This is a genomic window from Parerythrobacter lacustris (assembly GCF_024626475.1).
Taxonomy (GTDB): domain Bacteria; phylum Pseudomonadota; class Alphaproteobacteria; order Sphingomonadales; family Sphingomonadaceae; genus Parerythrobacter_A; species Parerythrobacter_A lacustris.
Window position 1 is genome coordinate 167,473 of sequence record NZ_JANKHH010000005.1, and the last position, 220,247, is coordinate 387,719.

Consider the following 220,247-nt stretch of genomic DNA (forward strand, 5'->3'; position numbering starts at 1 on the left):
CAGCGAAGGTCATCTGGAAGCTGACGAAGACATATTTGCTGATGACTTCATCGGTGAAGGTCGCTGCCGTACTGGAGGCGTCCATTCCCATCAGGAAATAGCTTCCCCCGCTGACGAACATACCCAATGTGCCCTCGTAGGTCGTGTCGCCGAAGGCGAGCGAGTAGCCCCACATCACCCAGATCAGCATGGCGAGACACGCGGTCGCGCCGATCTGCGTCATGGTCGAAAGCATATTCTTCGACCGGGTCAGGCCGCCGTAGAACAGCGCAAGGCCCGGCAGGATCATCAGCAGGACGAGGATCGTCGAGGTCATCATCCAGGCGTTGTTGCCCGGATTGGCTACCGGCTCTGCCGCTTCGGCAGCGTCCTGCGCGAAGGCCGCGGTGGAGAAGAGCGCTGCGGCGCCGAATGTGGCGGCAACACTGGCGAATTTGCGGATCATGGGTGTCCCCTTTTTCTCGTTGGCGCGGCTCACAGCGCGGTCTCGCCGGTTTCTGCGGTGCGGATGCGCGTGGCCGACGCGAGGTCCAGCACGAAGATCTTGCCATCGCCTATGCTCTCGGTGCTGGCAGTCTGGGTGATGGTCTCGACGACCTGATCGGCCATGCCATCGGCAACGGCGATCTCGATTTTCACCTTGGGCAGCATGTTGGTCGAATATTCCGCGCCGCGGTAGATTTCGGTCTGACCCTTCTGGCGGCCGAAGCCCTTGACCTCGGACACGGTCATGCCCGCGACACCGATTGCGCTGAGTGCCTCGCGGACCTCGTCGAGCTTGAATGGCTTGATGATGGCGATGATGAATTTCATCGATGCCCCCTGGATACGTACCGGACAGTCACCGGCTTCGCAGATGCAGCAATATCCGTGCCATTCTGAAATTAACGCGATTCCGCAGCGTCAGAAGCGCATGAAAGTTGCGCGCGGGCACATTACTCGCTTAAAAAATGAGCATTGCCTAATTATTAGGCAATTCAAGGACGGCGAAAACCGGCAGGTGGTCGGACGCCTGTGCGGCCGTGGCACTGTGGTGGACGCCTTGGTCGACGCAGCCCCATTCGTCCGATGTGACGATCCGGTCGAGCCGGGCAATCGGCTGGCGGCTGGGGAAGCTGCGTCCGGTATCGAGCACATGCCACCCCGGCGCAAACTCGCGCATGGCGCCGGTGCGGTTGCCCCATTGGTTGAAGTCGCCCATCAGTACCGTCGGGCACGGCGGGGTGCAGGCATCGATGTCGGACAATATGGCGCGAATCTGGTCGCGGCGCCGCAGCCCCGACAGGTCGAGGTGGGTTCCGATGACACGAACCCTCCGCCCGTCGCACTCGATCTCGACCCGCACCGCGCCGCGCGGCTCCAGCGTGGGCAGGTCCAGCGCATGGGCATCGAGGATTGCGAGACTGCGCCGCACCAGCATCGCATTGCCGTGCCAGCCGAGGCTACGGGGTCTTCGCGCCACCGCCGCCGGAACCCACGGCGTATCGTCGAGCGCAGCCCGCGAAAGCACCGTCGCCCGCTGGCCGATGCGCAGGTCCACTTCCTGAAGCGCGATGATGTCGGCATCGATTTCGCGCAGCACGGCGATGATGCGATCGGGGTCGCGCCGCCGGTCGGTGCCGACGGCCTTGTGAATGTTGTAGGTGGCGAACTTCAACTGCAAGCTTCGATCAGTCCGCCTCGCCTGCGATAAAGCGGTCGGTCGGCCGCGTCGGAAGTCCGTCGATGCTGGCAATCCGCAACGCATGCTTTGCTGCCCATTCGCGCGGATTGCTGTTGGCATGCGCCTTTTTCAGCGTCTGCCGCTCGCGCTGGTACTCCATGAAGGGAACGCCCCAGCCGCAGCTCGTCTGCACGCTCTCGACCGCAATGTCGAAGATCTGCCGCGTACCCGGCAGCAGGGTGAAATGCGCGGCGAACTGCTCCCACTCGGGATCCTGCGGCAACACCGCCCGCCCCCGGCCGTAAATGCGCAGGATCAGCGCGGGCTGCTCGAAATTGCAGAACATCACCGTGATCCGCCCGTCGGCCATCAGATGCGCGTTGGTCTCGTTGCCCGAACCCCCGAGGTCGAGATAGGCGACCCGGTCAGGCGCGAGGATACGGAACGCGTCGTATCCCTTGGGGCTGAGGTTGATCCGCGCGCCCTCTGCCGCAGTCGCGACGAAGAACACCGGCTGCTTCGCGATCATCGCGACATGGGCGTCGGTGAGCGTGTCGGAAAAATCGGCCATATCCGAGAGCCTACGCTGGCTACCACGCGTGGGCAAGAAGAAGGGTTTCACGCAGAGACCGCAGAGGAAAGGAGAGACGCGGAGATGGAGCAAGGAGCCGCAGGCACCATCATAGTCCGAGACGCCACCCTTTGGTGAAACGTATGGAAAAGTGAGTGGCTGCGCCGCCAAGTGCAACCTCTCTGCGTCCCTCTTTTCCTCTGCGGTCTCTGCGCGAACCGACTATCTTTCCTTCGTCGCAGAAAACACCAGTTCCGGGTTCTTTTCCTGCTGGTAGTTCACGTCCCACGGGCTGCGCGCCATGAAGACCGCATCCCCGTCGCGATCCTTGGCGAGGTTGGCGCGGTTGAAGCCCGCGAATTCCTCGATCGCCTTGGCATCACCCCTGACCCAGCGCGCGGTGGCGAAAGGTGAGGCTTCGAGCATCGCCTCGACCTTGTACTCCGCCTCGAGCCGCGAGATCAGCACTTCGAGCTGGAGCTGGCCGACCACCCCGACGATCCACTGCGCGCCGATCTCGGGGTAAAACACCTGGATCACGCCTTCTTCGCTCAGATCGTCGAGCGCCTTGCGGAGCTGCTTCGTCTTGGTCGGGTCGCGCAGCTGGACCCGGCGCAGGATTTCGGGCGCGAAATTCGGAAGGCCGGTGAAGCGGATGGCGTTCTTCTCGCTCAGCGTGTCGCCCACCCGCAGCGTACCGTGGTTCGGAATGCCGATGATGTCGCCCGCCTCGGCGGTGTCGGCCAGCTCGCGGTCCTGCGCGAAGAACAGGATCGGCGAGTGGATCGCAATCGGCTTGCCCAGCCCGCTCGGGGTCAGCTTCATGCCGCGTTTGAAGGTGCCCGAGACCTGCCGCATGAAGGCGATCCGGTCGCGGTGGTTGGGGTCCATATTGGCCTGCACCTTGAAGATGAAGCCGGTGACCTCGTCGCGCTCGGGGCTGATCTGTTCCTCGCCCGCCGGTTGCGGGCGCGGCGGCGGGGCATAGCGCGCAATCGCTTCGATCAACTCGGTCACGCCGAAATTCTTCAGCGCCGATCCGAAATAGACCGGGGTCAGGTCGCCATTGCGGTAGGCGTCAATGTCGAACTGCGGGTAACCGATCTGCGCCAGTTCGATTTCCTCGATGAAGCGATCGGGGATCGCCGGATCGCAATCGCGCGTGCCGAGAAATTCCTTCGACGGCCCTTCCGGGCGCGCCACGCATCCTGAGGCAAAATCGAGCACGCCCTCGAACTCGCCGCCCATGCCGACCGGATAGGCCTGCGGCGAGACGTCGAGCGCCAGCATGTCGGCGATTTCGTCGAGCAATTCGAACACCGGGCGACCCTCGCGGTCGACCTTGTTGACGAAGGTGATGATCGGCACGCTGCGCAGGCGGCACACCTCGAACAGCTTGCGGGTCTGCGGCTCGATCCCCTTGGCCGCGTCGATCACCATGATCGCCGAATCGACTGCGGTAAGCGTGCGATAGGTATCTTCGGAAAAATCCTCGTGGCCCGGCGTGTCGAGCAGGTTGAAGGTGATCCCGTCCCGTTCGAACGTCATCACCGAGGACGTGACCGAAATCCCGCGCTGCTGCTCGATCTTCATCCAGTCCGACCGCGCACGCCGTGCCTGCCCGCGCGCCTTGACCTCGCCCGCCAGATGGATCGCGCCGCCTTGTAGCAGCAGCTTCTCGGTCAGCGTGGTCTTGCCCGCGTCGGGGTGCGAGATAATCGCGAAGGTGCGGCGGTTGGAAGAGATGGTGGTCATCGGGCGCGCGCCTTAGCGCGGGGGGGCCACCCAGTCCATCGCCAAGCGGCAGCATCCCTTTCCCGAAGCAGATTTCGCCGAGTTTTTTACGGTTTTTCAGTAATGTCCCAATATTCGTCGAGTTCATGTCCTATGGGGGTTGAACATGAAGTTTCGTGCAGTCTTTCTCGCCTTGGCCGGTGCCGCGCTGCTTGCCTCCTGCGGAGAGCCGGGTGCGGTGTACCAGATTCCGGCCAAGCAGATGCGCCAGCAGCTGATCGCGGCGAAGCCGCCGGCGATCCTGTTCGGTAGCCACGCGACCTCTACCCGCGCCTATCAGCGCGGGGACGGGTCGATCGTGTGGACCGTGTCGGAAGACAACGAGGCGCTGTTCCGCTTCATCGGCACGACCGAGGCGGTCGACGATCAGAGTACCAAGATCGTGCTATCGATCGCCGGGCCGACCGACGATGCGAACGATCCGGTGGCGAAGAAGTTCGACGATCACCCCCAGATTGCCAAACTCTATCTGCGGGCGATGGAGGAGGCGATCGACTCCAAGCTGACCGGGCGCACGTTCGACTTTTCGAAGTTCCGGGGCGAGATGATGGCTGCGGCCATGGCGGAAATGCCCGAGATACAGGCCCAGTTCGACGAGGCGGTCGCGACCGGCCAGAGCATGGAGCAGTCGATGCGGGATGCCGAGCGTGCCCAGGCCGACCGCGAATGGGAGCAGAGCATCGAGGCTCAAGTAGTAGAATAGGGCGTCGCGCTAGTCGCGCGCGACGCGAAAACCGGCGAAATCCTGATTGACCGGCATCGGTTCGAGCCGGTTGATGTTGAGATGCGGGGGCAGTTCCGCAACCCAGCGGATCATCATCGCGATGTCCTGGGCGGTCATCGGGTTCACCCGCCGATAGAGATCGTCCGACGCCTGCTGACTGCCGGTGCGCACCAGGGTAAACTCGGTTTCGACCATCCCCGGCTCGATGCTGGTCACCCGTACCCCGGTGCCGTGCAGATCGGCGCGCAGCGCGAGGGTAAAGTGGTTCACGAAGGCCTTGCTGCCGGCATAGACATTGCCGCCGGGGTAGATGTAGTTCCCCGCCACCGACCCGATCGCGACGATCGCACCCTTGCGCTCGATCAGCACGGGCAGCATCTTGCGGGTCAGTACCACCATGGCGGTCACATTGGTGTCGATCATGGTCTGCCAGTCTTCGAGGCTGGCGTCCTGCGCGGGCGAGAGACCCTGCGCGAGCCCGGCATTGTTCACCAGCAGGTCGATCCCGGCGAAATCTGCGGGGAGGTTCGCGATAGCGTCATCCAGCGCAGCGGTATCGCGCACATCGAAGCACGCGGCGTGGACTTTGTCCGCTCCAAGCTCACCGACGAGCGCATCGAGCCGTTCCCGGCGTCGCCCGGTCGCGACGCAGCGCCACCCGCTCGCGACCAGCGCGCGGACGGTGGCTTCGCCGATCCCAGCGGTCGCCCCGGTGACGAAAGCGGTCTTCATGCCCGCAGCTCCGCGCCCAGCTTGGAGGCCGCAGCGACCACGCGCTCGGAAATCGCCTTCAACTCTTCGTCCTTGAAGCTCTTTTCACCCGGCTGGAGAACAACCTCTACGGCGATCGAGGTCTTGCCTTCGGGCACGCCCTGCCCCGCGAAAACGTCGAACACGCGCGCGTCGACGATGCTTGCCTTGTCCGCGCCCTTGACCGCGCGCACCAGCTCACCTGCGGCGAGAGTGGACGGCACGAGGAAGGCAAAGTCGCGCATTACCGACTGCAACGCCGGGGGTGCATAGGCTGAGCGTGCAAACGTCCCGCCGCCCTTCCTCGCCGGAATCGCGTCGAGGAAGATCTCGACCGCCATCACCGGACCGTCGATATCGAACGCCTTGAGCGTCGCAGGGTGCAGCGCGCCGAACCGCGCGAGCACCGTTTTCGGCCCCAGCCGCAGCGTGGCCGACTGGCCGGGGTGGAACTGCGCCCCCGCCTCGCCCATCACCATCAGCTTGTCGACCGGCGCGCCCGCTTCGGCCAGCAGTCTTTCGGCGACGGCCTTCGCATCGAAAGCGTCGAAGCCCTTTGCCTTACCGCTGGACCAGCCGCGCGCGTCCTTCTCACCCGCGAGCACGACGCCCAGCGTCGGCCTCTCGTCGCTCGACCCGTCGGCATTGCGGAAATATCGGCGTCCGATCTCGAACAGCCGAGAGCCCGACGCACCGCGATCGGCATTGCGCTTGGCAGCGGCCAGCAATCCCGGGATCATCGACGGGCGCATCGCCTTCATGTCTTCGCTGATCGGGTTTTCGAGTACCCACAGCGCCTCGCCTTCCGCCACAAAATGTTCGGCATGGGCCGGCGGCAGGAAGGACCAGGTTACCGCTTCGTCGAGACCGTAGGCGGCCGCCGCACGGCGCAGCTTGCGTTCGGCCTGCTGCTCGGGGGTAGCGGTCGGGCGGGCTACGCCGTCCGAACGGTCGAGCGGCGTGCTGGCCACCTTGTCGAGCCCGTAAATGCGCACGACCTCCTCGACCAGGTCGGCCGGGCCTTCGATATCGTGGCGGCGCAGCGGCGCGGTGACCTGCCACGGCATGGCCGAAGCATCGACCACGAAATCGAGCGAGGTCAGGATACGCTGCTGCTCATTCGGATCGATCTCGATCCCGCCGAGCCGCAGGGTCTGCGCAGGATCGAACGCCAGCACTTTGGGCTCGCTAGGCGGCGAACCGGCGCGGATTTTCTCGCTCGCCGTACCGCCCGCCAGCTCGAGGATCAGCGCGGTCAGTAGGTCCAGCCCGTCGTCGAGGAAGGCGGGATCGACCCCGCGCTCGAACCGGGTGCGCGCGTCGGAGGTCAGCCCCAGCTTGCGCCCGGTCGCGCCGATCCGGTCGGGATCGAAATAGGCGAGTTCGAGCAGCACATCGGCGGTGCTTTCCGAACAGCCGGAGTGTTCTCCGCCCATAATCCCGGCGATATCGTGCACGCCGCTGTCGTCGGCGATCACCGTCATGGTGTGATCGAGCGTGTAGGTCTTCTCGTTGAGCGCCAGGACCTGTTCGCCGTCCTGCGCCCGGCGCGCCACCACCGCGCCGGTCAGCTTGGCGAGGTCGTAGGCATGCGCCGGACGGCCATAGCCGAGCATCAGGTAATTGGTCAGATCGACCAGTAACGAAATCGGGCGCTGGCCCGCGCTGAGCAATCGCTGCTGCAGCCAGTCGGGCGAACTGCCATTGGAAACGCCCCGGATGACTCTACCGAAGAATGCCGGGCAGCCATCCGGATCGTCGGTACGGATATCGACCGAGCATGGTCCTTGCGCGTCGAACGCAGGCATCGTGATCGGTTTTAGGGTGCCAAGGCCTGCCGCCGCGAGATCGCGCGCGATGCCATAGACCCCCATGCAATCGGGCCGATTGGGGGTGATCGCGACGTCGAACACAGGCGATGCACCATGATAGGCGGCAAAGCTCTCGCCTACCGGGGCGTCCTCCGGCAGTTCGATGATGCCGTCGTGATCGTCGCCCAGTTCGAGCTCGCGGGTCGAGCACATCATGCCGTTCGATTCGACCCCGCGGATCGCGCTCTTGCGCAGCTCCATCCCGTTGGCGGGTACGACCGCCCCCGGCAGGCCAAGCACGCCCTTCATGCCCGCGCGCGCGTTGGGCGCGCCGCATACGACCTGCAGCGGGTCGCCTTCACCCGTGTCGACCGTCAGAACCTGCAGCTTGTCGGCATCGGGATGCGGCGCGGCGGTGAGAACCTTCGCCACGCGGAAACCGGCGAGCCGGTCCGCCGGGTCTTCGAGACCCTCGACCTCGATCCCGATGGCGTTGAGCTTGGCCGCGATCTCCGCCGCCGAAGCCTCGGTTTCGAGGTGGTCCTTGAGCCATGTGAGCGAGAACTTCATGCGCGCGTCCCCGTTTCCTTGGCCCCTACCCCGCCAGACAGCGTCGGCTGGTCGAACGGGCTGAAGCCGTAATGGCGCAGCCAGCGGGCATCGCCGTCGAAGAAGGCGCGCAGATCGTCCATTCCGTATTTGAGCATGGCGAGCCGGTCGACACCGACACCGAAGGCGAAGCCCTGCCATTCATCGGGATCGAGCCCGGCGAATTCGATCACCCGGCGGTTGACCACCCCCGAGCCGAGCAGCTCCATCCACCCGTGGCCCGGCGCATCGCCCGAGCCGCCAAGGACCCGTTTTCCATCGACCAGCTCGAAGCCGACATCGACTTCGACCGAAGGCTCAGTGAAGGGGAAATAGGACGGGCGCAGCCGCAGGACGATATCCTCGCGCTCGAAGAACGCCTTGAGGAAAGTCTCGAGGGTCCATTTGAGGTGCCCGAGATGGATGCCCCGATCGATCACCAGTCCTTCGACCTGGTGAAACATGGGCGTGTGCGTCGCGTCGCTGTCGCTGCGATAGACCCGGCCCGGCGCGATGATCCGCACCGGCGCGCCTTCGGACATCATGGTCCTGATCTGTACCGGCGAGGTGTGCGTGCGCAGTAACATGCGGGTGGGCTTGCCGCCCACCTCCGGACCACGGTCGGGGAAGTAGAAGGTATCGTGCATCGCCCGCGCCGGGTGACTCTCGGGCATGTTGAGCGCGGTGAAATTGTGCCAGTCGTCCTCGATTTCCGGCCCGGTCTTCACCGCGAAGCCGAGATCGGCGAAAATCTCCGCCAACTCGTCCATCACCTGGCTCACCGGGTGAACGCTGCCCTTGGGCGTTGCGGGCGCGGGCAGGGTGAGATCGAGCGTTTCGGTGGCCAGCTTGCGCTCCAGCTCGACCGCGTCGAGCGTTGCCTTGCGCGCCTCGATCGCGCCGGAAACCGCCGCTCGGGCAGACTGGATTTGCGGTGCCTTGTCCTGCCGCTCTTCGGGCGCCATCTGGCCCAGCGTCTTCATCAGCTGGCTGACCCAGCCCTGCTTGCCGAGCGCGTCGACGCGCAACGCCTCGAGCACATCCTGCGTCGCCGCCGCTTCGATTGCGGTGACCGCGGCTTCGGTACGGTTATTCAGTTCGTCCATGGCGAAGGCCCGCTAGCGGGAATCGCGCCGCAAGGCAAAGCATTCGCCCCGGGGTGCGGCCCGCTCAGCCCGGCCTGTCGAGCGTTTGCACCGCCGAGCCGTGCGCCTTCATCCGCTCGCGCATGAAGGCGCTCAGCACGGGGTGCTCCATCGCGGCATATTCGCTCGGCGCCATGCCGAGGAAGGTATGGCAATCGCGCACGAAATGGCTCTGGTCGAAATAGAGCGAATCGAGCGCGCCGATCCATCCGAGCGAGGGATCGAGCATGAACTTGGACAGGCTCCGCATGAACCTTTGCCGGCGCAGCAGCAGCTTGGGTGGGAAGCCGAAATAGCGGCGACACAGACGCTCCATCGTGCGCTGGTTCATCCCGCATCGGTCGGCCATCGAGGCAACATCGGGCAGTTCGGGGTCAAGCAGCATTTCGTGAATCGCCTTGATCCGGCGATCGGGCAACGGGGAGCGCTCGCGCAGAGTGCGGAAGAATGTCGTGATACGTTCGAGATCGGCGAGCTCCGATGCCTCGGCGAAGTCGAGCGTATCGGCAAGCGGGACGAACGGCTGGAAGGCTGGGGCCAAGCGCCCGTCATAGATGCGATTGGCGAAATCGGATGCCGGGTGCCGCATGAAAGTCGCCCAGCCTTGCGGGAGAAGGCCAACGCCCCACATGCGGCTGGTGCCGAGACGGAACGCAATCGGCAGGCTGCTGGGGCCCATTGCGGTGAAATCGGCATTTTCAAGCAGGTCGCCATTGCCGATCCGGGTCTGCGGGAGGGCTCCCTCGAAGAACCGCAAGCCACTCCATTCAGGCTGAAGAGCATCACGCACGCGACCATCCGAACAAGTGAACTCGACGCGATAGAAAGTGGTGAACAACCCCGCCAGATCGGCCGGGGGTTCGTGAAAACGCACGGAAATATCGCAAGCAGCTTCTGACACCGTCGTCCCCTCGGCGTGTCGCATTCTTACAACCCGCCAGCGCCATAGCTATCCTGTCGCGTTTTTCCAACTTCGGTTTTCGTGGCGCGCAAAAGAAAAGGGCGGCCCGTTGCCGGACCGCCCTTCGAATTCGCTTAAGATTGGATCAGGCCGGCAATGCCGCCTTGGCCTGCGCGATGACCGCCTTGAAGGCCGCTTCCTCGTTCATCGCGAGATCGGCCATGACCTTGCGGTCGAGTTCGATCCCGGCCAGCTTGGTACCGTGCATGAACTGCGAGTAGGTCAGACCTTCGGCGCGGACCGCCGCGTTGATGCGCTGGATCCACAGCGCGCGGAAGCTGCGCTTTTTGACCTTGCGGTCGCGATAGGCGTACTGGCCGGCCTTTTCGACCGCCTGGCGCGCGACGCGGATGGTGTTCTTGCGGCGACCACGATAGCCCTTGGCCTGGTCGAGCAGCCGCTTGTGCTTCTGGCGCGTGGTGACGCCGCGTTTGATGCGAGGCATTTCGTATATCCTTCTAGAAACTCGGTGCCGGCCCGCTCCCCCTCCCAGCCACCCGATACGCTACCCGGTAAGTTATCGGGTGGCTGGGAGGGGGAGCGGGCTGGAGCCGCTCAAAGATCAATCAAGCCCGTAGGGCGCCCACTTCTTCACCGCCTTGAAGTCCGATTCGGACAGGACGGTGGTGCCGCGGTTCTGGCGGATATACTTCGCATTGTGGCTGATCAGGCGGTGGCGCTTGCCGGCGACACCATGCTTGACCTTGCCGGTGGCAGTGAGCTTGAAGCGCTTCTTCACGCCGCTCTTGGTCTTCAGCTTGGGCATTTTCATCTCCTTGACGGATGTCGGTTCGGAGACACGTTCGTGCCAGCCCTGGCAGCCCTTTCGGCCAGACCGGCAGATGAATCACGTGTCGGTGAAGGGCGCGCAATTAGCGTCCCGGGCGCAGATTGCAAGCGATTCCCGCCCGGTCACCCCATCGCCTCGAGCACATCCTCCAGCCGCGCCGGGTCGCCCAGCGCCAGCACGCGCCCGTCGCTGCCGGCATCGAGCGGATTGCCCTGCCAGTCGCTCATCACTCCGCCCGCACCTTCGACCACCGGCACCAGTGCCGCGAAATCGTGCAGCTTGAGGCCCGCCTCACACACGATGTCGACATGGCCCGACGCGACGAGGCCGTAGTTGTAACAATCCCCGCCGTAGATGATCTTGCGTTCGGCGACCGCCTTGGCGAGACCCATGAAGGCATCGACCTCCTCGCCCGCGAACTGATGCGGTGTGGTGGTGCCGAGCACGGCATCGCCCAGCTCCTTGCAGGTGCGGACCCGGGCGGGCTTACCGTTGAATGTCGTGCCATGGCCGATGCGCCCGACCCAGCGCTCGCGCAAGATCGGCTGGTCGATCACCCCGATCACGGGCCAGCCGTCCTGCACCAGCGCGATCAGCGTACCGAAGATCGGCCGCCCGGCGATAAAACTGGTCGTCCCGTCGATCGGATCGAGCACCCATTGGCGACCGGCACCTTCGTTCCGCGTGCCATATTCCTCCCCGATGATCCCGTCATCCGGCCGCTCGGCTTCGAGGACCGCGCGCATCGCCGCTTCGGCGGCACGGTCGGCCTCGGTAACGAAGGTGGTATCGGCTTTCTGCTCCTCCGCCCAATCCGCCCGGAAGAGCGGGCGGATGGCTGCGCCTGCCGCTTCGGCAAGGCGTTCGGCAAGTTCGTGATCAGGGATGCGGGCCATCGGGCCGCTTCGCCCGCATGGCTGGCCGGGTCAAGTCTCGGCAGTGCGTCTCGCTTGTAACCATCGCAAAAACCCTTACAGACCACGGCATTGGGGACAGGTCGCATCGATGAACAAGCCGAGTGCCGACACGGAAATCTGGCGTAAGTATCTTGCGCCCTTGTCGGGCACGTCGCGCGACGGCCAGCCGTTGTCGGAGAATCGTGCACCCGCGTCCGACCTCGCTCCATGGGTTGCGCGGCTGGTTTCCGCCAAGGCGACCAACGACCAGGACCTGCTGATCGCCTGCGGCATGTGCAACGATCTCGCCTACACCCGCTATATCTTCAACGGGCGGTGGACTGCGGTAACCGTCGATGGCCACGCCATTTACCGCAACGAGGTGCTCCAGTTCGGGCAGCATTCGAAATACATGCCGCTCACTTGCACCGGCGACATCATGTCGGCCGGGTTCGGGCTGCGCGCAGGCGCCTTCAGGGCACTCACCGGAAGAGCCGCGGACACCATGCTCGACCGGATCGAGCGGGTCGATATCTTCGGCGTGATGCAGGACGATCTGGCCGATGTCTTCACCGAGGACCGCACTCCGGGCGACTGGAACCTCGCGCTGGAAGAAGCCCTGCGGCGCTACATCGCACGGGTGCAGCCCGACGAACCCGACCCGATCTCGATCGCGTTCGAACACGCTGCGTTCGAAGATCCCTCGCAGCAACTGAGCGAGTTTGCCGGGCGGTATGGCATCAGCCTGCGCAAGCTCGAGCGCGTCGTTCGGCGCGATTTCGGGTTGACCCCGAAGAAGGTGATGCGACGGGCGCGCGCGCTCGATCTCGCAGCCCAGCTGTGCAATGTCGCCGACGACGAAGAGCATGACGAAATGATGCTGCGCTATTTCGACCAGTCGCACCTGATTCGCGACTTCACGTCGTTCTTCGGGGTGACGCCGCAGCAGTTCCGCGCCCAGCCGCGCCCGCTGCTCACCATTACCCTGGAGCAGCGACAGGCGCGGCGGCTGGAGGAGCTCGAGCGGGTCGCACCGGGTACGGACTTGCCTTGGCGCGACAAATCGTCGAGCGGGCCCGCAAGGCACTGAGATGCGACAGATGGGGACACAAGCATGCCGGATGGAGGCCGGGCCGCGATGACGGCAAAAGTCTCTGCAGAACCGGAATACTTTTCCGAAACGGGCAAAACGCCCGACGGTGTGCCGCTCGCGCTCAACCGCCCGCCGGCCAAGGACCTCGAGCCGTGGGTTTCCCGGGCGATGGTGGCCTTCGCCTATGACCGGACCAGCACCTTGGCGATGGGCACGCTGTGCAACGATGCCGCCTACATCCGTTCCGCCGTAGGGGTGAACTGGACCGTGGGCACCGCCGAGGGTCCGCTGCAGATTCGCGACCAGACGATCCTGTGCGGTCAGCATTCGCGGGCATGGCCGCTCGAATATTCGGGCGGCATCAAGGTCGCCGGCCTGATGATGCGGCCCGGCGCGATGCGGGCGATCTGGGGGCTGGAGGACGCAGCGCTGGTCGACCGGATCCGCCCGATGGAAGCCGCAGGAGTGCCCGACCGCGCAGTCACCGGGCTGTACAATCTCGATCTCGATCCCGGTGAGTGGCTCGACGCGATCGAGGACTGGCTGCGCGGATATATCGCCGCACATGGGGCGCAGGAGCCCGAAGCGCTCTCGCAAATCTTCGAACTCCAGGCATTCGCCGACCCCAATCGGCCGCTGACTGAATTCGCCGACGAACACGATGTTTCGATGCGCACGCTACAGCGGATCATCAAGCGCGACTTCGGGTTGACGCCCAAGCAGGTGTTGCGCCGCGCGCGCGTGCTCGATTTTGCTGCCCGGCTATGCGGCGTGGCGGACCAGGAAGAAGAAGACGAGTTCATCCTGCGCTTCTTCGACCAGGCGCACCGGATTCACGAATTCCAGGCCTTCTTCGGCATGGCCCCGCGCGAATTCACCAGCAACCGTCAGGGCCTCCTGACATTGAGCCTCGAAATCCGTCAGGCGCGGCGGCTGGAGATGCTCGAACGGATCAGCCCCGATGCGGTTCGCCCGTGGATGCGCGAGCCGTTCAAGCCGATCTTCAGTCGAAGAGCGAGCTGACCGAGCTTTCGTCGGCAATTCGGCGCACCGCCTCTCCGATCAGCGGCGCGATGGCGAGGATGCGGATCTTGTCACTGTCCTGCGCCGCATCGGTCGGGCGGATGGTGTCGGTGATCACCAGTTCGGTCAGCTTGGAACCATTGACCCGCGCGACCGCGCCGCCCGACAGCACGCCATGGGTGATATATGCCGCAACCGAGGTTGCCCCCGCATCGAGCAGCGCTTCGGCAGCGTTGCACAGCGTGCCGCCCGAATCGACGATGTCGTCGATCAGGATACAATGCCGGCCCTTCACCTCGCCGATGATGTTCATCACTTCGCTCTCGCCCGGCCGATCGCGCCGCTTGTCGACGATCGCGAGCGGCGCGTTGTCGAGCCGCTTGGCCAGCGCGCGGGCGCGCACCACGCCGCCCACATCGGGCGAGACCACCATCAGCTGGCGGTCGCCATAGCGCGCCTGGATATCTGCCGCCATGACCGGCGCGGCATAGAGGTTGTCGGTCGGGATATCGAAGAAGCCCTGGATCTGCCCGGCGTGGAGGTCCACCGCCAGCACCCGGTCTGCCCCCGCCTGGGTCACCAGATTGGCCACCAGCTTGGCGGAAATCGGCGTGCGCGGGCCCGGCTTGCGATCCTGCCGGGCATAGCCGAAATAGGGCACCACCGCGGTAATCCGCTTGGCCGAGGCGCGGCGCAGCGCATCGATGCAGATCAGCAGCTCCATCAGATTGTCGTTGGCGGGAAAGCTGGTCGGCTGAATTACGAACACATCTTCGCCGCGCACGTTCTCGTGGATTTCGACGAAGACTTCCTCGTCGGCAAACCGGCGCACGCTGACGTCGGTCAGCGGCAGTTCGAGATAGGCCGCGACCGCGCGCGCAAGCGGCAGGTTCGAATTGCCGGACATGATCTTCATGGTAAGCGAATCCCCGAACGCTGGTGATGCGCCCCGCCTAACGCGCCGTCATGGAATTGCAACGCGGGTGGGGCGGTTGTCGACGGGTTGGGGGCGGATGTAGATTAGCGAGGCAAGCAGGCGCTATACGCCAAGCCATTCTAATCCACCCGGAAGCTCTTCAGCTGTATAGTCGACTTGAAGCACCCGCCTGCTCGCTGGAATTGATGCCTTCTCTGACGCGTGAAGAATCAGTGTTGCGTAAAGCCAAATGTCTCCAGCTTCGGCAAGACATTCGACAGTGCCGCATAACTCAACGGTCCTCACCACATTCTTTACGGGCACGCGGCCAAACGCGTGCGACCCCCGCGCAATGAGCAGCGGTGCATTGGTCGCGGGCACTTCATCAAGGTGCGCCCTCAACGTGACCATTCGAGTTAGCAGGTCAAGCGGGGGAGCTACATGGTGCAGGCCTTCTTTGATCGTCCAAGCGCCGAAACCGGGTGTCTCGTGCCTTTCCTTCACACAGATTGTTCGGTCCTGATGCCAAGCAAGTGACCAATTCGTCTCAGCCGACTTGTCGAACAGGATCGCTCTTACTGGTTTGGCGGAAGCTCCCAAGATTGACGCAGCAACAGCCCCGATACAGCCGTCGGAAGCTAGTATCGGATTGAGTGCCTTAATTCCGTGCAGCCGATGACCGGCTTCACCCTTGGGAATGGTAGAAAGAGCATCTTCCACTTTATCGATGCAGCGCATAAAGGCGCTTCTGAAGCGTTGCGCACCAATAGTCGCAAAATCAGAAGTCGTTTCTAGGGCCACCCAACCTACCCGTCCCGGTGCTCGCCTCTGATCCAGCGAATGGTGCCGGAGCTGGCGCGCATCACCACGCTTTCGGTAGTCATCTTGCCATCGCGCAGGCGCTTGACCCCGTCGAGCAGCGAGCCGGAAGTGACGCCGGTAGCAGCGAAGATGCAGTCGCCGCGGGCGAGGTCTTCCAGCTTGTAGATGCGGTCGAAGTCGGTGATGCCGAGCCGCCGGGCGCGCGATTTCTCGTCCTCGTTGCGGAACACCAGCCGGCCGTTGAACTGCCCGCCGACGCAGCGCAGCGCAGCCGCCGCGAGCACGCCCTCGGGGGCGCCGCCCTGGCCCAAGTACATATCGATCGTGGTGTCCGGATCGCTCGTCGCGATCACCCCTGCCACATCGCCGTCGCCGATCAGCACCACCCCGCAGCCCAGCGCGCGCAGCTGCGCGATAATCTCGGCATGGCGCGGGCGGTCGAGCACGCAGACGATAATGTCCGACGGGGCGACACCCTTGGCCTTGGCAACGGCGCAAACGTTCTCCTCGACGCTTTTTTCCAGGCTGATGACGTCGGGCGGATAGCCGGGGCCGACCGCGATCTTGTCCATATAGGTGTCGGGCGCATTGAGCAGGCAACCTTCTTCCGCCGCTGCCAGCACCGCCAGCGCATTGGGGCCGGCCTTGGCAGTGATGGTCGTGCCTTCGAGCGGGTCAAGCGCGATGTCGATCTTTGGCCCCTTGCCCGGCGCGCCGCCGACCTTCTCTCCGATATAGAGCATCGGCGCTTCGTCGCGCTCGCCCTCGCCGATCACCACCGTACCGTCCATGTAGAGCGTGTCGAAGGCCTTGCGCATCGCCTCGACCGCTGCCGCGTCGGCGGCCTTTTCGTCGCCGCGACCGATCAGCTTGGAGGCGGCAATTGCAGCGGCTTCGGTCACGCGGACCATCTCGAGCACCAGCACCCGGTCGAGGACGCTGCTGGGGGAAACATTGGCTTGGTTCATGGTGAATTCAGTCCTCGAGGCGAGTTTGGCGCGCAGGCCGCGCGGGATGGTTGCGGCGCTTAGTGCGGGAGTGCGTCATTGTCGAGAATCCTGCGCTCCTGGCCGCTGGGCCTGCTGGTGGTGGCGCACGGAGCCGCAGCCCAGGAGGCCGACGACAAAGCTAGGCCGCCCGTCACCGCAGAGCAGGTGTTCGACACCGCGCGCGACGCCTATGGTCCGCCCGCGCCGGAGCCCGAATGCGAACCGCAGCAGGGCGCAGAAATCATCGTCTGCGCCGAAGAGCTGGAGGATCCCGACAAGTACCGCATTCGCTCGCCGAAAACGGCGGAGGACGAATACGCGGCGGCTACGATGAACAAGGGGAACCCGCAGGCTCCCGACCCCTGCGGGCCGATGTGCGGTATCTTCCAGGGCCCGCCAACGGTCGGTGGCCTGTGCGGGATCGGGCTCAACCCCTGCCCGCCGCCGCCCGCCTATTTCGTCGATTTCACCAAACTGCCCGAAGCCCCGCCCGGATCGGATGCCGACCGGATCGCGCGCGGCCTTCCGCCGCTCGGCAATGATGGCGGAGAGGAGCCGCCGGCCCCTGCGAGCGAGGCAGCCGTCGCCAGCGATCCGCCAGAGCCGGTCGCTAGTCCTCGATGATCTGCATCACCAGCGGCGGCGCGGTCAGGCTGGCCGAACCCGCGAGCAGTTCGAGCGCATGTGCGATGCAGCTTTGTGGGCCGTCATGGGTTACCATCGCGACCAGAACTTCGCCGCCGTCGTTGGCGCGGCCCTGCTGGATCAGGCTTTCGATCGATACATCCGCATCGCGCATCGCGGCGGTGATCTCGGCCAGCACGCCCGGGCGGTCGGTGACCGAGAAGCGCAGGTAGGTCTGGCCGGTGTGGTGCCCCGCATCGGCAGCCGGCAGCGGGACGAGCGCCGCTGCGGGAACCGAAAACGGCGTCCCGATATCGCCCCGCGCGATGTCGATCAGGTCGGCGACCACGGCGCTCGCGGTCGGCCCGTCACCCGCGCCTGCGCCCTGGAACAGCAGCCGACCGACGAAATTGCCCTGCGCGACCACCGCATTGGTTGCTCCGGTCACATGCGCCAGCGGATGGCTCTTGGGGACGAGGCAGGGGCGCACCTGCTGCAACAGCGCAGGCCCCTCGCCCGCATGGTCGATCTCCGCGCTAGCGACCAGGCGGACAACATAGCCGAGCGTATCGGCCTGGCGGATATCTGCCGCGCGGACCCGCGAAATGCCCTCGCAGGCGACCGAGGCAAAATCGAGCCTCGACCCGAACGCAATGCTGGCGAGGATCGCCAGCTTGTGCGCCGCGTCGATCCCTTCGATATCAAACGTCGGGTCGGCTTCGGCGTAGCCCAGCCGCTGCGCTTCGCCGAGGGTGGAGGCGAAATCCGCCCCGCTCGCTTCCATCGTCGAAAGAATATAGTTCGCAGTGCCGTTGAGCACGCCATACACGGTCTCGATCCGGTTCGCCGCCGCGCCTTCGCGCAGGCCCTTGACGACCGGGATACCGCCGGCGACCGCAGCCTCGAATTTGAGCGCGGTGCCCGCGGTCTCGGCGGCCTGCGCCAGTTCGAGACCGTGATGGGCGATCATCGCCTTGTTGGCGGTGACCAGCGCCTTGCCGTGCGCAATCGCGTTGCGGGCCAGGGTCAGCGCCGGGCCATCCGCACCGCCGACCAGTTCGACGACGACATCGACATCGCCGCGTGCGGCCATCGCGGTCATGTCGTCTTCCCACGCGAAGCGCGACAGGTCGACACCGCGCTCTACCATGCGGTCGCGCGCGCTCACCGCCACGATCTCGAGGCTGCGCCCCGCACGTTCGGCGAGCATCGCTGCGTTTTCCTGCAGCAGGCGGACAACCCCGGTGCCGACGGTGCCGAGACCGGCGATGGCGAGGCGCAGGGGATCAGCCACGGCGACCACCGAAGCCGGGTGTGCGCATTGGCAGCGCGAGCATGGCAAAAGCTTTCATCATCGCCCGGTTAGCCGCAGCACCCTGCGCATGGGAACCAGTTTGTCTTGCCGCGCGCCTAGCTGCGATTGCGCGGACAGGGGCCGAGTTGCTCGAGCACGAAACGATAGTCCTGCTCGGCCCGCCGCCGGTCGGCAGGGTCCGCCGACAGGCTTGACCCGACCGGCAGCTGCGCCGGAAGGAAACAGGCAAGCCGATACCATTCGAGCGTTTCGCGCTCCGGCGGACGCGCAGCCTGGTCGACGATTTCGGACCAGGAAACACCCCAGACCGCAGGCTGGCCCGGTCGCCGCGCCACGGTAATCGACAGGGGCCCATCTCCGGCGGTGTCGATGAACAGCTGGGTTTCCGATTCGCCTGTCAGAGTCCCCGCGACTGACAGCACATCGCGCACTCCGCGCAGGCGCGGCGGCGCATCGGCGGCAACCGATTCGCGCAGGATGTCGCGCACCCTTGCCTCGACAGAATCGCTCCACAGCAACTGTGCATCGGACGCAACCAGCTGAATTTCTCCCGGTCGCCCGGCAACGGGTTTGGCGAACAGCAGCACCTCGCGGTTCTTCAGCTTGGGAATCTTCCCGCGCGAATCGAGCGGCACGTCGACGAGATAGCGCAGCGCCTCCCCGACCGGCACCGAGCCGGAAATCAGTGCCGTGGTCCGGGCTTCGACATAGAGCCGCACATGGCCGGGTGCGACCCCGGCGGCACGCTCCGGCTCGAGCACAGCCTGTTTGCGGACATTGGCGCGCAGCACCAGTTGGGCACCGTCGGAAAGATCGGCCAGATCGGCATAAGTCATTGCCGTTCCTGCGTTTTCGTCCTGTGCAACGAGGGGCGGCGGCAGGGTCGCTAGGAGCAGGCCGAGCACGGCAATTGGGGTTTTGCTGGATGTCATACTGGCACACATAGGGCTGCTTTCCTGAACGCGGAACGAATTTCGCATGCGGATGGAAGCAACCGGTCGGCGTCGGCCCGCTTGATCGACAAAGCGTTTGCCTGCCCTTGGCATCGAAGCTAAGGGTCCGCCAAAAGAGGGCGGTAGCACGCCGACACCTCAAGCGGCCCTGACCGGGCCTGTCGCGTCCGGTGGGTCGATATGTCCCGCAATTGCCGATGGGTTTATCAGGGTAGACAGACTGGAAGAGTCTCTGGCAAGGTTCGTACTTGCTATGGGGTTAACGGCCGGGCCTACCCGGCGCTGACGATGGAGTGATGCGACTGAATGGCTTACGCTGATCAAGAGATGAGCGGTAACAAGATTACCGCGATCATCGCCGTGGCGTTGATCCATATTCTTGTCGGCTACGCGCTCATCAGCGGACTTGCCTATGAGGCGGTCGAGCAGGTGATGGAGCGGGTAACGACGGTGGATATCGAAGAACCGCCACCCCCCGAGGAAGAGCCGCCGCCCCCGCCGGAGGAAGTGCCGGAAACGGTACCCCCGCCCTTCGTGCCTCCGCCGCAGATCAACGTCCGGCAGGACCCGCCGCGGCAGCAGTCGAACGACCGGATCATCGACAACGATCAGGTCGATCGGCGGCCGACGACCAAGCAGTGCCCCGACGGCTCCACCGTGGCGATCAGCGCGCAGTGCGGCCCGCCGACGACCCGGTGCCCCGACGGTACGGTCGTGCGTCAAGGTACGGCGTGTCCGGAACCCAAGCCGCGTGTCCAGCCCAAGGCAGCTGCGCCGCGCAACAGCCCCGGTGGCTGGGTGACGAACTCGGACTATCGCAGCGCGTGGATCCGCCGTGAACTGGCCGGGACGGTCTCGTTCAGCCTTTCGATCGGTGCCGACGGCAAGGTGACCGGTTGCTCGGTGACCGGCGGCAATGCTCCGCAGGAACTGAAGGATGCATCGTGCAGCCTGATCCAGCGTCGCGCGCGGTTCGCCGCCGCAACCGATGGTGAGGGCAGACCGACGACGGGTAGCTACTCGAACACGGTGCGCTGGCAGATTCCGGAGTAACGATTTGAATTGCGGCCGGCGCGGCGCGCCGGTCGCCGGTTTTGAAAATTTCCTTTTGAGAGGACTATCGCGATGATTATTGAATTTCTGGCCGCCGGCGGCGGTGAAGTGAAGAACGAATTCGGTTTCTGGGCAGCCATGGAACAGGGCGGTGCAATCGCCTGGTCGATCCTGGGCGTGCTGGTCATCATGTCGGCCGGCTCGTTCTACATCCTGATCACCAAGCTGCTCGAGCAGAACAAGATCATGCGCCAGGCGAAGGACGTGCGTTCCACGTTCTGGCGTGCCAACTCGCTCAAGGAAGGCGCCGCCAAGCTCGAGAAGAACAGCGCATGGCGCCAGCTCGTCGACGACGCGCTCAAGGCCGAAGACGAGCACGGCAAGATGACCGACAGCCTCGAAGCGCATGACTGGATGCACGGTTCGCTGAGCCGTTCGGAAGCCTCGATCAATGCGAAGCTGGCGGGCGGCCTGCCGTTCCTCGCCACGACCGGTGCAACCGCCCCGTTCGTCGGGCTTCTCGGTACGGTTATCGGTATCTACCGCGCACTGGTGAACATCGGCATGGCCGGTTCGGCATCGATCGACAAGGTCGCCGGCCCGGTCGGTGAAGCGCTGATCATGACCGCCATCGGCCTGCTCGTCGCGGTTCCCGCCGTGCTCGCCTACAACTGGCTGCAGAGCCGCAACAAGCGGATCGCCGCGATGCTCAACGGCTTCTCGACCGACCTGCTGGCCAACATCAACTCGAAGGGCACGGTCAAGCCTGCGGTAACGGCTGCCCCGGCTGCCAAGCCGGCACCGGCCAAGCCGGGTACTGCCGCACCGGCGACGAAGGCCTGATCGGACGATATTCCGGGCGGCAGCCAGCGGCCGCCGCCCGGCATCACCGATCACGCAATAATCAGGATAGGATGTAAGTCATGGCGATTTCCACCGGAGGAGGCGGCGACGAGCGGCCGATGTCGGACATCAACACCACGCCGCTGGTCGACGTGATGCTGGTGCTTCTGATCATCTTCCTCATCGCAGTCCCGGTTGCGATCAAGTCGATCGAAGACCTCAAGATGCCGATCTTGGAAACGGTCGAGTCGGAGGACAAGGTCGAGAACCTGCTGCTGACCGTGACCACCACCGACGCCGCCGGACGGACACCGTCGACGATCGACACCGCGTTCGAAGGGGCATCGCGCGAAGGCGAATGCCGGGTTTACTTCAACAACATCACCCCGGTCGATTCGCAGGAACTGTTCGATCTTTCGCTCGAACGGCTCGAGAACCTGGTGGAAAAGGCGGGCGGTGCTGAAGCGCTGGCCGAAGACCCGGACAAAGTTCCGCAGGTCCATATTCGGGCGGACGTGAACGCGCCGTGGCGTTGTGTGGCAGGGACGATCTTCAACGTGCAGATGGCGGGATACCCGACTGTCGGCTTTATCTCCAACCCGGTCGACCCCAACGGTTGATCGGCGCGGCAGAACAGTAACTCAGGAGTAAACCACCATGGCAATGTCAGGCGGCAATGACGATGGCGAGCCGATGATGGAAATGAACACGACGCCGTTGATCGACGTCATGCTCGTTCTCCTCATCATGTTCATTATCACCATCCCTGTGGCCACCCACGCGGTGAACATCGATCTTCCGGTGCCGGATAACACCCCTCCGCCGCCGGACCAGATCGATCCGATCCAGAACAAGATCGTTCTGACCCAGACCGATCAGATCCTGTGGAACGGCACGACCATCAGCGACAACGAGCTGGTACGGAACCTCGAGATCACCAAGGGGATCAAGCCCGAACCCGAGTTGCAGTACGAACCCGAACCTCAGGCGAGCTACGATCTCTCGGTGAAGGTCCTGCAGATCATCAAGGGCAGCGGCGTGACCAAGTTCGGTTTCGTCGGCAACGAGAAGTACCGTCAGTTCGGCAAGGACCCGGCCGCGCCACCCGCGCAGTAAGGTTCGGGTTAGAAAGAACAACGAGAAAGGGGGCGGAGCAATCCGCCCCTTTTTTGTTGCGCGCATGCCGGACGGCGGGAGTTCGATCGATGCAAGGGTTGCAAGGCGAAACGCAAAACCTCTTGTCGTCGCGCCCAATGTGTGATGTCATACCATTACATACTGGGAGAGAGTCGATGGCCTTTGCCGTTCCCGCGATGGAATCCGAACCCCTGAGTGAGCTCAACACGACACCGCTGATCGATGTCATGCTGGTTCTGCTGGTCATGTTCATCATCACCATCCCGTTGGCCACGCATTCGGTCGAAGTCGATTTGCCACAGTCATGCCAGCCGGATTGCCCGCCCGCGCCGGATACCGTGAGCAACAAGATCGTGATCGACGCCGCAGGCCGCGTCCTGTGGAACGGCGCGACGGTGACAGAGACGCAACTCGCAGCACTCCTGGCCGAAACGACCGAGATGGCGATCGAGCCCGAGCTGCAGTTCGAGCCCGAGGCCAACGCGTCCTACGACGTCGCAGCGCGCACCCTCCGGACCATCAAGGCGAGCGGCGTGTCCAAATTCGGCTTCGTCGGCAACGAGAAATACCGCCAGTTCGGCATGGCCGACTGAGGACGGTCAACTCTCGACTGGCGGGTCGACCCGCATCGCGGCCTCGGCGAGGCTTTCCGCCTCGAGCAGGAGCTCATCGTCGACCGCACCTTGCGGCACGCTTTCGCGCCCGATCATCACCATGACCGGAACCGCGAGCGGGCTGACCCGGTCGAGTTCGACATGCACCAGCTGCTCTGCCGAGCGTCCGAGCAGGTCAACCAGCCGACCGACATCGGTGATCCGCGCGCGCGCATCGGCCCATGCCGCTTCGAGCAGGACATGGTCGGGCTCGTGCTTGCGCAACACGTCGTAAATGAGGTCGGTGGAGAAAGTGACCTGCTTGCCTGTCTTGCGCTTGCCCGGCTGCTGCCGCTCGACCAGCCCGCCGATAACCGCCACCTCGCGGAAGGCACGGCGCAGCAGGTGCGAATCCTGCACCCAGTCGACGAACTCATGCGCCAGGATATCCGGCGACAGCAGCGGAGCGGGGTCCTTCACCGGCCGCAGTCCCCACACCCCAAGCGAATAGTCGTTGGCCACGAAGCCGCCAGGCAACAGGCCGCGATCGCTCATCCGCCGCGTGATCAGCATCCCCAGGCTCTGGTTCGCGTTCCAGCCTTCGAAGGTATAGTACACAGTGTAATGCCGCTTCGCATGCGGGAAGCTCTCGACCAGCAGGCTGCCCGGCCGCGGCATCTGCGAGCGCCAGTCCTGCACTTCGAGCCATTCGCGCACGTCGTCGGGAAACCGGCCCCAGCCGGCACGATCGTCGAGCATGCCCTGCACCCGCTCCGCCAGATGGGTGGTCAGCGGCATGCGCGATCCGCCGTAAGAGGGGATCATCGCCGCCTTGGCCGAGGCGCGGACTATCACGTCCATGTCCTTCAACTGCTCGACCTCGACCGTCACCCCGGCAAAGGCAAAGGTATCGCCGGGCGCAAGCTGCGCCGCGAAGCGTTCCTCCACCCTGCCCAATTGGCGCCCGTTGCGGAACCGTACCGTCAGCATCTCGCTGTCGATGATGATGCCCGCATTGAGCCGGTGCTTGGCGGCCATCTCCGGATGCGCCAGCCGCCAAGTGCCGCTGCGGTCGCGCACGATGCGGCGGAACCGGTCGTAGGCCTTGAGCGCATAGCCCCCGGTGGCGACGAAATTGAGCACCCGCTGCCACACCGCCTCGTCGAGCCACGCATAGCTCAGCGAGGACCGCACTTCGGCCAGAAGGGCCGCTTCGTCGAATGGTGCCGCACAGGCACAACCCATCACATGCTGCGCCAAAACGTCGAGCCCGCCCGCGCGGAAATCGTCGCCATCGCGCTGGCCCTCTTCGACCGCATCCTTCGCCGCGGTGGCTTCGAGAAACTCGAACCGGTTGCCCGGCACCAGCACCGCACGGCTCGGCTGGTCGAGCCGGTGGTTGGCGCGCCCGACCCGCTGGAGCAACCGCGACGACCCCTTGGGCGCGCCCATCTGCACGACGCAGTCGACATCGCCCCAGTCGACCCCGAGATCGAGGCTGGCGGTCGCCACCAGCGCGCGTAGCTCGCCGCGCGCCATCGCTCCCTCAACCTTGCGGCGCGCTTCCTTGCTGAGCGACCCGTGGTGTATCCCGACCGGAAGATTCGCCTCGTTGACGTCCCACAGGTTCTGGAAGGTGTATTCGGCAAGGAAGCGCGTGTTGGTGAAGATAATCGTCGTCCGGTTGGCCTCGATCAGCCGCATCAACTGCGGGATCGCCCAGGTCGCGGCGTGCCCGCCCCACGGCACCCGCTGTTCGTCGGGCAGGAGGATCTCGATCTGCGGGTCGGCCCCCTTCTCGCCTTCGACCAGTTCGACCGCGTCGATTTCGCCCCACGGCGCAAGCCATTCGCGATAGGCTTCAGGCCGGGCGAGCGTCGCCGACAAGGCGCTGCGCTGCAGCCCCGGAGCGACCGCCTGCAGCCGCGCGATCGACAGCGCCAGCAGGTCGCCGCGCTTGCCGGTGGCGAAAGCATGAACCTCGTCGATGACAATCCGCTTGAGCCCCGCGAACAACTCGAAACTGTCGGGGTAGCTGAGCAGCAGCGACAGGCTTTCCGGCGTCGTCAACAGGACATGCGGCGGCTTGGCACGCTGGCGGCGCTTCCGGTCCGACGGCGTATCGCCGCTGCGCGTCTCGATCCGCAGTGGCAGGCCCATCTCCTCGACCGGGGTGAGCAGGTTGCGCTGCACGTCATGCGCCAGCGCCTTGAGCGGCGAAACATAGAGCGTGTGCAATCCCTCGGGCGGACCGCTATCGCCGAACGCAGAAGGGCAGAAATCGGCCAGAGTCGGCAGGAACCCGGCGAGCGTCTTCCCCGCCCCGGTATCCGCCACCAACAGGGCATGCTTGCCCCGTCGGTCGGCATCGAACATCGCCGTCTGGTGTGAACGGATGCGCCAGCCGCGATGCCCGAACCAGGCCTCTATCTCGTCCGGGATCGCACCCTCGCTCATCGGCTAGGCGGAGAGACTGGCAGGAAGGGGCACGATAACCACAAGGCTGCAACACCCTGCAAACTCACCCGTTCCGCTGGCCTCGAAGCAGGTGCAGGGCCCGAGGTGCAAAGCCGGCGTGCCAGCGGATGAGGTTCCGAACGCTGCGATGCCCGACAGGACACCCTGCCGTCAGCCGGCTTCAGTATTCCGCCGCGACGTCGGCTGCAGCTTCAGCCCCTTCGGCCATGGCATCCGCCGCTTCATCGCGATAGCGGATGGCGTCCTCGATCTCTTCCACCGAGTAGCCGGTCAATTCGGCGAGCCGTGCCTTCTCCTTCGCGCCCAGCTCGGCGAAATCGCGCTTGGGGGGCAGGTTTGCGGTCGCTTCTTCGACCTTCTGCTCCATCGTCATGATCGAGCCCATCATCGCGGGCAACGATTCCATGCTTGCCGCCATGATGCGCGGATCACTCGCCATGGAAAAGCTCTTGCGGGCATATGTGGCACCCGTCTCGGTCGAGAAGAAGGCCTCGATGTCGGTCAGTTCCCTCTCGGTGAAGTTCACCGCGTAAAGCTCGGCCATCGCCTTGCGCATGCCCGGCTCCATCGCATCCATCATCTGCTTCATGACCTCGGGGAAGACCTCGGCCTCTGCGGCCTTGCGCGCTTCCCATGCGGGATCAAGGATCGCCAGAGCCTCGGCAGCCTGGTCCTCTTCGAGATAGAGTTCGCAGCCTTCGAACCCGAGGTATTCGGCAACATCGCCGCTCGACGGCTTCGAACCCAGTTCGGCCAGCGGACCCATCATCGAATCGAACATGGTGCCAAACATCTCGCCCAGCGCGCCCTCCGGGATGAGCTTGGCGATGATGGTGGTGGCGAGCGGCAGGCGCGCTTCCTGCTCCGGCGTCAGCGGCTCGGCGGTGAACATCCCGGCCATGGCAGCGAAGGGATCGCCCTCCATTGGATCGGCGTCCTGCGCCAGCGCGGGCGCGCCGGCCGAAAACAGCAGAGTGGCCGCAGCCAAGGCAGAAAAAATCGATCTCATCACGAAGCCCTCCAGTCGGCTCAGAATGCCCCATCCCGAGCGTGCCAACAAGCCGGATCTTGCCGCGTTGGAGCGGTGATCAGTGCCCGACACTCTCGCCGCGTTCGAGCCCGCTCAGCGCCAGTTGCTCGTCGATCTGCGCCATCAGCCATGCGAGGCCCTCTTCGCTGTCGCTTTCGGCGCGGGCGACCAGAACATCCTGCGTGTTCGATGCACGCAGCAGCCACCAGCCGTCGTCGGTTGTGACGCGCACCCCGTCGGTGGTGTCGGCCACAGCATCGCTCGCGGCGATCCGCGCGGCGACCTCGGCGATCGCGGCGAACTTGCGGCTCTCGTCGACCTGGAAGCGCATCTCGGGCGTGTTGACCATCGCCGGCATCGCCCCGCGCAGTTCGGTCACCGACTTGCCGAGCCGCGCCGCCGCCGCGATCAGCCGCACACCGGCATAAAGCGCATCGTCGAACCCGTAATACTCGTCGGCAAAGAACACGTGACCGCTCATCTCGCCCGCGAGCGGGCTGCCGGTTTGCTTCATTTTGGACTTGATCAGCGAGTGGCCGGTCTTCCACATCACCGGCTTGCCGCCCTGCGCCGCCACCTGGTCGAACAGCGCGCGGCTGGCCTTCACATCGGCGATCACTGTCGCGCCGGGCATGCGCCGCAGCAGGTCCTCGGCATAGATCATCAGCAGCTGGTCGCCCCAGATCACCCGGCCTTCGCCGTCGATCGCGCCGATCCGGTCGCCGTCACCGTCGAAAGCGACCCCGAAGTCGAGCTTCTTATCCGCGACCAGGGCTTTGAGATCGGTCAGATTCGCCTCGACCGTGGGATCAGGGTGATGATTGGGAAAATTGCCGTCGACTTCGGTGAACAGCAAATAATGCTCCCCCGGGAGCCGCGCTGCGAGCATTTCGAGCGCGGGACCGGCGGCCCCGTTGCCGGCATCCCAACCGACCTTGAGACCCGCGAGGTAATCCGGGTCGAGGCCGGCCAGCGGGGCGAGCAGGCGGTCGACATATTCATCGATTATATCGTGACTGGAGATTTCCCCCTTGCCGTCGATCCACTCGCCAGCGGCAGCAATCCGGCCGAGTTCCTGAATATCCTCGCCGAAGAACGGCCGGCCCTGGAAAACCATCTTGAAGCCGTTGTAATTGGCGGGATTATGGCTGCCGGTTATCTGAATGCCGCCATCCACCTGCTCAGTTGAGGCTTCGGCATAATACAGCATCGGGGTCGGCCCCATGCCCACCCGGACGACATCGCATCCGCTCGCGGTGAGACCTTCGACCAGCGCGTGTTCGAGCATCGGCGAGCTGACCCGCCCGTCATAACCGACCGCGACCGTCTTGCCGCCCGCCTGCCGGAGCAAAGTGGCGAACCCGCGCCCGATCGCGCGGGCATCGTCCGCCCCCAGCGTTTCGCCGATGATGCCGCGAATGTCGTATTCGCGCAGCACGGTGGGATCGAACCGGTGGTTGGTCACGGCAAGGTTCCTTCCTCGGGCAATTCGTCGAGCAGCAGGTCGCGCGCCGCGTTGGCCTCATGTACCTGGGCATTGCTGCCCCCCTTGTCGGGATGGACCATTGCCACCAGCCGCTTGTGCGCGGCGATGATCTCCGCCCGACTCGCGCGCTGGCCGACCGCGAGAAGCTTACGCGCCCGGAAGATCGCCTGGCTGCGGGTCGAAGGGGGCCGGAGATAATCCCACGGCCACTTGCCCAGCGCCCAGCGGCACAGGACGGCGATTCCGACAGCGATCAGCGCGAGTTTCAGCATGGCTCAGGCCAGCTCCAGCTGCGGTGCACCGCGCTTCTCGGGAAGCCTGAGATGCAGTCCGGCCAGCAATGCGCGCATTTCCTGCCGGGCGACCAGATGGCTGGTGCCCAGCTCGCCCAGGTGGCCCTTGTCGAGCAGGGTCAGCCCGCTGGGAAAAAGCTCGCGATAGACCACGCGTTCGCTGAGGCCCTTCACCACCCGGAAGCCCGCGCGCTTGCTCAGCTCGTTGAGCGCCTTCTCGATCCGCATCTGGTTGCGCGCCTCGGTGTGGCCCGAGCGGTTGCGCACGACGACCCAGTCGATTTCCTTGCGCTGCTGCATCGCGCGCGCCTTGCGGGTTTCCCAGATCAGTTCGGCATAGAAGCTGAGGCGGCGGACCTTGAAAGTCTCCGCATCGACCTGCCCGATCAGGTCGAAATCGACGAAGCTGTCATTGAGCGGGGTGACCAGCGTATCCGCCCCGGTCGCCGCGTGGCGGGCGAATTCGTCGTCGCGTCCGGGCGTATCAAGGATGAGAAAATCGGCATCTTCGCCGATCCGTGCCAACTCGGCATTGAGCTGATCGGTCGTGTCGCCGCGAAATACCTCGCACCGCGCAGTGGGCAGATCGATCCCGCGCCGTTGCAGCGTTTCGACCCGGTTCTCGAAATAGCGATGCATCGTGCGCTGGCGCGGATCGAGATCGAGCGCGGCGACCCTCGCACCGTGATAGGCCAGCGCGACGGCGACATGCACCGCGGTGGTCGACTTGCCCGTGCCGCCCTTCTCGTTGGCGAAGGTAATCCGGTGCGGGCGGGTCTCGGTCACGGGCAGATGCTTCCTCTGGCTTGAATGTATAGCAGGCCCATGTCTATCTGCGCCCCGCTGGGTATCTACCGGAGGGCCAGAATTCGTGCAAACCGTCTCCACCCTCGAAATGTTGAGAACGGCGACCGCTGCCTTGCGCGAAGGCGGGAGGTCGCTGGCGCTGGTGCCGACGATGGGCGCGCTGCACGAGGGGCATCTGACGCTGGTGCGCAAAGCAAAGAAGCTGGCCGACCGGGTCGCGGTGTCGATCTTCGTCAATCCGACCCAGTTCGGCCCTAACGAGGATCTCGATGCTTATCCGCGCCAGTTGGCGGAGGATTCGGCGATGCTCGAGGCCGAAGGGGCCGATTTGCTGTGGGCGCCGACGGTGGAGGCGATGTACCCGCCAGGCTTTGCCAGTTCGATCTCGGTCAATGGCGTGAGCGCAGGCTTTTGCGGGGCAGACCGCCCGGGCCATTTCGACGGGGTTGCGACGGTGGTGTGCAAGCTGTTCAACCAGGTCCGCCCCGATGTCGCGTGTTTCGGTGAGAAGGACTGGCAGCAGCTCGCGGTCATCCGCACCATGGCGCGCGATCTCGACCTTAACTTCCCGCATGTCGATGCGATTCACGGCGTGGCGACGGTGCGCGAGGCGGACGGGCTCGCGATGTCGAGCCGCAACCGCTACCTGACGCCCGAACTGCGCGAAGCAGCGGGCATCCTGCCGCTGGCGATGAAGGAAGCCATCGCACGGATCGAGGACGGGCAGGATGTCACCCGCACGCTCGCCGCGCTGGAAGACGAATTGCTCGGCGCAGGGTTCGACCGGGTCGATTATGCCGACCTCGCCGATGCAATGACCCTCGAGGTGCTGACAGCGCGGATCGACCGCCCGATGCGATTGCTGGTCGCGGCGCGGATCGGCGGCACGCGATTAATCGACAATATGGCGGTGGTCTGAAAACCTTGGTTCAGGCGGGCTTTTTGGGCCCGCCTTTGCGATGCCCAGCTTTCCAGTTCCCGGCCTTGAAGGGCTTGGCGCCCGGCTTCGCGTCTTTCGCGCCTGATGGTTTGCGGTCGCCGCGCGGGGTGCCGCCTTCGGCCATGCGGTCGCGCTTGCCAGGGCGTTCCGGGCGGTCGCTGCGGGGCGGGCGCTCGGTGCGGCCCGATGCATTGTCGTGGCGCGGTTTGCCGGTGAAGGGCTTGCGATCGCCGCCCTTGCGATTCTCGCGCGCCTGTATGCGCGGCCCTTCGTCGGAGCGTTCGATGAATACCGGGCGCTCTTGGTCTTCCGAGGCGAAGGTGCGCTGGATCGCGTCTTCGACCTTGGCGGCAATCGTGGCGGGGATCTGGAAAAACGTCTCCTCCCCGCCGATCCGGATCGCGCCGATCTCGTTACGCGTCACATGGCCACGCCGGCAGATCAACGGCAGGATCCAGCGCGGATCGGCATTGTGCCGACGGCCGATATCCATCCGGAACCACACCGTATCCTCGAAGCCCGGGCGATGGCGTTCGCTCTGCGCAGCCTTGCGCGCTTCGGGCGTATTCTCCATCAGCTCTTCGGGCTGCGGCATCCGCGACCGGTGTGCCTGCACCAGCATGGCGGCAATGTCTTCCGCGCTCTTTTCGGCCATCAGCGTTGTGGCGAGCGCGCGATCTTCGTCCTCGATCTCGACCGGAGCGAGCAGGGCTGCGAGCAGCCGGTCGCGATCCTGCTGGCGGATGTCCTTGGGCGATGGGGCATCGACCCATTGGGCCTCGATCCTGGCGCCGCGGAGCATGGTCTCGATCCGCCGGCGGCGCGGAAACGGCACGAGGATCACTGCCGTGCCCTTTTTGCCTGCACGGCCGGTCCGGCCGGACCGATGCTGGAGGGCTTCCGCATCGCGCGGGACCTCGACATGGATGACCAGACTGAGCGACGGCAAGTCGATCCCGCGTGCGGCGACGTCGGTCGCAACGCACACCCGGGCGCGGCGGTCGCGCAACGCCTGCATCGCCTGATTGCGTTCCGACTGGGAATGCTCGCCGGACAGGGCCACCACCGCGAAGCCCCGTTCCTGCAGGGTCGCATGCAAGCGCCGCACCGCATCGCGCGTGGCGCAAAACAGGATCGCGGTTTCCGCTTCATGAAAGCGCAGCAGGTTGACGACCGCGTTCTCGATCTCCGACGGAGCGACAGCCACCGCCTGATAGTCAATATCGCCGTGCCCGCGCGTCTCGCCCACGGTCGAGATGCGCATCGCTTCGCGCTGGTACCGTTTTGCCAGCGCAACGATCGGCTTGGGCATAGTGGCGGAGAACAGCAACGTCCGGCGTCCTTCGGGCATCGCATCGAGCAGTTCCTCAAGATCCTCGCGGAAGCCCATGTCGAGCATCTCGTCGGCCTCGTCGAGCACGACGGCCCTGAGCGCCGAGAGGTCGAGCGCACCGCGCTCGAGGTGATCGCGCAGGCGACCAGGCGTGCCGACCACGATCTGCGCCCCGCCGCGCAGGTTGCGACGTTCCTTCGAGGCATCCATCCCGCCAACACAGGTCGCAATCCGGGCGCCCGACTTGGCGTAGAGCCAAGCCAGTTCGCGGCTCACCTGCAGCGCCAGTTCGCGTGTCGGGGCGATCACCAGCGCCAACGGCGCGACGCCGAACGGCACGGTGCCGTCAGGCGCGAGAAGCTGACCGGCAATCGCCAGACCGAAGGCGACGGTCTTGCCCGACCCGGTCTGGGCGGAGACGATCAGGTCACGCCCTGCCGCCTGCGGTTCGATAACGGCGGTCTGGACTTCGGTCAGTTGGTCATAGCCGCGTTCGGCCAATGCTGCGCCAAGGACTGGCGGCAATTCGGGAAAATTCATCGATCTCGCAATGTTCTGATGCCTGCTGTTGCGCAGGTGATGGGCCGCATAGGGCGGCATGAGTGTGTCATCATACACCAGTTGTGTCGCTTTGGCTCGCGTTTTTTTGTGCACCTGCGAAGGGGCGCAAAGCTGAACGGCCGAGTAACCGGCCTGTCGCCCAAGTCGGGGACATGCAGCGCGCCGTTGCGGCGTCTATCTGCCCCTTGCCGGAGGGGCGCGCTTCGTGCCCTTCGGGTCGCAACGGGTCGGGCATGCCCTCCCCCCAACGGCTGGCATGTCCGGCCTATCGCTCATCACTCTCCCCCTCATGATGGCGAGCGGCCAGCGGGACGGCGACGTTTCAAACAAGCGCGCCGTCCCGCCAAGGCTCAACCCTGCGGCCAGCTGCGCGCGCGCAAGTCATCGAAGCTATGGCGGACCAGTAGCTCCCCATTGCGCCACACCGGCCGCAGCAGGTCAGCATCGGGATCGACCGCGTCGAGCCGCCTCGCCACCAGCCGCCCGTTCTCCTTGATCACCGCCTGCCGTCCGGCCTTCGACGCCTTGCCGGGATCGGTTGCCGGGTCCTTCATCACATCGTGCCACACGCCGCACGCATCGCGCATCGCATTGGCCTTCATCGCGAAGCGCAGCGTGTCGCGATCGACCTGCTGCAGCAGCCCGCCGCCCATGCCGAAGGCGATGTTGTCGATCGCGAAGCCATCTGCGACCAGCCGTGCCACCAGCCGCGCGATGCTGCCTGCATTCATCCCGTCGCCCTGGATCACCCTGACGTGGGGGTCGAGCACGCGGTAACCCTTGGCATTGGTCGTGCCGCCGAAGATATCCCACAGTCGCGCGAGCGTGCGCGCCGGGGTTTCGACCGGATCGCCACTGTCGGGCCGCACCACCAGCGTACCTTTACGGCTCAGCACCTTGTCCTTCAGGCTGCCGCCCCAGATGTTCGCCACCGCCGCATCCAGATCGTAGCTGTCCGAAACGACCGCCACCAGCGCGCCCTCGCCGTCGAAGCTATCGAGCATGTTCTCGTAGGCCGCGGCCTCGCGCGCCTGGCCCCAGCTGGTCATCGTGCTGTGCTCGGCCGCAGGGATCGAAAATCCGGGCATCTCTGCACCGTAATAGCGCCGCGCCGCCATGATCCCTTCGAGCGTGTCGGTGCCGCTGAAATTGACCAGATGCGCCATTCCGCCGAGCGCGGCGCTTTCGCCGCTCGATACGCCGCGCGCGCCGAAATCGTGCAGCTTGAACGGCAATTGTCCCGCAGGATCGTCGCTCGTCTTCTCGAGTCCCGCCGCAATCACGCTTTTGCACTTGCGGCTGAGCGTGCCGACCGTGGTCGGGTACCACACCGCGCGCAGCAAGGCCGTCTCGATGAAGGTCGCGAGCCACGGCATCCGCTCGTCGGTGTTGACCACCTGAAACAGCGGGACCGAAGTGGGGACCATGCGCCCTTCTTCCAGCGCGCTGACCTCGACCGGGAGGTAGCCGCCGTGTTCGCGCACGATCAGGTCCCAGCCCTCGCGGTTGAACGGTACGCCGTGCGCGGCGCAGATCGCTGCGGCCTCCTCAACATGGCTCGCGGTCACCGCTGTGCCGAGATAGTCGATCAGGAAGGGCTGCAGGCCGAGGAACAGCACCTCGTCGGCGAAGTCGTTGGCACGGCTTTCGCCATAGGAGCTGATCGCCCGCGCTTCGGGCGGATATTGCAGGAAGTGGCTGTGCTTGTAGCTGTCAGTCGCCAGAATGGGGTTTTGCATGATGTGAACTCCTCACATTCTTCTGTCGTGCGCGGGGCTCCCCCACGCGGCTGGAAGTCAGATGTCGGCCATCTGCTCGATGATCGACCAGTGGTCTTCGAACAGCATCTCGGGCCGCAATTCGCCGAGCCGATACCAGCGCGCATGCGCTGCATCGTCCCCGCCTTTCACGCCCGCCAGCTTGCGCCGTTCGGGCAGGCGGAACAGGAAGGCATGGGTAATGATCCGGCCGCGCAGGGAACGGTTCGGTGCGTCGAACACGCGCGTCGCGCTGTCCTCGATGAAACTCGCCAGCATGGCGGGAGGGATCTGCCCCTTGCCGTCCGAAATGCCGGTTTCCTCGCGCAGCTCGCGGATGGCGGCATCGCGAATCCGCTCGTCCTTGCCGACGAAGCCACCCGGCAGGGCGAGCAGGCCCTTGCCCGGCAATCGTCCGCGTTCGACCAGCAGGATGTGACCGGCCTGAATGACCACCGCATCAGCGGTGACGAAGGGCCCTTCGCCCCACTCGGCCGGATAGGCGTCGAGATATTCGCGTTCGGCCAGCAGGCGGCGGAAATCCTCGCCCTTGGCGAATGCCTCGAGCTGATCGGCAACCGGTTTAGACAGGATCGCATGCGGCACATCGGGAATGCGGCGGAAAAAGCGGTCACGCACGTCGGTCGCGCTGAAGGTCAAGTTCTCCGCCTCCAGCTGGATCGAATCCCATTCGGGAAACAGCTTGAGGTAATAGCTCGAATTGTCCTTGCCGTAGCCGGCGAGCGCGATGCGGAAATCGCGCGTGCCGTTGGCGGTAAAGCCTTCGGGATTGCCGTCGCGTAGCACGATGGCGTTGACCTTGCGCTGCACCTCGGTGACCCAGGCGGTGTCCGAATAGAGATGATCGTCGAGCGGCTCGACGATCAGCCGCCCCTGCGCCGCCTCGTAAGCGAACGACGCGCGCAGCATGTGCTCGCGTTCGGCATAGGTGAAGGGGTTGCGCGGATCGCGCGCGACATTGGCCGAACCGACCAGCACGATCAGCTTGCCGACGCGGTCGAGCGAATCGCGAATGATGTGTTCATGTCCGGCGTGGAGCGGCTGGAAGCGTCCGATGAAGACGCCATAGTCGGCCTTTTGGCCCTGTAGCTTGCTTGCCATGATCGAGACTCCCTCGATTGATGTATCGCCGACGGACTCCCCGGCGGCTGGATGAATGATGCGACCGCAATTGCCTGCGGTCAAATGCAAGTTTCGCAGCCATCTGTTGCGTTCCGGTAAACCGCGCATCCGGGCCGACGAGGGGCAATGGACGCGGCGGCGGATGCTGCTTACAACCTCTCGCATCTTTGGGGAGTTTGCCATGAAATCCACCGTCGCCTCGGTCCTCGCCGTCCTTTTCGTCGCCCCCGCCGCCTATGCGCAGGACACCCAGGACCCGCCGGTCGAGGAGACCGAAGCGCCCGAGAACGAGGCGCGCAATCCCGAGCAGCAGCCCGCCGAACTGCCCGACCCGGGTCCGGGCAGCGCCGATGCCGCCGACAGCGATACCGGGGACGACAGCAAGTGGGACGTCAACGCCCCGCGCGGCGCGACGATGAGCCAGGTCGCGATCGATGTCGACGAAGGCAGCTGGATGGATGTCGACGTCAGCCCCGACGGGCGCATGCTCGCTTTCTCGTTGCTGGGCGATATCTACACCATGCCGATTTCGGGCGGCACGCCGACCCGCATCGCCGAAGGGCTGGCATGGGAAGTCCACCCGCGCTTCTCGCCCGACGGCACGCGCATCGCCTTCACCTCCGACCGCGCGGGCGGCGAGAACATCTGGCTGATGGATGCGAATGGCGAGAATAAGCAGCAGCTGACCAAGGAAAGCTTCCGTCTGCTCAACCAGCCGAGCTGGAGCCCCGACGGGCGGTTCATCGCGGCGAAGAAGCATTTCACCACCGGCCGCTCACTCGGCACGGGCGAGGTGTGGCTGTATCACGTCTCCGGTGGCGGCGGGGTCAAGCTGGTCAAGCGCCCCAACGAACAACACCAGAAGGAACTGGGCGAGCCGACCTACGCGCCCGACGGCAGCGCGATCTTCTACACCCGCAACAACACCGGCGGGCCGATCTTCGAATATGCGCAGGATTCGAACGCCGGCATCTTCCAGATCGCCCGTTACGACGTCGACAGCGGGGAAATCACCGAAGCGGTCGGCGGCTATGGCGGCGCTGTGCGCCCGACCCCGTCGCCCGACGGCAAGAGCATCGCCTTCGTGCGGCGGAGCGAGGACCGCTCGCAGCTGTGGGTCAAGGACTTCGCCAGCGGCAAGGAGCGGATGCTGCGCGACGGGCTCGACATGGACGTTCAGGAGACCTGGGCGGTGACCGGGGTCTATCCCAACATGGACTGGACGCCTGACAGCAAGGAAGTGGTCTACTGGTCGGGCGGCAAGCTCAACCGTACCGATGCAACGAACGGCGCGACACGCGACATCCCCTTCCGCGTAAGCGACACTCGCGGCGTCGCCGATGCGCCGCATCCGCAGATCGCCGTCGCACCTGACAGCTTCACCACCAGCATCCCCAAATTCGCTACTGTCTCGCCGGATGGCAAGCAGGTGGTGTTCGAGACGCTCGGCAAGCTCTACCTCAAGCCGACCGATGGTGGCGCGGCGCGGCGGCTGACCTCGGGCGATGCGATCGAGGCCTTTCCCGCCTGGTCGCGCGACGGCAGCCGGATCGCCTACGTTCGCTGGACCGACGAGGGGCTGGGCGAGATCGTCACCACCGCCGCGCGCGGCGGATCGGCGAGCGCGGTGACCACCCAGCCGGGGCACTACCGCAATCCGCAATTCTCGCCCGACGGCAGGACCATCGTGTTCGAAAAGGGCGCGGGCGGCTTCCTGACCTCGCCCGACTATTCCGAAAACCCCGGCGTCTACCGCGTTCCGGCGAGCGGCGGGGAGCCCGAGCTGGTCGCGCGCGATGGCGGTTCGCCGCAGTTCGGCGCGACGAACGACCGGATCTTCATGCTCGAGGGCGGGGACGGTCTGAGCCTCGTCTCGACCGACTTCAACGGGCAGGACAAGCGCACCCATGCCAGCGGCGAGCTGGTCAACGACTACCGTATCTCGCCCGACGGGCGATACCTCGCCTTCCGCCAGAATTACGAGGTCTTCGCCATGCCGCTGGTGCCCGGCGGGGCCGAGCTGTCGGTCGACAAGGCGGGCGGGCCGCTGCCGGTCACCCGCGCGAGCAAAGGCGGCGCAGACTACATCGGCTGGTCGAAGGACGGCGCGAGCCTCAACTGGAGCATTGGCCCAACGCTCTTCACCGTCTCGACCGCCGACCTATTCACCGCTTCGCCCGATGCGAAGAGCGGCTTCACCCCGCCGACCGAGGGCCTGTCGCTCGCGATGAGCCAGCGCGCAGCCAAGCCATCCGGCACGGTGGTGCTGAGCGGGGCGAAGGTGCTGACCATGTCCGGCGCGGGCGCAGGGGCGATCGAGCAGGGCATGATCGTGATCGACGGCGACCGGATCGCCGGCGTCTATGACATGACGACATCGCGCATTGCCCTGCCGGCGGGCGCGAAGGTCATCGATATGACCGGCAAGACGATTATGCCCGGGTTGGTCGATGCGCATGCCCACGGACCCTACGGCGTGAGCGATGTGGTGCCGCAGCAAAGCTGGTCGCTGGTCCAGCAGCTCGCGCTCGGCACCACCACGATGCACGATCCCTCGTCGCAGGCGAGCCAGGTCTTCGCGGCCTCGGAACGCCAGCGTGCGGGCACGCTGCTCGCCCCCCGGCTGTTCTCGACCGGGGAGATCATCTATGGGGCCAAGGCCGCCGGGGTCTATGCCGAGATCGAATCCTACGAGGACGCGCTGGCGCATGTCCGCCGGATCAAGGTGCAGGGCGGCTTCTCGGTCAAGAACTACAACCAGCCGCGCCGCGAACAGCGCCAGATGGTGGTGCGCGCCGCGGCAGCGGAGAATATGCTGGTGGTGGCCGAGGGCGGTTCGCTGTTCGGGATGGACATGAACCTGGTCGCCGACGGCAATTCGACGATCGAGCATAATGTCCCGGTCGACGTGTTCTACGACGACATGGTGCAGTTCTTCAGCCAGTCGAATTCGAATTACACGCCGACGCTGGTGGTGACTTACGGCGGCCTCGCGGGCGACCCCTACTGGCGGCAGGCCACCGACGTCTGGCAGAATCCGCTGATGGTCCACACGCCGCCCAAGATGCTGCTCGCCGAGACCGGGCGGCGCATCAAGGCCCCCGACTGGGCCTTCGTCGACGACAACAATGCGCGCGAGGCGAAGAAGCTGGCCGATGCCGGGGTAAAGGTCGCCATCGGTGCGCACGGCCAGCAGGCCGGGATCGCGGCGCACTGGGAACTGTGGAGTTTCGTGCGCGGCGGCATGTCGCCGGTCGAGGCGTTGCGCGCGGGCACGATTGCTTCGGCCCAATCGCTCGGCATGGCGCAGGATATCGGCAGCCTCGAGGCGGGCAAGCTGGCCGACCTCATCGTGCTCGACGCCGATCCGAGCGTCGACATTTCCAACAGCGACAACATTGCGCAGGTGATGCTCGGCGGCCGTCTCTACGATGCGAAAACGATGAACGAGGTCGAGACCGGCACAGCCGAGCGGCGCAAATACTGGTGGGAGTGAGCCGAACCGAAAAGGGCTGGAGCGGGTAGCGGGAATCGAACCCGCATAACTAGCTTGGAAGGCTAGGGCTTTACCACTAAGCTATACCCGCCCGCTCAGGCCCGCGCGCTTGCCACCGATGGGGCGCGTTCGTCAAGAATTTGTCGGCTCGGGGCTTGCGGTTTTCTCCACTTGCTGCAGCGCGACGGTGATTTCGACCCGGCGGTTGGCTTGGCGGCCCGCTTCGTTGGGCTCGCCATTGGCCAAAGCGTTGGGCTCGACCGGGTTCTGCTCGCCGAAGGCGATGACCTCGATCCGGTCTGCCGCAACGCCCTGCTCCAGCAGATAGTCGCGCACCGCCTCGGCCCGTTCGCGCGAGACGCGCAGGTTGATCGCATCGTTGCCCCCAGCGTCGCTGTGGCCGCGAACGACGATGGCGCCCGCTGACTTGGCCGCGTCGGACGCCAGCAATGCGTCGAGCTTGGCAAGGGCTGCGGCACTGAGTTCGCTTCCGCCCTCGGCGAAGGGGATCGTCGCCTCGGTCGGTTCGGGTTCGGCCACCGCAGGCTCCACCCCCGCTTCGGTATCGAAAATCGAATTGGTCGGGGCGGCCGAGGGTTCGCCGCTTGCGGTCGGGCTCGGTTCGGGCGCGGGCGGCTCGCCGGTGCAGGCGGCGAGCGCAAGGGCGAGAAGCGAAGCGTGTGTGATACGGTTCATGGGGTCTGCTCCCGGGTCATGTAGCCGGTGCCGCCGGACGCGCGCCCTTGCGGGCGGCGCGCTCGTCGGCAGAAGGCGCCTTGGGCGGGGTGAAAGAGATGATCGTGTCGCCCGGCTGGGGATCGGGGCGGGCGGCATGGGTGAAAAAGCGCAGTTGCCCGTTCTCGCGCACAAGCATCAGCATATGCGCGGTCGGCGGCAGCGCCTTTTTTGCGTCGTCGAAGCCGAATTCGCCCGACAGCCGCGTCTTGCGGAACACCCAGCCCTGCTCCTGCCGTTCCTGCACATCGGATACGCCGAAGCCGGATTCGAACAGGGCGCGGCCGCGGATACTGGGCGGCAGCGCGTGGCGGTCGTCATCCTCCGCCGATTCGCCCAGCTGGTAGACCGCATCGCGGCCCACCTCATGCGCGAATTCGTTGCACACCAGAGCATTGTAGGCCTCGTTGTCGGTCGCCGCAACGAGCGTCTGGAACAGGGTCAGGTCGAGATTGTGCTCGGTCGCTTCGTTGAGGATTTCACCGTGATAGGTCGGCAGACCATCGCGGCGGGCCGCAGCGAGCCGCTGCCAGCTCTGATCGACGATGGTCACCGGCACCTTGAGCGTATCAAGCTGCTTGCCCAGCGCAATGGTCCACGGCGTGCTGCCGACGATCAGCAGGCCCGGACGCGTGTCACCTTTCACCTTGAGCAGCTTGGCGACGAAATCGATCGAGAACCCATGTGCGACGATCGTCGCCACCACCACCGCGAAACTCAGCCCGATCAGCAGATTGCCGTCGGCAAAGCCGAATTCGTTGAGCCGCAGCGCGAACAGGCCCGAAATCGCCACCAGCACGATGCCGCGTGGTGCGATCCAGGCGAGAAACAGCCGCTCGTTCCACGGCACCGAGCTGAAGGCGAGGCTGAGCAGAACCGTCACCGGTCGCACCACGAACAGCAGTGCGAGGAGGAACAGCATGATCCTGAGGCCTTCGGGCTGGCGCGGGTCGAGATATTCGAGCTCCTGCCAATCGAGCGAGGCGGAGAGCAGGATGAAGATGCCCGAGACGAGCAGCACGGCGACGTTCTGCTTGAACGGATGGATCGAGCGCAGGCTGGTTACGCGCATGTTGGCCAGCGCAATGCCCATGACCGTCACCGCCACGAGGCCTGCTTCGTGTTCGATGCGGTTGGAGAGGACGAACACTCCGACCACCGTCGTCAGCAAGACGGGAACCTTGAGATACTCGGGCACCAGGCCGCGCGGGAAAGACCAGGCGATCGCCTTGGCCGCTGCGAAGCCGACCAGACCGGCTAAGATCGCCGCACCGATCAGCGGAGGCACGATCTGGAACAGGCTCGCGTCCGGGGTTTCTGCGGTCTTCCGGAAGTATTCGTAGGCGATCACCGCGCACAGCGCGCCGGTCGGATCGTTGACGATCGCTTCCCACTTGAGGATCGCGGCGGGGCGCTGCTGGATCGAAGACTGGCGCAGCAACGGCATCACCACCGTGGGCCCGGTGACCACGAGGATTCCGCCGAACAGCACCGCCACCGGCACGGCAAGCCCGGCGACGTAGTGCCCGGCAAGCGCACCCGCGATCCAGCCCACGACCACCCCGATTGTGGTCATCCGCCACACCGCCTCGCCCGAATGGCGCAATTCGCGGAAATCAAGGCTCAAACCGCCTTCGAACAGGATCAGTGCGACGCCGATGGTGACCATCGGATCGAGCAGGTCGCCAAATGCCGCGTCCGGGTCCATCACGCCGAACACCGGCCCGACGAGGAATCCTGCCGCGAGCATCAGCACGATAGCCGGCCAGCCTGTCCGCCAAGCCAGCCATTGCGCGCCGATCCCCAGCACGCCGACCAGCGCTATGACGAGTGCCTGTTGTTCCACCGGTGTATCAACCCCCTTGTCGCATCCTCAATGCCCGGGCGCGCGATTCTCTCCCGTGGGAAGTCGGATCAATCGCCCTCGAACGCCATCAGGGCATCGACTTCGACCCCGGCGCGGCGGAGGCGCTCGGCCCCGCCGAGGTCTGGCAAGTCGATGGCGAATACGGCACGATCGACCACCGCCCCCGCGCTGCGCAGGAGCTCGATGGCGGCCAGCGCCGTACCGCCGGTGGCAATCAGGTCGTCGACGATCACGATCCTTTCGCCCTGCCCAACGGCTGTCGGATCGATCTCCAGCCGATCGGTGCCGTATTCGAGCGCGTAGTCGACCCCGATGGTCGGGACCGGCAGCTTGCCGGGCTTGCGCACCGGGATAAAGCCAAGCCCTTCGTGAACTGCCACCGCCGCGCCGAAGATGAAGCCGCGCGCTTCCATCCCGGCGATGGCTTCTGCCCCGGCCCGGCGCACGTGATCGGCCATATGCCCGATCGCCGCCGACAGGCCTGCCCCATGCGCGATCAGCGTGGTGATGTCGCGAAACTGGATTCCGGGGGCGGGGAAATCGGGCACGGTGCGCACCAGCGCCTTCAGATCGTCAACGGTCATGCGGTCTCCGGGTTCGCTGGAGTTCTAGCGAATTGCCCGCCAAAGCAAAGCGCCCCCGCATCGTGAAATGCGGAGGCGCCTAGTTCTACGGATCTAGCGTTGCGCGACTTACTCGGACGAACCCTTCTTCGGTTTTTTGCCGGCCCAGATGTTCTTGTACGAGAAATAGGCCAGAGTCGTCGCGAACAGCAGGAACAGGATGAACCATGTGCCGGTCTGCTTGCGCTGCTGCATCTTCGGCTCAGCGGTCCAGGTCAGGAAGGCGGCCACGTCGGTCGCCATCTGGTCCACCGTCGCCGTAGTGCCATCGTCATAGGTCACCTGGCCGTCCGCCGCGATCGGCGCCGCCATCGCGAGGTTGAGGTTCGCGAAATAGGGGTTGAAGTTGAGGCCCGGCGGGGTGCTGAACTCGGGGAATTCCTGCGCCAGGCTCTTGCCTTCGGCATTCTTGTAGGTCGCCGGATCGGCATAGCCGATGAGCAGCGAGTGCACATAGTTGGTCCCGTCGTGGCGCGCCTTGGTCATCAGCGAAAGGTCGGGCGGGATGGCGTTGTTGTTGGCCGCGCGTGCCGCCACGTCGTTGGGATAGACCAGCGGGAAGCGGTCGGTCGGCAGGCCCGGGCGCAGCGTCGCTTCCCCGGTGTCGGGGTCGATCCCGGGCACCTGCCACTCGGCGGCGAGCGCCTTGACCTGCGCTTCGCTGTAGCCGAGGTCGGCCAGATCGCGGAACGAGACGAACTTCAGGCTGTGACAGGCAGCACAGACTTCCTTGTAGACCTTGTAGCCCCGCTGGAGCTGGACCTTGTCCCACTTGCCGAATGGTCCGTCGAACGAATAGGCCACGTCCTTGGGCGCCAGATGGAACTCGTGCTCGGCGGTCGGCTCGTGTTCTTCGGTTGCGAAGGTATAGGCCCCGACGCCGAAGGACAGCAGGGCAACACCCGAGAAAACGAGGCCGATGAGAATTGCAAACAGGCGGATCATGTCGCTATCTTTCCTTCGTCCTCAGGCCTTGGCCGCAACGGTCGCGCCAAGCTGGGCATCGTCGTCCTTTCCCAGCACGGCCTCGGTGATCGAATAGGGCAGCGGCTTGGGCCGCTCGATCGAGGAGACGATCGGGACGATCACGAGGAAGTGCAGGAAGTAGTACGCCGTCGCCAGCTGGCTGAACATGATATAGGGTTCTTCGGCATGTGCGCCGCCGAGGTAGAACAGCGCGGCCATATCCACCATCAGCACCCAGAAGAAGATCCGGTACAGCGGACGGTAGCTGGCCGAACGGACCGGCGAACGGTCGAGCCACGGCAGGAAGAACCACATCAGGATCGCGCTGAACATCGCGAGCACGCCCCACAGCTGGGCGGTCAGGATGAAATCGAAGGTGAAAGCGCGCAGGATTGCGTAGAACGGGTAGAAATACCATTCGGGGACGATCAGCGCCGGGGTCGAGAGCGGGTTCGCCTCGATATAATTGTCCGGATGGCCCAGCGCGTTCGGCATGAAGAACACGAACAGGCAGTAGAGGATCAGGAACACGCCCAACCCGAAGCCGTCCTTCGCCGTGTAATACGGGTGGAACGGGACGGTGTCGCTTTCCTTCTTCACTTCGACCCCGGTCGGGTTGGTCGAGCCGGGGATATGCAGCGCCCAGATATGCAGGATCACCACGCCGGCGATCACGAAGGGCAGCAGGAAGTGGAGCGAGAAGAAGCGGTTCAGCGCCGCGTTGTCAGGTGCGTAACCGCCGAGCAGCCAGATCTGCAGCGGTTCGCCGACCAGCGGGATCGCGCCGAACAGGCCGGTGATGACCTTGGCACCCCAGAAGCTCATCTGGCCCCACGGCAGGACGTAGCCCATGAACGCGGTCGCCATGCACAGCAGGAAGATGACCACACCGAGCAGCCAGATCATCTCGCGCGGGGCCTTGTACGAACCGTAATAGAATCCGCGGAAAATGTGCAGGTAGAGCACGAGGAAGAAGAAGCTTGCCCCGTTGGCGTGCATGTAACGCAGCATCCAGCCCCAGTTGACGTTGCGCATGATGTGTTCGGTCGAACCGAACGCGACCAGCGCATTGGGGGCGTAGTGCATCGCGAGGATCACGCCGGTGACGATCTGCAACACCAGGCAGAACCCGGCGAGCACGCCGAAGTTGTACATGTAGTTGAGGTTGCGCGGGACCGGGTATCCGGCGCCGACGGCATTATAGACGAGGCGCGGCAGGGGCAGCTTCTCGTCCACCCATTTCATCAGCGGGTTCTGCGGCTCGTAGTGGTTCGCCCAGGGAAAGCTCATGGTCTGTCTCTCGCTCCTCAGCCGACCGTAACCACGGTGCCATCGGCATTGAATTCATAGTCGGGGACCAGCAGATTGGTCGGCGCCGGGCCTTTGCGGATGCGTGCGGCGGTATCGTAGTGCGAACCGTGGCAGGGGCAGAAATAGCCGCCGTATTCGCCGCGTGCCTCGCCTTCGGCTGCTCCGAGCGGAACGCAGCCCAAATGGGTGCAGACGCCCATGGTAATCAGCATCGCCTTCTGGCCGGCCTTGGTCCGCTCTTCGAGCGACTGCGGGTCGCGCAGGTCGGACAGCGGCACCGCGTCGGCCTCGGCGATTTCGGCATCGGTCAGGCGGCGCAGGAACAGCGGCTGTTTGCGGAAGATCGCCTTGATCGCCTGGCCCGGCTCGATTGCCGAAACATCGACCTCGACGGTGCTTTCCGCCAGCACATCGGCCGACGGGGCCATCTGGCTGATCAGCGGGTAGAGCACGGCGATGCCGCCCACCCCGGCCGCGCTCACCGCGGCGATATTGATGAAGTCGCGGCGGCGCACGCCGTCTCCGGTTGCATCCGTTTCCGGTGCGACCATGTCGGGTGTCGCGGTGCCAGTCGTGTCAGCCATCGATTCTGCCTTAAACCTAACAGCTCGCCCGCAAGGAAGACGCGGGAAGGTTGCGTTTTCACCGATCCGGTTGGGCTGGCTGGAAGTATTGTCCCCACGCTTTGGGAACACCCCTGTCTCGGCCTATCCGGTGCCGGTTTGCGCGCGCTGATAGACGGGAATGCGCCATGTGCCAACCGCCTTTTTGGCACCATTCGTCCGCTTGCGCGCAACCGTCAGCCGGCGATCCCGATCAGGCTCAGTTGCCTGCCATAGCTGGCTTCGCTGCGGTGGGTCGCGCGGCGGAACGAATAGAAGCTGACTTCTTCGCGGTAGGTGTCGCGGCCGAGCGGATCGACATGCTCGACCCCGGCCAGTGCCAGCCGCTTGCCGACATAGGCTTCGAGATCGAACTGCCAGTGTCCCTTGCGCCCGGGGCCGAAGAATCTCCCGTCATCTTCGGTGAACTGGCCGCGAAACCCGTCATCGACCTCATAGCTCGCCTGCGCGATGCACGGCCCGATCGCCGCGAGAATGCTGTCGCGCTCGGCTCCCAGCGAAACCATCGTCTCGACCGTCGCCTCGATCACCCCGCCATGCGCACCGCGCCATCCGGCGTGGGCCGCGCCGACCACCCCTGCCTCACGATCGGCAAGCAGCACCGGCGCGCAATCGGCGGTAACGATGCCGAGTAGCAGGCCCGGCCGGTCGGTGACGACGGCATCGGCCCGGGGCCGGTCCTCCCATGCCCACGGTTGGGTCACGACGACCGCGTCGTTTGAATGAACCTGATAGGGCGTGACCAGTGCCGCCCCTGGCAGCACCGCCTCGGTTGCCAGACGCCGGTTCTCGGCCACGTCCGCCTCGTCGTCGCCCGCGCCGAAGCCGCACTGGAGCCCCGCGACCGCACCGGTCGAGACCCCGCCGCGCCGGGTCATGAAGCCGTGCGGCACCCCGCCGAGCAGCGCCGAGTGGAGCGCTTCAGCCAAGCGAACGGGTGACCTGTTCGAAGGTATCGCGCGACAGCCTGTCGGACGCTGCGATCCGCTCCAGTTCCTGCCGCATAAGCGCGGCCCGCACCGGCTCGATCCGCCGCCATCGCCCGAGCGAGGGCACGAAGCGCGCCGCTGTCTGGGCGTTGATCGGGTCGAGCGCGAGGATCAGGTCGGCGATCATCCGGTAGCCCTCGCCGCTCTCGCCGTGAAACGCATGCGGGTTGCCGGCGAAGGCCATGTAGAGCGAGCGCACCCGGTTGGGGTTGCGCAGGGTGAAGTCGGGATGCCCGGCCAGCACCCTCACATGTTCGATCGCGTGCGGGTGGAGCGAGATCGCTTGCAGCGTGAACCACTTGTCGATCACCAGTTCGTTGCCCTGGTACCGGCGGTAGAAATCGATCAGCTTGTCGGTTCGCGCGGCGCTGTCGAGCCCGGTCAGTACCATCAACGCACCCTGCCGGTCGGTCATATTGTCCGCCGCCTCGTATTGCGCCTTGGCCATCTGCGCCGCGAGGTCGGGGTTGCCGGCGGCAAGGTAGACCAGCGCCTGCGTCTTGATCTTGCGCGCCCCGCGTGCGGCTTGCTCGAGGCCATATGGAATCTCGCTCACCCGCAGGTGGAGCGCGACGAATTCGCTTTCCAGCTCGCGCCCCAGCCACGCCTTGAGCCCTTCGCGCTCCGCATGGATGCGGCCCGGATCGGCAATCAGCATCTGTTCGGAGAGATAGGTCTGGCTCGGGAGCATGACGAGTTCGCCGCGCATCGAATCGTCGAGCGCTGCGTCGGCAAGGATCGCCGCAAGAGCGGTGCGGATGGCCGCCCGGCCCGCTGCGCGCGCGGCATCGTCGAGCCCGTCGCCTGCCGCCGCGACGATATGCGAGACGACCAGTTCCTGCATCGCTTCGTAGCGGGCAAAGCTGTCGTCGTCCTGTGCGGCGAGGAATACGAGGTCCGCATGCGGGACGGTGCGTTCGATGGTCACCGGCGCGGAATAGCCGCGGTTGATCGAGAGAACCGGCGGCTCGGCGAAACCGGTGAAGGCGAAGCTGTCCTCCGCCTTGCCGAGCACCACCAGCTGTTCGCCCTCATGCTTGCCCGTGGCCCGGTCGAACAGCGCTATGCGCAGCGGGATCGGCATCGCCTGCTTGTCGGGCTGGCCGGGGGTAGGCGGAACCTGCTGCGACAGGTGCAGCGTGGCGGTATCACCCGAATGCTCCAGCCGTACCGTTACCTTGGGCGTACCGGCCTGCGAATACCACAGGCGGAACTGCTCGAGGTCCAGCCCCGCGCCTTCCTCCATCGCGCGGATGAAATCCTCGCAGGTCGCCGCTTCGCCGTCGTGGCGCTCGAAATAGAGATCGCAGCCGGCACGGAACCGCTCCGGCCCGGCCATGGTGCGCATCATGCGGATGACTTCGGCCCCCTTGTTATAGACCGTGGCGGTGTAGAAGTTCGAAATCTCGCGGAAGCTGTCGGGGCGGATCGGGTGCGCCAGCGGGCCCGAATCCTCGGGGAACTGGGCCGAACGCAGTATCCGCACATCCTCGATCCGCTTGACCGCCTCACCTTGCATGTCCTGGCTGAACAGCTGGTCGCGCAGCACGGTGAAGCCTTCCTTCAGGCTCAGCTGGAACCAGTCGCGGCAGGTGACGCGGTTGCCCGACCAGTTGTGGAAATACTCATGCGCGATCACGCCCTCAATGGCGTCGAAATCGGCATCGGTCGCGGTGTCAGGATCCGCCAGCACATATTTGGTGTTGAAGACGTTGAGGCCCTTGTTCTCCATCGCCCCCATGTTGAAATCGCTCACCGCGACGATGTTGAACAAGTCGAGATCGTATTCGCGGCCGAACGCCTGCTCGTCCCACTGCATGCTCTTCTTCAGCGATTCGAGCGCGTGCTCGGTGCGCGGCAGGTCTTCCGCGCGGACCCAAATGTTGAGCTCGACCTCGCGGCCCGACATCGTGGTGAACCTGCCCGAATTGGCGACGAGGTCCCCCGCCACCAGCGCGAAGAGGTAGCTCGGCTTGGGCCAGGGGTCGTGCCATTCGGCCCAGTGGGTGCCGCCTTCGCCTTCGCCCTCGGCCACCCGATTGCCGTTGCACAGCAGGATCGGGAACTCCGCCTTCGGGCCGCTCATCCGCACGGTGTAGGTGCTGAGCACATCGGGGCGGTCGGGAAAGAAAGTGATGCGGCGGAAGCCTTCCGCTTCGCACTGGGTGCACAGCATCCCGCTGGAGGCATAGAGCCCCATCAGCTGCGAATTGGCCGAGGGGTCGATCGCAGTGACCACCTTAATCGCATGCGCCTCGCCATGCAGCGGCAGGATCAGGTCGTCGCCGTCCATCGACCAGTCACCCGCCGGCTCACCGTCAACCGTGACCGAGAGCGCTGTCAGGCCGTCGCCGTTGAGCCGGATCGTGTCGCTGCGTTGCGCCTTGGCATTGCGCGCCACGGTCAGCGTCGAAGTGACCAGCGTATGCTCGATCCCGAGTTCGAATTCGAGCGCGATCTGGGGAACCAGCCAGGGGAAGGGCGTGTAATCCTCGCGCCGGATCAGCGGAGGCTGCTGTGGTTCGGGCGGCGCATCGGCCATCTGGGTGTTTTCGGCAGCGACGGAGGGGTTGCGGGCAATATCCATAGGCGCGGGCACTACTCCCTTTCGCGATGCTCTCCAACCGCTACAACGCCGATATGGCGAGGATATTCATTTTCGGACTGGGCTATACTGCGGGGCGGATCGCACAGGCGCAGCGCGAACGAGGCTGGCAGGTCGATGCGACCGGCAGCGCAGGCAACATCGACTTCGCTGATGACGCTGCGGTGCGCGGGGGACTGGCGCAGGCGAGCCACGTTTTGTCCTCCGTCCCGCCCGCCGAGGGCGGCGATCCGGTGCTCGACCGCTATGGCGATGCGTCGGGGCGGCAATGGCTCGGCTACCTGTCCTCGACGGGGGTCTATGGCGATGCGCATGGCGCGTGGGTGGACGAAACGGCGGAGGTCGGCCACGGCCGCCGCACCGCCCGCGCGGAGAGCGACCTGCGCTGGCTGGAGCTGGGCGCGCGCGTCTTCCGCCTGCCGGGGATTTACGGGCCGGGCCGAAGCGCGCTCGACCGGGTGCGGGAGGGCAAGGCCCACCGGATCGATCTGCCGGATCAGGTTTTCAGCCGGGTGCATGTCGAGGACATCGTTAGCGGCGTGCTGGCCGGCCTGGATGCCCCGAGCGGCGCCTACAATCTCGCCGACGACCTGCCGACCAGCCAGAACGCCGTGATCGAGGAGGCTTCCCGCCTGCTCGGCGTGGCACCGCCGCCGATGCAGACGATGGAGGAAGCGAAGCTGTCGGACATGGCACGCGGTTTCTATGCCGAGAACCGCCGCGTCGCCAATGGCAAGACGAAGCGGGTGCTCGACTGGAAACCGCGCTACCCGACCTATCGCGAAGGGCTGCGCGCCTGCATGGAAGGCTGAGCTTCGATCAGTAGCCGTTGCGCCGGATGGTCCGCGCATTCCAGTCGATCCGCAGCCGCAGCAGGCCTTCCGCCGGATCGCCGAACATGCCGACCGGCAGAGTGAAGCGCGTATCGGGGCCGAAAAGCTTGCAGCTCGCGATATCGAGCGTGTCGTTGTAGCTCGGGCCGGTCAGCTCGCAGCCTTGCAGCCGCCCATCCGGTGTGACCGTGAGTTCGACCGAGGTCTCGGCCCATTTCGCCAACTCCATGCCCTCGGGCAAGTCGACGCGGACCTCGGGCTGCGACACCAGCTGCGGCCCGATCGGCATCATGGGCGTTTGCAATTCGACCACGCGCTTATGCCACACCATCCGCAACGGAAAATCGCGTAGCGCAAAGGCGCGCTCGCCATTGGATACGCGCATCGTGCGCGCCGCCGCGCAACTGGCGGAATCGTAGAGCGCATAGCCGCTCGACACCGCCACCTTGCATTCGGTAACAGCGCCGGTCGCGTCCCCGGACAGGAGCAGGTCGACCGTCGCATTGCGCTGCTCGCGGCGTTCGGTTGGGGCGAAATCCTTGCCCCTCGGCACGCTGAAGCTCAGCCCGCGATAGGCCGAGGCCGTGAAATACGGCGGCGGAAAGCCATTCTTCGAGACGACGAGACTGGCAGGCGGCATCGGCGCGGGCGGTGCCATCCGTTCCTGCCGGAACAGGATCGCGACGGCGACTTCCGATGCGACCGGTGTCCCATCAGCAGTCAGCGCGGGATGATAGGTGAGACGCCCGGTGGCCAGCGCGCATAGTTCTTCGCCGACGGCACCGTCGAGCGGCTCGTCCACCCGGTTGCGATTGGCCCAGACGAACAGCACGGCCGGGCGGCAGGCCTGCGGCTTGCCCTGCGCATCGAGTGCAACAACAATGTTGGTATGGATATCGACCTGCGGCTCGCGCGCGCGCAGTTCCTCTGGGAAAGCCTCGACCGGTATAGCACTCGACCGGCGATCGACGGCGGGTTTTCGCAGCAGCGCTTCGCCCGAGGCAGCGGTTTCGGGCGTCGAATTGCCCAAACTGTAGACAAGCACCTCCCGTTCGGACGCAGGAAGCGGCTGCGCCTGCACGGGGCTGAGCGAACTGGCCAGAATAGCCAGGCTCGCGATCTTCTTCGTTTTCGTCACTGCGACCTTCCCGATGGCCCCTCAAGGCCGACAAAACCGGCACCCACTCATCCAGTACGCATTCGCGCTTCTCAGAACATCGAGAAGCTGCCCGGCTCCCCGTCGGACATGGCGCGGTGGAGCGACGGCGTATCGCCGTCATTGATATCGTCGAGCAGCCATGCCCCCTTGACCCGCTTGAGCACCAGGCGCTTTTTCGTGTCCTGTCCGAAACTGCGCAAGGTCACCCCGACCCGCGCCTCGTCGCCGGTAATGTTCGCACTATCGACCCGCACCGACACATCGCCGAAATCCTGGCATTCGCAGAACGGGTCGTAGCCCATCGAACCCTCGGGCCCCAAGGCATGATCCCATGCCGCAGAGAATGCCGGAGTCATCTCCGTGTGCTTAACCGGCTTGTCGAGATAATCCGAAAACACCCCGAGGGCGGCAGCCCTCACCGCAGCTTCGTCAGCCGCATCGGCCTTGGGCGCTTCGGTCACCGGATCGGGCTTCGCCGTATCGGCCGCGGCAGTCTCCGCGGTCGATCCCGCCTCCGCATTGTCCGCCTCGGGCGAGCTCTGGACCGGCCCGGAGCAGGCGAGAAGCAATGGCGGCAGGATAACAAGCAGTCCCAGCCCGGTTCTCGAAAAGTCCATCGGATCACCCCCCGGTCGTTTCGATGCGGAGTATGTTGGCAAGCCTGTGCCGGGTCAAGCCGTGCCGCGCGCGATCAGCGGGGCAAATGCTTGGCCCGCAAGGCGATTACCAGCCCGATCATCGCCAGCACCGCGCCTGCCGCTGCGAGCGGCGTCCAGCGATAGCCTTCGAACAGGGTCGAGATGACCATCGCGATTACCACCACCAGCACCCCGTTATACGCCGCGCGGCCCGCGCCGAGCTTGCGCACCAGATCGTAATAGATCGGGAAGGTGACCACCGAGCCGACGATCGCGAGCCATGCGGTGCCGAGCCAATAGGCTTGCGACGCCGGAATGACGGGCGGGCCTTCGAACGTCCATGCCAGCCCCGCGTCGATCAGCGTCCCGTAAAGCATCGACCAGGCGAGCAAGGTCACGAGCGGGACGGATTTGCCCGTCGGCACGGCCTGGATCACATTGGCGATCGAGGCGGCGAGCATGGCGATCAGCGCGAGCCCGGTGCCGAGCGCGACATTCCCCCCGAGCGGCGCGACGTGCGCTTCATTGAGCAGCAACAAGCCAATCCCGCCCAGCGCCACGAGGCTGCCGATCAAGAACCGTGCGGTGATCGCCTCGCCCAGCAGAACCCGTCCGAGCACCGCATTGGGGACCAGCATCATCCCGATCAGCAGCGCAACGATTCCGGAGGTCAGGTGGAATTCCGACAGGTAGACGAAAGTGTAATTGCCGCAGAACTGGAACAACCCCATCGCCGCAGCCAGACCGTGTGCCGCACCGCCCATCCGCAGCGAGTGCCTGAGCACGAACGCCAGCAGGAACATTGCCGGGGTCGCCATCGCAAAGCGCCAGGTTACCGACCACAGCGCCGGAGCCTCGGCGATCTGGGTGGTGATGACGAACCAGGTCGAGCCCCAGATGAGGGCGATGAGCACGAAGGGGATCGCGATGCGCGGCCGCAGCAACGCGTGCGGAGGTGCCTCGGTCACAAAGCCGCGATCGCGCGGGCGAGCGCGCTCGCGGCCTGGCTATCGCTGTTCCACGCGGTGACGAAACGCGCCGCGTCCTCGCCCCAGTCGTAGAAACCGAAGCCCTGCGCCCGCAGCGCCTCGCGCTCCACCGCAGTGCAGCGCACGAAGACCTCGTTGGCTTCGACGGCATGCATCAGCCGCTCGCCGCAAGCCCCGGCGATCTCGGCGGCGGCGGCATTCGCGGCGCGCGCATTGTCGAGCCACAGGTCGCCCTCGAGCATCGCCAGAACCTGCGCCGCAAGGTAGCGGCCCTTGCTCTGCAAATGCCCGGCGCGCTTGCGACGATAGCGCGCGACATCGGCCAGCGCCGGGTCGAAGAAGACGATTGCCTCAGCCCCCATCCCGCCGTTCTTGACGAAGCCGAAGCTGAGCGCCTGTGCCGGGCCGACCGCCTCGGCGGGCGAGCAGCCGAGGAACGCCACCGCATTGCCAAAGCGCGCGCCGTCGACATGCAGCCCCAGCCCGCGCTCCTGCGCCAGCGCGCCGATCGCCTCGAGCTCTGCCGGTCGATAACTGCGCCCGTATTCGCTCGCCTGGGTGACCGAGATCGCATGCGGCTGGACCTGGTGGACATCGTCACGGATCGGATCGATCACCGCGCGGATGGCGTCGGGGGTCAGCTTCGCGCCCCCAGAATCTTTGGCGCCTTCAGCCAGCATCAGCTTGGCGCCATGCAGGTAAAATCCCGGCGCGCCCGCCTCGTCCATCTCGATATGCGCTTCGCGATGGCACACCACGCCGCCGTGCGGCGGGCACAGCGTAGCGAGCGCAAGGCAATTGGCGGAGGTCCCGGTCGCGGTCCACAGCACCGCGCATTCGCGCCCGAACAACTCGCCGAAGCGCGCGTCGAGCGCCTGCGACAGGGCATCGCCATCATAGGGTGCATCGGCCTCGTCCGCCGCGCGCATTGCGTTCCATACGCGGGGATGGACGGCGGCGGCATTGTCGGACAGGAATTGCTGGGAGCGGCTCATCGCGGAACGCCCTTACGCAGGCCTGCGTTGAACGCAAGAAGGAGACGCATCTTGCCCGAGGTTACCATCACCCATCATGCGCGCGGCGACGGCGGTCGCTATGTCGCCGCAGTCGCCGGCATCGAGCACAACGGACATCTCGACTGGGAACCTCTCGGCGAGAATATCCGGGTGGCGACCCACACCATCGTCCCGCGCGCGATCGGCGGGCAGGGCGTGGCGGCGCGGCTGGTCGATGCATTGGTGGCCGACGCGCGGGCGCAAAGTTTCCGCATCGTGCCGCAGTGCTCCTATGTCGAACGCCTGTTCCAGCGGCACCCCGAATGGGCGGAACTGCACGCCTGACCGCAGTTGTGTCTCAATCTAACTCAATGATTTGGAACACTTAGTCGGCCCAGCCATTGGTTACATGACACCCCAGGCGCAAGCGCCACCGCTCCAATCCGGTAGTGGCCGTCCGCGCTGTGCCGCAGAGACGAGGAGAGAACGATGCAATCCGCACCGCTCGACAACAGACAAAACCAATCCCAACCACTGGAAAGCAGGGAAACTGACGAACTGATCGCTTCCAACAAGGTGGAAGGGACCAAAGTCTATTCCACCGACGGTGAAAAGGTCGGCAGTATCGAACACCTGATGATCGGCAAGCGCACCGGAAAGGTCGACTATGCCGTGATGAGCTTTGGCGGCTTCCTTGGGATCGGCGAAGATCATCACCCCTTGCCATGGGACGTTCTCACCTACGACACCGATCGGGGAGGCTACGTGGTCAACATCGACAAGGAAAAGCTGACCGACGCACCGCGCTATCCCAAGGGCACCGAGCCCGAGTGGTCGCATGGCTACAATCACAAGATTTACGCCTTTTACGGCGTTCCCTACTGAGCGATCCCCGCTGATCAAGCGAAGTGATCCGACGTGATCGGGGGCCCCGCATCTGCGGGGCTCCTTTTTCGTGCCGCCGATCAGTCTTCCGTCAATTGAGAGAAGTCGGTCGTTGCAATGCTGGACAACACCGAGCTGCGCAGCGCTTTCGCGCGTTCGAGCGGAATGCCGGGGATAGCAAAACTGCCGCCCGCCAACCCGAGATGAAGCGTCGCATAGCCGCAGATCTTCGCGATCGGCCCTTGTGCGATTTCGACCGACTGCAGCTTGACCCGGTTTGCTACGGCGGTCGCAGGAGCGAGCCAGCCGCTGCGGCGGTAGATTTGTGTCCGGTCGATCGCGTTGCGGGCAAAGCGCCACAGGAACGCCTGTCGCAGCACGAGGAACAGCGCGACGCCGAACGGAATCAGCGCGAAGCCCCATTTCCCGTCCAGTTCCTCGATGCTGCTGCCGAGAGCGAGCCATAGCACAACGAGGCCGATCAGGCCGGGAAGCAGTCCATCGATTGCGATCCCGACATTGCGATTGGCAGTGCTGCCGCGCTGCCATTCGAGCTCGGCGGGCGGCATGTCGAACCCGGCAGCGGCGACGATCGGGGCAAGCTCGTCAAGCTGCGCGAAGGGCGCGACGTCGTGGCTCGCACCGCCCGCGTCCTGCGCCAGGCTGACAAAGCGCAAGCCGTGCCAGCCGAACCGACGGCGCAGGAAGCCGGTCGCAATGTCATAGCCCTGCACCCGGTGGACCGGCATCACCACATCCGTGCGCGTCAGCAATCCCCGGCGTCGGCGGAACCCCTTCGCGGTCCGTTCGAGCACGAAGCCCCAGTCGCGCAGCACCGTTCGCGCAAGGCCTGTCACCGAACCGACGAATAACAGCCCTATCAGCCCCGCAACAGCGCCGAGCGCCTGCGCCACGGGGCCCAGTTGCGCGATCCAGTCGCCCGGTCCGGCGAGCCATTCCATCCACAGATCCGGGTCCCACACCTCGATCCCGAGAAAGCTGTCGAGATATTGCAGCGCTCCGCCGAGCACCGCGAACACCGCGAGCGAAAACTCGAACAGCCCGAAGGTAACGAGGCGCTTCGGCCCCATTGCAAACAGCACTTCGGCGGGGGCGGTCGCTGGTGCCGCGGCATCGCCCGCATCCGAATCCGCTTCCGGGCCGGTCACGACCTGATCGACCTCATCCTTCTGCGCGCGCACCAGTTCGCGCAGGGCCTCGCCTTCGCTCTCTTTCAGATAGGCGAGCTTCATCTCGTCCTTGCCGCCCGCGCCAGTCTCGAACCGCACTTCTACGAGGCCGAACAACCGCGGGATCAGCGCCTGTTCGAGGCTCACGTCCTGGATCCGCTCGTAAGGCACCGATCGCGCCGCGCGGCTGAAAACGCCGCTCTCGACACGGATGTCCTGTTCGCCGACACTGTAGGTGAAGCGCTGCCAGCGGATGTAGCTCGCGAGGGTTCCGACAAGGATGACCAGCGCGCCGATCCCGAGCGCGAGCAGCACGCTGTAGCTGCGGCTGCCCGAGCCGAAAAACACCGCGATCACCGGGAACACCGCATTGCGCAGCGCAGCCGCGCCCTGCGCCAGCACGCTGACCGGGTTGGTCCGCTGCGGGACCCCGAGCGGGATTGCTGCCTCGCTCACAGCGTCTCGCGCTTGATGTGTTCGCGGATCGCCTCGCGCATCGCCGCCGCGTCGTCGCTCGCGAGGCCGGGCAGCTTGACCGAGGCGTTGTGCGTGCCCGCCGTATGCACCGTCAGCGTCGACAGCCCGAAGGCGCGCTCGAGCGGGCTCTCGTCGAGGTCGATATGCTGGACGCGGCCGAACGGCACCACCGTGTCCGACCGGAACAGCAGACCGCGCACGACGCGCAGGCGGTCGCTCCCCATGTCGTACCCGCAGGCTGCCCAGCGCCGCAGCGGGATGCGCAGAATGATGAAGGTGGCGAGCAGCACCACCGGCACGACTATCGCGCCCAGGGGGAGGAGATCGGCGCTTTCCAGCACGATGGCGGCGATCAGCACAGGCAGCGTGGCGAGTGCGGCGCGGATTCGCGTTACGGTGACGAAGCGCGGATCGAGCTTGGTGAGGTCTTCCATGGTGCCTTAGTCTAATAAGACGGTGGCCACGAGCAAGCGCAATCGTGCGCTGAGCATCGTTCACGAAAATTGAAGAGGATGGTGCTGCTGGCGAGGTTTGAACTCCCGGCGTGGAGGTTTCGCTCAGATGGTCGATCTCAGTAGGGTCGGAAACAGGGAGCGGTTGAAGCCGAGGGCTGGCAACGAGCCGCATTGGCATCGTTCGCGGGCGGGATGTTTCGTCGGATACCGCCCCCCCAAAAGCGTGGGGGGGAAGGAAACTGGGTTGCTCGAACTTATGACGCTGAGAATGTTAAGTACAAGCGCAAAGCCCTCGGCAACTATGGTGCCCTGGCGGGACATGAAGTGTTCATTGCTGCTCGCAAGGGCGCTGAAACTTGGGCGCAGCTAGTTGAAGCGGGCAGAGTCCATTCCGAGAAGATAGAAACCGTGGAGGATGCTTGCCGAGCCTATCTTCGCGCCCGCCCCGGAAAGATTGCAGAAGGCGTTTTCCGCCGACACATCTTTGAAGATCCGATAGCTAGAGTTAGACTTGATCGTCTGCGTCAGCATCATTTGCGAGAATGGCGAAATAGGTTGGAGGCCGCACCAGCGATTGTCAGTCGATCAAAGGTAGGAGAGTTGCGAACAAAGCCTCGCGCACCTTCGACGGTGAATAGGGACATGGTTCCTCTTTGCGCGGCCCTTCGGAGAGTGCTTGCGCAAGGAACATCGAATGCGGACTCTGCATGGCAGGAAGCGCTTAAGCTGTTCAGGGGCGCTGATCGCCCCCGGGAGTTGTACCTCGACCGCGATCGGCGCCGGAAGCTGCTCGATGCAGTTGAGCCAGAGGTGGCCCCATTCCTTCGCGCCCTTTGCCTGGTTCCGTTGCGCCCCGGTGCGTCAGCTGGGCTTCGCGCTGGGGATTTCGACAGGCGGACGCATTCGCTTCTGATCGGGCGAGATTAGAACGGGCTTGCGCGCAAAATCACGGTTCCACCAACAATGGCGGAGTTTCTCGCAAACCTAGGTGACAAACGAAGGCGTCAGAGCCGCTGTTTGTACGCCAAAACGGCAGAGCATGGGACAAAGATGCGTGGAAGTACCCGATCAAGCAGGCCGTCGATGCCGCAGAACTGCCTGCAGCAACGTCAGCCTGCACGTTGCGGCATAGCGTGTTGACCGATTTGGTGCGGGTGGGTCTGCCGATCCTTACTGTTGCGCAGATGGCAGGCACCAGCGTTGCGATGATCGAGTGGCATTTTGGTCACCTGGTACGTGACGACGCAGAGCAGGCGCTTGCAGGAGTCACCTGACGGGCAAACGGAAAGGTGATTTCCGCTTTCACGCCGGGAACATGGCATCCTATGCAGGAAAGACCGTAGCTGCTTTGAAGATCGAAGCGAGAAGGGATGGGCAAACTCATATGACGCGCGAACGTGCGCTTTTCACGCCCACCCATGCGTTCAACCTACTATACGCTTGGCCACAAATCACCGTTTCGCAAACGGTCATTCCAGTAGTTGCTGGTGGCGAAGAGCTCTACCAAGGATGGCTTCGCAAGATTAGAGATCCAAGAAACCCGCCAGCTGCCAACGAGGCCTATAGTTGTGCGGCACTGAAATCATTGTGAACGAGGGCCGGAATCATAGTCAGGGTGTCGGGAATTCAAGTCCCTCCTCCGCTACCATTTTCCACTGCCGGACCATTCGCCTGCACTGCGGTCGGGCTGATTTTGCGTCGAGGAATTCGCTCGCCCGGGTTGATTGCAGGGGAAGGTGAAGTGCCTGGATGGGCGGTGCCGCGGCAATCGCCGCTGATCGCGCTGGCACCGCCGTGCTGCGTTCTCCACAGCGATCCGAATGCAGCCGGCAACTGAGGAACCCGCCCTCCGCGGCCCGCAACTGTTAGTTGCCAGATGAAGGATCCACTCATTGAGAGCGAAAAGCAATCGATTGCAGATTCTTCTTTGCAATCGATTGCAAAAATATTAGATCGGGGCGAATCGGACGTCGCGCAGGGGAGTTGTGCGCGCCATTACGGGAGAGAGAATAATGACTAGGACCGCGTATCGTACGTGCGTATCTGCACTTGCCCTTGGGGTTGCGCTGCCATTTTCTGCGCCGTCTTTGGCGCAGGACAACGAGGAGGCAGCAGCAGATCCAACCGGCCTCGACATCATCGTCGTCACCGCATCGGTTGGCAATCAGACGCAGATCGAAAGTTCGATCTCGGTGACCTCGATCGACGATTCGATCATCCAGAACTTCCAGCCGCAGTCCGAAGCGGAAATTTTCCGCCTGCTGCCGGGTATCCAGACGCCGGGCACCTCGGGGCCCGGCGGCAACGCCAACATCGCCGTCCGCGGCCTGCCGGTCGCCACCGGCGGCGCGCCTTTCGTGCAATTGCAGGAAGACGGCCTGCCGATGGTGCTGTTCGGCGACATCCAGTTCGGCAACAACGACTACTGGTCCAAGTTCGACACCACCACCGCATCGGTGGAAGCCGTGCGCGGCGGTTCGGCCACCACGCTGGCCAGCCAGGCCCCCGGCGCGGTGATCAACTACATCAGCCACACGGGCGAAAAGGAAGGCGGCCTAGTCCAGCTGACCAAGGGGGTCGACTTCAACGACACCAAGCTCGACTTCCGTTACGGCGGCGGGCTGGGCGAAGGGCTTTACTTCCACGTCGGCGGCTATTTCCAGCGCGGCAAGGACCCGCTGGGGGTCGACTACACGATCAACGACAGCATCCAGGTGAAGGGCAACCTGACCAAGGAGTTCGATGACGGGGCATCGTTCCTGCGGTTGTTCTTCAAGGTCGCCGACACGCAGGGCATCAACTACACCGGTGCTCCGGCGCTGGCCAACTTCGCCAACGGCGAGGTCAGCGATATCCGTGCTTTTCCCGGATTCGATGGACGCAGCCAGACCAACTACTCGATCTACAACCAGGAACAGCTGATCTACAATCGCGACGGCGTGTTCGAGCGGGTCGGGATCAACGGCATCTCGACCGATCAGCAATATATCGGGGCGCAGCTGCACTGGGAATTCGGCGATAACTTTACGCTCGACAACCGGGCGCGCTATTCCGATGTCAGTGGCCGTTTCTCCTCCCCGTTCCTCAACATTGCGACCCGCGGAAGTGTGATCGGTTCGACCGTCAACGGGGCGACCGTGGCGCAGATCCGTTACGCCAACGGTCCGAGCGCCGGGCAGGTGTTTACCGGTGCGCTGCTCGACAACAATGTCAACGTCACCACCAATATCCGTGACCTCGGCGCTTTCGTGAACGATCTCGTGCTCGCGGGCGAATTCGATGTCGGCTCAATGCTGCTGACAGCGCGCGGCGGCTTCTTCTACATGGACCAGACCATCGCGATGGACTGGCACGTCAACCGCTCGACCCGCGAACTGAGCGGGGACAACCCGGCGCAGCTCGACCTCTACGACGCGGCCGGCAACCAGCTGACCTTCCAGGGCATCTCGGGCTATAACAACAATTGGGGCAATTGTTGCGCCCGCGACTACGACCTCGGTTACACTAACACCGCGCCTTACGCGCAGCTGGTGCTCGACGGCGATCTGTTCAACTTCGATGCCTCGGTCCGGTTCGAGCGGGTTGCGGCGAGCGGCTACACCATCGCCGGGGGCAACACCTTCCTCGTCTCGCCCGATCCCAGCCGCCCGAACCTGCGGATCGAGGCGATGACCGCCAACGGAGCGCGTGAACAGCTCGATTACAGCCGCAGCTACACCAGCTGGTCGGTCGGCGGCCTGTTCAAAGCATCGAGCGACCTGTCGATCTTTGCCCGCGCCTCGCGCGGTGGGCGCTTCAACTCCGACCGCCAGACCGTCGGCGGCAAGATCGCCAATGACGGGTCGCTGTGCACCGGGGCTGAGGCGCTTGCGGGCACCAACGGCTGCGCGGCCGACGGGGTCACCCCCTCGGTCGACTTCGTCAACCAGTACGAGCTCGGCGCGAAGGCACGCGGCGGCCTCGGCGGCGGCGACTGGACGGCGGAGCTGACGCTGCTCAAGGGCGATTTCAGCCAAAGCACCTTCGAGCTTTCGGCCACCCGTTGCCCCGGCGGGGCCGGCGGCTGCATCATCGACAGCGAATACAAGTCGAAAGGCTTCGAGTTCTTCGGCACCTACCGCAACGGCGGACTGCTGTTCGTGGCCAATGCGACCTACTCCGACGCGCAACGCAAGCTGTCGGGCGCGGCGAATTTCACCAAGGCGCCGTTCATTCCCGACCTCAGCTACTCGCTTTCGGCCTCCTACGATTTCGCCGATATCGTGACGCTGGGCCTGTCGGCCACCGGGCAGACCAGCGTGGTCGACGATGCCCTGCGGGAATACGAAGGCAAGACCACCTTCAACGCCTCGCTCCGCGTCAGCCCGCTCGACAACCTCGAGCTCGGTGTCAACGTCTACAACCTGTTCAACACCTTCGACCTTCGCGGCAACGGTGCCACGCTGGTCAATGGCGGGGTATCCCCGGCGATCGTCAGCGGTACGCCGGTTCCGGGCCGCAATGTCAGCGCATCGGTTCGCCTGACCTTCTGATCGGGTCGCATGTTCGTGCGGCGTGCCGGGGGGCGCGCCGCACATCCTCCCGGCGGCTCCCACCGCCAACCACGGGGACCGGTGGTTCAGGCTACCGGTCCCTTTCTTGTGTCGCTAGGATATTCCGATGACCGATACAGCAGATGACCGCGCCATCCGCTCGATCCTGGTGGTCGGCGGAGGCTCTGCAGGATGGATGACCGCGGCGGCGCTGGCCAATGCGCTGCCCAGAGGGTGCGCGATCACGCTGGTCGAATCCGAGGCGATCGGCACCGTCGGCGTGGGCGAAGCGACCATCCCACCGATCCGCACCTTCAATGCCATGCTCGGCATCGACGAACGCGAGTTCATCCGCGAGACGCAGGGCTCGTTCAAGCTGGGGATCGAATTCGTCGACTGGGGCGCCAAGGGCGAACGCTATTTCCATCCCTTCGGTCCGCACGGCAAGCCGATGGATATCCGCGACGTGCACCAGCTGTGGCTACAGGCGAGGCTGAGCGGCGAGGACGCCGGGGAGTTCGACGAGCTGTCGATGGCCTGGCAACTCGCAAAACGGGGACGGTTTACGATACCCAGCCCCGATGGCCGAAACGTCATGTCGACTTTCGACTATGCCTTCCATTTCGATGCCGGACGCTATGCGCGTTATCTGCGCGCCTACTCCGAGAAGCGCGGTGTCACCCGCGTCGAAGGCAAGATCGCCGATGTCACCCTCGACGGAGAGAGTGGGTTCATCCGCTCGGTCACATTGGAAGACGGGCAGGTGTTGAAGGCCGAGCTGTTCATCGACTGCTCGGGCTTTCGCGGGCTACTGATTGAAGGGGCGCTCAAGGCCGGATACGAGGATTGGACCCACTGGCTGCCATGCGACCGTGCTGTGGCCATTCCGTGCAGCCATGGCGGCGAGTTTACTCCCTACACCCGTTCGACCGCGCGCGAAGCGGGCTGGCAATGGCGCATCCCGTTGCAGCACCGGATCGGCAATGGCTATGTCTATTGCAGCCAGTTCATCAGCGACGAAGAGGCAGAGCGGACCCTGCTGGCCAACCTCGACGGCGAGCCGCTGGCACAGCCCAACCGGCTCCGCTTCGTCACCGGTATGCGGCGCAAGTTCTGGGACAGGAACGTGGTCGCGATCGGCCTGTCGAGCGGCTTTATGGAACCACTCGAATCGACCAGCCTGCATTTGATTCAGGCCGGGATTTCCAAGCTGTTGGCGCTGTTCCCCGACCGCAGCTTCGACCCGATGGTGCGCGACGAATACAACCACATTGCCCGCACCGAATACGAACGGATCCGCGACTTCCTGGTGCTGCATTACAAGCTGACGACGCGCGATGATTCCGAGCTTTGGCGGTACTGCCGCGACATGGAAATTCCCGACACGCTCGCCTTCAAGATCGAGCATTTCCGCCGCTACGGACGCCATATCGCGCGCGACATGGACCTGTTCGGCCCGCCGAGCTGGCATGCGGTGCATATCGGGCAGGGCAATATCCCCGAGGCCTGCGACCCGGTCGCGGGTTATCGCGAGCAGCGACCGGGTGAGTGGTTGGGCAAGCTCAAGGCGGCGATGGCGCACGAAGCGGCGCAGCAGACCACGCTCGAGCAGTTCATCGACCGGCATTGCAAAGCCCCGGCGGTGTGAGAGCCGCAGTGGCGCAGGAAACTGTTCCGACGCTCGTTGCTCAGGCGCAGGCCGCTTACGCCGCGCAGGATATGGCCACCGCTTGCGCTGCGATTGATGCAGCGGTGGCGCAGGCCCCTGACCATCCTGCGCTATCCTTCATGCGGGCGCAATTCCATTGGGAGGGGTGGTTCGACGCCGTGCCTCTGTTCGAACGCGCGGCGCAGCTCAATCCCGGGAATCCCGACATCGTGCGCAATTTCGCACTGGCGCTGGCTTCCGAAGGGCAGGGCGGGCGGGCCACGCGGCTGCTGGAAGGAATTCTCGCGCGCAGCTCTGGGTGGGTGGAGGGGCACAACACGCTCGCCACGCTCCGGACCACGGCGGGTGAGGACGATCCACTGCGTAGCTTCGCCGAGGCAGTGCAGTGCGAACCGGGCAATGCGGCATTGATCCAAGCCTGGTTCCACAAAGTCGTAGCGGGCAAGGATTGGGAGGAGGCGCGCAAGATTCTGGCACATGGCAAGTTTCCCTTGCTGCGCCTGTGGCTCGATTGCGAAAGCGGTGCAGCGAACGCCGATCCGGAGATCTTTGCTGCCCATGCAGGGTCAAACGATCCGGGGCTCGCGCTGCTGCAAGTGCGGCATGCGCTCCGCCATGGCGATCCGGCGCGGGCGCTCGTTTTGGCCGAGGCGCAGCTCGGCACTTCCCACGAGGGGCAGTTCTGGCCTTACCTCGATCTCTGCTGGCGGCTGATGGGCGATGACCGTGCCGACTGGCTGGAAGGAAACTTTACCAACGCAATCGATCTCGAACTCCCGCAAGCCACGCTGGCCGAACTGGCGACCTTCCTGCGCGGTCTCCACCGTATGTCCGCCCCCTATCCCGAACAATCGGTGCGCGGCGGGACGCAGACCGAGCGCAATCTGCTTTTGCACCATGACCCGCTGGTGATGGCGCTGCGGCGCAAAATCGAGGCGGTGGTCGAACAATGGCGCGATGGCTTGCCGCAAGGTGCGAGCCACCTTCTGCTGTCCCGCAAGCCCGCCGACATCCGCTTCAGCGGCAGCTGGTCGGTGCGGCTGGCAGGCGGCGGGCATCATAGCGCGCATACCCATCCGCAAGGCTGGGCCAGCTCCGCGCTCTATATCGTCGTGCCGCCTGAAACCGGGCGCGACCATGCCGGAGAGCTGGCCCTGGGCATGCCGCCGCCGGAGCTGGGGCTGGGCCTCGGGCCGACGCAATACATCACGCCGAAGCCTGGGCGGCTGGCGCTATTCCCTTCGACCACCTGGCACGGCACTGTGCCGTTCGAGGGGGAGGAGCGATTGACCATGGCTTTCGATGTGGCACCACAAATGACAGGGAGCACGAAGTGAACGAGCCATTGATCGGCGCAGTCGAAGCAGGTGGGACCAAGTTCGTCCTCGCCGTCGCGCGCATGGACGGGACCATCGTCGAGCGAGTGCGGATGGACACCCGCACCCCGACGGAGACCTTTCCCGAGATGGCGGCGTTCTTCGCGCAGCACGACTTGGCCGGGATCGGCATAGCCTCCTTTGGCCCGATCGACATCGACCCGGCCTCGCCCGCCTATGGCACCTTCACTACCACCCCCAAGCCGGGCTGGAGCGGGGCGCGGTTCCATGATGCGCTGGGGGGGCTCGGCGCGCCAATCCTGGTGGATACCGACGTCAACGGCGCAGCTCTGGGCGAATGGCTGTCCGGCGCGGGGCAGGGATGCGAGACGCTCGCCTACACCACCGTCGGGACGGGGATCGGCACCGGCGTGCTGCACAAGGGCGCGTCGCGCGGAGGGATCAGCCATCTCGAGGCCGGGCACATCCGCCCACCGCGCGATCCGGCACGCGACCCCTTCACCGGGCGCTGCCCGTTCCATGGCGACTGCCTCGAAGGCCTCGCCAGCGGTCCGGCGATCAGCGACCGTTGGGGTGCCTCGCTCGACGAATTCTCCGCGAGCGAGCCCGATGCGGTGCCGCTGATTGCCTCCTACCTCGCCGATTTCGCGGTCACGCTGGTGCTGATGCATATGCCCGACCGGCTGATCTTCGGCGGCGGTGTGATGAAGGCACCCGGCCTGCTGGGCAGCCTGCGCCAGCAGGCCGAGGCGCGGCTGGAAGGTTATGTCCAGCATCCGAGGCTCGATCCGGGCTTGGCCACTTACATCACCGCGCCGGGGCTGGGCGACGACGCAGGCATCACCGGCGCGCTAGAACTCGCGCGGCGCGCGTCAGGCCAGGGCCGCGACTGATATGTGCTGCGGTCGGTCGGTTTCGACCGACATCCGCGCGCTTGCTGGACGGTGCTGGAAGCTCGCAGCGCCGGTTCCGTCGGGGGTCAACACTTCCACCGTTTCGCTGTCGATCCAAATTGAGAGCCCTTCGCCATCTCGCCTTTCAAGGGTTGCCTCCGCATCGAGGAAGGGCAAAGCGGTGTCGCGGCGTTCGATTAGCCACCGGTCGCCTTGCACACGAACCGTGAGCTGGCATGAGCCGTCATCGGTGAGCAGAAGATCGCCCGCGAAATCGGCCACCAATTCCATCCGGCTGGCGACCTTGACCACTTTGTCGACCCCTAGCGCGCCGAAATCGCCGAACAGGCCGGCCACACTCGGTTCGATCACTTGCGATAGGCGCAGACCATCGGGGCGCTCCAGCAAGCCCATCCGCCGCGGCGCGCTCATCACTCCGCGCCAGCCCTTCTTTGGGAAATGCTTCTGATAGGCATGGTTGCCCATCCACCCGATCCATGCCGGGCGGCCCACCGCATCGCGCGGCCCGTTCCACGCAACGGCGGCATAGAAATCGCGGCCTTGATCGACCACCTGCCATGGACCGTCGGGGGTGAAGCGATGCCCGTCGAAATTGCCCGTGAGATAGAGTGCGCCGGCACCCGGTGCGCCGGTCAAGGCATCGACCTTGAACAACCAGCGGGTCTGCCCTCTGCCGCAGATGGGCAGTTCGACCAGCGTCGGGCATTCCCACACCTTGCCTGGCGCGTCGCTTGCCGGGATTTCCGAAGCCAGCCCCCAGCGCAGCAAGTCGGGTGAGCGGTATATCTGCGCTACCTGCTCGTTCGACTTCACCACCACCATCACCCAGCTGTCGCTCGGCTCGTGCCGAAAGACGTAGGGATCGCGGAAATCGGCCATGCCGAGATCGAGCACCGGATTGCCCGGGTGCTCGGTCCACGTTGTGCCCTTGTCCATGCTCCACGCCAGCGCCTGCGCCTGATGCTGCGGCTCGCCGATCGCGGCGGCGGTATAGAGCGCGATCATCGCATCGCGGCCGAATCCCGCGCTGCCAGAGGTATCCATCGCCGCGCTGCCGGAGAAGACCATGCGGCGCTCGTCGGTCAGCAGTGCGACCGGCAGTTCCTCCCACCTGGCGAGGTCGCTGCTCACCGCATGACCCCAGGACATGTGCCCCCAGTCCTCGCCATGCGGGTTGTACTGGTAGAACATGTGCCAGCGCTCGCCGTCATGCACGAGGCCATTGGGGTCGCTCAGCCAGTTCGATCGCGGAGTGTAATGATAGAGCGGTCGCACCCTGCCTCCTCGAGCGGGCAATTGATCGTGTTCCGCGCTCGAATAGCCGTTCTGCAATCGATTGCAACGTAGTGGGTGGCTTTTTTGTCAGCTTGTTATAGGACGGATGGCGAATGGCAGACGACAGCGACATTTCGGCCCCCGAAGCGCCAGTCAGGCGCGTGCGCAACATCGCCGAACTGGCCGGCATCGCGGGCGTTTCGGCGGGCACGGTCTCGCGCGCGCTTGCGGACAAGCCGATGGTCAATGCCCGCACCCGCGACCGCATTCAGGCCCTCGCCCGCAAGCACGGCTTCCAGGTCAACCAGATGGCAAGCAAGCTGCGCCGCCAGAAAACCGGGGTCATCGCGGTGGTCATCCCGCTCGGACACGACCGGCGGCAGCATATCTCCGATCCCTTCTTCATGACCCTGTTGGGGGTGCTCGCCGACGAACTGACCGAACGGGGATACGACGTGATGCTGAGCCGGGCGATTCCTCAGGAAGACGCGAACTGGCTCGACAGGGTCGTCAACTCGGGCATGGTCGACGGCGTGTTGATGATCGGCCAGTCGGACCAGTTCGATGCGATCGAGGAGGTTGCGCGCAGCTACAAGCCGCTGGTGGTGTGGGGCAGCAACCGCGCCGGGCAGGCGCATTGCTCGGTCGGGACGGACAATTTCCTGGGCGGCCGGATGGCGGCGGAATATCTGCTCGGCAAGGGCCTGCGATCGCTCGTCTTCCTCGGCGACACGACCGGCATCGAGATCGACGAACGCTATAGCGGCGCGCAGGCTGCGGTAGCCGAATTTGGGCAGGGTGCGCGGTTGCAGCACATGCCGATCCACCTGTCGATCGAGGAGATGACCGACGAGATCGGGGTCGCGATGACCTCGCTCGACGGCAATATAGAAGGCGCGGTGTGCGCGTCGGATGCGATCGCCATGGCGACCATCCGCCAGCTGCACGAGCTCGGCGTCGCCGTCCCGGCGGACATGGCAGTGATCGGTTTCGACGACCTGCCGCTCGCGCGCCATTCGGTGCCGCAGCTGACCACCATCCGCCAGAACATCGCCAGCGGTGCGGCGCAGATGGTCAAGCGGCTGATGGCAAAGATCGAAGGCGGTGACGCCGACGCATTGGTCATGCCGCCCGAACTGGTGATCCGGGACAGCGCCTGAAGGACTTGACCGGATAGCTGTGCGCATTTCTCACTTCGGCACCGTCCATATTTCCGCGCGGTTGCCGGATCAAACCGCTAGACGATCGTCACGCTGCTCCCATCGAAGGCGAGGCTGAAGGTCGGGGCAGGGGTGCCGCCGAACTGTGCCCGCAGCGTTTCGGGATGAGTCGCAAAACTGCGGCCCTGCATGCCCCAGTGGTCGATGAAGCTCCATACCACGCCTTCGCCGGTGACCCACCAGCTATAGGCCTGGGTCGGCTCCTCCGCCGGGTTGGTCGCGACCAGCCCGTCGCCATTGACCGGGGTCCATGGGCCGGAGAGCCGGTCGGCGACAGCGCAATAGAGGCCATTGGGACCGGCATGGACGCCAGGTGCAAAGGTGTGCCGCTGGGTCGACCAGAACAGGTAGTAACGCCCGTCGCGGACGAGGACATGCGGTCGCTCCATCTCGTTGTTGACCCCGACCGCATGCAGCAATGGACGGCGAAGTTCCCAGCGATCGGCCGTCATTGCGGCATGACCGACCAGCCCGTTGTGGGGACTGGCGTCCCACCCTGCGCTGCCGGTGAACAGCAGATAGGCCTGTCCGTCCGCCGGATCGCGGAACCAGGCGGGATCGCGAAACGCCTTGATCGCGCCCGGTGCTCCTTCGGGCTGGTTGGCGGGCATATACGTCGTGCCGTCGGCGGCGAAGAGCTCTTCGGGTTGCTGCCAGCCGCCCGGCCCGTCCGGACCCATCGTGCCGCGTGTCGCGAAGATGCGCTGTTCGAAGCTGCGGCCCTCGCCCTTGCGCCCGGCGGCGGTGAAAAACAGCGTCACCGAAGCCGCGTCGTCATGAAGCACGCAGGATCCGGCCCATTCCGCTTCACCCGGAGACAGCGCATCGGGAATCGCATTGCCGCAATCGGTCCACGCTCCGTCCTTCACCCGCATCAAGCGGATGCGGGCGTGGAAGTGCCGGTGGCCGGGATCGTCGTACTTGGCGGAAGAGAGGAAGAACCAGAATTGCGCGCCATCGATCGTCACGGTCGATCCGTCTTCATGCTGCAGCGGCCAGCTGTCCCACAGATCGAGCTCGGGGACGATCGGCACCACATCGGCTGCGCCGAAAGGCCGCAGATGCAATGCAGCCCATCTCCCCTGCGGCCGCCACGCCGAGATTCGTTCGGCCGCTTCCGACCTGCCCGGCAATGTCTCTTGTGTCGTCAATGAACTGCCCTCATCACTTCAAGTCCTGCACCGTCCGGCCCATGTTCCTGCCGTATCTCCTGGATGACCCGGTCGGCTTCTTCGGCGAGGCAGACCGCCACGCTCGCCCCGCCGAAGCCCCCTCCGGTGATCCGCGCGCCTCCTCGCGGCCCGATAATCCGGTCGATCTGGATGACCTGCCGATCCACTTCGGGATGGCTGGCCTCGAAATCGTCCCGCATCGAAACATGCGCCGCGCGCATCAGTCGGCCGAAGCTCTCAATGTCGCCAGTTGCCATCGCTTTAGCCGCGAGACGGGTCCGGCGGATCTCGCTCACCACGTGGCGCGCACGGCGGGTCTCGACCGGGTCGAGCCCGGTCCAGTCAACAGTGTCAGGGTCGACATCGCGCAGGCTGGCGACCCCAAGCTTGCGCGCCGCGCTCTCGCATTGCTCGCGCCGGGCGTTGTATGCGCCGTCGACCAGTTCGCGGGTTACGCCCGACTGCACGATCATGACGCACCAATCCTGCGGTACGGCGACATCCCGCCACGAAAGGTCGCGGCAGTCGAGCAGCATGGCGTTCCCCGGGTTGCCAACCGCGACCGCCATCTGGTCCATGATCCCGCAAGCCACGCCGGCGAATCGATGCTCGACCTGCTGTGCCAGCCGGGCGATCCGCACCGGATCGACATCGGTGCGACCGGAAGACGCGGCTACCGCCCTGCCCACCGCGACACAGAACGATGCCGATGACGACAGGCCGGAGCCGCGCGGCAAATCTCCGGACACCAGCATCTCGATGCCTCCGGTCAGGGGAAACTCCGCCTGCATCAGCGATACCATGCCATGTGCCAGCGAATGCCAACCTGCGCTCCGGGGCGGAGGATCGGCGAGATCGAATGCACAGTACGGGTCGTCCATGTCGGCGGCGTGGACCACAACCCTGTCGTCGTCCCGCGCGCGCCAAGCGACTGCGGTGCCGACTTCGAGTGGCATGGGCAGCACCAGGCCGTCGTTGTAGTCGACATGGTCGCCGATCAGATTGACGCGTCCCGGAGCGAAGACGACGCCTTCCGGTCCACCGCCGAAGACCTCGGCAAATCGAGCCATTGCCGCTTCTCTCGCGCTCATATCGCGACCTCGCGCAGACGTTGGGCTGCTTGCTCCGGTGTGAGATCGCGCTGGGTTTCGGCCAGCAGTTCGAAGCCGACCATATGCTTGCGGATCGTCGCGCTGCGCAGCAGCGGAGGATGGAAATGGGCATGGAGGCGCCAGTGCGCGGTATCGTCGCCGATACTATGCGGTGCGCCGTGCCAGCCCATCGAATAGGGGAAATCGACCCCGAACAGCCCATCATATCGCCCTAGCAGCCGCCCGAGAATGGTAGCCAGTTCGCCGCGTGCCATGGTGTCGAGATTTTCCAGCCGGTTGACATCCTGTTTCGCAACCAGCAGCGTTTCAAACGGCCAGGCGGCCCAGTGCGGAACGATCGCAAGCCAGTGGTCGTTCTCTTCGACGACGCGCTCGCCCGCAGAGATTTCTGCAGCGATCACTTCCTCAAGTAGGCACATCTCGCTTGCCGAAGCATGGGCCCGCTGGCGAGCATCTTCCTGCGCCACGATCTGCGGCACGAAATCGCTCGCCCATACCTGCCCGTGGGGATGGGGCGAGGAGGCGCCCATCATCGCGCCCTTGTTCTCGAACAGCTGCACATGCGCCCATTTTGCGCCGAGCTCGCGCGACAGGTCGCACCAGCAATCGATCACTGCCGCGCGCGCAGGATCGTCCATCCTCGCCAGAGTGCGCGAATGATCGGGCGAATAGCAGATCACCCGCGCCTCGCCGCGTGCGGGGGAGATCTGGAACAGCGGATGCTCCTGCCCGCCGTCGCCACCTTCGCTGAGCAAGGCGGGGAAGTCGTTGGGAAACACGAAGGTCTGCCCGTAGGCCGGGTTGGTGTTTCCGCCGGTGCGAGCGTTCCCGGGGCAGAGATAGCAATCGGGATCGTATGACGGGGGGTTGTCCGCTGCGACCGGCGACTGTTCGCCCTGCCACGGCCGCATTGCGCGGTGGGGTGAGACCAGCACCCATTCGCCGGTCAGCAAGTTGCGGCGGCGGTGGGGCAGGTCGTCGCGGCTCATTCGGCTGCCTCCAGCAGGAAGATCGCCACGCTTTCGGCCTTCTGGATCGGCATCGGAAGACCGGCTTGCGCCAGCCAACTGCCGGTGTAGCGGACCGGACCACTCGCCATCCGGTCGAACTGCGCGGCGCGCGGCAGACCGTGGCCTCGTTGCTCGGCAACTTCGAGCAGCGAGACGTTCCATCGGGGGTAGCTCGCAGCGAAGTGCAAGGGGAGAGGTTGAGGGCGACGGTCCTGTGGCAAGGCGGTGCGGATGCAGAACAGCAGCTTGCGCTGCGCCGTCCCCTGCGCCTGCCAGCGAAGTCCGTCGGTCCCTTCGCCCAGATGCACTTCGCGGCCATGCAGCAGCCCGCGCCACCGCTTGTAGAATTCAATCCAGCGCGCCAGCTCGGTGCGGTCCTCGTCCGACAGGCTTGCGGGATCGAGCTCGACGCCGAGATGCCCCATGCAGGCGATCGCGGCACGGAAGGCGAGCGCCTGCGTCCGGCCGGTGGCATGCGCCGGGCTCGCGCCCACATGCGATCCCATGATCTCCGGCGGCAGAAACGCGAGGAAGCTGCGCTGCATCGCGACCCGCGCGACCGCGTCGATATTGTCGCTCGTCCAGAACCGGTGGACATAGGGCACCAGTCCCGCATCACTGCGCCCGCCGCCGCCGGCGCAACCTTCGATCTCGACATTGGGATACGCTGCGCGCAGCCGTTCGAGCAGCGCATAGGTGCCGCGCACCTGCGCTGCGCCGCCGGACGGTGCATGGTCGCGGTTATGATCCCATTTGAGATAGGCGATCGGCGCGCTGCTGAGCACCGAGTCGAGCCGGTCGAACAGGTAATCGCGCACCTCCTCGCGCCGCATGTCGAGCACCAGTTGATGCCGCGCGGTCGGCCGCTCACGATCCGGCAGAGCGAGCGCCCAGTTGGGATGCGCGCGGTAGAGGTCGCTGTCGGGATTGATCATCTCGGGTTCGACCCACAGGCCGAATTCCATGCCCATCGCCTCGATCCTTTGGGCGAGAGGGGCGAGGCCATCGGGGTAGGTAACTGCGTCGGGGGTCCAGTCGCCCAGCCCGGCGCGGTCATGGCGGCGACCGGCGAACCAGCCGTCGTCCAGCACGAAGCGTTCGATCCCGATCCCGGCTGCTGCCTGCGCCAACGCCTCGATTCGCGCCGCATCATGGTCGAAATAGCAGGCTTCCCAGCTGTTGAGATGGACCGGGCGCGGGGCCATCGCACCGCCGGGCCAGCGCAACATGCTGCGTACCGCCGCGTGCTGCTGGGCCATCGCTGCGTTGCGGCCATTGCCTGAGATGGCGAGCAGCGCGGCGGGGGCGGAATGGCTTTCGCCGGGTGCCAGCACGACTTCGCCGAGGGCGAGCGTCGCAGCTGCCGAGAGCGTCCAGAATCCCTCGTCGTCGCGCTCGATGGCGAGGCTGTGGTCACCTGACCACTCGAGTTGGACCGCCATCGTCAGGCCGCTTTGCCAGCCCGCATCCTGCGCCAGAACATAGAGCCCCGGCGGCCCGCCATGCCCCGAAATCCCGCGGCGGCCGACCTTTTCCCAGCGTTGCCGCGGCATGGGTTCGGTGCATTCGTCGAGTTCGGCATTGTGCCGCCCGCGCCACGAGACCACCTGCGCGAAACCGGTAGCCAGCGGCAATTGGACGCTGGCCAGTCCAACCAAAAGGACTGGCGCATTTCCGGTGTTGCGGATCGCTGCCGAAGACCGGATCGCGCCGCCAGACAACGTCGTGAAGCTGCCCGTCCACTCCAGCCCTGCCACCGTGTCGGACAATGCCACCGTCAGCGCGTCTTCGCTTTCTGCGACCGCAACTCCGTCCGGAGCAAAAAAGACGGGCAATCCCCGTGCATCCCGAACCTCCACTGCCGGGGGGCCGAACCAGCCGAGACCCGCAGGCGGGACGAGCGGGACGCCGATATCATGATCGAACGCAAATGAGGCGGGGCCGCGCGCTTCGGCTGCCGTCGGCAGATCGCCCGGGTCGACCCTCAGCCCGCAATGCCGCCACACCACGCCGCGGTCAGCGTCATGCTCGAGGACAAGACTTGCCTCGGTAGTATGCAGGGCATGGATTTGCGTCATGCCGCCGTTGGTACTGGTTCTGCCGGAGGTTTCCACCCTTCGCGGACCCACAACACGGCGAGCGCAGCCACGAACATGCACCCGCCCGATATGCGCAGCACATTGCGAGGATCGCCGCCCAGCAGCCCGTCGTAGAGGCCGAGACCGATCTGCACGAAGCCGAAATTGACCGAGCTCATCACAAAAGCGAACAGCAGCATCGGGATCACGATCATCATGTTGAAGATGCCCATGTAGACCCCGACCCTTTCAGCCGGGATGCAGCCGGACAGAATGACGTAGGGATTGCCCATAATGCTGCCCCAGGCGAGGCCGACGCCGACGATCACCACGAACAGCATCGTCTTGTCGGTCACTCCGGGCAGCAACAGCATCGAGATCCCGCCGGCCGCCAGCGCCAGCGCATGCAGCGGCCCTGCGCCGATCCGCTTCGCAACCGGCACCATGGCGAATGCGCCGACGAAGGCGATGCCGTTGTAGAACGCCGCCATTTCGCCATTGGTCAGCACCGCCTGCCGGAAGCCGTCGCTCGCCGCGTCGGAGGTGCCGTAGACGCTGCGGCTGATGGTGTAGATTACATAGCCCCAGTATCCCGCCATGGCGAACCACTGGAACAGCATCATGATGCCGAGCTTGCGCATCGGCAGGGGCATCTCGCGGATCGCCGAGCCGATCTCGCGGAAGGTTGCAGCAAAGCCTTTGGGCTGCCGTTCGATCCACCCGCGCTCCTGCTCGGTCAGCGGAAGTTCGGGCACACGGGTAACCGACCAGATGATGGTCGCCAGCGAAAGCACCGCGCCGACCCAGAAAACCGCGCGCACGGTGTAGGGAATGTTGTGCTCGTCTACCCAGTCGCGGTCCATCCCCATCAGCACCAGCACCGAGGGAGTGAGGAACGCCAGCATCTGCGCAAGGCCGGTAAAGGCGCTTTGCGTCAGGAACCCGGTTTGCCTCTGCTCGGGATTGAGCCGGTCGGCGACATAGGCGCGGTAGGGCTCCATGGTGATGTTGTTTCCGGCATCGAGGATCCACAGCCACGCCACCGCCGACATGATCGAGGCCGACAGCGGCATGAAAAACAGACCAACCGCGCACATGATCGCACCGACGAGGAAATAGGGCGTCCGCCGTCCGAGCCGCGACAGCGTCCGGTCGCTCAGCGCGCCGACGATCGGCTGGACGATCAGCCCGGTGATCGGGCCGGCCAGTTGCAGCAGCGGCAACTGGCTCTCTTCCGCCCCGAGGAACGAGTAGATCGGTCCCATATTGCCCTGCTGCAGCCCGAAGCTGAACTGCAGCCCGAGGAACCCCAGGTTCATGCTCAATATCTGGCCGATCGTGAGATGCGGCTTGCGCGATTCGTCCATTTTTCCTGTCTCCCGTGGCACCGGGTGTAGCATCAATGCAATCGATTGCAAAAATGTGTAATGCCACCGGCGATAGGATACCTTGGCGATATGCGATTTGGCGCAGGAGAATCAGTCGAAAACGCCGCGAATCTCTGCCTCTTCAAGCACCGCCTCCTCGCGAAACAGCGCCAGCCCGATCCACTCGGCGCGCCGCCTCAGAACGAAGCGGTTGAACCCCAGCGCGGCGGCGACCGAGGTGGCGAGCGTTACCACCATGAAATCGATGTAGTGCAGGCCGACCCATGCGGCGAAGTCCTGGTTGAAAGTGAACAGGCCATAGAGCGCGATGCCGCTGACGACCCCCGCAATCGCCGCGCGCGCTGCCACGTTGCGGAACAATAGCCCGACGACGAAGGCGCTGAGGATCGGCATCGAGGACAAGCCGTTCAGCTGTTGCAGCAGGTTGATGATGCTTTCCGCATTCTGGAACACCGGCACCATGATCAGCGCGAGCACGGTAGCAATCACGCTGACGAATGCGCCCAGCTTCCAGTGGTCGGCGACCTTGCCGACGAAGCGTTCGTGGAAGTCGACCGAATAGAGAGCCACGGTCGAATTCAGCACCGCGCTGAAAGTGGTGATGACAGCCGCCGCGACCATCGCCGCGAAAGCGCCCGAGAGCCATGTCGGCAGCACTTCGGCCACCAGCCGGCCGTAAGCCGCATCGCCCACATCGCCGAACAGCTTGTAGGCGACCACGCCGGGGATCACCACAATCGGCGGGACTACCAGAATGCGCACGGCAGCGGCGGCGAACACGCCCTTCTGCGCCTCGCGCACCGTCGGGGCGGCCATCGCCTTCTGGGTGATGTTCTGGTTGGTCGACCAGTAGAAGATCTGGATGAACGCCATGCCGGTGAACAGCGTGTGGAATGGGATCGGGCTGTCTGAGGCGCCGACCATGCTAAGCCGCTCGGCCGGCACGCCGCTGACGATATCGAAATCGACCGCCGCCAGCGCGAGGAACACGATGACCAGCGCGAGGCCGAGGATGCCGATGCCGGAGAACGTGTCCATTACCGCGACCGCGCGCAGGCCTCCGAAGATGGTGTAGGCTGCCCCGATCAGGGCGAGTGCGATGGCGAACCCGATAAGCGGCACGCTCTCGCCGAACAGCGATTGCAGAAACAGCCCGCCAGAATAGAGGGCGGCCGGCAGGTAGATCAGGACATTGCCGACCAGGAATATCCCGGCGATCAGCGTGCGGATCGAGCGCCCGTCATAGCGCCGCTCGAGCAGCTCGGTCACGGTGGTGCAGTTGTAGCGGTAGTAGAGCGGCACGAAGACGAAGGCGAGCGTCATAAGCCCGACGAAACCGGCGATCTCCCACCACGCCAGCAGCAGCATCTGGTTGCCGTTCATGCCGACCAACTGGTCGGTAGAGAGGTTGGTCAGGGTGATCGACCCGGCGACGAAAAACCATGTCAGTCCCTTGCCGGCGAGGAACACGTCCTGCCCCGAGCCGTCGTGTTTTGCACTGCGGACTTTCCACCAGGTCAGCAGGCCCACAAGGGCGGTTAGTCCGGCGAAGACCAGCAATTGCACCGCATCGATGCCCGCACCAACCGAACCCATGCGACCCCTCCCATCTTCCCGCTGGCATCCATCGCACAATCCGCGATAGACGCAAGCGCATGGAATCGACGATGCATCTGGGCGTGTGCTACTATCCCGAACACTGGCCCGAAACCCGCTGGGCCGAGGATGCGCGGCTGATGCGGGAAGTGGGCCTGACCCGCGTCCGCATCGGCGAATTCGCGTGGAGCCGGATCGAGCCCGCTCCGGGCCGTTTCGACTGGGGTTGGCTCGACCGCGCGGTCGAAACGCTGCACGCCGCCGGCTTGAGCATCATTATGGGCACGCCCACCGCGACCCCGCCCAAGTGGCTGGTCGACCGGATGCCCGACATGGTTCCGTTAGACCGCGATGGCAGGTCGCGTGGCTTCGGCTCGCGCCGCCATTATTGCTTCAGCCATGCGGGTTATCGCGAGGAAGCGGCGCGGATCACCCGCGCCGTGGCGGAGCGATACGGCGCGCATCCCGGTGTGGTCGCCTGGCAGACCGACAACGAATACGGCTGCCACGACACCGTACAGAGCTTCTCGCCAGCCGCGCGCGATGCGTTTCCCCGCTGGCTGGCCGACCGATACGGTACGGTCGGTGCGCTCAACGAGGCATGGGGCAACGTCTTCTGGTCGATGGAGTACCGCGGCTTCGACGAGATAGAATTGCCCAACCTGACCGTGACCGAGGTCAATCCCGCGCACTGGCTGGCGTTCCGGCGTTTCTCCTCCGACCAGGTCGTCAGCTTCAACCGGGCGCAGGTCGAAATCCTGCGTGAACTGTCCCCCGGGCGTGATGTCACGCACAACGCGATGGGCTTCTACACCGGCTATGACCACCACGATCTCGCCGCCGATCTCGATGTGCTGGGCTGGGACAGCTACCCACTCGGCTTCCTCGAGATGTTCCGCTTCAGCGAGGAGGACAAGCGGCGGTACGCGCGGCAGGGCCACCCCGACATCGCCGCCTTCCACCACGATCTCTATCGCGGCTGCGCGAAAGGCGGGCGCTGGTCGGTGCTCGAACAGCAGCCCGGGCCTGTCAACTGGGCGCGCTACAACCCCGCGCCGCTGCCCGGAATGGTACGGTTGTGGACCCTCGAAGCCTATGCCCACGGAGCCGAGCTGGTGAGCTATTTCCGCTGGAGGCAATTTCCCAAGGCGCAGGAGCAAATGCACGCCGGGTTGCTGCGACCCGATGGGGAACCCGCGCCAGCGCTGGCGGAAGTCCGGCAGGTTGCGGCGGAACTGGACCAGCTTGGGCAAGCGGGCGAGGCGGTCAAGCACGCCGCGCTGGTGTTCGACTATGCTGGCGAATGGATGACCCAGAGCCAGCCGCAGGGGGAGGGGCGTTCGGCACTGTGGGCCGCTATGGCGTGCTACAGCGCGTTGCGGAGACTGGGGCTCAACGTCGACATACTGCCGCCGACCGCAGCACTGGTGGGCTACTCCCTGATCGTCGTCCCCTGCCTGCCAACCGTACCGGCGACGTTGATCGGTGCGCTGGATGCAGGAGAGGCGCAGATCGTCATCGGCCCCCGCTTCGGCAGCCGCGACACGGACTTTGCCATTCCTGACGCGCTGGTCGACCCGGATGTCGAGCGCCTGCTGCGCGGCAAGGTGGTGCGATCGGAGAGCCTGGCGGACCGGATCGCGATGGAGGGCGATGGCTGGCAGGCGCGCGGTTGGCTCGACCATTATGAGGGCGACGCGGAGCCTGAATTCGTCACCTCGGACGGATGGGTCACCGGCTATCGGCTCGGTAGGCTGCGCCTCTGCACCGCATGGCCCGAGGGCACCTTCATCGAAAGGCTGGTCGAGCGGGCAGCGAACGACGCTGGCCTGCCTGCCGTTGCCCTCGCCGAAGGCATCAGGCGGCGAAGCTGCGGCAATCGGAATTTCGCGTTCGATTACACCAGCGGCACAGTCTGCATCGATCCACCGGTATGACCTTGGCGCGTGACCGCGTAGGGAACTCTCGATGACACCCAAGTTCGAACGGGTCCGAAACCGTCCGCCGCTCGCTGCTCCCCGTGCTGGGCGAATTGAAGCGCGAGCGCTATGCCCCTGAACTGGCCCAGGCGATCAACCAGGGACACTTCGACCTCGATCTCGTAGAACATCGTTTCCAGCTCGACACCGAAGCAGGAGCCGCTGGCTTCCTTCAAGAACTAGCCTCGAGCGCGAACCGCCCAAGATTGGTTGACGACCTTTCGGTTGATCGGGCGCAGTTCGTGCAGACTCGAGTGCCCGGTACGGTCGTTGAACACGAGGGGAGCAAATCCCTTGTCAGTGGTGGTAGCTACTCACGCAACGGAGAAATGGTCAATCTCACTTTCTACAAGCTGCAGGGGCAGGTAGGAATCGAACTCTACTGGGATGGTTGGCCAGATGTGTCGTTCCCTCGGATCATTCCGGTAAAATTCGGCAACAAGACGCTGCCGAAGATGGTTGAGTATGAGCGCAATGGTCCAGCCGCCAATGCAGATGCTTTCAACGTCAACGGCTATTGGGTCACCGATGCGCTAAAGCAAGCAGACAGCCTAGAAATCGGATCTGAGACAGAAATCGCTCCATTGGAGCTTCCTACAGGCAGCCTCTACCAGACTGGCTTGGCGCTAGAAAGTTGCTGATTCGTTTGGTCGCCACCGGAGTGCGAACGACCGCGAACGTTTGTGAATTCACCCCTGATGGGCACGCGCATTTTCCATGGATATCCCATGGAAGGGAGCCATGATCTACATAAATCATTGAAAAATGGTGCTGCTGGGGAGGATTGAACTCCCGGCCTCACCCTTACCAAGGGTGCGCTCTACCACTGAGCTACAGCAGCCTGTCCAAGGCGCGGGCCTATTGTCGTGCGCCACGCGATTGTCAAGCCAAGCTTGAGCGTTTTAGCTGTGCTAACGCTCCGCCGCTTGAGCGCGAACAGGATTAGCGGCAAGGCGTTTCGCATGAATGAAGAGACCGGCAAGAACATATCGCGCGAAGAGCGGCTCGCGGCCAAACTGCGCGAGAACCTGCGCCGCAGGAAGGCACAGGCGCGGCAAATGGGCGGCGAATCGGGCGAAAGCGGGGTTTCCAAAGATGTCGCGAATAGCTAACGCGACTTGCTCCTGACACACGGCGGAGCGTTTCCTTGCCCAAGCTCATTCTAGTTCGCCACGGCCAGAGCCAGTGGAACCTCGAAAACCGCTTCACCGGCTGGTGGGATGTCGACCTGACCGAGCAGGGCGAGGCCGAAGCGCGCGCCGCCGGCGATCTGCTGCGCGAGCGGGGCCTGCTGCCGACCGCCGCCTTCACCTCGCTCCAGACCCGCGCGATCAAGACGCTGCAATTCGCGCTGGAGCATTGCGGCAGGCTGTGGATTCCCGAAACCAAGGACTGGCGGCTCAATGAACGCCACTATGGCGGACTGACCGGTCTCGACAAGCAGCAGACCCGCGAACGCCACGGCGACGAGCAGGTCCATATCTGGCGCCGCAGCTTCGACGTGCCGCCGCCGGATATGGAGCCGGGCAGCGACTACGATCTCGCGTCCGATCCGCGCTACGCCGGGATCGCGGTGCCGCAGACCGAAAGCCTCAAGCTGACCATCGAGCGCGTCTTACCCTATTGGGAAAGCGCGATTCTGCCGGTGCTGGCGAGCGGCGAGACGGTGATCATCTCCGCCCACGGCAATTCGCTGCGCGCGCTGGTCAAGCATCTCTCCGGCATTTCGGACGAGGACATCACCGGGCTCGAAATCCCGACCGGCCAGCCGATCGTCTATGAATTCGACGGCGCGATGACTCCGGGCGAACGCTATTACCTGAAGGACAGCTGAGATGGCCGAGGGGGCAAACAAGGCGAAAATCGCCATCGTGATGGGCAGCCAGTCCGACTGGCCGACCATGCGCTGCGCCGCCGAGGTACTGCAAGAGCTCGGCGTGGAGAGCGACGTGCGCATCGTGTCGGCCCACCGCACGCCCGACCGGATGTACGATTTCGCCAGGGGCGCGGAGGCCGAAGGCATCCGGTTGATCATTGCCGGGGCAGGAGGTGCGGCGCACCTGCCGGGCATGCTTTCCGCGTTGACCCATCTCCCGGTGCTCGGTGTACCGGTGCAGTCGAAGGCGCTGAGCGGGCAGGACAGCCTGCTGTCCATCGTCCAGATGCCGGCAGGGATCCCGACCGCGACCTTCGCCATCGGCGAGGCGGGCGCGACCAATGCCGGGCTCTATGCCGCAGCGATCCTCGCGCTGGGCGATCCTGCGCTGACGCAGCGCCTGAAGGACTGGCGCGCGGCGCGGACGGAATCGGTCAGCGAACGGCCCGAAGGATGATCGCAAGATGATCGCACCGGGGGGAACGATCGGCATTCTCGGTGGCGGCCAACTTGGCCGGATGCTGGCGATGGCCGCAGTGCAGCTGGGCTATCGCTGCATCGGCTATGCGCCTCAGGGCGATAATGTCGCGGCAGACGTCTGCGCGGACTTCTTCACCAACAGGTGGGACGATGCGCAGGCGATCGCCGCCTTCGCGCAGCAGTGCGACGTCATCACCTGGGAATTCGAGAACGTGCCGGTTGCACCGCTGCTGCCGATCGCCGAGCGGCTCGCCCCGCACCCGCGCGCGCTGGAGACCGCGCAGGACCGGCTCAATGAAAAGCGCTTCGTCGAGGATCACGGCGGCCAGCCGGCCGCCTATGCCGCGATCGACACCATGAGCGGGCTCTTGGACGCGGTCGACCGGCTTGGCGCGCCGGGCATCCTCAAGACCCGCCGCGACGGCTACGACGGCAAGGGCCAGTGGCGGATCGACAGCGTGCGCGATGCCGAAGGGATGCGCCTACCCGACATGCCGACGATCTATGAAGCCTTTGTCGAGTTCGAGGCGGAGTTCTCGGTCATCCTCGTCCGCGGGCACGACGGCGAAATCCGCTATTGGGATTCGACCCGCAACCTACATGTCGGCGGCATCCTGTCGCAATCGATCTGGCCGACCGGCCCGGTGGTGGAAGCGCAGGTCGCCAAGGCGCGCGAGCTCTCGGCCAAGGTCGCGCAGGCGCTGGGCTATGTCGGGGTGCTGACGCTCGAATTCTTTGCCACGCGCGAGGGCCCGGTGTTCAACGAGATGGCACCGCGGGTGCATAACTCCGGCCACTGGACGATCGAAGGCGCGGCCACCAGCCAGTTCGAGAACCACATCCGCGCCATCTGCGGCCTGCCGCTGGGCGATACCGCAACCATCGCGACCTCGGTCGAGATGACCAACCTCGTCGGCAAGGATGCAGGCGGCGCGCAGCAATGCCTCGGCGATCCGACGGCGCATCTGCATCTCTACGGCAAGGCCAAGGCGCGCGAGGGGCGCAAGATGGGGCATGTGACGCGGGTCGCCTTCGGGTGAGTGGCGAAATCTTCCTGATCTATGCGCGCGCGGCAAACGGCACTATCGGGCGCGACGGTAAACTACCGTGGCATATCCCGGCCGATTTGAAGCGCTTCAAGGCGCTCACACTCGGCAAGTCGATGATCATGGGCCGCAAGACCTTCGAAAGCCTGCCGGGGCTGTTGCCGGGGCGGCGGCACATCGTGCTGACCCGGCGGCACGACTGGCATCCCGAAGGGGCGGATATCGCACGTTCGGGCAACGAAGCACTGGCGTTGGCTGCGGCACACGATCCGGAAGCCGAAGTGGCGATCATCGGCGGTGCAGCAGTCTACGATGTGTATCGCCCGCTGGCGCAGCGCATCGAAGTAACCGAGGTCCATGCCGGGTATGACGGCGACACTTTCATGCCGCCGCTCGGCGCGGAATGGGAATCGGTCGCGCGCGAAGACTTTCCGGCGGACGGCGGCCTGCCCGCCTACAGCTTCGTCACCTTTCGCCGCCACGACCCGGAGACCGCGCAATGATCCGCAAGTTCGCCCTCGGCATGCTCGCCCTGCTGATCCTCGGCGCGGGAGTCTTCTTCCTCTTCGCCCCGCGCTGGGCGGAGGAGTCGATGAACCAGATCGATGGCGAGCCGCTGATCGCAGTGTCCGACGAGGCGCGCGCGCTGCACAAGACGCTGACCATCGTCGACCTGCATTCGGATACGCTGCTGTGGGACCGCGACCTGAACGACCGCGCCACCCGCGGCCAGATGGACCTGCCGCGCTTGCAGGACGGCAATGTCGCGCTGCAGGTGTTCTCCAGCGTGACCAAAACGCCGAAGGACCAGAACTACGACGCCAACGGGGCGGACAGCGACAACATCACCCTGCTGGTGATCGGCCAGCTCCAGCCGCTCCGGACCTGGAGCAGCCTGCTCGAGCGCGCGCTCTACCATGCGGAAAAGCTCGAGCGCGCGGCAAGAGACTCGAACGGAGCGCTCGCTCTGGTCCGCCAGCCGCAGGATATCGGGGCACTGATCGACCGCCGCCGCGCCGATCGCGCCGCCACCGGCGCGCTGTTCAGCGCCGAGGGGCTGCAAAGCCTCGAAGGCGATCTCGACAATCTCGATGTGCTCTACAAGGCGGGCATGCGGATGGCGGGGCTGACGCATTTCTTCGACAACGATCTCGCCGGATCGATGCACGGGCTCGAAAAGGGCGGGCTGACCGACAAGGGCCGGGCCGCGATCCGGCGGATGGAAGACATGGGGATGGTGGTCGATATCGCGCATTGCAGCCACGCCTGCGTTGTCGATATTCTCGCCATGGCGCGCCGCCCGGTGGTCTCCAGCCACGGCGGGGTGCAGGCGACCTGCAAGGTCAACCGCAACCTGACCGACGCAGAGATTCGCGGGGTCGCCAAAACCGGCGGGATCATCGGCGTCGGCTACTGGGAGGGCGCGGTGTGCAGCACCTCGCCCCGCGCCACCGCGAAAGCGATGAGGCATATCCGCGATCTGGTCGGCATCGAGCATGTGGCCCTGGGCAGCGATTACGACGGCGCGGTGACCGTGCGCTTCGACACCAGCGAGCTCACCCAGGTGACGCAAGCGCTGATCGACGAAGGTTTCAGCGAGGAAGAAATTCGCGCCGCAATGGGCGGCAATGCAGTGCGCGTGCTGACCGAAGGTCTCAAGCCGTTGAAAAGTGCCGCGCGATGAGGTGGCTCGATCATCGCGATCCCATGCCCGACAGCTTGCGCGGCGCGGTGGTCGCATTGGGCAATTTCGACGGCTTCCACAAAGGGCACCAGGCGGTAGCGGGCGAAGCAATCCGCTGGGCGCGCGAGGAAGGGCGGCCGAGCGTAGTCGCGACCTTCGACCCGCATCCGGTGGGCTTCTTCCAGCCCGATGTCCCGCCGTTTCGCCTGACCACGCTCGAACAGCGGCACGAACTCTATCTTGCCGCCGGGGCGACCGCGATGCTGGTGTTCCACTTCGACGCCGAGCTTGCCGGTACGAGCGCGGAGGATTTCGTCGGCACGCTTCTGGCGGAGCATCTCGGCGTGGCGGGGGTGGTGACCGGAGAGGATTTCACCTTCGGCAAGGCGCGCGGCGGCAACGTGAATGTGTTGCGCGAAGTCGGCGCGAAGCACGGGATCGAGGCTCGGGTCATCGGTCCGGTAGGGGACGGGGGCGAAGTGGTCTCCTCCAGCCGCATCCGTGACGCCTTGCGCGCAGGCGATCCGCAAGAGGCGGCACGGCTGCTCACCCGCCCCTTCGCGATTCGCGGCATCGTCGAGCATGGCGACAAGCGTGGGCGCGAAATCGGCTATCCCACCGCCAATCTGTCGATCGAGGGCTATCTGCGCCCACGCTACGGCATCTACGCCGTCACCGGGCGCATCCTCGCCACCGGCGAAGTACTGCAGGGCGCGGCGAACATCGGCATCCGGCCCCAGTTCGAACCGCCCAAAGAATTGCTCGAACCCTATTTCTTCGATTTTTCGGGCGACCTATACGGGCAGGAAATCGAAGTCGCATTCCACCATTTCCTGCGCCCCGAAGCCCGGTTCGATTCGCTCGACGCGCTAATGGGGCAGATGGACAAGGACTGCGCGGAAGCGAAGCGATTGCTGGGGGGCTGATCGAATGAAGACATGGGGCCTGCGCATCGGCTTTGCCCTAGCCGTGGCATTCCTTGCGCTGACGGTGGTCAACGCCAGCTGGCTCGCGCCGGTGCCGCAGGGGAGCGCCAAGCTGATCGCGCATCGCGGGGCGGGCGCGGTGGCGATCCCTGGCGACAGCGAGTGCTCGGCCACGCGGATCGAACCGCCCTATCACGACCATATCGAGAATACCTCTGCGGGCATTCGCCGCGCGATCGGGATGGGCTCGAAAATGGCCGAGGTGGATGTAGCCGCGACGCGGGATGGGCGGATCGCGATCTTCCGCGATGCCCGGCTCGATTGCCGCACCGATGGCAAAGGTCCGGTGCGCGAGAAGACCATGGCCGAGCTGAAAGCGCTCGACGTCGGCTACGGCTACACCGCAGACGGCGGCAAGACCTATCCGCTGCGCGGGCTCGGCCGGGGCTTGATGCCCGACCTCGTCGAGCTGGTGCCGCAGCTGCCGATCTACACTGAGCTGGTCTATCACTTCCGCTCGGACAACCCGCGCGAGGCGACCGCGCTGATCGCCGCACTCGAAGCATCGGGCCGCGACGTAGAGGGCGAAGGCGATGCCTTCTACGGCCCGCCCGCCCCGGTGGCGGAGATGGCGAAGCGCTATCCCAAGGCGTGGACCTGGACGCAGGCCAGCGCCGAACAGTGCAGTTCGGACTATGTGCTCTACGGCTGGACCGGGATCTTCCCCGCAAGCTGCGAGAACGGGACGATGATCGTCCCGCTCGACCAGCAGTGGAAGTACTGGGGCTTCCCCAACCGCCTGATCGCGCGGATGGAGGCGCATGGCGGGCGGATCATCGTGGTGGGGCCGGGCGAAGGCGACGGCGGGATGCCCGGGCTGACCCTGCCCGAGCAGCTCGGCGAGATCCCCTCCAGCTTCAACGGCTATGTCTGGGTGGACGACGCCTGGACCATCGCGCCGTCCTACAAGCCGCTGCTCGACAAGCGCACCGAGCGCGAGCGCGAAGCCGCCGCCGATGCGATCAGCCGCCGGCGGGAGCGGGATTAGGGTCCGGCCCTTACCGTCACCCCGGACCTGATCCGGGGTCCCGCTTCTTGCGACCGACCACAGCAGCTCAAAGGCGAGCGGGACCCCGGCTCGATGGCCGCGGTGACGAGGAGAGGTGGAGCAAGCGACGAAACGCTTTATCGCGGCGCGCAATTCGGTTAGCGGCCACCACCTATGTCCGAGCAGCGCGATTACAGAGACACGGTCTTCCTGCCAAAGACCGACTTCCCCATGAAAGCCGGCCTTCCGCAGAAGGAACCGGGCATTCTGGCGCGCTGGCAGGAGATCGGGCTGTACGACAAACTGCGCGAGGAGCGCGCCGGGCGCGAAAAGTTCATCCTCCATGACGGCCCGCCCTACGCCAATGGCGACATGCATATCGGCCACGCGCTGAACCGCATCCTCAAGGACATGGTGGTGCGCAGCCAGACGCTGCTCGGCAAGGACGCGCCCTTCGTGCCCGGGTGGGACTGCCACGGCCTGCCGATCGAATGGAAGGTCGAGGAACAGTACCGCAAGGCAAAGCGCGACAAGAAGGAAGTCCCGCCGAAGGAATTCCGCGCCGAATGCCGCGCCTATGCGCAGGGCTGGGTCGATGTGCAGCGCGGGCAGCTCAAGCGCCTCGGCCTGATGGCGGATTTCGATCATCCCTATCTGACGATGCAGTTCGAAAGCGAAGCCACGATCGTTTCCGAACTGATGAAGTTCGTCGAAGCGGGCAATCTCTATCGCGGGTCGAAGCCGGTGATGTGGAGCCCGGTCGAGGAAACCGCGCTGGCCGAAGCCGAGGTCGAATACGAGGACATCGTCTCGACCCAGATCGACGTGGCGTTCGAGATCGTCGAGTGCCCGAACGTGCCGGAACTGGTCGGCGCGCACGCGGTGATCTGGACGACGACGCCGTGGACAATCCCGGTGAACCAGGCGATCGCCTATGGGCCGGAAGTCGAGTATCAGATCTTCACCTTCCCGCTCGATCGGCGCAAGTATCTGATCGCGCGTCCGTTGATGGATGCCTGCCTCGAACGCCTGCAAATGGTGAATATCTTTCCCTCGGAAGGTTCGGCAGAGGCTTTTCGCAGAGCACGCGGCACGGTGATCAAAGGCTCCGACCTCGCCGGCACCGTTGCCCGTCACCCGATGCACCATCTCGGTGGGTTCTACGCCGCGCCGCGCCCGTTCCTGCCGGGCGATTTCGTCACCACCGACAGCGGCACCGGCCTCGTCCATATGGCGCCCGATCATGGCGAGGACGATTTCGAGCTGTGCAAGGCCAACGGGCTGGAGCCGGTCTTCGCGGTGATGGACGACGGGCGCTATCGCGACGACTGGCCGTGGCTCGGCGGGAATGACGAGCGCCGCCGCAGCGTGATCAACAAGCCGTTCAACGCGCCCGAAGGCCCGATCTGTTCGGACCTGCGCGAAGCGGGTGCGCTGCTCGCCGCGAGCGACGATTACCAGCATTCCTACCCGCATTCCTGGCGCTCAAAGGCCAAGGTGATCTTCCGCTGCACCCCGCAGTGGTTCGTGCCGATGGACCGCCCGCTCGATGTCGGCGATTTCGACGTTGCGGTGCCCGAAGGCTTCGGCGCGGCGATCGCGCTGTTCACTTCGAAGGACCATTCGACCCTGCGCGAGATCGCCCTGCGCGAGATCGACCGGGTCGAATTCTTCCCGCCCAAGGGCCAGAACCGGCTGCGCTCGATGGTCGAGGGGCGGCCCGACTGGGTGCTCAGCCGCCAGCGCGCCTGGGGCGTGCCGATCACGCTGTTCGTGCGTCCCGACGGTTCCTATCTGCAAGACCCGGCGGTCAACGCCCGCGTCGTCGCAGCCATCGCCAAGGAAGGCGTCGATGCGTGGGACGAGAGCCGCAAGGCCGAGTTTCTCGGCCTCGATCATGATCCCGCCGACTACGAGATGGTCACCGACATTCTCGACGTGTGGTTCGATTCGGGCTGCACCCATGCCTTCACGCTCGAAGGCGACCGCTGGCCCGATCAGCGCTGGCCCGCCGATCTCTACCTCGAAGGGAGCGACCAGCATCGCGGCTGGTTCCAGTCGAGTCTGCTCGAAAGCAGCGCCACCCGCGGCCGCGCGCCCTATGACGCGGTGCTGACCCACGGCTTCACCATGGATGCCAGGGGCAAGAAGATGTCGAAATCGCTCGGCAACACGATCGATCCACTGAAGGTGATGCAGGAATACGGCGCGGACATCATCCGCCTGTGGGCTTTATCGGTCGATTTCACCGAAGATCACCGGATCGGCGACGAAATCCTCAAGGGCGTCGGCGACCAGTACCGAAAGCTGCGCAACACCTTCCGCTACATGCTCGGCGCGCTCGACGGCTATGTCGGCGACCTGTCAGACACGACCGAAATCCCCGAGCTGGAGCTCTACGTCCTCTCGCTGCTGGCCGATCTCGATGCGAAGATGCGCCAGGCAGTGGAGGAGTACGATTACAACACCTACACCCGGCTGCTGGTCGATTTCTGCAACGAGGACCTCAGCGCCTTCTTCTTCGATATCCGCAAGGACCGGCTGTATTGCGACGGCGCCGACGATCCGCAGCGCAACGCCTACCGCGCGGTGCTCGACATCCTGTTCCACGCGCTGGTGCGTTATGCCGCACCGGTGCTGGTGTTCACCGCAGAAGAGGTGTGGCAGACGCGCTATCCCGAGGATGGCGAACAGGGCGGCAGCGTCCATTTGCTCGACTGGCCGAGCATCCCGCAGGTCGGGGTGGACACCGAACGCTGGGCGCAGCTGCGCACCTTGCGCGACAGGGTGATGGAGGCGATCGAGCCGCTGCGGCGTGACAAGACCATCCGCTCGGGGCTGGAGGCCGATGTGGTGGTGCCTGCTGCGCTCGTGCCCGACGGCTTCACCGATGCGCAGCTCGCCGAGCTGTTCATCACCGCGTCAGTCACCCGCGGCGATAGCGACGCGGTGACCGTGACGCGCACCACCGACCACAAATGCGGCCGTTGCTGGCGGCTGCTGCCCGAAGTGACGGAAGACGGCGCGCTGTGCGCGCGGTGCGAGGACGTGGTCACCCAGATGGATGCTGCGACATGAGCCTGTTGACCAAGCCCCGCCTGATCGGCCTCGCGCTCGCCGCGCTGGTGTTTGCCGTGGACCAATGGGTCAAAAAGATCGTCGATGTCGATCTCGCTATGCGGCTCGGCCAGACGATCGACCTGCTGCCGTTTTTCGACCTCACCCGGGTGCACAATTACGGCGTGTCGATGGGCATGTTCACTGCCACCAGCCCGGAAATGCGCTGGGGCCTGGTGCTCGTCACCGCGCTGATCGCGCTGGTGGTGACCGTGTGGATCCTGCGCGAGAAGGCGCTTGGCGATATCGCCGGGCTCGGGTTGATCCTCGGCGGCGCGCTGGGCAATATCCTCGACCGGGTGCAATATGGCTATGTCCTCGACTATGCCGATTTCCATATCGGCGAATTCCGCCCGTTCCTGATTTTCAACATCGCCGACGCCGCTATCACCATCGGTGTCCTCATCATCCTTGCCCGCGCGCTGTTCATCCGCGATAAGCGCGAGGACGCAGAAACCGACCCGGCCCAGGCCGCCCCGGAGAGCACGACATGACACTTTCGACCAAACTGATCCTGATCGCCGGCGGCAGCGCCCTGCTGGCAGCCTGCGGCAGCGGCGGCGGCATCCTCGGCCGCGAACGTCCGGACGAGATGGCCGTGCAACGCCAGGCCCCGCTGGTGGTGCCGCCCGATTTCAACCTCGTGCCCCCCTCGCCCGGTGCGCCGCGCCCGGCCGAAGGCACCGCCAGCGAGCAGGCGCTCGATGCCCTGTTCGGCGGCCCCGCGCCGCGCAGCTCGGTCGAAACCAGCGCACTCGACCGGGCCGGCACCGCCGCGCCGGGCATCCGCAGCTCGATCGGCGATCCGCAGACCAACACCGTTGCGAAAGGTCGCGTGACGCGCGACATCGTTGCCGCACCCGAAGGCGACGGACAGTTCGCGACGGCGGTGATCCCCGGCTGACCGGACTTCGCTAACCTACAGCTTGTCGGTCACGCCTTTTCGGCGGTGACCTTCGACACCAGCAGCTTGTCGATCTTGCGCCCGTCCATGTCGACGACCTCGAATCGCCAGCCCTGCTCGGTGAAGCTCTCGCCTTCCCTCGGCAGCTTCTTGAGCACCGACAGCGCGTAGCCCGCGACGGTCGCGAATTCGCGTTCCCCGCCATAATCGAGCCCGAGCCGCTCGGCGAGCTCCTCGGCCGACATCCAGCCGGCAACCAGCATGCTGCCGTCGGCGCGCTCGGTGACCGGCGGCTCGTCGCCTTCATCGCGGTCGCTCTCGAAATGGCCGACCAGCGCGGTGAGCAAATCGACCGGTGTGATTATGCCGTCGAGATGCCCGTATTCGTCATGCACCATCGCCATCGCGACTTCGGACTGCTGTAGCACGCGCAGCGCATCCATCGCGTCGAGCTGGTCGGGCACCACCTCGGCGCGCTTCATCAGCCGCCGCAGCGAAACCGGCTTGCCCGCCACCATCAGCGCGAGCACTTCGCGCACCTTGACCACCCCGACGATGCGGTCGGTCGAGCCGATCCCCACCGGCAGCAGCGAATGCGGGCTCTGCTCGATCGCCTGCCGGATCGCATCCTCGTCCGCGGTCAATTCGACCCAATCGATCTCGGTGCGCGGCGTCATCACCTCGCGCACCGTGCGTTCGGCGAGGCGAACAACGCCGGCGAGGATCTGGCTCTGGTCGGCCTCGATCACCCCGTGGCGGCTCGCCTCGGCGAAGATCATGTGCAGCTCTTCGGCGGTGACGCTCGACTGGCCTGCCGGGCGCACGCCGAGCAGGCGAATCAGCAGGCCCGAGGAGGTGTCGAGCAGCCACACCAGCGGCGCGCCTACCCGGGCCAGCAAGGCTAGCGGGCGCGCCATCACCAGCGCGATAGGCTCCGCAGCGCGCAAAGCGACCTGCTTTGGCACCAACTCGCCCACCACCAAATTGAAGTAAGTCACCAGCGCGATCACCAGCGCGAAGCCTGCTTCTTCCGCATATCGCGCAGGCAGCCCAAGCGCCACCAGCCTTTCGCCCACCGGGCCGCCCAGGCTTGCCCCCGAATAGGCCCCCGCGATGATCCCGATCAGCGTTATCCCGATCTGCACGGTCGAGAGGAACTTGCCGGGGTTGGAGGCAAGCGAGATCGCGGTCGATGCGCCCTTACTGCCCTGATCGGCGGCATTTTGCAGCTGCGATGTGCGTGCGGAGACGATCGCGAGCTCGGACATCGCGAAGACACCATTGAGCACGATCAATCCGGCGATGATGAACAGGTCGGTATATGGAAAGGGGGTCACGGCTGAAGCGCTAGCACAAATGTTCGCGGCTGCCAGCCCGCTGCTGCATGGACCGCGACAATCCGTTCAGGAACGAGATGGCCTTGTCGAGCGTATGGAGGTAGCAGCACGTGGGGGATGACATATCCTCTCCGATTGTGCTGCCCGAATTTCCAATGGGGAGAACCCGAATGAAAAATATGAAGATCTATCTGGCATCGGTCGCAGCGGCTTCGCTGGTTACGGCAGGCTGCGTCACCGATCCCAACACCGGCGAACGCAAGGTTTCGCGCACAGCGGCGGGTGCCGTGCTCGGCGGCACGCTGGGCTATCTCCTCGGCGACCTGGTGGGCGGCAAGACCGCTCGCATTATCGGCGCAGGCATCGGCGGCTCTGCCGGTGCGGTTATCGGTGATCAGTTCGACGACCAGATCCGCGAGCTCGACGAAACCACCGCCGGTACCGGGGTGGATGTCGAAGAAATCGGCGATCAGGATGCAATCCTTGTCCGCCTGCCCGACGGGGTAACCTTCGCGACCGGATCGGCCACCATCAATCCGGGCTTCCGTGCAACGCTCGACGCGGTCGCGGACAGCCTTGTGCGCTATCCCAACAGCCTGATCGATGTGTACGGCTTCACCGACACGACCGGCTCAGATGCGCTCAACCAGCGCCTTTCGGAACAACGGGCCGAAGCGGTCGCTGCCTACCTCGCCAGCCGCGGCGTTTCGCGCTCGCGTATCGCGACGCAAGGCTTCGGTGAGCGTTACGACTATCTGCGCGTAAAGACGGGCGACAACATCTCGGAGCCGCTCAACCGCCGCGTCGAGATCAAGATCACTCCGATCTCGCAGGCCGACGTGAACGCCGCGCGCGGTATGTAGTCTTTCCCGCTCTGGGTATCGATTGGAAAGGGCGGCCCCCGCAAGGGTCGCCCTTTTCGCGTGCTAGCCGGCTCGCCCGTCCGGCGCGGCAAGGGCCTGGGCGCGTTCAGCGAGGTGCTCGACCGCTGCGAGGTGAATCGCAGGCGAACTGACCAGCAACCCGAAGGCGCGCGGGTCGCGCTTGTTGAAGGCCAGGTTCTGCCCGAAGGCATCAGTTGTCGCGGCTCCGGCCTCGCGTGCGATCAGCGCCGCCGCACCGATATCCCATTCGTAGCCCCAGCGCAGCGTCGCGACGAGATCGGCCTCGTCCGCGGCCACCATCGCGACCCTGAGCGCGATCGAATTGGGCTTTTCCACCGCCACAAGCATCGAATCGACCTTGGCCAGCCCGTCGGCCGGAACCCGCGCCCCTGCAAACTCGTTTCGGGACGAAGCCTTCAACCGTTCGCCATTGCGCCACGCGCCCTGCCCCGCAACCGCCGACCAGTGCTCGCCGCGTCCCGGTGCATCGAGCACCCCGATCAGTGGGCGGCCTTCGCTGATCAGCGCGACCGACACCGCCCAGCCGCTGCGTCCGCGCAGGAAATCGCGCGTCCCGTCGATCGGGTCCACCAGCCAGATCAGACCGCGATCGAGCCTGTCCGGCGCGTCGGCGGTTTCTTCCGACAGCCAGCCGGCCGACGGGAGCAGCGCGCCGAGTTCGCGCCGCAGGAAGCGATCGACCTCGAGGTCGGCGTCGCACACCGGGCTGCCCGGTTCCTTTTCCCAGCTTCTGACCGTGCCGCCTGCCCCCGGCCACACCGCATGCGCCATCCGGCCTGCTTCGCGGACGATGGATTCGAGGGCTGCGCGGTCGATCATGCGCAAACAGCCCTGCGCAGGGACACAGCACTTTTCAAGCCGGGGAATCCATGCTTATGCCCCGCGCAGATTTCCCCACGCATTCGCAACAACGGATTTGCCATGAACATCCACGAATACCAGGCCAAGGAACTGCTCGCGAAATACGGCATCGGCATCCCTGCCGGTCACGCTGCGCTGACGGTCGAAGAAGCGATCGCAGGCGCGAAGCAGCTCCCCGGGCCGCTCTATGTCGTGAAGGCCCAGATCCATGCCGGCGGGCGCGGCAAGGGCAAGTTCAAGGAATTGGGCGAAGAAGCCAAGGGCGGCGTTCGCCTGGCCAAGAGCATCGAGGAAGTCGAAGCCAACGCGCGCGAGATGCTCGGCAACACTCTGGTGACCATCCAGACCGGCGACGCGGGCAAGCAGGTCAACCGGCTCTACATCACCGACGGGGTCGATATCGCCAAGGAATACTACCTCTCGCTGCTGGTGGACCGCGCCACCGGCCGCGTCGCTTTCGTCGTCTCGACCGAAGGCGGGATGGATATCGAGGCTGTCGCGCATGACACGCCCGAGAAGATCACCACCTTCACCATCGATCCGGCGCAGGGCTTCCAGCCGCACCACGGCCGCGCGGTCGCCTTCGCATTGAAGCTCAAGGGCGATCTCAACAAGCAGGCACAGGTGCTGGCGAAGCAGCTTTACGACGCCTTCATGGCGACCGACTGCTCGATGCTCGAGATCAACCCGCTGGTCGAAAGCGAGGACGGCAAACTCTTGGTCCTCGACGCCAAGATGAGCTTCGATTCGAACGCGCTCTATCGCCACAAGGACATCGAGGCGCTGCGCGACGAGACCGAGGAAGATCCGGCCGAAGTGGAAGCGAGCGAATACGACCTCGCCTACATCAAGCTCGACGGCAATATCGGCTGCATGGTCAATGGCGCGGGCCTGGCGATGGCGACGATGGACATCATCAAATTGAATGGCGCCTTCCCCGCCAACTTCCTTGACGTGGGCGGCGGCGCCACCACTGAAAAGGTCACCGCAGCGTTCAAGATCATCCTCAAGGATCCGGCGGTCGAAGGCATTCTGGTCAACATCTTCGGCGGGATCATGAAGTGCGACGTGATCGCCAACGGCATCATTCAGGCGGCCAAGGACGTGAACCTGTCGGTGCCGCTGGTGGTCCGGCTCGAAGGCACCAATGTCAACGAAGGCAAGGCGATTCTCGACAATTCGGGCCTCGCCATCGTCAGCGCCGACGACCTGGGCGATGCCGCACGCAAGATCGTGGCCGAGGTGAAGAAAGCAGCGTGACCGCTGGTCAGGCCCGGGCTTGAGTCTCGAACCGCCGATAGCGGGAAGCTGTTTGTGCGGGCAGGTCAGCTATAGCTGCTCCAAAGCGCCGGTGTGGTCGGTCAACTGCCACTGCCGCTCGTGCCAGAAGCTGAGCGGGGCTCCATTTGTGTCCGCGTTCTCTGTTCCGGCAGGAAGCGTGGAGATCTCCGGCGCACTGGTTCGCTTCCAGCGGCAGTCTGATGCCGGCCATGTGGTGACAACTTCGCATTGCGCCCGATGTGGCAGCCGCGTCCACGCACAGTCGGCGGGGGCCGCGCACCTGTTGAATTTCTTTGCGACCACCCTTGCTAATCCGGATGACTTCAGGCCCATCTCCAATGTCTACCTGAGCGAGGCGGCCAGCTGGATCGAATCGCCCAAGGCGCGTTTCAACTTCCAGCGTATGCCCGAGGCTTAGCCAGCGGGCGCGGCCCTGCGGAACCGGAACACGAGTTCCTGCGGCTCGGGATTGTCGCTCCTCATTCGCACCGCGACCACCATGCCGCCTGCCGGACCCGCGTCCTTGTCTGCGCAGCGATAGGTCAGCGCGTGGAAATAGAGCGCGCAGGGTTCCACCGCGAGCAGGCGGAAGGTGACCATGCCGTCCTTGTCCTCCCACCCGGTCATGTCCGGATTGAAGTGCTTGAGCTTGACCACCAGGCTGCCGTCCTGCTCCATCAGATACATATGCTCGGTGAACATTATCCCGCCCTCGGCGGTCTCCTGAACGAAGGTGCCGACCATCGTATCGCCCGATGGGATCAGCCAGCTCTCGTGGGCCTCGGCATCACCGATCCCCGTTCCGCTCCATTGGCCGACCAGCCACGCGGCGTCGCCGACCGCAGCGGGAGGCGATTCGAAGCCTGCCTCGCCCACGCGGGTTTCCTGCGCTGCTGCCGGAATGGCGGCAAGCAATGCGCCGAACGCGAAAACGACCGGGAATAACCGCATCCCATCCTCCCTCTCGCCAACGGTTGTAGCGCGCCCGTGCAAAATCTCCTAGCGATGTGCAGGCAGGCGCGGCGGCGCGCCCATGGCAGAGTCGGTCGGCGGACCAGCTTGACGTTTACGTAAACCCAATCTAGGCCTGCGCCGCACAGTTTCGAGAGGAAGGATATCCCATGAAGATCCTCGTCCCCGTCAAGCGGGTGATCGACTACAACGTCAAGCCGCGGGTCAAGGCGGATGGTTCGGGTGTCGACCTGGCCAACGTCAAGATGAGCATGAACCCGTTCGACGAGATCGCAGTCGAAGAAGCAATCCGCATCCGTGAAGCGGGCAAGGCGGAAGAGATCGTGGTCGTCTCGGTCGGACCTACCAAGGCACAGGAAACGCTGCGCACCGCGCTCGCGATGGGCGCGGACCGCGCGATCCTCGTGCAGGTCGAGGACGATGTCGATGTCGAACCGCTGGCGGTGGCCAAGATCCTGAAAGCCATCGCCGAGCAGGAGAACCCCGGGATCGTCATGCTCGGCAAGCAGTCGATTTCGGATGACAGCAACCAGACGGGCCAGATGCTCGCCGCACTGATGGGCCGCCCGCAAGGGACCTTCGCCAACACCGTCGAGGTGGACGGCGATTCGGTGACCGTGAAGCGCGAGATCGACGGCGGGCTCGAGACAGTGAAGCTGTCGCTTCCGGCGATCGTCACCACCGATTTGCGCCTCAACGAGCCGCGCTATGCCTCGCTGCCCAACATCATGAAGGCGAAGCAGAAGCCGCTCGAGAACAAGACCCCGGCCGATTACGGGGTCGATATCGCGCCGCGCCTGAAGACTTTGAAGGTCGCCGAACCGCCGGTTCGCAGCGCCGGGATCAAGGTCGCCGACGTCGACGAGCTGGTCGCCAAGATCAAGGCGCTCGGCATCGCCTGAGCCTCACCCACGCAAGATTAGGGACACAAGAACCATGAAAACCCTTGTTCTGGTCGAACATGACAATGCGTCGGTGAAGGATGCGACGCTTTCCGCCGTGACCGCCGCTGCCAAGCTGGGCGAAGTCCACCTGCTGGTCGCAGGGTCAGGCTGCGCCGGCGTAGCCGATGCAGCGGCGAAGATCGCGGGTGTCGGCAAGGTCCATCTCGCCGACGATGCTGCCTATGCTCACCAGCTAGCCGAAAATGTCGCTCCGCTTGCGGCGCAGCTGATGGCGGATCACGACGCCTTCGTCTGCCCCGCCACCACCACCGGCAAGAACATCGCCCCGTGTGTCGCCGCGCTGCTCGATGTGATGCAGATCTCGGAAATCATGAGCGTCGAGGGCGAGAGAACCTTCACCCGCCCGATCTACGCCGGCAACGCCATCGCCACCGTCGAAAGCTCGGATGCCAAGCTGGTCATTACCGTGCGCGGGACAGCGTTCGAGAAGGCGGCGACCGAAGGCGGATCGGGCATGGTCGAAGCCGTTTCCGGCGCAGGCGATTCCGGCCTGTCGAGCTTCGTCGGCTCGGAAATCGCCAAGAGCGAGCGCCCCGAACTGACCAGCGCCAAGGTGATCGTCTCAGGCGGCCGGGCGCTGAAGGACAGCGCAACTTTCGAGGAAGTGATCATCCCGCTGGCCGACAAGCTCGGTGCAGGCGTGGGCGCGAGCCGCGCGGCGGTCGATGCGGGCTATGTCCCCAACGATTACCAGGTCGGCCAGACCGGCAAGATCGTCGCGCCGGAAGTCTATATCGCGATCGGCATCTCCGGCGCGATCCAGCATCTGGCGGGGATGAAGGATTCCAAGACAATCATCGCCATCAACAAGGACGAAGACGCCCCGATCTTCCAGGTCGCGGATATCGGCCTGGTCGGCGATCTGTTCAAGATCGTGCCGGAGCTGACCGGGAAGCTTTGAACTCTTGTAACGAAACGGTTTTAGTTGGATAATCCGTTTCGATGGAACCGGTTTTGGTCAAATTGAAGGCGGCGGTGCTTTTCGGTACCGCCGCCCTTGCCTTGTCAGCTCCGGCCTCGGTCGAGGCCAAGATTGTGCGGCTAGCACCCTCTGGACCGTGGAGCATGAACTACGCAGACGACAGCTGTCGTCTGTCTCGCTTGTTCGGTGAGGGCGAAGAGCGGGTTGCGTTCTATATTGAGCGCTACGGACCTGGCGACCGGTTCCATATGGTGGTGGCTGGAGAAGCGCTCGGCAAATCCCCTCGACCAGAGACGCGTGTGCAATTCGGGGCGCAGGATGCCGGCTACGACTACGTGCCATCATTGGGCGAACTTGTCGAATATAGTCCTGCGTTGATCTTCACCGCTGCGTATCCCTCGGCCCAAAGAGCTGAAACCGGCTTTGCCAGAAAATCAGGTAAGGAAAAGTATGAAGATTTCATCGATCCGAGGATATTCGCGCACGATGTTACTGACCAACAGCTAGCTGCCATCGAATGGGTGGCATTTGAGCGAACGGGGGGTCATCGGGTCGAGCTCGAAATGCCGCAATTCGGGCAAGCGATGAAATCGATGCAAACTTGCACGGAAGAACTCGTCTCGCACTGGAACATTGATGTAGAGGCTCATCGCAGTCTCACGAAATTGCCCGCACCTGAAAATAGCCCCGGAGGTTGGATCAGGTCGAGCGACTATCCACGCGAGCTTTTGTACGGCGGATATCAGGGGATAGTGCAGTTTCGGCTCAGCGTAGATACTACGGGCAAGGCCACTGCGTGCCACATCCAGAATTCCACCCGGCCTGAAGGCTTTGACAAAATTGTGTGCGAAAAGATCATGAAGCGGGCCAGATTCGAGCCTGCACTCGACAAAGATGGCAGACCAATCGCCTCGTTCTATCGCAATACGGTTCGCTTCCTCATTCCCTAACCATAATCACAACCACCCATCCACCGCGTGGATCGTTACGCCGACCAATCCGCCCACCAGTGTTCCGTTGATGCGGATGAATTGCAGATCGCGGCCGACCGCGCCCTCGACCCGGTCGGTGATCGTGCGGGCGTCCCAGCGCTTGACCGTTTCCGATACCAGCTGGACGATCTGGTCGCCGTAGCGGCTCGCGATGCCGACCGCAGTGCGGCGGGCGAAGCGGTTGACCTGGGCCTGCAACCGCACATCGCGCTTTAGTGCTTCGCCCAGTTCGGCGAGGCTGGTGCGCAATTCGCCGCCGAGCGCGCTTTCGGGGTCGCGGGCGCGGCGGATCAGTGATTGGCGGATCCGTTCCCACACCCCCATCCACCATTCGGCAAGCGCAGGATCCTCCAGCATCTGCCGTTTGAGCGTCTCGACGCGTTCGCGCGTTGCAGGATCGTTCTGCAGATCGCGCGCGAGCGTCTCCATCCCCTCTTCCACCTTGTGCCGCAGCGGGTGGTCGGGATCGACCAGCACCTCCGCCAGCAGGCGGTAGAGACCGTCGAGGACCGAGTTCGAGATGCGTTCGTCGAGCCCGGTCCAGCGCAGGACGCTGTTGGCGCGCGACTTGATGATCTCGCGCACGGTTTCCTCGTTGTCTTCCAGCGTCAGCCCGGTCCAGCGGATGATCCCGTCCATCAGCGGCAGGTGCTTGCCATCGGCGATTGCCCCCTCCAGCATCCGCCCGAGCAAGGGCGCGACATCGAGCTTGGCCAGCTGGACCTTGAGGCCCGCACGCACCTGCGTACCGAGACGCGCGGGATCGAGCGATTCGAGCACTTCGGCGATCAGTTCCGCCGCACCGCCGGTGATGCGCGAGCGGGTCTCTCCCTGCGGTGCGACGAGGAAATCGCCCGCCGCCCCGGCGATGTTCATGCCCCGCATGCGCCGCGCGACCACCGTGGGGATGAGGAAATTCTCACGCAGGAACTGCGCCATCGTCTCGGCAATCCGGTCCTTGTTCTCCGGAATGATCGCGGTGTGCGGGATCGGGATGCCGAGCGGGTGGCGGAACAGGGCGGTAACCGCAAACCAGTCCGCCAGCCCGCCGACCATTGCGGCCTCCGCAAAGGCATGCACGTAGCCCCAGGCCGGATGCTGATCGAGCACCTGCTTGGTGGCGACGAACAGCGCCGCCATCGCAACCAGCATGATGGTCGCGGTCCAGCGCATCCGCCGCGCACGGTCGGGAGGGAGTCGGTTGCCGGTCACTGCCGGGGCCGCAGTCTTCGCGCCGGTCACTCCGCCGGATGGCCGTCCGGCGGAATGCGCGTTGCGGGGACCGGACCGGGGCTCTGAGGAACCGGTTCGGGCACCGGCGGCGCCGACTTGCCATCGTCCCCTGGGCGATAGGTGAGGAAACGCTGCCGCATCCACGGGCCCATGCGCTTCTCGAGGCTGTCGGCCAGGCTGAACCCGGCGGGCACGATCAGCAGGGTGAGCACAGTCGACAGGATCAGCCCGCCGATCACCACCGTGCCCATCGGCGCGCGCCACGCGCCGTCGCCCGAAAGCGACAGGGCGGTGGGCACCATGCCGGCAGTCATCGCGACCGTGGTCATAACGATCGGCTGCGCGCGCTTGTGGCCGGCATCCATGATCGCCTCGAACTTCTCCTTGCCTTCCGCCATCGCCTCGATCGCGAAGTCGATCAGCAGGATCGAGTTCTTCGACACGATGCCGAGCAGCAACAGCACCCCGATGAGGACCGGGAAGGACAGCGGCTGGCCGAACATGAAGACGAGGAATATCCCGCCCAGTGGTGCCAGCAGCAGCGAGCACATGTTGACGATCGGGCTCATCAGCCGCTTGTAGAGCAGCACCAGAGTCGCAAACACGAGCAGGATTCCGGAGATCAGCGCGATCTGGAAGTTGGTCAGCAGTTCGGCCTGCAATTCATCTTCGCCAACCGCATCGCGGATCACGCCCTGCGGCAAATTCGCGAGCGTGGGCAGGGCATCGACTTCCGCCGTCGCATTGCCGCGCAGCACACCTTCGGCCAGATCGGCACCGATAAACACCCGGCGGTTCTGGTTGTAGCGCTGGATCGACGTCGGCCCTGAGCCGAACGAGATATCGGCCACCCGTCCGAGCGGCACCGAGGCGCCGTTGGCGGTCGGCACAGGCAGGTTGGCAATGGTCTCGATATCGCGCCGCGAGCTCTTGGGCAGCTTGACCGCGATCGGGATCTGGCGATCCGATAGCGAGAACTTGGCCGCGCTCTGTTCGGTTTCTCCGATGGTTGCGATCCGGATCGCCTGGCTGAGCGATGCGGTGGTAACGCCCAGATCGGCCGCGAGGTCGGGACGCGGGCGGACGATGATCTCGGGGCGCGGAATATCGGCGGTGATTCGCGGCGCGACGATCGATTCGACGCCTTTCATTTCCTCGACCAGCTTGGACGCGGTCGCGTTAAGCAGCTCGGGGTTCGAACCCGCCAGCATGATCGTCAGATCGCGGCCGCTGCCCGGCCCCCCGGGACCACCCTGCGACTGGAAGCGAACCCGCGCGTCGGGGAACTTGGCCAGTTCGGGGGCAAGCGCACGCTCGAACTCGAACGACTTGCGGGCGCGATCGGCCTTGAGCGTGATGTAGATCGTTGCATTGGCCTCGCGCACCCGGGTCAGCGCGCGTTCGACTTCGGGCTGCTCGTGCATCAGGTCGGCAACGGCGTCGGCGGTCTTCTCCGCGGTTTCGAGCGTCGTACCAGGGACGAATTCGATCTCGATCCGGCTGTTGTCTTCGTCGGTCTCCGGTTGAAACTGGAACGGCGTGTTGCCGAACAGCAGGATGGTGAGCAGGAACGAGAAGTAGCCGAGGCAGATCATCCACACGCGATGGTCGAGGAAACGCGCCTCGAGGTAGCGCCAGGCATCACGCACGCGAGTTCCGAACACCCTTGCCATCAAGCCGAGTATCTTCACGAACGCCAAGCCTGCGAGGAAGCCGAGCAGCATCACGAACAGGAGCTGGATTAGCTCCAGCGGTCGATCGACCAGAATCCACCAACCGGATTCGCGCTGCGTGACGACCGAATCGGCAACCTTCTTGGGCAGCTCGAGGGCCGACAGCGCGCTGTATCCGTTCATCACCACCGCGCCGGAAAGCACGACGAGCACGATCAGCAATAGAATCAGAAACGGAACATAGAGGTAGCGGCGACGGATATTCGGCAGGCCGCTGCGCACACGCTTCATTTTCGAATCGTCGAGCGACCATTCGAGCACCCGCATATAACGGTCCATCCACGGGCCTTCGCCGTGCTCCGCGTGCCCCTTGGCCTTGAGGAAATAGGCCGCCATCATCGGGGTGATCGCGCGCGCGACGGCAAGGCTCATCAGCACAGCAGCGACCACGGTGAGGCCGAAGTTCTTGAAGAACTGGCCGGTGATGCCGGGCATCAGCCCGACCGGCAGGAACACCGCAACGATACAGAACGAGGTCGCCACCACCGCGAGGCCGATCTCGTCCGCCGCGTCGATCGAGGCCTGATAGGCGCTCTTGCCCATCCGCATATGCCGGACGATATTCTCGATCTCGACGATCGCATCGTCGACCAGCACCCCGGCCACCAGCCCAAGCGCGAGCAGCGACATCTGGTTGAGGTTGAACCCGAGCAGATCCATGAACCAGAAGGTCGGGATGGCGGACAGCGGGATGGCGATTGCGGAGATCACCGTCGCGCGCCAGTCACGCAGGAAGAAGAACACCACCACGACCGCGAGGATCGCCCCTTCGATCATGGCCGCGATCGAGCTCTCGTACTGGTCCTCGGTGTATTTGACCGTGTTGAACAGCGGGATGAAACGGACGCCCGGATTTTCCGCCTCGATCTCGGCAATCACTTCCTTGGCCGCATCGTAGACCGTTACATCGGAGGCCCCGCGCGCGCGCGAGATCCCGAAGTTGACCACTTCGCGATCGCGCAGCTTGCTGATCGAAGTCCGCTCGGAATAGCCATCGCGCACCGTCGCGATGTCGCTCAGCCGGATCGACTCCCCGTTGCCAAGCCGGATCTGGCGTTGTGCGAGCTCGAGCGCGGTTTCGGTCCCCCCGAGAACACGGACCGATTGCTTGGTCCCGCCGACCTCGGTCGCACCGCCACCGGCATCGAGATTGTCCTGCCGGATGACCGCGTTGATCTGTCCAGCCGTTACGCCGAGCGCCTGCATCCGCGAGGGATCGAGCAGCACTTCGATCTCGCGGTCCACCCCGGCGAAACGGTTGACCTGCGCCATGCCTTCGACCGAGAGTAGCTGCTTGGCGACGGTGTCGTCGATGAACCAGCTGAGCTGCTCGATCGTCATGTCGTCGGCTTCGACCGCGAAAATGCCGAGGAAGCCGCCGGAAATCTCGGCCTTGCTGATGCGCGGCTCGAGAATGCCGTCGGGCAGGCTGCCGCGCACCGAATCGACCGCGTTCTTCACCTCGGACACCGCCGCGTTGACGTCGGTGCCGACCTGGAATTCGACGAAGGTGTTCGATGCGCCTTCGCTGGCGGTCGAGGAAATGGTGCGCACGCCCTCCAGCGAGCGGACTCCGGACTCGACCCGCTGGGTGATCTGGTTTTCGATCTCAGTCGGAGCTGCGCCTGGCTGGATGATCGAAACGCTGACGCCCGGAAATTCGATATCCGGGTTGTTCACCACATCCATCCGCGCAAAGCTGAGCAGCCCGGCAAACAGGAGCGCGGTGAAGAACACCAGCGGAATGACCGGATTCCTGATCGACCAGGCGGAAATATTGCGCACTATCTACTCCAGCATGGACATGCGGAACCGAGGCAAGGCCGGACTCCGCTTACAAATCGTCGCTCTTCTCGACCTGAGGCTTGACGGTCTCGCCCGGATTCAGGAAGCCGCCCGCGCGAATCACTATGCGCTCCTTGCCGGTCAGCCCCTTGGTCACAATAATCCCGCCAGGAACCGCCGAGCCCAGCGTGATGTTACGCCGGACGACTTTGTTGTCCTTGTCGACCACATAGACATAGCTGCCCGTGTCGTCCGAAAGAACGGCGGATTCGGGCAGGCGCGGCGCGACCAGCGTTCCGCTCTTGATGGTTGCCGTGGCAAAACCGCCGGGGCGCAAACCGGGCGCATAAGACAGGGCGATGCGCGCCGTTCCCTGGCGGCTGTTAGGATCGATCGTGGGCGCGAGCTGCCACACCTGACCGATGAATTCCTTCGTCGTCCCGGCGGGGACCACGACCGCCTCGACCCCGGTCGCCAGCTGGGCCAGATCGTCCTCGCCAAGCCGCGCCTCGAGCTCCATCTCGCCGCCCTGGGCGATGCGGAACAGCGGTGGCGAGCCAGCGCTGACAATCTGGCCAAGTTCGACGTTGCGTTCAAGCACATAGCCCGAGGCCGGGGCGATCACGTTGAGGCGGGCGTTGCGCGCTCGCAGCTCGCCGACCTGCGCCTGCGCGACCCGCACCCGGGCGGTGGCCGCATCGCGCGTGGCGGTGAGACGATCGACATCGGCCTGGGAGATAAAACCGCGCTCGACCAGCTTCAATGCCCGGTCGAGGTTTGCCTGCGCGAGTTGAGCATCGGCGCGTGCGACATCGACCTGTGCGGTAGAACTCAGGACCTGCTGGTTCTGCACCGAGCGGTCGATCACGACGAGGACCTGGCCCGCACGCACCCAGTCGCCTGCGTCGACTGGAACCGACACGACCCGGCCACCTTCGCCGGCCACCCCGACGGGCAGTTCACGCCGCGCAGCCAGCGTGCCGGTGGCAGTGATCTCTCCGGCGATTGTCGAGACACCGGGCGTGATTACGGAAACCACCGGGGCCTGCTGATCGCGATCGCCAGCCGGCGTCGTCGTCGCACCACTGCGTTGCGAGTAAGCCCAGTACCCGCCGCCAATCACCAGCGCGAGCAGGATGGCAAGGATGATAAACAGCCGGCGCTTGCCCTTCGAGGAGGATTCGCCATCGTACTTCACCGAATCGAAGGTTTCGCCCGATTCCGCCCGTACGGTTGTTTCGTAATTCATTGCCTACCTCAAATGGCTGCTGCCCCCGCGGCAATGGTGTATTACACCCCTATGTCACCACGTGCAAGCCGACATAGTCGCGCCTCGGCGGGTGCGATAAGCCTACTCTACAGACGACGTAAGGAGCCGACGAACGCGCGCGATATCATTCTTGCACCCATACCAGAAGAGGCGGCCCGGCTTTTGCCGGACCGCCTCTCGATTTCTCTGGTTTTGTTGCGAATTTAGCGCACGCTTTTACGCTGCACGAGGTTCAGGATCAGCAACAATACCACCGCACCGATAAATGCGGTGATCAGGTAGCTGAGCCATTCCGGCGACAGGTTGATATACCCGCCAAGCAGGAACCCTCCGATCAGACCGCCGACAACGCCGACAACGATATTGAGCAGGATTCCCATCGAGGCATCGCGCCCCATGACCATGCTTGCGAGCCAGCCGGCGATACCGCCGACGATAATCATTACGATAAAGCCCATGACTCAATTCCTCCTGATTAGCTTTCGGAGGGTCAACGTTGCTATCGGCGATCTGGTTCCCGAACGCGGTGGGACGATCATAGAATTCCCAGTGAATGTGAAGGTCAGGCGTGGCAAAAAGGCCTGATCGATGCGACTCAGTATTTGAGCTGACGTTCGTAAAGGTCGCGATAGTGTTGGATGCGGGTGACGCGCAGCCCCTGCATGCCCGAGCGGTCGACGGCGCGTTGCCACGAGGCAAATTCCTCGAGGGTAAGGGTATAGCGCTCAAGCACCTCGTCGATGGTCAGCAGTCCGCCATTGACTGCAGCGACGACCTCGGCCTTGCGGCGTACGACCCAGCGTTTGGTGCTCGGCGCAGGAAGATCGTCCAGCGTCAGGGCCTCGCCAAGTGGGCCGATGACCTGTGCAGGACGGATTTTCTGATTCTCGATCATCGCAACTCTCTATCGCCGGGGCCGGCGCCGCCCATCTCGGGCATTGCCGTGGACACCGTCTTTGCAGCATCCGCTTTGCCATCGACTAAATCGGCATGGTTAACGGGACTGGCCTTTGCGTTAACCGGTGCGACGCCGCGATTGGCAAAACGGGCAAAGCTCCCGGCATCGCGTTGCGCAGTCCGACGCCAGGCGCTCCGCAATTCGCGCGCCGCAGCGAATCGCGCGACGAGATCCGCCCATTCGAGCGGGTGCAAATCCTGCCGCTCGGGCAGGCTTGCCAGTCCGTTATCGATCGGTGTTCCTTCCTTCATCCGATCGGAAATAGGCCACCATGGTCAACATCCCGTAAAGCCGGGCTTTACCGCGCGTTAGGAGAGTCGCTCGCTTTGGCGGGGGCTGGCGAGCGCAGGGTATCGCGTGTAAGGGCGCGCCCATGTCTGCAACCGCCCTGTTCGACTCGTCGCTCGACACCGCTGCGCTGTTCGATCTCGCGCGCACTGCTGCGGCGAGCCGGATTGTAGTTGCGATGTCGGGCGGGGTCGATTCCTCGGTCGTCGCCGCCCTCGCCGCGGCGAGCGGGGCGGAAGTGATCGGGATCACGCTCCAGCTGTACGATTATGGTGCAGCGACCGGTCGGAAGGGCGCGTGCTGCGCGGGCGACGATATCTCGGATGCCCGTGCCGTGGCGGACCGGCTCGGAATTGCGCATTATGTGTTCGACCATGAAAGCGCCTTCCGCGAGGAGGTGGTCGAGCAGTTTGCCGACGACTATCTGGCCGGGCGGACGCCGGTACCCTGTATCCGCTGCAACATGGGCCCCAAGTTTACCGACCTGCTGCGCATGGCGCGGGAGCTGGGCGCAGACTGCCTCGCCACCGGGCACTATGTGCGCCGGGTCGTCGGCCCTGCCGGTCCGGAACTGCATCGCGCACTCGACCCGGCGCGCGACCAGTCCTACTTTCTCTACGGCACGACCGAGGCCCAGCTCGATTTCCTGCGTTTCCCGCTCGGCGCCATGCCCAAGACGCTGGTGCGCGAGCTGGCCGAACGCGCGGGCCTGCGCAACGCCGCCAAACCTGACAGCCAGGACATCTGCTTCGTGCCCGACGGGGACTACGCCAAGATCGTCGAGAAGCTGCGCCCTGAGGGCGCAACGCCCGGCGCGATCGTCCACGCCGCGACCGGTGAAACGCTGGGGGCACACAAGGGCATCATCCACTACACCGTCGGCCAGCGCAAAGGGCTCGAGATCGGCGGCCAGCCCGAGCCGCTCTATGTCGTCGGGATCGACGCCGGGACCGCCGAAGTGCGGGTCGGACCTCGAAGGATGCTGGCGGTCGACGCCGCGACGATCATCGAGACCAACCGGATCGGGCCGCTCCCCGCCTCGCAGCTTTCCGCCAAGGTCCGCTCGCTCGCCAAGCCGGTGCCCGTCGAACTCGAAGGCTCACTCGGCGACGGCGCGTCAGTGCGTATCCGCTTCGGCGAGCCGGAGTTCGGCGTATCGCCCGGTCAGGCAGCGGTGATCTATGCGGGCGACCGTGTCATCGGCGGCGGATGGATCGCCGATACCGATGCGGTCGTCGGCTAGACTGCGTTAGTCCTCCCAGGTTTCCAGCACGCAGCCATACCCTTTGCGATAACTCGCCTTATTGGCCGCAACGAGGGGGAAACGGGCGGTGACGCTCTTGGCCTCCTCATCGTCGACCAGAGTGATGAGCGCCATCCCGTCGAGCTTGTCCCGGGCGCAGTCTTCAAGGCTCCGCCCCGCAACGAAACGGCACGAACAGGCGACGCGGGCCATGTAGGCGGTGCCGGCCTCGGCGTTGCCCTTGATCGATCCACCATAGGCCCAGACCCCGCCGGCTAGCAGCAGCCCAACCACTGCTAGCGGCCATATCCAGCGCCGTGCCCGGTGCCCGCTTGGCGCCCTGGTCGTGCGCGCTTTCGTCATTGCCAACCCTTCCTGCTTGGGCAAGGAAAGCGGCCATGCCTGCCAGACCGCGCTTCGCCCGCTCCCTTATCGCCTGCCTTGCGCTCTTGCCAGCCCTCGCGGCGTGCGGCGAAGCGGCGCCTCAACGCGCGCCGTTAAGCGACGCGGCAAGGGCAGCCGTTCTGACCGATGCAGCCGGGGCGCAGAAGGAGCAGCTCGCCCGCGAAATCGACGACCTTTTCGCGGCAGACGGCCTCGGCGAAACCCGTGCCGTGGTGCTGATGTATGGCGGCGAAGTCGTCGCGGAACGCTATGCGCCCGGCTATGACCGCGACACCCTGTTCGTCAGCTGGTCGATGGCCAAGACCATCACCGCCGCGACGATCGGCATGCTGGTGGCCGACGGGCGGTTGCGGCTCGACGATTCGGTGCCGATCCCGCGTTGGCAGCGACCGGGCGATCCGCGCGGCGAGATCACCCTGCGCCAGCTGCTGCAAATGCGTTCAGGACTCGAGCATAGCGAAGCGGGCGATCCGGCCTACGAATCGTCCGAAGTCCGGATGCTGTTCCTCGATGGCCGCGACGACATGTCGGCGTGGGCCGAAGCGCAGCCGATGGAAGCCGAACCGGGGGCGCAGTTCGAATATTCGAGCAATACCACGGTGATCCTCGCCGACATTGCCGCGCGCGTGCTGACCGACAGCGAGGATCCGGACATTCGCCGGGGCGCGGTCGATACCTTCCTCAAGGCACGGGTGTTCGCTCCACTGGCGATGGAATCGGTCGTGCCGGAGTACGACGCGCATGGCACATTGATCGGCGGCAGCCTGATGCATGCCACCGCGCGCGATTATGCCCGGTTCGGCGATTTCCTGCGCAACAAGGGATCCTATCGCGGTTCGCAGCTGCTGCCGCGCAAATGGGTCGAACTGATGACCGCGCCGAGCCCGCGCTCCGCCCATTACGGCCTGCAGACCTGGCTTAACCGGCCGACCGAGCTGACCGACGATCACCCGCTGTTTCCCGACCGCGCCCCGGCAAGCGTATTCGCGATGATCGGGCATATGGGGCAATATGTGATCGTCTCACCGGAGCAAAAGCTGACCCTGGTGCGATTGGGCCATTCGAACGCACCGCAGCGCGAGGCGTTGAAACAGGAAATGGCCGATATCCTCGCGCTCTATCCCGCGGGGCAGTAACTGCCTTCGATCACCGTCCGGCACGCGCCGCCGAGCCAGACGGTCGCACCCTCGATCCGGCAGTCGAACTTCGCTCCGCGCGCGCTGGCCTGGCGCGCGGTGAAAGAGCTGCGTCCCAGCCGTGCGGTCCAATAGGGCGTGAGCAAGGCGTGCGCCGATCCGGTCGCTGCGTCCTCGCGGCCGCCGGATGAGAACACGCGGCTCACGACATCCTCGCCGGTCCCCGGCGCAGTGGCGGTGACCTGCCAATTGCCCAGCGCGCGCAAGGCCGAAGCCTCGGGTGCCAGCGCGAGCACATCGGCCGCATCGGCAAACACCGCGACCGCGTAACCGCCATCCCGCCACAGCATCTCGACCGGCTCGCGGCCCAGCGCCTCGGCAAGTCCGTCGATCGCATGGGACTCGCTGACAAGAGCGGGTAAACCCAGTTCGTAAGCCGCTTGTCTTGCCAGCCTGCGCACCGTCAACAATTCGCCCGACGCCGAACGAAACCGCGCTTCGTCTCTGTCTGCGCCGGCAAGCACCAAATGCCCGGCCGCCAGTGCCCCGTGGCCGCACAAAGCAATCTCCCGATCGGATGCGAACCAGCGGATCGGCCGGATATCGTTTTCGCCCGGAAGGACGAAGGCCGTGGCAGGTAACCCCGTCTCGGCGGCGACCGCCTGCATCGCTCCATCCTCGATCGGATGGTCGAGCAGCAGCACCGCCGCAGGATTTCCACTAAGGGGACCGTCGACGAAAGCGTCGACCTGCCAATAGGGCAGCTTCACGCAGTTTTGCCGAGTTTCTCGAACTCGTCCCGCTCGACCAGCGGATTGTCCGGCTCGTCGACATGGCCTTCGGGGTCGATATGGATCAGCAGCTCCATGTCGGGGAAGTGGCTCAGCAGATCCGCCTCGACGCGTTCGATGATGTCATGCGCCGCCTCGACCGTCATCGTGCGGGGCAGATCGACGTGAAACTGGACGAAATCATGCGTCCCGCTGGTCCGCGTGCGCAAGTCGTGCAGGCTGGCGAGCTCGGGATGCCGCGCCGCGAGCTCGACCAGCTTCATGCGCTTTTCCTCGGGCCATTCGTGATCCATCAGATGATCGAGCGCATCGCTCGCGGCGCGCCATGCGCCCCACAGCAACCAGGCCGCGATCAGCAGACCGAACACGGGGTCTGCCTGCCGCCAGCCGAGATACTGGTCGAGGGCGAGCGCCGCGATAACTGCAGCGTTGAGCAACAGGTCGGACTGGTAATGGACATGATCCGCCCCGATCGCGACCGAGCGGGTCTGGCGAATGACGTAACGCTGCCACGCCAGCAGCGCCATGGTCGCGGCGATCGCGATTCCCGAAACGACGATGCCTTCTTCGGCGGCACTGGTGCGCCCGCCGGCGAACAGTTGCTGCATCGCGCGAAAGCCGATCCCCGCTGCCGACAGCGCGATCAGCATCACCTGGAACATCGCCGCGAGCGATTCGGCCTTACCGTGGCCGAACCGGTGGTTGGCATCCGCCGGTTGGGCCGCGATCCACACCCCGACGAAGGTCGCAAGGCTGGCGACGAGATCGAGCGTGCTGTCGGCCAGGCTGCCGAGCATCGCGGTCGAACTGGTCTGCAAGGCCGCCCACGACTTGAGCGCGATCAACAGGATCGCGACGACAATCGACGCGAAAGCCGCGCTGCGGGCGAGAAAGGCGCGGTCTTGCATCATGGGTAGAGCAGAGTGCTGTCCCATCCATTTTCCGTACGGACAAAGCGGCGGCGGTCATGCATCCGGCCCGGACGGTCGAGCCAGAACTCGATCGCGCCCGGACGCAAGCGAAACCCGGTCCAGTGGGGTGGGCGCGGTATATCGCCGGTGGGGAACTGGGCTTCGATCTTCGCGACACGCTCATAGTACGAGCTGCGATTCTCGAGCGGTCGCGACTGCTCCGAAGCGGCCGAGGCGATTTGCGAGACGCGCGGGCGCGAATGGAAATAGGCATCGGCCATCTCCGCGCTCACCTCCTCCAGCGGGCCTTCGATCCGGATCTGGCGGCGCAGGCTCTTCCAGTGGAACAGCAGTGCCGCCCGCATGTTGGCGCAGATTTCCCCGCCTTTGCGGCTCTCAGCATTGGTGTAGAACACGAAGCCGTCGGCCCCGTGGCCCTTGAGCAGCACCATCCGTACCGAAGGGGCGCCCTCGGGTGTCGCAGTGGCGAGCGCCATGGCGTTGGGATCGTTCGGCTCGCTCGCCTGCGCCTCGGCGAACCACGCGTCGAACAGCACGAAAGGATCGCTGTCGGGAATAGCGCTTTGTTCAGCGTCCACGGTGACGGCCTTTTAAGAGAAGAGTATCGATCAAGTTTGACATAACTCGCCACTAGCGGCCCCTCGCCGCATGGGAAAGCGCTTCGCATGCATTCCGCTTGCGCCAATACACTGTAGCACCTAGCTAACACGCTCGATGGCGACACATGCTTCCGATCCCTATGCAACCCTTGGCGTTGCCCGCTCTGCCTCCGAGCAGGAGATCAAAAGCGCCTACCGCAAGCTCGCCAAGCAGCTGCACCCCGACCGCAATACAGATAATCCCAAGGCAGCCGAGCGGTTCAGCCAGGTCACCCAGGCCTACGACCTGCTGAGCGACAAGACCAAGCGCGCGCAGTTCGACCGCGGCGAGATCGATGCCGACGGCAATCCGGCCAATCCCTTTGCCGGGATGGGCGGCGGCTTTCGCGGCGCTGGCGGGGGCGGATCGCAGAGTTTCCGGCCCGAAGACTTTCAAGGCTTCGGGACCGAGGGCATCGACCTGGGCGACATTTTCGACGGCTTGTTCGGCGGCGGCGGTTCCCGCCGCTCGGCAGGCGCGGGCGGAGGCTTCGGCCAGCAACGCCGCCCGCCGCCGCCATCGAAGGGGGCCGATATTCCCTATCGCCTGCGGGTGAGTTTCACCGATGCCGCCGCGCGCAAGGACCAGCGGATCACACTCGCGGATGGCAAGACGATCGACCTGAAACTGCCCGCCGGGGTCGAGGACGGCACCCAGATGCGCCTCAAGGGCAAGGGCGAGCAGGGGCCGGGCGGAGCGGGCGATGGACTGGTTACCATTACAATTGATCGGCACAAATTCTTCCGCCGCGACGGCGACGATGTGCGGATGGACTTGCCGATCACGCTCGACGAGGCGGTCAACGGGGCCAAGGTCAAATGCCCGACGGTGGACGGCACGGTAATGCTGACGATCCAGCCGGGCACCGATGGCGGCACCGTGATGCGACTCAAAGGCAAAGGTTTTTCGAAGAAGAATGGCGAGCGTGGTGACCAGCTTGTAACGCTCGAGATCCAATTGCCGCAGGATATCTCGGAACTCGCCCGGCGGCTCGAAGGTTGGCAGGACACAAGCGAACCACGCAGCAAGCTCGGGGTGTAGCATTTTGCCCGAAGACGGCATGGAGAACGCAGCACATCAGCCGGAAGAACCGCTGGTCAGGTCGTTTTCACCAGAGGCGCGTCGGCGCGCGGCCCGCAACCTGCGACAGCGCGTCAACCATAGCGTCGGCCCTGGCAGCCGCGCCTTTGATGTGTTCAAGCGCACTGCGCTCGGAGCATGGAACGACGGGTTCATCCATGCCGGCAATCTCGCCTACATGGCGGTGCTCGCGATTTTCCCGTTCTTCATTACCGGCGCAGCGCTGTTTTCCGCCTTGGGTGAGGAGGGCGAGCGCGAGGCACTGATCGAGACCGTACTCTATGCGTTGCCTCCGGTGGTCGGCAATGTCATCGAGCCGGTCGCCCGCGATGTTTTGGATGCGCGCAGCGGATGGCTGCTGTGGGCCGGGGCGCTCGTCGGCTTGTGGACCGTTGGCAGCCTGATCGAGACGATCCGCGACATCCTGCGCCGCGCTTACGGCACCCGTGCAACATTGGCTTTCTGGCGGTCTCGTCTGATGTCGTCGGGAATTATCGTGGCAGCGGTGATCGTGCTCTTGCTCAGCCTTATCGCACAGGTGCTGATCGGCGCGGCCCAGCAAGTGATCGACGCCTATATGCCGGAATTCGGCGATGCCATCGGCAGCCTCGAGTTCACCCGGCTGATCCCGGCCCTGGGGCTGTTCGGATCGATCTACTTCCTGTTCTATTCGCTCACCCCGCAGCGCTATCGCGCGCGGCGTTACCCCAAATGGCCCGGCGCCTTGGCGACCACGCTGTGGTGGATCGGGGTGTCGATTGCGATGCCGCCGGTGTTGCACAACTTCTTTGCTTACGATCTGACCTATGGTGCCCTGTCCGGTATCATGATCGCGCTGTTCTTTTTCTGGCTGGTTGGGCTAGGACTGGTGGTCGGTGCAGAATTGAATGCGGCGCTCGCCGTGTCGCCCGAAGAGGAGGCGGCCGAGCGCGCCAAAGCCGAGGTAGAGAAGGACGGACCATGAGCGGTTTGATGAAGGGCAAACGCGGGCTGATAATGGGTCTGGCGAACGACAAGTCGCTTGCCTGGGGCATAGCCAAGCAGTTGCGCGAGCACGGGGCCGAACTGGCCTTCACCTATCAAGGGGAAGCATTGGCCAAGCGGGTCAGGCCGCTCGCCGAGCAGCTGGGTTCCGACTTCACCTTCGAGTGCGACGTTTCGACCATGGATGCGCTCGACGACGCCTTTGCCACCTTGCGTGCCCGGTGGGACACGATCGATTTCGTGGTCCACGCGATCGGCTTTTCGGACAAGACCGAACTGCGAGGCAAGTATGTCGACACCAGCCTCGACAACTTCCTGCTGACGATGAACATCTCGGCCTACAGCCTGGTCGCAGTGGCCAAGCGCGCGGCGGAGATGATGCCCAACGGCGGTGCGATCCTGACGCTTACCTATTATGGCGCGGAAAAAGTGATCCCGCACTACAACGTGATGGGGGTTGCCAAAGCCGCGCTGGAAACCAGCGTCAAATACCTCGCCAACGATCTCGGGCCGCGCAACATCCGCGTCAACGCGATCAGCGCCGGACCGATAAAGACGCTGGCGGCAAGCGGGATTGGCGATTTCCGCTACATCCTGAAATGGAACGAGTACAATTCGCCCTTGCGGCGCAATGTCACGATCGAGGATGTCGGCGGATCGGGACTCTATTTCCTGTCGGACCTGTCATCGGGCGTGACCGGGGAAACGCATCATGTCGACGCCGGCTATCACGTCGTTGGCATGAAACAGGAAGACGCGCCGGACATCGCGCTCGACCAGGGCTGACGGCCGCTTCGACCTATTCTTCGGTATCGGTCTCTGCACCTTCGGATCGATCCGAGGCAGCTTCGGAGTTCGCTGCATCGCGCAGCCTGACGATCTCCAGGCGGTTGATCGTGCCGCGCAGGGCCGACTGGCCGGACCAGGCACGGGTCTGGATGCCGATGCTGAGGAAGCCGCAATTCGCGGGCACCGTTCCCACTGCGAACAGGTTCTCGCCACGCTCGAAGCGTTCATCGTAGAAGGCGTTCGAGCTGCCGGCGCAGCGCAATTGCAGCCGCACGTCGCGAATCTGGTCGATCGGCGAAATGCGGTGGTTGAGCTTGATTGCAAATCGTCCCGCTGGCGCGCGGATCAGGCGTTCGGCGATCAGGCCACCCTTGCCGCCGCGGACATAGATTTCCATTTGGCCGTCGGTTCGCGCGAGTTGGGCGCGAAAGCCGCCTTCGTCGGCAAATTTCCAGTCGAACGGGGCGAAATCGGCGTTCCAGTCGATCGGCCCTGCGCCGCCGCTTTGCGCCGTCTTGCCGGTGATTGCCTGGAACAGGTCGTAGGCGAGCGAAAGCTGCCCGTTCTCGGCCAGTCCAACCACCAGCTTGCGGTCGAATTCGTCGGTGCCGACCTTGCGCGCCAGCCGCAGCTTGCCGAGACCCGGGAGCACGGTCTTGTTGCGCACCGCGAAGTCGAGGAAGTCATTGTGCCACGGCGCGCTGCCATCGAGAATTTGGGCGAAGGCGGGTAGCGCGGCATCCTGATTGAGCGCCTGGATCAGCACCGGGAACAGTGCAGCTTGCTGCTGGGGGTGGACCTTGAGCAGCCGGTCGAGGGTGGTAAGCGAGCCCTTGAAGTCTCCCGCGCCGACCTGCTGTTCGAGCACCATCCCCTGCAGCAGCAGGTCGCGGCGATTGATCCGGGTGGCGGCGGCGAGAATTTTGGCGCGCGCTGCCGGATCGGTTTCGGCCAGCGCGAGAATTGCATGGGCTTTGGGTGTCAGGCCCTCTTTCCGAAATGCCGCGCGCGCCAATGGCGCAACCGCTTTCGCCGAGGGCGCGACATCGTCCGCCGACTTCACCCCCTTGGTGAACTCGGCCGACATCGCACGTTCGGCAGCCAGGCCGTTCGGCACGTAGAGCTTCGCCGCCAATCCGGGGGCCTTGCGCGTCGATACGCTGCTCACGGCCTGCAAGGCGAGCACACCTGCCAGGATCGCACAAACCAGGGCTGCGGCGATCAACCGGCCCGGATTGTCGATGCTAAACGGCTGGCTACGACGACGCCGGGTTCGCGCCATCACCATACCCGTAGCCATAGCCGTAGCCGTAGCCGTAGCCGTATCCGTAAGTCGAGTTGCGTTCGTCGAGCTTGGTCACCAGTGCACCGAAGACATTCGCATTCGCCGCTCTCAACCGGCCGATGGCATTTTCGATCGCCCGGATGTTCACCCCGTTCGATTCGACGACATAGACGACGCCCTCGACCGCCTTCGAAACCTCGAGAGCATCGGCAAGTCCGAGGACCGGCGCACCGTCGACGATGACATGATCATAGATTTCAGCCGCCTGGCGGACGACCTGCGACAGGCGATCGCTGGCGAGCAATTCCACCGGGTTCGGCGGCTTGTGACCGGTCGGCAGCAAGTCGAACCCGTGCGGCGAGACGGGCACGATTGCCGAGCGCAATTCGCCATTGTTGCCCGAGAGCACCGCGCTGAGCCCGTGGTTCGGGTCCGCATCGACCCCGATGAAGTCGCTCAGGCCCGAATGGCGCAAGTCGGCATCGATCAGCAGCACCTTCTTGCCCAGTTGGGTGAAGCTTCGTGCCAGTGCAACCGCCGAAATCGACTTCCCTTCGTTCGGCCGGGTCGAAGTCAGCATGAATGTCTTCGGCGCGCCACGAGGGGTGAGGAAGGCGAGGTTCGTCCGGGCCGCAGCGTAGGCCTCGGAAATCTCCGAACTGCGCTGTTCCAGATCGGCGACGATGTCGCCTTCTTCCACCCGCGGGATCAGCCCGATGGGCGCCAGGCCGAGGCGGCGGCGCACATCGTTCGGATCGCGGATCGTCTGGTCCATCGTCTCGCGCAGGTAAACCAGAGCGATTGCAGCGATGATCGCCGCGACGAGCCCGATCAGCAGGTTGCGGACCAACGACGGGGCATAGGGACCAGCGGCCGGTTCTGCCGCGTCGATCAACGTCATGTTGTTCTTGCCCGCGCCCGCCGCCTCAAGTTCCTTGAAACGCTGGAGCAGCGCCTCGTAGATCTGGCGGTTGGTATCGACTTCGCGCTTGAGGATGCTGTACTGGATCGACTGGTTCTGCTGGCCGAGAAAACTGCCCTTCACGCTGTCGAGCTTGGCGCGCAGTTGCTGTTCTTCCAGCGAAGCCTTGCGGAAGGATGCCTGCGCATCGCTCGTATCGATCGTGCCTTCGCTCCGGAGCGCCTGCTGCAACGAAGCAACCTCGGCTTCCTTGGCCTTGATCTCGGGATAGCCGGGACCGAAGCGGGCGCGCAGTTCCGCCAGCTGCGACTGGGCATCTGCGAGCCGACCGCGCATGCTCGCGGAAGCGGCTGCGCCCGCCTCGTTCCTCGTGCCCGCGCGCATCGCTGCTTCGGCAGCTATGCGGCGCGTTGTCGCGTCGGCCAGCGCGGAATTGATCGCGACGAGTTCTGCCCCGACCAGCGTGCTGGTGGCGGTTTCCGACCCACCCTCTTCGGTCGAGCCGGAATCGAGAATGACGATTTCGTTGGCGTTGGCGTAGTCGATCAGTTCCTTTTCCGACAATGCCAGGCGCTCACGCAGTTCCTCGATCTGCTCTTCGAGAAAATCGCGTGCCTCGATATTGGCACCGAACCGCTTTTCGTAGTTGGCGGCGAGGAACTCCTGCGCCCAAAGATTGGCGACATCCGATGCGACCTGCTTGTTCGGGCTGGAAAACCGAATGTCGACGAGGCTGGAATTGGGGACCGGATCGACCTGGAGGTTGCCGGTCAGCGTGCGTTCTATCCTGGATTCGGAAACATTCCCGTCGCCGAGATTGTAGGCGGTCAGAAACTGCTCGTCACGAGCCAGGTTGCCCGCATCCATCACCCGCTGAGCAATAAACTTCGACTGAAGCAACTCGTACTGGGTGTTGAAGTACTGAAGGTCAGCCGAGCGCCCTTCTAGCTCGATCGGCTCGGCATCGGTCACGTTCGACGTCACCCGCGACATCTCGATGCGGGCCGTCGATCGATACAGGGGGGTCGAAAGCAAGGTCGCAAGCAGACCCGCGATGAGCCCGAGCGCGATAATGCCCAGCAACCAGTAACGCAGGTTCAGTGCCTGATTGTAGAATCGTTCGAGGTCGAGGCCGAACGCGGCGTTGCCGCCGTCGTCGGTGTTGGCCGGGGTCGCGGTGTAATCCCCATTCGTGATGCTGTTGCTCATGGTGGTCTCGCGATCAGTTGCCAAACGCGCGATCGATCAGGATCACGCTCGACGACAGCAAAGGAATGAACTGAAGAATGGTCTCGAGCGTGCGGCGCGATGCCGAATCGCCGACTGTCACGATATCTCCCGGGTAAATCAGCGGATCGGGATAATTGCCCCGCTGGATGCCTTCGATGTTAAACACGCCGATATAGCGCTGGCCGCCCACGGTGCGCATGACCAGCACATCGTCCGACTTCGCGTATTCATCAAGGCCGCCGGCATTGTTGATCGCCCGGATCAGCGTCTGCGAAGTGGCGGCCGGATAGGTTCCGGGCTGGGTCACCTCCCCGCCGATCGAAATCGAAGGCGTGGGAAGCTCTGCCGGGCGGACGCGAACCTGCGGGTTGACGATGTACTGCCCGCGCAAGCGATCGGCGATCATCTGGGCGATCTGATTAGGTGTCTTTCCGCCAACGAACAGGTCGCCGACCAGGGGAAATGCAATGTAACCCTCGGCGTCTGTCAGGTAGGTCCCGCTCAGCTGCTCGGCATCGAGCACAGTAACCTCGATGCGCTCCTGACTGCCGACGGTATAGGCACGCGTTCCGCTCGGCGCGGGCAATTCGGAAAGCTGAGCGACCTCGACGTCGGGCGAGAGCCCGTACGCGCGATCCTTCGCACAAGCCGACAGGGCCAGCGCTGCGGCAAGCGCCAAACTCAATTTGCTGATAATTCCTGTCATCAGACCCTTCATTTCCCCGACCGCCAAGGCCTTACCCAAGGCAAACCGATAGTCAAAACTGTTTCTGCTGGCAACGAACCGCCCGGCTTGTGCCGATGCCACCGTGCCGCGGGCTTACGATCCCTCGCGATACGTGCTCCGCTCGATAGCGAAAATGGCCACCAGCCAGACGGCGAAGAGCTGGAACAGCGGCGTTCGTAGCGGATAATCGACCAGGCTGGCGAACAGCAGGATCCCGGCGACCGAGAGCCAGAGCAGCATGCGCGCAACACCCGCCGCTCCGCCGCCCAGCACCGACCCCAACGACCGCCCCAGCCACGCAAGCAGGGCGACGATCAGAAACACGGCAGGCACGCCGCCTTCGATGATCAACTGCGCCCAGTCGTTGTGCGCCATGTTCACATAGGACGAGATCATCAGGGAGTCCGGTTCGTGGATATGGTACACTTCCTCGAACGAACCGAAGCCGCTGCCGAACAGGCCGTAAGTGGCGATCATCTCGCGCAGTGTCGGCAACAGGCCCCACCGCAGGTCTTCGAAGGTTCCGGTCGACGCGATCCGGTCGAGCGCGGGAATGCGGTCGGACAACGCGAAAAGCGCAATCATTGCACCGAGCGCGGCCAGTGCCACGCCCAAGACCAGGCCCGGACTCACCCTGGATTCGGTTGTCTCGCTCACGCGTCTGCGCTGGCGGCGCAGACGACGGACCTCGATCGCAAGCATAGCAAGGCTGGCGCCAACAGCGACAAGTGTGGTCAGCAGGCCGGCGCGTGATCCGCCGATCAGGGCGGCCACCAGCACGACAAGATACAAGATGGCGAAGCCGATCCGCGGCATCGACCCATGAAACGCGAGCTCGGGCATGGTCGCGCAATAGGCGATCAGCACCAGCGTCAGGGCCGACATGACGGCGGAATGATTATGGTTGGCGAAGAACCCGACGGGAGAGCCGAAATTGGTGATCTGGTAGAAATAGAGCGCAGCTGCGTTGCCGCCGGTCACCTGAAGGATACCGAGCATGGCGTCGAGCACACCGATGCCGATCAGGAGCAATAGAAGGGTACGCCGCGAGACGCCGGTCGCCGCGACCAGCAGCAAACCCGCGATCGGCACCACCAGACTGGCGAGCGCATTGAGCGTACGCGCGGGAACCATCGATATGGGTCGCCAGACATCGGTGATCCCGAGGGCTGCGCCAAGCTCTGCCAGCGGCTCGCGCCCCGGCAACGCCTGCCACAAGCCAGGCGGCAGGGGAATCAGCTGGATCGCCATCCACACTGCGAGGATCGCCAGCAGGACCGCCGGGATCCGGATATCGCGCAATTTGCTGCGGTCGAGCCAGTAAATCGCCGGAACGAGGAACAGCGCGGCCAGCGGCCGCAGCCCGACGATCTGCGGCGCGTCCGCCCGCGAGCTACCGCCCAGCGCCGCGACCACCAGTGCCAGCAGGGCGAGGATGACCCAGCCGTGCCGGATTGCGGCGGGATTCTCGCTGCGAATGATCTTCATCGAAAAGAGGCTCGGTTCTTCGAAAACTGGCCAGTGGCGACCGGGGCGGCGGTTTCGGGGCCGAAGCGACCCGTGTCAAGTGCTTCGCCCGTTCGCGCAGGCCAGATGAATGCACGCTTGACTGTCCAACGCCGCTTCCCCAACGCAGCGCGAAATCTCGTTTCGGGTGACGCATGGACCTTTCGAAGAAGACGATTGCCGTTATCGGGCTCGGCTATGTCGGGCTGCCGGTGGCGGTCGAGTTCGGTAAAAAGCGCAAGGTGATAGGGTTCGACATACGGGCCGTCCGCGTGGCGGACCTTGCGCGCGGGATCGACGAGACGCTGGAGGTCGAGCCGGAAGATCTTGCAGCGGCCAACCAGCTGGCCTTCAGTTGCGATCCGGCGGATCTGGCCGATTGCGATGTGTTCATCGTGACGGTGCCGACCCCGATCGACGATGCCAATCGCCCCGATCTGACGCCGCTGGTCAAAGCATCCGAGACCGTCGGCGCGGCGCTGAAGCGGGGCGCGGTGGTGATCTACGAATCGACCGTCTATCCAGGCGCCACGCGCGAGATATGCGTCCCGGTGCTGGAGCGGGTCTCGGGCCTGGTGCACAACATCGACTTCTTCACCGGCTACAGCCCGGAACGGATCAATCCGGGCGACAAGGAGCGCCGCCTCGCCACGATCGTCAAGGTGACGAGTGGCTCGACCCCCGCAGTAGCCGACGCGGTCGATGCGCTCTACCGCGAAGTCGTCACCGCCGGCACGCACAAGACCAGCTCGATCGAAGTGGCCGAAGCCGCCAAGGTGATCGAGAACACCCAGCGCGACGTCAATATCGCGCTGATCAACGAGCTGGCGATCCTGTTCGACAAGCTCGGCCTCGACACCCGCGACGTGCTCGAGGCGGCCGGCACCAAGTGGAACTTCCTCCCGTTCCGCCCCGGCCTGGTCGGCGGGCACTGCATCGGGGTCGATCCCTATTACCTCACCCACCGCGCGCAGCAGGTCGGGCACCATCCCGAAGTGATCCTGGCCGGTCGGCGGGTGAACGACGCGATGAGCACCTATCTCGCCGATCGCGTGGTGCATCTGATGCTCAAGCGCCGCATCGCCGTGGCCGATGCCCGCGTGCTGGTTCTGGGTCTGACGTTCAAGGAAAACTGCCCCGACCTGCGCAATTCCAAGGTCGCCGGGGTGATCGATCGGCTGCAGGAATTCAATGCGGTGGTCGATGTCTACGATCCATGGATCGATACCAATGAAGCCGAACACGAGTTCGGCATTCGCCCGCTCGCCAATGCACCGGCCAAGGGCAAGTATGACGCGGTCATCCTCGCTGTCGGTCACCAGCAATTTGCCGATCTCGGCGCGGGTGAGGTGCGCGCCTTCGGCAAGCAGGGCGCGGTATTTTTCGATGCCAAGGGGCTGTTCTCGCGAGAAGACAGCGACGGGCGACTGTGACCGTCAAGGCGGTTCTGCTCAACGACACCCGGGTCGATCGTCATCACGGCTGCACCAGCGTAATCGGCACAATTGAAAATTTGTGTGCCGCTAACGGCATCACGATTACTGCCAGAAACCCCGCGCATCGGGATTGGCGGGGCAATGCCGCACTGGCAGCGGCGATCGATGCCGCCGATTGCGTGATCGTCAACGGCGAGGGTACGATCCATCACGACCGACCCGCCGGACAGGCATTGCTGTCGGCCGGGCCCCATGCGCGCGAACGTGGCAAGCGGGCCTATCTGCTCAATGCGACATGGCAGGCGAACTCCGGCGAAAGCCTGAGGATGCTTGAAGCTTTCGACATCGTCACAGTGCGCGAAAGCGCGAGCGATGCCGAGCTCGTCGCGCATGGCTTTTCCCCGCGCCGCATCCCCGATCTCGCGCTCTATCACCGCGCTGCGGAAAGCACCGCTCGTTCGGGAATAGCTTATGGCGACAGTGTACAGGGACCGAAGGCACTGGCGCTGTATCGGCAAATGTGGGCGCTCGGAGCGGAGCCGCTGCCAATCGTCCAGCTTTCGCGCGCGCCGATGGAAATGCTGCGCTGGCTCAAGCGCTATGATCCGAGCGTTCTTGCGCTTCTCCGTCCGGCCCATGCGCGCGATGCGTTGCGGGCAAGCTGGCAGGACTACCACGCGCAGGTTGCCGACCGCGATGCGTTCACCGCGCGGGTGGCCGAAAGGGAACTGATCGTCACCGGGCGGTTCCACATGATGATCTTCGCCCTCGGGGCCAGCACCCCGTTGCTTGCCGTCGGATCCAACACCCACAAGATCGAAGCGACGCTGCGTGACGCGGGTCTGGAGCCATGGCGGGTGGTAGCTGAACCGTCTGCGATCGATGCCGAGCTGCTCGAGACCGCGCGCGTGTGGCATGGTCAGGAACTATCGAATCTCACCGAGTTCGTCCGGCAGGGCCGCGCCGAGATGGAGCGGCTGTTCGGTGACATCGCCATGATGACGCATGCTGGATGACAGGCAGCCCCTCGACCCGATTGTCGATGCGACTGCAGTTGTGGGCGACATCGTCGCCGATGTCGGCGATCTCTTCTGGAAGCTGGAACTCGCAGCCCATGCCGCCCAATCTCACAAGCTTGCGGGACGCCGACAAAGTCTGATTGCCAATGCTGCGCAACAGCTTCTCGCAAGTCTTCTGGCTCTGGGGATGCTCATGTGGCTGGCCCTCCGCCATCGCGGCACTCCATCGGCCGAGGCGCACCGTATACTGAGCAAGACCACTACCGTGTTTGCCGCGCATGGCGAAGATACGACCCGCACCCGCCATCTTCGGCACGCGCTGGCAACTTCCGGAGCTGCGCCAAGGACGGTTCTTATGCTGGGCCGTCCGAGTTGCTCGGTCGGGGCGGCGGCGAAGCGCTTCGATCCTGCGGCAACCATCAATGGGGCGACGTTTCTTCGCCCGCTCGACCTGACTAGCGTCATCGTCTCGCTGCCGCGCGCTGTAGCCGAACTGCTCCGTGGATTCGCCGAAGTCCGCCGTTACCGATTGCCGCTACCGCTGCGCGATCGCATTGCAATCGCGTTTCGGGTGGCCCTGGGTATTGCGCATGCTCAATGGTGGCGCAGTGCAGCGGGCGGGCTCGAAATTTCCTGTGCGATTTTCGCGCACACCGGCAATTCGGACACTTCCCGGCTTGAGCAGGCCATGCAGGCGCAGGGCACGCGCACCATCCATGTCGTTCACGGCACCAATATCGGCTGGTCCTTCGCCGGGCTTTCCGACCTGGCGGTGTTCCAGACCGGCGCCGATGCGCGGCTTGGCACAGGTTTGCCAGGGTATGGCCGCTGTATCCATCTGCCCATCGAAAAGCCCGAACCGGCGTGCCAGACCGGCGACTGGGCCCTGCTGACTTCATACACTCACCTACAGAATTCGGCCTATCGGGAAAATGGCGCGCAAGCCGATTGCGACTTGGTGGAGTGGGTGAGGAAAGCGGCGATATTGATGGGGCAGGATCCGAAGCGGATTTTCTGGCGTCCGCATCCTCAGATCGATCTCGTCGCAACCCGTGAGCGAGAGAGGCTGAAAGCAGCCATAGCTCAGGCGGGATTCTCGCTCTGGCCGCAGGGCCTGCCCTATCAGGCGATCGGCAAGTTCGCGGTCGCGGTCACCACCCCCTCCACGGCGCTGACCGACGGACTCCGTCTCGGCCAGCCCGTCATCGTGGCGAGTGTGACCCCGCTCCAGCGCGACCTGCTCTACTCGCGTTACCCGCTGCTGGCGGAAGACGAGGCCGCGCTGGCACAGCTGATCGCCCGCGTGCTCGATCCGCAGCACCGCGAGCGCGCCTTCGCGGAGGCATGGCAGGCGATCGAACCAGGGGCGCCGCCCGACATCGCGAGGCTACTGGCCATAAACCCGGTGTAAACTAGGGAACGAGCGAAGGCTGCGGCGCGGTACGGCGCGAGCCCAGCCTTATCAGTGGCTCCTCGAACACCCGCCACGACACGAGGCCCGCGGCATAGGTCAGCGCCGAAGCGAGCAGGAAAGCACCCCAGAAGCCGAGCCCGATCCCGCTGCGTTCACTGACCAGCAGCAGCCCCTCGATGAAAAACAGATGGAACAGATACATGAAATAGGAAACCAGCCCGACGCTGGCCAGAAATCCGACGAAGCGGCTACCGCTCGGCTCCAGCCGCGCGAGAGCAGCAACCCAAAGGGCAGCAAACAGGCCGAAGACCAGATAGCCGATCGTGCCGATGAAGGGCGGATACCACGCGGCAAACCGGAAGCCGACGATCGTTGCGATGGTGAGTGCGCCATAGAGCAGCGCTGCCCTGCGAACATCGAGCAGCCGGTCGAACGCACCGATCGCGGCGAGCGCGCCCAGCGCAATGGCATCGATCCGGGCCGGCGGGAAAATCCCGATCATGCCCTCTTCCCAGCCGAGCCCGAAGGCTAGCCAGAGTCTAAACGGGACCGACAAAACAACGAGGGCCGCCAGAATGGCGCCAAACCGGTCCCATGTTTTCCATGCCACCAGGCCGAGCAGGATGTAGGCGCTGACTTCTACCGAGAGGGACCAGGTGATCGTGTATGGCACCGCTGCTTCGCCCTGGATCGGCTGGAGATAGCCAGTGAGGAACAGCAGCGGCTTCCAGACATTCGCGAGGTTGCGGCCCGAATTCGTCAGCAGGTCACCCAGTGCAAAGGTCGCAACCGCGACCACGAAAATGGGGACGATGCGAAAGAAGCGCTTGCGAAAGAACAGCGCGATATCCTGCCGGTTCTTCTCCTTGGCAAGGATCGAACCGACCAGAAATCCGCTCAGGGCGAAGAACAGGTCGACCCCCATCCAGCCTATCACCCGCAACAGGCGGCCCAACTCATCGCCAGGGGTCGGCTCGAAACGGTACGACGTATGATAGGCAAGGACCAGCAAGACACCAAGCGCGCGGATCGCGTCTAGCCTTGCCAACCGATTCCCGGATGTCACGGCAGCACGCCGATCTCGAGTTCCCAGCCATTCAAGAAAAGGGCATTTTCATAGGGAATATGCGCCGCCGAAGAATTCGCGAACTGTAACCAGAAGACCATGATCGCGACCATTGCCACGCCGATGAAGAAGCCCACCGGCCGCCGGAACTGCGCCGAGACTACAGCGGGCAAGGCGGACCAGACAAACATGGATACAGGGAACCAGTAGAGCGACACGCGCCCGGCAGCGGCTGAAGCCACAAGCACCAGCGGAACGGTCAGCAGTGCCGCGAGCGCCATGTTCTTCAGCAAAGGGGTGGGGAAGAGAATGCCGCGATACTTTGGCAGCAGAAAATAGAGCGTCGCGGGAATCGCGTTCACCGCCACGTGAAACAGGGCCCCGCTCGACTGGGTGGCTTCGGTCTGCCCCTCGCCATAGGCCTGGTTATAATATTCCCCGTAGCCGCTTTGCTGCAGAATATAGATCGCAAGCAGGGAGAAAACCGCGATCCCCACGATCTTGACCGCCCGGGGCACGTTGAGATCGATCGCGACGAAGGCGAGGAAGATGATCGCGCTGGCATGAAACCCGGCGATCAGAATGATCAAACCAGCCCGAACCGGCAGCGAAAAGCGCGACCAGTTGGCCACCAGCAGCATGATGAGACCGGCGGCCAGTGCCTGCCGGTTTGCGCTCATCGACACCACGACGATGAACATCGGCATGGCCGCCGCCAGCGCGATCCAAGGGTTGGGAGTTCGCCTTGCAAATGCCCAGACGCCCCACAGCCCAATAACCGCAGAAATCAGGTTGGTTGCATAGATGCCGAAACCTGTTGCATCCCCGATCAGCAACAAAATTGCATAAAAGGGCTCGGTGACGTTGAGTGCCGCCCACACGCCGTCAGCATTGGCTACGTTATCGATCATTCGCAGGTAATTGTTCCAGTCCATCCCGACGCTGTGCCGCAGACCCACGAAAAGGACCGAGACCAGGAACAACGCATACCATGGCAGGGCGGCCGGTCGGCCCGACCTGCCAAGCGTGGCAGCGCCGGCGAATAATCCGCCAAAAACCAGGAAGGGCCACATGCTGGGCGTTGCTCCGATGCGTGGTTGTCTCGCTGGGGCAGATGGCCTATCGGCCTGTCCCCAGCAAGGGCGTAGTCGTGACGGACCGCATTAGCGATGCCGCTCGCGATGTCAAAACCACCGCGCGGCTTGCTGTCGCATTGCCCGAACGCTTGGTGCACCGGAGACAGAATGAAGTTCCGCCTGATCCTTGCGCTGATGCTGGTGCCGTTCCCCAGCATTGTGAAAAGGGGCGCTTACCGCCTGCTGTTCGGTTACCGGATCGGGCGCGGGGTGAAGATCGGGCTGAGCGCGATCGTGGCCGAAAAATGCACAATCGGCGACCGGACCCGGATCGGGCATTTCAACATTTTCTACCGCACCCGCGACCTGCGGATCGGCTCTGACGTCATCGTGGGAATTGGCAACCGGGTCCTCGGCGGCGACCTGGTCGACATCGGCGACAGGTGCCAGATCTTCCGCTTCAACGAGATCAATTCGATCCTCGATCCGCTGGTGTTGGGAGAGTTCGAGCCGGTGCTCCGGATCGGCGCCGGATCGGTCATCACGGTCAACCACAAGATCGACTTCAACGACAAGGTCACATTCGGCGAGAATGTCGTTTTCGCAGGGCGCAATTCCAACATCTGGACACACAATCGCCAGAAGACCGCGCCGATTGCGATCGGGCACAACTGCTATGTCGGAGCCAATGTCCAGTTTGTCGCAGGTTCCTCGGTCGGCGACTACTGCGTCGTCGCCCTGGGCTCGGTGATCACCAAGAAGATCCCCGGCGAATGGCAGATCGTCGGCGGGATGCCAGCGGTGGCGATCAAGCCACTCGATGAGGAATCCAAGATCCTCGTCACCTATCCGACCCGTCCCGACCTCGAAGGCGACGGCTCGTCCATGGCACTGCCGGAGGCCTGATGCCATGCGGCTCCTGTTTGCGATCAAGGGGCTGGTCATAGCCGGCGGCGGGGCGGAGCGCGTCTTCGTCGACGTCGCCAATGCGCTTGCAGCCTGCGGCCACGACGTGCACGTCGCCACCTTCGACAAGCCGGGGCAAGCGTTGTTTTACGATCTCGATCCGGCGATCCCGGTGCATCTGCTGGGGGCGGGCGACCCGGGAGTGCCGACCCCTCGATCCAACCTGCCCAAGATCATGATCGGTATTCGTAAGCTCGCGCGCGAACTGAAGCCCGATGCAGCGGTCGCCTTCATGCATTCGACCTACGTCCCGGTCGCGTTCGGCCTGATGGGTACCGGGGTCCCGCTGGTCCTGAGCGAGCACACCTCGGCAGCGCATTTCAACCAGCGTCCGCTGCAACGGGCGCTCGTGCGCTTGGTACAGAAGCGCAGCTATGCCAAGACAGTCGTGTCCGATGTGATCCGCAGCGAGCATCCGCCGCATTGGCGTGACAACATCGTTGTGGTGCCAAATCCGGTCGATATGGACACGTTCCGGCGCGCACAAACCATTGCACCCGAGAAGCTGGTCCTCTGCGTCGGGGGACTCCGGTTCGAGAAGGGTCAGGAAGTCCTGATCGAAGCTTTCGACCGAATTGCCGGAAACCATCCCGACTGGCGGCTGCGGTTAGTCGGGGACGGCGTGACGAGACCGCAGATCGAAAAGCAGGTGTCGCAATCAATCCATGGTGACCGGATCGAGATCGCCGGAGTGCAAAAGAATGTCGCGCGTGAATATGCTCGGGCAGCCTTTGCCGTCGTCCCGTCGCGCTACGAGTCGCTCGCCCTCGTGGCTGTCGAAGCGATGGCGAGTGGCCGACCCGTCATCGGATTTGCGGATTGCGCAGGCCCGGCGAAACTGATCGACGACGGCATCAACGGCCTTCTCGTCGATCCAGGAGACGATCGCGCCGGGGCTTTGGCAGAGGCGATGGATCGAATGATCCGCGTTGCGGAGTTGCGGCAGTCGATGGGTTCGCGCGCTCCGGAAACCGTGATCGAGTACTCTGCCGATGCAGTGATCGCTCAGTGGGAGAAATTGCTCTCGGCTGCTGCGCATGGCTCGCCAATTCCTGCCGGGAGCGCTTGACCGTGTGCGGCTTGACCGGATTTCTCGGCTTCGGAGCAGCGCAGGGTGATCCGCGCGGCACGCTCAAGGCCATGGCGGACAGGATAGCCCACCGCGGGCCCGATGCCGAGGGGTTCTGGGTCGACGAGGACGCCCAAGTCGCGCTCGCCCACTTGCGCCTCTCGATCATCGACCTGTCGCCCGCTGGCGCACAACCGATGCATTCGCACGACGGGCGCTGGACACTGGCCTACAATGGCGAAATCTACAATTACACCGATCTGCGCGCCGATCTCGAGGCGCGCCATGGCCCGATCGCATGGCGCGGCCATTCGGACAGCGAGGTGCTGCTCGAAGCCTTCGCGCGCGATGGAATCCAGCCGGTGCTCGACCGGGTCGACGGAATGTTCGCCATCGCGCTGTTCGACAGGCAAGAGCGCAAGCTTACCCTGATCCGCGACGCGTTCGGCGAGAAGCCGCTGGTCTACGGCCTGTGGAACGGCAGCCTGCTGTTCGCTTCCGAGCTGAAAGCGATGCAGGCCCTGCCCGGTTTCCGTCCTGAGATGGACCTCGGCGCGCTGGGAGACTTCTTCAAATACTCCTACATCCCGGGGCCGAAGACGATCTGGCGCGGATTCGCCAAATTGCCGCCCGCGCACCGGGTGACCCTGTCGCTCGACGATGTCGCGCAGGGAACCCTGCCCGAACCCGAGGCATGGTGGGATCCGGTGGCGGACGCGCTCGCGGCGCGCGGCCGCATGTTCGATGGCTCCGTCGAAGAGGCGCGCGCGGCGGGCGATGCGCTGCTGCTCGCCTCGACGGGGCGGCGAATGATGGCCGACGTGCCGCTGGGCGCATTCCTGTCGGGCGGGATCGACAGTTCGATGACGGTCGCGCTGATGCAGGCGCAGGCCTCGCGCCCGGTGCGCACCTTCTCGATCGGGATGGCGGAGGAAGGATTCGACGAATCGCCCGCTGCCGCCGCGGTCGCCCGCCATCTGGGCACCGATCACACCGAGCTCGTGCTCACCCCTGCCGAGGTGCAGGACGCGGTGCCGCAGATCTCGGGCGTGCACGACGAACCCTTCGCCGATTCGAGCCAGGTCCCGACGTTCCTCGTCTCGCGGATGGCGCGCGCCCATGTGACCGTGGCGCTTTCCGGCGACGGCGGGGACGAGATCTTCGGCGGCTACAACCGCTATTTCACCGGACCCAAGGCGTGGCGCCGGGTCGCATGGATGCCCGCCACCATGCGCAAGGCGCTGGGCGGGGCGCTCAGTGCGGTGCCACCGGGTTTGGTCGATACGCTGGGGGGGAAGCTGTCGCGTGAGCTTGCTGCCGGGCGCGCGAGCGAGAAAGTCCGCAAGCTCGCGCGCGCGATTTCGACGAATGACGAAACCGCATTTCATGACCGGCTGCTGGCAACGGCGGATGCCCCGCAGAGCTTGCTGACCCGCGACATCGCGCTGTCATGCTTGGCTGCACGGCAGGATGCCCGCGCGGCAGAGCTCGACTTCGCGCATCGGGCGATGCTGGTCGATACCGCCAACTACATGCCCGACGATGTGCTGGTGAAGGTCGATAGGGCGGCCATGGCGGTCGCGCTCGAAACGCGCACGCCCTATCTCGAACGCGAGCTGTACCGCTTCGCCTGGAGCCTCCCCGCCGAACTGCGCGCCGGCGGCGGGGTCGGCAAGCGCCTGCTGCGCGAGATGCTCTACGCCCGCGTTCCGCGCGAGCTGGTCGACCGACCCAAGGCGGGTTTCGCGATCCCTGTCGGCCGCTGGCTGCGCAGCGGCTTGCGCGACTGGGCCGAAAGCGAGCTTTCGCGCGACTCTCTGGGCAGCAGTGGGTTGCTTGACGTCGCCGCGATCCGGCGGCGCTGGGACGAGCACCTGACCGGCCAGCGCGACCACGAGACGCTGCTGTGGAATGTGCTGATGTTCCAGGCCTGGCAGCGCGGGCAGCACGGCTGATGCTCAAGACGCTCGTTCGGCAATCGGTCTCGGTCGCAGGCTTGCGGGTGGTCGGAACCGGCCTTTCGGTATGCGTGACGATCGCCATCGCCCGGTGGTTCGGTGCCGATGTGCTCGGAGTGTACGCCTACTGCATCGCCTTGCTCGCCATTGCGGCAGTTCCGGTATCCAACGGATGGGCCACCATGTTGCTGCGCAGCGTGGCGGCATCGGGCAAGATCGATCCTGTGTCGCGTCGGATGGGACGGTTCGGTGCCTTCGGCGCAATCGCAGTCGCGATTGTCGCTGGGCTGCTCGGCCTGGGTGCGATCTGGCTGGGAAGATCGGACGTCGCAGTCGCATTGAAGCCACTCGCCGCTTGGGTCATTCCGCTGTTGATGGCAATCCTGCTGTTCGACCAGATTTCCGCGCTGCGCATGTCGTCGCTGCGCGGGATCGACCGTCCGGCTATCGCCCAGGCCCCGGAAATGCTCGTCCGGCCGCTGGTGCTGCTGGGTGGGATTGCTGCGGCCTGGATCTGTTTCGGCCGTGATACTGGGTGGCACCCGATAGTGGTGTTGTTCTCGTCGCTCGCGCTTGCCGCCCTGGTGGCCGCGCTGTTCGGCCATGCGATCCTGCGCAGCATCGCGCCCCAAGCCGCCGGGGTTGCTCAAGAGCCGCCGAAACGACGGGAGTGGATCGCCAGCGCGGGGGCGCTCGCAGGTAGCGCAGGGCTGGTGCAGCTCAACGGCTATGTCGATCTGCTGCTGCTGGGCAACTTCGCCTCGACCGTAGAGCTCGGCCAATACCGCTCTGCGCTGCAGATCGCGATGCTGGCGAGCTTTGGCTATGTCGCACTCAATATGCTCGGCGGCCAGAGGTTTGCCCGACTGCGCGCCGACGGCGACGAAGTGGGTCTCAGGCGAACATCGAGCTGGCTCGCCCGGCTCGGCCTGCTGGCCGCCATGCCCCTGCCTGTCGTGCTGCTGTTCGCCGGTGACGAGGTGTTCATGATGCTGTTCGGGCCGGCGTTCGCGGCTGCAGCCTTGCCGGCGCTCATCATCGCCAGCGGCCTCACATTCAGCGCCGCCATCGGAATGGCACGGACCATGCTCGTGATGCATCACTTCGAATTCCTCGTGATGCGGACCACTTTGGCGGCTCTTGCCCTGAATATCGTCCTTTGTCTGGCCTTGATCCCTGCCTACGGGATGCTCGGAGCGGCAATCGCCAATTGCACCGCGACCGTTTGCTGGAACGCGCTGCTCTGGCTGCTCGCCTTCCGGAAGGTCGGCATCGACACCAGCGCGGTGGGGTGGCATCCGGCCCCCTCCACCGGTCAAGACCCACTCATTCCGGAGTAGCTCCACGATGTCCGCTCACCTGTCGCAATTCGAACCGGCTCGCGATGTCGCCAATGCCGCGCCGATCCGCAGGGCGGTCATCATTGCGTCAACACAGCGCTCTGGCAGCAGCCTGCTTGGGCATTATCTGGAGAAGACCGGGGCATTCGGAGTGCCGCTCGAGTATTTCAACCAGTCCAACCTCGCACATTGGCGCAAACGTTTCGACTTTGCGGATGTCGAGCAGTTTCTGGATCTGGTCGAACCGTTGCGCACATCGGCTGGAGGGGTCTTCTCGATCAAGGCACACTATTTCCAGTTGCGCGAGGTCGGTTCGATCGATTCGCTGTTCGCGCGCTATGGCGATTGCCGGTTCGTCCGGATCACCCGGCGCAATCTCCTGCGGCAAGCGATTTCACGAACGGTGGCGCAGCAAACCGGGGTCTGGATTTCGGGCCAGCCCGAGACCGGGCAGCCGCACTATGACGCCGGTCTTATCGCTGCAAACCTGCGGGCGCTCTCGCGCCAGCATGAGCAATGGTCACTGGGCTTCGCGACCACCGGCACGGACTATATGCTGGTGGAATATGAGGACCTTGTGGCCGACCCGGCGGAAACCATCCGGCGGATTGCGAGCTATTGCGAAGTGCCGATGACGGATATGGCAATGCCGGACGCTCCCCCGATCAAGCCGCAGACGCGGTCGCTCTCTTCCGAATGGGAAGACCGCTTTCTGCAAGAGCAAAATGAGACCGACGAGCCGATCCTGGACGGGCGCGCGGCTTTCGGCGATGCGGCTTGGGACTTGGCACGGGCTGTGCGTGACAAATTTGTCCGGCCAGGCCGCGCGGCTCGATGGCGCACCTCCCCAAATCTTGCGCCCAGTCATGAATGTGATTAGCAGCGCGCCTGACGCCTGCCCCCTCCCGTCACGCCCTTCGGAGCACGAATGATGAACTACAACATCCTGCAGAACGTCGACGCGTCGATGATCGAGATGGAGCCGTTCCCGCATGTCGTGATCGACAATGCGCTACCGCAGGATGTCTACGACCGCCTCTCCGCGACCTATCCCGATCCGGAAGGGATGCCGGAGAAGTACAAGTCGATGAACAACCAGCGATACAATCTCCTGTCGCGCTGGGGGGCAACCGAACTCCCCTTCGAAGAGGCTTCCGACGATTGGCGGCGGTTTATCGAGGAGAACGAATCAACCGCATTCGTCGAACGCGCCTTTTCGCTGTTTCCGGACTATCTCGCCGAACACGGTGGAGAACGCGCCATCGACCTGAGCAAGTTCGGACCCGATTTGCCCGCCAAGATCAAGACCGAACCTCTGGTCACCTTCGACGAGGTGAAGCCCCGGGTCACGGTCGCAGTCAATACGCCTGCTACCGCGCTGAAGAGCGTGCGCGGCGCGCACACCGACAATGCGCGCAAGGCCTATGTCGGGCTGCTTTACTTCCGTTTGCCGGAAGACGAATCGACCGGCGGCGACCTCGAAATCTTCCGCTGGAAAGACGGCGCTGCGCGGCAGCCTTGGGCCGTCGCGGCGGATCCTGCGGCTGTGGAGTGCATCAAGACGATCGAATACCGCCCGAACCGGCTGGTGCTTTTCCTGACAACCGAGAATGCACTGCACGGCGTCTCTCCGCGCTCGGTCACGCCGACCTGGCGGCGACTGGTCGTGATCTCGGGCTGGTTCCCCGGAGTGGACTACTTCGACACAGACACCATGCACGGCCGCTTCTCGGGCGTTCGGGCCCAGCTCGGTGCCGCAGCGCGCCGCCTGCTTGGCCGCGAGCGGGTTACTGCCGACTAGTTCGCTCGTCGGGCTCACCCGCGATTGCGGCCTCGACAATTGCCCGGGAGACTGCGTGAGCTCCCCAGTCGTTGAGGTGATTGTCATCCCTGTACGCCATCCTGCCATCGAGCAGGTAGCCACACCGGACTTCGTCGCACAAGGTGGTCGCAGGATCGATTCTGGTCACCCCCTCCTGCTGGCGTAGGGCTTTGCGTAGCATTTCCGAGGCGGCATTGCTCGCATCTGCATGGAACTCTCGCGAGATCGACTGGGCTTCGATGGCATCCCGGTCGCCGCGGAGAATGAAGCCCAGATTGTCCGCGTGGTCGCGCTGCCTTGGGACGGTATCGACGATGACGACCTTCATTCCTGCCGCTTGCAGCCGGGCGAATGTCGCAGCAAGCGACTGCGCCGCCAACGCGCCGGGATCGCCTTGCCAACGCGAAGCCGATGAGGGGAAAATGCTGCGGCTGGCCAGAGTCCACGGGTGGCCGAACTCATCGACCTCAAGGGGTGCGCGCAGATAGTTGGGCCAACGCGCGGCAAGCACGACAACCGTGCCTTTGGGCATTGCCTCGATCCGGGCCAGAGTTTCGGCATTGAAAGTGGAGCAGCGCGGCCCCTCGAGGTTGCGCCAGTCATTGTCGAAGCCCGGTATCGGGGGGCAGCCGCCGTTACGGAAGAGGTCCACTGTTCCGCCCGACGCATCGGCCCAACGGCGCAAGGTGGGGGCGAGCATTTCGGCATGGCTGTCGCCCCACAGCACGAACCGGGTACCAGGCGAAATCGCAATCGGCGAGTACTCCAGTTGCGCCGCGGCAGGCGGACGCACGAGTTCGACGGTTCCCGCCGCATAGCGCTGGGTGAAGCCGTTCCCGAAATGGAGCGCGAGACCGGCGAGGCAGGCCAGGGCTATAGCAATCGCCCCGCCGCCGAGCGTCGCGCGCAGCGAAAACCTGCGATAATCCCGAAAGGGTTGCTCGACAAACCGCCAGCTGAGGTACGCCAGCGGTATTGAAGCGACGAGGCAGGCTAGAACCACGCCGGTTGGCGGCGCCTGCAGCCAGGCATATCGGGCAAAGGCGAGGATTGGCTGGTGCACGAGGTAGAGCGAATAGGAAATCAGCCCCACCCAAACGAACGGCCCTTGTGCCAGCAGCCGGTGCGTAAGGCTGCCCGAGGCATGCAATGCCAGAAGGGCTGAAGTGGCCAGCACCGGGACCAGTGTGATCAGCCCCGGATGATAGCTGCGCGGCCCGAACGCGAAGAAGCAGGCACACAGTGCGGCAAGCGCCAAGGCCGCAATCGCCTCGATTGCCCATCGGGGGCAGTTCTCAACCAGGCGGCGCCCTTCTCCCATGGTCTGCGCGTAGAAAGCGCATCCGACGACACAACCGATCGCCAGTTCGAAAATGCGGTTGGCGGTAAAGAAGAAGAAGGTCGACGGGACCGTGTCATTGGTCGCGCCGGCAAACAGGAGCGAGCCCAGGACGGCGGCGGCGAGAAACGCGTATAGCCAGTTGCGGCCGCGCAGCACCAGCAGCGCGATCAGTGGGGCGACGATGTAGAACTGTTCCTCGACCGCAAGGCTCCAGGTGTGGACCAGCGGGTTCGCTTCAGCAGCAGCATCGAAGTAACCGGACTTCGACCAGAACAGCAGGTTCGAAACGAAAGTCGCCGAGGCGACGAGCGCCTGACCGAACTCGCGAAGCGGAAAAGGAGGCAAGAGCCAAAGCGCTGCGATGGTGGAGGCGACCAGCATCGCAAACAGGGCGGGGAATATGCGCAGCACACGGCGTTTGTAGAAGTCCGCCATGCTGAAGCGGCCCGCCGCAGCACGATCGACAATCATCGACGCGATCAGAAACCCCGAGATCACGAAGAAGATATCGACCCCGATAAAGCCCCCGGGCAGGAGCTTGGGAAAGGCGTGCCCCACTAGGACCGGGATGACCGCAATCGATCGCAGCCCGTCGATGCTGGCGGAATGGCCTTTCGGAGCTTCAGGAAGCGGCACGCATACCCCGTAAATGTCCGCTCCGTCTGCAAGCGCAATGCGCAGGAGCTGTAGCGCAGTTCGGTGCGGCTAGATTGTCGGGGGAATGGTGTCAACGCGCGACGCAGTGTTGCGGGAGAGGCCTGCAACTTATGCCATCTCGGCAATTGCCAGAGCAAGCTCCAGCCCCTAGTCCGCCCGCAACCTCAACCGCCGGTAGCTACGCCTCGATGACGATTGCCCGAAAAATGAAGTCTGCTGTCCGGCGGGCGCTCGTTCAGCCGTGGATCAACGCGCTCGCCCGACCGGCCGCGAAGGCTTTGCCGTTGCATTGGCGATCGCGCCTGCCGGTCAATGTTCCCTTGGTTACTCTCTCGCTCGACAAGGATCGGGCGATCGTCCTGGCCCAGCCGCATCGCTGCCATGTGGCGCAGGAACTTTACTGGGGCGAAGGCGAGCTCCAGACCGCGCAGGATCGCCATGCCTTGAAAGCCGCTCTGGCGTTTTCCCGGGATGCGGCAATCTTCCTCGATATTGGTTCCTACACCGGGCTGTTCGCGCTCGTGGTTGCCCGCGCCAACCCGGCCATCCATTCCTATGCTTATGAAATCGTCGGGGAGAACTACCTGTTGTTGTGGGAGAACGTGCTCCACAACGATCTGGGCGACCGGGTCCATCCGAGGCTGGTCGCGGTGGGCGGCGAAGACGGGGAAATCCGCATTCCCTACGCCCAGTCCAGTGGTCAGCTGGCTTCGTCGGTCGATATCGGATGGAGCACCGATCATGGTGTGCGGGTGCCGATGAGGCGGCTCGACGACCTGCATCTCGACAGTGCCGGCCCGGTCGCGCTCAAGATCGATGTCGAAGGCTTCGAGATGGAAGTGTTCGACGGCGCACAGGCTTTCCTCGCGAAACACCGGCCCGACATGGTCTGCGAAGTGCTGCGCCGCGCCAAACGCGTTCCCGAGATGATGGAACTCCTCGGCGGACTTGGCTACCGCTGGTTCCACATCCGCGAGGACGGCTTCGCCCGACGCGATACCATCGTTGCCGACAAGGTAAGGCGTGACTGGCTGCTGACGTGCAAGACCGATGCCGAGCTTGAAGCACTTGGCCTCGAACTGGTCTCCTGAGCGCGTTAAGGCGCAGGACAAATAGTCGGAAAGAGCGTTTGAATGAGTGAGAACATTGATCCCGCCGCCTGCGGTGCCGAAGTCCTACGGACCGAGATTTCCGCACTTGGGCAAATGGCCGATGGATTGGGCGAAGCCTTTGCGCGCGCCGCACAACTGGTGAAGGATTGCACCGGCCGCGTGGTCGTCTCGGGCATGGGCAAGTCGGGGCATATCGGTTGCAAGATCGCGGCGACGCTGGCGTCCACCGGCACGCCATCGTTCTTCGTTCACCCGTCCGAGGCGAGCCACGGCGATCTCGGCATGATCACCCGCGATGATGTGTGCATCGTCATATCCAATTCGGGGGAGACCGCCGAGCTGCACGGGCTGCTCGCCTATGTCGCGCGGTTCGACATCCCGATGATCGCGATCACCAAGAACGCCGAGAGCACGCTGGCGCGTCACGGCGAGGTGGTGCTGCAACTGCCCGATGCGCCCGAGGCGTGCAGCGTCGGCATGGCCCCGACGACCTCGACCACCTGCACGCTGGCGATGGGCGACGCGCTGGCCGTTGCCGTGATGCGGATGCGCGGGTTCCAGAAGGAAGACTTCCACGTGTTCCATCCCGGCGGGAAGCTCGGTGCCCAGTTCCTGCGGGTGCGCGACGTGATGCACACGGGCGAAGAACTGCCCGTCGTCCGCAGCGACCAGCCGATGGGCGAAGTGCTGCTCGAAATGAGTGCCAAGGGGTTCGGCGTCGCCGGTGTCGTCGACGAGGAAGGCAGGCTCGCGGGGATCGTCACCGACGGCGATCTGCGGCGCAACATGGAGGGCCTGCTCGGACGCAATGCAATCGACACTGCGACCAAATCGCCTACCACCGCGGACCCGGACATGCTGCTGGAAGAGGCCACCGGCCTGATGAACCAGCGCAATATCAGCGCCCTGCCGGTGCTCGACGAAGTAGGAGCCTATGTCGGGCTGGTGCATATCCACGACTGCCTGCGCGCCGGCGTCGCCTAGAACGGGGCCCGCGCCATGCGCATCTGCCTGACGGTCAACGCCGCGTGGAATATCTGGAACTTTCGCCGTCCGCTGGTCGAGGCGCTGATCGCGGACGGCCATGCGGTTACGGTGCTCGCCCCGCATGACGAGACGGCAGCGAGGCTAGAATCCCTTGGCGCACGGTTCGTCGATCTGGCGATGGACGTGCGCGGACTGGGTGTAGCGCAGAACCTCGGCATGGTCGGGCATTTCCGCCGGCACTTCGCGTCGATCCGGCCCGATGTGGTGCTTAGCTTCACGATCAAGAACAACATCTTCGGCGCAATGGCGGCGCGACGGCTCGCTATCCCCTTCCTGCCAAACGTGACCGGTCTCGGCACCATCTTCCTCGGCTCGAAGCCGATGTTCCTCGCCGGGAGGGCGCTTTACCGCCTTGCGATGGGCAGGCTGCCGATCGTGTTCGTTCAGAACGAAGACGACCGCAACTTCCTGCTCGCCACCCGCCTGTTGGGCGAAGAGCAGATGCGACTGCTCCCGGGATCGGGCATCGACCTCGACCAGTTCATGGCGAAACCGATGCCACGAGACGACGCTGGCCCGACGTTCCTGATGATCTCACGCTTGATCCGCGACAAGGGGACGATCGAATTTCTCGACGCCGCGCGGGCGGTTCGTCAGACAGATCCGCAATGCCGCTTCAAGTTACTCGGCCCGCTCGGCGCGGCGAACCGCACTGCCATTTCCGAAGCCGAGCTGCAGCCCTACCTCGACGACGGCTCGGTCGAATATTTCGGTGCGACCGACGATGTCCGGCCTTATGTCGAAGCAGCGCATTGCGTGGTGCTGCCGAGCTATCGCGAGGGCGCGCCGCGCTCTCTGATCGAAGCCGCTGCGATGGGCCGCCCGGTTATCACCACCGACGTTCCCGGCTGCCGCGCGGTAGTGGACGATGGGATTTCCGGCCTTCTGTGCCAGGTTCGCAGCAGCGCCAGCCTGGCCGATGCCTTCCGCCGCTTCGCCGCGCTTTCGCCCGGCGAGCGCCAGGCGATGGGCGATGCCGGACGCGCCAAGATGGAGGCGGAATACGACGTTTCCATCGTGATCGACCGCTATCGTACGACCATTGCGGAGCTTGTCTCGACCGCGCCCAGCGCCTAGCGCGCCCGAAACCGCTCATGGAGTTTTCGAAATGTCCGGCGACATCCTCATCGTCATTCCTGCGCGCTATGCCTCGCAGCGCTATCCCGGCAAACCGCTCGCCGAACTACGAGGCGCTGGTGGCGAATCCAAGACGCTAATCCGGCGCAGCTGGGAAGCGGCGCGGCGCGTTCCCTCGGCCTCACGCGTCGTGGTCGCCTCGGATAGCGACGAAATCCTCGAAACCGCACGCCAATTCGGGGCCGAGGCGATCTTCACCTCGTCCGAATGCCGGAACGGCACCGAACGCTGCGCGGAGCTGCTCGGAACGCTCGACAGCGAACCTGAAATCGTCGTCAACCTGCAAGGTGACGCCCCGCTCATCCCCGACTGGTTCGTCGAGGATCTGATTACCGCGATGCGCGCCGATGCCTCGGTCGATGTCGCAACGCCGGTGGTGCGATGCAGCCGCACCCTCTACGACAAGCTGGTGGCAGACGAGAAGCTCGGCATCGTCGGCGGCACCTTCGCGGCGGTTTCCAGCGCCGGCAATGCGCATTACTTCTCGAAGCGGATCATTCCGCACTTCGATGTCGCCAAGGCCGACAACGCAGCGCTTCCCGTCCTGCTGCACATCGGCCTCTATGCCTACCGGCCTGCGGCGCTGCGCCGTTACATGGCGCACCAGCCGACCGAACTGGAGCAGCTCGAAGGGCTAGAGCAACTGCGATTTCTTGATCTGGGGGCGGCCATCCGTGTCGTTGAGGTCCGCCAGCCCGAGTGGGAAATCTGGGAACTCAACAACCCGAGCGACATCCCGCACATCGAGGCATCGCTCAAGGTCATGGGGCTGGAGTGACGCGGACGCACAGCGCGCTTTGCATTGTCACATTTTTGTCCTAAGCGGCGGCTATCCGCCGTCCGGACGGCGCGGGAACGGTGGAGTTCCCGGCAATGCGTTCAAAACGCAAGATATTATGAAAGACTGAAACATGCAGCTTTGCGGCAAACCCATCGGCCTCGATCAGCCTTTTTTCCTGATCGCGGGACCCTGCGTGATCGAATCCGAAGACATGGCGATGCGCACCTCGGAAGCGATCAAGGCCATCGCCGACGAGCTCGGCATTCATTTCATCTACAAGAGCAGCTTCGACAAGGCGAACCGCACTTCGGGCAAGAGCTTTCGCGGGCCGGGCCTCGACGAAGGCCTCGAAATCCTCGCCAAGGTGAAGCGCGAGATCGGCGTGCCGGTGCTGACCGACGTGCACGAGAAGGAACAGGTCGCCGCCGTCGCCCAGGTGGTCGACGTGATGCAGACCCCCGCCTTCCTTGCGCGCCAGACCGACTTCATCAGCACGGTCGCGGCCGCCGGAATCCCGGTCAATATCAAGAAGGCGCAGTTCATGGCGCCGGGCGACATGGTCAATGTGGTCGACAAGGCCGTTACCGCCGCCAAGGAAGCCGGGCATGATGGCGACAATGTGATGGTGTGCGAGCGCGGGGCAAGCTTCGGCTACCAGAATCTCGTCTCCGACATGCGCAGCCTCGCCATCATGCGCGAGACCGGAAGGCCGGTGGTGTTCGATGCAACCCATTCGGTGCAGCTGCCCGGCGGGCAGGGCCAGAGTTCAGGCGGACAGCGGGAATTCGTGCCGGTGTTGGCGCGTGCGGCGGTCGGGGTCGGCGTTTCCGGCCTGTTCATGGAGACTCACCCGGACCCGGCGAATGCCATGTCCGACGGGCCGAACGCGGTCCCGCTCGATCGGCTCAGGGACCTGCTGGCCCAGCTCAAGCGGATCGACGAAGTGGTAAAGTCTCAGCCGTTCCTTGAGCAGGATTTTGCCTGATTGCAGCTTCGGCTGGCGTCGGACGGACCAATTGGGCTACGGTTGGGGAATACTGCGTAGAGGTCGCCGCCACGGCGGCCGGGGGATTTTTGAATGCTGATGCAGCAAGCGGAAACGCGAGCACTCCAGCGAAACCATCCGCTTAGCTCCCAGGCGGTCCAGCTGTTCTGCTACCTGTTGCTCGGCATCGCCTTACCGACCGGACTTTGGTTGCTGGGGCGAAGCGAGCTGATCGATGAGCCCTACGTCGTCAGCACGCTGGCAATCGTAACGTGCGCTTCGATCGCCGTCTGGTACATCCTTTCGCGCCTGCGCCAGTACGCCAAGGCGCGATTGCTGTCCTATGTGGTTCCGGTGGATTTGCTGGCGTTTGCCGCAGGTGCTGCCCTGATCGGCGTGCTTCGATTGCCCTATTCGATTGGCTTGTTCGGTTCCTGCCTGATTGCCACGACGATCGTCAGCTATGTGCTCACGGCGATTACACGGCTTGGCAACAAGTCGCTCTACATCGTCCCCGGAGGCCGGGTCAGCGAGATGCGTCCGCGCCCCGAGCACGTGTCCGTCGCCTCCCTCGACGAGTTCGAAAATCTGGTCGACCAAGGCGGAATTTCGGGATCGGTAATCGGCGATCTGCACTTCGACCATCCGCCTGAGTGGGAGCGGCTGTTCGCCAAGGCTGCGTTGCGCGGTATTCCGGTCTACCACTACCGGCAGATCCTCGAGCTCGAGACCGGACAGGTGCGGATCGACCGGCTGAGCGAGAACGTGCTCGGCTCGCTGATCCCCAACCTTCCCTACATGGCCGCGAAGCGGGCATTCGATATCGTGGCCACTCTGTTGTTTGGCCCGATTCTCCTGCTCGCGATGGCAACGATTGCGATCGTGATCCGCCTCGATTCGAAGGGGCCTGTTCTGTTCATTCAGGACCGCATGGGCTTCCGCGGCGAAGTCTTCCGGATGGTCAAATTCCGTACAATGCGCGAACGCACGGTCTCCGAATCGGTCGCTGCGCTGCGCAACGATGCCATGACCAAGGATGATGACGACCGCATCACCCGCGTCGGACGTTTCCTGCGCAAGGTTCGGCTCGACGAGCTGCCGCAGGCGTGGAACATTCTCAGAGGAGAGATGAGCTGGATCGGCCCGCGGCCCGAAGCGATCAGCCTGTCCGAGTGGTACGAGACCGAGATCCCGTTCTATTCCTATCGCCATATCGTGCGGCCCGGCCTCACCGGCTGGGCCCAGGTTAACCAAGGCCACGTCACCGGTGTCGACACCGCGACGGACAAGCTGCGTTACGACTTCTACTATGTGAAGAACATCTCGCTCTGGCTCGATGTGCTGATCGCCCTCAAGACGTTGCGGGTCGTCGCCGGCGGGTTCGGCGCACGCTAACCGAAAAGGCATTTCCCCATGCGCAAGGTATTCGTCACCGGCACCGCCGGTTTCATCGGATTTCATCTCGCCCGGCTCCTGTTGAACGAGGGCTTCGAGGTCGTCGGGTTCGACGGCATGACCGATTATTACGATGTCCGGATCAAGGAGCGGCGGCACCAGATGCTGCTCCAGAACCAGCATTTCAGCGCCCATGTCGGCATGCTGGAGGATTTCGACCGGCTCAATGACCTGATGCTGACGGAGAAGCCCGACGTCATCGTCCACCTCGCCGCGCAGGCGGGGGTCCGCTACAGCCTCGAGAACCCTCGCGCCTATCTCGATGCCAATATCGTCGGCACATTCAACGTGATGGAATGCGCGCGCGAGCTGGCGGTCGATCACCTACTGATGGCCTCTACCAGCAGTGTCTATGGCGCCAACGACGAGATGCCGTTCGACGAGCTCGAGCGGGTCGAAACCCCGATGACCTTCTATGCCGCGACCAAGAAGGCCAACGAATCGATGGCGCACAGCTATGCGCACCTGTGGAACCTTCCGACCACCATGTTCCGCTTCTTCACCGTCTACGGGCCGTGGGGCCGCCCGGACATGGCGCTGTTCAAGTTCACCAAGGGCATCCTCGAAGGCACCCCGATCGACATCTACAACCACGGCGAGATGTACCGCGACTTCACCTATGTGACCGATCTGGTGCGCGGGATTCGCCTGCTGATCGATGCCGCGCCGGTGCGGCCCGGAAGCAGGGACGACATCGAGCCGGGCGACAGCCTGTCCCCCGTCGCGCCGTTCCGGGTGGTCAACATCGGCAACAGCGACAAGGTCAAGCTGCTCGATTTCATCGAGGCAATCGAGCAGGAATGCGGGATCGAGGCGAGGCGCAACTACATGGACATGCAGAAGGGCGATGTTCCCGCGACATGGGCCAATGCCGATCTGCTCAAGCGGCTCACCGGCTACCAGCCTCAGACCGGCTACCGCGAAGGAATCCGCCAGTTCGTCAGCTGGTACCGGGAGTATTACGACGTCTGATCAGCTCGCGAGGCGGAGGCCCGGTTTGCTGCCCGGTTCGATGCTGGCATCCGGCCAGATCCCGCGCGTGTCGTAAACCATCGCACCCGCGCGTTCTTCGCTCGGCACAACCCTGAACACGTCATGGTCGACCAGCACGATCAGGATGCCGCAGGTCTCCAGCGCGTGGTCGAGATCGACAAGTTCCGCACCGGTATCCTTGAATTCGACCGGCAGTTCACCCGCATAAGGCTCGACGATCGAAATCTGCGCGCCGAACTTGCGCGCGAGGCGCGAGGCGACGAAGCGCGCCGGGCTCTCGCGGAAATCGTCGATATTGGCCTTGAACGCGAGGCCGAGGCACGCAACCGGAATGCCCGGATTGTCGGCAATGAGCCTTTCCGCGCGCGCGACGACATGGTGCATCTTGGCATCGTTCACTTCGCGTCCGGTCCTGATCAGCGGTGACTGCTCGGGCGCGCCGTGGATGATGAAATATGGGTCGACCGCGATGCAGTGCCCGCCTACGCCCGGTCCGGGCTGCAGAATGTTCACGCGGGGATGGCGGTTGGCGAGCTTGATCACTTCCCACACGTCCAGCCCCATGTGGTCGGCAATCATCGACAGCTCGTTGGCAAAAGCGATGTTCACGTCGCGGTAGGCGTTTTCGACCAGCTTGGTCATCTCCGCCGATTTGGCATCGGTGGTGACGCAGGTGCCGCGCACGAAGCGCTTGTAGAAGGCCAGCGCCTTGCGTGCGCAGCGCGGGGTGATGCCGCCGATCGAACGGTCGTTGTGGGTCAGTTCCTCGAGGATTTTCCCTGGCAGCACCCGTTCGGGGCAATAGGCGATCGAGACGTCCGGAGTCTCGCCGGTCAGCCCCGGTAGCCTCAGGTCGGGACGCAGGCCCGCGATCAGATCGCGCATCTGCTCGGTCGTGCCAACCGGCGAGGTCGATTCGAGGATGATGCAATCGCCCTTCTTGAGCACGCCCGCGACTTCGGTCGCAGCGGCCATGACGTAAGACACGTCGGGCGTGTGATTGCCGTCATGCACGAAGGGAGTCGGCACCGCGATCACGAACACGTCGGCGGGCAGGATCTGCGTCGAGGCCTTGAGCATCCCGCGCTGCACAACCCCGCGCACCAATCCGTCGAGATCGACTTCCTCGATATGGATTTCGCCGCGATTGATCGTCTCGACGACATGTTCCGACACATCGATCCCGGTCACCGGGCAATTGGCGCGCGCAATGATCGCCGCCGTCGGAAGCCCGATATAGCCGAGCCCGATCACGCATACTTGGGGCTTTTCGTCACTGCGCATAGGTACCTGCCGGTTTCTTGATGGTGTGCCGGGGCGTAGCGCCGAACGGTAAACAAGCCGGTAATTTCCTGAATAACGCCCCAGACTCACATCCTTAGGCAGCACATGGTTTACTTCAGGCAGTGTTCTTTGTATGTTCCATTCGAATCTTGGGAGAACAATGATGGCGTTGTCAGGGGGATGCCAGTGTGGCGCGGTGCGCTACGAAGCCGAAGGCGAAATCGCGCACCATGCGCTTTGTCATTGCGCCGATTGCCGGGCTTCGACCGGTGCGCCTGCGGTGGCGTGGATGGCCGTACCCGCTTCGGGCTTTCATGTGACCAGCGGGGAAGCGATCGCCTTCAACAGTTCCGGCTCGGCGTTTCGGCATTTCTGCGGGAAGTGCGGGACCGGGCTTTACTATACCAACGAGGATATGCTCCCCGGGATCGTCGACATCCAGTCGGCGACCTTGGACGACGCTGCGAATCACAAACCCGATGCACAAATCCAGACCGGCGAGCGGCTGGATTACATGGCGAAGCTGGGCGAACTGCCCGAGTTCACGCGCTTCCCGGGAGTGTAACGGCAGCCAGCAATTCCACGATCCGCTGGGTCGCCTTGCCGTCGCCGAAGGGATTGTGCGCCTTGGCCATCGCGGAATAGGCCGCCTCATCGTCGAGCAGGCGGGTTGCTTCGGCCACGATGCGATCGGCATCGGTGCCGACCAGCCTTGCCGTTCCGGCCTCGACGCCCTCGGGCCGCTCGGTCGTCTCGCGCATCACCAGCACCGGTTTGCCGAGCGCGGGCGCTTCTTCCTGCACCCCGCCACTGTCGGTCAGCATCAGGGTGGCGATGTCGAGCAACCGCGCGAAGTGCGGGTAATCGAGCGGCTCGATCAGCGCGACATTGTCGAGCCCGGCCAGTTCGTCATTCATCACCTTGCGCACGTTCGGGTTGAGGTGAACCGGAAAGATCATCGCAACGTCCTCGCGGGCCGCCAGCCGCCGGATCGCTTCGGCGATGCCTTCCATCCCGCCGCCGAAATTCTCGCGGCGGTGGCTGGTCACTCCGATGATTCGCTTGCCCGCGAACCGCTTCTCGAGCGGCGCAAGATCACACGCGAGACGCGGTTCGCGATCGATCCTGTCGGTAATCCAGTGGAGCGCGTCGATTACAGTGTTACCGGTAACGTGGATGCCCGCCGGGTCGATATTCTCGCGCTTGAGCGCATTAGCGGCGGTCTCGGTCGGAGCGAAATGCAGCGCGGCAAAACTGCCGATAACCTTGCGATTGACCTCTTCGGGCCAGGGGTGATGGATGTTTCCGCTGCGCAGTCCGGCTTCGACATGGGCGACCGGGATTTTGCGGTAATAGGCGGCCAGCGCTCCGCACATCGCGGTGGCGGTGTCGCCCTGCACCACCACCCAATCGGGCCGTTCCTCGTCCATCACCGCACCGAGCCCGGTCAGCAACCGCGCTGTCAGCGCATCGAGCGACTGGTCCGGCTGCATGACATCGAGATCGTGATGCGGCACGATTCCGGCGATTTCCAGAACTTGGTCGAGCATGCCGCGATGCTGGCCGGAAACGCAGATGCGGGACTCGAAGCGCGGATCGGCTTCGAGCGCGTGACAGAGCGGAAAGAGCTTGATCGCTTCGGGGCGGGTGCCGAAAACGGTCAGGATGGTGCGGGTCGACATGGCCAAGTCCCTAACGCAACGAGGTTAAGGACGCGTTTGCTATCACCCCCACCGAGAGGCTGGGGTTCAGTTTTCGCCCGTCTCAGGTGCCGGCAGAGCTTCCGCCTGCTCGTCGGGAAGCTCGGCTGCGCGCTCGCGCTCGAGCCGCTCCATATATTCGCGTTCGATCTGCTCGACCCGCGCCTGTTCCTCGGCTGCCGTCCCGTCGATTTCCGCCAGCCGATCGGCGCGTGCGGCGGCGATAAGGTCGCTGAAACGAACCTGCTCACCTGTGCGCTTTTCGCCATAGGCACGATTGATCAGGTCCTGCGTGCAGCCGAGAAACCCGCCCGCACCGGCGGTCGAGCATGACAGCGTCCCGAACCGGCCGATCAACTCGAGCGATTCGACCCGCTGTGCCCATGCGGTGTTGGCGAGGTCTTCGCTGAACCGCAGGCTTTCCGGAATGCGGTAGCGCTCGTTCTCGTCAAGCCGTGCAACGACGACAATCTCCTTGCCGCCGCAATCCGAGGGCACATCGTTGCCGTAAACGATGACCATGCACACATCGTCGTCGACCACTTCGGTCGCGCCCTGCGCCCACGCGGGGGACGAAAACGAAGCCAGTGCGGCAAGGGTTGCTGCGGCGAGAAGCGGTTTCATGACAGTTTCCATCCGGTTTTGCATCGCAGGCGCGACAATCGCCGTCCCGCCGTGAACTCTATATGAAGCGCACCGCAGCGCAAAACGGTTCCGCACCGGTCACACACGCTCGGCCAGCCGGATCGCCACGCGGCAGCCCAGCCGGATCGCGCCTGACAGCAAAGGATAGGCAGGAGCCCTTTCGGCGCCGGCCGCGAGCGCTGCATCGCGATGATCTCGTTCGTCCTCGCGGAACTCCTCGATCATCGTGGCGAGCTCGGGATCGCAGCCGTCTTCTGCAAGCTCGTCGAGCTGGGCGGAATAATGTCGGTCGATTTCCTCCTCAACCGCAGCGGTGCAGGCCATTGCAGCCTCGGGGCCGAGCAAGGCGGTGCCCGCACCAAGAGCGAACCCGGCAACCGACCATAGCGGCTGCAAAGCGGTGGGCCGTACGCCGCGCCGCGCCATCAGCGCATCGAACTTGGCGCGGTGTACTTTCTCCTGTTCGGCCATATGCGCGATTTCGGCCGCCATCGGGTGCCGGTTGCCCATTACCGCCAGTTGCCCGGCGTAGATTCGGGTCGCTCCGAATTCACCGGCCTGATCGACCCGGATCATCCGCGCGGTATCGGGCTTACCGGAGGTTCGAGAGATCATGCCGTGTGCCTTTTTGCGAGAAGGAATAGAATCAGGAGGCCCGCGAAGGTCGAAACCAGGAAATTCCATCCGGCCAGGCTGACCCCGAACAGATCCCAAGGCGCCTGATCGCAACGGGTCAGCGGCGCATCGAACACCGCTTTCAACGCATCCCCTCCATCACCGCCGGCGACCAGAGCGCAATCGGTGATACCCTGCCACCAGCCGTACTCGACCCCCGCATGGAAGCCGCCGATCGCGCCGGACGCGAGGATTGCGAGCGCGGCCAGCGCCAGCCACAGTCGAACAGGCGGAACGAACAGAGCCGCCAGTCCAAACCCGAGAGCCGCGAAATGCGGATAGCGCTGCCACCAGCACATCTCGCACGGGTAAAGCCCGAAACCGAATTGCGATATGTAGGCGCCGCCCAGCAACAGCGCAGGCACCCCCAATGCGAGGAGGCGCGCAGCCTTCATCGATGCGCTGTCGGTCATGCCGCCGAAGTAAGCGCCTCAGTTCCGCCGCGCAACCGTGTTCGGTGCGGTGCGGCGCAGAGTCTGCAGCGCGTAGTGCAGCTGGTAATCCTCGATCCCCTGCGCCTTCACCTGCTCGGCGGTGAGCGTGAAGCGTGGGTCCTCGCGCTTGTCGCGTTCGAGCTCTTCATCCTTGAGCGCCGCCTCGTTGATCAGGTGCCCGCGCAGGTCGCTTTCGCGCAGCTGGAACTTGGCGCGCTTCGCCAGATCTGGATCGGACAGCTGGGGCACGCGGATGTCGGGCTTGATCCCGCCCTCCTGCACCGAGTGGCCCGACGGGGTGTAATAGCGCGCGGTAGTCAGCTTCAATGCGCTGGTGTTGTCGAGGATGAGCAGCGACTGGACGCTGCCCTTGCCGAAGCTGGTTTCGCCCATGACCACCGCACGGCGATGATCCTGCAACGCCCCGGCGACGATTTCCGAAGCCGATGCCGAGCCGGCGTCGATCAGAACGACCATCGGGATGCCTTCGGCAATCTGGCCGCGGAAGGCGGTTTCTGCGTCGTAGTAGATCGTCTCGCCCCTTGCGCGTCCGCGCTGCGAAACGATGCGGCCCTTGTCGAGGAACAGGTCCGACATGGCGACCGCCTCGTCGAGCGAGCCGCCCGGATTGGAACGCAAGTCGAGCACCAAGCCGTTGATCCGGCCCGAGGCACCGCGCTGCATTTCCTGCCAGGCGGCAAACACGTCCGCCCCGACATCGCGCGAGAACTCGTTGACCGTGATGATGCCGATGTTTCCCTCGGCGACTTCGTGGGTCACCGGTTCGAGATCGATCACCCCGCGCGTGACGGTGACATCGAATGGCTCGTCGCGCCCCGAGCGGAAGATAGTCAGGCGGATCGATGTTCCGGCCGCGCCGCGCATCTTGCTGACAGCCTCATCCAGATCGCCGCCGTAGATCAGATTGCCGTCGAGATGGGTGATGAAATCTCCCGCCTTGAGCCCCGCCTCTTCCGCCGGGCTGCCGCGGAACGGCGAGATGATCTTGACCGCGCCGTCTTCCATCACCACCGACAGGCCGAGCCCCGAATAATTCCCGTCGATCATCGTCTCGAGCCGCTGGAGATCGGAGCCGTCGAGATAGGCCGAGTGCGGATCGAGCGAGGCGAGCATGCCGTCGATCGCGCCGCGGATCAGCTTCTCGTCATCGACCGGTTCGACATAGCTTGCCTTGATCCGCTGGTAGGTCGCGAAGAGCTTGGAGAATTCAGGCCCGACCCTGCCATCGACCTGGGCTATGCCGGCGGTGGTGGCCGGGATAAGCGCGACCGCCGTCACCAAGGCGGCGGAACGGACAAGTTCGGCAAGTTTCATCGATTCAGCCTCTCAATCTGCGCACAGCCTATCGCTTGCGCGGGCTGAACGCCAGATGATGAATGATGCTTCGTCCCGATCCGGATCGGTCGTCGGTCGAATTCTGAACGCGGTTCGCCGGTTCAGCGGATCAGGCCGAGCGGATTGACCGGCTTTCCGCCACGCCGCACTTCGAGCGTGACGCGCGGCCGGCCGATACCGGCAATCCCTAGCGGTGCGCCGGAAACAAGCTGGTCGCCGACGGCAACGTCGGTCCGGGCAAGCCCGGTAACGAGGCTGGTCAGGCCTCCGTCATGTTCGATGATGACGATGCGGTCGTAACCCCGATAAGGCCCGGCGAAGGCGACGCGCCCGGCGGCAGGAGCGATCACCTGCGCCCCGTCGCGTGGTGCGAGCGTCAGGCCCGAGCTGCGCACCCCGCTGCTGCCCTGCTCGCCAAACCCAGCGACGGTGCTGCCGGACACGGGAAGCTGGAAAGCGATCCGCGCAGTGCGCGATGCGCTGGTGCTGGTGCTGGTCGCAGGAGACGTAACGGCAGCAGCATTGCCAGGGTCGCCGGGCCGCATCACCGGGCCGGGCAAACCCGCCAATTCCTTGCGCAAGCTTCCTGCTTCGTCGAGACGTTCGACCAGTGCATCGAGATCGCGCGCTTCCTCGGCCAATGCCAGCGCACGCTCTACTTCGCGATCGGCATTGCCGCCTGCGCGGCGCGATTCAAGGCGCTGGCGGGTCTCGACAGCCGCCAGCCGCTGGCGCCGCTCGGACAATTCGCCCTCGCTCTTGCGCAGCACCGCCAGTGCCTGTTGAGCCTCGCGCTCGAGCGCGCGGCCACGCTCGATCTCGGCCCTCAATGCAGCGGTGCGGGCGCGGACCTGCGGGATTGTGCTTTCCAGCATCGCGCGCAGATAGACCGTTTCGCGCAACGACCCTGGCCGCAAGGCGGACAAGGCGAGCGGGCGGCGCGAGAGCTTTTGCAGCGCGCCCGTCAGCTTGACGAGCGGCTCGCGCCGTTCGGCGAGACGCCGGTCGAGCGCACTACGTTCGCGCGCAATCAACGACATTCGCGCCTCTGCAGCGGCAATCCCCGCTTCGGCCTGCTGGATGCGCGCAGCGAGTGCAGCGGCCTCACGCGCAGTCTTGTCCGCCGCTTCGATCGCTACCTTCGCTTCGGCTTCGAGCTGCTTGCTGCGCGCACCGGCGGCCTCGGAATCGCGCTGAGCCTGCTGCATCCGGGCGCGAATTTCTGCGGTCCCTTCGGTATCGGAAGCGCGCTGCGCCAGCGCGACAGTAGCCGCCAGCGGCAGGCAAAGGGCAGCAATGCCGATCAGGGCGCGTTTGGCCATCGCGCTACCCTGCCCGATGATAGGGGTGCCCGGCAAGGATCGAACTCGCGCGATAGAGCTGTTCCATCAGCATCGCGCGCGCCAAGAGATGCGGCCAGGTCGCCTTTCCAAACGCGAGCAGCAAGTCCGCTGCTTCGCGGTCGCGGTCCGAATGACCATCGGCTGCGCCGATCACGAAGCGGGTTTCGCGCACTCCGTCATCGCGCCAGCTTCCAAGAACCTCGGCCAGCCGGTCGGAGGCCAAGTCCCGTCCGCGTTCGTCGAGCAGCACCGTGCGGCAAGGGGTTAGCGGTTCCGGGATGCGCCCGCCGGCTTCGGGCAATTCGGTCAGTTTGAATGGCCAGGTCAGCCGCTTCTCGTAGCGCGCGACCAGCTCGGCCTCGGGCGTCCGGGCAATCTTCCCGCGAGCGATCACGTGGAGCAGCATCGCTGCGCCTTATACCGCCATCGCGAGCAAAGTCAGGCGTTGCCGGCGGCCACCGCCGGTGCGTCGCCGAAGGACCACATCCGCTCAAGATTGTAGAAGCTGCGCACTTCCGGGCGGAACAGATGGATGACCACGTCACCGGCATCGATCAGTACCCAGTCGCCTGCGGGCAGGCCTTCCAGCCGGACCGGTCCGAAACCTGCATGCTTGACCTTCTCGGCCAGCTTCTGCGCAATCGACGCGACCTGCCTGGTCGACCGCCCCGAAGCGATGATCATGTGATCCGCGATGCTCGACTTGCCTTCGAGCGGGATGGTGACGACATCTTGTGCCTGGTCGTCCTCGAGTTGCTCGAGCACGAGCGCAAGCAACGAGCCGGGTTCGGCCACGATGACTGGTGCATCAGGGTTGCCGGTCATGCCTGCGGCATCGTTGGCGGCGAGAGGTGTAGGCGCCTGGTTCATAGGCGAGGTCATTGCTCCTGTGTTGATGGCTGGAAGGCCCGACGCGGACTGTCCGGCAAATCAAGCCGGAGTATCCTGAGCGGGAATGACGAGATGACGGGTCACCTGGTCACGCGGCGGGAGGTTCTCCAAGCGCAATGCCCAGTCCGGATCGGATCGACGGATGGCCGTCGCCGAACGCGGGTCGGGATCGAAACGCAAGGTCACCAGTGTCGGCGCGCTCCATTTGCCCCTTGTGAAGAAGCCGGCAAGAGGAACGCGAAACTTCCTCAACCAGGCCATTGCGGGGCTGGCAACGGCAGCACTCTCATAGCCGGGTCGGGCAATGACCGCAATCGGCATTGCGCGGGCGATCCCGCGCCAGTCCCGCCATCGGTGGAACTGGGCAAGATTGTCCGATCCCATCAGCCAGACGAATTCATGCTGCGGATAGCGGCGGCGGATCGCCGCCAGTGTTTCGACAGTGTAAGGCGTGCCGAATTCCGACTCGATAGCGGTGACCCTAATCGGCGCGCGGCGCGCCTGCGCCATCGCCGATCGAAAGCGCGCGGAGAGAGAGGCCATGCCCTTTGAGGGCTTGAGCGGATTGCCGGGCGAGACCATCCACCACACTTCGTCGAGGTGTAGCGCCTCGATCGCGAACAGGGTGATTCGCCGATGACCGCCGTGTGCCGGGTTGAAGCTGCCGCCAAGCAGGCCGATCCGCATCACCAGGCCGCCTTCATCTTGAATTGAAACGGGAAAATTCTCGCCGCGCTCATGCTTCGCCAGTCCTAGCACGCGGTTTCGGAAAAGACAGCCGATTGCGGAACAAAACCGAGAGCTGAACATTCAAAGTTAACCGACGAGGCGAGGTAATCGACTCGTCGCGCGAGTCCATCGACTCGCCTATTCGCATGCAAGTCCGATTCGACGCTCCCTGATTCCCGTGCTAGCCGCGCCGCTCAAATCAAGAATCCGATAATGGCGGGGTCGCTTTGCATAATTCACAGACATCGGGCGGTTGGGGGCGCCGCCTGGCGAACTGGTTTCCTGATCGCGAGTTCTTCATGCGATCGCAGGGTCAGGTCCGCTTCATCAAGATTACCTCGCGGGTACAGATTTTTGCGGCGGCGATAGCTGTGACTGCTCTGCTGGCTTGGGCCATTTCAATGGCCGTCATGGCCTGGTCGCAATATGCCGCAGGTGCCGAACGCGCATCGCTGCTCCAGCGCGAAGCGAAGGTCGCCAGCGCCGAGGAGCGCTTCGACGATTATTCGAACGACCTCGGCAAGGTAGTCGAAGATCTCAACGAGCGTCAGAAGCTGCTCGAAATGGGCACAGAAATGCTGCCCGAAGACATTCGCGACGAGGAAACCGTTTCGGATTCGTCGACCGAAGCTGCGGAAACAGCCGACAAGGTCAGCGCGCTGTTTCCTGAAGCTCGTGAACTGGCGCAGCTCGAAGCGCGTCAGCTCGCCCTGGCAGAACGTCTCACCCGTTTTGCCGACCGCCGCTCTGCACAGGCCGCCGAAGCACTGCGCAAACTGGGTCTCGATCCCGCTGCGATGGTGCGCGGTGCCGATCGGACCGCAATGGGTGGCCCGTTCGAGAAGCTCGCCTCGTCGCGCAATGGCGCGCTCGATCCGCGCTTCGAGCGGCTGGGTCTGAGCTTGTCGCGCATGGCCGCGCTCGAACGCACGCTGGACGGCATTCCACAGGTCCTGCCCGCCAGCCGGGCATCGATTTCCTCGGGCTTCGGTTATCGTCGTGACCCGTTCAACGGCCATGCCGCGATGCATTCCGGGCTCGATTTCAAGGGTCCGATCGGCGCTCCGATCTATGCCGCCGCCGACGGCCGCGTCAGTTTTGTCGGCCGCAAGTCCGGATACGGCAACGTCGTCGAGATCAGCCATGGCAATGGGCTGATGACCCGGTACGCGCATATGTCGCGGTTCAACGCCAGAGTGGGGCAGGTGGTTGAAGCCGGTCATATCATCGGAGCCATCGGCAATACCGGCCGCTCGACCGGCCCGCACCTGCATTTCGAAGTGCGGGTCAACGATCGCGCGGTCAATCCGCGCCCCTTCCTGGAGAAAGCCCCCAATGTTCTCAAAGAAGCCCGAACCGCAGGGCCGCGCAAGCAGGCCGGCGCCTAAGCCGATGGCGAGCAATGGCACCTTCTCGGTGATCGGCACCGACGTGACGATCACCGGCAATGTCGCTGCTACAACCGAACTGCATGTCGATGGCAAGATTCACGGCGACATCGAGTGTGCGTCGCTGGTTCAGGGCGAATCGAGCATGATCGAAGGCGCGGTGAAAGCCGAAAGTGCGCGGCTGGCCGGTACGGTCAAGGGATCGATCGCCGCGCGCGAGCTGGTGGTCCTGCGTACCGCACGGATCGAAGGCGATGTGCACTACGATTCGATCACCATCGAACAGGGCGCGGAAGTCGATGGTCGCTTCTCGCATCGCGTGCCCGGCCGCAGCGAAGCGATGCCGTCGCCGATGTCCGGGGCCGCCAGTGACATGGCTTCGGAGCTGGAGCCGAAGCTCACCCTGGCGAGCTGACAGCCTTCGAGGTTGGGAGAAAAAGGGGCGTCGCGCGAGCGGCGCCTTTTTCGTTGCTCAAGCGAACACTTCGGCGCGCAGCGCCTTCCGATCGAGCTTGCCGACCAGCGTCTTGGGCAGCTCGTCGCGAATGACCACACTTGAAACCCGCTCGTGCTTGCCAAGTCTCGGGTTGACCCAAGCCAGTAGTGCGTCGGCATCTGCCGGCTCGTCGAGGGTCACATAGGCCCGGGGCACTTCTCCGCGATAGTCGTCGGGTACGCCGATCACCAGGGCTTCCTTGATCGCCGGATGTTCCACCAGCACGGCCTCCACCTGGCTCGGGAAGACCTTGAAGCCGCCCACGGCAATCATGTCCTTGATCCGATCGACGATGGTGAGAAAGCCGTCCGCGTCCAGCCGCGCGACATCGCCCGTACGCAGCCAGCGTTTGCCGCCGTGCTCGACAAACACCTCCGCGGTCGCTTCGGGCATGTTCCAGTAACCGCGCATGATCTGCGGGCCATGGATTGCCAGCTCGCCCGGTTCGCCTTCTGCCGCGAGCTTCGCCGGATCTTCCTTGTCCAGCAACAGGATTTCGGTCCCCGCGACGACCTGCCCGATCGAGCCGGCTCGGCGCTCGCCTTGGTAGGGATTGGCCGACACCACGCCCGAGCTTTCGGTCAGGCCATAGCCCTCGACCAGACGCACCCCGGTCAATTGCTCGAACTTCTCCCGCAAGGGGGCCGAGAGCGGCGCACCCCCCGAAATGCAGACCTTGAGCGAAGACAGGTCGGTCGAAGCCAGCGCCGGGCTATCGACGATCGCCTGGAACATGGTCGGAACCCCGGGGAATCCGGTCGGGCGGGTCCGTTCGAGCGTCTTCAACACCGCAGCCGTCTCGAAGCGCGGAACCATCGCGATGGCCGCTCCGGTGGCCACCGCGTGATTGAGGACGCAGGTATTGGCGAACACGTGGAACAGCGGCAGCGCCCCCATGATCACGTCATCTTCGGGGCTGGCAAAGGAATTGATCGCCGCCACCTGCTGTGCATTAGTCGAAAGGTTGGCGTGGGTGAGCATCGCACCCTTGGGCCGGCCGGTGGTGCCGCCGGTGTATTGCAGCAGCGCGACCTCTTCAGGGTCGAGAACGGGGAAGGCCGCAGAGGCGCTGTCCGCCAGCCAGCTTTCCCAGTCGCCGACATCGCTCCGCGCCGGGATCACAGCGATGTCACGCCGACGGAGCAACCGGAGCGCTATGCCCTTCAGGGCTGGAAGTTGCCGCGACAGCCGCACCACCGACAGGTGCTCGAGCGTCGAGGCATCGAGCACCTTGAGTGCTGTCGGCAGCAGCGCGGGCGCATCGAGCGTCACCAGCAACCGTGTGCCCGAATCCTCCACCTGATGCGCCAGTTCATCGACCGTATAGAGCGGCGAGAAATTGACCACCGTCGCCCCTGCCAGCATGGCACCATAATAGGCCGCCACATAGGCCGGGACATTGGGCAGGAAGAGCCCGACCCGATCACCTCGCTCGATTCCCCGTGTCAACAGCCCGCTGGCAAAACGTCGCGCCTCGTCGAAAAGTGCGGCGTAGGAAAAGCTTCGCCCCATAAACAGGACGAGCGGCTTCGCGCCGCGTCGTGCGGCCGTGCGCGCGAACAACTCCGGCAGCGGAATGGCATCAAACCGCGTCGACCATGGAGTGGGGTGATGATAGGGCAAGCTACTGACATCCATGTAAACATGGATGGTCCGGCCAGCAATCGTGCGCAAGGAAAAAGGCACGGGCGGCCGCGAGTCGCGCGCCCATGCCTGACTGTCTAAACGACGACTCAGGCCTCGGCTTCGCCCGCTTCGTCTGCCCGCTTGGCTTCGAGCCAAGCGGCGGCTTCGGCTTCCTGCGCGGCATCGGAAGCGGCCTTTTCGTTTGCGTCGCGTTCGGCGCGCAGTTCCTCGATCAGGCGATCCTTGTCGCTAGCGCGATCCGCCCCGACGGCCTCGCCTTCGGTCACACCGGCCTTCTTGGCCGCCTTGGCGACGACCGCATCAAGCTCACGCTGCGAGCACAGGCCGAGCGTCACCGGATCCTTGGCGACGATATTCTGGATGTTCCAGTGGCTGCGCTCGCGGATCGCGGTGATCGTGTTGCGCGTAGTGCCGATCAGCTTGGAAATCTGTGCGTCCGACACTTCGGGGTGGTTGCGCAGGATCCACGCGATGCCGTCGGGCTTGTCCTGCCGCTTCGACACCGGGGTGTAGCGCGGGCCCTTGGTACGGGTCACCTCGACCGGCGCCTTCTGCATCTGCAGGCTGTAGCCCGGATCGGCCTGGCCCTTGTCGATTTCTGCCTGGGTCAGTTCGCCCGAGTGGAGCGGATCGCGCCCGGTGTACTTGCTGCTCGCAAGATCGTCCGCCATCGCCTGCACTTCGAGGATATGCAGCCCGCAGAATTCGGCAATCTGTTCAAAGCTCAGCGCAGTGTTGTCGACCAGCCAGGTGGCGGTCGCATGCGGCATCAAAGGTTTGGGCTGGTCGGCCATGATGGCGTTTCCTGTCGTTTGTCCAAAATAGAAGGGCCGCCCCTTTCGGAGCGGCCGTGCGCCGAGCGATCTAGGCCAACACGCCGCGATGGGCAAGTGTTTAGACCGCCAGCTCCGGCACAGTGGCTTCGGTAACCAGTCCGGCCAGAAACTGGTCGGTGGCCGCCTCCCAACTGAACTGCGCACCATAGGCGGCACAATCCGCGCGCTCGCAATAGAGCGCGGCGCAAATCGCGCGGTCGAGGTTTTCGCACAGAGCGCCGGTGGCTTCGGTCACGATGTCCTTCGGACCGGTGACAGGAAACGCGGCGACCGGGGTTCCGCAGGCGAGCGCTTCGATGACGACCAGCCCGAAAGTGTCGGTCCGGCTCGGAAACACGAACACGTCCGCACCGGCATAGCACCCCGCCAGTTCGCGCCCGGTGCGTTTGCCAAGAAAATGGGCGTCGGGAAATTTCGTCTTCAGCGCCGCCAGCGCCGGGCCGTCGCCAACCACCACCTTGCTGCCGGGATACTCGCCGGACAAGAAGGCCTCGATGTTCTTTTCAACCGCGACGCGTCCGACATAGAGCTGGATCGGACGCGGCAGGTCGGCGAATTCGGGCGGTGGTTCGGCATCCGGGGTAAAGCAATCGAGATCGACCCCCCGGCTCCAGTGGTGAAGACTGGTGATGCGGTGCGCACGAAGTTCCTCGCGAATGCTCTCGGTAGCCACCATCACCCGTTCGGCAGGCTGGTGGAACCAGCGGACGTAGCGCCAGAACAGCGCAGGCGGAAGCTTGGTGCGCTTGGCGAGATAGTCCGGAAACTGGGTGTGATAGGCGGTGCTGAACGGGAGCCCGCGTGACAAGCAGTGCCGCCGCGCCGCCAGCCCGAGCGGGCCTTCGGTCGCGATGTGGATCGCATCGGGCGCAAGCTCGGTCAGCATGCGCGAGACCGTGCGCGGCATGGTCATCGCCAGCCGGATTTCGGGATATGTCGGGCAGGGAACCGAGCGAAACTGGTCGGGCGAAACGACATCGACCCGGTGGCCCCAGCTACGGAGGATTTCGCAGGTCGTGGTTAGAGTACGTACGACCCCGTTTATCTGCGGGAGCCATGCATCGGTTACGATGGCTATCCGTAACGGATCGCGCCGAAATTCGAAGTCCGGTTCGATCGGGAATCCTGCCATCCGGTTCATGCAGCTGCCAGTTCGTCGGACGCCGCCTCGTCCTCGATCTCCGGCAACGGCTCCCGCCTTGCTACCTCGTCGGGCCAATGGAGCAGTTCCATCCGGCCGTCGAAGTGCTCGACCAGGGCATTGCAGCCTTCGACCCAATCGCCGTCGTTGTAATATTCGATGCCGTCGAAGTTACGCATGTCAGCGGTGTGGATGTGGCCGCAGACAACCCCGTCGACCCCGCGTTCTGCGGCCGCTCGCGCGACAACTTCCTCGTACTTCGAAATGAACTCGACGGCGTTCTTGACCTTGTGCTTGGCCGCCTTGGAGATCGACCAATAGGGAAGACCCAGCGACTTGCGCGCCCGCGCCACCCAGTTGTTGAGCTTCATCATCAGGTGGTACAGCGCGTCCCCGACAAAGGCGAGCCAGCGATGGGCGAGCATGATGGTATCGAATTCGTCTCCGTGCAGCACCATCAGCCTGCGGCCGTCCGCCGTAGTGTGAAAGGCCGCGCGCTCGATTTCGACCCCACCGAAATTCATGCCTGCGAAGGGTCGGATCATTTCATCGTGATTGCCCGGAATATAGACGATCCGCGTCCCGCGCTTTGCTCGCTTCAGGATACGCCATACGATGTCATTGTGCTCGGGCGGCCAGTAGAACTTCTTTTTCAGCCGCCACCCGTCGATGATGTCGCCGACGAGGTACATCGTCTCGCTGTCGGTATGATCGAGGAAGTCGATCAGCAATTCGGCATTGCACCCCTTGGTGCCGAGGTGCACGTCGCTGATCCAGATCGTGCGGTAGCGCCGCCTTTCTTCGAGCACGCGTTCGGGGATTTTCGGTTTGGGTCCGGGGAAACTGGTGACGTTCCCGAGCGCGGGAAGTACTGGAAAGGGTGCATCTGCCATCGCGACTGTCCTTGCGAAGCCCTCGCTTCGCCGTCGGCAGATGACAGCAATCTATGACGCGCTCGTCACATTTCGGTGACGGTTCGGCGTAAACGGGTCAGTTTCGCGTCAATCCATCGCCACATAGCCGGGAAGCGCCGCCATCCGGTCGAGCCAGGCACAGACCTGCGGATAGTCGCGCAGCCGGAAACCGCCCGCCTCGCACACATGGGTGTAGGCATAGAGCGCGATGTCGGCGAGCGATGCTTCGTCCCCCACGAACCAGCCGCGCGCAGCGAGGTGGTCGTCCATCACGCGCAAGGCTTCCTCGCCCGCGATCCGTTTGGCCATCAGCTGACTGCGCCGTTCCTCACCGAGATTGGCCTCGCCCACGAAATGGAGCCAGAAGCGCAGAGTGGCGATGTTCGGTTCATGATTGTATTGCTCGAAGAACATCCAGCGAAGCACGTCGGCACGGGCGAAGCGGTCGTGCGGTATCAGGGCGCTGCCTTCGGCGAGATACCAGCACGCAGCGTTGCTTTCGGGAAGGAAGCGCTGGCCGATCTGGAGCACCGGAATGCGCCCATTCGGGTTGATGTTCGCGAGAAAATCGGGGGTGCGGGTTTCGCCCGCCATGATATCGTATTGCTTCGTTTGCAGCGGAAGGCCGAGCAGCGCGGCGGTCAGCTTGATCTTGTAGCAGTTGCCGCTGCGCGGGTCTTCGTGAAGGACGAGGGACTCAGCCACCGGAAACCTCCAGCACGATCTTGCCGATGTGGTCACCCTGTTCCATCCGCTCATGCGCCGCGGCGGCATCGGCGAGTGGGTAAATCCGGTCCATCACCGGCTTGAGCTCGCGATCGAGGAACAGCGGCCAGGCGTTGGCTTCGATTTCGGCGCAGAGCATCGCCTTGAATGCATCGCTGCGCGGGCGGAGCGTCGATCCGGTCAGCGTTAGCCGCCGGCTCATGATTGCGGCCATGTTGAGTTCGGCCGACATGCCGCCGAGCACCGCGATCGTGACATGGCGGCCATCTTCCGCGAGGCATTTGAGATTGCGCGGGACATAATCGCCCGAGACCATGTCGAGCACGACTTCGACACCCTTGCCGCCAGTGATCTCCTTCACCGCCTCGACGAAATCGGTCTCGCGGTAGTTGATCGCGTGAGCGGCACCGAAAGTCCTCGCTGCGGCGCATTTTTCCTCGCTGCCGCAGGTCACGATCACCTCGAGCCCGAAAGCCTTACCGAGCATGGTCGCCATGGTGCCGATGCCACTGGTGCCGCCGTGGACCAGCAGCCGTTCGCCCTCACGGGCCAAGCCGCGCTCGAACACATTGTGCCACACGGTGAACAGGGTTTCGGGGATCGCGGCCGCTTCGGCCAGCGGGATTGCGTCGCCGACCGGCAGGCAATGCGCCACAGGAGCGCGGCAATATTGCGCGTAGCCGCCGCCCGGGGTGAGCGCACAGACGATGCGGTTGAGCCATTCGGGCTCCACCCCTTCGCCCACCGCAACGATCTTGCCCGAAACCTCCAGCCCGAGCAGCGGCGAGGCCCCCGGTGGCGGCGGGTATAGTCCGCTGCGCTGGATCACATCGGGCCGATTGACCCCGGCATAGGCGACCTCGATCAGCACCTCGCCGGCGCGCGGCAGTTCGACCCCGATCTCCACACGCTGCAGGACTTCCGGCCCACCGGGAGCGGTGAAATGGATCGCTTGCATCATCGCTGGAATATCGTGCGCCATTAGCCCTCCCTGAGCGCAGGCTTGTTGCCCCCGTGCGACAGACTGCGCACGAATGCGTGGGATAGACATGCCGTGCATTGACAGCAAGGCGCTCGGCTTGCGAAATTGCCTGCAATGGATCTCGACGACCTCCCGCGCCCAAGGGGCGATGCTGCAGGCAAGCTGGCGAGTGAGGACCTGTCGCCCTATTCGCAGGAGGAGCTTCACGAACGGATCGCACTGCTCGAAGCCGAGATCGACCGGGTCAGGGCGCACCGCGACAAGGTTTCAGCGCATATGGCGGCGGCCGATGCATTGTTCGGCAAGCCTTCAACGTGATGCGCGGGGGTCGAAATCATCGTACCCCGTCCTATATTGACAGCATTCGGTGCGGCGCCCCGCAAATTGCGGCGCGTTTGGACTGCGTTAACCATGTTTCCCTCTATTCCCCGTTCAGGGAATATCCGTCTCCTCCGGCGAAAGACCGTTGAATGCCCAGCTTTGCCCAGAACCTCGAAAAGACGCTCCACAACGCGCTCTCCAATGCCTCGGAGCGGCGCCACGAGTATGCGACGCTGGAGCATCTCCTGCTCGCTCTCGTCGAAGACGAGGATGCGGCCCAGGTGATGAATGCCTGCGGGGTGGACCTGAACGAACTGACCGAGGTGGTGAAGCAGTATCTCGACCAGGAATACCAGTCGCTCAAGAGCGAGGACGGGTCCGATCCTCAACCGACCGCCGGTTTCCAGCGGGTGGTCCAGCGCGCGATCCTGCATGTGCAGTCGAGCGGCAAGGACACGGTGACCGGGGCCAACGTTCTGGTCGCGCTGTTTTCGGAGCGGGACAGCTATGCGGTCTATTTCCTCCAGCAGCAGGACATGAGCCGGCTCGATGCCGTCAGCTTCATCAGTCACGGGATCGGCAAGGGCGGAAAACAGCTCGAGTCGAAGCCGCCGCAGGGAGCGGAAGAAGCCAAGGCGAGCGACGAAAAGGCGGAAAACAAGAAGGAAACCGCGCTCGACCAGTTCACCGTCAACCTCAACGCCAAGGCGGAGGCTGGAAAGGTCGACCCGCTGATCGGCCGCGGGCCGGAGGTCGACCGGACGATCCAGATCCTGTGCCGCCGCAGCAAGAACAACCCGCTCTATGTCGGCGATCCCGGCGTCGGCAAGACCGCGATCGCCGAAGGGCTCGCGCGCAAGATCGTCGAGGGCGAAGTGCCCGAGGTGCTCAAGGATGCGGTGATCTATTCGCTCGACATGGGCGCGCTGCTGGCCGGCACCCGCTATCGCGGCGATTTCGAGGAACGGCTCAAGCAGGTCGTGAACGAACTTGAGGGCATGCCCGATGCGGTGCTGTTCATCGACGAAATCCACACGGTGATTGGCGCAGGTGCGACCAGCGGCGGGGCCATGGATGCCTCCAACCTGCTCAAACCTGCGCTCTCGAACGGCTCGATCCGCTGCGTCGGCTCGACCACCTACAAGGAGTTTCGCAACCACTTCGAGAAGGATCGCGCGCTGCTGCGCCGGTTCCAGAAGATCGATGTCAATGAACCAACGATCGACGACACGATCAAGATTCTGCGCGGGCTCAAGAGCGCGTTCGAAAAGCACCACAAGGTGACCTACACCGCCGATGCGCTCAAGACCGCAGTCGAGCTGTCGGCGCGCTATATCAACGACCGCAAGCTGCCCGACAAGGCCATCGACGTGATCGACGAAGTCGGCGCGATGCAGATGCTGGTCCCCCCGAGCCGCCGCAAGAAGAAGATCACCACCAAGGAAATCGAGGCGGTGATCGCGACCATGGCGCGAATTCCTCCCAAATCGGTTTCGAGCGACGACAAGAAGGCGCTCGAAAACCTCGAGCGCGACCTCAAGCATGTCGTGTTCGGGCAGGACGCGGCGGTCCACAGGCTCGCCACGGCGATGAAGCTCAGCCGCGCGGGTCTGCGCGATCCGGACAAGCCGATAGGCAGCTTTCTGTTCTCAGGCCCGACCGGCGTCGGCAAGACCGAGGTCGCGCGCCAGCTCGCCAGCATCATGGGCATCGAGCTCAAGCGGTTCGACATGTCCGAATATATGGAGCGCCACAGCGTTTCCCGCCTGATCGGCGCGCCTCCCGGCTATGTCGGGTACGACCAGGGCGGCCTGCTGACCGACGCGGTCGACCAGAATCCGCATTGCGTGCTGCTGCTCGACGAAATCGAGAAGGCGCACCCCGACCTGTTCAACATCCTGCTGCAGGTGATGGATAACGGCCGCCTGACCGACCACCACGGCAAGACGGTCGATTTCCGCAATGTGGTGCTGATCATGACCACCAATGCCGGCGCATCCGACATGGCGCGTCAGGGGATCGGCTTCGGCGACGTGTCCAAGGAAGATGCGCAGGACGAGGCGGTGAAGAAGATGTTCACCCCCGAATTCCGCAACCGCCTCGATGCGATCGTGCCGTTCACTTACCTCGGCCGCGAGACCGTGGCGCGGGTGGTCGACAAGTTCATCCTCCAGCTCGAGCTCCAGCTCGCCGAGCAGAACGTCCACATTCAGTTCGACAGCGACGCGCGCAGCTGGCTGGCCGAGAAGGGCTACGACAAGCTCTACGGTGCACGGCCGATGGCCCGCCTGATCCAGGAGAAGATCAAGCAGCCGCTGGCCGAGGAACTGCTGTTCGGCAAGCTGGCCGACGGCGGCGAGGTGCATGTCGGGATCAAGGACGGAGCGCCCAGTTTCGAACTGACCCCGGCCCCGCCCAAGGCGAGTGCAAAGAAGAAGCCGCGCACGAAATCTGCGGCGAAGAAGCCGGCAAGCAAGACCCCCGATGCCGACGCCAACGAAGGCAAGGGCGAAAGCTGAAGGCCTCGACGTCGCAATCCCACCCCGCTGCGACTAGGCAGCAAGCTGCCAAGTCTCGCTGCCCCTCCCTGAAGGGAGGGGTTGGGGTGGGTGTTCGGCGGTCGTGGAACTCTGTGCCCTCACAGCCCGTTCCTCGCGCATGACCGCGCCCTTTTCCTGGATCAAGCCGGAGCCGCACGGAATTTATATCCCCCCGGCGGATTGCTGGGTCGACCCCTCGCGCCCGGTTGACCGTGCGCTGGTGACGCACGGCCACGCCGATCATGCGCGCGGGGGTCACGGCGAGACGGTTGCTACGCCGGAAACGCTCGCGATCATGGAATTGCGCTATCGCACCGGGACCGAGAACGACGCGGGTGAGATTCCGCACAAGGCCGTCCCGGTCCAATATGGCGAGACGATCCGGCTGCCTGGCGGCGTCGATGCGACCTATGTCCCTGCCGGCCATGTCCTCGGCAGCGCGCAAATCCTGCTCGAGCATGCGGGCGAGAGGGTCGTCATCACCGGCGACTACAAGCGACGTCATGACCCGACCTGCCCGCCGTTCGAAGTCACTCCGTGCGACATCTTCGTGACCGAGGCGACCTTCGGCCTGCCACTGTTCACCCATCCGCCGATCGAGGACGAGATGGCGAAACTGCTTGATCGGCTCGCCGCGCACCCCGATCGATGCGTTCTGGTTGGCGCCTATGCGCTGGGTAAGGCGCAGCGGGTGATCGCCGAGCTGCGCCGCGCGGGGCATAAGGCACCGATCTACCTCCACGGCGCGATGGAGCGGATGTGCCGGCTCTATGAGGAATTTGGCGTCGACCTGGGCGAATTGCGGCTGGTGTCGGACCATTCGAAGGACGACATTCGCGGCCACATCGTGATCTGCCCGCCGAGTGCGCTCAACGACCGCTGGAGCCGCCGCCTGCCCGATCCGATTACCGCCATGGCAAGCGGCTGGATGCGCGTGCGCCAGCGCAATGTCGAGCTGCCGCTGGTGATTTCCGACCACGCCGACTGGGGCGAACTGACGCGAACGATCAGGGAGGTGGACGCAGCGGAGAACTGGATCACCCACGGTCGCGAGGACGCGCTGCTGCGCTGGTGCCAGCTCCACCAGCGCCGCGCGCGCGCACTCGCGCTGGTGGGGTACGAGGACGAAGATGATTAGGATCTCGCGCGGAGACGCGGAGACGCGGAGGGGCCGCAACAGCGGCGAAGCCGCAATTCACCATATGTGCTCTCACAGAGACACAAGGGCACAGGGAGGAAGGCACGATCCCTCGGTGTCCCCGTGTCCCTGTGTACGTCTGCATTTCAGCGCGCCTGCGGCGCGACATTTTCCTCTCCGCGCCTCCGCGCCTCCGCGTGATCCAAAATTGGTACGCGGCTGATGGAAGAATTCGCCGCCCTCGTCGACGCGCTGGTCTACACTCGCAGCCGCAACGAGAAGCTGCGGCTGATTGCGGAATACCTACGCGCGACCCCTGACCCCGATCGCGGCTGGGCACTCGCGGCGCTGAGCGACGGGCTCGATTTCCCGGCGATCAAGAGCTCGACTATCCGCACCATGCTGATGGAACGGGTCGACCCGGTATTGTGGACGCTGAGCCGCGATTTCGTCGGCGATACGGCGGAAACCGCGAGCCTGCTGTGGCCGGCCCCCGACCATCTACCCTCGCCGCCGACGGTGAGCGAGGCGGTGGCGCTGCTTGGCGGCATGAATCGCAAGTTCGTGCAAGCCGAACTGCCGCAGCTGCTCGACCGGCTCGATGCCTCGGGCCGCTACGCGCTGCTCAAGCTCGCCACCGGGGCCATGCGCATCGGCGTGTCCAGCCGCCTCGCCAAGATGGCATTCGCGCAGGCCTTCGACGTTTCGGTCGAGGAGGTCGAGGAGTATTGGCACGGGCTCGATGCCCCTTATTCCGAGCTGTTCGCATGGGCTGCGCTGGGTGAAGCGCCGCCCGATACCGAGAACCTGCCGACCTTCCGCCCCTTCATGCTCGCCCACCCGCTCGAAGAGACGGTGGTCGATCTCGCCGACTATGCCGCCGAATGGAAGTGGGACGGGATCCGCGTGCAGATGGTGCGCGCCGGGCCCAAAGATAATGAATCGACGCGGATTCATTCGCGCAGCGGTGACGATATTTCCGCGACCTTCCCCGAACTGCTCGACGTCATGCCCTTCCCCGCCGTGCTCGACGGCGAGCTGCTGGTGCGCGGCGCGCACCAGGGCGGGGAAGCGGGCGGGGCGGCGAGCTTCAACGCGCTGCAGCAGCGACTGGGGCGCAAGACGGTGAGCAATAAGATGCTGGCCGACTTTCCTGCCTTCGTACGGCTATACGATGCGCTGATCCTCGAAGGGGAAGACCTGCGCGAGCGACCCTGGACCGAACGCCGTGCGCGGCTCGAGGCGCTGATGCCGCGCCTGCCTGACACGCATTTCGATCTCAGCCAGGTGGTCGAGGCTCACGACTTTGCGCACCTTGCCGCCATTCGCGACACTGCACGCGACGAGGCGATCGAAGGGCTGATGCTCAAGCGCCGCGACAGCCCCTACATCGCCGGACGCCGGGTCGGCTACTGGTACAAGTGGAAGCGCGATCCTCTGCTGGTCGACTGCGTGCTGATGTACGCCCAGCGCGGCAGCGGCAGGCGGTCGAGCTTCTATTCCGACTACACTTTCGGCTGCTGGGACGGCGATCCGGATGCAGGGGCCGAACTGCTGCCGGTGGGCAAGGCCTATTCGGGCTTCACCGACGAGGAACTGAAAAAACTCGACCGCCACGTGCGCCAGAACACCGTCAACCGTTTCGGCCCGGTGCGCGAGACCGACAAGAGCCTGGTGTTCGAGGTCGCCTTCGACAGCGTGCACGAGTCCAAGCGCCACAAATCGGGCCTCGCCATGCGCTTCCCCCGCATCCACCGCATCCGCTGGGACAAGCCGCCGCACGAAGCCGACCGGATCGACGCATTGAAGGCATTGATCAGGGATTGAGCCGCGCCTACCTCCCACGCATCAATTCGGGAGAGAACAATGTCCTACGCCACCGCAGCGCTCGCCACCTACCAGAACATGCTTGGAACGCTTGACCACCTTGTCGGCAAGGCGAGCGAGCATGAAAAGGGCGTCGCCCTGCTGGAGAGCCGCCTGGCCGAGGACATGTATCCCCTCCACACGCAGATCCGCTTCACTATCGGCCAGGTCATTGTCGCGCTCGACCGGCTTGGTGCGTTGGGCCTCGAGTCCGATGACAGCGACATCGTCGATTTCACCGATGCCCGCGCCAGGATCGCCAGAACGAAGGCCCTTGTCGCCAACACCGACGTCGCCAGCTGGCCTGCTTCCGATGCCACGGTCGAGTTTGACCTGCCCAACGGCAAGGCGTTCGAAATGCAGGCACATGAGTACATCCGCGACTGGGCGATGCCCCAGTTCTACTTCCACCTGATGGCCGCCTACGCGATCCTTCGGAAAGAAGGCCTGACCATTGGCAAGGCAGACTACGTGCCCTTCATGATGAAGTATCTGAAGTCTCCGGCTAACGCCTAGAGCAGAATGCGCAGCAGCTTTTCGCGCGAAGTTGCGCCGCGCAACAGTTCGACTTTCGACGGCGCGAGTTCGAGTGCCAGAGCGACGAGTCGGATGACGGCCTCGTTCGCCGCGCCGTCCTGAGGCTTTGCCCGGACCTTGATCGAAATCTTGCTGCCCTCGAGTGTTATCGCCTCGACCCGTCCGCCCGGGGTGACGCGGATAGCCAGCCGACCTTCGGGATCGATCAGCGCGCGCAGCTCGCCCGGATCGGGCAGGTCAGCTTTCGAGCGCTTCATGGACGGCGGCGGCGTGGGCTTTCGCGTTCTCGGCATAATGCGCGACGCCCATTCGCATGCCGATGATGGCCGCGTCGTCGAGTTCGCGCATCAGCCGCGCCGGTCGGCCGCCCCACAGCTCGCGAGGGCCCATCACCTTGCCCTCGGTCAACATCGCGCCGGCGGCCAGCATCGCGTCGGAGCCGACCACCGCCTTGTTCATCGCGATCGCGCCGAGCCCGACAAAGCCGCGGTTCTCGATCCGGCAGCCGTGGACCATCGCCATGTGCCCGATCAGCACATCGTCGCCGATGATCAGCGGCGAACCCTCCGGGTCGCCCGGACGCTCAGGGTCGCAATGGAGCACGCTGCCGTCCTGCACGTTGGACCGCTCGCCGATCACGATCCGGCTGACATCGGCGCGCAGCACGCAGTTGTACCAGATCGACGATCCCGCCCCGACGGTCACGTCGCCAATGATCGTGCAGCCGGGCGCGATGAATGCGGTATCGTGGATCTGTGGGGTCTTGCCGTGGATCGGGACGATGTTCACACCGGGGCGGTGGATAGTCATGGGCGGCTCCTGTGCCAGGTCTCGGCGTCGATGCTGTAGAGGATCGTCGTGCGATCCTCCGGCGGATAGGCCGGATCGTCGAAATCGAGATCCACGCGCCGCCGCATGCCGAGCTTTTCCATCAGTTTCCAGCTCGGCACGTTGGTCTGGCTGGTCAACGCAACGATAAACGGTGCATCGACCCGGCCGAAGCCCCAGTCGAGCGCCGCGCGCACCGCTTCCTCGGCATAGCCCCTGCGCCAGCGGTCCTCGCGCACCAGCCAGCCGACTTCGTGATCCCCCGGGTTGCGAGCAAGCGGGTTGTCCACCCGCTTGAGGCCGCAGTGGCCGACCATCTCGCCACTCGCCTTCTCGATCATGAACAGGAAGCTGAAGCCTTCCTGCGCATAGAGCGCCATCGACTTCGCGTGCTTGGCTTCGATCTCGTGCAGTTCCTTCACCCCACCGAGACGCGCCATCACTGCCGGGGTGTTGAGCAGACGGTCCTGCTCCACAGCGTCGTCCGGCTCGATCGTGCGCAGTACCAGCCGCTCGGTCTCGGCGACAATGTCAGCCATGGTGAACCTCGTAGACGACGTGGCGCTTGAGCGGGCTGCCCGCGGCCACGCTGGGATGGTCGAAATCCATGTCGGGCCGATAGCGCATGCCCAGCTTTTCCATCAACGCGCGGCTGCGCTCGTTGATTTCGGCGGTGATGGCGACGACCGGCTCGGAAGGAAAGTTCTGCTGTGCCCACGCGAGCGAAGCCCGCGCCGCCTCCAGCGCATAGCCCTGCCGCCAGCAATCGCTCGCCAGTCGCCAGCCGATTTCGAGCGCGCCGACGATCGGTTCCTCATGCCCTCGATCCAGCCCGCAGAACCCGATCACGCGGCGATCCTCGCGCCGCTCGACAGCCCAGTAGGTAAAGCCGCCATTGCGCCGCGAGCGTTGCTGCAGGTCGGCAATCAGGCCGGTGGTGTAGCCCATCTCCCGCACCGGGCCGAGCGTCGCCATAACTTTCGGGTCGCAGTGGAGTCGATGAAAGTCCTCCGCATCCTGTTCGCGCCAGTCGCGCAGGATGAGGCGCTCGGTCTCCAAGTGAAATGCATCGGTCATGGCGCGCCCCATTCGTCCTTGCCGGTGGAATAGACGATCATCGTCGGATCCTCGGCATCGAAGTCCGCGCTGGCGAAGTCGAGATCTTCGCGCCGCCGCATGCCGAGGCGTTTCATCAGGCCCCAGCTCGATATATTGCGTCTTACGGTGAAGGCGACCACCTCGTCCGCACCGAACAGTTCGAAGGCGGCATCGAGCGCCGCGGTCGCAGCCTCTTTCGCGAAGCCCTGGCCCCAACAATCCTCGCGAAATCGCCAGCCGACCTCCATCAGCCCCATCGGTCCGCCGGGCTGGTTGGAGCGCTTGAGGCCGCAGAAGCCGAGAATCGCGCCGTCGTCCCGGCGCTCGACCGCCCAGAAGCAGAACCTGTTAGCGGCTTGGCACGCCTCCACCCGCGCGCGCTGCTTCGCCTCGCCGTCTTCGTCGAGCACGCCGCCGAGCCAGCGCATCACCGCCGAGGTGTTGGTGACGCGGAAAAACTCTGGCCAGTCTTCCTCCGACCAATCGCGCAGCACAAGACGCGCAGTCTCGAGGCGAAACCCGTCGGCCATGGATCACGCGCCCAGAAGCCGCGCGGCAACCGGTGCATGGTAGGTCAACACGCCGCTCACTCCCGCGCGCTTGAAACCGAGCAGCTTTTCCATCAGCAGCGCATCGCGGTCCGCCACGCCTGCCGCCGCACCCGCTTCGATCAGAGCATATTCTCCGCTGACCTGGTAGGCGAAGACCGGCACGCCGAACTGCTGCTTGGCACGCCAGATGATGTCGAGATAGGCGAGGCCGGGCTTGACCATCACGCTGTCAGCCCCTTCGGCAATGTCCAGCGCGATCTCGCGCATGGCTTCGTCGCCGTTTGCCGTATCCATCTGGTAGCTATTCTTGTCCCCCTTGAGCAGGCCCCCGCTGCCGACCGCATCGCGGAACGGGCCGTAGAAGGCCGAAGCATATTTGGCCGAGTACGCCATGATCTGGACATTGGGATGCCCGTTCATTTCGAGCGCCATGCGGATCGCGCGCACGCGGCCGTCCATCATGTCCGACGGGGCAATGATGTCTGCCCCGGCATCGGCCTGGTTGACTGCCTGGTCGACCAACACCGCGACCGTATCGTCGTTGACGACGTAGCCGCTCGCATCGACTAGCCCGTCCTGCCCGTGGGTGGTGTAGGGATCGAGCGCGACATCGGTCAGGATACCGATATCGCCGCCGCAGGCATCGCGCACCGCCTTGATCGCGCGGCACATCAGATTGTCCGGATTGAGCGCCTCCTTGCCGTCATCCGAGCGCAGCTCGGGCTGGGTGTTGGGGAACAGCGCGATGCAGGGAATGCCCAGCGCCGCCGCTTCCTTTGCACGCGCGGCGATCCCGTCGACCGACCAGCGCGAGACCCCGGGCAGGCTGGCGATGGGCTCTTCCACGCCCGAGCCGCCGGTCACGAACAGCGGCCAGATCAGATCGGCCGGAGTCATCACCGTTTCGCGGTGCATCGCGCGGCTCCATGCGCTGGCGCGGGTGCGGCGGAGGCGGGTGTTGGGATAGCTGGCGGTCATGCGGCAGGTGTGTGCCGGAAATGGGGCCGAGGTTCAATCGCCCTTCGGATCAGCCAGCCTTGCGCGGCCGATCGAGCTTGTCGATTTCGCGCGTCGGCTCTTCCGAGGCAGTCTCGGTCGAGGACTTCTGGAGTTCCGCCAGCGCAGCGCCGGGTTCGACCGTCCGGAGTCTGGTCAGCGAGTCGCGGAATCGGCGCAGTTCCTCGCCGCTCAGCTGGGCTCGGGTGACGAACTGCACGCTTGCAGGATCGACCGCGCGGCCATTGCGATACATCTCGTAGTGCAGATGGGCGCCGGTCGAGAGCCCGGTCGAACCGACATAGCCGATTACCTGGCCGCGGCTTACCCGCTGCCCGCTGCGCACCGCCATCCGGCTCATGTGGCAATAGCGCGTCTGCAACCCGCCGCCATGATCGATCCGGACCGCATTGCCGCATCCGCCCATCCGGCCGGCAGCATTCACCGTACCATCGGTCACGGCGACAATTGCGGTGCCGTGTGAGGCCCTGAAATCGAGTCCCGCGTGCATCCTGCGATAACCGAGAATCGGGTGCCGCCGCATGCCGAAGCGCGAGCTGACCGCCCCGGGTACGGGGCGCATCAGGCCGCTCTTCTGCTCGCCTACTCCGGAAGCTTCGTAAAACTGGCCATCCTTCCCCCAGCGCATCAGCTGGGTGACCGGCTTTCCGCCGCGCTCGATCCCGGCAAACAGCAATTGGCCGGCCTGGCGCTCGCCGGTGGCGGCGCGGCGATGCGACACGATGATGTCGAAAGTGTCGGTCGGGCGGAGTCCGCGGTCCATGTCGATCTGGTCGCCGAGCGTCTTGAGATATTGCTGGACCGCGCTTGCCGGGGCACCTGCCGCCCGTGCCGAACGATAGAGGCTGCTCCCGACTGTGCCGCGGATGCGCAGCGGGGTATCATCGACCCGGATCGGGATACGGCGGAGCGCGAGGTTGCCATCGACCCGTTCGATCGCGAGCTGCAAGTCGAACCGTGCACGGAAAGCCAGCTTGTCGAGCGGTCGCGCCTCGCCCGGCGCGGGGCGGCGGCCCAGTGTGATGTCCACCTGCGTGCCGGGATCGATATCCCCCAGCGCGACGCTGCGGCCGACGAGTTCGGCGACCCGTGCGGCATCGGCCGCGCCGACGCCCGCGCGCTGGAGCATCCGGTCGAAACCGTCGCCGCGCGCAAGTGTTGCGAGCAACTGGATTTGCGGACGTTCGGGTGCGCGCTTCAACTCTGCCACCCTCGGTGTCGCGCCCATGTGTCGGCCGCTGTCTGCCCCGAGCGCGAGCGGGAGGATCATCTGGCTGCGAAATTCATCCTGCGAAGTGCCGTCGATTTCCATCGCGGGGGCGGCTTCGACCGGCGAGAAATCGGGCCAGAGCGCCAGCGCAAAGGCAGAGAGGCCGAGGAAGGTGCCGAGGCCGCGAAACCATCGGCGGCTGCCGATCGCTTCGGCAAGATCGGGCGCCAGATCGACCTGAGCCAGTGTCTGCGAGGCGGCAAACCGCCATTCGTCGAATTTTTCCCTGAATCCATCCGCGCGCTGGAGGGTGCGCGAGCGGGCCTCTTCGACGATCTGCGTATGCGCGAGCGCAACGCTGCGCCACGGCGCATCATCGCCCCGCCCGGCATCCCCGGCTTCGTCGATTTCGCGCGACTGGTACAACGCGCCCTCCATTAAAGGCCGCGTAAACCTGCGACCCGACCCGTTCGGCCCCTGTGCGCGAAACTTGTGAGGATTTAAAGTTAACACCCGCTAAAGACGCGGTGAGACGACTCCGATTGGCGGCAGAGTGTTGAAGGGCCACCGCTGCCGGTTGCCGCCAGACCGGTACGCTGGCAGGGAGGCGCAGAAATGTCTCTAGCCAGCCGAACCCCGGTCAAGGCGGTGCTCGGCCCCACCAACACCGGCAAGACCCACCTTGCGATCGAGCGCATGTGCGGCCATTCGAGCGGCGCGATCGGCTTCCCGCTGCGTCTGCTGGCGCGCGAAGTCTACGACCGGGTGGTCGCGATCAAGGGCGAGAAGCAGGTCGCGCTGATCACCGGGGAGGAGCGGATCGAGCCACCCGATGCGCGCTATTTCCTGTGTACCGCCGAAGCCATGCCGAGGGAAGGCGGCGGGCCCAATGGCCCGCTGGCCTTCGTCGCGCTCGACGAAGCGCAACTCGGGGCCAATCGGGAACGGGGGCATATCTTCACCGACCGGCTGCTCAACACCCGCGGGCGGGAGGAAACCATGCTGCTGGGCGCGGCGACGCTGGAGCCGGTCATCCGCTCGCTGCTGCCGCATGCCGAAATCATCGGTCGGCCGCGATTCTCGACGCTGCGACATATCGGACCGCGCAAGCTCTCGCGTCTGCCGCCGCGCAGCGCGATCGTCGCCTTCAGCGCGGAGCAAGTCTATGCGGTGGCCGAAATGCTGCGGCGGTTCCGCGGCGGCTGCGCGGTGGTGATGGGCGCGCTGAGTCCGGAAACGCGCAACAAGCAGGTCGCCATGTTCCAGGCAGGCGAGGTCGACTACATCGTCGCGACCGATGCGATCGGCATGGGCCTCAACCTTGACGTCAACCACGTCGCCTTCGCCTCGCTGGTGAAGTTCGACGGCGTGCGCGAGCGGCGACTTACCCCGGCTGAGATGGCGCAGATCGCGGGGCGCGCCGGGCGGCACCAGCGCGACGGGACCTTCGGCACGCTGTCGGGCGCAGGAAAGCACGATGCCGCGCCCGCGGAATTCACCGAAGAAGAAATCTACGCGATCGAGGAGCATCGCTTCCAGCCGATCACGCAGCTTTACTGGCGCGAACCCGAACCCCGGTTCGACAGCATCGCTGGTCTTATCGCCGACCTCGAAACCCCGCCGCTGGAGCCGCAACTGCGGCTTGCCCCCGAGGCGGTCGATCTGGCGGTCCTCAAGCTGCTGGCCGACCAGCCGCTGGCCGACGACATCAGGGGCCCGGGCCAGATCAGGCGTTTCTGGGAGGCTTGTTCGCTGCCGGACTTCCGCCAGAGCGGCGCCGAACAGCACACACGCTTCGTCGCACGGCTGTGGCAGGATCTGCGGCAGGGCTATATCGGCGCGGACTTCGCCGCGGCGCGGATCGCCGAACTCGACAACACGCGCGGCGATATCCATGCCCTGCAGGCGCGGATCGCGGCGGTGCGTAGCTGGGCCTATATCTGCCAACGCCCCGACTGGGTGCTCGCGCGCGACGAGATGGCCGCACGCGCAAGAGGGGTGGAGGCAAAGCTGTCCGATGCGCTACACGCCCGCCTCACCGAACGCTTCGTCAACAGAAGGACTGCTCTCCTGATGAAATCGCTGGGCCAGGATGCCGCGATGTTGCCCGTCACACTCTCGGACGACGGCATTCTGTCGGTCGAGGATGAGCCGATCGGCACAGTCGACGGATTTCGCTTCACGGTTGATCACACCGCAAACCACGCCGACCGCAAGATGCTGCTCGCTGCTGCGGAAAAAGCGCTCCCGCGCATCCTTGCCGAACGTGCCGGGGCGCTGGTCGACGGCGGCCTCGACGGGATCGAGCTTTCCGGCGGAGCGATCTGCTGGAACGGGCAGGTATTGGCAAAGCTGGATGTCGCGGGCTCCTCTATCGAACCTAGACTGGAACCCGTGCGGGAGCTTTCGGCCCTGCCCGAATCGGCTCGATCAAAACTGCTCGGCGCTTTGGGTGAGTGGCTGACCAAGACGCTCTCGCCCCTGGGACCGCTGGCCATGATGGAGTCCGCAACCAGCGACCCCGAAGCCGGGTCGCGCGCGCGGGCGCTGCTGCTCAACCTCATTGCCGGGCACGGATACGTCAGCCGAGAGAGGGCCGGAATTGAACACTTGCCCAAGGAAATGCGTCCCTTTCTGCGCCGCCTTGGTGTCACGTTCGGCGCGCTCGACATCTTTGCGCCATCCTTGCTCAAGCCCGCGCCGCGCCGCTTGTTGCATGATCTGGGCGTTGATCGCCGTCCGTTGGAAGCAGCGATGCGCGCCGTCATCGATGGTGGCGGGAAGCTTCCGTCCGGCTATCGTCCGGCGGGAAGTCAAGCAGTGCGGATCGATGTTGCCGAGAAGATCCTGCGAGCGGCCCACGACGCGCGATCCTCTTCAAAACAACGCCGCTTCGTCGTCGATCCTTCTCTGGCGATCTCGACCGGACTAACCGCCGACAGCTTCCACCGCCTGCTCGGGGCAGCGGGATTCCGCTATTTCCCGGCACGCAAGCTGAAGGAGGGGCAATTAGGCCCGGTCGAGCCCGAGCGCTTCGAATGGCGCCCGTCGCGGCGCAAGGTGGAACGTCAGCAGGCCGTTCGCCCGCCCGAGGGAAGCGCATTCGCCGGACTAGCGGAGCTGATGCGCTGATGCGGATCGACCTGTTGCTCCACCGCTGTCGCTTCACCAAGACGCGCAGCGCAGCGCAGGCATTGATCGCCGAGGGTCACCTGCGCTGCAACGGGCAACGCATCCTGCGCGCGAGCGCCCCGGTTGCGAGCGGCGACATACTCACCATCCCTGTCGGCAATTCGGTCCGCGTCATCGAGCTTCTGGCCCTGCCCGATCGGCGCGGACCGGCGAGCGAGGCGGCGACTTGCTATCGGGTGCTTGACCGGCAAGGGGAATCGGCATTAGCAGCGGAGATTACGGCACCAGATAAGGGGATTTCGCCACCATGACCTACGTCGTCACCGACGCTTGCATCAAATGCAAATACACCGACTGCGTCGAGGTCTGCCCGGTCGATTGCTTTTACGAAGGCGAAACGATGCTGGTCATCAACCCTTCCGAATGCATCGATTGCGGCGTGTGCGAACCCGAATGCCCTGCCGAAGCGATCCTGCCCGATACCGAAGACGGTCTCGAGCAGTGGCTCGAGCTCAATACCAAGTACTCCGCCGAATGGCCAAACATCACGAGCCAGAAGGCGCCGCCCGAGGACGCCGACGAGCACAAGGGCGAAGACGACAAGTTCGACAAGTATTTCAGCCCCGAGCCTGGCGAAGGCGACTGAATTTCCAGTACTTTTTCCTGATCTGATTGAGATGTACGCTCCCGGAATGGCACAACCTTCGCGGGACTCGCAATTTTGTTGCGAATGTGTTATATAATACGGCAACCGCAACACCGTTGCCGCGAGGCGCGGCCCCTTGCGGATGAGACAGGAAAGGTCCGGACCACTCGCGACAGCACAATCGGATTGAGACCGCACCCGAATACGGGGCGGCCGCAGGACCGGTTGGCTGTCGCTAGCGCTGTCCCGACACTTAGAAAGGACTGTGTATGGCAGCCAAGGCTCCCGCCTTCGACGTGGGCGATTATGTCGTTTATCCCAAGCATGGGGTCGGCCGCGTCATCGAACTGCAGAATGAAGAAATCGCCGGCATGCAGCTCGAGCTGTATGTTCTTCGCTTCGAGAAGGAGCGGATGACGCTTCGCGTTCCGACCAACAAGGTCGAATCGATCGGCATGCGCAAGCTGTCGAGCGACAAGACGCTCAAAGAAGCGATGGAAACCCTGAAGGGCAAGCCCAAGGTCAAGCGCACCATGTGGAGCCGGCGCGCGCAGGAATACGAGGCCAAGATCAACTCGGGCGACCTGGTGTCGATCGCCGAAGTGACCCGCGACCTGTTCCGCCCCGAGGACCAGCCCGAACAGAGCTATTCGGTACGCCAGATCTTCGAAGCGGCATCGAGCCGTCTCGCGCGCGAACTCGCGGCGATGGAGAAGACCGACGAGCCCGCAGCGCTGGGCAAGATTCTCGACGTGTTGCGCGAGCATGCGCCGCAGTATTACGAGAACACCGAAGAAGCCTGATCGACCAACAGTCCTCCGGCATCGACAGGGGCCGCCCGCAAGGGTGGCCCCTTTTCGTTGGCGGGATTGAAGAGGGCCGCATAGTGTATTATATCACCAATACGCACATGCTGGAGATCCCCCATGCTGAACGACATCTTCAAATCCCTCGGCCCGATCATCGCTGCGACCGTGGCCGGAAAATTCGACCGTGGCGAGTTCCGTTTCGACAATGGCAAGTTCCAGTTCGGCGGAGACTGGGAAGGTGTTCCGCTCGATGAGATTGACCTGACGCAAACCGCCCCGGACAAGATTCTCGTCCTTGGACCGGCCGCTGTCAGGATTGCCAAGGGCGAAACCTTCCGCATCCACGCTGCCGGGGAAGGCGCCGATAGCCTCCGCTTCTCGCTGCGGGACGGCAAGCTGGTCATTGCCCGGCGCGACGCGGGATCGGATGGAACCGAGACAGCGAAAGTCGATCTCACACTTCCGGCTCCGCGTTCGCTGGCGGTTATGGGATCGGGTTCGCTCGAAGCCGGTTCCCTGACAAGCGAGGCGAAGATCAGCGTGGCGGGATCGGGTTCGATCCGGCTCGAAGAAATCGACTGCGAGCGCCTCCGAGTCAATCTCATGGGTTCGGGACACCTGCAGGCGACTGGCAAGGCCGCGAAACTGAAGCTGGTCTCGGCAGGTTCGGGTGTATCCGACCTGGCCGGGCTGGAGGCAGGCAAGGCGCGGCTCTCCGTCACCGGTTCCGGATCGATCCACCTTGCGAGCGACGGCGAAATCGTGGCGAAGATGATGGGTTCGGGCAATATCACGGTCCTTGGCCGCGCACGTTGCCAGGTTCAGTCAATGGGTTCGGGGAGGTTCAATTGCGTCCCTCGTGACGGAAGCGACGACGAAGGTGAAGCAACCGCTGCCCCTGCGCCTCCCAAACCTCCCAAGCCTCCCCGATCTCCCAAGTCAGGGAGCAATGCCGCAAAGCCGCGCAAGCCCGCCAAGACCAAGAAGCCGGCCAAGGTTGCGAAGCGGGCGACCAAGTCTCGAAAGGCAGCGGAGGAGAACGCGAAATGACAAAGGCTTTCACGAATAGGCAGGCTCGGAAGCCCATCTTGAGCAGACTCGTTGCCCCAGTCGCATTGATCGGGCTCGCAGGGACGCTCGGCGCATGCGACGGTCACATCACGATCAGTGGCGAGGAAGGCGTGCCTCTTGCCGAGCTCGATACGTCCGGCACTCCGCCAACCGGTTTGGCCCTGCTTGGTCCTGACACTGTCATCATCAGCGAAGGCGAAGCACTTGCGATCGAGACTGAGGGTGACAAGGAGGCGGTGGCGGCGCTGCGCTTCACTCTCGAGGATGGCGAGCTTGGGATTGCACGCGCAAAGGGTAAGGGCAACGGGATCGGTACCGCTATAGTGCGCGTCACCATGCCTGCTCCCGAAGATCTCGACATGCTCGGCTCGGGCAGGATCGAAGCACCCGCGATGGCGAGCGATGCCAATATCAATATCGGCGGCTCTGGGGCAATCGCAGTCGCGCGGTTGGTTGCGACCAAGCTCGACCTCGCCATCCTGGGGTCAGGTTCGGTAACGGCGAGCGGCACGGTGGAGGAGCTCAATATCGAGATGGCGGGCTCGGGCAGCGCAAAGCTCGCGGGGCTCAAGGCCGGCAAGGCAAATGTCGATGTGATCGGCTCGGGCAGTTCGGCATTCGCATCGGACGGATCAGTCGATGCCAATATCGTTGGTTCTGGCGACGTTGCCGTGACGGGCAGCGCGACGTGCGAAGCCAACAAGGTTGGTTCGGGTACACTTACCTGCACATCCGGCCAATAGAGTCGCGACGAATTCAGACCCGGCTCAGGGTCAGATGTGCTATGGCCGCGTGTGGAAGGAGTATTCCATGCGCGGCCTTTCGCTATTCCTAGTGACCGCAACCGTACCGCTGCTGGGCGGGTGCCTTGCCAAGGCGGCAGCCGATATCGTTACTGCACCTGTTCGCATTGCGAGCGGCGCGGTCGATCTCGCCACCACCAGCCAGTCCGAAGCCGACGAGAAGCGCGGACGGGAAATTCGCGAGCGAGAGGAGCGGCTGGGGAAACTCGACCGCCGCTACAGGCAGCTTGACGAAGACTGCACCGACGGGGATCGTAGCGCTTGTCTTGAAGCGCGCGAAGTCTGGGACGAGATGGAAGAGCTCAATCGAACCATACCGGCAACGCCGCCACCGCGTGACGATTGACGCTCAGCTCGGGGCTGCGGCCCGGCGCAGGCGGTCGTTGATCGCGATTCCGATGCCCTCGTGAGGAATCGGAGCAATCGCAATGACGGGCCTGGTCGATCGAGCGGCAAAATGGAGACAGTCGTAAAGCCGTGCTGCTGCTTCGTTGAGATCGCCCGTGGCCGATAGCGTGCAATCCCCTGCCACCCCACCGAATCCGATCACAAATTCGTCCGCCGAAAAGTTTCCGGCATCGAGCCGGACAGGCTTACCCGGCGAATAGTGGCTGGCGAGCTGGCCCGGGGCTTCAATCCCGCTTGACGTCTTGGCGCGATTATAAGGCGTACCCCAATAGTGTTCATGCAGGCGATCAAGATCGACCGGGCCAGTGCGGAGCTCGGCCCAGGTGTCGTCGTGCCGGATCGCCACAATGGTCGACTCGATGCCCTCGGAGCACGCGAACCCGGCGTCGAGAATCAGATCGATCCGCCCATCGAGCGTTGCAGCGACATGAGTGGCAGTCGTCGGGCTGACAAATCCGCTGCGATTGGCCGAAGGGGCCGCCAACGGAAAATCACAGGCGGCCAATAGAGCCTGCATTGCTGTATGGTCAGGGCTGCGCAGTGCGACAGTGGATAGCCCGGCGGTCACGGCTGGTGCCAGATCGGCGTCCGCCCGCTTCGGCACAACCAGCGTGAGGGGTGCCGGCCAGAACGATTCGGCCAGGACCCTCGAGGTAGTCGGCAGATCGCCCAAGCGCTCGGCGTGCGCGGCGTCGCGGACGTGCACAATCAGTGGATTGAAGCTTGGCCGCCCCTTCGCAGCGTAAATCTTCGCCACTGCGTCAGTCCGGTCGGCGCGTGCTGCCAGCCCATAGACCGTCTCGGTGGGAACCGCGACCAGACCGCCACTCTCGAGAATCGCCGCTGCGCGGGCGATTCCCGCCGCATCGGCCGATAGCGTTTCCGTAGCGTTCTTGCCGCTCATGCCCGCCCGCTATAGGTGATGGGCAGCAATGCCAAGAGGACTCGACAGCCCGTGACACCTTTCGCCCCCGCCACTCAAGACCAGCTGCTCGCCATTCGCGTCAACGCGGGCATTGCAGAACTTGCGCAAAGCGAGCGCTTCGCCGCCGCCGAGGAGGACATGGTCGAGGCAATCGTCGAAGGTGTCGGCCAGTTTGCAGCCGGCGAGTTCGCGCCATTGAACCGCATCGGCGACCTCGAAGGGGCTGTGCTCGAAAACGGCGTGGTGCGCCTTCCTGCGGGCTTTGCCGAGGCTTATGCCAGCTATGTCGAGCAGGGCTGGAACGCGATCGCATCCCCGATGGAATTTGGCGGCCAAGGCCTGCCTTTCACTCTCGCCTGCAATGTGCTCGAGAACCTCGGAACCGCAAACATGGCCTTCAACCTGTTGCCGATGCTCTCGGTCGGTGCGATCGAGGCGCTGGAGCATCACGGCAGTGCAGCGCTGCAGGCAAAATATCTGCCCAAGCTCGTGAGCGGCGAATGGTCGGGGACGATGAACCTGACCGAACCGCAGGCCGGTTCGGACGTTGGCGCGCTGCGCGCTACCGCCGTTCCGATCACCGAGGGCGAGCATGCTGGCAGCTACCGCATAGCCGGGCAGAAAATCTACATCACCTGGGGTGAGCATGAGCTGGCCGGGAATATCATCCATCTGGTGCTCGCGCGCCTGCCCGACGCACCGGAAGGCAGCGCGGGTATCTCGTTGTTCGTGGTCCCCAAATACCATGTGAAAGCAGACGGTTCGCTCGGGCCAAGGAACGACCTGCGCTGCGTCAGCCTCGAGCACAAGCTGGGCATCAATGCCTCGCCGACCTGTGTGATGTCCTACGGGGATAATGGCGAATGCATTGGCGAACTGGTCGGCGCCGAGAATCGCGGTTTGATGGCGATGTTCACAATGATGAACAATGCGCGGATCAACGTCGGCAACCAGGGAGTCCAGATCGGCGAGCGCGCGCTCCAGCAGGCCATGCATTATGCCCGCGAAAGGGTGCAATCGGCGCGCGCCGGATCGCCCGACCGCGCTCCGGTCGCGATCATCGAGCATCCGGACGTGCGCCGTATGCTGCTGCGAATGAAAGCGCTGACCGAAGCGGCGCGCGCCTTGCTGTACTACACTGCAGGCCAGGTCGACCGCGGAACGCTGGGCAACGACACCGCGAAGCGCCGGGGGGATGTGCTGGTGCCGATGGTCAAGGCCTGGGGCACCGATACGGGCATAGAAATCGCCGGTTTGGGCGTGCAAATCCATGGAGGGATGGGCTTCATCGAAGAGACCGGCGCGGCGCAGCACTATCGCGATGCACGGATTGCGCCGATCTATGAAGGCACCAACGGCATCCAGGCGGCCGACCTTGTAACCCGCAAGCTCGGCTACGATGGCGGCGGTATCTATGCCGCGCTGATGGCCGACATTGCGCGGGACTGTGTCGAGGAGCCTGCACTGGTCGCCTTGGCGCAGGATTGCACCGCCATCGCTGAATGGATGCGAGACACGGCCTCGCTCGATGACCGGCTAGCCGGGAGCGTGGCGTTCTGTACCATGTCGGCGGTGGCTGTCGCGGGATGGCAGATGGTGCTTCAGGCGCGTGCCGTCGCAGCGGGCAGCGCCCCGGCGCTTGCGGCGACCAAGCCGGTAACCACGCGCTACTTTCTCGACCATGTCGTTCCGGAGACGAGGGGCCAGAAAGCCGCTGCAACGGGCGGTGCACGGCTCCTCTACGCATTGAGCGCGGAACAATTGGCCAGCTAGCGGATGAATTCGGCTCGCGCTACAGACTGGAGCTCCGCGCCGGCCTATGTCTGGGACGGCACTGCGGCGCGCTCCATCGACGCGATCATTGCGCCGCCGCTCGAACTGCTGAGCGGGATCGACGCGCAAAAGGAGCGGGTCCTGGCCAATGTCTCGCGCCATGCGCAGGGGATCGCGGCGCATGACATTTTGCTGTGGGGCAGCCGCGGGATGGGGAAATCCGCGCTGATCCGGTCGGCGGTAGCGCATCTGGGTGCGGGCAAGCTTGCGCTGGTCCAGCTTTCGGCCGACCGCCTCGAGTCACTCCCCGCCCTCTTTGTCGAGCTGCGGGACATCGATCGGCGCTTCTGGCTGTTCGTGGACGATCTCGGTTTTGCGCCCGGAGATCTCGCCGGACCGCGCCGTTTGCGCAGCCTGCTCGAAGGCGGGGTCGAAGCGCGACCCGAGAATATCCGGCTGGGGGTAACCACCAATCATCGGTCCATTCTGCCACGCGAGCTCGATTCCGGTCATTCGCCGCGCCATGAGCGCGACGCGGCGGATGACGAGCTCGCACTGGCCGACCGCTTCGGCCTTGTGCTCGGCTTCCACGCCTGTGACCAGGACACCTATCTCGGGATCGTCGCGGGCTATGCCCAGTATTTTGGGCTCGATATCACGCCTGAGGGCGCACTCCTATGGGCGAAACAGCGCGGAGCCCGCTCGGGCAGGGTCGCGTGGCAGTTCATCGTCGAATCCGCCGGCAGGGAGGGAATGCGCCTTCCCGGCTGACGGATCGGCAGACTCACTCGATCGGCATGGCCACCGTTCTGGCGAATTCGTCGGTAAAGGCATCGCGCGGATCGCCCCTGAGTTCGCTCTGAGGCTTGAGCGGGGTCGACTTCACGCGCACGATCGGCGGTGCAGGTTTCGCCTTGGGATCGACCACCCGCCAGATAATCCCGGCGGTATCGTCGCTTACCAGCAGCGCGCCGCCCTTGTCCCAGGCGACCCAGGTCGGGCGGCCGCGTGTCTTGCCGTCTCCGGTCAGGAACCCGGTCAGCACCGGAACCGGCTTGCCCAAGGGATTACCCCGTTCGTCGAAGGCGACGAAAACCACATCGTAGCCCGAAGCCGGGATTCGGTTCCACGAGCCGTGGCGCGCAATGAAGGCGCCGCGCGCGAAAGGTTCGCCCATCCGGTGCCCTTGTTCGGTAAAAGCGAGGCCCAGCGCGGCAACATGCGGACCAAGCGCGAATTCCGGCTTTCGCGCATAGCTTGCGACATAGGTCGGGATGGGCCCCGCGACGCGGCGGTCGGCATTGTTGCGCCAGTAGAGCCACGGCCAGCCATATTGCGCGCCGACCGGTACATTGGTCAGGTAGTCGGGCACCAAATCGGACCCTAGCATGTCGCGCTCGTTTACCGTCGTCCACAGCTCGTCGCTCCACGGGTTCCAGTCGAGCCCGTTGGCGTTCCGTAGTCCCGCGGCGAAGATACGGCTGGTGCCCTGGTCGACCTTGTATTCGTGGATCGCCGCGCGCCCGACTTCCTTGTCCATGCCGTTCTCGGCGATATTCGAGGCCGAGCCGACTGCGATATAGAGCTTCTTTCCGGTCGGATCGAAGGCGATATTGCGCATCCAGTGGTTGCCGGCCGCGGGCAGGTCCATCAGCTTCTTCGGCTTGGCCGTAATCTTCGTTGCGCCCGGCGCGTAGGAGAAAGAAACCAGGCTGTCGTGGTTGGCGACGTAGAGAACACCGTCCGCCCATGCGATGCCCGATGGCGAAGACAGGTCCGAGGTGAGCACGAAGCGCTGCTCGGCTGCCCCGTCACCGTCGGCGTCGCGGAGCAGCACGAGCTGGTTGGGCGATGCGCCTCCAGCACCGGCACGCGACATGAGTTTCTCGGCGATCCACGCGGTTATGCCACCGCCATCGCCCTTGGGCCCGCGGGTCAGGGTTGCGAGGATATCGCCATTGGGCAGCGCGTAGAGGACTCGCGGATGCTCCAGCCCGTCTGCGAAGCGCGTCACGGTCAAGCCTTGTGCGGCTTCGGGCTTCTCGCCCTTCTTCCAGCCGATCGGTTCGGCAATATTGACGGTCGGAATGATTTCGCTGTTGGGCGATTCGAGCACCGGCTTGGTCCCGGTTACATCCTCGAGCGCAAGCCCCGCCGTGTCGCCCCGGGTCAGCCACCAGCCGAAGCCGGCGAGGACAAGGACGAAGACCAGCAGGGCGATGAGGAATTTGCGCAGTTTGCTCATGCAGCCACGAATAGGCGTTGGGAGGGCTTGCGGCAATGGGATGCGCGCCTAGATGTGCCGCATGTTCGAATTTTCCGCCGATCCCGATTTGCCCAAGCCCGAACGCTATCGCCAGCTAAGCGAGGCCGCATCGGCCCTGATCGAAGGCGAGCCGGATTCGGTCGCCAATATGGCCAATATTGCCGCGCTGATGTGGGAGTTCTTGCCCGGCATCAACTGGGCCGGTTTCTACCGCATGGTCAATGGCGAGCTCGTGCTGGGCCCGTTTGTCGGCCGCCCGGCCTGCATCCGGATTCCTCTCGGCCATGGCGTTTGCGGAGCGGCAGCGGCTTCGGGCGCAACACAGCTGGTCGAGGACGTCCACAGTTTCCCCGGACATATCGCCTGCGATGCCGCCAGCCGGTCCGAACTTGTCGTCCCGGTAAAACGCGATGGCAGGGTCATCGCGGTGATCGATATCGACAGCCCCGAGCTCGCCCGTTTCGATCAGGAAGATGCGGCGGGGGTCGAAGCGCTCGCAGTGGCGATCGTCGACTCGATCTGACGGTTTCGCCCCGAAACGGGACAACGCAAGCAAGGCCCGCGACCTCAAGCGCTTGAATGGTATATTTTCCCTTAACGCCGGGAATCTGCCGGGCCGCGCAAGGGGAAGAAACGATGACCAGCCGCCACTTATTCGCTCTGGGGACAGCCGGACTGGCAGCCGCCGTCGCTTCGACGGCAGCGGCGCAACCGGCGATGACCTACGAAGGAAGCGGGTACGAATACGCCGTGCCTGTACCCAAGACTGCTCAGCCGGTGATCTATCAAAGCCAGCCGGTGGTGCAGCCACTTCCCCCTCAGGCCGGATACTCGTGGACCGAAGCGGCCGAGGCCGAAGCCGGGGCAGACTACGAAGACGGCGCATATCACGACCAGTACTTTGAGGATCGCCATCCTGCTCCACCCCACCACCAGCAGTACTACAACGGGCCTGCCGAACAGACCTATCGTCACGCCCCGCCGATGCCGGCTGCGTTCGACCGGGATGCATGGCTCGACGAGTGCCGCGAGGTCTATCGCAGCAGCCAGAGAGGCGGCAGCGGCGGCGCGGGCGGCGGCATTCTTGGCGCAATTGCCGGGGGCGTGATCGGCAACCGCGTTGCGGACGGGGACCGTCTTGCCGGCACCTTGATCGGGGCTGGCGTCGGCGGACTGGCCGGGCTCGCGATCGGTTCCGCTATCGATGCGGCGACCCGCAAGGACGACGCGCGCGAGTATTGCGAGTCCTATCTCGACCGGTACTTGGCGGGCGGCTCCAGCCACCATGGCACCTACCCTGCGGGTGCTTATCCCTATGGGCATGCCTACTATGGCCAGGCTTATTACCCGGTGCCGATGATGTATGTTCAGGTCATGGTGCCAGTCGAACGCCGCGCGATTATTCGCGAATACGTTGAGTATGTGGACGAGCCGGTGACGGTTTACGAGGAGGTCGTGGTCGAGGAAGTTCGCGAGCGCGCGGTCCCCGCACCTTCCAAGGCGATCCCGATCAAACGCGCGCCGGAGCCGACGAAATACATCAAAAACGACTGAAAAGTCACGACTATTCCGGGAATATAGGAAGTTGCGCCGCGCAAGTCCTGCGCGGCGCACTTGATTTTGACTGCCGAGTTCGTGGCCTACGTCACTCTCAGCTGCGCAATCTGGTCAGATATCGCCGCCCGTGAGTCGCTGGCAGATCAAGTCGAGCTGGTCGAGCGTGCGATAGCGGATCGTCACCGCCCCGGTACGCGGGTCGGTATCGGACTTGATTCGCACCGAAAGCCCGAGGAACTCCTCGAGATGTGCCTGGACCGCGGCGATATCCGCATCCTTGGCCGGATCGCGCGACGACCTGGGGTGCCGCACGCCTTCCGCAGCCGCGCCGCCTTTGCGAGCAAGCCGCTCGATTTCTCGGACCGAGAGTTTCTTCGTCACCGCAGTTTTTGCTAGCTCCGCCGCATCGTCATGCCCGACCAGCGCGCGGGCATGACCCATGCTGAGTGAGCCGGAAACGACCAAATCGAGCACGGCCTCCGGCAGGCCGAGGAGCCGCTGGAGATTGGCCACATGACTGCGCGACTTGTCGACCAGCTTGGCGATCTCGGCTTGCGTCATTCCCTCTTCGTCCGCAAGTCTTTGATATGCCTGCGCTTCTTCGATGGGATTGAGGTCTTCGCGCTGGATGTTCTCGATCAACGCCAGCGCCATAACCTCGCGCTCTTCGAGCTCGCGCACCAATGCGGGAATCTCGTGCAGCCGCGCTTTTTGTGCCGCACGCCAGCGGCGCTCGCCAGCCACCAACTGGTAGCGCCCATTTGCCAACGGCCTGACGATGACCGGCTGGATCACGCCGCGCGCGGCGATCGATTCCGCCAGTTCCTCCAACGCTTCCTCGGCAAAATGTCGGCGCGGCTGACCCGGATGCGGCTCGATCGCTGAAACCGGTAGCGAGGCCAGTCCGCTGCTGGGTGTCGATATCGATCCCGCAACGTTTGACGTGCCGCCTGTGACCAGCGGTTCTTCACGCCGGCTTTCACCCATCAGGGCCCCTAGCCCCTTGCCCAACCGCTTGGGTTTCTCGCTCTGGTTGCGCAGCGGCACCGAGAAACGGATCGGGTCGGTCGGGTTGCTCATGCCGCTTTCCTCTGTTCGGGCAGACGTCCGATGAGTTCGCGGGCCAGCGCGATATAGGCGCGGCTTCCGGTGCAGTTGTGATCGTAGATCAGGGCCGGCAAGCCGTGGCTTGGCGCTTCGGACAGGCGCACATTGCGCGGGATAACCGATTCGAACACCAGATTGCCGAGGCAATCGCGCACGTCGTCCGCCACCTGGTCGGTCAGCCGGTTGCGACGGTCGAACATGGTCAGAGCGATCCCGATTATGCCCAGGTCGGGGTTGAAGCGCTGCTGGACCTGCTCGACCGTTTGCAGCAGCTGGCTAAGACCTTCCAGAGCGAAGAATTCGCATTGGAGCGGGACCAGCAATGTGTCGGCCGCCCCGAGCGCATTGAGCGTCAGCAACCCGAGAGAAGGGGGACAATCGATAAAGCAGATATCGTGTCCGCGATGCTGCCTCAGTGCCGAACCCAAACGATGCGTACGGTTTTCAACCGACACGAGCTCGACTTCAGCGCCGCTCAGGTCAACTGTAGCGGGAATGAGGTCGAGCCCGGGTATCTCGGTCGCATGGATGCAGTCTTGGATGGAGCGTTCGTCAATCAGCACATCATAAGTGGAGCTTTCACGGTGTGCGGCATCGATCCCGAGCCCTGTGGAGGCATTCCCTTGCGGATCGAGATCGACCAGTAGGGTCCGCCAGCCGGTCGCCGCCATAGCGGTCGCGATATTGATCGCCGTGGTGGTTTTGCCCACCCCACCCTTCTGATTGGCGATGGCTATGGTGATCATGCTTTCCCTCCATCAAGCCGGACGAGCGCCGTCTTGGTCAGATGTCCGACGACGATACCTGCCTCCACATCGGTTACCGACTGTTTCACGTGAAACATCTGCTTGAGCCGCTTCGGCAGTTCCTCGACTTCCTGCGCCGCAGAGCGTCCCTTGGGCAACAGCCATAAGGTGTCGGTTGTGGAGAACCTTGCGGACAGATCGAGGATACGGCGCAATGGGGCGAAGGCGCGTGCGCTAATTGTCCCGGCATGAAACGTAGTGACGAGCTCCAGCTTCGACCCCTCGACCCGGCAATTGACCAGCCCAAGAGCTTCTACCATGGCTCCCAGCCACGCGAATCGCTTGCGGCGCGATTCGACCAGCACAACAGGCATATCCGGACGCATTGCTGCAACAACGATACCTGGCATTCCGGGGCCGGAACCGAGATCGAGCCATGGCCCGTCGCCTGCCTTGCCCTCAGGGGCAAGAGCGAGCAACTGCGCACTATCGGCGATATGCCGTTGCCAAACGATCGCCTCGGTCGGCCTGGATATCAGGTTTTGCCGCGTGTTTTCCTCGAGCAGAAGAGCAACGAAGCGATCGAGCCGCTCCATCGCCTCGAGATCGCACAAGGATTCGACGTAGCTGCGCGCCGATGTCTCGTCGTATATCTTCATGCTGCCAACTGTTCACGCCGGCGCGCGTGGACCAGAAGTGCGGAAAGGGCCGCCGGGGTTATGCCGGAAACTCGCCCGGCGGCCGATAGATCCTCCGGCATCGCCTTGCTCAAGCGCTCGACCATCTCATTCGAAAGGCCCGGGACCTGCGCATAAGGGAAATCAGCCGCCAACTTCACGCCGGTGCTCGATCGCAGGTCACGCAACTCGGATTCCTGGCGTTCCAGATAGGGGGCATAGGCAGCGTCTTCAGCCAATTCTTCGGCAATATCCCGTTCCACGTGGAACATTGGCGGGAGCCAGGTCGACAAGGTGGCGAGGTCGATCCCTCCGTAGCGCAGCCATTCACGCAGTGGACGATGCCCGGCGTCGCGCCGCACTTCCACTCCTTTCCCACCCAGGTCGGCTGCAGTCACAACCGAACCGAGTGCGTTCGCCATCTCCTCGCGCAAAGCGTCCCGCCGCTCAAACCACGCGTCACGCTCAGACCCGAGGCAACCGGCATCCCTCGCCATAGAGGTCAGCCGGGTTGTCGCGTTGCTTGCACGCAACCGAAGCCGATACTCGGCACGAGAGGTCAGCATCCGGTAGGGTTCGCTGACCCCGTGCAGCGTGAGATCATCGACCATCACCGCGATATAGCTATTCGCGCGGTCGAGCGGTGCAGGGTCGCGACCCATGACCGCGGCGGAGGCATGCATTCCCGCCACCAGCCCTTGGGCCGCAGCTTCTTCGTAACCTGTGGTGCCGTTGATCTGCCCCGCACAATAGAGGCCCGGAATCTCGCGCAACTCGAGACCCTTGGTGAGCGCGCGCGGATCGATATAATCATACTCGACCGCGTAGCCAGGCACTTCCATTTCCACCCGCTCGAGCCCGTCCATCGTGCGCAGCATAGCAAGCTGGACATCGGCCGGCAGCGATGTGCTGATCCCGTTCGGATAGACCATGTGGGTCGACAAGCCTTCTGGCTCGAGAAACACCTGATGCCCGTCGCGATCACCGAAGCGGTGGATCTTGTCCTCTATCGAAGGACAATAGCGCGGGCCCTGCGCATCGATCGCCCCGCTGAACAGCGGCGACCGATCGAGATTGGCGCGGATGAGATCATGGCTCCGGGCGTTGGTGCGGGTTATCGCGCAGAACACCTGCGGGTTGCGCCGCTGTCGCACCATCGGGGACATGGTCCAGTCCTCGCTGTCCGAAGGCTGCTCCTCAAGCTTCGCCCAGTCGATCGTCCGCCCGTCGAGCCGGGGCGGCGTTCCTGTCTTTAGCCGTGCCATCGGCAGATCGGCTCCTCGCATCTGTGTCGCGAGCTTTTGTGCGGAGGACTCGCCGATGCGCCCTCCGGTCAGTCGTTCCTCGCCCCGAAACAGTGTGCCGCCGAGGAATGTGCCGGTACAAAGAACTACCGCTTGAGCGGTTACGCTCGTCCCGTCGGCCAATCGCAAGCCAGCAGCTCTTCCACCATTGAGGAGAAGCTCGGCCACCTCCCCTTCGATCACCGTAAGGTTCGCCTGAGCGGCAACGATTCGCTGGACCTCAGCCTTGAACAACGACCGGTCGGCCTGCACCCTCGGGCCCCAGACAGCGCTCCCCTTCGAACGGTTGAGCATTCGATAATGGATCGCTCCCGCATCCGCAGCGCGAGCAATGACTCCATCGAATGCATCGACCTCTCTGACAAGATGGCCCTTGCCCAACCCGCCAATCGCCGGATTGCAGCTCATCGCACCAATCGCCGAGGCATCGAATGTCACGAGTCCTACGCGTGCGCCCATCCGGGCCGCCACGCAGGCAGCCTCGACCCCGGCATGACCGCCGCCAACAACCAAAATCTCCAAGCTGTGCATGCGACGGCGCTTAACCAAGAGCGCGATTCAGGTCAAAGCAAAGCATGTTTCACGTGAAACATGTCGCAGCGCGAGCGAGCAAACGTTCCACCTGAAACAATCCTATTTGCCGATACAAAATCGTCCAAATAATGCGTCGAGCATATCCTCGGTCGAGGTGCGCCCGATCATGTCATCCAACATCCGCCGGGCGTATCTCAAGTTCTCGCCGATGATCAGAAGATCCTGTGATTCTCCCATCGCCTCCAGCGCGGAATGGAGTTGGCTCATCAGAGCATGCTGCCGCGCGTTGAGCGCAACGCTGTCGGGCGACGGCATGGCCACGCGCGCATGGTCGATCAACGCGCCCCGCAGGGCCGCGATACCTTCGCCGCTCACAGCGGAGACATGAAACGCGGCGTTCGGATTGCCATGCCCACCATCGAGATCGTACTTTGTGGCAACTTCCCAAGAACCCTGTGGGCCCTCTCCCTCCGCCCCCAGCCACAGCACGCAATCGGCTTGCGCCGCCTGCGCGCGCGCGCGCGCGATCCCGATAGTCTCGATCGCGTCGTCACTGTCCTCGCGCAAACCGGCTGTATCGACGAAGGTGAACGGCAACCCACCAAGCGATACCGAACGTTCGAGCACATCGCGGGTTGTGCCGGGGATCGGGGTAGCAATCGCCGCCTCTTCCTCAATCAAGGCATTGAACAGACTTGACTTTCCGGCGTTGGGTGGCCCAGCGAGCACGACCCTGAACCCCTCACGCAGCTTTTCGGCCCGCGGTTGTTCGAGCCATGAGCCGATTTCACCCGCCAACCGTTCGACCGCATAAACAAATCCGGAATCCAGGCCACCGACATCGCCTTCATCGGAGAAGTCGAGCGCGCTCTCGACCTGCGCGGAAAGGCCAAGCACCTCTTCGCGCCATAACTCGACCTGTTGCGAGAGCGCTCCCCCCGCCAGCGCGACGGCATGGCGCCGCTGCAGTTCGGTCTCCGCCTCCAGCAGATCGGCCAGACCCTCCGCCTCGGCAAGATCGATCCGACCGTTGGCAAACGCACGACGGGTAAACTCACCCGGCTCGGCCTTGCGCAATCCCGGCAAGGCACCCAGTGCACGTTCGACTGCCACAACCACCGCAGCTCCGCCGTGGAGGTAGAATTCGGCGGTGTCTTCTCCAGTCGCACTGTCGGGGCCGGGAAACCAGATAACCATCGCACGATCCAGGACATCGCCGCTCGCATCGCGCAGCACCCTAAGCCTCGCCTCCCTCAGTCGAGGACGCGAACCGGCGAGTGCTTCGAGCGCGTGACACGCGGCTGGCCCGCATACCCGCACTACGGCAATGGCTGCGGGGGGCCGCCCGCTCGATAGCGCGAAGATCGTATCCATAGCCGTCAGCGGGCGGCGCTCATTAGTCCGACTTGCCCTTGCCGCTGCGTGCCGAACCCATGCCGGCCGAAGCCGCGCCCTCGACGAAATTCTGGAACAGCTTCATTCCGATCTGCCCCATCGGCGCGAGATGCTTGGCATATTCCTGCAACTGGTCGGGGCTCGATACGCCCTTCATCGCCTTGGTGATGGTATCGACATAGACCGCATTGGCCCTATCGACATCGGGCAGACCCATGAAGGTCCGGGCCTCTTCAGGCGTACAATCGATCTCGATCTGGACCTTCATCGTCATTCCTCCCTCGTTCGGCCTACAAGTCGCTATGTGGGTCGCCTGGAGCTGTTCGGCAAGCAACAAGCTCACATTCGCGTCAGGCTGGCTTCGGCGAGAGAAAATAGTCTGGGCGTCCCTGCGGATTGACCGGAACCCCAAGCACAGCGAAAGGCACCTGCAACAGGACCCAAAACGGCAACGCACCGGCCGCGATGCCCGCGCCGATCGTCAACCCGGCAATACTCAGCGGCAGGGCAAGAAATCGCAAGACAGCCCGCCGGGCACCATAGCTGAAAGACCAGCTCGCTTCGACACCGGCCTCGCGCAGCAGTTCGCTGGCCGCAGCATGCTCGCCCGCCGCGACATACAATCGATGGCCCCCGAGTGCGAGCGAATTGACTTCAACCGAAGCGTGCCAGAAGCCGCCGATATGCACGTGGATGCCATTGGCCTCGATCATTGAAACCAGGACTGCAGCCTCGACTCGCGAAACGACGATTGCCACCAGCGCCAGGCAATCGTCCGCTGCGCTTCCCGTCATCAATTCAGCGCCGCAAAATTCAGCATGATCTCGCGCAAGGCCGGGTCGAGTGCGTCCGGCAGCTCGCTGTCGAGCGCCGCCCGGCGCTGGTCGAGATCGTCAACCAAGCGGATATGCCGCATCAGCCAGCTTGGGCAGGCCCGCTCGTCGACCGCGCGATCCGCTAGCCAGCTTACCCCGCTGTGGCGTGGATCGCTGCCGATCTTGCGCATGACCCAGAACAGATCGCTCGCCTCGCCTTCGAGCAATTGCAGAAAGTTGCGTCCGTTGTAGAGCAGCAGCCCGGTCACATTGCGCACACGGTTGTTGCGCTGGCAGGCCTCGAGGATGTGCTCGATGGCCGCGTTGTCGAGCCCCCCGGCTGTGCTGATATAGAGATACTGGCGCAGCATGGAGTTCGAATAGCGCAAGTCCGCCGAAACGCAATAAGAGCCATGTTGGCAGCTATTTCAATGCATTGGCCGGGCAAACCCCGTAGCGAGACGCGGCGAGCCTTCCCGCAGGGGATTCATCCTCTGGACTTGCGCCGACACGTGGTGCCAAGCATGCAGCAACCTTGAGAGGAGTGATGGAATGAGTGCAAAGATCGGTCTCGCCCGCTGGCACGAAGCGATCAGGTCTGGCAGCGATCCCGCGGCGCTGGCCGCGATAATCCGCGAGGATGCCGTGTTCCATTCGCCGGTGGTGCATACCCCGCAGGTCGGTCGCCCGATCGTGGTCGCCTATCTCTCCGCTGCTGGGCAAACGCTCGGTAACGAGAGCTTCGCCTATGTCCGCGAGCTGGTCGACGGGAATGACGCGATGCTCGAATTCACCACCGAAATGGAGGGCATTCACGTCAACGGCATCGACCTGATCCGGTTCGACGACGACGGGATGATCGCCGAGTTCAAGGTGATGGTTCGCCCGCTGAAGGCGGTAAACAAGGTATGGGAGATGATGGCCGCGCAACTCGAACAGGCGAAATCGGCCTAGCGCGCCGTCTCCGGCTCCCACGGGTGGTAACGCCGCTGGCGAATCCACCGAGTCGCGATCCACTTCTCTCCGGCGGTAACCGGCAGGCCGGCATGCTCACTGGCAGGGTCGGATCGTCCGTCAGGCAGGGTGTTGGCAAACAGCAGCATATCGCCCTCGTTGCCCCGCACTTCGAGCCCAATCTGCGGAAACGCCGTTTCGCCGCCTTCAAAGCCCTGATTGCAGAACAGGATCGCGGTCAGCTTCCGCTGGTTCGAGACCCCCGGTAAGGCATCGACATGCGCGCGGTATTGCTGACCCGGCGTGTAGCGCAACACGTGCAGCGGTTCGGCCCATGCATATTCGGTGCCGGTCAGTCTCGCTATGCGCCGGTTGATGCGATTGATCACCAGGTTCTCGCCCAGCGGGCCGAAGCTCATCCCGGTCGAGGTGCGCACCGGGTGCGGAATGCGCCGCCCGCTTGCAGGATCGATCACGAATGAAGGTTCCAGCAAAGGCTCGGCCAGTTCGCGGATCGAACGACTTTCGACCGGAGCCAGCACCCCGCGATAGATCCGAACGAGCGGTGTCTCGGACAAGGTTTCGAAGCGGATATCCTGCGGTTCGACGACCTGCTCGAGCACCCGCATCTGCGCCTCCGCGAAACCGACGTTGGACCGCAAGCTTTGAAGCAACTCGCGTGCACGCTCGGGATTCTCCGAACAGCCCGTGCCGGTGGCATAGAACGTGGTCAGCGCCATCGACGCCTGCGCCATTCCTGCCGCCGAAGCGCGCTCGAGCCAGGCAACCGCCCCTGCGACATCGAGTGGAACGCCTTGCCCCTGCAGCTTCCATTGCGCGAGGCAGAATTGCGACCACGTATCGCCCCCCGCCGCCTCACGCTCGACCAGCGCAACAGCATCGGCCTGCCGGCCGGCCCCGATAAGCGCGCGAACCTGCTGTTCGATCGCCACGCGAGGATTACTGGTTCATGGTAGCGAAGAAGTCTTCGTTGGTCTTCGAATCCTTCATCTTGTCGAGCAGGAATTCCATCGCATCGATCGTGCCCATCTGCATGAGAATCCGGCGCAGGACCCACATCTTGGACAGCTTGTCCTTCTCGACCAGCAGTTCCTCCTTGCGGGTGCCGCTCTTGCCCACATCGAGCGCGGGGAAGATGCGCTTGTCGGCGACCTTGCGGTCGAGCACGATTTCCGAGTTACCCGTGCCCTTGAACTCTTCGAAGATGACTTCGTCCATCCGGCTGCCGGTATCGATCAGTGCAGTGGCGATGATCGAAAGCGACCCGCCTTCTTCGATGTTGCGCGCGGCGCCGAAGAAGCGCTTGGGGCGCTGGAGGGCGTTGGCGTCGACACCGCCGGTCAGCACCTTTCCGCTGCTCGGCACCACGGTGTTGTAGGCACGGCCGAGGCGGGTGATCGAATCGAGCAGGATCACGACGTCGCGCTTGTGCTCGACCAGCCGCTTGGCCTTCTCGATCACCATTTCGGCGACCTGCACGTGGCGCGTGGCAGGCTCGTCGAAGGTCGAGGAGATCACCTCGCCCTTCACGCTGCGCTGCATGTCGGTGACTTCCTCGGGCCGCTCGTCGACCAACAGCACGAGAAGGAACACTTCGGGATGGTTGTCGGTGATCGCCTTGGCGATGTTCTGCAGCAGGACGGTCTTGCCGGTGCGTGGTGGGGCGACGATCAGCGCCCGCTGGCCCTTGCCCTGCGGCGAGATGATGTCGATCACCCGCGCGCTCTTGTCTTTCACCGTCGGGTCGAGCGTATCGAGCGAAAGCTTTTCGTCGGGATAGAGCGGGGTGAGGTTGTCGAAATTGGTCCGCAAGCGCACCTGGTCGGGATCCTCGAAATTGACGCTCGCAAGGCTGGTCAGCGCGAAATAGCGCTCACCTTCCCGCGGTGCGCGAATCTCGCCTTCGACCGTATCGCCGGTCCGCAGGCCCCATTTGCGGACCTGGTTCGGTGAGACATAGATATCGTCCGGGCCGGCAAGATAGTTCGCCTCGGGGCTGCGCAGGAAGCCGAAGCCGTCCTGCAGCACCTCGATCGTGCCGATGCCCATGATCTTTTCGTCATATTCCTCGTCTTCGGCCAGCTCGCGCAGGATGCTGAACAGCAGATCCTGCCGCCGCATGGTCGAAGCGCCCTCGACGCCGAGTTCTTCGGCCATGCTGACGAGCTCGGCCGGGGTTTTTGCTTTGAGTTCTTTGAGATGCATAATTCGAGTCCAGAATGGAGAATGGCCGGCAGGTCATGGGGCTTGGAGAAAGCAGACCCGGTTCCGCAGATCGGGAACCTCAGCCGGAGATGGAGCGCAGATACGCCTGCGCCGGTGCCGCGTCAATCAGGCAAAAATCGCTACCGGCTATGCTGTCGTGCGATCAGAACGGTTTGACGATCACCAGAACGACAACCAGGGCAAGGATAATCGCGGGGAACTCACCCCACAGCCGCAGCTGCCTCTCGCTCAATGGCCGGTCACCGGCAACCATCTTCTTCGCCTGCACCACCATCCAGCCGTGGTAGCCTGACAGCGCGATCACCAGCAGCAGCTTGGCGTGGAACCACCCCTGGCTGAAGGCACCAATATGCGATGCGAGCAGCAGGCCAAGCACCCACACCACGACGATGCTGGGGGTGAGGATGATCTTGCGCAACAGACCCATCCGCTTGTCCCACATGGCGGCTTCCGCCGATCCTGCCGCGGCCGGGTGCAGATAGAGCATCTGGCGCGGCAGCATGAACAGGCCGGCCATCCAGAACACCATGAAGATGATGTGGCCCGCCTTGAGCCAGTAGTAGGTCAATGTGAGGAATTCCTGCATTGGCGCGGTATAGTCCCGGCTTGGGCCCGCGTCACCCCTGCCAACTGCGGACTTGTGCCACGAGGGCCTCGACATGCTCGATCGGGGTGAACTGGCCGATTCCGTGGCCGAGATTGAATACGTGCGGCCGGTCCGCAAAGGCGCGAAGCACCTCTTCGACCCGTGCATGAAGTGCGTCGCCACCAGCCAAGAGCAGAAGGGGATCGAGATTGCCCTGCACCGGCATACCTGCGGGCAATTCACGCGCCGCCCAGTGCGGATCGATCGTTTCGTCGACCCCGACGGCATCCACCCCTGTCTCGCGCGCATAGGCGCTCAACTTCTCCCCCGAACCCTTGGGAAAACCGATCACCGGGGTTTCGGAGCGCTTCGCTTTGAGCTGTGCGGTGATCCGCGCATTGGGCGCGATCACCCAGCGTTCGTACTGGTCGGGTGCGAGGCTGCCCGCCCAGCTGTCGAACAGCTGCACCGCTTCCACCCCGGCATCGATCTGCGCGACGAGATAGTCCACCGTCGCAATCTCAATCGCCTCGATCAGCGAAGCGAAAGCAGCAGGATCGCGATAGGCCAGCGCACGCGTTTCTTCCTGGTTCTTCGAGCCCTGCCCAGCCACCATATAGGTCGCGACGGTCCACGGGCTGCCGGCAAAACCGAGCATAGTGGTTTCGGGACCGAGCGCCGCGCGCGTCAGGCGCACAGTTTCATAGATCGGATCGAGCCGGTCCATTGCGGTCTCGAGCGCCTGCCATACCGCGTCCACCAGTGGGGGTGCCAGCCGGGGCCCCTCGCCCGCTTCGAACCACAGATCCTGCCCCATGGCATGCGGAATCACGAGGATGTCCGAAAACAGAATCGCCCCATCAAAACCGAACCGGCGGATTGGCTGAAGCGAAATTTCGGCCGCCGCTTCGCTATCGTAGGCAAGCGCCAGGAAACCACCCTTCTCGGCACGCAGATCGCGGTATTCCGGCAGGTAGCGACCTGCCTGACGCATAAGCCACATCGGAACCTGATCGCCCCGCGAACCGCGCAATGTGTCGAGAAGAATACCGGGCATCGAGCCTTCCTAACAATAAAATGAAATTTTATAAAAGGGTTGAAGGAGTCTGTTGGCCCTGTGGATTGCGGGGACAAGCGTGCCGTGCCCGAATTCTCCCGTTTTGAACAGCCGGTCGGCGCTATGCGACTCTGCGGAACGCTTGAGTCAAACACAATGTCTCCCCGCTATCCCCAGCCTGTCGACAACCGGGCGAGCCTGTCCACAAATTGCCGTGGGCAGGACTCGCAGTGGGCATGGAATCGCGCTCCGAACTTGTCGCCAGGGCTGTGCCATGGTTTATGCCGGGCATTGTCCACAGCCCGAATGCGATCTCTCGCTGCATGAGCCGCCTGCACCTCCACCTCGTATCCGATTCGACCGGCGAAACGCTGGAGATGGTCGCCAAGGCCGCGCTCGCCCAGTTCGAGGACGCGGATATCGTGCGCCATTTCTGGCCCATGGTCCGCTCGCGCCAGCACCTCGACCGGATCGTTCCGGAGCTGGCGAGCAATCCTGGGTTGGTGCTGTTCACTCTGGTCAACCCCGAAACCCGCGCGCGGCTGGAGGAGCATTGCCGCCAGCTCGGCCTGCCCGCAGTTCCGGCGCTCGATGCGGTGACCGAAGCGCTCGAGGCGCAGCTGGGGCAGGAAGCGCATGGCCGCCCGGGTCGCCAGCATCTGATGGACGATGCCTATTTCAGCCGGGTCGATGCGATTCACTATACCATCGCGCATGACGACGGGGTCGGGTGGGAAGACTGGGAGGAAGCCGATATCGTGCTGGCAGGCGTGTCGCGCTGCTCGAAGACGCCGACCAGTATCTATCTCGCTAACCGCGGCTACAAGACCGCCAATATCCCGCTGGTGATCGAAAGCCCGCCACCATCGAGCTTGTTCCAGCTCAAAAGGCCGCTGGTTGTCGGGCTGACCACCGCACCCGAGCGGCTGGTGCAGATCCGCCGCAATCGCCTGCTCAGCCTCAACGAGGGAACCGAGACCTCTTATGTCGACGGCGAAAAGGTGCGCGACGAGATCCAGTTCGCGCGGCGGATGTTCGCCGACAACGGCTGGCCGGTGATCGACGTCACGCGGCGATCGATCGAGGAAACCGCAGCCGCCGTCATCCGCCTGCTCGGCGAGCGCGATCGAAGGGCCGACGATCAGTTCGAAGGCAGCAAACCGATATGACCGCGCGCGTTCTTTCGGGCAGCGGTTTTATCCTCGCTTCGAAAAGCGCCTCGCGCCGGGCGATGCTCGATGCTGCGGGACTGGCGTATGAAGCGATCCCGGCGGGGATCGACGAACGCGCGCTGGAAATCGAAATGGCGGGTTCTCCGGCCGAAGAAGTGGCGCAGGCGCTGGCGGTGGCCAAGGCAGCTGCGGTTTCTGCCGTTCGGCCGGATGCATGGGTGTTGGGAAGCGATTCGCTGGTGGCGGTCGAGGGGCGGAGGTTCGACAAGCCTGTGTCGCGCGATGATGCCGCCGATCATTTGCGCGCGTTTTCGGGTAAGGTGATCGAACTCCACAGCGCAGCCAGCCTGGTGCGCGGCGGCAAGCCTGCATGGGTCGGGCACGATATTGCGTGCCTCTCCGTGCGCAACCTGAGCGAGGATTTCATCGCCGAATACCTCGACGCCGAATGGCCCGAGGTATCCCATTGCGTCGGCGTGTTCCGGATCGAGGCGCTGGGTGTGCAATTGTTCGACCGGATCGACGGCGACCAGTTCACCGTGCTGGGCATGCCGCTGTTGCAGGTGCTCGGCGCCTTGCGCGAACTGGGAGTGCTGACGACGTGACGCGGCCCTATGCGGAAGTCATCGGCGATCCGATCGCGCAGTCGAAATCACCGGCGATTCACGGTTTCTGGCTCGACAAGGCCGGGATCGAAGCAGCTTATCGTCGCGAACGCGTGGCACACGATGAGCTTCAGAGCTACCTTGCCGCACACAGGTCCGATCCCCTGTGGCGCGGGTGCAATGTTACCATGCCGCATAAACAAGCCATCATGCCTCACCTCGATCGGCTGGATCCGCTGGCGGTTCGGATTGGAGCAGTGAACACCGTCGTGCGCGGCTCGGATGGACTGCTCACGGGCTTCAACACCGATTGCGCAGGCTTTTTCGAACCGTTGCAGCCCTACCTTGCAGATCGCCATCTTTTCCGCATGGCGCGCATTCTCGGCACCGGCGGCGCGGCGCGCGCTATCGTCGCGGGGCTTGCGGACCACGGCTTCACACTGGTGCTGGCCGGGCGCGATCGGTCGAAGGCACAGTCATTGCTCGACGAACTTGCCCCACACGGCGAGCACTATGCGGTCGACTTGGCGCATTTTGCAGACCCGACCGATTTCGCGTTCGACGATCGCGAAGGGGTGCTGGACCTTGTCGTCAACGCTAGCCCGCTCGGCATGCGCGGTCAGCCCGCGCTGGCGTTCGACTGGAGCCATGCCCCGCCTTGCAGCATCGCATACGATATCGTGACCGATCCTCTGGAAACGCCCTTCCTCAAGGCGGCGCGCAGTGCCGGTCACGAGACACTCAACGGCTTGTCGATGCTGGTCGGACAGGCCGACGCCGCATTCGCACTCTTCTTTGGCATCCATCCCCCGCGCGAGCAGGATGCCGAATTGCGCGAAAGGCTCGTATCATGACCCGCGCAGTGATCGTCGGTCTCACCGGTTCTATCGGGATGGGCAAATCTACCGTTGCCGCAATGTTTCATGGCGCGGGTGTTCCGGTGTTCGATGCCGATGCCGAGGTCCGTGCGATGCAGGGCCCGGGGGGCGAACTGTTGCCGGCGATCGAAGCCGAATTCCCTGGGTCGACCGGCCCCGAAGGTCTCGACCGGGACGCACTCGGGAAGCGGGTGTTCGGCGACCTGGCGGCACTCGCGCGGCTGGAGGCGATTGTCCATCCTGCCGTTGCCCGCAAGCGCGCGGCCTTCCTGATCGAACATGCGGGCGCGCCGCTGGTGGTGTTCGATATTCCGCTGTTGTTCGAGAAGGGCGGAAACCGCCAGGTCGATGTCGTCGTCGTCGTGTCGGCCCCCGCCGAAACCCAGCGCCGGAGGGTGCTTGCCCGCCGGGGCATGAGCGAGGACAAGCTCGCCCATATCTTGTCGCTGCAAGTGCCCGATGCCGAGAAGCGCGCGCTCGCCGACCATGTGATCGACACCGGCACTTCACTTGCGCAAACCGAAGATCAGGTGCTTGCGCTTATACCGAAGCTGGTTGCCGCGCTCAGCAATGAGGATCGCGCCAAAAATTAGCGCCAACACCCCTTGCAGGAGCGGGGCTTCGGGCCGATAGTATGACAGATGCGTGAAATCGTTTTCGACACGGAAACCACCGGACTCGACCCCAGAACGGGTGACCGGATGGTCGAAATCGGGTGCATCGAAATGATCAACCGGGTTCCAACCGGCGAGACCTTCCACGCGTATTTCAATCCCGAGCGCGATATGCCGGCCGGTGCCGAAGCGGTGCATGGGTTGTCGAGCGCTTTCCTGTCGGACAAGCCGCTGTTTGCCGAACTGGCTGATGCCTTGCTCGAGTTTCTCGGGGAAGCGCAACTGGTGGCGCATAATGCGGGATTCGACTTCGGTTTTCTCAACAATGAACTCGCACTGATTGGGCGGGAACCGGTCTGCCTGACGCGAATGATCGATACGGTCGCCATCGCGCGCAAACGGCATCCCGGTGCCAAGCTTTCGCTCGATGCGCTGTGCACCCGTTACGGCGTCGATCGCAGCCATCGTGTGAAGCATGGAGCACTGCTCGATGCCGAACTGCTGTCGCAGGTCTATGTCGAGCTGACCGGGGGACGGCAGATCGGCCTCGGGCTCGCCGAAGCCGCGCCCGATACGGCCGCCATCGACACTTTGCACGTGCCCGTATGCGCCGAACGCCAGGTGCGTGCACCGCGACCGCATTTTGCAAGCGAGGCGGAACTTGTGCGCCATCGCGACTTTATAGGCACGATCGAAACCCCGCTTTGGGGCAGATAGCGGGGCCCCCCCGGTACCTCGCCAACTACGAGAAGGAGCGACGATGGATATCCGCATTTCCGGCCACCAAGTGGAAACCGGCACAGCACTGCAGGATCATGCAACGGACAGGCTCAACGGAATTGTCGAGAAATACTTCAATCGAGCGCTCTCTTCGCAGGTCACGTTCGGCAAGGCTCCTGGCGGAGCTTTCAGCTGCGACATCGTCACCCATGTCATGCAGGGTCTGATCCTCAAGAGCCACGCCGAGGCGCACGATGCCCATCAGGCACTGGACCAGGCTTCGGAAAAGATCGACAAGCAGCTGCGCCGCTACAAGCGGCGGCTGAAGGATCGCCATGAGCAGACCAATTATGCCGCGCGCGAGGAAGAGGCGGCCTATACCATCTTCGCCTATGACGAACCCGAAGCGCATGAGGAAGAAGTCGCCGATTCGCCGCCTGTGGTGGCGGAGACCCTGGTCGACATACCTGAGGCGTCGGTTGCGGATGCTGTCATGATGCTCGATCTGCGCGATACCAACGCGCTGTTCTTCAAAAATGCTGGCACCGGGCGACACAATATGGTTTACCGCCGCCGCGACGGATCGATCGGCTGGGTCGAGCCGCACTGACCTGACAGGCCGACATATCGCCTCGAAGGATCGACCGGATAGCGGGAACTGGTGAATTCAGCGCGTCGGATTTCCCGACCAAGGGTTTGCCCGGGACCAATCGAATTTCAGGATCAATGCACGTTCATTTCAAACTTTTGCCAGAGGCCGTGTTCACCGCCGGAGTGGCAGGTAAACAGGCCGTCCTAGAAGCGATCGCTGATCGGTTCGCTGCCGTGTACAAGGTCGACCGCGAAGTCGTGCTCGAATCCCTGCTTGAGCGCGAGGCGCTCGGCAGCACGGGCTTTGGCCGCGGCGTCGCCATTCCGCATGCCCGGATTGCCGGCATCTCGCGTCCGGTCGCCGTCCTCCTCCGCCTGGAGGAGCCGATCGACTTTGCAGCGGCTGACGGGATGCCGGTCGAGCTCGTGTTCGGATTGCTCTCCCCAGAAAATGCGGGCGCCAGTCATCTGCAGGCGCTGGCGGCCATATCGCGGATCGTCCGCGACGAAGCGATGCACCGTGCTCTGGTCGAATCGGTCGATGGTGAGGCGTTGTTCGCTCTGTTGACCAATCACCTGGACCGTGACGCCGCCTGACGAACTCGATCGCGATCCGCTCGGCAGCGATGCCGCCGCAGCGGAAACGCATTACCGGGCGCTTGAGGCGCTCTATGCCTCCGCGCCGGTGAACTCGTTGTTTCAGTCGAAGCTCGAGATTGCCGGTCGCGGAAGTTCGCGGCTGGTGTTCGAGGTGACCGAGGAATCGTTCCATGCCGCCGGTGCCGCGCATGGGACGATTTATTTCAAGATGCTCGACGATGCGGCGTTCTATGCCGCCAACACGCTCGTCAGCGACCGCTTTCTGCTGACGACCTCGTTCAACCTTCATTTCACCAAGCCCGTGCGGCAGGGCCAGGTGGTCGCTGAAGGCCGTTGGATCAGCGGACGGCGGCGCGTGTTCGTCGCGGAGTCGCGTCTGATCGATGCCGAAGGCGACGAGATCGGGCGTGGGACCGGCACTTTCATGCGCTCGCATATCGCGCTGTCGGGCCTGCCTGGCTACCAAGCGCACCGAGGCTGAGCGTTGGACGGTCGTCTTCCGGCGCATGTCGAGGTCAATGGCCTGATTCGCGCGGTGCAGGCTGCGGGCGGCTTCGCCACCGTGCTGGCCAAGGGGGAGTCCGATGCCGGTACGATCCTGATCGTCGCGGTTGAAAACGGAACGAACGCAAGGCTTTACGAGCGCATGCCCAAGCTCGACGGCACCCGGGAATTCTCGCTAACCCGGGCGCAAGACTCAAAAAAGCCGTGGGAATTCAACGATTACTTAACCAAGCGCCGCCAACAGGACGGCGATATCTGGATCGTCGAGCTGGATATCGCAGATGCGGAACGTTTTGCCGCAATGCAGCATAAATAGGTTGACTTGATTTCATCTGAAACTAGTTGACCGCTCGAACTTCCGAGTGCGCAGGCGGCTCGGGTGGCAATTCGGCCATCTGGCAAGCACGCAGACGGGGGACAGCCGGCAGGCTGAACAACCGGACCCGCCCTTACAACGCAATCAACGCGAAACAGGTCCCGCCTGCGCCCGAGCTCGTCCACCGCTCATTGACGAAAACCAATGCGTTCCAAGACCCGTATGACCGGAACGATCGCGCTTGCCGCGACGATCGTGACCGGATTTGCCAGCGCCGAGATTTCCGGCGCGAACGCCCAGCAGGGCGTCGAACAGGAAATCGCTGCCGAACCTCTCACCGAAGAGGTCGTGCCCGAATTCGTGGCGGGCGAAGTCGTCCAGCCTCTTCCGGCGCAGCCCGAAACGCCTGACGTCGAAGCCGCCGTGTCGGCAGGCTCGTTGCGCGAGCTGGTTGCGAACATCGCCACACCCGAAACGCTGTCGCGCGAGATGGAATGTCTCGCCGGGGCGGTATATTTCGAGTCGCGCGGCGAACCGCTCGCCGGCCAACTCGCCGTTGCGCAGGTGGTGATCAACCGCAGCGAATCGGACCTTTTCCCGTCGAGCTATTGCGGCGTGGTCTATCAGCCCGGCCAGTTCTCCTTCGTCCGCGGCGGCTCGATGCCGCGCATCAGCCGCGGCTCTGCGGCGTGGAACCAGGCCAAGGCGGTCGCCCGCATCGCGCACGAGGGCCTGTGGGAAAGCGAAGCAAGAGACTCGCTCTATTTTCACGCGCGCTACGTCAGCCCGAAATGGAGCCGCACCAAAGTGGCGCGGGCAACCATCGACACGCACATTTTCTACCGCTGAGCTAGCCCGCATACAGATGCGAGAAACGACCCTCGTCGCTCCTGCGCCGGGGGACGTTTCGCATCAGTCGCGCAGTTCGACCCACACCGGGGCGTGATCGCTCGCCTTTTCCCGCGCCCGATGCTCCTTGTCGACGCCCGCAGCCACCAAACGGTCCGCCAGCTCGGGCGAAAGCAGCAGGTGGTCGATGCGGAACCCGTGGTCGCGCTGCCATGCACCCGCCTGATAATCCCAATAGGTCCACACCCCGCCGCGCGGGTTGAACGTATCGATCGCGTCGGTCCACCCGTCGCCGAGAAAGCGCGCATAGGCGTCGCGCGATTGGGGCTGCATCAGCGCATCCGACGCCATCGCCTTGGGTGACCAGACATCTTTATCTTCCGGGATGACGTTGAAGTCACCCAGCACGATCGCCGGGACCTCCTGCTCCCTGATTTCTGTCATCCGTTCGCGCAGCTTGGCCATCCACGCGAGCTTGTAGTCGAACTTCGGCCCCGGATGCGGATTGCCGTTGGGGAGGTAGAGATTGCAGACCCGCACACCGCCAACCTCCGCCTCGAGATAGCGCGCCTGTTCGCCCTCGCCGTCCTTCGGCCCGTCGATCCCGAGGCCGCGCTGAATTTCAACCGGCTCGATTCCATCGGCGAGAATGGCGACGCCGTTGAAGCTCTTCTGCCCGTGCCAGATCGCATTGTAGCCGATGGCTGCGAACTCGTCGGCCGGGAAGCCGTCGTCCATCGTCTTGATTTCCTGCAGGCAGGCGACGGTGGGGCGGGTTTCCTCGAGCCATTCCTTGAGCCGCGGCAGGCGGGCCTTGATCCCGTTGATATTGAAGCTGGCGATTTTCATGCCGGGCGTGATGCCCGATCGGTCGCCGCAGGTCTAATCTAAATCCCGAAGCTCGACCCGCAGCCGCAACCGGCCGCGGCCTGCGGGTTCTCGACCCTGAATGCCGCCCCGCCAAGCGATTCGACGAAATCGACCGTGCTGCCCGACACCAGATCGAGCGACACCGGATCGACCACCAGCCGGACCCCTGCAGTGTCGCTCACCATATCGTCGTCTTCCGCCGCCTGCGCGAGATCGAATTTGTACTGGAAGCCGGAGCAGCCGCCGCCTTCGACCGACAGGCGCAGGATCGCCGGTTTGCCCTGCTTCTCGGCGATCAGCGCGATGCGCTTCGCGGCGGCTGGGGTAAGGGTGAGAGCTTCGGCCATTGCAGCGATGTAGTGCGCCCTCGCGGCAGTCTCAAGCGGTCTGGATGTAATCGCGCAGTGCTTCGGCCTCGTGGCTGATCTCGTCCATCCGCGATTTTACGAGATCGCCGATCGAGACGAAGCCGCACATATGCCCATCGTCGACCACCGGCAGGTGGCGAATCCGGCGGCGCGTCATCAGCCCCAGCGCCTCGAGCGTGCTGGTCCGCCGGTCGACCGTGATCGGCGGGGCCGTCATCACCTGCTCGACCGGCTGGTCGAGACACGCCGCGCCCTGATCCGCCAGGCGGTAGAGCACGTCGCGTTCGGAAAATATTCCGACCACCCTGCCGCCGTCCATCACCGGGATCGCCCCGATCCGCCGTTCGGCGAGGATGGCCACCACCTGTCTGACCGACATGGCGATGTCGGCGGTGACGATCTCGCTGCTGGCGCGTCCTGCGATGAGCTGGGCAATCTCCATGGCTGGGCCTCCTTGTCCGGCCCGCGATTGTGCCACGAAAGCCCGAATTCGCCAAACGCACCGGTTGCGAACGGTTGCCAGCGCACGGTGAAGTCCCCATGACGCAAGGCGATGGTCGCCAAATCGCCTCTCGACGATCCGGAAAAGGCCGCTTTCGCCTGGGCGCGGTACCGCCGGGCGATGCGCATGATGCTGCTGCTGACGATCGGCGTCGTCGCGGTGGCACTCGCGATGCTTTACGATGGAAGCAGCCCGGCGTCGGTGCATTATTACATCGCCATTGCCATCGGCGTTGGCTTCACCATGCTGCTGGCAGGTGCGCTGATGGGTCTGGTGTTTCTGTCGAACGGAACCGGACACGATGCTTCGGTCGACAACCGGCTGCCGGACAATGGCGAAGACGACAACTAGGGTCAGGACCTATTCGTCGCGCAGGCGTGGCGTCAAAATGACGAAAATATCGGGCGAACTGCCCACCGGGAAGGCTGGTTGCCGTTCCAAGGGCAGTTCCAACTGAGATCGAAGTCATTTTGACGTCCCGAAGGGACTTGACCAATTGGCCCCGGTGCAGTGTCGCAGAAGCTTGAAAATGCGCCGCATTTCCTGCGCTCCCGCTCCTCGCTACAGGGCCAATTGCTTCAAACCACGCTCTGCGCGACTAATAGGTCCTGACCCTAACTCGCCGCCGGACCGCGCAACCGGAATTCCTCTACCGGCTCACCGCCAATCAGGTGCTGCTGGATAATCCGTTCGAGCACTTCGGGGCAGCACGAGTGGTACCAGACGTTGTCCGGCCAGACCACAGCAACGGGCCCGGCGGCGCACACTTGCAGGCAATCGGCCTTGGTGCGCTGAACCCCGCCCGTTCCATCGGTCCTTCTTGGTCCCGCTAGGCCAAGTGCCTTGAGACGGCCTTTTAGATAGGCCCAGGCTTCCTTGCCTTCTTCCCGATTGCAGCATTTCTGCTTCTCGGAGATCGCGCACAGGAAGATGTGCCGCTCGAGCGTCTCACCGCCGACCGTTTCGAGCGCGCGGCGCGCCTTGCGCAGCTTGCTCTCTCTCGTCACTCGGCTTGGGCGTCCCTGGCACCGCCTTCACCCAGCCAGCGGTCGAGCCATGCGAACACGGTATTGTGCCACTGGAGCGAGTTTTTCGGTTTGAGCACCCAGTGGTTCTCGTCGGGGAAGACCAACAATTGCGACGGGATGCCGCGTTCCTGCAGCACCATGAAACTCTGCAATCCTTGGGTATAGGGAACCCGGAAATCCTTCTCACCGGTGATGACCAGCATCGGGGTTTGCCATTTGTCGACGTGGTTCACCGGGTTCCACTTTTCGTACAGATCCTTCTGCTCGGCATAGGAACCTCCGAAATCCCATTTGGGAAACCAGGTTTCCTCCGTCGCGTAGTAGAAGCTGCGCATGTCGAACAGGCCGTCGTGCTGGACCAGGCACTTGAACCGGCCGGGCCACTGCCCGGCGATCCAGTTCATCATGTAGCCGCCGTAACTCGCGCCCATCGCGCAGGCGTTTGCACCGTCGATCTGCGGATCGAGTTCGAGCGCGGCCGCCAACCCCTTCTGCAGGTCTTCAAGCGGCTTGCCGCCCCAGTCCCGGTTGATCGCATCTGTGAAGTCCTGCCCGTATCCGGTGCTGCCGTGGAAATCGACCGAGATCACCGCGTAGCCCTGGCTCGCGACCACGCGCGGGTTCCACCGGCTTGACCATGCATCGTTGAAGGAACCCTGCGGGCCCCCGTGAACATAGAGGATCGCAGGCATCGGCCCCTCGTGCCCCTCCAGCTTGGTGATCTGGCCCCACACGGTCTCACCGCCCGCCCCGGCGAAGCTGAAGCGCGTCGTCACCACCGATTCGCGCTCGCCTAGGATCGCCGCGCCGACCGAAGTCAGCGGCCGAGCCTGCTTCCAGTCCTGCGCCAGATACAGCTCGGCAGGCGAGCTTATCGCGTCGCGGGTGAACAGCAGGCGATTGCCCGGCAGCGCCGCGACGCTTCCGATATGCGCTTCGTTGCCGGCCATCAGGTCGAGCTCCTCGACCTTGCCGCTCTTCGGATCGATCCGGAAGACGGGCGTATCGAGCACATCCTGCGCGGTGGCCAGGATCCACTTCGAATCGGGCGTCCACCACAGCGATCCGAAACTTCGGTCGAACGCCTGCGTCAGCGCGCGGGTCTCGCCGCTCTTGAGGTCGCGCAGATGGATGACCTGTCGGTCGGCTTCGTAGCCGGGCCGCGCCATCGCGACATAGGCGAGATAGCGACCGTCGGGCGAGGGCGAGGGCAGCAGGTCGTAACCCCTGTTCGCCGCCGTGGTGTTCACCGGCGCCGCTCCGGACAGGCCGTTCCACCAGATATTGGTGTCGGTCGAATAGGGCTCTTTCGCATCGGCTTGCCGCGCGACGAACCACAGCCCCGAGGAGTCCGCAGCCCACGCAAGGTCCTCTCCGCCACCGAATGGCTTGGTCGGAGTGTCGCCGACCAGCGCGTTCTCGCCGGCTGGCCCATCAAGTGCGACTGGATCACCGGTTGCCGCCCCGTTCTGCAATCCGAACACAAAAGCGCGGCTGTAGGTGCCCGGCGTCTCCCACTGGTCCCAGTGGCGATAGAATCCGCCGTCGCCCTCGTAGAGCCGCCCGGTGCCCGGCCCCGGAAGATGCGCCGTGCCGTCTTTGTCGCAGCCGAACGAGGGGCAATCGCGGGCGATTTCCGCCCACACGGCGATCTTCCCGGCATCCGGGGCGAGCTTGTATCCGTCGATGCTGCGCTTGGCATCGAGCACCGGCATCGGCCCGGTCACATTTCCATTCGCTTCGAGCGCTGCGCGCCAGACCCGCGAATAACCTTCGGCCTCTCCACCAAGTGCGCGATCGGACAGGAAATAGAGCCAATTGTCCGAGCCGAAACTGAAGTCCGACGCGCTGCCTCCGAGATCGAGCATCACCGGATCGGCATTGAGGTCGCCCAGGTCGCGCAGGTAGACTTTCGCCGTCCGCGCATAGGTCTCGGGATCGGTTTCGGTGACGGTATAAACTGCAAACCGCCCGTCCGTCGTCGTCACCGGCGCACCGAGGCGAGGCATGGTGACGAGGTCCTGCGCGCTCATCGGCGGCTTTGCGCTTTCGGACGCGCTGCGCTGGTCGGCATGGGCGGGCGCGGCAAGAGCCAGCGCGGCGAAAGAGGCGGTAAGCCCGAGTGTCCTGATCATGCGCGGAAGGACTACATCCCCAGCGCCTCGACGCAAGGATTTTGCCGGTGAACGAGGAGAGACCTAGCCCTTCTTGCCGGCGATGCGGGCAATCTCCGCCCGTACCATGTCCTCGACCATTCCCGGAAGATTGGCATCGAGCCACTCGGCCAGCATCGGGCGGAGGAGTTCGCGCGCCAATCCTTCGAGCGAGGTCTCCCCCGAACGGACGATCTGCGGCGGCACGCCGGGTTCGGCCAGCATGGCAAGTGCGGCGAGATTCTCGCGCATCGCTTTGCGTGCTTCGGCATTGACCAGAGCTTCCATTGTCGAATCGTCATCGTCGACATCTGCTTCGGAAACGAAGTCGGCGGCGCCCAGATCGAGAATTTCGTCAGCTTCCTCGTCGCTCGCCGGCTCGGGCAAACGCTCGACCACACCTTCGACCTCGCGCCGCTGGCGTACAGACGCCGCGCCCGCACGATTGTCGCGCGCGATGACCTTTTTGATCGATTCGAGAATTTCCTCGACCGAAGCCTCGCTGTCCTGACGCATCCTATCAAGCCCCCGCCATGCTCAGCCTATTGGCCAGGCAGTGATTCACTCGCAGGGATTTCAGCGGTCGGTGCCGGAATGTCAACGGTCCGCGTGGTCTTGGCGACCGGGTCGGGATCGCGATCCCAGTCCCAGATGCTACCGTTCACGCGATCGTAGTTGACCACCGGGTCATAAAGAACGCCTTCACCATCCAGCCCCAGATCGCGCGCCTCTGCGCGGCCCATCGCGGCGAGCAGGCTGAAGCCGGCAACATAGGCGTTGCGCCGTGCGGTCACCAGCTGGACCCGAGCAGAAAGCAGCTCCTGCTCGGCATTCAGGACATCGAGGATGGTCCGATTGCCGATCGAGTTCTCCGCCCGCACCCCTTCGAGGCTAAGCTCGGCGGCGGATACCGCAGTCTGTGAACTCTCGACAATCGCCAGCGCCGCCTGCCAGCTTGAATAGGATGCGCGCACCTGAGCGATCACGTCGCGCTCGGCGGCGATGACCTGCTCGAATGCTGCCGAGGCGCGAGCTTGAGCCTGGCGCTGGAGTGCTGCAGGCCGCCCGCCCTGAAACAGGGGGATGCGGAGCGAAATGCCGGCCTGCGCTGCCGTTGCCGTCTGGTCGCTTGGAACGAGCGGACTGGTCGGATCGGTCGGGTCAAGCGGCCCGTCGGCGACGCTGCCCAGCGTGTTCTGGTAATCGTAGCCGGCAAAAACCGAAAGCCGCGGCAATCGTTGCGATCCTGCAACGTCGATATCGTAACCCGCCGCCTGCGCTCGCTCGCGCGCTGCGATGATGTCGGGGTTGTTCTCCAGCGCGTAGTCGACAGCGTCGTCCGGGCTCGCCGGGAGGCCGGGCAAGGGCGGTGGAGGCTGCAGATCGGCGGGTGCCTTGCCGACCAGCGCGATATAATCCTCGCGCGCGGCTATCAACGCAGCCTCACTGCTCCGCAGATCGCCTTCAGCCAAGGCAAGCCTGGATTGCGACTGTGCGATGTCGGTCCTGGTCAGATCGCCGATCTCGAACCGGTCGGAGGTCGCCTCCAGGTTGACGGTCAACACCGATACCTGGTTCTGCGACAAGCCGACCAGCGCCTGCGCGCGCAGGATATCCATATAGGCTGCGACCACCTGCGTGAAGATCGCGCTTTCGACCCCGCGCAAATCGGCCCGGCCCGCTGCGACACGCTCCTCAGCCGCCTTGACCGAGTTGCGCACGGCACCGCCCGAATAGATCGGGACATTGAGATCCAGCCCGGCGGTGAGGACCCGCTTGGGCGTGAAGAAACTGGTGTTGTTCTGGCGCAGGAATTCGGTCAGCGCGCCCGATCCTTCGACCGAAGGCAGACCGGCAGACCGCTCGATCTGGACATTCTCGTCGGTCGCCCTCTGCTGTGCGCGAGCACCCTCAAGCGTGGGATTGTTTACGTAAGCCCCGGTCAGCGCCTCGCGCAGTGTGTCCGCCTGCGCCGGTGCGGCGACGCAGGCTGCGCCTGCCAGCAGTGCGGCGAAGCTTCCCCGGATAGACATGATCAGAAGCTCCAGGCCTTCGGCTTGTCGAACTCGGTCAACCGCGGAATGCCGATTTCCGCCAGCGACAGCAAAGCCACATCGCCTGCCGACCGGCGACCGATCGCGAGGCGGGTCACGCTATTTGTCACCGTGCCGGTCACGATCCGGCCACCTTCTTCGAGCCGGTCGGCCAGTCCCGCCGGGACATGCTCGATCGCGCCATCGACCAGTACCAGCGAATAGGCCTTGCGCTTGCGCGACTTTGTCACCGCAGCGTCCGGTGCGATAACATCGACCGAAGCGACCAAAGGCTCGACCAGCGCTGCAAAATAGCCGCTGCCGGCGTCGACGACGAGGACGCTGTCATCAGGCTTGGGTTGCGACTCCGCGAGCGCCATTCCGTAGAACAGGGGCGCGGCGATGCGGCGGCCGTTGTCGAGCGGAAGCGCACGGTCGATATAGGCCACCCCGCGAGAGCCAGCGGGGACGAAATCCTCCCGCGCCACGGCAGCCATGCGGGCGAGCACGAAATCCTCGTTCACCCCGCTGGTACGCAGCTGGCTGTCGATCATCGCACGGCGGGCAGTCTCGAATTCCATCACACTCATGTGTATTACACCAATAACACAGCGGGTCAATTGCCTTGGGCCATAAGCGTTTGCAGGCAAAGGGCCAAGTTCTTTGACGGTAGGGGTGTGGCGGTTCTAAAGAAGGTCGCAATCGACCGGAAGGAGTGGGGATTCGATGAGCGACATGACGGTGATCCGCGAAAGCGACCTGATCGAAAGCGTGTGCGATGCGCTCCAGTTCATCTCCTACTACCACCCGATGGACTATATCCGAGCGCTCGGCAAAGCCTACGAAGCGGAGCAAGGGCCAGCTGCGAAGGATGCCATTGCGCAAATCCTCACCAACAGCCGGATGTGTGCCGAAGGGCATCGCCCGATCTGCCAGGACACGGGCATCGTCAATGTGTTCGTCAAATGGGGTCAGAACTGTCGCCTCGACTCGGCGATGAGCCTGCAGGATGTGGTCGATGAGGGTGTGCGCCGCGCCTACAATCACCCGGAAAACAAGCTGCGCGCCTCGATCCTCGCCGATCCGGCGTTCACCCGCCGCAACACGCGCGACAATACGCCCTGCGTACTTTCGGTCGAGATGGTCCCCGGTGACGAGGTTTCGATCGATGTGGCGGCCAAGGGCGGGGGGAGCGAGAACAAGTCGAAGTTCAAGATGATGAACCCGAGCGACAATATCGTCGACTGGGTGATCGAACAGATTCCGTCGATGGGTGCCGGCTGGTGCCCCCCTGGGATGCTCGGCATCGGCATCGGCGGCACGGCGGAGCATTGCATGAAGCTCGCCAAGCTTTCGCTGATGGAGCCGATCGACATGGCGCAGCTCAAGCAGCGCGGTGCGCAAAGCGATCTCGAGCAGCTGCGGATCGACATCTTCGATGCCGTCAATGCGCAGGGCGTCGGCGCACAGGGGCTGGGCGGGCTATCGACCGTGCTCGACGTCAAGATCCTCGACGCGCCGTGCCATGCGGCGGGCAAGCCGGTGGCGATGATCCCCAATTGTGCGGCGACGCGCCACGCGCATTTCACGCTCGACGGCACCGGCCCGGCCTATCTCGAACCCCCCAAGCTCGATGAATGGCCCGATGTGCACTGGCAGCCCGACAGCGCGGCAAAGCGAGTCGATCTCGACCATCTCACACAGGAAGAGGTCGAAAGTTGGCAGCACGGCGACCGCCTGCTGCTTTCGGGCAGGATGCTGACCGGGCGCGACGCTGCGCACAAGCGCATCCAGGACATGCTGGCCAAGGGCGAGGAGCTGCCAGTCGATTTCAGGGATCGCGCGATCTATTACGTCGGCCCGGTCGATCCGGTGATGGGCGAAGTTGTCGGCCCGGCTGGCCCCACCACCGCCACACGGATGGACAAGTTCACCGAGATGATGCTCGACCTCGGCCTGCTGGCGATGATCGGCAAGGCCGAGCGAGGTGCCGACGCGGTCGAGGTGATCAGCCGGTTCAAGGTCGCTTATCTGATGGCCACCGGCGGCGCAGCCTATCTCGTCGCGCGCGCGATCAAGGAAGCCAAGGTGGTCGGCTTCGAGGATCTGGGCATGGAAGCAATCTACGAATTCACCGTCGAGAACATGCCGGTCACCGTCGCCGTCGATGCACGGGGCAACAACGTCCACAAGCTGGCTCCTGCACAATGGAAAAAGCGCATCGCCGAGGAGCATTTGCTGGCCGACTGAAATCTGCCCACTTGCTGAACGCGTGCCGCCGTCGATCCTCGACGAACGGACGAGTCGCTCCGACCGTGGCGCTGGCCCTCACGCGACCCGCAGGATAGAAGCGAGCCCATAATGGCGCGTGAACCCCAGATTAACGAGGATCCGACGCTTTCGCTGCGTACGGTTCTCCTTTCGGTCGTCGGCCTGTGGCTGGCTTATTTCCTGCTCACCTCATTGCGCGGGATGATCCTGTCCTACGAGCTGCAGCAGGCTTTCGGACTCGATCTCCAGAATGAGATGCTGTGGCGGCGCGTCATCGTCTGTCTCGGGGGGGCGGCTGTCACACTTGTATTGTGGCTCCTGCTCCGGCTGTTCGATATGAAGCCGATGTGGATCAAGGTCATCGCGGCCCTGATCCTTGCATTGCCAGCGGCGGCGCTCTTCGCGCAGATCAACGAGACCATGTTCGCTCCCGTTCAGGCGCAGATCAATGCCAGGCTGGAAGCGGAGGGTTACGGTCAATTCGGGCGCCAGGACACCGGCAGCGTGCTGGACGATGTCGCGACCCGCACCGATCCGCGAGACGGCGAAGGCGAGGACCCCAGCGACAGGGTCCGACAGGCTCCGGCCCAGAACTCGATGGCTGCGCAAATGGAATCGTTCCGCTGGCTTGGTCTGCTCGACATGGCTGTCAGCCGCTACTTCCTCTTCCTTGCCTGGGCGGCGCTCTATCACGCGATGTTTACCGGCTCGCTGGCGCGTGCCGCCGAACGGCGCGGCGAGCGGTTCCGCACCGCGGCCAAGGCGGCGGAGCTGCGCAGCCTGCGGTATCAGGTCAATCCGCACTTCCTGTTCAATTCTCTCAACTCGCTCAGCGCACTGGTCATGACCGGCAAGCCGGACCGCGCCGAGGCAATGATCCAGGCGCTGAGCAATTTCTACCGCCACAGCCTTGCCAACGAGCCGACCGCCTTCGTCGCGCTGGAAGACGAGTTCTCGCTCCAGCAGCACTATCTCGAAATCGAATCCGTGCGTTTTCCAGAGCGTCTCATACCGGTGTTCGAACTGCCCCCTGAATTGGCGGCTGCGCGGATTCCGGGCATGATCCTCCAGCCGCTGGTCGAGAATTCGGTCAAATACGGTGTCGCCGGAACGAACCGGCCGGTCACCGTCAAGGTGTCCGCCAGGGAAGACTATGGCCGCCTGGCGATCACCGTGTGTGACGATGGCCCGGGCGCAAAAGGCCTTGGCGAGCCGGGCTTCGGGATCGGGCTTACCAATGTGCGCGACCGGCTCGAGGCGCTTTACGGCAAGGACGCAAACATCACTTCGGGGCCGACCGACATCGGCTATTGTACGGAAATCCGCTTGCCCTTGAGGACCCATGGCTGAGCCTGAAACCATCGAGACACTGCGCACATTGATCGTCGACGATGAACCGCTGGCGGTCGAGCGAATGCAAGTCATTTGCGCAAGGCTAGAGAACCTGTCCGTCGTCGGAACTGCCAATGACGGGGCGGCCGCTCTGCGGCTGGTCGATGCTCTCTCGCCCGATCTGCTGTTACTCGATATGACCATGCCAGAAGTCGACGGCCTCTCTGTGGCGCGCAAGCTTGCCAAGCGCGAGCGTCGCCCCGCTGTCATTTTCGTCACCGCGCACGACCACTTCGCGGTCGAGGCGTTCGACCTCGATGCGGTCGACTATGTCTTGAAGCCGGTTGCGCCCGACCGACTCGAGCGCGCGATCGACCGCGCGCTTACCCGGCGCGGCGAAACCATCGGCAAGTCGAGCGAGTGGCTGACCGAATTGTGGGTTCCCCATCGATCGGAGCTGATCCGGATCGACGTAAACCAGGTCAACCGGATCGATGCCGAGCGTGATTATGTGCGGCTCTATGTTGCGACCCCCGATGATGCCGGACGGACCTACCTGCTGTTGCAGACCATCGCCGGGCTCGAGCAGCGGCTCGATCCTTCCGAGTTTATCCGCATTCACCGCTCGACGATCCTGCGGCGCGAAGCAATCAGCGGACTCCGCCATGACGGTTTGGGGGTGTGGTCGGTCGAAATGAAGGACGGGGAATCGCTGCGGATCGGCCGCACCTATCTGGGTAAGGTCAAGGCGATGGCCGGGCGGTGATCCGCTCTACTTGTACCAGTTGTGAGGCTGACAAAAGAAGGCCCGGACCGGGGGACTGAACCGGTCCGGGCCTATCCGCTGCGCTTGTCTTCGGGGTGGCGCAGCGTTGTCGCCCTGGGGGGCGATGCGATCAGCCGCCGAGGCGGGTGTCGCCGATACGCGCTGCGACCTGCCGGGTCGCATCATTGACTGCTTGCTTGTAGCACTGTTCGGCTTCGCGGGTGCGAATGCGCGATCCCGGAACCTCTTGATGATATCCGCACACGCGCTTGGCCGCGACATTGATGCGGGTTTCGAGTGACTTCTGTCCGGCCGCAGAGGTCAGATCGAGGTCGGCATAGCTCACGAAGAGCGATTCTGCGTGAGCCGGGATGGCAATTGTGCCGACTGCCATGGCCATCGCGATGCTCGCAATGAGAGTTCGGGTCATATCGTTTCCTCCACAGTCAGTGCCGGTTCGACAGGGGGATCGAATGGCCTGCTGTGCATTCTTCAATGCCCGCGACGCACGATCCTTTCAGCAAAGCTTCGATTACGAGCGTGATTGATACGACCACAGGCAACAACGGCAGACAGACGCCGCATTCCGCCCGACCGGCGGCCATTGGCAATCGACGAGCGATTATGCGAGAGTGAAACAATGGCTCTGGTCATCATCTTCCTATTCGGGATCGGCAATTTTGCGGTTCACCGCGCGGTGATGGAGAGCGGGCATCCACTGCTGGGGCAGATCGCCTTCCGGGCTCAGGGGCTTGGCCGCCGGATCGCGTTCGTCAGCGAACTGCTGATCCTCATTGCTGCTCTGGCGCTCGCGCTGAACGGATATCCGGCTGTCGTCTGGGCTTACGGCATCTATTCACTGCTCAATATCGGTTCTGCGTGGCTGATCCTGACTGGCCGGATATAGCTAGACCGATCAGGAACCAGTCCATGGTTCGGTGCTTGATGGTTCATGCCAACCCCCACTCCGATCTGGCTGGTCGCCAACGCTGCAAGCGGTAGTAACAGCGAAGCAGCTGTCGAAGCGCTGCACTCGGACCTTGAAGCCAATAATTTCGAGGTTCGGCGAACGATAGCATTTCCCGACGATGCCTTGCCGAATGCTGGCGATCTGGATGCGGCGGGGATCGATATGCTCGCCGTGTTTACCGGTGACGGCACGGTAAATGCGCTGCTGACCGCGCTTTATGGCTGGGCTGGCGCCGTTCTGGTGTTACCCGGCGGGACGATGAACCTGCTGAGCTTGCGATTGCACGGCAAAGCGGAGGTTGGCGAGATTCTTTCCTGTGTTGCGCGAAATGGTGCGAGGCGTGTTCGACCCAAAGTTGCCCGCTGCAGTGCGGGAGATGCCTTTGCCGGATTGCTGGTTGGCCCCGGCACATGTTGGAGCAGTGTGCGCGAAGCGATGCGCACGGCAGATGTGGTGGGTGTACTTCAGGGCGCAGCGGAAGCCATCTCCCAGACCCTTGATGGCCCGCCGGTCAAGCTTCTCGATCCCCCTGTAGGCATGGATGATGGTTATCCCCTGATGGAAATAACGCCGACCGAACTCGGCCTGGCGGCCAGCGGCTTCCATGCCCGGACCACAACCGACATGGTGTCGCAAAGCTGGGCCTTGATGCGCAGGCGCTTTCGCGAAGGTCCGCACGATCGCCTCGGGCTGTTTGGGCAGATGCGGTTAGGTGCCGTCGATGCATGCAATTTTCCGGTGCTGATCGACGGTGAGCCGCAGGAGCTTGCTTCACCGGCCAACTTCGCGCTGGTCGAGTGCGAGGTCGACCTGCTAGCGATCGGCAGCGATGGCTGACCGGACCCTCATTTTTCACTTCAGCGACATTCATTTCGGCCTCGAAAGCAATCGCGCACTTTGTTGGGCGGAGGAGCAGATTGCCCGATGCCGGCCCGATGCGGTCGTCATTACCGGCGATCTCACAATGCGGGCACGGCACCGCGAGTTTGCGGCGGCGACCCAATGGATCAATGCGCTCGATGTTCCTGTCAGCGTGGGCGTCGGCAATCACGACCTGCCCTATTTCAACCTTTTCGAGCGGTTCTTCACACCCTATCGGCGGTTTCGCGGCATGGCGGAAAAGGTCGAGCGCGAGATCGACCTGCCCCAACTGTCGGTCATCCCGCTCAAGACTGCGGTGCGTGCCCAGCCACGCTTCAATTGGTCGAAAGGCTGGGTAACCGACAGGGCGTTGCGCAAGTGCCTCGCCGCAATCGATGCCTTGCCAGCGGGCCGGCAAGCTCTGGTGGCGGTCCATCATCCACTACGAGAAGTGGGGACCGAGGGCACCGCGCTGACCAGGAACGGCATGAAGGCGTTGCGTGCATTGGCGACGCGGCCGGTTCTGGCCGTCCTTTCCGGCCATGTGCACGACGCTTTCGATATACAGGAGGAAACCCCGGATGGTCCGGTCAGGATGATCGGGGCGGGAACGCTGTCGAAACGCACCCGATCGACACCGCCGAGTTTCAACGAGCTGCGGTGGGAAAATGGCGCGCTGGAGGTATCCGTTCGAAACCTCGAGGATGCGGAAACCTTGGCCATGCAGGTCGACGACATCCCGCCTGATGCGATGCCGCCGCGCGTTCCAGGCTCACCGGTCGCACCGATCGGCCGGGTGCCACGGGTCGACCCCCCGGTCCATTAGCTTCGCCGGTCATCCGGATGGCCCGTAGTCTTGCGCGAATGCTGTCCCGAAGCAGCCGCACAAAGACGAAGGGCGGCTCCTTGCGGAACCGCCCTCGATAGTTTGTCCCAGAATGGAGAAGCTTAGCGCTTCGAGAACTGGAAGCTGCGGCGTGCCTTGGCGCGCCCGTATTTCTTGCGCTCGACCACGCGGCTGTCACGGGTCAGGAACCCTGCGGCCTTGACCGTGGCGCGGAGAGCGGGCTCGTATTTGGTGAGCGCCTGCGAAATGCCGTGCTTCACCGCCCCGGCCTGACCCGAAAGTCCGCCGCCCTTGACGGTCGCAATGACGTCATACTGGCCGGCACGATCGGTGATCGCGAAGGGCTGGTTGATGATCAGGCGCAGCGTCGGACGGGCGAAATAGACTTCCTGCTCCCGTCCGTTGACGATGATCTTGCCGGTGCCGGGCTTGAGCCAGACGCGGGCGACCGCATCCTTGCGGCGACCCGTGGCGTAGGCCCGGCCCTGCTTGTCGAGCTCCTGCTCGCGCAGCGGGGCGGTCGACACGGCGACCGCCGCGGCGTCGGCCTGCGGTGCGTCGGCAGCGATGTCCTTGAGGTCCGACAGGTCGGACACAGTGTTCTTCGAGCCAGTGTCTTCGGGGGCCATTATGCGGTAGCCTTGTTCTTGCGGTTCATCGAGGCAACGTCGAGCACTTCGGGCTTCTGGCCGTCATGCGGGTGCTCGGTGCCGGCATAGAGGTGCAGCGCCTTCATCTGCTGGCGGCCGAGCGGGCCGCGCGGAATCATGCGTTCGACGGCCTTTTCGAGCACGCGCTCGGGGAAGCGGCCTTCGAGCACCTTGGCGGGGCTGATTTCCTTGATCCCGCCGGCGTAACCGGTGTGCTTGTAATAGCGCTTGTCCTGCAGCTTGCGACCGGTGAACGCCACCTTGTCGGCGTTGATCACGATAACGTGGTCACCGCAATCGACGTGCGGGGTGAAGCTCGGCTTATGTTTGCCGCGCAGGATGTTGGCGACGATCGAGGCGAGCCGACCGACCACAAGGCCGTCGGCGTCGATCAGGAGCCACTTCTTTTCGACCTCGGCCGGCTTGATCGACCGGGTCGTCTTGGTGAGAGCCTTCATGGCTGGTTGTTCCGTTCCTGTGTTGCAATTCAACCGGACAGGTTTCGAGAATACGCATCCGGTGAAGAATCGGGGGGCCGACCGTCGCCGGACCCGCAAAGCGAGGGCCATCTGTTCGTTCAGAGGCTGGAAGTCAAGCGAAACGGGGGGTTTCGAGGGAGGTAAAATAATACCGCGGCCAAAATTGATGAGGTCTACGCCGGGTTTACAACCCAGACTTCGCGCGAATGGAGCGCACTGTCGCCGAGCCTGGTGGCAACCTTCCGCTCGGACCGTGCGAGGCATTCGCCGGCTTGGTCGAGGGAAGCAGCGAACGAAACCTCGAGCGTCCCACCCAGGCCGCCGTCCAGCGAGATGTCACGTTGGTCGGTAAAATCCAGAATCCGCGGCAGAAGAAAGTCATCCGGCAAGCGGTTGATGCTCTGACTTGCAGTGTGATGCAGTCGGCGCAGGAACGCAGTAGCCGCCTGTTTGTCGCCACCATCGAGTTGGCTGGCTTCGATCATCGCACCTGCCTGCGCGAGGGCGAAGCGCAAGGCGTTCTCCGACGTCTCCCCGCCCTGATCGACGATCAGCCCGCTGTCACTGAGCATCAGCGGCAGGAACCCTGCCTCAACCCTATTGCGCTCGATATCGGCCAGCGCTTGCAGGTTGCTTGGTGCCTCGACCGCTACGCTGACTTGAGACCCTTCGAGCCGATATCCTCGCCCCAGCGGAGCGAAAACCACCGACCACTCCCGCGTGACGGCGATCATCGCTCCATCCGACAGCGCCCGTTCGATCCGGCGGCTCAAGCGATAGGGGGTGGACGCAACACGAAACCTGCGCTCGTCTTGCGCCAGCAGGGGAGCCGGACCCAGCGACGCGCAGGCTGCCAGAGCCCCCAGCCCGGCGACCGCGCTACGCCGATCGAATGGTTCCATATCCCGACCCCGTCATGCGCCGCCCGAAAGCCTGGCGAGCCATTCACCGGTTGCGACCCCGACAGATTTGCCCTGCCAGCCGATAATGGCGGGTGATTCGTAAGGATGCAATTGCTCGATACGGGCAACAGCGTCGTCGAGCAGGTCGGCATGGGTCTTGAACAGCACGCCGACCTCAGCCGCTTCGGAGATCTCGCCCTGCCATTCGAAGATTGAAACGACACAGGGAACGATGTTTGCGCAAGCAATCAGCTTCTCTTCCAGCAGCGCCTTTGCGACGGCGCGCGCCTGATCCGGATCGGCGAACGGACTCCAGATCAGCGCGCTCAAACCTTGCGCCCCAACACATGCATCCCCCAAGCGGTCACGGCGACCAGTATCGCGCCGACAGCCTGATGCGCAACTGCGATCCACAGGTCGACACCGGTCACCACCGTCGCGATGCCCAGCAGAATCTGGATGCCAAACGCGGAATGGATCGCGATTGAAGCGCGTCGGTCGAACGGACGCAGCCTGCGGCCCAGCCAGACGAGCGCGGCCACCGTCACCCAGGCCCACCATCGATGGAGGAAGTGGATCAGGAACGGATCGTGCGCCGCCGCCCACCAGAACCCGCGCGTCGTATCATACTCGGGAATAAAACGCCCTTGCATCAACGGCCATGTGTCCGAGGCCAGCCCGGCATTGAGCCCCGCGACCCAGGCACCGAGCAGCAGCTGGAGAAAGAGTACCAACGCAACCACCATCGAAACGCGATTGAAACGGGCGGGCCGGGCATCGGGAATGTCCGCCAGTCGCCGCAGGTCGAGCGCGGTCCAGACCAGCCCGCCGAGAGTGAACAGGGCGGTGAGCAGGTGGATCGAAAGCCAGAAATGGCTGACGTCGGTCATCTGCCCGGAAAGGCCCGAGCGGACCATGAACCAGCCGAACGCGCCCTGCAGCCCGCCGAGCGCCAGCAGCGCGACCAACCGCGGCTTGTAGCCCTGCGGGATCGCGCCGCGCAGCCAGAACCACGCCAGCGGCAGCGCAAAGGCCACCCCGATCAGCCGGCCCCACAGCCGGTGGAACCATTCCCAGAAGAAAATGAACTTGAAATCCTCCAGGGTCATCCCGGCAGGGCCGGTCACATTGCGATACTCGGGAATCTGCTTGTAGCGCTCGAACTCGGCCATCCAGTCGACCTCGCTCAGCGGCGGTATCGCTCCGGTGACCGGCTTCCATTCGGTGATGGACAGACCCGATTCGGTTAGCCGCGTGATCCCGCCGACGATGACCATCACAACCACCATTGCGGCGACAAACCACAGCCAGGCCGCGATCGGGCGCGGGCGCGCGCGCGTGACATGTGCAGCGGGACGGGCAGCGTCGTCGGTCGCGGTGGCGGTCATGTGGGCCGCAATAGGCCGCAGCTCCGGCTCTACCAAGCCCATATTCCGCAACAGTGCTTGCAGAATGATACACCATCTCATACATGGACGAGGCAATGCGGCGCACCCTTTCCTCGATTCGCATGCGGCTCGACCGCTTCGGCGTGGCCCTCTCGGGGCTATGTGCCGCGCATTGCTTCGCCAGCGTGGTCATCGTCTCGTCGCTCGGTATCGGCGGAGAGATCCTGCTGCACCCGATCATCCACGAAGTTGGCTTGGTGATCGCGCTCGTGGTTGCGGCGGTGGCGATCGGCTGGGGCGCGATCCAGAATCGCCGGCCGGTGCCTTTCGTGATCGCGATGACCGGGCTGTCTTTCATGGGCGGCGCGCTGGCCATGCCGCACGGAATCCACGAGGCGGTGTTGACTGTCATCGGCGTCTGCCTCGTCTCTCTCGGTCACATCCTGAACTTGCGCCACGCGCATTGACCGCTATCTGGCGGGCATGACCCAGCCGATCAGCGTCACCGTCAACGGCGAACCCCGCCGCACCTCCGCCCGCACCGTTGCCGATCTGGTGCGCGAGCTCGGACTCGATCCAGCCAAGGTCGCAGTCGAGCGCAACGGCGAAATCGCCCCCCGCTCGACATTGGAAGACGTCGCGCTCGGCGACGGCGATGTGCTGGAAATTGTGCATTTCGTCGGCGGCGGGCAGGGCGACAGCTGGACCGTCGCGGGCCGGACGTTCACCTCGCGGCTGATCGTCGGCACGGGCAAGTACAAGGATTTCGCGCAGAACGCCGCAGCGGTCGAGGCATCCGGCGCGGAAATCGTCACCGTGGCGGTGCGCCGGGTCAATGTCAGCGACCCCAAGGCGCCGATGCTGACCGACTATATCGATCCTAAGAAAATCACCTACCTGCCCAACACAGCCGGCTGCTTCACGGCCGAGGATGCGATCCGCACGCTTCGGCTGGCGCGCGAGGCGGGCGGCTGGGATCTGGTGAAGCTGGAAGTGCTGGGCGAGGCGCGCACGCTCTACCCCAACATGGTCGAGACGATCCGCGCCTGCGAAGTGCTGGCCAAAGAAGGCTTTCTGCCGATGGTCTATTGCACCGATGATCCGATTGCCGCGAAGCAGCTGGAAGACGCGGGCGCGGTTGCAGTTATGCCTTTGGGTGCACCGATCGGTTCGGGCCTCGGGATTCAGAACCGGGTAACCATCCGCCTGATCGTCGAGGGGGCGAAAGTGCCGGTACTGGTCGACGCGGGCGTTGGTACCGCGAGCGATGCAGCGGTGGCGATGGAACTCGGCTGCGACGGGGTGCTGATGAACACCGCGATTGCCGAGGCGAAGGACCCGATCCGCATGGCACGCGCGATGAAACTGGCGGTCGAGGCTGGGCGCGAGGCTTATCTTTCCGGCCGCATGGCCACGCGTAAGTATGCTGATCCCTCAAGCCCGCTGGCCGGACTGATCTGACATCCTCACGGGCTCGGCACCCGGAACCCTTTGGGCGGATGGTTGGTTTGGCCCCCATGTTGCAAACCGCTACCATAGATCGCCCCGAAACTCTGGACGATCGTTTCCGTGATCACATAAGCGCCGCAAACTTTCCCTGCGTCGGCGCGAAGTCCGCGCTCGCCCGGGGAAGTCTGAAGACAGTGCGCGCACGCAATATCGAGAGTGCCTGGAACGACGTCGAGATTCACGACGAATTGCTCAAATGGGCTTTCGCTTATCGCCGTGAACCCGAGGGCCTGCGCAGCCTTGCCGTCATCTTCGAACAACCCGATGGCCTGTCGGAAGAGCAATTCGAACGCGCCCTGTGGGAACGGCTCCAGTCGCTCGCCGACAAGGACGCCTGGCGCGGCCAGGACTACGACCCGATGGTGAGCGCGGATCCCGAAAGCCCGCATTTCTCGCTCAGTTTCGGCGGAGAGGCCTTCTTCGTCGTCGGCCTGCATCCCGGTGCCTCGCGCCCCGCCCGCCGATTCCCTCACCCGACACTGGTATTCAACCTGCACGACCAGTTCGAACGTTTGCGCGCCGAAGGGCGATACGAGCGGATGCGGGATGTCATCTTGTCGCGCGACAGCGAACTTGCCGGATCGCCCAACCCGATGCTGAAGCGCCACGGTGAAGCCAGTGAGGCGGGTCAATACAGCGGGCGCGTGGTCACCGACGAATGGCAGTGCCCCTTCCGCGATGTGAGGCGCGCTCAATGAACGGCCGCCTCGCACCCCGCAGCGGCGTGGCATTCTCCCTGCGCAAGGGGGAAGTGCTCAAGGTGATCGACCCCGAAGGCGGCCAGGTGAGCGATCTGCTCGCCTTCATGAGCGCAGACACTGCCGAGGTACTCTCCAACGGGCGAACCTTCGACTATGAGGAGACGATCCAGCTGACCACGGGAAACCGGCTGTGGTCGAATCGTTCGAACCCCATGCTGGAGATCGTCGATGATACCGTGGGCCGCCACGATTTTCTCCTGACGCCGTGCAGCGAGGCGACCTTTCGGCATTTCTATCGCGATAAGCCGGTGCATCGCGGATGTTTCGGGAACCTGGCCGAAGCGCTCGCGCCCTATGGTATCGGTCCCGACGCGATTCCCGTCGCCTTCAATATCTTCATGAATGTGCCCGTAGCTGGCAACGGTGCCTTGCGCGTCCTCCCGCCAGAAACGAAGCCCGGCGACCGGATCGCGCTTCTTGCACTCGTGGATTTGGTGATCGGTCTCACCGCCTGCTCCGCCTATGATTCATGCGGCGGGACCTTCAAGCCGATTGACTACGAAATCGAACCCATCGCTGCTTGAGCAGCGCCCAGAAAAAGCTCCACGCAATTTGGTGGACTGCGCCCTAAACTAGGGTCAGGACCTATTAAATCGCTTGCAAGAGGCATGGTTGGTTGATTCAATGGCAGCGTCAAGGAGGCGTTGGCTATGGATTATCCGTATTTGCTGAGCGA

General features: G+C 64.2%; 220 protein-coding genes and 2 tRNA genes (1 of these 222 running past the window's edge). 102 read left to right on the forward strand and 120 right to left on the reverse strand.

Annotation, left to right across the window (positions count from 1 at the left end):
* The 5 genes from NSO95_RS10035 to NSO95_RS10055 form a co-directional block, all read right to left on the reverse strand.
* Nucleotides 1-445: the 5' portion of an ammonium transporter gene (locus tag NSO95_RS10035; protein ID WP_257596086.1), read on the reverse strand. The gene continues 893 nt to the left of window position 1, outside the view; 445 of the gene's 1,338 nt are visible here — the first part of the coding sequence; its start codon is at nt 443-445; its stop codon lies beyond the left edge, outside the window.
* Nucleotides 446-474: 29 nt separating this feature from the next.
* Nucleotides 475-813, reverse strand: coding sequence for a P-II family nitrogen regulator (locus NSO95_RS10040; RefSeq protein ID WP_257596087.1), 339 nt, complete (start codon nt 811-813; stop codon nt 475-477).
* 148 nt (nt 814-961) lie between these two features.
* The gene (locus tag NSO95_RS10045) at nt 962-1,657 is read right to left on the reverse strand and encodes an endonuclease/exonuclease/phosphatase family protein (RefSeq protein WP_366519006.1); all 696 of its coding nucleotides are present in this window, start codon (nt 1,655-1,657) and stop codon (nt 962-964) included.
* 13 nt (nt 1,658-1,670) lie between these two features.
* On the reverse strand, nt 1,671-2,234 hold the full coding sequence (locus NSO95_RS10050) for a pyridoxamine 5'-phosphate oxidase family protein (RefSeq protein WP_257596089.1): 564 nt from the start codon (nt 2,232-2,234) through the stop codon (nt 1,671-1,673).
* A 222-nt stretch (nt 2,235-2,456) separates the two neighbouring features.
* Nucleotides 2,457-3,989, reverse strand: coding sequence for a peptide chain release factor 3 (locus NSO95_RS10055; RefSeq protein ID WP_257596090.1), 1,533 nt, complete (start codon nt 3,987-3,989; stop codon nt 2,457-2,459).
* A gap of 145 nt (nt 3,990-4,134) precedes the next feature.
* Here NSO95_RS10055 and NSO95_RS10060 point away from each other — a divergent pair, with 145 nt between their 5' ends.
* A complete protein-coding gene (locus tag NSO95_RS10060) occupies nt 4,135-4,731 on the forward strand; it encodes a hypothetical protein (RefSeq protein ID WP_257596091.1) in 597 nt (198 codons plus the stop codon).
* Between the two features lie 9 nt (nt 4,732-4,740).
* Here the strand turns inward: NSO95_RS10060 and NSO95_RS10065 are convergent, their stop codons facing one another.
* The 7 genes from NSO95_RS10065 to hisN all read right to left on the reverse strand — a co-directional run bounded on the left by NSO95_RS10065 (nt 4,741) and on the right by hisN (nt 11,693).
* On the reverse strand, nt 4,741-5,484 hold the full coding sequence (locus tag NSO95_RS10065; protein ID WP_257596092.1) for an SDR family NAD(P)-dependent oxidoreductase: 744 nt from the start codon (nt 5,482-5,484) through the stop codon (nt 4,741-4,743).
* Nucleotides 5,481-7,883: a phenylalanine--tRNA ligase subunit beta gene (gene pheT, locus NSO95_RS10070; RefSeq protein ID WP_257596093.1), complete on the reverse strand. Its 2,403-nt coding sequence runs from the start codon at nt 7,881-7,883 to the stop codon at nt 5,481-5,483. Before pheT ends, NSO95_RS10065 begins: the two co-directional genes overlap by 4 nt.
* Nucleotides 7,880-9,007 (reverse strand): phenylalanine--tRNA ligase subunit alpha, encoded by a 1,128-nt coding sequence (gene pheS, locus NSO95_RS10075; protein ID WP_257596094.1) that lies wholly within the window; start codon nt 9,005-9,007, stop codon nt 7,880-7,882. Before pheS ends, pheT begins: the two co-directional genes overlap by 4 nt.
* A gap of 64 nt (nt 9,008-9,071) precedes the next feature.
* The gene (locus NSO95_RS15350) at nt 9,072-9,920 is read right to left on the reverse strand and encodes an AraC family transcriptional regulator (protein WP_257596095.1); all 849 of its coding nucleotides are present in this window, start codon (nt 9,918-9,920) and stop codon (nt 9,072-9,074) included.
* A gap of 172 nt (nt 9,921-10,092) precedes the next feature.
* Nucleotides 10,093-10,452 (reverse strand): 50S ribosomal protein L20, encoded by a 360-nt coding sequence (rplT, locus tag NSO95_RS10085; protein WP_257596096.1) that lies wholly within the window; start codon nt 10,450-10,452, stop codon nt 10,093-10,095.
* 117 nt (nt 10,453-10,569) lie between these two features.
* Entirely contained in the window at nt 10,570-10,773 is a 204-nt protein-coding gene (rpmI, locus tag NSO95_RS10090) for a 50S ribosomal protein L35 (RefSeq protein WP_173213582.1), read from the reverse strand.
* A gap of 146 nt (nt 10,774-10,919) precedes the next feature.
* Nucleotides 10,920-11,693 carry a histidinol-phosphatase gene (hisN, locus tag NSO95_RS10095; protein WP_257596097.1) on the reverse strand — a complete coding sequence of 258 codons (774 nt, stop codon included), beginning with the start codon at nt 11,691-11,693 and terminating at the stop codon, nt 10,920-10,922.
* A 109-nt stretch (nt 11,694-11,802) separates the two neighbouring features.
* Between hisN and NSO95_RS10100 the strand changes: the two genes are divergently transcribed.
* Together NSO95_RS10100 and NSO95_RS10105 are read left to right on the forward strand one after the other, a co-directional pair.
* Nucleotides 11,803-12,783: a helix-turn-helix domain-containing protein gene (locus tag NSO95_RS10100; protein ID WP_257596098.1), complete on the forward strand. Its 981-nt coding sequence runs from the start codon at nt 11,803-11,805 to the stop codon at nt 12,781-12,783.
* A gap of 48 nt (nt 12,784-12,831) precedes the next feature.
* On the forward strand, nt 12,832-13,809 hold the full coding sequence (locus NSO95_RS10105) for a helix-turn-helix domain-containing protein (protein ID WP_257596100.1): 978 nt from the start codon (nt 12,832-12,834) through the stop codon (nt 13,807-13,809).
* Here the strand turns inward: NSO95_RS10105 and NSO95_RS10110 are convergent.
* The 3 genes from NSO95_RS10110 to glpX form a co-directional block, all read right to left on the reverse strand.
* A complete protein-coding gene (locus NSO95_RS10110) occupies nt 13,790-14,725 on the reverse strand; it encodes a ribose-phosphate pyrophosphokinase (protein WP_257596102.1) in 936 nt (311 codons plus the stop codon). The two genes, NSO95_RS10105 and NSO95_RS10110, sit on opposite strands and share 20 nt — an antisense overlap.
* Before the next feature lie 123 nt (nt 14,726-14,848).
* Nucleotides 14,849-15,526: a phytanoyl-CoA dioxygenase family protein gene (locus NSO95_RS10115; RefSeq protein WP_257596103.1), complete on the reverse strand. Its 678-nt coding sequence runs from the start codon at nt 15,524-15,526 to the stop codon at nt 14,849-14,851.
* A 5-nt stretch (nt 15,527-15,531) separates the two neighbouring features.
* A complete protein-coding gene (gene glpX / locus NSO95_RS10120; RefSeq protein WP_257596104.1) occupies nt 15,532-16,515 on the reverse strand; it encodes a class II fructose-bisphosphatase in 984 nt (327 codons plus the stop codon).
* 78 nt (nt 16,516-16,593) lie between these two features.
* On the opposite strand from glpX, the gene NSO95_RS10125 reads away from it, so the two are divergent.
* Entirely contained in the window at nt 16,594-17,160 is a 567-nt protein-coding gene (locus NSO95_RS10125) for a hypothetical protein (protein ID WP_257596105.1), read from the forward strand.
* On the opposite strand, the gene NSO95_RS10130 is transcribed toward NSO95_RS10125, so the two are convergent.
* A complete protein-coding gene (locus NSO95_RS10130; RefSeq protein WP_257596106.1) occupies nt 17,147-18,454 on the reverse strand; it encodes a homoserine dehydrogenase in 1,308 nt (435 codons plus the stop codon). The two genes, NSO95_RS10125 and NSO95_RS10130, sit on opposite strands and share 14 nt — an antisense overlap.
* Nucleotides 18,455-18,570: 116 nt before the next feature.
* On the reverse strand, nt 18,571-19,311 hold the full coding sequence (locus NSO95_RS10135; RefSeq protein WP_257596108.1) for a hypothetical protein: 741 nt from the start codon (nt 19,309-19,311) through the stop codon (nt 18,571-18,573).
* Nucleotides 19,312-19,734: 423 nt separating this feature from the next.
* Here NSO95_RS10135 and NSO95_RS10140 point away from each other — a divergent pair, with 423 nt between their 5' ends.
* The 5 genes from NSO95_RS10140 (at nt 19,735) to NSO95_RS10160 (ending at nt 23,054) form a co-directional block, all read left to right on the forward strand.
* Nucleotides 19,735-20,481, forward strand: coding sequence for an energy transducer TonB (locus tag NSO95_RS10140; protein WP_257596109.1), 747 nt, complete (start codon nt 19,735-19,737; stop codon nt 20,479-20,481).
* A 72-nt stretch (nt 20,482-20,553) separates the two neighbouring features.
* Nucleotides 20,554-21,324 (forward strand): MotA/TolQ/ExbB proton channel family protein, encoded by a 771-nt coding sequence (locus NSO95_RS10145; RefSeq protein WP_257596110.1) that lies wholly within the window; start codon nt 20,554-20,556, stop codon nt 21,322-21,324.
* Between the two features lie 80 nt (nt 21,325-21,404).
* Complete coding sequence (locus tag NSO95_RS10150) at nt 21,405-21,944, forward strand: ExbD/TolR family protein (protein ID WP_257596111.1); 540 nt, start codon at nt 21,405-21,407, stop codon at nt 21,942-21,944.
* Between the two features lie 37 nt (nt 21,945-21,981).
* Nucleotides 21,982-22,440, forward strand: coding sequence for an ExbD/TolR family protein (locus NSO95_RS10155; RefSeq protein ID WP_257596112.1), 459 nt, complete (start codon nt 21,982-21,984; stop codon nt 22,438-22,440).
* 176 nt (nt 22,441-22,616) lie between these two features.
* Nucleotides 22,617-23,054 carry an ExbD/TolR family protein gene (locus NSO95_RS10160; protein ID WP_436278033.1) on the forward strand — a complete coding sequence of 146 codons (438 nt, stop codon included), beginning with the start codon at nt 22,617-22,619 and terminating at the stop codon, nt 23,052-23,054.
* Between the two features lie 6 nt (nt 23,055-23,060).
* Here the strand turns inward: NSO95_RS10160 and NSO95_RS10165 are convergent, their stop codons facing one another.
* The 5 genes from NSO95_RS10165 to NSO95_RS10185 all read right to left on the reverse strand — a co-directional run bounded on the left by NSO95_RS10165 (nt 23,061) and on the right by NSO95_RS10185 (nt 29,127).
* The gene (locus tag NSO95_RS10165) at nt 23,061-25,511 is read right to left on the reverse strand and encodes a ligase-associated DNA damage response DEXH box helicase (protein ID WP_257596114.1); all 2,451 of its coding nucleotides are present in this window, start codon (nt 25,509-25,511) and stop codon (nt 23,061-23,063) included.
* Between the two features lie 181 nt (nt 25,512-25,692).
* The gene (locus NSO95_RS10170; protein WP_257596116.1) at nt 25,693-26,541 is read right to left on the reverse strand and encodes a DUF2059 domain-containing protein; all 849 of its coding nucleotides are present in this window, start codon (nt 26,539-26,541) and stop codon (nt 25,693-25,695) included.
* Nucleotides 26,542-26,620: 79 nt separating this feature from the next.
* Nucleotides 26,621-28,027 carry a phosphoglucomutase/phosphomannomutase PgmG gene (pgmG, locus tag NSO95_RS10175; protein ID WP_257596117.1) on the reverse strand — a complete coding sequence of 469 codons (1,407 nt, stop codon included), beginning with the start codon at nt 28,025-28,027 and terminating at the stop codon, nt 26,621-26,623.
* Nucleotides 28,024-28,320 (reverse strand): J domain-containing protein, encoded by a 297-nt coding sequence (locus tag NSO95_RS10180; RefSeq protein ID WP_257596118.1) that lies wholly within the window; start codon nt 28,318-28,320, stop codon nt 28,024-28,026. The genes pgmG and NSO95_RS10180 overlap by 4 nt, the downstream gene beginning before the upstream one ends.
* A gap of 3 nt (nt 28,321-28,323) precedes the next feature.
* Complete coding sequence (locus NSO95_RS10185) at nt 28,324-29,127, reverse strand: division plane positioning ATPase MipZ (protein WP_257596119.1); 804 nt, start codon at nt 29,125-29,127, stop codon at nt 28,324-28,326.
* 85 nt (nt 29,128-29,212) lie between these two features.
* Between NSO95_RS10185 and panC the strand changes: the two genes are divergently transcribed.
* Nucleotides 29,213-30,067 (forward strand): pantoate--beta-alanine ligase, encoded by an 855-nt coding sequence (gene panC / locus NSO95_RS10190; protein ID WP_257596120.1) that lies wholly within the window; start codon nt 29,213-29,215, stop codon nt 30,065-30,067.
* A gap of 10 nt (nt 30,068-30,077) precedes the next feature.
* Here panC and NSO95_RS10195 read toward each other — a convergent pair whose 3' ends face one another.
* The 3 genes from NSO95_RS10195 to NSO95_RS10205 all read right to left on the reverse strand — a co-directional run bounded on the left by NSO95_RS10195 (nt 30,078) and on the right by NSO95_RS10205 (nt 34,861).
* Nucleotides 30,078-31,961 carry a DEAD/DEAH box helicase gene (locus NSO95_RS10195; protein WP_257596121.1) on the reverse strand — a complete coding sequence of 628 codons (1,884 nt, stop codon included), beginning with the start codon at nt 31,959-31,961 and terminating at the stop codon, nt 30,078-30,080.
* A gap of 371 nt (nt 31,962-32,332) precedes the next feature.
* Nucleotides 32,333-33,721, reverse strand: coding sequence for a nicotinate phosphoribosyltransferase (locus NSO95_RS10200; RefSeq protein ID WP_257596122.1), 1,389 nt, complete (start codon nt 33,719-33,721; stop codon nt 32,333-32,335).
* Between the two features lie 57 nt (nt 33,722-33,778).
* Nucleotides 33,779-34,861, reverse strand: a complete 1,083-nt coding sequence (locus tag NSO95_RS10205) for a bifunctional nicotinamide-nucleotide adenylyltransferase/Nudix hydroxylase (protein ID WP_257596123.1) — start codon at nt 34,859-34,861, stop codon at nt 33,779-33,781.
* 202 nt (nt 34,862-35,063) lie between these two features.
* On the opposite strand from NSO95_RS10205, the gene NSO95_RS10210 reads away from it, so the two are divergent.
* Nucleotides 35,064-38,378 carry an amidohydrolase family protein gene (locus tag NSO95_RS10210; RefSeq protein WP_257596124.1) on the forward strand — a complete coding sequence of 1,105 codons (3,315 nt, stop codon included), beginning with the start codon at nt 35,064-35,066 and terminating at the stop codon, nt 38,376-38,378.
* Nucleotides 38,379-38,395: 17 nt separating this feature from the next.
* Here NSO95_RS10210 and NSO95_RS10215 read toward each other — a convergent pair.
* The 9 genes from NSO95_RS10215 to pepN all read right to left on the reverse strand — a co-directional run bounded on the left by NSO95_RS10215 (nt 38,396) and on the right by pepN (nt 48,079).
* Nucleotides 38,396-38,469: transfer RNA gene (locus tag NSO95_RS10215), tRNA-Gly, on the reverse strand.
* A 41-nt stretch (nt 38,470-38,510) separates the two neighbouring features.
* Entirely contained in the window at nt 38,511-39,074 is a 564-nt protein-coding gene (locus NSO95_RS10220; protein ID WP_257596125.1) for an OmpA family protein, read from the reverse strand.
* Between the two features lie 16 nt (nt 39,075-39,090).
* Nucleotides 39,091-40,959 carry a cation:proton antiporter gene (locus tag NSO95_RS10225; RefSeq protein ID WP_257596126.1) on the reverse strand — a complete coding sequence of 623 codons (1,869 nt, stop codon included), beginning with the start codon at nt 40,957-40,959 and terminating at the stop codon, nt 39,091-39,093.
* A gap of 68 nt (nt 40,960-41,027) precedes the next feature.
* The gene (locus NSO95_RS10230) at nt 41,028-41,564 is read right to left on the reverse strand and encodes an adenine phosphoribosyltransferase (RefSeq protein WP_257596127.1); all 537 of its coding nucleotides are present in this window, start codon (nt 41,562-41,564) and stop codon (nt 41,028-41,030) included.
* A gap of 108 nt (nt 41,565-41,672) precedes the next feature.
* Nucleotides 41,673-42,548, reverse strand: coding sequence for a cytochrome c1 (locus tag NSO95_RS10235; protein ID WP_257596128.1), 876 nt, complete (start codon nt 42,546-42,548; stop codon nt 41,673-41,675).
* Nucleotides 42,549-42,569: 21 nt separating this feature from the next.
* Nucleotides 42,570-43,859, reverse strand: coding sequence for a cytochrome b (locus tag NSO95_RS10240; RefSeq protein WP_257596129.1), 1,290 nt, complete (start codon nt 43,857-43,859; stop codon nt 42,570-42,572).
* A gap of 17 nt (nt 43,860-43,876) precedes the next feature.
* Nucleotides 43,877-44,431, reverse strand: coding sequence for a ubiquinol-cytochrome c reductase iron-sulfur subunit (gene petA / locus NSO95_RS10245; protein ID WP_257596322.1), 555 nt, complete (start codon nt 44,429-44,431; stop codon nt 43,877-43,879).
* A gap of 248 nt (nt 44,432-44,679) precedes the next feature.
* Nucleotides 44,680-45,381: a peptidoglycan editing factor PgeF gene (gene pgeF, locus NSO95_RS10250; protein WP_257596323.1), complete on the reverse strand. Its 702-nt coding sequence runs from the start codon at nt 45,379-45,381 to the stop codon at nt 44,680-44,682.
* A gap of 43 nt (nt 45,382-45,424) precedes the next feature.
* On the reverse strand, nt 45,425-48,079 hold the full coding sequence (gene pepN, locus NSO95_RS10255) for an aminopeptidase N (protein WP_257596130.1): 2,655 nt from the start codon (nt 48,077-48,079) through the stop codon (nt 45,425-45,427).
* 53 nt (nt 48,080-48,132) lie between these two features.
* Between pepN and NSO95_RS10260 the strand changes: the two genes are divergently transcribed.
* Nucleotides 48,133-48,909, forward strand: coding sequence for a Rossmann-fold NAD(P)-binding domain-containing protein (locus tag NSO95_RS10260; protein ID WP_257596131.1), 777 nt, complete (start codon nt 48,133-48,135; stop codon nt 48,907-48,909).
* Nucleotides 48,910-48,916: 7 nt separating this feature from the next.
* Here the strand turns inward: NSO95_RS10260 and NSO95_RS10265 are convergent, their stop codons facing one another.
* From NSO95_RS10265 to NSO95_RS10280, 4 genes are all read right to left on the reverse strand, one after another.
* Entirely contained in the window at nt 48,917-50,068 is a 1,152-nt protein-coding gene (locus tag NSO95_RS10265; RefSeq protein ID WP_257596132.1) for a hypothetical protein, read from the reverse strand.
* Nucleotides 50,069-50,139: 71 nt separating this feature from the next.
* A complete protein-coding gene (locus NSO95_RS10270; protein ID WP_257596133.1) occupies nt 50,140-50,706 on the reverse strand; it encodes a YbjP/YqhG family protein in 567 nt (188 codons plus the stop codon).
* A 74-nt stretch (nt 50,707-50,780) separates the two neighbouring features.
* A complete protein-coding gene (locus tag NSO95_RS10275; protein ID WP_257596134.1) occupies nt 50,781-51,695 on the reverse strand; it encodes a DMT family transporter in 915 nt (304 codons plus the stop codon).
* Nucleotides 51,692-52,711 (reverse strand): threonine aldolase family protein, encoded by a 1,020-nt coding sequence (locus tag NSO95_RS10280; RefSeq protein ID WP_257596135.1) that lies wholly within the window; start codon nt 52,709-52,711, stop codon nt 51,692-51,694. The genes NSO95_RS10275 and NSO95_RS10280 overlap by 4 nt, the downstream gene beginning before the upstream one ends.
* Before the next feature lie 51 nt (nt 52,712-52,762).
* Between NSO95_RS10280 and NSO95_RS10285 the strand changes: the two genes are divergently transcribed.
* Complete coding sequence (locus NSO95_RS10285; protein WP_257596136.1) at nt 52,763-53,056, forward strand: GNAT family N-acetyltransferase; 294 nt, start codon at nt 52,763-52,765, stop codon at nt 53,054-53,056.
* A 144-nt stretch (nt 53,057-53,200) separates the two neighbouring features.
* A complete protein-coding gene (locus NSO95_RS10290; RefSeq protein WP_257596137.1) occupies nt 53,201-53,596 on the forward strand; it encodes a PRC-barrel domain-containing protein in 396 nt (131 codons plus the stop codon).
* Between the two features lie 80 nt (nt 53,597-53,676).
* Here NSO95_RS10290 and NSO95_RS10295 read toward each other — a convergent pair whose 3' ends face one another.
* The 3 genes from NSO95_RS10295 to NSO95_RS10305 all read right to left on the reverse strand — a co-directional run bounded on the left by NSO95_RS10295 (nt 53,677) and on the right by NSO95_RS10305 (nt 56,252).
* Nucleotides 53,677-55,242 (reverse strand): PH domain-containing protein, encoded by a 1,566-nt coding sequence (locus NSO95_RS10295; RefSeq protein ID WP_257596138.1) that lies wholly within the window; start codon nt 55,240-55,242, stop codon nt 53,677-53,679.
* Nucleotides 55,239-55,697, reverse strand: coding sequence for a PH domain-containing protein (locus tag NSO95_RS10300; RefSeq protein WP_257596139.1), 459 nt, complete (start codon nt 55,695-55,697; stop codon nt 55,239-55,241). Before NSO95_RS10300 ends, NSO95_RS10295 begins: the two co-directional genes overlap by 4 nt.
* Nucleotides 55,698-56,084: 387 nt before the next feature.
* A complete protein-coding gene (locus tag NSO95_RS10305; RefSeq protein WP_257596140.1) occupies nt 56,085-56,252 on the reverse strand; it encodes a hypothetical protein in 168 nt (55 codons plus the stop codon).
* A 602-nt stretch (nt 56,253-56,854) separates the two neighbouring features.
* On the opposite strand from NSO95_RS10305, the gene NSO95_RS10310 reads away from it, so the two are divergent.
* The 6 genes from NSO95_RS10310 (at nt 56,855) to NSO95_RS10335 (ending at nt 64,149) form a co-directional block, all read left to right on the forward strand.
* Complete coding sequence (locus NSO95_RS10310) at nt 56,855-56,992, forward strand: hypothetical protein (RefSeq protein WP_257596141.1); 138 nt, start codon at nt 56,855-56,857, stop codon at nt 56,990-56,992.
* Nucleotides 56,993-57,033: 41 nt separating this feature from the next.
* Complete coding sequence (locus NSO95_RS10315) at nt 57,034-57,309, forward strand: hypothetical protein (RefSeq protein ID WP_257596142.1); 276 nt, start codon at nt 57,034-57,036, stop codon at nt 57,307-57,309.
* 496 nt (nt 57,310-57,805) lie between these two features.
* Nucleotides 57,806-60,250, forward strand: coding sequence for a TonB-dependent receptor domain-containing protein (locus NSO95_RS10320; protein WP_257596143.1), 2,445 nt, complete (start codon nt 57,806-57,808; stop codon nt 60,248-60,250).
* A 127-nt stretch (nt 60,251-60,377) separates the two neighbouring features.
* Nucleotides 60,378-61,898, forward strand: coding sequence for a tryptophan halogenase family protein (locus tag NSO95_RS10325; RefSeq protein ID WP_257596144.1), 1,521 nt, complete (start codon nt 60,378-60,380; stop codon nt 61,896-61,898).
* Entirely contained in the window at nt 61,895-63,256 is a 1,362-nt protein-coding gene (locus NSO95_RS15355; protein WP_257596145.1) for a putative 2OG-Fe(II) oxygenase, read from the forward strand. Before NSO95_RS10325 ends, NSO95_RS15355 begins: the two co-directional genes overlap by 4 nt.
* Nucleotides 63,253-64,149 (forward strand): ROK family protein, encoded by an 897-nt coding sequence (locus tag NSO95_RS10335; protein ID WP_257596146.1) that lies wholly within the window; start codon nt 63,253-63,255, stop codon nt 64,147-64,149. Before NSO95_RS15355 ends, NSO95_RS10335 begins: the two co-directional genes overlap by 4 nt.
* On the opposite strand, the gene NSO95_RS10340 is transcribed toward NSO95_RS10335, so the two are convergent.
* Nucleotides 64,129-65,445, reverse strand: a complete 1,317-nt coding sequence (locus NSO95_RS10340; RefSeq protein ID WP_257596147.1) for a glycoside hydrolase family 32 protein — start codon at nt 65,443-65,445, stop codon at nt 64,129-64,131. The two genes, NSO95_RS10335 and NSO95_RS10340, sit on opposite strands and share 21 nt — an antisense overlap.
* 113 nt (nt 65,446-65,558) lie before the next feature.
* On the opposite strand from NSO95_RS10340, the gene NSO95_RS10345 reads away from it, so the two are divergent.
* Nucleotides 65,559-66,605 (forward strand): LacI family DNA-binding transcriptional regulator, encoded by a 1,047-nt coding sequence (locus NSO95_RS10345; protein WP_257596148.1) that lies wholly within the window; start codon nt 65,559-65,561, stop codon nt 66,603-66,605.
* Nucleotides 66,606-66,682: 77 nt separating this feature from the next.
* Here NSO95_RS10345 and NSO95_RS10350 read toward each other — a convergent pair whose 3' ends face one another.
* The 6 genes from NSO95_RS10350 to NSO95_RS10375 all read right to left on the reverse strand — a co-directional run bounded on the left by NSO95_RS10350 (nt 66,683) and on the right by NSO95_RS10375 (nt 75,021).
* Nucleotides 66,683-67,732, reverse strand: coding sequence for a glycoside hydrolase family 68 protein (locus NSO95_RS10350; RefSeq protein WP_257596149.1), 1,050 nt, complete (start codon nt 67,730-67,732; stop codon nt 66,683-66,685).
* Nucleotides 67,733-67,812: 80 nt separating this feature from the next.
* Nucleotides 67,813-68,907, reverse strand: a complete 1,095-nt coding sequence (gene galK, locus NSO95_RS10355) for a galactokinase (protein WP_257596150.1) — start codon at nt 68,905-68,907, stop codon at nt 67,813-67,815.
* 17 nt (nt 68,908-68,924) lie between these two features.
* Entirely contained in the window at nt 68,925-69,938 is a 1,014-nt protein-coding gene (locus NSO95_RS10360) for a UDP-glucose--hexose-1-phosphate uridylyltransferase (protein WP_257596151.1), read from the reverse strand.
* Nucleotides 69,935-72,037 carry an alpha-galactosidase gene (locus NSO95_RS10365; RefSeq protein ID WP_257596152.1) on the reverse strand — a complete coding sequence of 701 codons (2,103 nt, stop codon included), beginning with the start codon at nt 72,035-72,037 and terminating at the stop codon, nt 69,935-69,937. The genes NSO95_RS10360 and NSO95_RS10365 overlap by 4 nt, the downstream gene beginning before the upstream one ends.
* Nucleotides 72,034-73,404 (reverse strand): MFS transporter, encoded by a 1,371-nt coding sequence (locus NSO95_RS10370; protein WP_257596153.1) that lies wholly within the window; start codon nt 73,402-73,404, stop codon nt 72,034-72,036. The genes NSO95_RS10365 and NSO95_RS10370 overlap by 4 nt, the downstream gene beginning before the upstream one ends.
* A 111-nt stretch (nt 73,405-73,515) precedes the next feature.
* The gene (locus NSO95_RS10375; RefSeq protein ID WP_257596154.1) at nt 73,516-75,021 is read right to left on the reverse strand and encodes a sodium:solute symporter family transporter; all 1,506 of its coding nucleotides are present in this window, start codon (nt 75,019-75,021) and stop codon (nt 73,516-73,518) included.
* A 59-nt stretch (nt 75,022-75,080) separates the two neighbouring features.
* Here NSO95_RS10375 and NSO95_RS10380 point away from each other — a divergent pair, with 59 nt between their 5' ends.
* Nucleotides 75,081-76,958: a beta-galactosidase gene (locus NSO95_RS10380; protein WP_257596155.1), complete on the forward strand. Its 1,878-nt coding sequence runs from the start codon at nt 75,081-75,083 to the stop codon at nt 76,956-76,958.
* An 83-nt stretch (nt 76,959-77,041) separates the two neighbouring features.
* On the forward strand, nt 77,042-77,641 hold the full coding sequence (locus NSO95_RS10385; protein WP_257596156.1) for a hypothetical protein: 600 nt from the start codon (nt 77,042-77,044) through the stop codon (nt 77,639-77,641).
* A 125-nt stretch (nt 77,642-77,766) separates the two neighbouring features.
* On the opposite strand, the gene NSO95_RS10390 is transcribed toward NSO95_RS10385, so the two are convergent.
* A tRNA-Thr gene (locus tag NSO95_RS10390) sits at nt 77,767-77,841 on the reverse strand.
* A 121-nt stretch (nt 77,842-77,962) separates the two neighbouring features.
* Between NSO95_RS10390 and NSO95_RS10395 the strand changes: the two genes are divergently transcribed.
* The 11 genes from NSO95_RS10395 to NSO95_RS10445 all read left to right on the forward strand — a co-directional run bounded on the left by NSO95_RS10395 (nt 77,963) and on the right by NSO95_RS10445 (nt 88,081).
* Complete coding sequence (locus NSO95_RS10395) at nt 77,963-78,112, forward strand: hypothetical protein (RefSeq protein ID WP_257596157.1); 150 nt, start codon at nt 77,963-77,965, stop codon at nt 78,110-78,112.
* 35 nt (nt 78,113-78,147) lie between these two features.
* Nucleotides 78,148-78,834, forward strand: a complete 687-nt coding sequence (gene gpmA, locus NSO95_RS10400; RefSeq protein ID WP_257596159.1) for a 2,3-diphosphoglycerate-dependent phosphoglycerate mutase — start codon at nt 78,148-78,150, stop codon at nt 78,832-78,834.
* Nucleotide 78,835: 1 nt separating this feature from the next.
* Nucleotides 78,836-79,333: a 5-(carboxyamino)imidazole ribonucleotide mutase gene (gene purE, locus NSO95_RS10405; RefSeq protein WP_257596160.1), complete on the forward strand. Its 498-nt coding sequence runs from the start codon at nt 78,836-78,838 to the stop codon at nt 79,331-79,333.
* Nucleotides 79,334-79,340: 7 nt separating this feature from the next.
* Entirely contained in the window at nt 79,341-80,396 is a 1,056-nt protein-coding gene (locus tag NSO95_RS10410) for a 5-(carboxyamino)imidazole ribonucleotide synthase (protein ID WP_257596161.1), read from the forward strand.
* Nucleotides 80,393-80,905, forward strand: a complete 513-nt coding sequence (locus NSO95_RS10415) for a dihydrofolate reductase (RefSeq protein ID WP_257596162.1) — start codon at nt 80,393-80,395, stop codon at nt 80,903-80,905. The genes NSO95_RS10410 and NSO95_RS10415 overlap by 4 nt, the downstream gene beginning before the upstream one ends.
* The gene (locus NSO95_RS10420) at nt 80,902-82,086 is read left to right on the forward strand and encodes a dipeptidase (RefSeq protein WP_257596163.1); all 1,185 of its coding nucleotides are present in this window, start codon (nt 80,902-80,904) and stop codon (nt 82,084-82,086) included. Before NSO95_RS10415 ends, NSO95_RS10420 begins: the two co-directional genes overlap by 4 nt.
* Nucleotides 82,083-83,012: a bifunctional riboflavin kinase/FAD synthetase gene (locus NSO95_RS10425; protein WP_257596164.1), complete on the forward strand. Its 930-nt coding sequence runs from the start codon at nt 82,083-82,085 to the stop codon at nt 83,010-83,012. The genes NSO95_RS10420 and NSO95_RS10425 overlap by 4 nt, the downstream gene beginning before the upstream one ends.
* A gap of 4 nt (nt 83,013-83,016) precedes the next feature.
* Nucleotides 83,017-84,060 carry a glycerophosphodiester phosphodiesterase family protein gene (locus NSO95_RS10430; RefSeq protein ID WP_257596165.1) on the forward strand — a complete coding sequence of 348 codons (1,044 nt, stop codon included), beginning with the start codon at nt 83,017-83,019 and terminating at the stop codon, nt 84,058-84,060.
* Between the two features lie 174 nt (nt 84,061-84,234).
* Entirely contained in the window at nt 84,235-87,138 is a 2,904-nt protein-coding gene (gene ileS, locus NSO95_RS10435; RefSeq protein WP_257596166.1) for an isoleucine--tRNA ligase, read from the forward strand.
* Nucleotides 87,135-87,671: a signal peptidase II gene (gene lspA / locus NSO95_RS10440; RefSeq protein WP_257596167.1), complete on the forward strand. Its 537-nt coding sequence runs from the start codon at nt 87,135-87,137 to the stop codon at nt 87,669-87,671. Before ileS ends, lspA begins: the two co-directional genes overlap by 4 nt.
* On the forward strand, nt 87,668-88,081 hold the full coding sequence (locus tag NSO95_RS10445; RefSeq protein ID WP_257596168.1) for a DUF3035 domain-containing protein: 414 nt from the start codon (nt 87,668-87,670) through the stop codon (nt 88,079-88,081). The genes lspA and NSO95_RS10445 overlap by 4 nt, the downstream gene beginning before the upstream one ends.
* Before the next feature lie 29 nt (nt 88,082-88,110).
* On the opposite strand, the gene NSO95_RS10450 is transcribed toward NSO95_RS10445, so the two are convergent.
* Nucleotides 88,111-89,418 carry a hemolysin family protein gene (locus tag NSO95_RS10450; protein ID WP_257596169.1) on the reverse strand — a complete coding sequence of 436 codons (1,308 nt, stop codon included), beginning with the start codon at nt 89,416-89,418 and terminating at the stop codon, nt 88,111-88,113.
* Between the two features lie 170 nt (nt 89,419-89,588).
* On the opposite strand from NSO95_RS10450, the gene NSO95_RS10455 reads away from it, so the two are divergent.
* Nucleotides 89,589-90,281, forward strand: a complete 693-nt coding sequence (locus NSO95_RS10455; protein WP_257596170.1) for a YiaD family glycine zipper/OmpA-like lipoprotein — start codon at nt 89,589-89,591, stop codon at nt 90,279-90,281.
* 63 nt (nt 90,282-90,344) lie between these two features.
* Here NSO95_RS10455 and NSO95_RS10460 read toward each other — a convergent pair whose 3' ends face one another.
* Nucleotides 90,345-91,142: a 3'(2'),5'-bisphosphate nucleotidase CysQ gene (locus NSO95_RS10460; RefSeq protein ID WP_257596171.1), complete on the reverse strand. Its 798-nt coding sequence runs from the start codon at nt 91,140-91,142 to the stop codon at nt 90,345-90,347.
* Nucleotides 91,143-91,244: 102 nt separating this feature from the next.
* On the opposite strand from NSO95_RS10460, the gene sucC reads away from it, so the two are divergent.
* Both sucC and NSO95_RS10470 read left to right on the forward strand, forming a co-directional pair.
* Nucleotides 91,245-92,444 (forward strand): ADP-forming succinate--CoA ligase subunit beta, encoded by a 1,200-nt coding sequence (gene sucC, locus NSO95_RS10465; RefSeq protein WP_257596172.1) that lies wholly within the window; start codon nt 91,245-91,247, stop codon nt 92,442-92,444.
* Between the two features lie 19 nt (nt 92,445-92,463).
* On the forward strand, nt 92,464-92,883 hold the full coding sequence (locus NSO95_RS10470; RefSeq protein WP_436278034.1) for a GFA family protein: 420 nt from the start codon (nt 92,464-92,466) through the stop codon (nt 92,881-92,883).
* On the opposite strand, the gene NSO95_RS10475 is transcribed toward NSO95_RS10470, so the two are convergent.
* Complete coding sequence (locus NSO95_RS10475) at nt 92,880-93,416, reverse strand: DUF6265 family protein (RefSeq protein ID WP_257596173.1); 537 nt, start codon at nt 93,414-93,416, stop codon at nt 92,880-92,882. The two genes, NSO95_RS10470 and NSO95_RS10475, sit on opposite strands and share 4 nt — an antisense overlap.
* Before the next feature lie 170 nt (nt 93,417-93,586).
* On the opposite strand from NSO95_RS10475, the gene NSO95_RS10480 reads away from it, so the two are divergent.
* Genes NSO95_RS10480 through NSO95_RS10490 form a run of 3 tightly spaced genes read left to right on the forward strand, consistent with a single transcriptional unit; the run spans nt 93,587 to nt 96,274 of the window.
* Nucleotides 93,587-94,339 (forward strand): electron transfer flavoprotein subunit beta/FixA family protein, encoded by a 753-nt coding sequence (locus NSO95_RS10480; RefSeq protein WP_257596174.1) that lies wholly within the window; start codon nt 93,587-93,589, stop codon nt 94,337-94,339.
* Nucleotides 94,340-94,373: 34 nt separating this feature from the next.
* Complete coding sequence (locus tag NSO95_RS10485; protein ID WP_257596175.1) at nt 94,374-95,303, forward strand: electron transfer flavoprotein subunit alpha/FixB family protein; 930 nt, start codon at nt 94,374-94,376, stop codon at nt 95,301-95,303.
* 41 nt (nt 95,304-95,344) lie between these two features.
* Nucleotides 95,345-96,274 (forward strand): energy transducer TonB, encoded by a 930-nt coding sequence (locus tag NSO95_RS10490; RefSeq protein ID WP_257596176.1) that lies wholly within the window; start codon nt 95,345-95,347, stop codon nt 96,272-96,274.
* 6 nt (nt 96,275-96,280) lie between these two features.
* On the opposite strand, the gene NSO95_RS10495 is transcribed toward NSO95_RS10490, so the two are convergent.
* From NSO95_RS10495 to NSO95_RS10520, 6 genes are all read right to left on the reverse strand, one after another.
* On the reverse strand, nt 96,281-97,489 hold the full coding sequence (locus NSO95_RS10495) for a DUF445 domain-containing protein (RefSeq protein WP_257596325.1): 1,209 nt from the start codon (nt 97,487-97,489) through the stop codon (nt 96,281-96,283).
* A 65-nt stretch (nt 97,490-97,554) separates the two neighbouring features.
* Complete coding sequence (locus NSO95_RS10500; protein ID WP_257596177.1) at nt 97,555-101,067, reverse strand: efflux RND transporter permease subunit; 3,513 nt, start codon at nt 101,065-101,067, stop codon at nt 97,555-97,557.
* 49 nt (nt 101,068-101,116) lie between these two features.
* Nucleotides 101,117-102,316, reverse strand: coding sequence for an efflux RND transporter periplasmic adaptor subunit (locus NSO95_RS10505; RefSeq protein ID WP_257596179.1), 1,200 nt, complete (start codon nt 102,314-102,316; stop codon nt 101,117-101,119).
* Between the two features lie 224 nt (nt 102,317-102,540).
* Complete coding sequence (locus tag NSO95_RS10510; protein ID WP_257596180.1) at nt 102,541-102,795, reverse strand: GlsB/YeaQ/YmgE family stress response membrane protein; 255 nt, start codon at nt 102,793-102,795, stop codon at nt 102,541-102,543.
* Between the two features lie 137 nt (nt 102,796-102,932).
* A complete protein-coding gene (gene sciP, locus NSO95_RS10515; protein ID WP_257596181.1) occupies nt 102,933-103,232 on the reverse strand; it encodes a CtrA inhibitor SciP in 300 nt (99 codons plus the stop codon).
* Nucleotides 103,229-103,546, reverse strand: a complete 318-nt coding sequence (locus tag NSO95_RS10520; RefSeq protein ID WP_257596182.1) for a hypothetical protein — start codon at nt 103,544-103,546, stop codon at nt 103,229-103,231. The genes sciP and NSO95_RS10520 overlap by 4 nt, the downstream gene beginning before the upstream one ends.
* A gap of 122 nt (nt 103,547-103,668) precedes the next feature.
* Here NSO95_RS10520 and mnmA point away from each other — a divergent pair, with 122 nt between their 5' ends.
* A complete protein-coding gene (gene mnmA, locus NSO95_RS10525; protein WP_257596183.1) occupies nt 103,669-104,826 on the forward strand; it encodes a tRNA 2-thiouridine(34) synthase MnmA in 1,158 nt (385 codons plus the stop codon).
* A 6-nt stretch (nt 104,827-104,832) separates the two neighbouring features.
* Here the strand turns inward: mnmA and NSO95_RS10530 are convergent, their stop codons facing one another.
* Nucleotides 104,833-105,189 carry a hypothetical protein gene (locus tag NSO95_RS10530; protein ID WP_257596184.1) on the reverse strand — a complete coding sequence of 119 codons (357 nt, stop codon included), beginning with the start codon at nt 105,187-105,189 and terminating at the stop codon, nt 104,833-104,835.
* 35 nt (nt 105,190-105,224) lie between these two features.
* On the opposite strand from NSO95_RS10530, the gene NSO95_RS10535 reads away from it, so the two are divergent.
* The gene (locus NSO95_RS10535; protein ID WP_257596185.1) at nt 105,225-106,367 is read left to right on the forward strand and encodes a serine hydrolase domain-containing protein; all 1,143 of its coding nucleotides are present in this window, start codon (nt 105,225-105,227) and stop codon (nt 106,365-106,367) included.
* Here NSO95_RS10535 and NSO95_RS10540 read toward each other — a convergent pair.
* From NSO95_RS10540 to pdxH, 3 genes are read right to left on the reverse strand one after another with little or no spacing between them, the layout of a single operon-like run.
* On the reverse strand, nt 106,349-107,137 hold the full coding sequence (locus NSO95_RS10540; RefSeq protein WP_257596186.1) for a PhzF family phenazine biosynthesis protein: 789 nt from the start codon (nt 107,135-107,137) through the stop codon (nt 106,349-106,351). The two genes, NSO95_RS10535 and NSO95_RS10540, sit on opposite strands and share 19 nt — an antisense overlap.
* A complete protein-coding gene (locus NSO95_RS10545) occupies nt 107,134-108,069 on the reverse strand; it encodes a cation diffusion facilitator family transporter (protein WP_257596187.1) in 936 nt (311 codons plus the stop codon). Before NSO95_RS10545 ends, NSO95_RS10540 begins: the two co-directional genes overlap by 4 nt.
* Nucleotides 108,066-108,668 carry a pyridoxamine 5'-phosphate oxidase gene (gene pdxH / locus NSO95_RS10550; RefSeq protein WP_257596188.1) on the reverse strand — a complete coding sequence of 201 codons (603 nt, stop codon included), beginning with the start codon at nt 108,666-108,668 and terminating at the stop codon, nt 108,066-108,068. Before pdxH ends, NSO95_RS10545 begins: the two co-directional genes overlap by 4 nt.
* Nucleotides 108,669-108,804: 136 nt before the next feature.
* On the opposite strand from pdxH, the gene NSO95_RS10555 reads away from it, so the two are divergent.
* The 3 genes from NSO95_RS10555 to fabI are packed head-to-tail and all read left to right on the forward strand — an operon-like array spanning nt 108,805 to nt 111,579.
* A complete protein-coding gene (locus tag NSO95_RS10555) occupies nt 108,805-109,770 on the forward strand; it encodes a DnaJ C-terminal domain-containing protein (RefSeq protein WP_257596189.1) in 966 nt (321 codons plus the stop codon).
* 19 nt (nt 109,771-109,789) lie between these two features.
* On the forward strand, nt 109,790-110,773 hold the full coding sequence (locus NSO95_RS10560) for a YihY/virulence factor BrkB family protein (RefSeq protein ID WP_257596190.1): 984 nt from the start codon (nt 109,790-109,792) through the stop codon (nt 110,771-110,773).
* Complete coding sequence (gene fabI, locus NSO95_RS10565) at nt 110,770-111,579, forward strand: enoyl-ACP reductase FabI (RefSeq protein ID WP_257596191.1); 810 nt, start codon at nt 110,770-110,772, stop codon at nt 111,577-111,579. Before NSO95_RS10560 ends, fabI begins: the two co-directional genes overlap by 4 nt.
* Nucleotides 111,580-111,592: 13 nt before the next feature.
* Here fabI and NSO95_RS10570 read toward each other — a convergent pair whose 3' ends face one another.
* The 4 genes from NSO95_RS10570 to NSO95_RS10585 form a co-directional block, all read right to left on the reverse strand.
* Entirely contained in the window at nt 111,593-112,882 is a 1,290-nt protein-coding gene (locus NSO95_RS10570; protein ID WP_257596192.1) for a hypothetical protein, read from the reverse strand.
* Nucleotides 112,839-114,998, reverse strand: a complete 2,160-nt coding sequence (locus NSO95_RS10575) for a GumC family protein (RefSeq protein WP_257596193.1) — start codon at nt 114,996-114,998, stop codon at nt 112,839-112,841. The genes NSO95_RS10570 and NSO95_RS10575 overlap by 44 nt, the downstream gene beginning before the upstream one ends.
* 13 nt (nt 114,999-115,011) lie before the next feature.
* Entirely contained in the window at nt 115,012-115,737 is a 726-nt protein-coding gene (locus NSO95_RS10580) for a polysaccharide biosynthesis/export family protein (protein WP_257596194.1), read from the reverse strand.
* Between the two features lie 102 nt (nt 115,738-115,839).
* Nucleotides 115,840-117,234: an O-antigen ligase family protein gene (locus NSO95_RS10585; RefSeq protein ID WP_257596195.1), complete on the reverse strand. Its 1,395-nt coding sequence runs from the start codon at nt 117,232-117,234 to the stop codon at nt 115,840-115,842.
* A gap of 173 nt (nt 117,235-117,407) precedes the next feature.
* Here NSO95_RS10585 and NSO95_RS10590 point away from each other — a divergent pair, with 173 nt between their 5' ends.
* The 3 genes from NSO95_RS10590 to NSO95_RS10600 are packed head-to-tail and all read left to right on the forward strand — an operon-like array spanning nt 117,408 to nt 121,118.
* Nucleotides 117,408-118,685, forward strand: a complete 1,278-nt coding sequence (locus tag NSO95_RS10590) for a nucleotide sugar dehydrogenase (RefSeq protein WP_257596196.1) — start codon at nt 117,408-117,410, stop codon at nt 118,683-118,685.
* The gene (locus NSO95_RS10595) at nt 118,682-119,704 is read left to right on the forward strand and encodes a polysaccharide pyruvyl transferase family protein (protein ID WP_257596197.1); all 1,023 of its coding nucleotides are present in this window, start codon (nt 118,682-118,684) and stop codon (nt 119,702-119,704) included. The genes NSO95_RS10590 and NSO95_RS10595 overlap by 4 nt, the downstream gene beginning before the upstream one ends.
* Before the next feature lie 40 nt (nt 119,705-119,744).
* A complete protein-coding gene (locus NSO95_RS10600; protein WP_257596198.1) occupies nt 119,745-121,118 on the forward strand; it encodes a hypothetical protein in 1,374 nt (457 codons plus the stop codon).
* 1 nt (nt 121,119) lies between these two features.
* On the opposite strand, the gene NSO95_RS10605 is transcribed toward NSO95_RS10600, so the two are convergent.
* A complete protein-coding gene (locus NSO95_RS10605) occupies nt 121,120-122,187 on the reverse strand; it encodes an acyltransferase family protein (protein ID WP_257596199.1) in 1,068 nt (355 codons plus the stop codon).
* Nucleotides 122,184-123,260 (reverse strand): EpsG family protein, encoded by a 1,077-nt coding sequence (locus NSO95_RS10610; RefSeq protein WP_257596200.1) that lies wholly within the window; start codon nt 123,258-123,260, stop codon nt 122,184-122,186. Before NSO95_RS10610 ends, NSO95_RS10605 begins: the two co-directional genes overlap by 4 nt.
* A gap of 171 nt (nt 123,261-123,431) precedes the next feature.
* Here NSO95_RS10610 and NSO95_RS10615 point away from each other — a divergent pair, with 171 nt between their 5' ends.
* Genes NSO95_RS10615 through NSO95_RS10640 form a run of 6 tightly spaced genes read left to right on the forward strand, consistent with a single transcriptional unit; the run spans nt 123,432 to nt 130,397 of the window.
* The gene (locus NSO95_RS10615) at nt 123,432-124,169 is read left to right on the forward strand and encodes an acyltransferase (protein ID WP_257596201.1); all 738 of its coding nucleotides are present in this window, start codon (nt 123,432-123,434) and stop codon (nt 124,167-124,169) included.
* Between the two features lie 4 nt (nt 124,170-124,173).
* Nucleotides 124,174-125,298 carry a glycosyltransferase family 4 protein gene (locus tag NSO95_RS10620; RefSeq protein ID WP_257596202.1) on the forward strand — a complete coding sequence of 375 codons (1,125 nt, stop codon included), beginning with the start codon at nt 124,174-124,176 and terminating at the stop codon, nt 125,296-125,298.
* Between the two features lie 11 nt (nt 125,299-125,309).
* Complete coding sequence (gene asnB, locus NSO95_RS10625) at nt 125,310-127,253, forward strand: asparagine synthase (glutamine-hydrolyzing) (RefSeq protein ID WP_257596203.1); 1,944 nt, start codon at nt 125,310-125,312, stop codon at nt 127,251-127,253.
* A complete protein-coding gene (locus NSO95_RS10630; RefSeq protein ID WP_257596205.1) occupies nt 127,253-128,596 on the forward strand; it encodes a lipopolysaccharide biosynthesis protein in 1,344 nt (447 codons plus the stop codon). The genes asnB and NSO95_RS10630 overlap by 1 nt, the downstream gene beginning before the upstream one ends.
* Before the next feature lie 7 nt (nt 128,597-128,603).
* Nucleotides 128,604-129,476: a Stf0 family sulfotransferase gene (locus tag NSO95_RS10635; RefSeq protein ID WP_257596206.1), complete on the forward strand. Its 873-nt coding sequence runs from the start codon at nt 128,604-128,606 to the stop codon at nt 129,474-129,476.
* A 51-nt stretch (nt 129,477-129,527) separates the two neighbouring features.
* On the forward strand, nt 129,528-130,397 hold the full coding sequence (locus NSO95_RS10640; protein ID WP_257596207.1) for a 2OG-Fe(II) oxygenase family protein: 870 nt from the start codon (nt 129,528-129,530) through the stop codon (nt 130,395-130,397).
* Here the strand turns inward: NSO95_RS10640 and NSO95_RS10645 are convergent.
* Complete coding sequence (locus tag NSO95_RS10645) at nt 130,384-132,396, reverse strand: acyltransferase family protein (protein WP_257596208.1); 2,013 nt, start codon at nt 132,394-132,396, stop codon at nt 130,384-130,386. The two genes, NSO95_RS10640 and NSO95_RS10645, sit on opposite strands and share 14 nt — an antisense overlap.
* 227 nt (nt 132,397-132,623) lie before the next feature.
* On the opposite strand from NSO95_RS10645, the gene NSO95_RS10650 reads away from it, so the two are divergent.
* The 7 genes from NSO95_RS10650 (at nt 132,624) to NSO95_RS10680 (ending at nt 139,906) form a co-directional block, all read left to right on the forward strand.
* Nucleotides 132,624-133,508 (forward strand): FkbM family methyltransferase, encoded by an 885-nt coding sequence (locus NSO95_RS10650; protein ID WP_257596209.1) that lies wholly within the window; start codon nt 132,624-132,626, stop codon nt 133,506-133,508.
* A 42-nt stretch (nt 133,509-133,550) separates the two neighbouring features.
* Nucleotides 133,551-134,513 carry a KpsF/GutQ family sugar-phosphate isomerase gene (locus tag NSO95_RS10655; RefSeq protein WP_257596210.1) on the forward strand — a complete coding sequence of 321 codons (963 nt, stop codon included), beginning with the start codon at nt 133,551-133,553 and terminating at the stop codon, nt 134,511-134,513.
* Nucleotides 134,514-134,528: 15 nt separating this feature from the next.
* A complete protein-coding gene (locus tag NSO95_RS10660) occupies nt 134,529-135,653 on the forward strand; it encodes a glycosyltransferase family 4 protein (protein WP_257596211.1) in 1,125 nt (374 codons plus the stop codon).
* A gap of 31 nt (nt 135,654-135,684) precedes the next feature.
* Nucleotides 135,685-136,491, forward strand: coding sequence for a 3-deoxy-manno-octulosonate cytidylyltransferase (locus NSO95_RS10665; RefSeq protein WP_257596212.1), 807 nt, complete (start codon nt 135,685-135,687; stop codon nt 136,489-136,491).
* A 133-nt stretch (nt 136,492-136,624) separates the two neighbouring features.
* Nucleotides 136,625-137,479 carry a 3-deoxy-8-phosphooctulonate synthase gene (gene kdsA, locus NSO95_RS10670; RefSeq protein ID WP_257596213.1) on the forward strand — a complete coding sequence of 285 codons (855 nt, stop codon included), beginning with the start codon at nt 136,625-136,627 and terminating at the stop codon, nt 137,477-137,479.
* A 93-nt stretch (nt 137,480-137,572) separates the two neighbouring features.
* Nucleotides 137,573-138,874 (forward strand): sugar transferase, encoded by a 1,302-nt coding sequence (locus tag NSO95_RS10675; RefSeq protein WP_257596214.1) that lies wholly within the window; start codon nt 137,573-137,575, stop codon nt 138,872-138,874.
* A gap of 18 nt (nt 138,875-138,892) precedes the next feature.
* A complete protein-coding gene (locus tag NSO95_RS10680; protein WP_257596215.1) occupies nt 138,893-139,906 on the forward strand; it encodes an NAD-dependent epimerase/dehydratase family protein in 1,014 nt (337 codons plus the stop codon).
* Here the strand turns inward: NSO95_RS10680 and wecC are convergent, their stop codons facing one another.
* Complete coding sequence (wecC, locus tag NSO95_RS10685; RefSeq protein WP_257596216.1) at nt 139,907-141,211, reverse strand: UDP-N-acetyl-D-mannosamine dehydrogenase; 1,305 nt, start codon at nt 141,209-141,211, stop codon at nt 139,907-139,909. It abuts the gene before it with no gap.
* Between the two features lie 163 nt (nt 141,212-141,374).
* Between wecC and NSO95_RS10690 the strand changes: the two genes are divergently transcribed.
* Entirely contained in the window at nt 141,375-141,776 is a 402-nt protein-coding gene (locus NSO95_RS10690; protein ID WP_257596217.1) for a GFA family protein, read from the forward strand.
* Here NSO95_RS10690 and wecB read toward each other — a convergent pair.
* From wecB to NSO95_RS10735, 9 genes are all read right to left on the reverse strand, one after another.
* Nucleotides 141,754-142,893 (reverse strand): non-hydrolyzing UDP-N-acetylglucosamine 2-epimerase, encoded by a 1,140-nt coding sequence (gene wecB, locus NSO95_RS10695; RefSeq protein ID WP_257596218.1) that lies wholly within the window; start codon nt 142,891-142,893, stop codon nt 141,754-141,756. The genes NSO95_RS10690 and wecB overlap by 23 nt on opposite strands.
* A 66-nt stretch (nt 142,894-142,959) precedes the next feature.
* The gene (locus NSO95_RS10700; protein ID WP_257596219.1) at nt 142,960-143,535 is read right to left on the reverse strand and encodes a hypothetical protein; all 576 of its coding nucleotides are present in this window, start codon (nt 143,533-143,535) and stop codon (nt 142,960-142,962) included.
* A gap of 99 nt (nt 143,536-143,634) precedes the next feature.
* Nucleotides 143,635-144,171, reverse strand: a complete 537-nt coding sequence (locus NSO95_RS10705) for a demethoxyubiquinone hydroxylase family protein (RefSeq protein WP_257596220.1) — start codon at nt 144,169-144,171, stop codon at nt 143,635-143,637.
* Entirely contained in the window at nt 144,168-144,644 is a 477-nt protein-coding gene (locus tag NSO95_RS10710) for a disulfide bond formation protein B (RefSeq protein ID WP_257596221.1), read from the reverse strand. The genes NSO95_RS10705 and NSO95_RS10710 overlap by 4 nt, the downstream gene beginning before the upstream one ends.
* Nucleotides 144,645-144,662: 18 nt before the next feature.
* Nucleotides 144,663-146,000, reverse strand: a complete 1,338-nt coding sequence (locus NSO95_RS10715) for a S41 family peptidase (RefSeq protein WP_257596222.1) — start codon at nt 145,998-146,000, stop codon at nt 144,663-144,665.
* A gap of 122 nt (nt 146,001-146,122) precedes the next feature.
* Nucleotides 146,123-147,343, reverse strand: coding sequence for a murein hydrolase activator EnvC family protein (locus tag NSO95_RS10720; RefSeq protein ID WP_257596223.1), 1,221 nt, complete (start codon nt 147,341-147,343; stop codon nt 146,123-146,125).
* A 4-nt stretch (nt 147,344-147,347) separates the two neighbouring features.
* The gene (locus tag NSO95_RS10725; RefSeq protein ID WP_257596224.1) at nt 147,348-147,770 is read right to left on the reverse strand and encodes a 23S rRNA (pseudouridine(1915)-N(3))-methyltransferase RlmH; all 423 of its coding nucleotides are present in this window, start codon (nt 147,768-147,770) and stop codon (nt 147,348-147,350) included.
* A 32-nt stretch (nt 147,771-147,802) separates the two neighbouring features.
* Entirely contained in the window at nt 147,803-148,189 is a 387-nt protein-coding gene (gene rsfS, locus NSO95_RS10730; RefSeq protein ID WP_257596326.1) for a ribosome silencing factor, read from the reverse strand.
* A gap of 105 nt (nt 148,190-148,294) precedes the next feature.
* On the reverse strand, nt 148,295-148,942 hold the full coding sequence (locus tag NSO95_RS10735; protein ID WP_257596225.1) for a nicotinate-nucleotide adenylyltransferase: 648 nt from the start codon (nt 148,940-148,942) through the stop codon (nt 148,295-148,297).
* Between the two features lie 308 nt (nt 148,943-149,250).
* On the opposite strand from NSO95_RS10735, the gene NSO95_RS10740 reads away from it, so the two are divergent.
* Nucleotides 149,251-150,372 carry a M23 family metallopeptidase gene (locus tag NSO95_RS10740; protein ID WP_257596329.1) on the forward strand — a complete coding sequence of 374 codons (1,122 nt, stop codon included), beginning with the start codon at nt 149,251-149,253 and terminating at the stop codon, nt 150,370-150,372.
* A 4-nt stretch (nt 150,373-150,376) separates the two neighbouring features.
* On the forward strand, nt 150,377-150,787 hold the full coding sequence (locus NSO95_RS10745) for a bactofilin family protein (protein ID WP_257596226.1): 411 nt from the start codon (nt 150,377-150,379) through the stop codon (nt 150,785-150,787).
* 57 nt (nt 150,788-150,844) lie between these two features.
* Here the strand turns inward: NSO95_RS10745 and NSO95_RS10750 are convergent, their stop codons facing one another.
* The 6 genes from NSO95_RS10750 to NSO95_RS10775 form a co-directional block, all read right to left on the reverse strand.
* Entirely contained in the window at nt 150,845-152,506 is a 1,662-nt protein-coding gene (locus NSO95_RS10750) for a long-chain-fatty-acid--CoA ligase (protein ID WP_257596227.1), read from the reverse strand.
* A gap of 95 nt (nt 152,507-152,601) precedes the next feature.
* Nucleotides 152,602-153,309, reverse strand: coding sequence for a DUF1013 domain-containing protein (locus tag NSO95_RS10755; RefSeq protein WP_257596228.1), 708 nt, complete (start codon nt 153,307-153,309; stop codon nt 152,602-152,604).
* 100 nt (nt 153,310-153,409) lie between these two features.
* Nucleotides 153,410-154,483 carry a glycosyltransferase family 4 protein gene (locus NSO95_RS10760; RefSeq protein WP_257596330.1) on the reverse strand — a complete coding sequence of 358 codons (1,074 nt, stop codon included), beginning with the start codon at nt 154,481-154,483 and terminating at the stop codon, nt 153,410-153,412.
* Between the two features lie 5 nt (nt 154,484-154,488).
* On the reverse strand, nt 154,489-155,385 hold the full coding sequence (locus tag NSO95_RS10765; RefSeq protein WP_257596229.1) for a UDP-2,3-diacylglucosamine diphosphatase: 897 nt from the start codon (nt 155,383-155,385) through the stop codon (nt 154,489-154,491).
* A 108-nt stretch (nt 155,386-155,493) separates the two neighbouring features.
* The gene (locus tag NSO95_RS10770; protein ID WP_257596235.1) at nt 155,494-156,111 is read right to left on the reverse strand and encodes a glutathione S-transferase family protein; all 618 of its coding nucleotides are present in this window, start codon (nt 156,109-156,111) and stop codon (nt 155,494-155,496) included.
* On the reverse strand, nt 156,104-157,114 hold the full coding sequence (locus NSO95_RS10775) for an NAD(P)H-quinone oxidoreductase (RefSeq protein ID WP_257596236.1): 1,011 nt from the start codon (nt 157,112-157,114) through the stop codon (nt 156,104-156,106). Before NSO95_RS10775 ends, NSO95_RS10770 begins: the two co-directional genes overlap by 8 nt.
* 114 nt (nt 157,115-157,228) lie before the next feature.
* Here NSO95_RS10775 and NSO95_RS10780 point away from each other — a divergent pair, with 114 nt between their 5' ends.
* From NSO95_RS10780 to NSO95_RS10800, 5 genes are all read left to right on the forward strand, one after another.
* Nucleotides 157,229-157,432: a DUF1192 domain-containing protein gene (locus NSO95_RS10780; RefSeq protein ID WP_257596237.1), complete on the forward strand. Its 204-nt coding sequence runs from the start codon at nt 157,229-157,231 to the stop codon at nt 157,430-157,432.
* A gap of 152 nt (nt 157,433-157,584) precedes the next feature.
* On the forward strand, nt 157,585-159,954 hold the full coding sequence (clpA, locus tag NSO95_RS10785; protein WP_257596239.1) for an ATP-dependent Clp protease ATP-binding subunit ClpA: 2,370 nt from the start codon (nt 157,585-157,587) through the stop codon (nt 159,952-159,954).
* A gap of 139 nt (nt 159,955-160,093) precedes the next feature.
* Nucleotides 160,094-161,113 carry a ligase-associated DNA damage response exonuclease gene (locus tag NSO95_RS10790; protein WP_257596240.1) on the forward strand — a complete coding sequence of 340 codons (1,020 nt, stop codon included), beginning with the start codon at nt 160,094-160,096 and terminating at the stop codon, nt 161,111-161,113.
* Nucleotides 161,114-161,335: 222 nt separating this feature from the next.
* Nucleotides 161,336-162,940, forward strand: a complete 1,605-nt coding sequence (locus NSO95_RS10795; RefSeq protein WP_257596241.1) for a cisplatin damage response ATP-dependent DNA ligase — start codon at nt 161,336-161,338, stop codon at nt 162,938-162,940.
* A gap of 39 nt (nt 162,941-162,979) precedes the next feature.
* Nucleotides 162,980-163,495 (forward strand): DUF1993 domain-containing protein, encoded by a 516-nt coding sequence (locus NSO95_RS10800; protein ID WP_257596242.1) that lies wholly within the window; start codon nt 162,980-162,982, stop codon nt 163,493-163,495.
* Here the strand turns inward: NSO95_RS10800 and NSO95_RS10805 are convergent.
* Genes NSO95_RS10805 through NSO95_RS10835 form a run of 7 tightly spaced genes read right to left on the reverse strand, consistent with a single transcriptional unit; the run spans nt 163,492 to nt 168,658 of the window.
* On the reverse strand, nt 163,492-163,773 hold the full coding sequence (locus tag NSO95_RS10805; protein ID WP_257596243.1) for a DUF167 domain-containing protein: 282 nt from the start codon (nt 163,771-163,773) through the stop codon (nt 163,492-163,494). The two genes, NSO95_RS10800 and NSO95_RS10805, sit on opposite strands and share 4 nt — an antisense overlap.
* A complete protein-coding gene (locus NSO95_RS10810; protein WP_257596244.1) occupies nt 163,754-164,326 on the reverse strand; it encodes a gamma carbonic anhydrase family protein in 573 nt (190 codons plus the stop codon). Before NSO95_RS10810 ends, NSO95_RS10805 begins: the two co-directional genes overlap by 20 nt.
* Nucleotides 164,323-164,883, reverse strand: coding sequence for a GNAT family N-acetyltransferase (locus NSO95_RS10815; RefSeq protein ID WP_257596245.1), 561 nt, complete (start codon nt 164,881-164,883; stop codon nt 164,323-164,325). The genes NSO95_RS10810 and NSO95_RS10815 overlap by 4 nt, the downstream gene beginning before the upstream one ends.
* Nucleotides 164,876-165,421: a GNAT family N-acetyltransferase gene (locus NSO95_RS10820; protein ID WP_257596246.1), complete on the reverse strand. Its 546-nt coding sequence runs from the start codon at nt 165,419-165,421 to the stop codon at nt 164,876-164,878. Before NSO95_RS10820 ends, NSO95_RS10815 begins: the two co-directional genes overlap by 8 nt.
* The gene (locus NSO95_RS10825) at nt 165,418-165,972 is read right to left on the reverse strand and encodes a GNAT family N-acetyltransferase (RefSeq protein WP_257596247.1); all 555 of its coding nucleotides are present in this window, start codon (nt 165,970-165,972) and stop codon (nt 165,418-165,420) included. Before NSO95_RS10825 ends, NSO95_RS10820 begins: the two co-directional genes overlap by 4 nt.
* Nucleotides 165,973-165,975: 3 nt before the next feature.
* Complete coding sequence (gene hemB, locus NSO95_RS10830) at nt 165,976-166,971, reverse strand: porphobilinogen synthase (RefSeq protein WP_257596248.1); 996 nt, start codon at nt 166,969-166,971, stop codon at nt 165,976-165,978.
* A gap of 49 nt (nt 166,972-167,020) precedes the next feature.
* Nucleotides 167,021-168,658, reverse strand: a complete 1,638-nt coding sequence (locus NSO95_RS10835) for a M23 family metallopeptidase (protein ID WP_257596251.1) — start codon at nt 168,656-168,658, stop codon at nt 167,021-167,023.
* A 177-nt stretch (nt 168,659-168,835) separates the two neighbouring features.
* Here NSO95_RS10835 and NSO95_RS10840 point away from each other — a divergent pair, with 177 nt between their 5' ends.
* From NSO95_RS10840 to NSO95_RS10870, 7 genes are all read left to right on the forward strand, one after another.
* Complete coding sequence (locus tag NSO95_RS10840; protein ID WP_257596252.1) at nt 168,836-171,352, forward strand: helicase-related protein; 2,517 nt, start codon at nt 168,836-168,838, stop codon at nt 171,350-171,352.
* Nucleotides 171,352-171,663 (forward strand): RNA-binding S4 domain-containing protein, encoded by a 312-nt coding sequence (locus NSO95_RS10845; RefSeq protein WP_257596253.1) that lies wholly within the window; start codon nt 171,352-171,354, stop codon nt 171,661-171,663. The genes NSO95_RS10840 and NSO95_RS10845 overlap by 1 nt, the downstream gene beginning before the upstream one ends.
* On the forward strand, nt 171,660-171,998 hold the full coding sequence (fdxA, locus tag NSO95_RS10850) for a ferredoxin FdxA (protein ID WP_257596254.1): 339 nt from the start codon (nt 171,660-171,662) through the stop codon (nt 171,996-171,998). The genes NSO95_RS10845 and fdxA overlap by 4 nt, the downstream gene beginning before the upstream one ends.
* A 269-nt stretch (nt 171,999-172,267) precedes the next feature.
* Entirely contained in the window at nt 172,268-172,801 is a 534-nt protein-coding gene (locus tag NSO95_RS10855) for a CarD family transcriptional regulator (RefSeq protein WP_257596255.1), read from the forward strand.
* A gap of 123 nt (nt 172,802-172,924) precedes the next feature.
* Nucleotides 172,925-173,857 (forward strand): DUF2807 domain-containing protein, encoded by a 933-nt coding sequence (locus tag NSO95_RS10860; protein ID WP_257596256.1) that lies wholly within the window; start codon nt 172,925-172,927, stop codon nt 173,855-173,857.
* A 38-nt stretch (nt 173,858-173,895) separates the two neighbouring features.
* Nucleotides 173,896-174,621, forward strand: coding sequence for a head GIN domain-containing protein (locus tag NSO95_RS10865; protein ID WP_257596257.1), 726 nt, complete (start codon nt 173,896-173,898; stop codon nt 174,619-174,621).
* Between the two features lie 67 nt (nt 174,622-174,688).
* Nucleotides 174,689-175,027 (forward strand): hypothetical protein, encoded by a 339-nt coding sequence (locus tag NSO95_RS10870; protein WP_257596258.1) that lies wholly within the window; start codon nt 174,689-174,691, stop codon nt 175,025-175,027.
* A 3-nt stretch (nt 175,028-175,030) separates the two neighbouring features.
* Here the strand turns inward: NSO95_RS10870 and NSO95_RS10875 are convergent, their stop codons facing one another.
* Nucleotides 175,031-175,993: an L-threonylcarbamoyladenylate synthase gene (locus tag NSO95_RS10875; RefSeq protein ID WP_257596259.1), complete on the reverse strand. Its 963-nt coding sequence runs from the start codon at nt 175,991-175,993 to the stop codon at nt 175,031-175,033.
* Between the two features lie 18 nt (nt 175,994-176,011).
* Here NSO95_RS10875 and NSO95_RS10880 point away from each other — a divergent pair, with 18 nt between their 5' ends.
* Nucleotides 176,012-177,787 (forward strand): acyl-CoA dehydrogenase family protein, encoded by a 1,776-nt coding sequence (locus tag NSO95_RS10880; RefSeq protein ID WP_257596260.1) that lies wholly within the window; start codon nt 176,012-176,014, stop codon nt 177,785-177,787.
* A 3-nt stretch (nt 177,788-177,790) separates the two neighbouring features.
* Nucleotides 177,791-178,558, forward strand: coding sequence for an ATP-binding protein (locus tag NSO95_RS10885; protein WP_257596261.1), 768 nt, complete (start codon nt 177,791-177,793; stop codon nt 178,556-178,558).
* A gap of 13 nt (nt 178,559-178,571) precedes the next feature.
* Here NSO95_RS10885 and NSO95_RS10890 read toward each other — a convergent pair whose 3' ends face one another.
* Nucleotides 178,572-180,032 carry a PQQ-dependent sugar dehydrogenase gene (locus NSO95_RS10890; protein WP_257596262.1) on the reverse strand — a complete coding sequence of 487 codons (1,461 nt, stop codon included), beginning with the start codon at nt 180,030-180,032 and terminating at the stop codon, nt 178,572-178,574.
* Nucleotides 180,033-180,093: 61 nt separating this feature from the next.
* Between NSO95_RS10890 and NSO95_RS10895 the strand changes: the two genes are divergently transcribed.
* Complete coding sequence (locus tag NSO95_RS10895) at nt 180,094-180,576, forward strand: GAF domain-containing protein (RefSeq protein ID WP_257596263.1); 483 nt, start codon at nt 180,094-180,096, stop codon at nt 180,574-180,576.
* A 113-nt stretch (nt 180,577-180,689) separates the two neighbouring features.
* Nucleotides 180,690-181,607: a YMGG-like glycine zipper-containing protein gene (locus NSO95_RS10900; protein WP_257596264.1), complete on the forward strand. Its 918-nt coding sequence runs from the start codon at nt 180,690-180,692 to the stop codon at nt 181,605-181,607.
* Between the two features lie 114 nt (nt 181,608-181,721).
* On the opposite strand, the gene NSO95_RS10905 is transcribed toward NSO95_RS10900, so the two are convergent.
* From NSO95_RS10905 to NSO95_RS10940, 8 genes are all read right to left on the reverse strand, one after another.
* Complete coding sequence (locus tag NSO95_RS10905; RefSeq protein WP_257596265.1) at nt 181,722-182,690, reverse strand: ParB/RepB/Spo0J family partition protein; 969 nt, start codon at nt 182,688-182,690, stop codon at nt 181,722-181,724.
* A complete protein-coding gene (locus NSO95_RS10910; RefSeq protein ID WP_257596266.1) occupies nt 182,687-183,463 on the reverse strand; it encodes a ParA family protein in 777 nt (258 codons plus the stop codon). The genes NSO95_RS10905 and NSO95_RS10910 overlap by 4 nt, the downstream gene beginning before the upstream one ends.
* Nucleotides 183,460-184,059 (reverse strand): 16S rRNA (guanine(527)-N(7))-methyltransferase RsmG, encoded by a 600-nt coding sequence (gene rsmG / locus NSO95_RS10915; RefSeq protein WP_257596267.1) that lies wholly within the window; start codon nt 184,057-184,059, stop codon nt 183,460-183,462. Before rsmG ends, NSO95_RS10910 begins: the two co-directional genes overlap by 4 nt.
* Nucleotides 184,060-184,118: 59 nt before the next feature.
* On the reverse strand, nt 184,119-185,975 hold the full coding sequence (gene mnmG / locus NSO95_RS10920) for a tRNA uridine-5-carboxymethylaminomethyl(34) synthesis enzyme MnmG (protein WP_257596268.1): 1,857 nt from the start codon (nt 185,973-185,975) through the stop codon (nt 184,119-184,121).
* A 102-nt stretch (nt 185,976-186,077) separates the two neighbouring features.
* Entirely contained in the window at nt 186,078-187,352 is a 1,275-nt protein-coding gene (gene mnmE / locus NSO95_RS10925; protein WP_257596269.1) for a tRNA uridine-5-carboxymethylaminomethyl(34) synthesis GTPase MnmE, read from the reverse strand.
* A gap of 22 nt (nt 187,353-187,374) precedes the next feature.
* Nucleotides 187,375-187,641: a DUF6489 family protein gene (locus NSO95_RS10930; RefSeq protein WP_257596331.1), complete on the reverse strand. Its 267-nt coding sequence runs from the start codon at nt 187,639-187,641 to the stop codon at nt 187,375-187,377.
* An 82-nt stretch (nt 187,642-187,723) separates the two neighbouring features.
* Nucleotides 187,724-188,167 carry a hypothetical protein gene (locus tag NSO95_RS10935; RefSeq protein ID WP_257596270.1) on the reverse strand — a complete coding sequence of 148 codons (444 nt, stop codon included), beginning with the start codon at nt 188,165-188,167 and terminating at the stop codon, nt 187,724-187,726.
* Nucleotides 188,167-188,559, reverse strand: a complete 393-nt coding sequence (locus tag NSO95_RS10940) for a BLUF domain-containing protein (protein ID WP_257596271.1) — start codon at nt 188,557-188,559, stop codon at nt 188,167-188,169. Before NSO95_RS10940 ends, NSO95_RS10935 begins: the two co-directional genes overlap by 1 nt.
* Before the next feature lie 181 nt (nt 188,560-188,740).
* Here NSO95_RS10940 and NSO95_RS10945 point away from each other — a divergent pair, with 181 nt between their 5' ends.
* The gene (locus tag NSO95_RS10945; protein ID WP_257596272.1) at nt 188,741-189,142 is read left to right on the forward strand and encodes a nuclear transport factor 2 family protein; all 402 of its coding nucleotides are present in this window, start codon (nt 188,741-188,743) and stop codon (nt 189,140-189,142) included.
* On the opposite strand, the gene NSO95_RS15360 is transcribed toward NSO95_RS10945, so the two are convergent.
* The 4 genes from NSO95_RS15360 to hemE form a co-directional block, all read right to left on the reverse strand.
* Complete coding sequence (locus NSO95_RS15360) at nt 189,139-190,095, reverse strand: 2OG-Fe(II) oxygenase (RefSeq protein ID WP_257596273.1); 957 nt, start codon at nt 190,093-190,095, stop codon at nt 189,139-189,141. The two genes, NSO95_RS10945 and NSO95_RS15360, sit on opposite strands and share 4 nt — an antisense overlap.
* A gap of 7 nt (nt 190,096-190,102) precedes the next feature.
* Nucleotides 190,103-191,368 (reverse strand): transcription termination factor Rho, encoded by a 1,266-nt coding sequence (rho, locus tag NSO95_RS10955; protein WP_257596274.1) that lies wholly within the window; start codon nt 191,366-191,368, stop codon nt 190,103-190,105.
* Nucleotides 191,369-191,531: 163 nt separating this feature from the next.
* A complete protein-coding gene (locus tag NSO95_RS10960) occupies nt 191,532-191,975 on the reverse strand; it encodes a CopD family protein (protein WP_257596275.1) in 444 nt (147 codons plus the stop codon).
* A 31-nt stretch (nt 191,976-192,006) separates the two neighbouring features.
* Entirely contained in the window at nt 192,007-193,032 is a 1,026-nt protein-coding gene (hemE, locus tag NSO95_RS10965) for a uroporphyrinogen decarboxylase (protein WP_257596276.1), read from the reverse strand.
* A gap of 323 nt (nt 193,033-193,355) precedes the next feature.
* On the opposite strand from hemE, the gene NSO95_RS10970 reads away from it, so the two are divergent.
* From NSO95_RS10970 to NSO95_RS11015, 10 genes are all read left to right on the forward strand, one after another.
* Complete coding sequence (locus NSO95_RS10970; RefSeq protein WP_257596277.1) at nt 193,356-194,201, forward strand: pyruvate, water dikinase regulatory protein; 846 nt, start codon at nt 193,356-193,358, stop codon at nt 194,199-194,201.
* Nucleotides 194,198-194,809, forward strand: a complete 612-nt coding sequence (locus NSO95_RS10975; protein ID WP_257596279.1) for a Maf family protein — start codon at nt 194,198-194,200, stop codon at nt 194,807-194,809. The genes NSO95_RS10970 and NSO95_RS10975 overlap by 4 nt, the downstream gene beginning before the upstream one ends.
* Nucleotides 194,806-195,663 carry a shikimate dehydrogenase family protein gene (locus tag NSO95_RS10980; RefSeq protein ID WP_257596280.1) on the forward strand — a complete coding sequence of 286 codons (858 nt, stop codon included), beginning with the start codon at nt 194,806-194,808 and terminating at the stop codon, nt 195,661-195,663. The genes NSO95_RS10975 and NSO95_RS10980 overlap by 4 nt, the downstream gene beginning before the upstream one ends.
* A complete protein-coding gene (coaE, locus tag NSO95_RS10985) occupies nt 195,660-196,280 on the forward strand; it encodes a dephospho-CoA kinase (RefSeq protein WP_257596281.1) in 621 nt (206 codons plus the stop codon). The genes NSO95_RS10980 and coaE overlap by 4 nt, the downstream gene beginning before the upstream one ends.
* Nucleotides 196,281-196,328: 48 nt before the next feature.
* Nucleotides 196,329-197,018, forward strand: coding sequence for a DNA polymerase III subunit epsilon (gene dnaQ, locus NSO95_RS10990; protein ID WP_257596282.1), 690 nt, complete (start codon nt 196,329-196,331; stop codon nt 197,016-197,018).
* A 43-nt stretch (nt 197,019-197,061) separates the two neighbouring features.
* The gene (gene hpf / locus NSO95_RS10995) at nt 197,062-197,631 is read left to right on the forward strand and encodes a ribosome hibernation-promoting factor, HPF/YfiA family (RefSeq protein WP_257596283.1); all 570 of its coding nucleotides are present in this window, start codon (nt 197,062-197,064) and stop codon (nt 197,629-197,631) included.
* Between the two features lie 116 nt (nt 197,632-197,747).
* Nucleotides 197,748-198,209: a PTS sugar transporter subunit IIA gene (locus NSO95_RS11000; protein WP_257596284.1), complete on the forward strand. Its 462-nt coding sequence runs from the start codon at nt 197,748-197,750 to the stop codon at nt 198,207-198,209.
* On the forward strand, nt 198,196-198,693 hold the full coding sequence (locus NSO95_RS11005; RefSeq protein WP_257596285.1) for a PaaI family thioesterase: 498 nt from the start codon (nt 198,196-198,198) through the stop codon (nt 198,691-198,693). Before NSO95_RS11000 ends, NSO95_RS11005 begins: the two co-directional genes overlap by 14 nt.
* A gap of 3 nt (nt 198,694-198,696) precedes the next feature.
* A complete protein-coding gene (locus tag NSO95_RS11010) occupies nt 198,697-199,032 on the forward strand; it encodes a DUF1491 family protein (RefSeq protein WP_257596286.1) in 336 nt (111 codons plus the stop codon).
* A 204-nt stretch (nt 199,033-199,236) separates the two neighbouring features.
* Nucleotides 199,237-199,881: a cell wall hydrolase gene (locus tag NSO95_RS11015; protein WP_257596287.1), complete on the forward strand. Its 645-nt coding sequence runs from the start codon at nt 199,237-199,239 to the stop codon at nt 199,879-199,881.
* A 63-nt stretch (nt 199,882-199,944) separates the two neighbouring features.
* Here the strand turns inward: NSO95_RS11015 and xth are convergent, their stop codons facing one another.
* From xth to NSO95_RS11030, 3 genes are read right to left on the reverse strand one after another with little or no spacing between them, the layout of a single operon-like run.
* Nucleotides 199,945-200,730 carry an exodeoxyribonuclease III gene (xth, locus tag NSO95_RS11020; RefSeq protein WP_257596288.1) on the reverse strand — a complete coding sequence of 262 codons (786 nt, stop codon included), beginning with the start codon at nt 200,728-200,730 and terminating at the stop codon, nt 199,945-199,947.
* Nucleotides 200,731-200,768: 38 nt separating this feature from the next.
* Nucleotides 200,769-201,098 (reverse strand): iron-sulfur cluster insertion protein ErpA, encoded by a 330-nt coding sequence (erpA, locus tag NSO95_RS11025; protein WP_257596289.1) that lies wholly within the window; start codon nt 201,096-201,098, stop codon nt 200,769-200,771.
* Nucleotides 201,099-201,129: 31 nt separating this feature from the next.
* Nucleotides 201,130-201,561 carry a CBS domain-containing protein gene (locus NSO95_RS11030; protein ID WP_257596290.1) on the reverse strand — a complete coding sequence of 144 codons (432 nt, stop codon included), beginning with the start codon at nt 201,559-201,561 and terminating at the stop codon, nt 201,130-201,132.
* Nucleotides 201,562-201,672: 111 nt separating this feature from the next.
* On the opposite strand from NSO95_RS11030, the gene NSO95_RS11035 reads away from it, so the two are divergent.
* A complete protein-coding gene (locus NSO95_RS11035; protein WP_257596291.1) occupies nt 201,673-201,972 on the forward strand; it encodes a tail fiber assembly protein in 300 nt (99 codons plus the stop codon).
* 263 nt (nt 201,973-202,235) lie between these two features.
* Here NSO95_RS11035 and NSO95_RS11040 read toward each other — a convergent pair whose 3' ends face one another.
* The 5 genes from NSO95_RS11040 to NSO95_RS11060 form a co-directional block, all read right to left on the reverse strand.
* Nucleotides 202,236-202,628 (reverse strand): (2Fe-2S) ferredoxin domain-containing protein, encoded by a 393-nt coding sequence (locus tag NSO95_RS11040; RefSeq protein WP_257596292.1) that lies wholly within the window; start codon nt 202,626-202,628, stop codon nt 202,236-202,238.
* On the reverse strand, nt 202,625-204,784 hold the full coding sequence (locus NSO95_RS11045; protein ID WP_257596293.1) for an alpha/beta hydrolase family protein: 2,160 nt from the start codon (nt 204,782-204,784) through the stop codon (nt 202,625-202,627). The genes NSO95_RS11040 and NSO95_RS11045 overlap by 4 nt, the downstream gene beginning before the upstream one ends.
* A gap of 63 nt (nt 204,785-204,847) precedes the next feature.
* Nucleotides 204,848-205,318: a DUF2497 domain-containing protein gene (locus tag NSO95_RS11050; protein ID WP_257596294.1), complete on the reverse strand. Its 471-nt coding sequence runs from the start codon at nt 205,316-205,318 to the stop codon at nt 204,848-204,850.
* Nucleotides 205,319-205,344: 26 nt separating this feature from the next.
* Complete coding sequence (locus tag NSO95_RS11055; RefSeq protein ID WP_257596295.1) at nt 205,345-206,835, reverse strand: TolC family outer membrane protein; 1,491 nt, start codon at nt 206,833-206,835, stop codon at nt 205,345-205,347.
* A gap of 2 nt (nt 206,836-206,837) precedes the next feature.
* The gene (locus NSO95_RS11060; RefSeq protein ID WP_257596296.1) at nt 206,838-207,416 is read right to left on the reverse strand and encodes a protein-L-isoaspartate O-methyltransferase family protein; all 579 of its coding nucleotides are present in this window, start codon (nt 207,414-207,416) and stop codon (nt 206,838-206,840) included.
* 145 nt (nt 207,417-207,561) lie between these two features.
* Between NSO95_RS11060 and NSO95_RS11065 the strand changes: the two genes are divergently transcribed.
* The 3 genes from NSO95_RS11065 to NSO95_RS11075 all read left to right on the forward strand — a co-directional run bounded on the left by NSO95_RS11065 (nt 207,562) and on the right by NSO95_RS11075 (nt 211,204).
* Nucleotides 207,562-209,085 (forward strand): fumarate hydratase, encoded by a 1,524-nt coding sequence (locus tag NSO95_RS11065; RefSeq protein ID WP_257596298.1) that lies wholly within the window; start codon nt 207,562-207,564, stop codon nt 209,083-209,085.
* A gap of 111 nt (nt 209,086-209,196) precedes the next feature.
* Entirely contained in the window at nt 209,197-210,456 is a 1,260-nt protein-coding gene (locus NSO95_RS11070; RefSeq protein WP_257596299.1) for a sensor histidine kinase, read from the forward strand.
* Nucleotides 210,449-211,204 carry a LytR/AlgR family response regulator transcription factor gene (locus NSO95_RS11075; RefSeq protein ID WP_257596300.1) on the forward strand — a complete coding sequence of 252 codons (756 nt, stop codon included), beginning with the start codon at nt 210,449-210,451 and terminating at the stop codon, nt 211,202-211,204. The genes NSO95_RS11070 and NSO95_RS11075 overlap by 8 nt, the downstream gene beginning before the upstream one ends.
* A gap of 130 nt (nt 211,205-211,334) precedes the next feature.
* Here NSO95_RS11075 and NSO95_RS11080 read toward each other — a convergent pair whose 3' ends face one another.
* Nucleotides 211,335-211,634 (reverse strand): UrcA family protein, encoded by a 300-nt coding sequence (locus tag NSO95_RS11080; RefSeq protein WP_257596301.1) that lies wholly within the window; start codon nt 211,632-211,634, stop codon nt 211,335-211,337.
* 210 nt (nt 211,635-211,844) lie between these two features.
* Between NSO95_RS11080 and NSO95_RS11085 the strand changes: the two genes are divergently transcribed.
* The 3 genes from NSO95_RS11085 to NSO95_RS11095 are packed head-to-tail and all read left to right on the forward strand — an operon-like array spanning nt 211,845 to nt 213,861.
* Complete coding sequence (locus NSO95_RS11085; protein ID WP_257596302.1) at nt 211,845-212,111, forward strand: hypothetical protein; 267 nt, start codon at nt 211,845-211,847, stop codon at nt 212,109-212,111.
* A gap of 45 nt (nt 212,112-212,156) precedes the next feature.
* A complete protein-coding gene (locus NSO95_RS11090) occupies nt 212,157-213,011 on the forward strand; it encodes an acylglycerol kinase family protein (protein WP_257596303.1) in 855 nt (284 codons plus the stop codon).
* A complete protein-coding gene (locus NSO95_RS11095; RefSeq protein WP_257596304.1) occupies nt 213,004-213,861 on the forward strand; it encodes a metallophosphoesterase family protein in 858 nt (285 codons plus the stop codon). Before NSO95_RS11090 ends, NSO95_RS11095 begins: the two co-directional genes overlap by 8 nt.
* 122 nt (nt 213,862-213,983) lie before the next feature.
* Here NSO95_RS11095 and rpsI read toward each other — a convergent pair whose 3' ends face one another.
* The 5 genes from rpsI to NSO95_RS11120 form a co-directional block, all read right to left on the reverse strand.
* Nucleotides 213,984-214,511 carry a 30S ribosomal protein S9 gene (rpsI, locus tag NSO95_RS11100; protein WP_257596305.1) on the reverse strand — a complete coding sequence of 176 codons (528 nt, stop codon included), beginning with the start codon at nt 214,509-214,511 and terminating at the stop codon, nt 213,984-213,986.
* A complete protein-coding gene (rplM, locus tag NSO95_RS11105) occupies nt 214,511-214,990 on the reverse strand; it encodes a 50S ribosomal protein L13 (RefSeq protein WP_257596306.1) in 480 nt (159 codons plus the stop codon). The genes rpsI and rplM overlap by 1 nt, the downstream gene beginning before the upstream one ends.
* 194 nt (nt 214,991-215,184) lie before the next feature.
* Complete coding sequence (locus tag NSO95_RS11110; RefSeq protein WP_257596307.1) at nt 215,185-215,745, reverse strand: hypothetical protein; 561 nt, start codon at nt 215,743-215,745, stop codon at nt 215,185-215,187.
* Nucleotides 215,746-215,925: 180 nt separating this feature from the next.
* Nucleotides 215,926-216,243: a divalent-cation tolerance protein CutA gene (cutA, locus tag NSO95_RS11115; RefSeq protein ID WP_257596308.1), complete on the reverse strand. Its 318-nt coding sequence runs from the start codon at nt 216,241-216,243 to the stop codon at nt 215,926-215,928.
* Nucleotides 216,240-217,301 (reverse strand): COX15/CtaA family protein, encoded by a 1,062-nt coding sequence (locus NSO95_RS11120; RefSeq protein ID WP_257596309.1) that lies wholly within the window; start codon nt 217,299-217,301, stop codon nt 216,240-216,242. The genes cutA and NSO95_RS11120 overlap by 4 nt, the downstream gene beginning before the upstream one ends.
* Nucleotides 217,302-217,384: 83 nt before the next feature.
* On the opposite strand from NSO95_RS11120, the gene NSO95_RS11125 reads away from it, so the two are divergent.
* Genes NSO95_RS11125 through NSO95_RS11145 form a run of 4 tightly spaced genes read left to right on the forward strand, consistent with a single transcriptional unit; the run spans nt 217,385 to nt 220,095 of the window.
* Complete coding sequence (locus NSO95_RS11125) at nt 217,385-217,768, forward strand: MerC domain-containing protein (RefSeq protein WP_257596310.1); 384 nt, start codon at nt 217,385-217,387, stop codon at nt 217,766-217,768.
* 16 nt (nt 217,769-217,784) lie between these two features.
* A complete protein-coding gene (gene thiS, locus NSO95_RS11135) occupies nt 217,785-218,762 on the forward strand; it encodes a sulfur carrier protein ThiS (protein ID WP_301332599.1) in 978 nt (325 codons plus the stop codon).
* Nucleotides 218,763-218,818: 56 nt separating this feature from the next.
* Nucleotides 218,819-219,508, forward strand: coding sequence for a guanitoxin biosynthesis heme-dependent pre-guanitoxin N-hydroxylase GntA (gntA, locus tag NSO95_RS11140; RefSeq protein WP_257596312.1), 690 nt, complete (start codon nt 218,819-218,821; stop codon nt 219,506-219,508).
* Complete coding sequence (locus NSO95_RS11145; RefSeq protein ID WP_257596313.1) at nt 219,505-220,095, forward strand: urea carboxylase-associated family protein; 591 nt, start codon at nt 219,505-219,507, stop codon at nt 220,093-220,095. The genes gntA and NSO95_RS11145 overlap by 4 nt, the downstream gene beginning before the upstream one ends.
* The last annotated feature ends 152 nt before the right edge of the window (nt 220,096-220,247 follow it).

Bases quoted from the DNA above. Each gene is read 5' to 3' on its own strand.
- NSO95_RS10195 (WP_257596121.1), bottom strand. From the start codon at position 31,961: ATGAATTTTCCCGAATTGCCGCCAGTCCTTGGCGCAGCATTGGCCGAA.
- clpA (WP_257596239.1), top strand. From the start codon at position 157,585: ATGCCCAGCTTTGCCCAGAACCTCGAAAAGACGCTCCACAACGCGCTC.
- NSO95_RS10700 (WP_257596219.1), bottom strand. From the start codon at position 143,535: ATGAAACCGCTTCTCGCCGCAGCAACCCTTGCCGCACTGGCTTCGTTT.
- NSO95_RS10945 (WP_257596272.1), top strand. From the start codon at position 188,741: ATGAGTGCAAAGATCGGTCTCGCCCGCTGGCACGAAGCGATCAGGTCT.
- NSO95_RS10870 (WP_257596258.1), top strand. From the start codon at position 174,689: ATGCGCGGCCTTTCGCTATTCCTAGTGACCGCAACCGTACCGCTGCTG.
- NSO95_RS11075 (WP_257596300.1), top strand. From the start codon at position 210,449: ATGGCTGAGCCTGAAACCATCGAGACACTGCGCACATTGATCGTCGAC.
- NSO95_RS10425 (WP_257596164.1), top strand. From the start codon at position 82,083: ATGAGGTGGCTCGATCATCGCGATCCCATGCCCGACAGCTTGCGCGGC.
- fabI (WP_257596191.1), top strand. From the start codon at position 110,770: ATGAGCGGTTTGATGAAGGGCAAACGCGGGCTGATAATGGGTCTGGCG.
- purE (WP_257596160.1), top strand. From the start codon at position 78,836: ATGGCCGAGGGGGCAAACAAGGCGAAAATCGCCATCGTGATGGGCAGC.
- NSO95_RS11060 (WP_257596296.1), bottom strand. From the start codon at position 207,416: ATGGAATTCGAGACTGCCCGCCGTGCGATGATCGACAGCCAGCTGCGT.
- glpX (WP_257596104.1), bottom strand. From the start codon at position 16,515: ATGAACCAAGCCAATGTTTCCCCCAGCAGCGTCCTCGACCGGGTGCTG.
- NSO95_RS10505 (WP_257596179.1), bottom strand. From the start codon at position 102,316: ATGAATTACGAAACAACCGTACGGGCGGAATCGGGCGAAACCTTCGAT.
- NSO95_RS10220 (WP_257596125.1), bottom strand. From the start codon at position 39,074: ATGAACCGTATCACACACGCTTCGCTTCTCGCCCTTGCGCTCGCCGCC.
- NSO95_RS10105 (WP_257596100.1), top strand. From the start codon at position 12,832: ATGACGGCAAAAGTCTCTGCAGAACCGGAATACTTTTCCGAAACGGGC.
- NSO95_RS10280 (WP_257596135.1), bottom strand. From the start codon at position 52,711: ATGAGCCGCTCCCAGCAATTCCTGTCCGACAATGCCGCCGCCGTCCAT.
- mnmE (WP_257596269.1), bottom strand. From the start codon at position 187,352: ATGGATACGATCTTCGCGCTATCGAGCGGGCGGCCCCCCGCAGCCATT.
- NSO95_RS10880 (WP_257596260.1), top strand. From the start codon at position 176,012: ATGGGCAGCAATGCCAAGAGGACTCGACAGCCCGTGACACCTTTCGCC.
- NSO95_RS10815 (WP_257596245.1), bottom strand. From the start codon at position 164,883: ATGGCTGACATTGTCGCCGAGACCGAGCGGCTGGTACTGCGCACGATC.
- NSO95_RS10490 (WP_257596176.1), top strand. From the start codon at position 95,345: ATGGAACCGGTTTTGGTCAAATTGAAGGCGGCGGTGCTTTTCGGTACC.
- NSO95_RS11080 (WP_257596301.1), bottom strand. From the start codon at position 211,634: ATGACCCGAACTCTCATTGCGAGCATCGCGATGGCCATGGCAGTCGGC.
- xth (WP_257596288.1), bottom strand. From the start codon at position 200,730: ATGAAAATCGCCAGCTTCAATATCAACGGGATCAAGGCCCGCCTGCCG.
- NSO95_RS10140 (WP_257596109.1), top strand. From the start codon at position 19,735: ATGGCTTACGCTGATCAAGAGATGAGCGGTAACAAGATTACCGCGATC.
- NSO95_RS10655 (WP_257596210.1), top strand. From the start codon at position 133,551: ATGAGTGAGAACATTGATCCCGCCGCCTGCGGTGCCGAAGTCCTACGG.
- NSO95_RS10145 (WP_257596110.1), top strand. From the start codon at position 20,554: ATGATTATTGAATTTCTGGCCGCCGGCGGCGGTGAAGTGAAGAACGAA.
- NSO95_RS11120 (WP_257596309.1), bottom strand. From the start codon at position 217,301: ATGACCGCCACCGCGACCGACGACGCTGCCCGTCCCGCTGCACATGTC.
- gntA (WP_257596312.1), top strand. From the start codon at position 218,819: ATGTTGCAAACCGCTACCATAGATCGCCCCGAAACTCTGGACGATCGT.
- NSO95_RS10345 (WP_257596148.1), top strand. From the start codon at position 65,559: ATGGCAGACGACAGCGACATTTCGGCCCCCGAAGCGCCAGTCAGGCGC.
- NSO95_RS11090 (WP_257596303.1), top strand. From the start codon at position 212,157: ATGCCAACCCCCACTCCGATCTGGCTGGTCGCCAACGCTGCAAGCGGT.
- NSO95_RS10135 (WP_257596108.1), bottom strand. From the start codon at position 19,311: ATGACTTATGCCGATCTGGCCGATCTTTCCGACGGTGCCCAACTGGTG.
- NSO95_RS11145 (WP_257596313.1), top strand. From the start codon at position 219,505: ATGAACGGCCGCCTCGCACCCCGCAGCGGCGTGGCATTCTCCCTGCGC.
- pgeF (WP_257596323.1), bottom strand. From the start codon at position 45,381: ATGACCCGGCGCGGCGGGGTCTCGACCGGTGCGGTCGCGGGGCTCCAG.
- lspA (WP_257596167.1), top strand. From the start codon at position 87,135: ATGAGCCTGTTGACCAAGCCCCGCCTGATCGGCCTCGCGCTCGCCGCG.
- pepN (WP_257596130.1), bottom strand. From the start codon at position 48,079: ATGGATATTGCCCGCAACCCCTCCGTCGCTGCCGAAAACACCCAGATG.
- NSO95_RS10855 (WP_257596255.1), top strand. From the start codon at position 172,268: ATGGCAGCCAAGGCTCCCGCCTTCGACGTGGGCGATTATGTCGTTTAT.
- NSO95_RS10805 (WP_257596243.1), bottom strand. From the start codon at position 163,773: ATGAAGCGCTCGAAAGCTGACCTGCCCGATCCGGGCGAGCTGCGCGCG.
- NSO95_RS10235 (WP_257596128.1), bottom strand. From the start codon at position 42,548: ATGATCCGCCTGTTTGCAATTCTCATCGGCCTCGTTTTCTCGGGTGTT.
- kdsA (WP_257596213.1), top strand. From the start codon at position 136,625: ATGCAGCTTTGCGGCAAACCCATCGGCCTCGATCAGCCTTTTTTCCTG.
- NSO95_RS10480 (WP_257596174.1), top strand. From the start codon at position 93,587: ATGAAGATCCTCGTCCCCGTCAAGCGGGTGATCGACTACAACGTCAAG.
- NSO95_RS11050 (WP_257596294.1), bottom strand. From the start codon at position 205,318: ATGCGTCAGGACAGCGAGGCTTCGGTCGAGGAAATTCTCGAATCGATC.
- NSO95_RS10930 (WP_257596331.1), bottom strand. From the start codon at position 187,641: ATGAAGGTCCAGATCGAGATCGATTGTACGCCTGAAGAGGCCCGGACC.
- NSO95_RS11070 (WP_257596299.1), top strand. From the start codon at position 209,197: ATGGCGCGTGAACCCCAGATTAACGAGGATCCGACGCTTTCGCTGCGT.
- NSO95_RS10660 (WP_257596211.1), top strand. From the start codon at position 134,529: ATGCGCATCTGCCTGACGGTCAACGCCGCGTGGAATATCTGGAACTTT.
- NSO95_RS11035 (WP_257596291.1), top strand. From the start codon at position 201,673: ATGGTCGCCAAATCGCCTCTCGACGATCCGGAAAAGGCCGCTTTCGCC.
- NSO95_RS10315 (WP_257596142.1), top strand. From the start codon at position 57,034: ATGGCATCCTATGCAGGAAAGACCGTAGCTGCTTTGAAGATCGAAGCG.
- NSO95_RS10620 (WP_257596202.1), top strand. From the start codon at position 124,174: ATGCGGCTCCTGTTTGCGATCAAGGGGCTGGTCATAGCCGGCGGCGGG.
- ileS (WP_257596166.1), top strand. From the start codon at position 84,235: ATGTCCGAGCAGCGCGATTACAGAGACACGGTCTTCCTGCCAAAGACC.
- NSO95_RS10630 (WP_257596205.1), top strand. From the start codon at position 127,253: ATGCTCAAGACGCTCGTTCGGCAATCGGTCTCGGTCGCAGGCTTGCGG.
- NSO95_RS11095 (WP_257596304.1), top strand. From the start codon at position 213,004: ATGGCTGACCGGACCCTCATTTTTCACTTCAGCGACATTCATTTCGGC.
- NSO95_RS10205 (WP_257596123.1), bottom strand. From the start codon at position 34,861: ATGGCAAGCAAGCTACAGGGCCAAAAGGCCGACTATGGCGTCTTCATC.
- NSO95_RS10580 (WP_257596194.1), bottom strand. From the start codon at position 115,737: ATGAAGGGTCTGATGACAGGAATTATCAGCAAATTGAGTTTGGCGCTT.
- NSO95_RS11030 (WP_257596290.1), bottom strand. From the start codon at position 201,561: ATGGAGATTGCCCAGCTCATCGCAGGACGCGCCAGCAGCGAGATCGTC.
- NSO95_RS10260 (WP_257596131.1), top strand. From the start codon at position 48,133: ATGGCGAGGATATTCATTTTCGGACTGGGCTATACTGCGGGGCGGATC.
- NSO95_RS10325 (WP_257596144.1), top strand. From the start codon at position 60,378: ATGACCGATACAGCAGATGACCGCGCCATCCGCTCGATCCTGGTGGTC.
- NSO95_RS10590 (WP_257596196.1), top strand. From the start codon at position 117,408: ATGGACCTTTCGAAGAAGACGATTGCCGTTATCGGGCTCGGCTATGTC.
- rsmG (WP_257596267.1), bottom strand. From the start codon at position 184,059: ATGGAGCGGCTCGATCGCTTCGTTGCTCTTCTGCTCGAGGAAAACACG.
- NSO95_RS10795 (WP_257596241.1), top strand. From the start codon at position 161,336: ATGGAAGAATTCGCCGCCCTCGTCGACGCGCTGGTCTACACTCGCAGC.
- NSO95_RS10485 (WP_257596175.1), top strand. From the start codon at position 94,374: ATGAAAACCCTTGTTCTGGTCGAACATGACAATGCGTCGGTGAAGGAT.
- NSO95_RS11110 (WP_257596307.1), bottom strand. From the start codon at position 215,745: ATGATCGCCGTCACGCGGGAGTGGTCGGTGGTTTTCGCTCCGCTGGGG.
- NSO95_RS10610 (WP_257596200.1), bottom strand. From the start codon at position 123,260: ATGTGGCCCTTCCTGGTTTTTGGCGGATTATTCGCCGGCGCTGCCACG.
- NSO95_RS11085 (WP_257596302.1), top strand. From the start codon at position 211,845: ATGGCTCTGGTCATCATCTTCCTATTCGGGATCGGCAATTTTGCGGTT.
- hisN (WP_257596097.1), bottom strand. From the start codon at position 11,693: ATGGCCCGCATCCCTGATCACGAACTTGCCGAACGCCTTGCCGAAGCG.
- NSO95_RS10160 (WP_436278033.1), top strand. From the start codon at position 22,617: ATGGCCTTTGCCGTTCCCGCGATGGAATCCGAACCCCTGAGTGAGCTC.
- NSO95_RS10555 (WP_257596189.1), top strand. From the start codon at position 108,805: ATGGCGACACATGCTTCCGATCCCTATGCAACCCTTGGCGTTGCCCGC.
- mnmA (WP_257596183.1), top strand. From the start codon at position 103,669: ATGTCTGCAACCGCCCTGTTCGACTCGTCGCTCGACACCGCTGCGCTG.
- NSO95_RS10050 (WP_257596089.1), bottom strand. From the start codon at position 2,234: ATGGCCGATTTTTCCGACACGCTCACCGACGCCCATGTCGCGATGATC.
- hpf (WP_257596283.1), top strand. From the start codon at position 197,062: ATGGATATCCGCATTTCCGGCCACCAAGTGGAAACCGGCACAGCACTG.
- NSO95_RS10300 (WP_257596139.1), bottom strand. From the start codon at position 55,697: ATGGAAGACCTCACCAAGCTCGATCCGCGCTTCGTCACCGTAACGCGA.
- NSO95_RS10615 (WP_257596201.1), top strand. From the start codon at position 123,432: ATGAAGTTCCGCCTGATCCTTGCGCTGATGCTGGTGCCGTTCCCCAGC.
- NSO95_RS10455 (WP_257596170.1), top strand. From the start codon at position 89,589: ATGAAAAATATGAAGATCTATCTGGCATCGGTCGCAGCGGCTTCGCTG.
- NSO95_RS10420 (WP_257596163.1), top strand. From the start codon at position 80,902: ATGATCCGCAAGTTCGCCCTCGGCATGCTCGCCCTGCTGATCCTCGGC.
- NSO95_RS10535 (WP_257596185.1), top strand. From the start codon at position 105,225: ATGCCTGCCAGACCGCGCTTCGCCCGCTCCCTTATCGCCTGCCTTGCG.
- NSO95_RS10475 (WP_257596173.1), bottom strand. From the start codon at position 93,416: ATGCGGTTATTCCCGGTCGTTTTCGCGTTCGGCGCATTGCTTGCCGCC.
- rpsI (WP_257596305.1), bottom strand. From the start codon at position 214,511: ATGGCCCCCGAAGACACTGGCTCGAAGAACACTGTGTCCGACCTGTCG.
- NSO95_RS10495 (WP_257596325.1), bottom strand. From the start codon at position 97,489: ATGCGCTGGACCGCGACCATCATGCTGGTTGCGATGGCGGCGCTGTTC.
- NSO95_RS10760 (WP_257596330.1), bottom strand. From the start codon at position 154,483: ATGGCAGGATTCCCGATCGAACCGGACTTCGAATTTCGGCGCGATCCG.
- NSO95_RS10530 (WP_257596184.1), bottom strand. From the start codon at position 105,189: ATGACGAAAGCGCGCACGACCAGGGCGCCAAGCGGGCACCGGGCACGG.
- NSO95_RS10370 (WP_257596153.1), bottom strand. From the start codon at position 73,404: ATGGACGAATCGCGCAAGCCGCATCTCACGATCGGCCAGATATTGAGC.
- NSO95_RS10800 (WP_257596242.1), top strand. From the start codon at position 162,980: ATGTCCTACGCCACCGCAGCGCTCGCCACCTACCAGAACATGCTTGGA.
- NSO95_RS10210 (WP_257596124.1), top strand. From the start codon at position 35,064: ATGAAATCCACCGTCGCCTCGGTCCTCGCCGTCCTTTTCGTCGCCCCC.
- NSO95_RS11055 (WP_257596295.1), bottom strand. From the start codon at position 206,835: ATGTCTATCCGGGGAAGCTTCGCCGCACTGCTGGCAGGCGCAGCCTGC.
- NSO95_RS10065 (WP_257596092.1), bottom strand. From the start codon at position 5,484: ATGAAGACCGCTTTCGTCACCGGGGCGACCGCTGGGATCGGCGAAGCC.
- NSO95_RS10970 (WP_257596277.1), top strand. From the start codon at position 193,356: ATGAGCCGCCTGCACCTCCACCTCGTATCCGATTCGACCGGCGAAACG.
- NSO95_RS10375 (WP_257596154.1), bottom strand. From the start codon at position 75,021: ATGGGTTCGGTTGGTGCGGGCATCGATGCGGTGCAATTGCTGGTCTTC.
- NSO95_RS10290 (WP_257596137.1), top strand. From the start codon at position 53,201: ATGCAATCCGCACCGCTCGACAACAGACAAAACCAATCCCAACCACTG.
- NSO95_RS11045 (WP_257596293.1), bottom strand. From the start codon at position 204,784: ATGATCAGGACACTCGGGCTTACCGCCTCTTTCGCCGCGCTGGCTCTT.
- coaE (WP_257596281.1), top strand. From the start codon at position 195,660: ATGACCCGCGCAGTGATCGTCGGTCTCACCGGTTCTATCGGGATGGGC.
- NSO95_RS10430 (WP_257596165.1), top strand. From the start codon at position 83,017: ATGAAGACATGGGGCCTGCGCATCGGCTTTGCCCTAGCCGTGGCATTC.
- NSO95_RS10710 (WP_257596221.1), bottom strand. From the start codon at position 144,644: ATGACCGACAGCGCATCGATGAAGGCTGCGCGCCTCCTCGCATTGGGG.
- NSO95_RS10230 (WP_257596127.1), bottom strand. From the start codon at position 41,564: ATGACCGTTGACGATCTGAAGGCGCTGGTGCGCACCGTGCCCGATTTC.
- NSO95_RS10640 (WP_257596207.1), top strand. From the start codon at position 129,528: ATGAACTACAACATCCTGCAGAACGTCGACGCGTCGATGATCGAGATG.
- NSO95_RS10860 (WP_257596256.1), top strand. From the start codon at position 172,925: ATGCTGAACGACATCTTCAAATCCCTCGGCCCGATCATCGCTGCGACC.
- NSO95_RS10240 (WP_257596129.1), bottom strand. From the start codon at position 43,859: ATGAGCTTTCCCTGGGCGAACCACTACGAGCCGCAGAACCCGCTGATG.
- hemB (WP_257596248.1), bottom strand. From the start codon at position 166,971: ATGACCGCCAGCTATCCCAACACCCGCCTCCGCCGCACCCGCGCCAGC.
- NSO95_RS10720 (WP_257596223.1), bottom strand. From the start codon at position 147,343: ATGGCCAAACGCGCCCTGATCGGCATTGCTGCCCTTTGCCTGCCGCTG.
- NSO95_RS10635 (WP_257596206.1), top strand. From the start codon at position 128,604: ATGTCCGCTCACCTGTCGCAATTCGAACCGGCTCGCGATGTCGCCAAT.
- NSO95_RS10150 (WP_257596111.1), top strand. From the start codon at position 21,405: ATGGCGATTTCCACCGGAGGAGGCGGCGACGAGCGGCCGATGTCGGAC.
- erpA (WP_257596289.1), bottom strand. From the start codon at position 201,098: ATGGCCGAAGCTCTCACCCTTACCCCAGCCGCCGCGAAGCGCATCGCG.
- NSO95_RS10445 (WP_257596168.1), top strand. From the start codon at position 87,668: ATGACACTTTCGACCAAACTGATCCTGATCGCCGGCGGCAGCGCCCTG.
- NSO95_RS10775 (WP_257596236.1), bottom strand. From the start codon at position 157,114: ATGGCGCACGATATTCCAGCGATGATGCAAGCGATCCATTTCACCGCT.
- NSO95_RS10305 (WP_257596140.1), bottom strand. From the start codon at position 56,252: ATGATGCTGACGCAGACGATCAAGTCTAACTCTAGCTATCGGATCTTC.
- NSO95_RS10790 (WP_257596240.1), top strand. From the start codon at position 160,094: ATGACCGCGCCCTTTTCCTGGATCAAGCCGGAGCCGCACGGAATTTAT.
- NSO95_RS10810 (WP_257596244.1), bottom strand. From the start codon at position 164,326: ATGACTATCCACCGCCCCGGTGTGAACATCGTCCCGATCCACGGCAAG.
- NSO95_RS10055 (WP_257596090.1), bottom strand. From the start codon at position 3,989: ATGACCACCATCTCTTCCAACCGCCGCACCTTCGCGATTATCTCGCAC.
- NSO95_RS10395 (WP_257596157.1), top strand. From the start codon at position 77,963: ATGAATGAAGAGACCGGCAAGAACATATCGCGCGAAGAGCGGCTCGCG.
- thiS (WP_301332599.1), top strand. From the start codon at position 217,785: ATGACCCAGCCGATCAGCGTCACCGTCAACGGCGAACCCCGCCGCACC.
- NSO95_RS10755 (WP_257596228.1), bottom strand. From the start codon at position 153,309: ATGGCCGACCAGCCCAAACCTTTGATGCCGCATGCGACCGCCACCTGG.
- NSO95_RS10890 (WP_257596262.1), bottom strand. From the start codon at position 180,032: ATGAGCAAACTGCGCAAATTCCTCATCGCCCTGCTGGTCTTCGTCCTT.
- NSO95_RS10675 (WP_257596214.1), top strand. From the start codon at position 137,573: ATGCTGATGCAGCAAGCGGAAACGCGAGCACTCCAGCGAAACCATCCG.
- NSO95_RS10545 (WP_257596187.1), bottom strand. From the start codon at position 108,069: ATGATGCAAGACCGCGCCTTTCTCGCCCGCAGCGCGGCTTTCGCGTCG.
- sucC (WP_257596172.1), top strand. From the start codon at position 91,245: ATGAACATCCACGAATACCAGGCCAAGGAACTGCTCGCGAAATACGGC.
- NSO95_RS10820 (WP_257596246.1), bottom strand. From the start codon at position 165,421: ATGACCGATGCATTTCACTTGGAGACCGAGCGCCTCATCCTGCGCGAC.
- NSO95_RS10895 (WP_257596263.1), top strand. From the start codon at position 180,094: ATGTTCGAATTTTCCGCCGATCCCGATTTGCCCAAGCCCGAACGCTAT.
- fdxA (WP_257596254.1), top strand. From the start codon at position 171,660: ATGACCTACGTCGTCACCGACGCTTGCATCAAATGCAAATACACCGAC.
- rpmI (WP_173213582.1), bottom strand. From the start codon at position 10,773: ATGCCCAAGCTGAAGACCAAGAGCGGCGTGAAGAAGCGCTTCAAGCTC.
- NSO95_RS10560 (WP_257596190.1), top strand. From the start codon at position 109,790: ATGGAGAACGCAGCACATCAGCCGGAAGAACCGCTGGTCAGGTCGTTT.
- NSO95_RS11125 (WP_257596310.1), top strand. From the start codon at position 217,385: ATGGACGAGGCAATGCGGCGCACCCTTTCCTCGATTCGCATGCGGCTC.
- NSO95_RS10270 (WP_257596133.1), bottom strand. From the start codon at position 50,706: ATGGACTTTTCGAGAACCGGGCTGGGACTGCTTGTTATCCTGCCGCCA.
- NSO95_RS10935 (WP_257596270.1), bottom strand. From the start codon at position 188,167: ATGACGGGAAGCGCAGCGGACGATTGCCTGGCGCTGGTGGCAATCGTC.
- pheS (WP_257596094.1), bottom strand. From the start codon at position 9,007: ATGGACGAACTGAATAACCGTACCGAAGCCGCGGTCACCGCAATCGAA.
- NSO95_RS10745 (WP_257596226.1), top strand. From the start codon at position 150,377: ATGGCGAGCAATGGCACCTTCTCGGTGATCGGCACCGACGTGACGATC.
- NSO95_RS10825 (WP_257596247.1), bottom strand. From the start codon at position 165,972: ATGGCCGACGGGTTTCGCCTCGAGACTGCGCGTCTTGTGCTGCGCGAT.
- NSO95_RS10165 (WP_257596114.1), bottom strand. From the start codon at position 25,511: ATGAGCGAGGGTGCGATCCCGGACGAGATAGAGGCCTGGTTCGGGCAT.
- hemE (WP_257596276.1), bottom strand. From the start codon at position 193,032: ATGCCCGGTATTCTTCTCGACACATTGCGCGGTTCGCGGGGCGATCAG.
- NSO95_RS10570 (WP_257596192.1), bottom strand. From the start codon at position 112,882: ATGGCTACGGGTATGGTGATGGCGCGAACCCGGCGTCGTCGTAGCCAG.
- NSO95_RS10180 (WP_257596118.1), bottom strand. From the start codon at position 28,320: ATGCTGAAACTCGCGCTGATCGCTGTCGGAATCGCCGTCCTGTGCCGC.
- NSO95_RS10200 (WP_257596122.1), bottom strand. From the start codon at position 33,721: ATGCAAAACCCCATTCTGGCGACTGACAGCTACAAGCACAGCCACTTC.
- NSO95_RS10780 (WP_257596237.1), top strand. From the start codon at position 157,229: ATGGATCTCGACGACCTCCCGCGCCCAAGGGGCGATGCTGCAGGCAAG.
- galK (WP_257596150.1), bottom strand. From the start codon at position 68,907: ATGGCTCGATTTGCCGAGGTCTTCGGCGGTGGACCGGAAGGCGTCGTC.
- NSO95_RS10155 (WP_257596112.1), top strand. From the start codon at position 21,982: ATGGCAATGTCAGGCGGCAATGACGATGGCGAGCCGATGATGGAAATG.
- NSO95_RS10520 (WP_257596182.1), bottom strand. From the start codon at position 103,546: ATGAAGGAAGGAACACCGATCGATAACGGACTGGCAAGCCTGCCCGAG.
- NSO95_RS10585 (WP_257596195.1), bottom strand. From the start codon at position 117,234: ATGAAGATCATTCGCAGCGAGAATCCCGCCGCAATCCGGCACGGCTGG.
- NSO95_RS10715 (WP_257596222.1), bottom strand. From the start codon at position 146,000: ATGAAACTTGCCGAACTTGTCCGTTCCGCCGCCTTGGTGACGGCGGTC.
- NSO95_RS10975 (WP_257596279.1), top strand. From the start codon at position 194,198: ATGACCGCGCGCGTTCTTTCGGGCAGCGGTTTTATCCTCGCTTCGAAA.
- NSO95_RS10365 (WP_257596152.1), bottom strand. From the start codon at position 72,037: ATGACGCAAATCCATGCCCTGCATACTACCGAGGCAAGTCTTGTCCTC.
- NSO95_RS10360 (WP_257596151.1), bottom strand. From the start codon at position 69,938: ATGAGCCGCGACGACCTGCCCCACCGCCGCCGCAACTTGCTGACCGGC.
- NSO95_RS10900 (WP_257596264.1), top strand. From the start codon at position 180,690: ATGACCAGCCGCCACTTATTCGCTCTGGGGACAGCCGGACTGGCAGCC.
- NSO95_RS11015 (WP_257596287.1), top strand. From the start codon at position 199,237: ATGCGTTCCAAGACCCGTATGACCGGAACGATCGCGCTTGCCGCGACG.
- pheT (WP_257596093.1), bottom strand. From the start codon at position 7,883: ATGAAGTTCTCGCTCACATGGCTCAAGGACCACCTCGAAACCGAGGCT.
- NSO95_RS10735 (WP_257596225.1), bottom strand. From the start codon at position 148,942: ATGCGGATCGGCCTGCTTGGCGGCAGCTTCAACCCGGCACACGGCGGT.
- NSO95_RS10840 (WP_257596252.1), top strand. From the start codon at position 168,836: ATGTCTCTAGCCAGCCGAACCCCGGTCAAGGCGGTGCTCGGCCCCACC.
- rplT (WP_257596096.1), bottom strand. From the start codon at position 10,452: ATGCCTCGCATCAAACGCGGCGTCACCACGCGCCAGAAGCACAAGCGG.
- rsfS (WP_257596326.1), bottom strand. From the start codon at position 148,189: ATGACCGGCAACCCTGATGCACCAGTCATCGTGGCCGAACCCGGCTCG.
- NSO95_RS10680 (WP_257596215.1), top strand. From the start codon at position 138,893: ATGCGCAAGGTATTCGTCACCGGCACCGCCGGTTTCATCGGATTTCAT.
- NSO95_RS10845 (WP_257596253.1), top strand. From the start codon at position 171,352: ATGCGGATCGACCTGTTGCTCCACCGCTGTCGCTTCACCAAGACGCGC.
- rho (WP_257596274.1), bottom strand. From the start codon at position 191,368: ATGCATCTCAAAGAACTCAAAGCAAAAACCCCGGCCGAGCTCGTCAGC.
- NSO95_RS10575 (WP_257596193.1), bottom strand. From the start codon at position 114,998: ATGAGCAACAGCATCACGAATGGGGATTACACCGCGACCCCGGCCAAC.
- NSO95_RS10835 (WP_257596251.1), bottom strand. From the start codon at position 168,658: ATGGAGGGCGCGTTGTACCAGTCGCGCGAAATCGACGAAGCCGGGGAT.
- NSO95_RS11065 (WP_257596298.1), top strand. From the start codon at position 207,562: ATGAGCGACATGACGGTGATCCGCGAAAGCGACCTGATCGAAAGCGTG.
- NSO95_RS10110 (WP_257596102.1), bottom strand. From the start codon at position 14,725: ATGAAGATCATGTCCGGCAATTCGAACCTGCCGCTTGCGCGCGCGGTC.
- petA (WP_257596322.1), bottom strand. From the start codon at position 44,431: ATGGTCGCACCGGAAACGGATGCAACCGGAGACGGCGTGCGCCGCCGC.
- NSO95_RS10885 (WP_257596261.1), top strand. From the start codon at position 177,791: ATGAATTCGGCTCGCGCTACAGACTGGAGCTCCGCGCCGGCCTATGTC.
- NSO95_RS10750 (WP_257596227.1), bottom strand. From the start codon at position 152,506: ATGGATGTCAGTAGCTTGCCCTATCATCACCCCACTCCATGGTCGACG.
- sciP (WP_257596181.1), bottom strand. From the start codon at position 103,232: ATGATCGAGAATCAGAAAATCCGTCCTGCACAGGTCATCGGCCCACTT.
- dnaQ (WP_257596282.1), top strand. From the start codon at position 196,329: ATGCGTGAAATCGTTTTCGACACGGAAACCACCGGACTCGACCCCAGA.
- rplM (WP_257596306.1), bottom strand. From the start codon at position 214,990: ATGAAGGCTCTCACCAAGACGACCCGGTCGATCAAGCCGGCCGAGGTC.
- NSO95_RS10510 (WP_257596180.1), bottom strand. From the start codon at position 102,795: ATGGGCTTTATCGTAATGATTATCGTCGGCGGTATCGCCGGCTGGCTC.
- NSO95_RS10905 (WP_257596265.1), bottom strand. From the start codon at position 182,690: ATGAGCAACCCGACCGACCCGATCCGTTTCTCGGTGCCGCTGCGCAAC.
- NSO95_RS10690 (WP_257596217.1), top strand. From the start codon at position 141,375: ATGGCGTTGTCAGGGGGATGCCAGTGTGGCGCGGTGCGCTACGAAGCC.
- NSO95_RS10960 (WP_257596275.1), bottom strand. From the start codon at position 191,975: ATGCAGGAATTCCTCACATTGACCTACTACTGGCTCAAGGCGGGCCAC.
- NSO95_RS10910 (WP_257596266.1), bottom strand. From the start codon at position 183,463: ATGATCACCATAGCCATCGCCAATCAGAAGGGTGGGGTGGGCAAAACC.
- NSO95_RS10040 (WP_257596087.1), bottom strand. From the start codon at position 813: ATGAAATTCATCATCGCCATCATCAAGCCATTCAAGCTCGACGAGGTC.
- wecB (WP_257596218.1), bottom strand. From the start codon at position 142,893: ATGTCGACCCGCACCATCCTGACCGTTTTCGGCACCCGCCCCGAAGCG.
- NSO95_RS10410 (WP_257596161.1), top strand. From the start codon at position 79,341: ATGATCGCACCGGGGGGAACGATCGGCATTCTCGGTGGCGGCCAACTT.
- NSO95_RS10705 (WP_257596220.1), bottom strand. From the start codon at position 144,171: ATGATCTCTCGAACCTCCGGTAAGCCCGATACCGCGCGGATGATCCGG.
- NSO95_RS10665 (WP_257596212.1), top strand. From the start codon at position 135,685: ATGTCCGGCGACATCCTCATCGTCATTCCTGCGCGCTATGCCTCGCAG.
- NSO95_RS11000 (WP_257596284.1), top strand. From the start codon at position 197,748: ATGCACGTTCATTTCAAACTTTTGCCAGAGGCCGTGTTCACCGCCGGA.
- NSO95_RS10170 (WP_257596116.1), bottom strand. From the start codon at position 26,541: ATGAGATCGATTTTTTCTGCCTTGGCTGCGGCCACTCTGCTGTTTTCG.
- NSO95_RS10460 (WP_257596171.1), bottom strand. From the start codon at position 91,142: ATGATCGACCGCGCAGCCCTCGAATCCATCGTCCGCGAAGCAGGCCGG.
- wecC (WP_257596216.1), bottom strand. From the start codon at position 141,211: ATGCGCAGTGACGAAAAGCCCCAAGTATGCGTGATCGGGCTCGGCTAT.
- NSO95_RS10380 (WP_257596155.1), top strand. From the start codon at position 75,081: ATGGAATCGACGATGCATCTGGGCGTGTGCTACTATCCCGAACACTGG.
- mnmG (WP_257596268.1), bottom strand. From the start codon at position 185,975: ATGCACAGCTTGGAGATTTTGGTTGTTGGCGGCGGTCATGCCGGGGTC.
- NSO95_RS10765 (WP_257596229.1), bottom strand. From the start codon at position 155,385: ATGGCAGATGCACCCTTTCCAGTACTTCCCGCGCTCGGGAACGTCACC.
- NSO95_RS10725 (WP_257596224.1), bottom strand. From the start codon at position 147,770: ATGCTGCTCCACGTGATCGCTCGCGGGAAGATTGCCCGGACGCCCGAG.
- NSO95_RS10060 (WP_257596091.1), top strand. From the start codon at position 4,135: ATGAAGTTTCGTGCAGTCTTTCTCGCCTTGGCCGGTGCCGCGCTGCTT.
- NSO95_RS10100 (WP_257596098.1), top strand. From the start codon at position 11,803: ATGAACAAGCCGAGTGCCGACACGGAAATCTGGCGTAAGTATCTTGCG.
- NSO95_RS10650 (WP_257596209.1), top strand. From the start codon at position 132,624: ATGAAGTCTGCTGTCCGGCGGGCGCTCGTTCAGCCGTGGATCAACGCG.
- NSO95_RS10940 (WP_257596271.1), bottom strand. From the start codon at position 188,559: ATGCTGCGCCAGTATCTCTATATCAGCACAGCCGGGGGGCTCGACAAC.
- NSO95_RS10875 (WP_257596259.1), bottom strand. From the start codon at position 175,993: ATGAGCGGCAAGAACGCTACGGAAACGCTATCGGCCGATGCGGCGGGA.